The 202,740-nt window shown below is 62.2% G+C and carries 190 protein-coding genes, 7 tRNA genes and 2 pseudogenes (2 of these 199 cut by a window edge); 85 read left to right on the top strand and 114 right to left on the bottom strand.

What is annotated here, in order from left to right; all coding sequences use genetic code 11:
- The 4 genes from ruvB to moaA form a co-directional block, all read right to left on the bottom strand.
- Positions 1 to 360: the 5' portion of a Holliday junction branch migration DNA helicase RuvB gene (gene ruvB, locus DESPIGER_RS12395; RefSeq protein WP_231927582.1), read on the bottom strand. Its footprint begins 717 nt before the window's first position; 360 of the gene's 1,077 nt are visible here — the first part of the coding sequence; it begins with the start codon at positions 358 to 360; its stop codon lies beyond the left edge, outside the window.
- A gap of 79 nt (positions 361 to 439) precedes the next feature.
- A complete protein-coding gene (gene ruvA, locus DESPIGER_RS12390) occupies positions 440 to 1,051 on the bottom strand; it encodes a Holliday junction branch migration protein RuvA (RefSeq protein WP_072337362.1) in 612 nt (203 codons plus the stop codon).
- Positions 1,052 to 1,100: 49 nt separating this feature from the next.
- Positions 1,101 to 1,514, bottom strand: a complete 414-nt coding sequence (locus DESPIGER_RS12385) for an EamA family transporter (protein WP_072337360.1) — start codon at positions 1,512 to 1,514, stop codon at positions 1,101 to 1,103.
- Positions 1,515 to 1,864: 350 nt separating this feature from the next.
- Positions 1,865 to 2,872, bottom strand: coding sequence for a GTP 3',8-cyclase MoaA (moaA, locus tag DESPIGER_RS12380; protein WP_072337358.1), 1,008 nt, complete (start codon positions 2,870 to 2,872; stop codon positions 1,865 to 1,867).
- Positions 2,873 to 2,929: 57 nt separating this feature from the next.
- Between moaA and DESPIGER_RS12375 the strand changes: the two genes are divergently transcribed.
- Positions 2,930 to 3,235 carry a DUF5334 domain-containing protein gene (locus DESPIGER_RS12375; RefSeq protein ID WP_072337356.1) on the top strand — a complete coding sequence of 102 codons (306 nt, stop codon included), beginning with the start codon at positions 2,930 to 2,932 and terminating at the stop codon, positions 3,233 to 3,235.
- Positions 3,236 to 3,289: 54 nt separating this feature from the next.
- Here the strand turns inward: DESPIGER_RS12375 and DESPIGER_RS12370 are convergent, their stop codons facing one another.
- Complete coding sequence (locus tag DESPIGER_RS12370) at positions 3,290 to 3,853, bottom strand: hypothetical protein (protein WP_072337354.1); 564 nt, start codon at positions 3,851 to 3,853, stop codon at positions 3,290 to 3,292.
- A 166-nt stretch (positions 3,854 to 4,019) separates the two neighbouring features.
- Here DESPIGER_RS12370 and DESPIGER_RS12365 point away from each other — a divergent pair, with 166 nt between their 5' ends.
- From DESPIGER_RS12365 to DESPIGER_RS13440, 3 genes are read left to right on the top strand one after another with little or no spacing between them, the layout of a single operon-like run.
- Positions 4,020 to 4,403: a hypothetical protein gene (locus tag DESPIGER_RS12365; RefSeq protein ID WP_072337352.1), complete on the top strand. Its 384-nt coding sequence runs from the start codon at positions 4,020 to 4,022 to the stop codon at positions 4,401 to 4,403.
- A gap of 5 nt (positions 4,404 to 4,408) precedes the next feature.
- A complete protein-coding gene (gene miaB, locus DESPIGER_RS12360) occupies positions 4,409 to 5,755 on the top strand; it encodes a tRNA (N6-isopentenyl adenosine(37)-C2)-methylthiotransferase MiaB (RefSeq protein WP_072337350.1) in 1,347 nt (448 codons plus the stop codon).
- Entirely contained in the window at positions 5,749 to 6,360 is a 612-nt protein-coding gene (locus DESPIGER_RS13440; RefSeq protein ID WP_072337348.1) for a bifunctional nuclease family protein, read from the top strand. Before miaB ends, DESPIGER_RS13440 begins: the two co-directional genes overlap by 7 nt.
- Before the next feature lie 160 nt (positions 6,361 to 6,520).
- On the opposite strand, the gene DESPIGER_RS12350 is transcribed toward DESPIGER_RS13440, so the two are convergent.
- From DESPIGER_RS12350 to DESPIGER_RS12330, 5 genes are all read right to left on the bottom strand, one after another.
- Positions 6,521 to 10,765 carry an acyl-CoA dehydratase activase-related protein gene (locus DESPIGER_RS12350; protein WP_072337347.1) on the bottom strand — a complete coding sequence of 1,415 codons (4,245 nt, stop codon included), beginning with the start codon at positions 10,763 to 10,765 and terminating at the stop codon, positions 6,521 to 6,523.
- 55 nt (positions 10,766 to 10,820) lie between these two features.
- Entirely contained in the window at positions 10,821 to 11,537 is a 717-nt protein-coding gene (locus DESPIGER_RS12345; RefSeq protein WP_083575409.1) for a TetR/AcrR family transcriptional regulator, read from the bottom strand.
- Between the two features lie 159 nt (positions 11,538 to 11,696).
- A complete protein-coding gene (locus DESPIGER_RS12340) occupies positions 11,697 to 13,175 on the bottom strand; it encodes an MATE family efflux transporter (protein WP_072337343.1) in 1,479 nt (492 codons plus the stop codon).
- A 354-nt stretch (positions 13,176 to 13,529) separates the two neighbouring features.
- Positions 13,530 to 14,951 carry an MATE family efflux transporter gene (locus tag DESPIGER_RS12335; protein ID WP_072337341.1) on the bottom strand — a complete coding sequence of 474 codons (1,422 nt, stop codon included), beginning with the start codon at positions 14,949 to 14,951 and terminating at the stop codon, positions 13,530 to 13,532.
- A 124-nt stretch (positions 14,952 to 15,075) separates the two neighbouring features.
- Entirely contained in the window at positions 15,076 to 15,906 is an 831-nt protein-coding gene (locus DESPIGER_RS12330; protein WP_083575408.1) for a 1,4-dihydroxy-6-naphthoate synthase, read from the bottom strand.
- A gap of 110 nt (positions 15,907 to 16,016) precedes the next feature.
- Between DESPIGER_RS12330 and mqnE the strand changes: the two genes are divergently transcribed.
- Both mqnE and mqnC read left to right on the top strand, forming a co-directional pair.
- A complete protein-coding gene (gene mqnE / locus DESPIGER_RS12325; protein WP_072337339.1) occupies positions 16,017 to 17,150 on the top strand; it encodes an aminofutalosine synthase MqnE in 1,134 nt (377 codons plus the stop codon).
- Positions 17,147 to 18,274, top strand: a complete 1,128-nt coding sequence (gene mqnC / locus DESPIGER_RS12320; protein WP_072337337.1) for a cyclic dehypoxanthinyl futalosine synthase — start codon at positions 17,147 to 17,149, stop codon at positions 18,272 to 18,274. Before mqnE ends, mqnC begins: the two co-directional genes overlap by 4 nt.
- A 603-nt stretch (positions 18,275 to 18,877) precedes the next feature.
- Here mqnC and DESPIGER_RS12315 read toward each other — a convergent pair.
- On the bottom strand, positions 18,878 to 20,335 hold the full coding sequence (locus DESPIGER_RS12315; protein ID WP_072337335.1) for a catalase: 1,458 nt from the start codon (positions 20,333 to 20,335) through the stop codon (positions 18,878 to 18,880).
- A gap of 236 nt (positions 20,336 to 20,571) precedes the next feature.
- Positions 20,572 to 21,081, bottom strand: coding sequence for a GlcG/HbpS family heme-binding protein (locus tag DESPIGER_RS12310; protein WP_083575407.1), 510 nt, complete (start codon positions 21,079 to 21,081; stop codon positions 20,572 to 20,574).
- A 188-nt stretch (positions 21,082 to 21,269) separates the two neighbouring features.
- On the opposite strand from DESPIGER_RS12310, the gene DESPIGER_RS12305 reads away from it, so the two are divergent.
- On the top strand, positions 21,270 to 22,124 hold the full coding sequence (locus tag DESPIGER_RS12305; RefSeq protein WP_072337333.1) for a menaquinone biosynthetic enzyme MqnA/MqnD family protein: 855 nt from the start codon (positions 21,270 to 21,272) through the stop codon (positions 22,122 to 22,124).
- 556 nt (positions 22,125 to 22,680) lie between these two features.
- Here DESPIGER_RS12305 and lon read toward each other — a convergent pair.
- From lon to queF, 39 genes are all read right to left on the bottom strand, one after another.
- Positions 22,681 to 25,122 carry an endopeptidase La gene (gene lon / locus DESPIGER_RS12300; RefSeq protein ID WP_072337331.1) on the bottom strand — a complete coding sequence of 814 codons (2,442 nt, stop codon included), beginning with the start codon at positions 25,120 to 25,122 and terminating at the stop codon, positions 22,681 to 22,683.
- Between the two features lie 245 nt (positions 25,123 to 25,367).
- Positions 25,368 to 26,645 (bottom strand): ATP-dependent Clp protease ATP-binding subunit ClpX, encoded by a 1,278-nt coding sequence (clpX, locus tag DESPIGER_RS12295; RefSeq protein WP_072337329.1) that lies wholly within the window; start codon positions 26,643 to 26,645, stop codon positions 25,368 to 25,370.
- A gap of 3 nt (positions 26,646 to 26,648) precedes the next feature.
- Positions 26,649 to 27,251, bottom strand: a complete 603-nt coding sequence (gene clpP, locus DESPIGER_RS12290; protein ID WP_072337327.1) for an ATP-dependent Clp endopeptidase proteolytic subunit ClpP — start codon at positions 27,249 to 27,251, stop codon at positions 26,649 to 26,651.
- Between the two features lie 143 nt (positions 27,252 to 27,394).
- Positions 27,395 to 28,717 (bottom strand): trigger factor, encoded by a 1,323-nt coding sequence (gene tig / locus DESPIGER_RS12285; RefSeq protein ID WP_072337325.1) that lies wholly within the window; start codon positions 28,715 to 28,717, stop codon positions 27,395 to 27,397.
- 601 nt (positions 28,718 to 29,318) lie between these two features.
- Positions 29,319 to 29,402 (bottom strand) — tRNA-Leu (locus tag DESPIGER_RS12280).
- 223 nt (positions 29,403 to 29,625) lie between these two features.
- Positions 29,626 to 30,684, bottom strand: coding sequence for a selenide, water dikinase SelD (gene selD / locus DESPIGER_RS12275; RefSeq protein ID WP_083575452.1), 1,059 nt, complete (start codon positions 30,682 to 30,684; stop codon positions 29,626 to 29,628).
- A gap of 212 nt (positions 30,685 to 30,896) precedes the next feature.
- Entirely contained in the window at positions 30,897 to 31,301 is a 405-nt protein-coding gene (gene rplQ / locus DESPIGER_RS12265; RefSeq protein WP_072337320.1) for a 50S ribosomal protein L17, read from the bottom strand.
- Positions 31,291 to 32,334 carry a DNA-directed RNA polymerase subunit alpha gene (locus DESPIGER_RS12260; RefSeq protein WP_072337318.1) on the bottom strand — a complete coding sequence of 348 codons (1,044 nt, stop codon included), beginning with the start codon at positions 32,332 to 32,334 and terminating at the stop codon, positions 31,291 to 31,293. Before DESPIGER_RS12260 ends, rplQ begins: the two co-directional genes overlap by 11 nt.
- 11 nt (positions 32,335 to 32,345) lie before the next feature.
- Entirely contained in the window at positions 32,346 to 32,972 is a 627-nt protein-coding gene (gene rpsD / locus DESPIGER_RS12255; RefSeq protein ID WP_006008451.1) for a 30S ribosomal protein S4, read from the bottom strand.
- Between the two features lie 47 nt (positions 32,973 to 33,019).
- Positions 33,020 to 33,409, bottom strand: coding sequence for a 30S ribosomal protein S11 (gene rpsK / locus DESPIGER_RS12250; protein ID WP_006008449.1), 390 nt, complete (start codon positions 33,407 to 33,409; stop codon positions 33,020 to 33,022).
- Positions 33,410 to 33,454: 45 nt separating this feature from the next.
- On the bottom strand, positions 33,455 to 33,823 hold the full coding sequence (gene rpsM / locus DESPIGER_RS12245; protein ID WP_040369828.1) for a 30S ribosomal protein S13: 369 nt from the start codon (positions 33,821 to 33,823) through the stop codon (positions 33,455 to 33,457).
- 15 nt (positions 33,824 to 33,838) lie between these two features.
- On the bottom strand, positions 33,839 to 33,952 hold the full coding sequence (rpmJ, locus tag DESPIGER_RS12240) for a 50S ribosomal protein L36 (protein ID WP_005027799.1): 114 nt from the start codon (positions 33,950 to 33,952) through the stop codon (positions 33,839 to 33,841).
- Positions 33,953 to 34,101: 149 nt separating this feature from the next.
- Positions 34,102 to 34,896, bottom strand: a complete 795-nt coding sequence (gene map, locus DESPIGER_RS12235; RefSeq protein WP_072337317.1) for a type I methionyl aminopeptidase — start codon at positions 34,894 to 34,896, stop codon at positions 34,102 to 34,104.
- A 25-nt stretch (positions 34,897 to 34,921) separates the two neighbouring features.
- Positions 34,922 to 36,235: a preprotein translocase subunit SecY gene (secY, locus tag DESPIGER_RS12230; protein ID WP_072337315.1), complete on the bottom strand. Its 1,314-nt coding sequence runs from the start codon at positions 36,233 to 36,235 to the stop codon at positions 34,922 to 34,924.
- A 119-nt stretch (positions 36,236 to 36,354) separates the two neighbouring features.
- Entirely contained in the window at positions 36,355 to 36,819 is a 465-nt protein-coding gene (gene rplO / locus DESPIGER_RS12225) for a 50S ribosomal protein L15 (protein WP_072337313.1), read from the bottom strand.
- A 27-nt stretch (positions 36,820 to 36,846) separates the two neighbouring features.
- Positions 36,847 to 37,023, bottom strand: coding sequence for a 50S ribosomal protein L30 (gene rpmD, locus DESPIGER_RS12220; RefSeq protein ID WP_072337311.1), 177 nt, complete (start codon positions 37,021 to 37,023; stop codon positions 36,847 to 36,849).
- 2 nt (positions 37,024 to 37,025) lie between these two features.
- Entirely contained in the window at positions 37,026 to 37,538 is a 513-nt protein-coding gene (gene rpsE, locus DESPIGER_RS12215; protein ID WP_072337310.1) for a 30S ribosomal protein S5, read from the bottom strand.
- 1 nt (position 37,539) lies between these two features.
- Positions 37,540 to 37,899, bottom strand: a complete 360-nt coding sequence (gene rplR / locus DESPIGER_RS12210) for a 50S ribosomal protein L18 (RefSeq protein WP_072337308.1) — start codon at positions 37,897 to 37,899, stop codon at positions 37,540 to 37,542.
- Positions 37,900 to 37,913: 14 nt separating this feature from the next.
- Positions 37,914 to 38,453, bottom strand: coding sequence for a 50S ribosomal protein L6 (rplF, locus tag DESPIGER_RS12205; protein ID WP_072337306.1), 540 nt, complete (start codon positions 38,451 to 38,453; stop codon positions 37,914 to 37,916).
- A gap of 9 nt (positions 38,454 to 38,462) precedes the next feature.
- On the bottom strand, positions 38,463 to 38,843 hold the full coding sequence (gene rpsH, locus DESPIGER_RS12200; protein ID WP_072337304.1) for a 30S ribosomal protein S8: 381 nt from the start codon (positions 38,841 to 38,843) through the stop codon (positions 38,463 to 38,465).
- A gap of 329 nt (positions 38,844 to 39,172) precedes the next feature.
- Positions 39,173 to 39,358: a type Z 30S ribosomal protein S14 gene (locus DESPIGER_RS12195; protein WP_006008429.1), complete on the bottom strand. Its 186-nt coding sequence runs from the start codon at positions 39,356 to 39,358 to the stop codon at positions 39,173 to 39,175.
- 10 nt (positions 39,359 to 39,368) lie between these two features.
- The gene (rplE, locus tag DESPIGER_RS12190; RefSeq protein ID WP_006008426.1) at positions 39,369 to 39,908 is read right to left on the bottom strand and encodes a 50S ribosomal protein L5; all 540 of its coding nucleotides are present in this window, start codon (positions 39,906 to 39,908) and stop codon (positions 39,369 to 39,371) included.
- Positions 39,909 to 39,917: 9 nt separating this feature from the next.
- Positions 39,918 to 40,250 (bottom strand): 50S ribosomal protein L24, encoded by a 333-nt coding sequence (gene rplX, locus DESPIGER_RS12185; RefSeq protein ID WP_040369827.1) that lies wholly within the window; start codon positions 40,248 to 40,250, stop codon positions 39,918 to 39,920.
- Between the two features lie 9 nt (positions 40,251 to 40,259).
- Positions 40,260 to 40,628, bottom strand: a complete 369-nt coding sequence (rplN, locus tag DESPIGER_RS12180; protein WP_006008423.1) for a 50S ribosomal protein L14 — start codon at positions 40,626 to 40,628, stop codon at positions 40,260 to 40,262.
- A 9-nt stretch (positions 40,629 to 40,637) separates the two neighbouring features.
- Entirely contained in the window at positions 40,638 to 40,901 is a 264-nt protein-coding gene (gene rpsQ, locus DESPIGER_RS12175; protein WP_006008421.1) for a 30S ribosomal protein S17, read from the bottom strand.
- 12 nt (positions 40,902 to 40,913) lie between these two features.
- Entirely contained in the window at positions 40,914 to 41,102 is a 189-nt protein-coding gene (gene rpmC / locus DESPIGER_RS12170) for a 50S ribosomal protein L29 (protein WP_040369967.1), read from the bottom strand.
- A gap of 31 nt (positions 41,103 to 41,133) precedes the next feature.
- Positions 41,134 to 41,547, bottom strand: a complete 414-nt coding sequence (gene rplP, locus DESPIGER_RS12165) for a 50S ribosomal protein L16 (protein WP_006008417.1) — start codon at positions 41,545 to 41,547, stop codon at positions 41,134 to 41,136.
- On the bottom strand, positions 41,547 to 42,188 hold the full coding sequence (rpsC, locus tag DESPIGER_RS12160; RefSeq protein ID WP_006008414.1) for a 30S ribosomal protein S3: 642 nt from the start codon (positions 42,186 to 42,188) through the stop codon (positions 41,547 to 41,549). Before rpsC ends, rplP begins: the two co-directional genes overlap by 1 nt.
- A 3-nt stretch (positions 42,189 to 42,191) precedes the next feature.
- A complete protein-coding gene (gene rplV / locus DESPIGER_RS12155; RefSeq protein WP_006008412.1) occupies positions 42,192 to 42,530 on the bottom strand; it encodes a 50S ribosomal protein L22 in 339 nt (112 codons plus the stop codon).
- Between the two features lie 9 nt (positions 42,531 to 42,539).
- The gene (rpsS, locus tag DESPIGER_RS12150) at positions 42,540 to 42,824 is read right to left on the bottom strand and encodes a 30S ribosomal protein S19 (RefSeq protein WP_006008410.1); all 285 of its coding nucleotides are present in this window, start codon (positions 42,822 to 42,824) and stop codon (positions 42,540 to 42,542) included.
- Positions 42,825 to 42,833: 9 nt separating this feature from the next.
- Positions 42,834 to 43,664 (bottom strand): 50S ribosomal protein L2, encoded by an 831-nt coding sequence (rplB, locus tag DESPIGER_RS12145; protein WP_006008408.1) that lies wholly within the window; start codon positions 43,662 to 43,664, stop codon positions 42,834 to 42,836.
- A gap of 1 nt (position 43,665) precedes the next feature.
- Positions 43,666 to 43,956, bottom strand: a complete 291-nt coding sequence (rplW, locus tag DESPIGER_RS12140; protein ID WP_072337302.1) for a 50S ribosomal protein L23 — start codon at positions 43,954 to 43,956, stop codon at positions 43,666 to 43,668.
- A gap of 12 nt (positions 43,957 to 43,968) precedes the next feature.
- Positions 43,969 to 44,592, bottom strand: a complete 624-nt coding sequence (rplD, locus tag DESPIGER_RS12135) for a 50S ribosomal protein L4 (protein WP_072337300.1) — start codon at positions 44,590 to 44,592, stop codon at positions 43,969 to 43,971.
- A 13-nt stretch (positions 44,593 to 44,605) separates the two neighbouring features.
- The gene (gene rplC, locus DESPIGER_RS12130) at positions 44,606 to 45,235 is read right to left on the bottom strand and encodes a 50S ribosomal protein L3 (RefSeq protein ID WP_072337299.1); all 630 of its coding nucleotides are present in this window, start codon (positions 45,233 to 45,235) and stop codon (positions 44,606 to 44,608) included.
- Between the two features lie 12 nt (positions 45,236 to 45,247).
- Positions 45,248 to 45,565: a 30S ribosomal protein S10 gene (rpsJ, locus tag DESPIGER_RS12125; RefSeq protein ID WP_006008400.1), complete on the bottom strand. Its 318-nt coding sequence runs from the start codon at positions 45,563 to 45,565 to the stop codon at positions 45,248 to 45,250.
- A 777-nt stretch (positions 45,566 to 46,342) separates the two neighbouring features.
- A complete protein-coding gene (ftsY, locus tag DESPIGER_RS12120; protein WP_418741331.1) occupies positions 46,343 to 47,845 on the bottom strand; it encodes a signal recognition particle-docking protein FtsY in 1,503 nt (500 codons plus the stop codon).
- 1,218 nt (positions 47,846 to 49,063) lie between these two features.
- Complete coding sequence (locus DESPIGER_RS12115; protein WP_072337297.1) at positions 49,064 to 50,062, bottom strand: hypothetical protein; 999 nt, start codon at positions 50,060 to 50,062, stop codon at positions 49,064 to 49,066.
- Positions 50,059 to 51,723 (bottom strand): murein biosynthesis integral membrane protein MurJ, encoded by a 1,665-nt coding sequence (gene murJ, locus DESPIGER_RS12110; RefSeq protein ID WP_072337295.1) that lies wholly within the window; start codon positions 51,721 to 51,723, stop codon positions 50,059 to 50,061. The genes DESPIGER_RS12115 and murJ overlap by 4 nt, the downstream gene beginning before the upstream one ends.
- Before the next feature lie 111 nt (positions 51,724 to 51,834).
- Positions 51,835 to 52,338, bottom strand: a complete 504-nt coding sequence (queF, locus tag DESPIGER_RS12105; RefSeq protein WP_072337293.1) for a preQ(1) synthase — start codon at positions 52,336 to 52,338, stop codon at positions 51,835 to 51,837.
- A gap of 125 nt (positions 52,339 to 52,463) precedes the next feature.
- On the opposite strand from queF, the gene DESPIGER_RS12100 reads away from it, so the two are divergent.
- The 8 genes from DESPIGER_RS12100 to DESPIGER_RS12065 all read left to right on the top strand — a co-directional run bounded on the left by DESPIGER_RS12100 (position 52,464) and on the right by DESPIGER_RS12065 (position 56,983).
- Complete coding sequence (locus tag DESPIGER_RS12100) at positions 52,464 to 53,246, top strand: MogA/MoaB family molybdenum cofactor biosynthesis protein (RefSeq protein ID WP_072337291.1); 783 nt, start codon at positions 52,464 to 52,466, stop codon at positions 53,244 to 53,246.
- Between the two features lie 111 nt (positions 53,247 to 53,357).
- Entirely contained in the window at positions 53,358 to 54,182 is an 825-nt protein-coding gene (locus tag DESPIGER_RS12095) for a 4-hydroxybenzoate octaprenyltransferase (protein WP_072337766.1), read from the top strand.
- Between the two features lies 1 nt (position 54,183).
- A complete protein-coding gene (gene yjgA / locus DESPIGER_RS12090) occupies positions 54,184 to 54,732 on the top strand; it encodes a ribosome biogenesis factor YjgA (protein WP_072337290.1) in 549 nt (182 codons plus the stop codon).
- A gap of 144 nt (positions 54,733 to 54,876) precedes the next feature.
- A tRNA-Thr gene (locus DESPIGER_RS12085) sits at positions 54,877 to 54,952 on the top strand.
- 64 nt (positions 54,953 to 55,016) lie between these two features.
- A tRNA-Thr gene (locus DESPIGER_RS12080) sits at positions 55,017 to 55,092 on the top strand.
- A gap of 61 nt (positions 55,093 to 55,153) precedes the next feature.
- Positions 55,154 to 55,501, top strand: coding sequence for a DMT family protein (locus DESPIGER_RS12075; RefSeq protein ID WP_072337288.1), 348 nt, complete (start codon positions 55,154 to 55,156; stop codon positions 55,499 to 55,501).
- 1 nt (position 55,502) lies between these two features.
- Positions 55,503 to 56,282, top strand: a complete 780-nt coding sequence (locus DESPIGER_RS12070; RefSeq protein WP_072337286.1) for a sulfite exporter TauE/SafE family protein — start codon at positions 55,503 to 55,505, stop codon at positions 56,280 to 56,282.
- 209 nt (positions 56,283 to 56,491) lie between these two features.
- On the top strand, positions 56,492 to 56,983 hold the full coding sequence (locus tag DESPIGER_RS12065) for a GlcG/HbpS family heme-binding protein (RefSeq protein ID WP_173783297.1): 492 nt from the start codon (positions 56,492 to 56,494) through the stop codon (positions 56,981 to 56,983).
- Positions 56,984 to 57,233: 250 nt separating this feature from the next.
- Here the strand turns inward: DESPIGER_RS12065 and DESPIGER_RS12060 are convergent, their stop codons facing one another.
- The 3 genes from DESPIGER_RS12060 to DESPIGER_RS12050 all read right to left on the bottom strand — a co-directional run bounded on the left by DESPIGER_RS12060 (position 57,234) and on the right by DESPIGER_RS12050 (position 60,237).
- Positions 57,234 to 57,932: a DNA-3-methyladenine glycosylase family protein gene (locus tag DESPIGER_RS12060; RefSeq protein WP_072337284.1), complete on the bottom strand. Its 699-nt coding sequence runs from the start codon at positions 57,930 to 57,932 to the stop codon at positions 57,234 to 57,236.
- 298 nt (positions 57,933 to 58,230) lie between these two features.
- Complete coding sequence (locus DESPIGER_RS12055) at positions 58,231 to 59,613, bottom strand: PFL family protein (RefSeq protein ID WP_072337282.1); 1,383 nt, start codon at positions 59,611 to 59,613, stop codon at positions 58,231 to 58,233.
- Positions 59,614 to 59,673: 60 nt separating this feature from the next.
- The gene (locus DESPIGER_RS12050) at positions 59,674 to 60,237 is read right to left on the bottom strand and encodes a glycine cleavage system protein R (RefSeq protein ID WP_072337280.1); all 564 of its coding nucleotides are present in this window, start codon (positions 60,235 to 60,237) and stop codon (positions 59,674 to 59,676) included.
- A 295-nt stretch (positions 60,238 to 60,532) separates the two neighbouring features.
- Between DESPIGER_RS12050 and lysS the strand changes: the two genes are divergently transcribed.
- The 8 genes from lysS (at position 60,533) to DESPIGER_RS12010 (ending at position 71,146) form a co-directional block, all read left to right on the top strand.
- Positions 60,533 to 62,044: a lysine--tRNA ligase gene (gene lysS, locus DESPIGER_RS12045; protein WP_407934726.1), complete on the top strand. Its 1,512-nt coding sequence runs from the start codon at positions 60,533 to 60,535 to the stop codon at positions 62,042 to 62,044.
- 12 nt (positions 62,045 to 62,056) lie between these two features.
- The gene (locus DESPIGER_RS12040) at positions 62,057 to 63,283 is read left to right on the top strand and encodes a lipoprotein-releasing ABC transporter permease subunit (RefSeq protein ID WP_072337760.1); all 1,227 of its coding nucleotides are present in this window, start codon (positions 62,057 to 62,059) and stop codon (positions 63,281 to 63,283) included.
- Positions 63,284 to 63,292: 9 nt separating this feature from the next.
- Positions 63,293 to 63,976 carry an ABC transporter ATP-binding protein gene (locus tag DESPIGER_RS12035; RefSeq protein ID WP_072337278.1) on the top strand — a complete coding sequence of 228 codons (684 nt, stop codon included), beginning with the start codon at positions 63,293 to 63,295 and terminating at the stop codon, positions 63,974 to 63,976.
- Positions 63,957 to 66,719, top strand: coding sequence for an outer membrane protein assembly factor BamA (gene bamA / locus DESPIGER_RS12030; protein WP_072337276.1), 2,763 nt, complete (start codon positions 63,957 to 63,959; stop codon positions 66,717 to 66,719). Before DESPIGER_RS12035 ends, bamA begins: the two co-directional genes overlap by 20 nt.
- Before the next feature lie 220 nt (positions 66,720 to 66,939).
- The gene (locus DESPIGER_RS12025) at positions 66,940 to 68,823 is read left to right on the top strand and encodes an N-acetylmuramoyl-L-alanine amidase (RefSeq protein ID WP_072337274.1); all 1,884 of its coding nucleotides are present in this window, start codon (positions 66,940 to 66,942) and stop codon (positions 68,821 to 68,823) included.
- Positions 68,824 to 68,929: 106 nt separating this feature from the next.
- Positions 68,930 to 69,466, top strand: a complete 537-nt coding sequence (locus DESPIGER_RS12020; RefSeq protein ID WP_072337272.1) for an OmpH family outer membrane protein — start codon at positions 68,930 to 68,932, stop codon at positions 69,464 to 69,466.
- A gap of 119 nt (positions 69,467 to 69,585) precedes the next feature.
- Positions 69,586 to 70,050 carry a 3-hydroxyacyl-ACP dehydratase FabZ gene (gene fabZ, locus DESPIGER_RS12015; RefSeq protein ID WP_072337270.1) on the top strand — a complete coding sequence of 155 codons (465 nt, stop codon included), beginning with the start codon at positions 69,586 to 69,588 and terminating at the stop codon, positions 70,048 to 70,050.
- A gap of 1 nt (position 70,051) precedes the next feature.
- On the top strand, positions 70,052 to 71,146 hold the full coding sequence (locus tag DESPIGER_RS12010) for a glycosyltransferase (protein WP_072337268.1): 1,095 nt from the start codon (positions 70,052 to 70,054) through the stop codon (positions 71,144 to 71,146).
- 225 nt (positions 71,147 to 71,371) lie between these two features.
- Here DESPIGER_RS12010 and wbaP read toward each other — a convergent pair whose 3' ends face one another.
- On the bottom strand, positions 71,372 to 72,742 hold the full coding sequence (wbaP, locus tag DESPIGER_RS12005) for an undecaprenyl-phosphate galactose phosphotransferase WbaP (RefSeq protein WP_083575450.1): 1,371 nt from the start codon (positions 72,740 to 72,742) through the stop codon (positions 71,372 to 71,374).
- 195 nt (positions 72,743 to 72,937) lie between these two features.
- On the opposite strand from wbaP, the gene DESPIGER_RS12000 reads away from it, so the two are divergent.
- From DESPIGER_RS12000 to DESPIGER_RS11985, 4 genes are all read left to right on the top strand, one after another.
- Positions 72,938 to 73,681 carry an ABC transporter substrate-binding protein gene (locus DESPIGER_RS12000; protein ID WP_072337264.1) on the top strand — a complete coding sequence of 248 codons (744 nt, stop codon included), beginning with the start codon at positions 72,938 to 72,940 and terminating at the stop codon, positions 73,679 to 73,681.
- A gap of 224 nt (positions 73,682 to 73,905) precedes the next feature.
- Entirely contained in the window at positions 73,906 to 74,577 is a 672-nt protein-coding gene (locus DESPIGER_RS11995) for an amino acid ABC transporter permease (protein WP_407934725.1), read from the top strand.
- Complete coding sequence (locus DESPIGER_RS11990; protein WP_072337262.1) at positions 74,574 to 75,323, top strand: amino acid ABC transporter ATP-binding protein; 750 nt, start codon at positions 74,574 to 74,576, stop codon at positions 75,321 to 75,323. Before DESPIGER_RS11995 ends, DESPIGER_RS11990 begins: the two co-directional genes overlap by 4 nt.
- Positions 75,324 to 75,325: 2 nt before the next feature.
- A complete protein-coding gene (locus DESPIGER_RS11985; RefSeq protein WP_072337260.1) occupies positions 75,326 to 75,997 on the top strand; it encodes an amino acid ABC transporter permease in 672 nt (223 codons plus the stop codon).
- 669 nt (positions 75,998 to 76,666) lie between these two features.
- Here the strand turns inward: DESPIGER_RS11985 and DESPIGER_RS11980 are convergent.
- The 3 genes from DESPIGER_RS11980 to DESPIGER_RS11970 are packed head-to-tail and all read right to left on the bottom strand — an operon-like array spanning position 76,667 to position 79,895.
- Positions 76,667 to 77,275, bottom strand: a complete 609-nt coding sequence (locus DESPIGER_RS11980; protein WP_072337259.1) for an indolepyruvate oxidoreductase subunit beta — start codon at positions 77,273 to 77,275, stop codon at positions 76,667 to 76,669.
- Positions 77,276 to 77,287: 12 nt separating this feature from the next.
- Positions 77,288 to 79,141, bottom strand: a complete 1,854-nt coding sequence (gene iorA / locus DESPIGER_RS11975; protein WP_072337257.1) for an indolepyruvate ferredoxin oxidoreductase subunit alpha — start codon at positions 79,139 to 79,141, stop codon at positions 77,288 to 77,290.
- Positions 79,142 to 79,187: 46 nt separating this feature from the next.
- Positions 79,188 to 79,895 (bottom strand): tetratricopeptide repeat protein, encoded by a 708-nt coding sequence (locus DESPIGER_RS11970; protein WP_072337255.1) that lies wholly within the window; start codon positions 79,893 to 79,895, stop codon positions 79,188 to 79,190.
- Between the two features lie 362 nt (positions 79,896 to 80,257).
- Here DESPIGER_RS11970 and DESPIGER_RS11965 point away from each other — a divergent pair, with 362 nt between their 5' ends.
- From DESPIGER_RS11965 to DESPIGER_RS11950, 4 genes are all read left to right on the top strand, one after another.
- Positions 80,258 to 81,517: a glutamate-5-semialdehyde dehydrogenase gene (locus DESPIGER_RS11965; RefSeq protein ID WP_072337254.1), complete on the top strand. Its 1,260-nt coding sequence runs from the start codon at positions 80,258 to 80,260 to the stop codon at positions 81,515 to 81,517.
- A 2-nt stretch (positions 81,518 to 81,519) separates the two neighbouring features.
- The gene (locus DESPIGER_RS11960) at positions 81,520 to 82,233 is read left to right on the top strand and encodes a nicotinate-nicotinamide nucleotide adenylyltransferase (protein WP_072337252.1); all 714 of its coding nucleotides are present in this window, start codon (positions 81,520 to 81,522) and stop codon (positions 82,231 to 82,233) included.
- Positions 82,234 to 82,329: 96 nt separating this feature from the next.
- A tRNA-Ser gene (locus DESPIGER_RS11955) sits at positions 82,330 to 82,424 on the top strand.
- A gap of 345 nt (positions 82,425 to 82,769) precedes the next feature.
- Positions 82,770 to 83,279 carry a MucR family transcriptional regulator gene (locus tag DESPIGER_RS11950; RefSeq protein ID WP_072337251.1) on the top strand — a complete coding sequence of 170 codons (510 nt, stop codon included), beginning with the start codon at positions 82,770 to 82,772 and terminating at the stop codon, positions 83,277 to 83,279.
- 172 nt (positions 83,280 to 83,451) lie between these two features.
- Here DESPIGER_RS11950 and DESPIGER_RS11945 read toward each other — a convergent pair whose 3' ends face one another.
- The 19 genes from DESPIGER_RS11945 to DESPIGER_RS13385 all read right to left on the bottom strand — a co-directional run bounded on the left by DESPIGER_RS11945 (position 83,452) and on the right by DESPIGER_RS13385 (position 103,728).
- On the bottom strand, positions 83,452 to 84,231 hold the full coding sequence (locus DESPIGER_RS11945) for a class I SAM-dependent methyltransferase (RefSeq protein ID WP_162273866.1): 780 nt from the start codon (positions 84,229 to 84,231) through the stop codon (positions 83,452 to 83,454).
- Positions 84,232 to 84,409: 178 nt separating this feature from the next.
- Positions 84,410 to 85,192: an ABC transporter ATP-binding protein gene (locus tag DESPIGER_RS11940; protein ID WP_197678008.1), complete on the bottom strand. Its 783-nt coding sequence runs from the start codon at positions 85,190 to 85,192 to the stop codon at positions 84,410 to 84,412.
- 74 nt (positions 85,193 to 85,266) lie between these two features.
- Complete coding sequence (locus DESPIGER_RS11935) at positions 85,267 to 86,079, bottom strand: ABC transporter ATP-binding protein (protein WP_231927581.1); 813 nt, start codon at positions 86,077 to 86,079, stop codon at positions 85,267 to 85,269.
- Positions 86,076 to 86,921, bottom strand: a complete 846-nt coding sequence (gene opp1C, locus DESPIGER_RS11930; RefSeq protein ID WP_072337248.1) for a nickel/cobalt ABC transporter permease — start codon at positions 86,919 to 86,921, stop codon at positions 86,076 to 86,078. Before opp1C ends, DESPIGER_RS11935 begins: the two co-directional genes overlap by 4 nt.
- The gene (opp1B, locus tag DESPIGER_RS11925; protein ID WP_197678007.1) at positions 86,918 to 87,859 is read right to left on the bottom strand and encodes a nickel/cobalt ABC transporter permease; all 942 of its coding nucleotides are present in this window, start codon (positions 87,857 to 87,859) and stop codon (positions 86,918 to 86,920) included. The genes opp1C and opp1B overlap by 4 nt, the downstream gene beginning before the upstream one ends.
- Before the next feature lie 59 nt (positions 87,860 to 87,918).
- Positions 87,919 to 89,505, bottom strand: a complete 1,587-nt coding sequence (nikA, locus tag DESPIGER_RS11920) for a nickel ABC transporter substrate-binding protein (protein WP_072337752.1) — start codon at positions 89,503 to 89,505, stop codon at positions 87,919 to 87,921.
- Positions 89,506 to 90,028: 523 nt separating this feature from the next.
- Entirely contained in the window at positions 90,029 to 93,064 is a 3,036-nt protein-coding gene (locus DESPIGER_RS11915; protein ID WP_072337244.1) for a type I restriction endonuclease subunit R, read from the bottom strand.
- Positions 93,061 to 93,717, bottom strand: coding sequence for a restriction endonuclease subunit S (locus tag DESPIGER_RS13210; protein WP_197678006.1), 657 nt, complete (start codon positions 93,715 to 93,717; stop codon positions 93,061 to 93,063). Before DESPIGER_RS13210 ends, DESPIGER_RS11915 begins: the two co-directional genes overlap by 4 nt.
- Positions 93,650 to 94,333 (bottom strand): restriction endonuclease subunit S, encoded by a 684-nt coding sequence (locus DESPIGER_RS13205; RefSeq protein ID WP_197678005.1) that lies wholly within the window; start codon positions 94,331 to 94,333, stop codon positions 93,650 to 93,652. The genes DESPIGER_RS13210 and DESPIGER_RS13205 overlap by 68 nt, the downstream gene beginning before the upstream one ends.
- On the bottom strand, positions 94,330 to 94,869 hold the full coding sequence (gene fic, locus DESPIGER_RS11905) for a protein adenylyltransferase Fic (protein ID WP_072337242.1): 540 nt from the start codon (positions 94,867 to 94,869) through the stop codon (positions 94,330 to 94,332). Before fic ends, DESPIGER_RS13205 begins: the two co-directional genes overlap by 4 nt.
- A 4-nt stretch (positions 94,870 to 94,873) precedes the next feature.
- Positions 94,874 to 96,439 (bottom strand): type I restriction-modification system subunit M, encoded by a 1,566-nt coding sequence (locus DESPIGER_RS11900; protein ID WP_072337240.1) that lies wholly within the window; start codon positions 96,437 to 96,439, stop codon positions 94,874 to 94,876.
- A 156-nt stretch (positions 96,440 to 96,595) separates the two neighbouring features.
- Positions 96,596 to 96,979 (bottom strand): protein MobC, encoded by a 384-nt coding sequence (locus DESPIGER_RS11895; RefSeq protein WP_072337238.1) that lies wholly within the window; start codon positions 96,977 to 96,979, stop codon positions 96,596 to 96,598.
- Between the two features lie 147 nt (positions 96,980 to 97,126).
- On the bottom strand, positions 97,127 to 98,293 hold the full coding sequence (mobV, locus tag DESPIGER_RS11890; RefSeq protein WP_231927579.1) for a MobV family relaxase: 1,167 nt from the start codon (positions 98,291 to 98,293) through the stop codon (positions 97,127 to 97,129).
- Between the two features lie 222 nt (positions 98,294 to 98,515).
- The gene (locus DESPIGER_RS11885) at positions 98,516 to 100,297 is read right to left on the bottom strand and encodes an AAA family ATPase (protein WP_072337235.1); all 1,782 of its coding nucleotides are present in this window, start codon (positions 100,295 to 100,297) and stop codon (positions 98,516 to 98,518) included.
- Positions 100,290 to 100,508 carry a helix-turn-helix transcriptional regulator gene (locus DESPIGER_RS11880; protein WP_072337233.1) on the bottom strand — a complete coding sequence of 73 codons (219 nt, stop codon included), beginning with the start codon at positions 100,506 to 100,508 and terminating at the stop codon, positions 100,290 to 100,292. Before DESPIGER_RS11880 ends, DESPIGER_RS11885 begins: the two co-directional genes overlap by 8 nt.
- A gap of 124 nt (positions 100,509 to 100,632) precedes the next feature.
- Entirely contained in the window at positions 100,633 to 101,610 is a 978-nt protein-coding gene (locus DESPIGER_RS11875) for a hypothetical protein (protein ID WP_231927578.1), read from the bottom strand.
- A 99-nt stretch (positions 101,611 to 101,709) separates the two neighbouring features.
- Positions 101,710 to 101,877 carry a hypothetical protein gene (locus DESPIGER_RS13145; RefSeq protein ID WP_173783295.1) on the bottom strand — a complete coding sequence of 56 codons (168 nt, stop codon included), beginning with the start codon at positions 101,875 to 101,877 and terminating at the stop codon, positions 101,710 to 101,712.
- Entirely contained in the window at positions 101,874 to 103,085 is a 1,212-nt protein-coding gene (locus tag DESPIGER_RS11870; protein ID WP_072337229.1) for a tyrosine-type recombinase/integrase, read from the bottom strand. Before DESPIGER_RS11870 ends, DESPIGER_RS13145 begins: the two co-directional genes overlap by 4 nt.
- A gap of 349 nt (positions 103,086 to 103,434) precedes the next feature.
- Positions 103,435 to 103,728, bottom strand: coding sequence for a hypothetical protein (locus tag DESPIGER_RS13385; protein ID WP_147524749.1), 294 nt, complete (start codon positions 103,726 to 103,728; stop codon positions 103,435 to 103,437).
- Positions 103,729 to 104,056: 328 nt separating this feature from the next.
- Between DESPIGER_RS13385 and DESPIGER_RS11865 the strand changes: the two genes are divergently transcribed.
- The 7 genes from DESPIGER_RS11865 (at position 104,057) to DESPIGER_RS11830 (ending at position 113,015) form a co-directional block, all read left to right on the top strand.
- Positions 104,057 to 105,175 carry a helix-turn-helix domain-containing protein gene (locus DESPIGER_RS11865; protein ID WP_083575404.1) on the top strand — a complete coding sequence of 373 codons (1,119 nt, stop codon included), beginning with the start codon at positions 104,057 to 104,059 and terminating at the stop codon, positions 105,173 to 105,175.
- Positions 105,176 to 105,184: 9 nt separating this feature from the next.
- On the top strand, positions 105,185 to 106,180 hold the full coding sequence (locus DESPIGER_RS11860; RefSeq protein ID WP_072337225.1) for a DotH/IcmK family type IV secretion protein: 996 nt from the start codon (positions 105,185 to 105,187) through the stop codon (positions 106,178 to 106,180).
- Between the two features lie 9 nt (positions 106,181 to 106,189).
- Entirely contained in the window at positions 106,190 to 107,296 is a 1,107-nt protein-coding gene (locus DESPIGER_RS11855; protein ID WP_072337223.1) for a DotG/IcmE/VirB10 family protein, read from the top strand.
- Between the two features lie 4 nt (positions 107,297 to 107,300).
- Positions 107,301 to 107,807, top strand: a complete 507-nt coding sequence (locus tag DESPIGER_RS11850; protein ID WP_072337221.1) for a hypothetical protein — start codon at positions 107,301 to 107,303, stop codon at positions 107,805 to 107,807.
- A 14-nt stretch (positions 107,808 to 107,821) separates the two neighbouring features.
- The gene (locus DESPIGER_RS11845) at positions 107,822 to 108,211 is read left to right on the top strand and encodes a hypothetical protein (protein ID WP_072337219.1); all 390 of its coding nucleotides are present in this window, start codon (positions 107,822 to 107,824) and stop codon (positions 108,209 to 108,211) included.
- An 18-nt stretch (positions 108,212 to 108,229) separates the two neighbouring features.
- Positions 108,230 to 108,940, top strand: a complete 711-nt coding sequence (locus DESPIGER_RS11840; RefSeq protein WP_072337217.1) for a DotI/IcmL/TraM family protein — start codon at positions 108,230 to 108,232, stop codon at positions 108,938 to 108,940.
- Between the two features lie 2,974 nt (positions 108,941 to 111,914).
- The gene (locus DESPIGER_RS11830; RefSeq protein WP_072337213.1) at positions 111,915 to 113,015 is read left to right on the top strand and encodes a hypothetical protein; all 1,101 of its coding nucleotides are present in this window, start codon (positions 111,915 to 111,917) and stop codon (positions 113,013 to 113,015) included.
- 18 nt (positions 113,016 to 113,033) lie between these two features.
- Here the strand turns inward: DESPIGER_RS11830 and DESPIGER_RS11825 are convergent, their stop codons facing one another.
- Positions 113,034 to 113,306: a type II toxin-antitoxin system mRNA interferase toxin, RelE/StbE family gene (locus DESPIGER_RS11825; RefSeq protein ID WP_072337211.1), complete on the bottom strand. Its 273-nt coding sequence runs from the start codon at positions 113,304 to 113,306 to the stop codon at positions 113,034 to 113,036.
- Entirely contained in the window at positions 113,307 to 113,567 is a 261-nt protein-coding gene (locus tag DESPIGER_RS11820; protein ID WP_072337209.1) for a type II toxin-antitoxin system RelB/DinJ family antitoxin, read from the bottom strand.
- A gap of 82 nt (positions 113,568 to 113,649) precedes the next feature.
- Between DESPIGER_RS11820 and DESPIGER_RS11815 the strand changes: the two genes are divergently transcribed.
- Genes DESPIGER_RS11815 through DESPIGER_RS11755 form a run of 13 tightly spaced genes read left to right on the top strand, consistent with a single transcriptional unit; the run spans position 113,650 to position 127,011 of the window.
- A complete protein-coding gene (locus tag DESPIGER_RS11815) occupies positions 113,650 to 115,749 on the top strand; it encodes a DotA/TraY family protein (protein ID WP_072337207.1) in 2,100 nt (699 codons plus the stop codon).
- Between the two features lie 5 nt (positions 115,750 to 115,754).
- Positions 115,755 to 116,198, top strand: coding sequence for a hypothetical protein (locus tag DESPIGER_RS11810; RefSeq protein ID WP_072337205.1), 444 nt, complete (start codon positions 115,755 to 115,757; stop codon positions 116,196 to 116,198).
- 42 nt (positions 116,199 to 116,240) lie between these two features.
- Positions 116,241 to 116,711 (top strand): DotD/TraH family lipoprotein, encoded by a 471-nt coding sequence (locus DESPIGER_RS11805; protein WP_072337203.1) that lies wholly within the window; start codon positions 116,241 to 116,243, stop codon positions 116,709 to 116,711.
- Positions 116,708 to 117,754, top strand: a complete 1,047-nt coding sequence (locus DESPIGER_RS11800; protein WP_072337201.1) for a type IV secretory system conjugative DNA transfer family protein — start codon at positions 116,708 to 116,710, stop codon at positions 117,752 to 117,754. The genes DESPIGER_RS11805 and DESPIGER_RS11800 overlap by 4 nt, the downstream gene beginning before the upstream one ends.
- Positions 117,751 to 118,926 (top strand): type IV pilus twitching motility protein PilT, encoded by a 1,176-nt coding sequence (locus tag DESPIGER_RS11795; protein WP_072337199.1) that lies wholly within the window; start codon positions 117,751 to 117,753, stop codon positions 118,924 to 118,926. Before DESPIGER_RS11800 ends, DESPIGER_RS11795 begins: the two co-directional genes overlap by 4 nt.
- A complete protein-coding gene (gene icmT, locus DESPIGER_RS11790) occupies positions 118,923 to 119,195 on the top strand; it encodes an IcmT/TraK family protein (RefSeq protein ID WP_072337197.1) in 273 nt (90 codons plus the stop codon). The genes DESPIGER_RS11795 and icmT overlap by 4 nt, the downstream gene beginning before the upstream one ends.
- A 25-nt stretch (positions 119,196 to 119,220) precedes the next feature.
- The gene (locus DESPIGER_RS11785; protein ID WP_072337195.1) at positions 119,221 to 119,436 is read left to right on the top strand and encodes a hypothetical protein; all 216 of its coding nucleotides are present in this window, start codon (positions 119,221 to 119,223) and stop codon (positions 119,434 to 119,436) included.
- Positions 119,433 to 120,857: an ArdC family protein gene (locus tag DESPIGER_RS11780; RefSeq protein WP_072337194.1), complete on the top strand. Its 1,425-nt coding sequence runs from the start codon at positions 119,433 to 119,435 to the stop codon at positions 120,855 to 120,857. The genes DESPIGER_RS11785 and DESPIGER_RS11780 overlap by 4 nt, the downstream gene beginning before the upstream one ends.
- 3 nt (positions 120,858 to 120,860) lie before the next feature.
- Positions 120,861 to 122,990 (top strand): DNA topoisomerase 3, encoded by a 2,130-nt coding sequence (locus tag DESPIGER_RS11775; RefSeq protein WP_072337192.1) that lies wholly within the window; start codon positions 120,861 to 120,863, stop codon positions 122,988 to 122,990.
- A complete protein-coding gene (locus DESPIGER_RS11770; protein ID WP_072337191.1) occupies positions 122,987 to 123,403 on the top strand; it encodes a hypothetical protein in 417 nt (138 codons plus the stop codon). Before DESPIGER_RS11775 ends, DESPIGER_RS11770 begins: the two co-directional genes overlap by 4 nt.
- Positions 123,400 to 123,912 carry a lytic transglycosylase domain-containing protein gene (locus DESPIGER_RS11765; protein ID WP_083575402.1) on the top strand — a complete coding sequence of 171 codons (513 nt, stop codon included), beginning with the start codon at positions 123,400 to 123,402 and terminating at the stop codon, positions 123,910 to 123,912. Before DESPIGER_RS11770 ends, DESPIGER_RS11765 begins: the two co-directional genes overlap by 4 nt.
- The gene (locus DESPIGER_RS11760; protein WP_072337189.1) at positions 123,909 to 125,228 is read left to right on the top strand and encodes a hypothetical protein; all 1,320 of its coding nucleotides are present in this window, start codon (positions 123,909 to 123,911) and stop codon (positions 125,226 to 125,228) included. The genes DESPIGER_RS11765 and DESPIGER_RS11760 overlap by 4 nt, the downstream gene beginning before the upstream one ends.
- A gap of 7 nt (positions 125,229 to 125,235) precedes the next feature.
- Positions 125,236 to 127,011, top strand: coding sequence for a type IV secretory system conjugative DNA transfer family protein (locus DESPIGER_RS11755; protein ID WP_072337187.1), 1,776 nt, complete (start codon positions 125,236 to 125,238; stop codon positions 127,009 to 127,011).
- A 16-nt stretch (positions 127,012 to 127,027) separates the two neighbouring features.
- Here DESPIGER_RS11755 and DESPIGER_RS11750 read toward each other — a convergent pair whose 3' ends face one another.
- Together DESPIGER_RS11750 and DESPIGER_RS11745 are read right to left on the bottom strand one after the other, a co-directional pair.
- A complete protein-coding gene (locus DESPIGER_RS11750) occupies positions 127,028 to 127,360 on the bottom strand; it encodes a type II toxin-antitoxin system PemK/MazF family toxin (RefSeq protein ID WP_072337186.1) in 333 nt (110 codons plus the stop codon).
- Positions 127,360 to 127,617 (bottom strand): antitoxin, encoded by a 258-nt coding sequence (locus DESPIGER_RS11745; protein ID WP_072337184.1) that lies wholly within the window; start codon positions 127,615 to 127,617, stop codon positions 127,360 to 127,362. Before DESPIGER_RS11745 ends, DESPIGER_RS11750 begins: the two co-directional genes overlap by 1 nt.
- Positions 127,618 to 127,705: 88 nt before the next feature.
- Here DESPIGER_RS11745 and DESPIGER_RS11740 point away from each other — a divergent pair, with 88 nt between their 5' ends.
- The 3 genes from DESPIGER_RS11740 (at position 127,706) to DESPIGER_RS11720 (ending at position 135,456) form a co-directional block, all read left to right on the top strand.
- A complete protein-coding gene (locus tag DESPIGER_RS11740) occupies positions 127,706 to 128,461 on the top strand; it encodes a DsbA family protein (RefSeq protein WP_156831704.1) in 756 nt (251 codons plus the stop codon).
- A gap of 95 nt (positions 128,462 to 128,556) precedes the next feature.
- Entirely contained in the window at positions 128,557 to 128,730 is a 174-nt protein-coding gene (locus DESPIGER_RS12715) for an AbrB/MazE/SpoVT family DNA-binding domain-containing protein (protein WP_083575400.1), read from the top strand.
- A 63-nt stretch (positions 128,731 to 128,793) separates the two neighbouring features.
- The gene (locus DESPIGER_RS11720; RefSeq protein ID WP_231927577.1) at positions 128,794 to 135,456 is read left to right on the top strand and encodes an SNF2-related protein; all 6,663 of its coding nucleotides are present in this window, start codon (positions 128,794 to 128,796) and stop codon (positions 135,454 to 135,456) included.
- A gap of 117 nt (positions 135,457 to 135,573) precedes the next feature.
- On the opposite strand, the gene DESPIGER_RS11715 is transcribed toward DESPIGER_RS11720, so the two are convergent.
- Together DESPIGER_RS11715 and DESPIGER_RS11710 are read right to left on the bottom strand one after the other, a co-directional pair.
- Complete coding sequence (locus tag DESPIGER_RS11715; RefSeq protein WP_072337174.1) at positions 135,574 to 137,826, bottom strand: DNA-primase RepB domain-containing protein; 2,253 nt, start codon at positions 137,824 to 137,826, stop codon at positions 135,574 to 135,576.
- Positions 137,789 to 138,166: a plasmid mobilization protein gene (locus DESPIGER_RS11710; RefSeq protein ID WP_072337173.1), complete on the bottom strand. Its 378-nt coding sequence runs from the start codon at positions 138,164 to 138,166 to the stop codon at positions 137,789 to 137,791. Before DESPIGER_RS11710 ends, DESPIGER_RS11715 begins: the two co-directional genes overlap by 38 nt.
- A gap of 200 nt (positions 138,167 to 138,366) precedes the next feature.
- On the opposite strand from DESPIGER_RS11710, the gene DESPIGER_RS11705 reads away from it, so the two are divergent.
- From DESPIGER_RS11705 to DESPIGER_RS13485, 3 genes are all read left to right on the top strand, one after another.
- Positions 138,367 to 138,705, top strand: a complete 339-nt coding sequence (locus tag DESPIGER_RS11705; protein WP_072337171.1) for a hypothetical protein — start codon at positions 138,367 to 138,369, stop codon at positions 138,703 to 138,705.
- A gap of 853 nt (positions 138,706 to 139,558) precedes the next feature.
- Complete coding sequence (locus DESPIGER_RS13100; RefSeq protein ID WP_083575399.1) at positions 139,559 to 139,921, top strand: transposase; 363 nt, start codon at positions 139,559 to 139,561, stop codon at positions 139,919 to 139,921.
- The gene (locus DESPIGER_RS13485) at positions 139,830 to 140,372 is read left to right on the top strand and encodes an IS5 family transposase (protein ID WP_368492477.1); all 543 of its coding nucleotides are present in this window, start codon (positions 139,830 to 139,832) and stop codon (positions 140,370 to 140,372) included. The genes DESPIGER_RS13100 and DESPIGER_RS13485 overlap by 92 nt, the downstream gene beginning before the upstream one ends.
- Positions 140,373 to 140,379: 7 nt before the next feature.
- On the opposite strand, the pseudogene DESPIGER_RS11695 reads toward DESPIGER_RS13485, so the two are convergent.
- The 3 genes and pseudogenes from DESPIGER_RS11695 to DESPIGER_RS12700 all read right to left on the bottom strand — a co-directional run.
- Positions 140,380 to 140,562, bottom strand: a pseudogene (locus DESPIGER_RS11695) (recombinase); the annotation flags it as partial.
- A gap of 2 nt (positions 140,563 to 140,564) precedes the next feature.
- Positions 140,565 to 140,780: pseudogene (locus DESPIGER_RS13380) on the bottom strand (IS1595 family transposase); the annotation flags it as partial.
- A 48-nt stretch (positions 140,781 to 140,828) separates the two neighbouring features.
- Positions 140,829 to 141,595 (bottom strand): IS5 family transposase gene (locus DESPIGER_RS12700; RefSeq protein WP_156831586.1). Its coding sequence is split into 2 segments (ribosomal slippage): positions 140,829 to 141,235 and positions 141,235 to 141,595, totalling 768 coding nucleotides; the frame shifts between segments, so codons are not numbered across the junction.
- A gap of 362 nt (positions 141,596 to 141,957) precedes the next feature.
- Between DESPIGER_RS12700 and DESPIGER_RS13480 the strand changes: the two genes are divergently transcribed.
- The gene (locus tag DESPIGER_RS13480) at positions 141,958 to 142,269 is read left to right on the top strand and encodes a LuxR C-terminal-related transcriptional regulator (protein ID WP_368044275.1); all 312 of its coding nucleotides are present in this window, start codon (positions 141,958 to 141,960) and stop codon (positions 142,267 to 142,269) included.
- A gap of 268 nt (positions 142,270 to 142,537) precedes the next feature.
- On the top strand, positions 142,538 to 143,626 hold the full coding sequence (locus DESPIGER_RS11670; protein WP_072337163.1) for a tyrosine-type recombinase/integrase: 1,089 nt from the start codon (positions 142,538 to 142,540) through the stop codon (positions 143,624 to 143,626).
- Between the two features lie 63 nt (positions 143,627 to 143,689).
- On the opposite strand, the gene DESPIGER_RS11665 is transcribed toward DESPIGER_RS11670, so the two are convergent.
- Positions 143,690 to 143,766: transfer RNA gene (locus DESPIGER_RS11665), tRNA-Glu, on the bottom strand.
- Between the two features lie 154 nt (positions 143,767 to 143,920).
- The gene (locus DESPIGER_RS11660; protein ID WP_072337161.1) at positions 143,921 to 144,658 is read right to left on the bottom strand and encodes a sulfite exporter TauE/SafE family protein; all 738 of its coding nucleotides are present in this window, start codon (positions 144,656 to 144,658) and stop codon (positions 143,921 to 143,923) included.
- Positions 144,659 to 145,147: 489 nt separating this feature from the next.
- Here DESPIGER_RS11660 and DESPIGER_RS11655 point away from each other — a divergent pair, with 489 nt between their 5' ends.
- Positions 145,148 to 146,269 (top strand): radical SAM protein, encoded by a 1,122-nt coding sequence (locus DESPIGER_RS11655; RefSeq protein WP_072337159.1) that lies wholly within the window; start codon positions 145,148 to 145,150, stop codon positions 146,267 to 146,269.
- Positions 146,270 to 146,369: 100 nt separating this feature from the next.
- Positions 146,370 to 148,238, top strand: a complete 1,869-nt coding sequence (gene uvrC, locus DESPIGER_RS11650) for an excinuclease ABC subunit UvrC (RefSeq protein ID WP_072337157.1) — start codon at positions 146,370 to 146,372, stop codon at positions 148,236 to 148,238.
- A gap of 212 nt (positions 148,239 to 148,450) precedes the next feature.
- Here the strand turns inward: uvrC and DESPIGER_RS11645 are convergent, their stop codons facing one another.
- On the bottom strand, positions 148,451 to 150,271 hold the full coding sequence (locus DESPIGER_RS11645) for a sigma 54-interacting transcriptional regulator (RefSeq protein ID WP_072337156.1): 1,821 nt from the start codon (positions 150,269 to 150,271) through the stop codon (positions 148,451 to 148,453).
- Positions 150,272 to 150,445: 174 nt separating this feature from the next.
- Between DESPIGER_RS11645 and DESPIGER_RS11640 the strand changes: the two genes are divergently transcribed.
- The 8 genes from DESPIGER_RS11640 to DESPIGER_RS11605 all read left to right on the top strand — a co-directional run bounded on the left by DESPIGER_RS11640 (position 150,446) and on the right by DESPIGER_RS11605 (position 159,277).
- Positions 150,446 to 150,739: a UxaA family hydrolase gene (locus DESPIGER_RS11640; RefSeq protein ID WP_072337154.1), complete on the top strand. Its 294-nt coding sequence runs from the start codon at positions 150,446 to 150,448 to the stop codon at positions 150,737 to 150,739.
- Between the two features lies 1 nt (position 150,740).
- A complete protein-coding gene (locus DESPIGER_RS11635) occupies positions 150,741 to 151,940 on the top strand; it encodes a UxaA family hydrolase (RefSeq protein ID WP_072337153.1) in 1,200 nt (399 codons plus the stop codon).
- Between the two features lie 153 nt (positions 151,941 to 152,093).
- Positions 152,094 to 153,347 (top strand): MFS transporter, encoded by a 1,254-nt coding sequence (locus DESPIGER_RS11630; protein WP_072337151.1) that lies wholly within the window; start codon positions 152,094 to 152,096, stop codon positions 153,345 to 153,347.
- A gap of 144 nt (positions 153,348 to 153,491) precedes the next feature.
- Positions 153,492 to 154,451 carry a tripartite tricarboxylate transporter substrate binding protein gene (locus DESPIGER_RS11625; protein WP_072337149.1) on the top strand — a complete coding sequence of 320 codons (960 nt, stop codon included), beginning with the start codon at positions 153,492 to 153,494 and terminating at the stop codon, positions 154,449 to 154,451.
- An 88-nt stretch (positions 154,452 to 154,539) separates the two neighbouring features.
- On the top strand, positions 154,540 to 155,007 hold the full coding sequence (locus tag DESPIGER_RS11620) for a tripartite tricarboxylate transporter TctB family protein (RefSeq protein WP_072337148.1): 468 nt from the start codon (positions 154,540 to 154,542) through the stop codon (positions 155,005 to 155,007).
- Between the two features lie 160 nt (positions 155,008 to 155,167).
- On the top strand, positions 155,168 to 156,601 hold the full coding sequence (locus DESPIGER_RS11615; protein ID WP_231927576.1) for a tripartite tricarboxylate transporter permease: 1,434 nt from the start codon (positions 155,168 to 155,170) through the stop codon (positions 156,599 to 156,601).
- 78 nt (positions 156,602 to 156,679) lie between these two features.
- Positions 156,680 to 157,894 (top strand): mandelate racemase/muconate lactonizing enzyme family protein, encoded by a 1,215-nt coding sequence (locus DESPIGER_RS11610; protein ID WP_072337144.1) that lies wholly within the window; start codon positions 156,680 to 156,682, stop codon positions 157,892 to 157,894.
- A 60-nt stretch (positions 157,895 to 157,954) separates the two neighbouring features.
- Positions 157,955 to 159,277, top strand: coding sequence for a hypothetical protein (locus DESPIGER_RS11605; RefSeq protein ID WP_072337142.1), 1,323 nt, complete (start codon positions 157,955 to 157,957; stop codon positions 159,275 to 159,277).
- A gap of 216 nt (positions 159,278 to 159,493) precedes the next feature.
- Here DESPIGER_RS11605 and grdA read toward each other — a convergent pair whose 3' ends face one another.
- The 10 genes from grdA to DESPIGER_RS13435 all read right to left on the bottom strand — a co-directional run bounded on the left by grdA (position 159,494) and on the right by DESPIGER_RS13435 (position 168,612).
- Positions 159,494 to 159,970: a glycine/sarcosine/betaine reductase complex selenoprotein A gene (gene grdA / locus DESPIGER_RS11600; RefSeq protein WP_083575395.1), complete on the bottom strand. Its 477-nt coding sequence runs from the start codon at positions 159,968 to 159,970 to the stop codon at positions 159,494 to 159,496.
- A 64-nt stretch (positions 159,971 to 160,034) separates the two neighbouring features.
- Positions 160,035 to 160,352 (bottom strand): thioredoxin family protein, encoded by a 318-nt coding sequence (locus tag DESPIGER_RS11590; protein WP_072337136.1) that lies wholly within the window; start codon positions 160,350 to 160,352, stop codon positions 160,035 to 160,037.
- Between the two features lie 37 nt (positions 160,353 to 160,389).
- Positions 160,390 to 161,550 carry a glycine/sarcosine/betaine reductase complex component C subunit alpha gene (gene grdD / locus DESPIGER_RS11585; protein WP_072337134.1) on the bottom strand — a complete coding sequence of 387 codons (1,161 nt, stop codon included), beginning with the start codon at positions 161,548 to 161,550 and terminating at the stop codon, positions 160,390 to 160,392.
- 9 nt (positions 161,551 to 161,559) lie between these two features.
- Complete coding sequence (gene grdC, locus DESPIGER_RS11580) at positions 161,560 to 163,095, bottom strand: glycine/sarcosine/betaine reductase complex component C subunit beta (RefSeq protein ID WP_072337132.1); 1,536 nt, start codon at positions 163,093 to 163,095, stop codon at positions 161,560 to 161,562.
- Between the two features lie 69 nt (positions 163,096 to 163,164).
- Positions 163,165 to 164,082, bottom strand: coding sequence for a thioredoxin-disulfide reductase (gene trxB / locus DESPIGER_RS11575; protein ID WP_072337130.1), 918 nt, complete (start codon positions 164,080 to 164,082; stop codon positions 163,165 to 163,167).
- Between the two features lie 112 nt (positions 164,083 to 164,194).
- A complete protein-coding gene (locus DESPIGER_RS11570) occupies positions 164,195 to 165,430 on the bottom strand; it encodes an SLC13 family permease (RefSeq protein WP_072337128.1) in 1,236 nt (411 codons plus the stop codon).
- A gap of 24 nt (positions 165,431 to 165,454) precedes the next feature.
- Positions 165,455 to 166,759, bottom strand: a complete 1,305-nt coding sequence (locus tag DESPIGER_RS11560; protein WP_083575394.1) for a glycine/betaine/sarcosine/D-proline family reductase selenoprotein B — start codon at positions 166,757 to 166,759, stop codon at positions 165,455 to 165,457.
- 72 nt (positions 166,760 to 166,831) lie between these two features.
- On the bottom strand, positions 166,832 to 168,082 hold the full coding sequence (locus tag DESPIGER_RS11555) for a glycine/sarcosine/betaine reductase component B subunit (protein ID WP_072337122.1): 1,251 nt from the start codon (positions 168,080 to 168,082) through the stop codon (positions 166,832 to 166,834).
- Between the two features lie 68 nt (positions 168,083 to 168,150).
- Complete coding sequence (locus DESPIGER_RS11550) at positions 168,151 to 168,468, bottom strand: hypothetical protein (protein ID WP_072337120.1); 318 nt, start codon at positions 168,466 to 168,468, stop codon at positions 168,151 to 168,153.
- A gap of 15 nt (positions 168,469 to 168,483) precedes the next feature.
- The gene (locus tag DESPIGER_RS13435) at positions 168,484 to 168,612 is read right to left on the bottom strand and encodes a hypothetical protein (RefSeq protein WP_269456891.1); all 129 of its coding nucleotides are present in this window, start codon (positions 168,610 to 168,612) and stop codon (positions 168,484 to 168,486) included.
- A gap of 374 nt (positions 168,613 to 168,986) precedes the next feature.
- Between DESPIGER_RS13435 and DESPIGER_RS11545 the strand changes: the two genes are divergently transcribed.
- Positions 168,987 to 170,720 (top strand): sigma 54-interacting transcriptional regulator, encoded by a 1,734-nt coding sequence (locus tag DESPIGER_RS11545; RefSeq protein WP_162273864.1) that lies wholly within the window; start codon positions 168,987 to 168,989, stop codon positions 170,718 to 170,720.
- A gap of 274 nt (positions 170,721 to 170,994) precedes the next feature.
- Here DESPIGER_RS11545 and DESPIGER_RS11540 read toward each other — a convergent pair.
- Positions 170,995 to 171,071: transfer RNA gene (locus DESPIGER_RS11540), tRNA-Pro, on the bottom strand.
- A gap of 411 nt (positions 171,072 to 171,482) precedes the next feature.
- Positions 171,483 to 171,558 (bottom strand) — tRNA-His (locus DESPIGER_RS11535).
- Between the two features lie 215 nt (positions 171,559 to 171,773).
- Here DESPIGER_RS11535 and murA point away from each other — a divergent pair.
- Both murA and DESPIGER_RS11525 read left to right on the top strand, forming a co-directional pair.
- The gene (gene murA / locus DESPIGER_RS11530; RefSeq protein ID WP_072337116.1) at positions 171,774 to 173,024 is read left to right on the top strand and encodes a UDP-N-acetylglucosamine 1-carboxyvinyltransferase; all 1,251 of its coding nucleotides are present in this window, start codon (positions 171,774 to 171,776) and stop codon (positions 173,022 to 173,024) included.
- 22 nt (positions 173,025 to 173,046) lie between these two features.
- A complete protein-coding gene (locus DESPIGER_RS11525) occupies positions 173,047 to 173,802 on the top strand; it encodes a BON domain-containing protein (protein ID WP_072337114.1) in 756 nt (251 codons plus the stop codon).
- 141 nt (positions 173,803 to 173,943) lie between these two features.
- On the opposite strand, the gene DESPIGER_RS11520 is transcribed toward DESPIGER_RS11525, so the two are convergent.
- Positions 173,944 to 174,447: a cob(I)yrinic acid a,c-diamide adenosyltransferase gene (locus DESPIGER_RS11520; RefSeq protein WP_072337113.1), complete on the bottom strand. Its 504-nt coding sequence runs from the start codon at positions 174,445 to 174,447 to the stop codon at positions 173,944 to 173,946.
- Positions 174,444 to 175,454, bottom strand: a complete 1,011-nt coding sequence (amrS, locus tag DESPIGER_RS11515; protein ID WP_072337111.1) for an AmmeMemoRadiSam system radical SAM enzyme — start codon at positions 175,452 to 175,454, stop codon at positions 174,444 to 174,446. The genes DESPIGER_RS11520 and amrS overlap by 4 nt, the downstream gene beginning before the upstream one ends.
- Positions 175,455 to 175,697: 243 nt before the next feature.
- On the opposite strand from amrS, the gene purM reads away from it, so the two are divergent.
- The 3 genes from purM to DESPIGER_RS11500 all read left to right on the top strand — a co-directional run bounded on the left by purM (position 175,698) and on the right by DESPIGER_RS11500 (position 177,904).
- The gene (gene purM, locus DESPIGER_RS11510) at positions 175,698 to 176,759 is read left to right on the top strand and encodes a phosphoribosylformylglycinamidine cyclo-ligase (RefSeq protein WP_072337110.1); all 1,062 of its coding nucleotides are present in this window, start codon (positions 175,698 to 175,700) and stop codon (positions 176,757 to 176,759) included.
- A gap of 70 nt (positions 176,760 to 176,829) precedes the next feature.
- Positions 176,830 to 177,183: a hypothetical protein gene (locus DESPIGER_RS11505; RefSeq protein ID WP_072337108.1), complete on the top strand. Its 354-nt coding sequence runs from the start codon at positions 176,830 to 176,832 to the stop codon at positions 177,181 to 177,183.
- Positions 177,184 to 177,433: 250 nt separating this feature from the next.
- Positions 177,434 to 177,904: a YccF domain-containing protein gene (locus DESPIGER_RS11500; protein ID WP_231927575.1), complete on the top strand. Its 471-nt coding sequence runs from the start codon at positions 177,434 to 177,436 to the stop codon at positions 177,902 to 177,904.
- 32 nt (positions 177,905 to 177,936) lie between these two features.
- Here DESPIGER_RS11500 and DESPIGER_RS13020 read toward each other — a convergent pair whose 3' ends face one another.
- Positions 177,937 to 179,340: a hypothetical protein gene (locus DESPIGER_RS13020; protein WP_156831701.1), complete on the bottom strand. Its 1,404-nt coding sequence runs from the start codon at positions 179,338 to 179,340 to the stop codon at positions 177,937 to 177,939.
- Between the two features lie 255 nt (positions 179,341 to 179,595).
- On the opposite strand from DESPIGER_RS13020, the gene DESPIGER_RS11495 reads away from it, so the two are divergent.
- Entirely contained in the window at positions 179,596 to 180,435 is an 840-nt protein-coding gene (locus tag DESPIGER_RS11495) for an HD domain-containing protein (protein WP_072337102.1), read from the top strand.
- Positions 180,419 to 181,012 carry a hypothetical protein gene (locus tag DESPIGER_RS11490; RefSeq protein WP_083575392.1) on the top strand — a complete coding sequence of 198 codons (594 nt, stop codon included), beginning with the start codon at positions 180,419 to 180,421 and terminating at the stop codon, positions 181,010 to 181,012. Before DESPIGER_RS11495 ends, DESPIGER_RS11490 begins: the two co-directional genes overlap by 17 nt.
- Positions 181,013 to 181,561: 549 nt before the next feature.
- Here the strand turns inward: DESPIGER_RS11490 and DESPIGER_RS11485 are convergent.
- Positions 181,562 to 182,422 carry an SDR family oxidoreductase gene (locus DESPIGER_RS11485; RefSeq protein WP_083575391.1) on the bottom strand — a complete coding sequence of 287 codons (861 nt, stop codon included), beginning with the start codon at positions 182,420 to 182,422 and terminating at the stop codon, positions 181,562 to 181,564.
- Between the two features lie 107 nt (positions 182,423 to 182,529).
- Between DESPIGER_RS11485 and DESPIGER_RS11480 the strand changes: the two genes are divergently transcribed.
- The 7 genes from DESPIGER_RS11480 (at position 182,530) to queD (ending at position 192,495) form a co-directional block, all read left to right on the top strand.
- On the top strand, positions 182,530 to 183,327 hold the full coding sequence (locus DESPIGER_RS11480; RefSeq protein WP_072337096.1) for a sirohydrochlorin cobaltochelatase: 798 nt from the start codon (positions 182,530 to 182,532) through the stop codon (positions 183,325 to 183,327).
- Positions 183,324 to 184,163 (top strand): hypothetical protein, encoded by an 840-nt coding sequence (locus DESPIGER_RS11475; protein ID WP_083575390.1) that lies wholly within the window; start codon positions 183,324 to 183,326, stop codon positions 184,161 to 184,163. Before DESPIGER_RS11480 ends, DESPIGER_RS11475 begins: the two co-directional genes overlap by 4 nt.
- A gap of 185 nt (positions 184,164 to 184,348) precedes the next feature.
- On the top strand, positions 184,349 to 185,539 hold the full coding sequence (locus DESPIGER_RS11470) for an MFS transporter (protein ID WP_072337093.1): 1,191 nt from the start codon (positions 184,349 to 184,351) through the stop codon (positions 185,537 to 185,539).
- A gap of 309 nt (positions 185,540 to 185,848) precedes the next feature.
- Positions 185,849 to 187,609, top strand: a complete 1,761-nt coding sequence (locus DESPIGER_RS11465) for a hypothetical protein (RefSeq protein WP_072337090.1) — start codon at positions 185,849 to 185,851, stop codon at positions 187,607 to 187,609.
- Between the two features lie 23 nt (positions 187,610 to 187,632).
- Entirely contained in the window at positions 187,633 to 188,097 is a 465-nt protein-coding gene (locus DESPIGER_RS11460; RefSeq protein ID WP_072337087.1) for a type III secretion system chaperone, read from the top strand.
- 354 nt (positions 188,098 to 188,451) lie between these two features.
- Positions 188,452 to 191,925, top strand: coding sequence for a DNA polymerase III subunit alpha (dnaE, locus tag DESPIGER_RS11455; protein ID WP_072337084.1), 3,474 nt, complete (start codon positions 188,452 to 188,454; stop codon positions 191,923 to 191,925).
- A 165-nt stretch (positions 191,926 to 192,090) separates the two neighbouring features.
- Positions 192,091 to 192,495: a 6-carboxytetrahydropterin synthase QueD gene (queD, locus tag DESPIGER_RS11450; RefSeq protein ID WP_072337081.1), complete on the top strand. Its 405-nt coding sequence runs from the start codon at positions 192,091 to 192,093 to the stop codon at positions 192,493 to 192,495.
- Between the two features lie 573 nt (positions 192,496 to 193,068).
- On the opposite strand, the gene DESPIGER_RS11445 is transcribed toward queD, so the two are convergent.
- The 3 genes from DESPIGER_RS11445 to DESPIGER_RS11435 all read right to left on the bottom strand — a co-directional run bounded on the left by DESPIGER_RS11445 (position 193,069) and on the right by DESPIGER_RS11435 (position 196,322).
- Positions 193,069 to 193,575, bottom strand: coding sequence for a HyaD/HybD family hydrogenase maturation endopeptidase (locus DESPIGER_RS11445; protein ID WP_072337078.1), 507 nt, complete (start codon positions 193,573 to 193,575; stop codon positions 193,069 to 193,071).
- Positions 193,576 to 193,670: 95 nt separating this feature from the next.
- On the bottom strand, positions 193,671 to 195,356 hold the full coding sequence (locus DESPIGER_RS11440; RefSeq protein ID WP_072337075.1) for a nickel-dependent hydrogenase large subunit: 1,686 nt from the start codon (positions 195,354 to 195,356) through the stop codon (positions 193,671 to 193,673).
- A 12-nt stretch (positions 195,357 to 195,368) separates the two neighbouring features.
- Entirely contained in the window at positions 195,369 to 196,322 is a 954-nt protein-coding gene (locus tag DESPIGER_RS11435; protein WP_072337072.1) for a hydrogenase small subunit, read from the bottom strand.
- 808 nt (positions 196,323 to 197,130) lie between these two features.
- Here DESPIGER_RS11435 and yedF point away from each other — a divergent pair.
- The gene (gene yedF / locus DESPIGER_RS11430; RefSeq protein WP_072337069.1) at positions 197,131 to 197,742 is read left to right on the top strand and encodes a sulfurtransferase-like selenium metabolism protein YedF; all 612 of its coding nucleotides are present in this window, start codon (positions 197,131 to 197,133) and stop codon (positions 197,740 to 197,742) included.
- A gap of 428 nt (positions 197,743 to 198,170) precedes the next feature.
- Here yedF and DESPIGER_RS11425 read toward each other — a convergent pair whose 3' ends face one another.
- The 6 genes from DESPIGER_RS11425 to DESPIGER_RS11405 form a co-directional block, all read right to left on the bottom strand.
- Positions 198,171 to 199,367 (bottom strand): aminotransferase class I/II-fold pyridoxal phosphate-dependent enzyme, encoded by a 1,197-nt coding sequence (locus DESPIGER_RS11425; protein ID WP_072337062.1) that lies wholly within the window; start codon positions 199,365 to 199,367, stop codon positions 198,171 to 198,173.
- Positions 199,328 to 199,801, bottom strand: a complete 474-nt coding sequence (locus DESPIGER_RS13015; RefSeq protein ID WP_156831700.1) for a hypothetical protein — start codon at positions 199,799 to 199,801, stop codon at positions 199,328 to 199,330. Before DESPIGER_RS13015 ends, DESPIGER_RS11425 begins: the two co-directional genes overlap by 40 nt.
- Complete coding sequence (locus DESPIGER_RS11420; RefSeq protein ID WP_072337059.1) at positions 199,798 to 201,012, bottom strand: beta-ketoacyl-[acyl-carrier-protein] synthase family protein; 1,215 nt, start codon at positions 201,010 to 201,012, stop codon at positions 199,798 to 199,800. Before DESPIGER_RS11420 ends, DESPIGER_RS13015 begins: the two co-directional genes overlap by 4 nt.
- The gene (locus DESPIGER_RS11415) at positions 201,012 to 201,410 is read right to left on the bottom strand and encodes an acyl carrier protein (protein WP_072337056.1); all 399 of its coding nucleotides are present in this window, start codon (positions 201,408 to 201,410) and stop codon (positions 201,012 to 201,014) included. The genes DESPIGER_RS11420 and DESPIGER_RS11415 overlap by 1 nt, the downstream gene beginning before the upstream one ends.
- Positions 201,410 to 202,138 carry an SDR family NAD(P)-dependent oxidoreductase gene (locus DESPIGER_RS11410; RefSeq protein ID WP_072337054.1) on the bottom strand — a complete coding sequence of 243 codons (729 nt, stop codon included), beginning with the start codon at positions 202,136 to 202,138 and terminating at the stop codon, positions 201,410 to 201,412. Before DESPIGER_RS11410 ends, DESPIGER_RS11415 begins: the two co-directional genes overlap by 1 nt.
- 302 nt (positions 202,139 to 202,440) lie before the next feature.
- Positions 202,441 to 202,740, bottom strand: partial view of a hypothetical protein gene (locus DESPIGER_RS11405; protein WP_162273863.1) — the 3' portion only. It continues 15 nt past the right edge of the window; only the last 300 of its 315 coding nucleotides appear in the window; its start codon lies beyond the right edge, outside the window; its stop codon occupies positions 202,441 to 202,443.

The following is a 202,740-nucleotide window of genomic DNA, read 5'->3' as shown; positions in this document are numbered from 1 at the left end:
GCCGCTGCGCTCCAGCACCGGGCCCGAGGTGCAGACCAGGTTGACGCCCAGTTCGGCGGCCATGATCTGGGCCAGGGTCGTCTTGCCCAGGCCGGGGTTGCCGTAAAAGAGCGTATGGTCCAGCGCGCCGCCGCGTTCACGGGCAGCGCCCAGATACACGCGCAGATTGGCACGCAGCTCTTCCTGGCCGATGAAGTCATCCAGGCTGCGGGGCCGCACGCTCTCTTCCAGCGCGGCGGTGCTCAGGCCGGGGTCTTCCGTACCGGCCGCGGGTACGGACGGCCGCGCTTCCGCGGGAGCGTCCCAGGCGTCATTGCCGAAAAAACGGGCCGCTGGGGAAGGAGAGGTTTTCTGTGCCATGATGTCTGCCGGTCAGAAGGATCCGCCCCCGTGCGGGCCGGAGGCCGCGCGGGGAACATACGAAAAAGAAGGCGGCGGCCTACAGACGACCGCGCGCCAGCGCCTTGAGCGCCGCCCGCAAGGCGCCGGTGACGTCAAGGTCGGGCTCCTGCAGCAGGATGTTCTTGACCACAGGAGCGCATTCGTCCTCAGAATAGCCAAGATTGGCCAAACCATCAAGCACGTCCCGGAACACGGAGCCCGGACGGCCGTTGGCCGCCAGCACCGCCGCCTGCGGCACGTCCTCCACCTTGAGCTTGTACTTGAGCTCCAGAAAGACATGCTGGGCCGTCTTCTTGCCGATGCCGCTCACCCGGGTGAGGGCATCCACATCCTCTTCCAGCACGATGCGGCGCAGGTCGTCGGGCCGGTACAGGGAAAGGATGGCCAGCGCCGTGCGCGCGCCCACCTTGGAGATGGTCAGCAGCACCTCGAAGACCTGCCGTTCCTCGAAGGTGGCAAAGCCGAACAGCTGCTGGGCATCCTCTCGCACCACCAGGCTGGTATACAGGGCCACGCTCTCCCCGCGTCCGGGCAGGGAAGCCAGGGTGTGGGCGGGCAGGTCCACCTCGTAGCCCACGCCGCCGCGCGTGACCACGATGCAGGAGGTGCCCCAGGTCTCGGCCAGCAGGCCTTCAAGATAGGCGATCATGGATGCTCCTTGATGTCATCGGGAAAAGGGGATGCGGAGACGCCGGGCCTCACAGCACCAGCAGGAGGGCCCCGGCCGTGATCAGGATGCCCCCGGCCACGGTTTTGGGATCACAGGGCTCGCCCAGGACGAGCACCCCCAGCAGCATGGCCAGAGGCACGCTGAGCTTGTCCAGCGGCGCGACCCTGGAGACGTCCCCCAGCTGCAGGGCCTTGAAGTAGCACAGCCACGACAGGCCCGTGGCCACGGCGGAAAGGAACAGGAAGAGCCAGGTATGCCCGCCGATCTGGCGCACCTCGCGCCAGGTACCGGCATACAGGCTCATGCCCCAGGTGAGGAGCAGGATGAAGCCCACCCGGATGGCCGTGGCCAGCCCGGAATCCACATCCCGGACACCCAGTTTGGAAAAAATGGCCGTCAGGGCCGCGAACACGGCCGCCAGCAAAGCATAGACCTGCCACATGGCACTGTCCTCCTCCCGTCCGCCGGGATGTCCCGGCCCTCGGGGCCTCCGGGAACAGCCGCAAAAGCCGTCATGCTGTGGCCCCTCTGTCCGGCGCCCCTGCTCTCCTTGTGGGCAGGCCGCTTCTTCCCGCCTGAGGATGTCAGCCTGCGTCCGCAAGGCCATGTCATGCCCGGACGCGCTCACGTCACGCAGCAGCCCGGCAGGGCCTGCGCCGCCTGCCCCAGGGATGGACGCCAGACACGGCAGCCCCGCAAGAGGAGGCTGCCCGTATCATTTTGTATCAATATACAGGGCAAGGCCTGCTTGCTGCCTCTGCCAGCTCACCCCGCAGGCCACCAAGCCCTGCCCTAGCCGCCGATGGAGACCATCTTGCTGCTGGCCACGGCGCCTCCCTGCCGGGCCGCCAGCAGATCCGCGCCCACGGGCTTGCTCTTGCAGGCCCGGGCGATGACCCGGGCGATATGCTCGTCCGTGATCCTGGGATGCCGCAGCAGGGGCCGCAACGGATACTCCCTGTCGGCGAACAGGCAGGTGCGCAGATGCCCGTCGCTGGTCAGGCGCAGGCGGTTGCAGGACAGGCAGAAATGGTTGGTCAGGGGCGTGATGAAGCCCATGCGCCCCTTGCCGCCTTCCAGGGCGAACATGCGGGCCGGGCCGCGCTGGCCCTCGTTGGCATCGCCCAACGGCATCAGGCGGGCGTGCCGTTCCACGGCGGCGCGGATTTCGCCGGCGGGCCAGAAATTCTCGGGGCTCCACAGGGTATCGCTGCCCATGGGCATGAACTCGATGAAGCGCACGTCCACGGGCAGGGTCATGGCCGCGTGGACGAAATCGGCCATCTGGCCGTCGTTGATGCCGCGCAGGCCCACGGCGTTGATCTTGACCCGGATGCCCGCGGCCAGCATGGCGTCCAGGGCCCGCAGCACGTCCGGCAGCATGTCGCGGCCGGTCACGCGGGCAAAGGTCTCGCGGTCGAAGCTGTCCAGCGACAGGTTCACGGCGCTGATGCGGATGCGTTGCAGCAGGGGGATGTGCTCCTCCAGCAGGGTGCCGTTGGTGGTGATGCGGATATCCAGATCGTCGAAGCGCTGCCGCAAGCGCAGGAGGAAGTCATCACAGCCCTTGCGCGCAAAGGGCTCCCCGCCGGTCAGGCGCACCTTGCCCACGCCCATGCCGCGCACGATCCGCACCAGACGGAGCATCTCCTCATAGCGCAGCACCTTCTCGTGCGGGATGCACTGGTGCCGGGCATTGCTGTGACAATACAGACAGCGCAGGTTGCAGCGGTCCGTCAGTGACAGGCGCAGGTAACGCACCGTGCGGCCGTGGTCGTCATGCAGGGCAAGGATGCTCATCGTCCCTCCGGGGGCCTCCTGTTGCCAAGAAGCAAAAATGGTTTTACACATGCAGCCATGAAGACACTCTTACGCAATCAGCGTGTCCGGCGCCTGCCGGCCGTCATCGCCCTGTGCGCCTCTCTGGCCCTGCCGCTGCCCGCTCTGGCCTGGGACGGCTTTGATGCGGATTCCGCCGACCTGGTGGAGATCATCCCCGATGCCCTGCCCAACAAGGGCGACACCGTGGACGTGCGCAACTACAGCAATGACGAGACGACCACCTGTCTGGTGGTCTCCGTCACCCGCAACAGCCGCACCGTGGAGATCGTGGTCCGCACGCCCGACGGCCAGGCCCATACCCTCGTCATGGAAGGCCGCTAGCCGTCGCTGCCGGACGCGCCGGAACCCCGGGGCCCCGGCGCGACCGGATCATGCCTATTCGCCGGCGCCCCGCTCATAGCCGGGCAGCACCACGCTGGCGGCCTCGCTCTTGCCCTGTCCCTTGGGACAGTTGGACTGCAGATGGCAGATCTCGCAGCCGCCCTTGAAGGGATAATGGGTCACCAGGGCAAAACGGCGGTTCAGGGTGGGGGCATCCTCACGATATTCCAGGCCCAGACCGGACAGGGCCTCACGCAGGGCCTCGGTGGGACGCGGCGCGGGCGCACAGCCGGCATCCTCCACCTGGGGCAGCACTTCCTGCACGGCGGACATGCACATGTACTGGGCCAGGTTGTTGTCCTGCCAGCCGTCCGAAGGGGATTTTTCCCAGGCGGCGTCCACCTGCCGCTCCACGCTTTCAGGCAGCCAGACGGCCAGATAGGAGATCTTGGCTGTCTTGATCTCGCAGACCCTGAGTTGCGGCATCCACTCTTCCCACAGCTTGCACAGCCGTTCCAGCGTCGCGCCGCCCAGGCGCGATTCCTGGCTCAGGGTCATGAAGCCTTCCATATCGAAATAGGGACGGATCTCGTGTTCCGTAACGGTAATCTCACTCACAGTCTCTCCTTGCGGGCATCAGGATGAGCCCTTCTTTACCCTGCTATTGTAACCAAGGAAAAGCGACCGTCAAGCCCGCGCATCCTTTCACATGCGCCGGGACCGCCGGGCTTTACTATTGCGGCCGTCTTCTTTACCATCCCCCATATTTTTTCAAGGAGGCTGCATGAGCAACCAACCCGAGCTTCCCAAGAAGATCCGCTACAAGTACGTCATGGACGACAGCGTGCGCATGAGCACCGCCCACGGCGTCTGGGGCGGCATCAATCCCCAGGGAGAGATCGAACTCAATTTCTATGAGGAAAGCGACTCCCTGCCCCAGTGGTCCGAATGCCTGGTGGCCCCCGACGGCTCGCTGGGCCCCGAGATGATGGACGAGGAGAACCTGGAAGTGCGCGAGGTGGTGCGCCGCATCAATACCCGCGTGCTGCTCAACTACAACACGGCCCGCGCCGTGCTGGAATGGCTGGAAGACCGCGTCGCCGCCCTGGAGATGGACGAAAGCGGCATGACCGTCTACCCCCGCAACATCACCGGCCCCGAACAGTAGAAGACATGATCGACAACAGCTTCCACATCATCACCTTCGGCTGCCAGATGAACGTGCACGACTCGCAGTGGCTGGCCCGCGCCCTGGAGGCGCGCGGCTTTTGCGAGGCGCCTCTGGAAGAGGCCCGCGTGGTGGTGGTCAATACCTGTTCCGTGCGCGAAAAGCCCGAACAGAAAGTCATGAGCACCCTGGGCCGCATCCGGCAGGTCACCGGCAACTCGCCGCGCGTGCTGGTGGCCGTCACCGGCTGCGTGGCCCAGCAGCTGGGCGAGAAACTCTTCAGCCGCCAGGTGCGTCTGGTGGCGGGCAGCGACGGCATCAGCGGCACGCCCCAGGCCATCGAACGCCTGCTGGACGAGCCCGCCCTGCGCCTTTCCCTGCTGGACTTCACCAGCCATTATGTGGAGCGCGAACCCGGCGCCGATACGCCTTCCGCGCCCGTGGGCTTCGTGAACATCATGCAGGGCTGCGACAATTTCTGCGCCTACTGCATCGTGCCCTACACCCGCGGCCGCCAGAAGTCCCGCCTGACCCCGGCCATCCTCGACGAGTGCCGGCACCTGCTGGACCGCGGCGCGCGCGAGATCACCCTGCTGGGGCAGAACGTCAACGCCTTCGGCCGTGATGCGCACGGCGACGGCGTCAGCTTTGCCGCCCTGCTGGAAAAGGTGGCCGCCCTGCCCGGCCTGAAGCGCCTGCGCTACGTGACGCCCCATCCCAAGGACATGGGCCCCGAAGACGTGGCGGCCTTCGCGGACATCCCACAGCTCTGCCCGCGCCTGCACCTGCCCCTCCAGGCCGGTTCCGACGCCGTGCTCAAGCGCATGGGCCGCAAGTACGACAGCGCCCGCTATCTGGATCTGGTGGCCGGCCTGCGTGACGCCCGCCCGGACATCGCCCTGTCCACGGACCTCATCGTGGGCTTCCCCGGCGAGACCGAGGAAGATTTCGCCGCCACGCTGGAGCTGATGCGCGCCAGCGACTTCATGTCCAGCTTCTCCTTCTGCTATTCGGACCGCCCCGGCACCCGGGCCAGCCGCTTTCTGGACAAGATCGCCCCCGACGTGCAGCAGGATCGCCTGCTGCGCCTGCAGGCCCTGCAGGAGGCGCTTTCCCAGCGCTGGCTCGACGCCCGCGTGGGCCAGGAGTGCGAAGTGCTGCTGGAAAACGCCAGCCGCCGCGAGGCCACCACTGACGACAGCCTGCAAAGCTGGCAAGGCCGCGACGCTTACGGCGCCCTGGTGCACGTGCCCCTGCCCGCCGGCGACCATACCGGCCGCCTGGTCAGCGCCCGCATCGTGGAAGCCAAGAAGCACAGCCTGGTGGCCGAAGCCACGGGACAGCCATGGTAGAGATGCACGTGGAGGGCCTGAGCCTCGACCCGCAGACACGGAAACCCATCGTCATCCTGCGGCAGAACGACGGCAAGGGCCTGCTCCCGCTCTGGATCGGCGCCATGGAGGCCATGACCATCTCGCTGGTGCTCAACGGCGAGGAACTGCCCCGCCCCCTGGCCCACGACCTGCTGCTCATGGTGGCCAGGGCCCTCAACGGCACGCTCACCGGCGTGGACATCGTGGATTACAGGGACGACATCTACTACGCCGTGCTCCTGCTGCGCGGCCCCGCAGGGCTCATCAGCGTGGACTGCCGCCCCTCGGACGGCATCGCCCTGGCCCTGCGCGCCTCGGTGCCCATCCGCGTCAAGGCCGACGTCTTTGAAAAGGCCGCCCGCGAACAGGAGCCCGGCAGCATCCATCCCGCCACCCGGCACCAGGCCGGTTCCGATGCCGCCACCGACATGGCCCGCAGCGCCGACGCCCGCAAGGAAGCCGACACCCTGGCCGCCCTGCTGGCCAAAGGCGCCGTGCCCGAAGACCTGGGCGAGGCCGCCGGGCCGGAACGGCTGCGCGAGCTGTTGCGGGCCCTGGAGCCCGTATCGCGGAACAAGATGTAGCGAGCATCTGTCCGAAAGGCCTCTGCTACAAAAGATCAGAGCTCTCGGTGCATGAGGGCATCAGCCCGCCATCCTGCACACATATGCAAAACAGCCCAAACCGTCTCGGTTTCGGGCTGTTTTTTTGGACACGTCCAGGGGATGCCTCCGCCCCCTGTCATCAGGCCTGCTGCAACTTGGCGTGGGCCATGGACATGAAGAGCTTGATGCGGTTGAGCTGGTTGGCCTCGCTGCTGCCGGGGTCATAGTCCACGGCCATGAGGTTGGCCGCGGGCCGCAGGCGCTTGAGTTCCTTCATGACGCCCTTGCCGGTGATGTGGTTGGGCAGGCAGCCGAAGGGTTGCAGGCAGAGCACGTTGGTGGCGCCGTTGTCGATGAGCTCCAGCATCTCGGCGGTCAGCAGCCAGCCCTCACCGGCCTGGTTGCCGCGCGAGATGATGCCCTTGACGCTGTGCGACAGGTGCCGGATGCGGGACACGGGCATGAAGATGCTGCCTTCCAGAGCCTTGCGCATGGAGGAGCGCAGCATCTCCACCCGCACGATGAACAGCCAGCTGCCCAGCGCGGGCAGGATGCGTCCGCCCAGCCGCTGCCAGCGGTACATGGGATCCATGAAGCAGTAGAGGAAAAAGTCCATGATGTCGGTGAGCACGGGCTCGCCGCCTTCGTCCATGATGTGCCGGGCCACATGGTTGTTGGCATCGGGGTGGTACTTGAGCAGGATCTCGCCCACGATGCCCACCTTGGGCCGCACCACGCCGTCACGCGGGATCTTGGTGAAGTCCTCCACGATGCGGCGCATGTCCTTGCGGAAGGCGCGGGTATCGCCCCTGCCCACAACCTCGCGGGCGCGCTGCGTCCAGCGTTCCAGCAGGGCGTCGGTATCGCCCTTGTGCAGCTCGTTGGCCCGGCAGGACATGGAGACGCGCTGCAGCATGTCGCCGTACAGGCAGCTCAGGATCATGCGGTGCAGCATGCTGCCCGACATCCTGAAGCCCGGCTGCTTGTTGAGGGAGCCGCTGCTCAGGGTCAGGATGGGCACCTGCGGGAAGCCCGCCTCCTGCAGGGCCTTGCGCAGCAGGGCCGGATAATTGCTGGCGCGGCAGGGGCCGCAGGTCTGGGCCAGCATCAGGGCCGTGCGCTGCGGGTCGCACCGGCCGTTGAACAGCGCGTCCAGCATCTGGCCGATGACCACGATGGCCGGATAGCAGGCATCGTTATGGACGTAGTTCAGGCCCAGCTCGATGGCCCGGCGGCTGACCACGGGCAGCACCTGCAGGCGGTAGCCCGCGCTGTTGACCGCCGCCTCCATGATGGAGAAGTGCAGCGGTGCCATCTGCGGGGCCACGATGGTGTGGGTCTCGCGCATGGCTGCGGTGAAATACGGGCTTTCCGGGCGCGGGGAACAGCGGAACTCCGGCGCCCTGCTCTCGCGGCGTTCCCGCACAGCGGCCAGCAGCGAACGGATACGGATGCGGGCCGCCCCCAGCGACGCGCCCTCGTCTATCTTGATGAGCGTATGCAGACGGCCGTGATGGGTCAGCAGTTCCGCCACCTGGTCGCTGGTCACGGCATCGAGGCCGCAGCCGAAGGACGTGAGCTGCACCAGCTCCAGCAGGGGGCGGTCGCAGACCAGGGCCGCGGCCCGGTACAGGCGGGAATGGTAGCTCCACTGGTCCACCACGCGCAAAGGATCGCGCAGCACGCCCAGATGGGCCACGCTGTCCTCGCTGAGCACGGCCGCGCCCAGCGAGGCGATGTAGTCCGGCAGGCCGTGATGCACGGCCGGGTCCGCATGGTAGGGACGGCCGCAAAGCACGATGCCCAGCCCCTTGTCACGCTCCACCTGGGCCAGGATGCGCTCGCCCTCGGCCCGCAGTTCGGCGCGGTAGGCCTCCTGCTCGGCGCGGGCGGCATGGGCCGCCTCCCACAGTTCCAGCTTGGGCAGGCCCAGCACCTCGTGCAGGCGGTCCACCAAGGTATCCAGATGTTCCAGCGAGACGAAGGGCGTATACAAATGGGCGCCCAGCTCCCGCACCTCGTCGGTGTTCAGGCGGATGACCTCGGGATAGCCGGAGACCACGGGACAGTTGTAGCCCCGCACCGAGGTATCCTGCCCTTCACGCGGCAGGCAGGGGAAGAAGATCTCCCGCACGCCCTGGCGCAGCAGGGCCGTCACATGGCCGTGAGCCAGCTTGGCGGGATAGCAGACCGTCTGGGACGGCATGGACGAAAGGCCCAGGTCGTACAGTTCCTTGCCCGATGCCGGAGAAAGCTCCACCCTGTAGCCCAGCCGGGTGAAAAAGGTGAACCAGAAGGGATAGTGCTCATAGATGTTGAGCACACGGGGGATGCCCATGCGGCCGCGGGGGGCCTGCTCCGGCTCCAGCGGCCGGTAGCGGAACAGGCGCCGGGCCTTCCAGGCGTAGATATTGGGCATGACCGGGACATCGTCCTGCGCCTGGCCCATGCCGCCGCGTTCGCAGCGGTTGCCGGACACGAAGCGGTGCCCGTTGGAGAAGCGGTGCACCTTGAGCAGGCAATGGTTGCCGCAGCCACGGCAGCGCACGGATCTGGTCGTGATCTCCAGCGAGCGCAGCCCGGCGGAACTCAGGGGCGTGCGCTCCTCCTGCCCGGCGCAGCAGCGCAGGGCCAGCAGGGCCGCGCCGTACGCGCCCATGAGCCCGGCGATGTCGGGGCGGCTGACCTCGCGTTGCAGCAGGTTTTCCATGACGCGCAACAGGGCATCGTTCATGAAGGAGCCGCCCTGCACCAGCACGCGTTCGCCCAGCTCGTCGGGCGTGCGCAGGCGCAGCACCTTGTACAGGGCATTGCGGATGACGGCATAGCAGAGCCCGGCCGCGATGTCGCCGATGGAGGCGCCTTCCTTCTGGGCCTGCTTGACCTTGGAATTCATGAACACCGTGCAGCGCGAGCCCAGATCCACGGGATGGCGGGCAAAGAGCGCGGCCTGCACGAAGTCTTCCATGCTCAGGTTCAGGCTCTGGGCAAAGGTCTCCAGAAAGGCCCCGCAGCCGGCGGAACAGGCTTCGTTGAGGGTCACGCCCGCGATGCAGCCCTGCCGGACCTTGAGGCATTTCATGTCCTGGCCGCCGATGTCGATGACATAGGTGGCGTCCGGCACCAGGCGGCAGGCCGCCTTGAGGTGGGCCACGGTCTCCACTTCGGAAATGACGGAGCCCAGGGCCGCCCGGGCGTAATCGGCGCCGTAGCCCGTGGCCGCGCTGGCCTGTATCCAGGCCCCGGCGGGCAGGCGGTCCACCAGACCGGCCGCATAGGGCAGCAGCCCGGCCAGCGGGTCGCCCTGGTTGCGCTGGTACCAGGTGTCCAGCACCGCGCCGTTGATGTCCACCAGCACGGCCTTGACCGTGGTGGAGCCCAGGTCCACGCCCAGATAGAGCGGGCCCGAGGCCTCGTCCAGCCGGCCGCGCGGCGCGGCATCCCGGCGGTGACGGTCGAGGAAGGCATGATATTCGTCTTCGGAATCGAACAGGGGCGGCAGGCTGGCGCTGATCTCGCCCTCGAAGGTGCGGGTGCGGGCCCGTTCGGCCAGTTCGGCCACGCTCACGGGCGCGGAAGCCACGGGCCGCCCCATGCCGGGGATGTCCACCAGGCTCAGGGCCGTACCGCGCGCCACCACATACTGGGCATCGGGCACGTCCACCACGTCTTCGGGGGCCATGTGCAGGGTCTCCACGAAACGGGCCTTGAGCTGGGGCAGGAAGTGCAGGGGCCCGCCCAGAAAGGCGACCTTGCCGCGGATGGGATGGCCGCAGGCCAGGCCGCCGATGGTCTGTTCCACCACGGCTTGGAAGATGGAGGCCGCCAGATCCTCGCGGGGCGCGCCCTCGTTGAGCAGGGGCACCACGTCGGTCTTGGCGAAGACGCCGCAGCGGGACGCGATGGGATAGATGGTGGTGTGGCGCGCGGCCAGGGCATCGAGACCGGCCGCATCGGTATCCAGCAGACTGGCCATCTGGTCGATGAAGGCCCCGGTACCGCCGGCACAGGCCTCGTTCATGCGCAGATTGTCCGAACCGTCAGAAAAATAAAGGATCTTGGCGTCCTCGCCGCCCAGCTCCACGGCCACGTCGGTCTGCGGTGCCAGGACGGCGATGGCCCGCGACGTGGCCAGCACCTCCTGCACGAAGGGCAGCTCCAGGGCCTGCGCCAGCCGCAGGGCCGCGGAACCCGTCATGGCCGGGCGCACCACCAGACCGGGCCGCCGTTCGGCCAGGTCTTCCAGCAGGGTGCGCAAGGTCGCGCGCACCGCCGCGCCATGACGTTCATAACGGGCTTCCAGCAGCGTGCCCCGCGCATCCACCAGAGCCAGCTTGACCGTGGTGGAGCCTGCGTCGAGCCCGAGATACAAAGCTTCTTCCATTACCTGATTCCCCCGCTTCAGCCGGATAGATCTCGTATGTCGTATGTCGTCGGATTCAGTCCCGGGCGGCATCTGCTGCCGGCCGGGCGCGCCACTTGGCCGCGGCGTCGTCCAGCCCGGCGAAGATGAAGTCCTTGATCATCTGGTCAAGGGCCGCGTTCCTTTCCGCCAGGTTCGGGAAAAGACTGTTGGCAAAGCCCGGATCAAGCATGATGAGCATCATGCAGGTCCCCATGGTGCTGGCGATGCAGCAGTCCAGCTGGGACGCCTCCTGCGGGATGCCGGTGATCTCGCTCAACAGGCCGCGCAGCAGCCGCGCCTTGGGATGGACCTTTTCCTGCAGGAAAGGATCCAGAAAGCCCGCCGGCGAAAAAAATTCCCGTGCCAGCACCCGCACATGCCAGCTGCGCGGCCCGTGCAGATGGGCCAGCAGCTCGTCCAGCGTGCGCGACAGTTTCTCGCGCGCCGTCCCCTCCGCCAGCATCTGGCGCAGGTGCTCCAGGGTGAACAGGCGGTCATGGGCCTCGGCCAGCACGGCCGCGTACAGGCCCTCACGACTGCCAAAATGATAGTTGACCGCCGCCATGTTCACATGCGCCCTTTCACAGACCTGTTTGCTGGTCATGTTGGCATAGCCGCACTCGGCCGCCAGCTGTCCCGCCGCTTCCAGTATCCGGGACCGGGTCAGATCCCCGTCACCACGCTTGCCGCGCTCGTGCCCCCCGTGGGAAAGACTGCCCATCGCCGCCTCATAGTGCTGAAGTTCTACCATCAAAATCAAGAATACTTCCTGCCATGCCCGGGAAACATTAACGAATTAAAATTCAAATTTCAATTATTTTTCTTGTGCCCGTCCCGGCACGCCCCGGGCCGCAGCGGCCCCCCAAAAACAGCGGCCCCGGGCATCCGCACCGTCCGCGCCTGCCCCGCATCAGCGCTGGATACGCCGCCGTACCGCTCCGGCATCCAGACCGTGCAGATGATGCACGCGTGCCAGATAACACAGGGCGCCGAAGCCCAGGGCCGCGATATAGGCTATCCAGAAGCCCGCGGCACCCAGGGCCGGGACCACCAGATCCGTGCGGGCCAGCGTGAAGCCCAGGGGCAGGCCGATGACCCAGTAAGAGGCGAAGCAGACCAGGGAGATGGTCCTTGTATCATTGTAGGCACGCAGGATGCCGATGCTGATGGTCTGCAGGGCGTCCACCAGCTGATAGCAGGAGCCGAGCAGCAGCAGGCCCGTGGCCAGGGCGGTCACGGCGGGGTCATCGTTGTAGATGTGCACGATCTGCTCGCGGAACAGGGCCGTGCAGGCGGCGATGACCAGCGACGAGGCGGCCCCCATGCACAGGGCCGTGCGGGCCGAAAGGCGCGCCCGCCCCAGCCGCCCGGCCCCCACGCTCTGCCCCACCCGGATGGCCGCCGTGATGTTCAGCGACAGGGGCAGCATGAAGACCAGCCCGGCAAAGTTCATGGCGATCTGGTGCCCGGCCACCACCACCTTGCCCAGCGGCGCCAGCAGCAGGGCCGTGACCGCGAACAGCGAGACCTCGAAGAACACGGCCAGCGCGCCGGGCAGGCCGATGCGCAGGATGCGCCAGATCAGCGGGACGTCGAAGCGGCAGGGCACCGGTTCCGGGGTGTAGGGGGCGGCCAGGGGGCTGGCATCGTCCCGGGCGCGGGCCTCACAGCCGCAGGACCGGGCCGTGCGCGGCAGCAGCAGGGGCAGGAACAGGGGATGCAGGTCCCGGTACTGGGCATCCCGGCGCACATAATAGATCATGCAGACGGCCATGAACCAGTAACACAGGGCCGTGGCCACGCCGCAGCCCACGGCCCCCAGCCGGGGCAGGCCCAGCTTGCCGTAGATGAGCACATAGTTGCAGGGCACGTTGAGCGCCAGGCCCAGGATGCCGATGATCATGGCCGGGCGCGTGCGGGCATAGCCTTCCAGGAAGCTGCGCACGTTGACGAACAGCATGAAGCCCGGCAGGCCCCAGAGCATGGCGCGCAGGTAGCCGCCGCCCAGGCGGGAGAGCTCCTCGTCCAGCCCGAAGGACTGCAAATGCCAGGAGATGACGTAAAAGACGGTCATCAGGATGGCGCTGATGCCCAGGGTGAGCCAGATGCCCTGCCGCAGCAGGTGCGGGGTGCGCGGGCGCTGTCCGCCGCCCACCAGATGGGCACTCATGGCCGGCAGGGAAAGCAGGCAGCCGATGCCCAGCAGGGAAAGGGGGTTCCAGATGGAACCGGCCACGGCCACGGCGGCCATGTCCGCCGTGCTGGCCTGACCGGTCATGGCCGTGTCCACGAAGTTCATGCCCATCTGGGACATCTGGGCCACAAATACAGGGAGGCCCAGAGCCACAAAGCGCCGGGCCTCGGACAACGAAAAGAACGGGTTCTGCATGGTCTCCCATCCGCAGCCGGAACGATCCGGTGACAAGACAAGCCCTCATGCCGGGCCGGAGGCAGGCGGGGCAGCCTGCCGGCACAGCCGTGGCAGGGTACGGTCCGCGCTCCTCCTATACCTGCTCCCCCCCTGAATGACAAGCCCGCGCCCTATCGGGGAAAGACGTTCCCGGACAAGCGGCGGGGCCCCTCCGCCGACTGTCCGCAACGCCCCTGCCCTGCAGGGACAAAACGTCATCCGTCACGGCAGGCATGTCCGTGAAGATGGGGCCTTCAGCCACGCAAAAAGGGAGGCCCTGCCATGCCTCCCCTTCCCCGCGCGCATCCGGCAAAGGCCGCCCGGGGCCTCCGGTCAGCGGCGGATGCGCTGCCGCACGGCCGCCGCATCCAGACGGTGCAGACGGCCCGTGCGCAAACGGTACAGGACGAAGCTCACCCACAGGGCCAGGCCGTAGCCCGTCCAGAAGCCGGGGGCGCCCAGGGCGGGCACCAGCCAGTCCGTACGGGCCAGGGCCCAGCCCGTGCCCAGCCCCACGATCCAGTAGGAGAACAGGCAGACGCCCAGGATGTAGCGGGTATCGTTGTAGGCGCGCAGCACACCGATGCTCACCGTCTGCAACGATTCCGGTATCTGGTTGACGGCGGCGAAGGCCAGCAGGAGCACGGCCAGCTCCAGCACGGCGGGGTCCGCGTTGTAGATCCGGGCGATCTGCGGCCGCAGGCACAGGGTGGCCGTCATGGTCAGCAGGGCCAGGCCCAGCCCCAGGCACAGGGCCGTGCGGGCCGAAAGGCGGGCCCGTTCCAGACGGCCGGCCCCCAGGTTCTGCCCCACCCGGATGGCCACGGTGATGTTCAGCGACAGGGGCAGCATGTAGACGATGCTGGAAAAGTTCATGGCGATCTGGTGCCCGGCCACCACCACCTTGCCCAACGGCGCCAGCAGCAGGGCCGTGACCGCGAACAGCGAAGCCTCGAAGCAGGCGGCCAGCGCGCCGGGCAGGCCGATGCGGAAGATGCGCCGGACCAGCGGCCAGTCAACCCGCCGGGCACCGCCGCCCTCCCCGGCCGCACGCGGCAGCAGCAGGGGCAGGAACAGCGGCCCCAGCCTGCGGCAGCGCGCCTCGCGCCGGGCATACAGGGCCAGGGTCAGGCCCATGAACCAGTAGCACAGGGCCGTGGCCACACCGCAGCCCACGGCCCCCAGCCGGGGCAGGCCCAGCTTGCCGTAGATGAGCACATAATTGCAGGGCACGTTGAGCGCCAGCCCCAGCAGGCCCACCAGCATGGCCGGACGCGTGCGGGCATAGCCTTCCAGGAAGCCGCGCACATTGACGAACAGCATCATGCCCGGCAGGCCGAAGAGCATGGCCCGCAGATACCCGGCCGCCAGCGGCGCCAGCTCGGCATCCAGGCCGAACAGCTCCAGATGGAGGGAAAGGAAGGCGAACACGCCCATCAGCACCAGCGAGAGCAGGCCCGAGAGCCAGAGGCCCTGCCGCAGCAGATGCGGGGTGCGCCGCTGCTCGCCGCCGCCCACCAGATGGGCCATCATGGCGGGCAGGGACAGAAGACAGCCCATGCCCAGCAGGGAAACAGGCACCCAGATGGAGCCCGAGACGGCCACGGCGGCCATGTCCGCCGTACTGGCCCGGCCGGTCATGGCCGTGTCCACGAAGTTCATGCCCATCTGGGCGATCTGCGTCACCAGTACGGGCAGGCCCAGCGCCAGGAAGCGGCGGGCCTCACTGAGGGAAAAGAATCTGTTCCTGGTCATCATGTTCCGCGGAAAAGGCAACAACAGGGCCGCCCCCTGCGGGGCGGCCCTGAAAAGGCCCCGGCGGCATGCCGCACGAGGCCCGGACAGGTACAGCAAGGCATGGGGCCTGACGCGGCCTGCCCTACAGGAAGAGCCCCGCCTCGGGCAGGCGCAGGCCCTGCATCCTGGCCGCGGTCTCCACCAGACGGGCGATGGCCTGACGGCCCGTATCGCCCAGATCACGGCTGTATTCGGTGACGAAGGTCCTGATGTGGGCCGAGGTCACGCTCTCGGCCAGCTCCTGCGCGTGTTCGCGGATGAAGTCCGCCGAGGCGCGCGGGTTGGCATTGGCATAATCCACGCTGGCTGTGATGGCCGCCTCGATGGCGCGGGCCAGCTCCACGGGCACGTCGCGCCGCACGGCGATGGCGCCCAGCGGCAGGGGCGCATGATAGGTGGCCTCCCACCACTGCCCCAGGTCCAGCAGCTTCACCAGGCCGCGCTCGGCATAGGTGAAACGGCCCTCGTGGATGATGACGCCCATGTCCGCCTCACCGTCCAGCACCGCGTCCATGACATCGCTGAAGAGCATCTCCTCACGCGGGCCCTGGAAGCCGCCGTGCAGGGTCAGCAGCAGGTTGGCCGTGGTCATGAGGCCCGGCACGGCCACGCGGGCCGTTTTCCATTTTTCCTCGGGCAGGTCTTCGCGGGCCACCACCAGCGGGCCGCAGCCCCAGCCCAGGGCGGCGCCCGAGGCCATGATGGCGTAATCGTCCATGATGTAGGGCACCACGCCCAGCGAGAGCTTGGTCACCGGCAGTTTCTTCTGCCGGGCAAGGGCATTGAGTTCCTCCACATCGGCCATGTGCGGCGTGAAATGCGCCGGGGACGGCACCAGCCGGTGCAGCAGCGCATGGAAAATGTAGGTATCATTGGGACAGGGCGAAAGGCCCAGCGTCATGTTCTCCGCCACGGGACACCTCTCTTTGTTTGATCCGGCACAACAGTTTGACAGGCAGCGAGGCTGGAACATATATTGCGCTGTTCCGGCCTTCGGCCAATCATCATCTGAGGATACCCATTATGCTGGATGCTTCCTATTACGCAAGCCTCGGGCTTGCCGACGTTCTGGACAAGGTCCTTGCCGGCCAGCGCCTGAGCGCCGAAGACGGCATGGCGCTTTTCGCCTGCCCCGACATCACCGCCGTGGGCGCCCTGGCCCACCATGCGCGTTGCCGCATGCACGGGGACAAGACCTCGTATGTGGTCAACCGCCAAATAAATTATACCAATGTCTGCGTCAACGGCTGCGTGTTCTGCGCCTTCCGCCGCGACAGCGAAGAAGACCAGGGGGCTTTCTGCCTGAGTACCGAAGAAGTGCTGGAGCGCCTGCGCGCCGCTGATGCCACGCCCCTGCATCTGGACGAGCTGCACATCGTGGGCGGCTGCCATCCCACCCGTCCTTTCCAGTGGTTCCTGGACACCCTGCGTGCCGCGCGCGAACTCAATCCCGGCCTGCTCATCAAGGCCTTCACCCCGGTGGAGATCGCCCACTTCGCCAGGATGGAAGGCTGTTCCACCCTCGAAGTGCTGCAGCGCCTCAAGGACGCCGGTCTGGTCATGATGCCCGGCGGCGGCGCCGAGATCTTCGACGAAGACCTGCGCGCCCGTATCTGCCCCCACAAGGCCGGTTCCGCCGAGTGGCTGCGCATCTCCGGCGAGGCCCACAGCCTGGGCATCAAGACCAACTGCACCATGCTCTACGGCCATCTGGAGACCTGTGCCATGCGCGTGGACCATCTCTGCCGCCTGCGCGAACAGCAGGACAAAAGCGGCGGGTTCACCTGCTTCATCCCCCTGCCCTTCCTGACCGAGAACAGCAGGCTCAAGCTGCCTGAGGAAAAGCTCGGCCCCGTGCGCGGTCTCGACCAGCTGCGCACCGTGGCCGTCTCGCGCCTGATGCTGGACAACATCCCCCACATCAAGGCCTACTGGATCATGATGGGCACCAAGCTGGCCCAGACGGCCCTCTGGTACGGCGCCGACGACCTGGACGGCACCGTGGTGGAAGAGCACATCGGCCATATGGCCGGTGCCGGTTCCGCCCAGGGCCTGACCCTCAAGGAGCTGGAATTCATGATCCGTGAAGCGGGCTTCACGCCCGTGCGGCGCAACGCCATCTTCCATACCGTCCCGACCGAGGAGGCCCGCGCATGAGCGACCAGCAGTTCCGTCCGGCGCACAGCGCCTTTGATGAAAGCCCCGAAGTGAAGGAGGCCGCGGCCCTTTCCCTGGCCGGGAAGCGCCTGGACCGCGCCGCCGCCGAAGCCCTGTATTACGGCGCCTCCCTGCACACGCTGGCCCGGCTGGCCCACGCCATGCGCCTGCGCCTGCATCCCGAGCCCATCGTCACCTATGTGGGCGACCGCAACATCAACTATTCCAACGTCTGCGTCTGCGCCTGCCGCTTCTGCGCCTTCTTCCGCGCGCCCGAATCCGGCGAAGGCTACGTCATCACCCGCGAGGAGATGGCCCGGAAGATCGACGAGACCCTGCGCCTGGGCGGCACCCAGATCCTGCTGCAGGGCGGGCACCATCCCGACCTGCCCCTGGAATGGTACGAAGACCTGCTGCGCTGGATGCGTGCCACCTGGCCCGGCCTGCACATCCATGCCTTCTCCCCGCCGGAGATCTTCTTCTGGTCGCAGAAGTTCGGCCTGAGCGTGGACGAGGTCATCTCCCGCCTCAGGGCCGCCGGTCTGGACTCCATCCCCGGCGGCGGCGCCGAGATCCTCCAGAACGAGGTCCGCGCCCGGGTCTCGCCCAACAAGTGCAGCGCCGACCAGTGGCTCTACGTCATGGAACGCGCCCACAAACAGGGCATGCGCACCACCGCCACCATGATGTTCGGCCATGAGGAAGAGCCCCGCCACCGTCTGGACCACCTCTTCGCCGTGCGCGAGGTGCAGGACAGGACCCACGGCTTCACGGCCTTCATCCCCTGGACCTTCCAGCCTGCCCATACCCGCATCAACGTGACGGCCTCCCTGCCCGCACCCGCCTATCTGCGCCTGCTGGCCGTGTCGCGCCTGGTGCTGGACAATATCGCCAACATCCAGTCCTCCTGGGTGACCATGGGCCCCGAAGTGGCCCAGCTGGCCCTTTTCTACGGTGCCAACGACTTCGGCTCGCTCATGATCGAGGAGAACGTGGTGGCCGCCGCCGGCGTGTCCTACCACCTGACCCGTCACGAGATCCACAAGATCATCCGTGCCGCCGGCTTCACCCCCGTGCAGCGCACCATGAACTACACCCCCGTGGACCCGCAGCCCGAAGACTAGCTGACCATAAAGGGACGAGACGAGGAGGCGGCCCCCCTTTTGTGAACAAAAGGTGCGGCCTCCCCCTCGCGCTCCCCCTCCACGCCAAAAAACTTTGCCCGGGCCTGTCTCATGCAGCAGGCCCGGGCATCGTGTCCGGCATGGGAAACGGGAAAAAACGCGGCCTATCCTGCCGGTCCACCGGCGCGACGGGCGCAGGCATATCCCGCAGGTGCCGGGAGATCCCCGCAGACGGAAAAAGACAGAAAAGCGGACATGACCCTGATGGTCATGTCCGCTTTTTTGATGGCAGCATCGCGTCAGCGGAAGGTCCGCCGCGTACGGCGGGTCTTCCACGCCTGCAACGACGCGACGCTGCCGGGGGCACGGGGAAGGGATCCTTCCGGGCCGTCTGCAAGGACATGCGCCGCTTTCAGCGGAAGACATCCTTGCATGGGCCTGTTTCTGGAAAAGGAGGACAGGGAGGGCCATCGGCCCGCCGGGAGCCACCGGATACCGGCCCTCAGGCCGCACCCGTCACGACGAAGAGGAGGGGCCGTCGCTGCACGGGAGACCCCGGGCACCGGCAGCGGGGCAACGCCCCCCCTGTCCCGCAATCTTTTTTCAGATCTCGCTTTCCGGGATGCCGCAGGCCCGGGCCACGCCCGCACCGTAGGCGGGATCGGCCTTGGCGCAATGGCGGATATGGCGCAGCTTGATCTCGCGGGGCGCATCGCCCAGGGCACGGGCCGTATTGCCGAACAGCTCTTCCTGCTGTTCCGGCGTCATCACGCGGAACAGCTTGCCGGGCTGCTCGAAGTAGTCGGCGTCATCGCAGGGATAGTCCCAGCGGGCCGCGTCGCCGCTGATCTTCAGGGGCGGTTCGCTGAAATCGGGCTGTTCCTGCCAGGCGCCCGTGCTGTTGGGCTCGTAGCTGGTATGGCCGCCGTAGTTGCCGTCCACCCGCATGGCGCCGTCCCGGTGGAAGCTGTGATAGGGACAGCGGGGACGGTTCACCGGGATCATGGTGTGGTTGACCCCCAGGCGGTAGCGCTGGGCATCCCCGTAGGAGAACAGACGGCCCTGCAGCATCTTGTCGGGCGAGACGCCGATGCCGGGCACCAGGTTGGCGGGATTGAAGGCCGCCTGCTCCACCTCGGCGAAGTAGTTCTCGGGATTGCGGTTCAGTTCCAGCACGCCCACTTCCATGAGGGGATAGTCCTTGTGGTACCAGACCTTGGTCAGGTCGAAGGGATGATAGGGCAGCTTTTCGGCGTCTTCCTCGGGCATGATCTGGAAGTACAGGGTCCAGCGGGGGAAGTCGCCCTTTTCGATATGCTCGTACAGATCGCGCTGGTGGCTGTCCCGGTCACGGCCGATGAGCTCCTGCGCCTCGGCATCGGTGAGGTTCCTGATGCCCTGCTGGGTCCTGAAATGGAACTTGACCCAGAAGCGCCTGTTCTCCGCATTGATGAGGCTGTAGGTGTGGCTGCCGAAACCGTGCATGTGCCGGTACGAGGCCGGGATGCCGCGATCGCTCATGACCACGGTGATCTGGTGCAGGGCCTCGGGCAGCAGGGTCCAGAAGTCCCAGTTGTCCGTGGCGCTGTGCATGTTGGTGCGCGGGTTGCGCTTGACCACATGGTTCAGGTCGGGGAACTTGAGCGGATCACGCAGGAAAAAGACCGGCGTGTTGTTGCCCACCATGTCCCAGTTGCCCTGGTCCGTGTAGAATTTGACGGCAAAACCGCGGATGTCGCGCTCCGCGTCCGCCGCGCCGCGTTCACCGGCCACGGTGGAAAAGCGGACGAAGACCTCGGTCTGCTTGCCGACCTCGGCAAAAAGCGAGGCCCTGGTATACGGGGTGACATCATGCGTCACCGTGAACGTCCCGTAAGCGCCGGAGCCCTTGGCATGCATGCGCCGCTCCGGGATGACCTCACGGTCGAAATGGGCCAGTTTTTCCTGGAACCAGACATCCTGCATCAGCATGGGCCCGCGCGGACCGGCAGTCAGGGCATGATTGTTGTCGGCTACCGGCGCACCGGCACTGGTGGTCAGGCGGTCGTTTTTGTCAGTCATGTGCTTTCTCCCTGGTTTGCGCACCGGGGTGGTGCAGTGACAGCCTCCCCCCAGGAGGTATCGCCAGACAAGAAATGCCATGACCGGCAATTTTTGTAAATAGTAATTATTACTATTTAGATATTTTTTGTCTTCCCTGGCGGGCGCACACCCCGCCTGCCCGCCGGGCCCCGCCCCATCCGCGCGGACGGCACAGGACAGTTGCCTGCCTCCCCGCCCGGCCGGCGCTCGCGGGCTCAGTGCTGCAGCACCAGCAGGCCGATACGGGCCAGACGGCTGTCCTCGCTGCCGTGGGCGCCGCCGACGCCGATACCGCCCACCACCACATCCTCAAGGATGATGGGGATGCCGCCTTCCATGAGGGAAAAATTGGGGTCGAGGTAACGGATGTCCGCCGGGATGGAGCCGTCCCGCACACCACGGGCGAGGATGGCCGTCTCGCGCTTCTGGGAGGCCGCCGTGTAGGCCTTTTTGTAACTGGCGCTGATGGTGTGCACACCGGCCTCATGGTCACGCAGCACCGCCAGTATCTGCCCGGAACGGTCCACCACGGTCACGGTGACGGCCTTTCCGCTTTCCCGGGCCTCGTGCATGACCACCTCGACCATGCTCTGGGCCTGTTCCCCTGTCAGGACAGGCTCGCGCACGACAGTGCCCGCATTCTCGGTCTCCAGTGCGGCGGCCATGACCGGGGCCCCTCCCAGCAGCGCCCCTGCCAGCAATACAAGAAAAAAACATCTGAACATGACTCACCTGCTTTTTCCCATCATATACAGGAAGGCGGAAGGACGTCAAAACGCCGCTCCCGCCCTTTCCTTTTTGTCGTGGGCCTGTTATGCAGCATCCGGGGATGCGCCCGCACGGCCGCCTCCCCGCCCCGCTGCCCCCGGACAGCCCACCCAGAAACGGCCGCGCCGCGGCCAGGAGGAACGCCATGTCCAGTGAACCCGGTCTGCCCGCTGATACCCTGCGTATGGGCCGTATCGGCTACCTCAATGTCCTGCCCATCTATCATCCTCTGGAAGCGGGCATCATCCCCCACGATTTCGAGATCATCTCCGGGCCGCCCGCCGTCCTCAACAACATGATGGCCCGGGGCGAGCTGCACATCTCCTCCAATTCCTGTTTCGAATATGCCATGCGCCCCGAGCGCTACCATCTGGTGGAGGATCTTTCCATCGGCTCCCACGGCAATGTGATGAGCGTGCTGCTCATGTCCCGCCGCCCCGTGGAGCGGCTGGACGGCCAGACCATCCTCATCAGCGGCGAGACCCATACCTCCGTGGCCCTGCTGCGCCTGCTCATGAAGGACCACTACCACTGCGACGTGCGCTACGTCACCGGCGCCGTCACGCCCACCCTGGGCACGGAAAGGGCCCCCGAGGCCTTCCTGGCCATCGGGGACGAGGCCCTGCGCCTGCGCAACCATCCCGACTATCCCTACCGCCTCGACCTGGCCGATGCCTGGGTGGAATGGACCGGCCTGCCCTTCATCTTCGGCGTCTGGGTGGTCAGCCACGACGCCGTGCAGAAAAAGCTCTTCCACAGCGATCCCGGCGCGCTCATGCGCCAGGGCCGGGACTGGGGCCTTTCCCACATGGATGTCATCCTCGACCTCACCGGCCACGGCTGCCCCCTGTCGCGCGAGGAACTGACCGTCTATTACAACGAAGGCCTGACCTTCAGCCTGGGCGAACGCGAACTGCAGGGCCTCACCCTCTTCTACCGCAAGCTGGCCGATGCCCGCATGATCCCCGGTGTGCCCCCCCTGCGCTTCTTCCATATGTAAGCAGTTTTTTTGGGGGAAGGAGGGACCTTGCCCTGCTGTCGATGCCCGTAGCTCCCGTCGTCGCAACGGGCACGGCCTGCGGCCGCCTTCGGTCGCCGGCTCGCGCGCAAAGGTCCCTCCTTCCCCCAAACCCCCATCCTCCTCCCAACGCGCTTTATGCAGGAGGATGGACTCCCCGGTATAACGCCGGACAGTCCCCACTGCCGGTCCCCCGGCAAAACGGCCCCACTAAACACGGCTCTCTGGCAAAGAAAGCTGTCGCCCATGACATAAAACGCGAAAGGCAGTTTGCCCTCCGCTTTTTTGTTATGGTCATCCGTTCAAGGGCACACTGCACACGCAAGGCACGCCATACGCACCAAGAACAAGAAGAGGAAGGCAAAATGCCTTCCTCTTCTTGTCTTTCCGGTCCACGGGCCGTTGCCGCAGGTCCCCGCCGTCCAGCGACGGGGACCTGCGGCCCCACCTGAAAAAAGTTTTTTGGAAGGGGGTGCGGGGGAGAACCTTTTGTGCACAAAAGGTTTCCCCCGCTCAAATCCCCTCCCCTTGCCATCATCTATTGCGGCGCAGGGGCGCTGCTGCCCTTGTCGCCCCTGCCGGCGCGCAGGCTGAGATAGAGCGGCTGGGCCGTGGCGCGACCGGAAAAGATCTCTTCCGCGGAAGCGGCCAGGGCATGGGGCAGGACCTCGTCCACATGGTCCACGAAGACGATCTCCAGATCCTCCAGCACCTCGGCGGGCACTTCCTTGAGGTCCTTTTCGTTGTCATGCGGCATAAGGACCTTTTTGATGCCGCTGCGGCGGGCAGCCAGGAGCTTTTCCCGCAGGCCGCCGATGGGCAGCACGCGGCCGCGCAGGGATATCTCGCCGGTCATGGCCACATCGTTGCGCACCGGGATGCCCAGCAGGGCCGAGGTGATGGACGTGGCCAGGGTGATGCCGGCCGAGGGGCCGTCCTTGGGCGTGGCGCCGTCGGGCACATGCACATGGATGTCCACCTTGCGGTGGAAGCGCGGATCGAGGCCCAGGATCTCGGCGCGGGAACGCACATAGGTCAGGGCCGCACGGGCGGACTCGGTCATCACGTCGCCCAGCTGGCCGGTGATGACCACCTGCCCGGAACCGGACATGAGGCTGGTCTCCACCATCAGGATCTCGCCGCCGCGCTGGTTGTAGGCCAGACCGGCGCAGACGCCCACCTGGGACTCGCTCTCGCGTTCCTCGTGGCGGTACTTCTTGACGCCGAGGAAGGAGGCCAGGTTCTGGCGGGAGATGCTCACGCACTTGTCCAGATCGTCGTCCTCCACCAGCCGTATGGCGGTCTTGCGGCACAGGGCGGCGATCTCGCGCTCCAGATTGCGCACGCCCGCTTCGCGGGTGTAGGAACGGATGATCTCCAGGATGGCGCCGTCGGACAGCGCGATGTTCTCCGGCTTCAGGCCGTGTTCCTTCACCTGGCGCGGCAGCAGGAAGTTGCGGGCGATCTGGCGCTTTTCCGTCTCCAGATAGCTGTTGAGCTCGATGATCTCCATGCGGTCCAGCAGCGGGGCCGGGATGGTGTCCAGCGAGTTGGCCGTGGTGATGAAGAACACCCTGGAGAGGTCGTACTCCAGATCCAGATAGTGGTCCATGAAGGTGCTGTTCTGTTCCGGGTCCAGCACTTCCAGCAGGGCCGAGGCCGGGTCGCCCCGGAAGTCCGAGGTCATCTTGTCGATCTCGTCCAGACAGAACAGGGGGTTGCTGCTCCTGACCCGCTTCAGGGACTGGATGATCTTGCCGGGCAGGGCGCCCACATAGGTACGGCGATGGCCGCGGATCTCGGCCTCGTCACGCACGCCGCCCAGGGAAAGGCGCACATATTCGCGCCCCGTGGCCCGGGCCACGCTTTTGGCCAGCGAGGTCTTGCCCACGCCTGGCGGGCCCACGAAGCAGAGGATGGGACCGCGCAGGCCGTGGGAAAGTTTCTGCACGGCCAGGTATTCCAGGATGCGGTCCTTGGGCTTTTCCAGACCGAAGTGGTCGCCCTCGAGGATGGCGCGGGCCTTTTCGATGTCGATGTCGATCTCTTTGAGGTCGTTCCAGGGCAGGTCCAGCAGCCAGTCCACATAGTTGCGCACCACGGTGTATTCCGCGGCCGAGGGCGGCATGCTGCGCAGCTTGCGCAGCTCGGACTGGCAGCGGGCGCGGGCCTCCTGCGGCATGTTGCGGCCTTCGAGCTTTTTTTCCAGCTCGTCCACTTCGGCCTGGGGATCGTCCTCGCGGCCCATCTCCTTGTTGATGGCCTTGAGCTGCTCGCTGAGGTAGTATTCGCGCTGGTTGCGCTCCATCTGCACCTTGACGCGGTTCTTGATGCGCTTTTCCACCGAGGCCAGGGCCACTTCGCCCTGCAAAAGCTCGTACACGCGTTCCAGGCGCTCGGTGACGTCGGCGATCTCCAGTACTTCCTGCTTCTTGCGGTAATCCACCTTGAGGTGGGGCACCACGGCGTCGGCCAGCGGCCCGGCATCACGCAGGGCCATGATGGACATGAGCGCTTCCTGGGTCAGCTTCTTGTTGTTCTTGGCGTACTCTTCCAGCGCTTCCTGCACGGTGCGCACCAGGGCCTCGCGCTCTTCGGGGCGGCTCTCGCTTTCCGGCACCGTGCAGAGCATGGCCATCAGGCAGTTGTCCTGTTCGCGCAGTTCCGTCCAGCGGGCACGGTGCAGGCCTTCGAACAGCACCTTGATGGTGCCGTCGGGCAGGCGCAGCATCTGCAGGACCTTGCAGACGACTCCCACGGGGCTCAGATCATCGGCGCCGGGCTTCTCCACATCGGGCTCGCGCTGGGCCACCAGGAACATCTGCTTGTTGTAACCGGACTGGGCCAGCTCGATGGCCTTGATGGACGCCTCGCGCCCCACGAAAAGCGGCATGATGGTACGCGGCAGCATGACCACTTCGCGCAGGGGCATGACCGGCAGCTCGGCAAAAAAGCGCGCTTCGCGCTGGAATTCGGACATAGTGTACCTCGTAAAAGGGCCGCGCGGGCGGCCCGCTCAGCCGTCGGGACGGCCGGGCCGGATGGCCCCTGTATATCGTTGAAAGGGGAAGGATCCCCTTTGCCTGCGGCAAAGGCGGATGCTTCCCCCCTTTCAGCTCTTGTGACAGCCTGCCCGGGGGCAGGCCCCGGCATGGTGCGGGCGCACCGGGCAGCGGCCGCAGGCGGGAACGGTGTCCGCGCCGTGCGGCCATGCCGGAGGCCGGGCTAATTCATGCTGGCGTCGGCAGCGGCGCCTTCGGCGCTTTCGTCATACAGCAGCACCGGCTCCTTGCCCTTTTCGATGACGGCCCGGTTGATGAGGCATTCCTTGACACCGGGCATGGAGGGCAGACGGAACATGATGTCCAGCATGGTGCGCTCCATGACGTTGCGCAGGCCGCGCGCGCCGGTCTTGCGCTCGATGGCCCGGGCCGCGATGGCCTTGAGGGCATTGGGCGTGAAGCGCAGATGCACGTGGTCCAGTTCGAACAGCTTCTGGTACTGGCGCACCAGGGCGTTCCTGGGCTCGGTCAGGATGCGCACCAGGTCGGCCTCGTCCAGATCGTCCACATGGGTGATGATGGGGATGCGGCCCACGAATTCGGGGATCAGGCCGAACTTCACCAGGTCCTGGGGCTGGATCTTTTCCAGCAGCTCGCCCAGGGGCATCTCCTTCTTGGAGCAGACCTGGGCGCCGAAGCCCATGGAGCTGCCGCTCATGCGGGAGCCCACGATCTTGTCCAGTCCCACGAAGGCCCCGCCCACGATGAACAGGATATTGCTGGTATCCATGCGGATGAATTCCTGCTGGGGATGCTTGCGGCCGCCCTTGGGCGGGATGTTGGCCTCGGTGCCTTCGATGATCTTGAGCAGGGCCTGCTGCACGCCTTCGCCGGACACGTCGCGGGTGATGGAGGGGCCGTCGCTCTTGCGGGAGATCTTGTCGATCTCGTCGATGTAGATGATGCCCTTGCTGGCGGCTTCGATGTCGTAGTCGGCATTCTGCAGCAGCTGCACCAGGATGTTCTCCACGTCCTCGCCCACATACCCGGCTTCGGTCAGGGTCGTGGCGTCGGCGATGGCAAAGGGCACGCGCAGCACCTTGGCCAGGGTCTTGGCCAGCAGGGTCTTGCCGCTGCCGGAGGGCCCCACCAGCAGGATGTTGCTCTTTTCCAGCTCCACGTCGTCGCCCAGGGCGTCGGCGAAGAAGACGCGCTTGTAGTGGTTGTGCACGGCCACGGAAAGGATCTTCTTGGCCTCGGTCTGGCCGATGACGTATTCATCCAGGCGGGCCTTGATCTCCTGCGGCGAGAGCAGGCGCTCGTCGGCCTCCTCCACCTGCTGCTGGACCTTGTCACGGGCGATGATGTCGCCGCAGGCGCGCACGCAGTTGTCGCAGATGCAGGCGTTGTCCTGCACGATAAGGTTGTTCACCTCCAGCTCGCTGCGTCCGCAGAAGGAGCAGCGCAGCGGTTCCTGTCCTGAATTCTTGCTGTTGGACATAGACTAGTTCTTCTCCGTCATATCGCTGCGCGATACCAGTACCCGGTCGATGATGCCGAATTCGAGGGCCTGCTCGGGGGTGAGGAAATTGTCGCGTTCCGTGGCCCGGACCACCTCGTCATAGCTCTTGCCGGTGTTTTCGGCCAGCAGGGTGTTCAGGCGCTCCTTGATGCGCAGCATCTCGCGGGCATGGATGTCCACATCCGTGGCCTGGCCCTGGAAGCCGCCCAGCGGCTGGTGGATCATGATCTGGCTGTTGGGCAGCGCGTAGCGCATGCCCTTTTGCCCGGCCGCCAGCAAAAATGCCCCCATGCTGGCGGCCCGGCCCATGCACACCGTGCTGACGGGCGCGGTGATGTAGCGCATGGTGTCATAGATGGCCAGACCGGCGGTCACGGAGCCGCCGGGAGAGTTGATGTACAGGCTGATCTCCTTCTCCGGGTCCTGGGATTCCAGGAACAGGAGCTGGGCGCAGACAAGGGAGGCCACAGTGTCGTTCACTTCGCTGCCCAGCAGGATGATGCGATCCTTGAGCAGGCGGGAATAGATATCATAGGCGCGTTCGGAACGGCCCGTGGTTTCGATGACCATGGGGACGAGGGACATGAAAACCTCTCTGTGAGTTAAACCGTATAAATTCGACGCCGCCGCGACGGGAGGACCGCCGCGGCGTACGTCAAAAGCGGACGACGAAGCGTCGCCGGAAGGGTGCGGGGAACATCTGCACCGTGGTGCAGACATGACCCGCCTTAGTTGTTTTCTTCAGTCTTTTCTGCGGGCTTGGGCTCCACTTCCTTCACCTGGGCCTTGGCATAGACGGCGTCCATGGCCTTGTCGGCCAGGATGCGGTCACGCAGGGTAAAGATCATGCCGCTCTTTTCATAGGCTTCGCGCACCTGCTTGAAGTCCTCGCCGCTGCGCATGCACAGTTGGTAGAGCTGGGCATTGACTTCCTGCTCGCTCACTTCCAGGCCTTCCTTCTTGGCGATGGCCAGCAGCAGCACCTGCATGCGGGTGATCTCTTCGGCCTGGGGCCGGACTTCCTTCAGCAGTTCTTCTTCGCTCTTGCCCAGGGAATCCAGGCTCTTGCCCTGGCGTTCCAGGCGGGCGCGCATGTCGGCCAGCAGGGTGCGGGCCTGCACGTCCACCATGCTGGGCGGCAGTTCGAATTCCACCATCTTCACCAGCTTGTCCAGCATGGACTTCTGGGCGGAACCCTTGTTCAGGTTGTAACGGCTGGAACGGTAGCTTTCGCGGATGCCGGCCTTGAGCTTTTCCACGTTTTCCACGCCCACGGCTTTGGCCAGTTCGTCATCCACGGCGGGCAGCTGGCGTTCCTTGATGGCATGCACCTTGACCTTCATGGTCACGGTCTTGCCGGCCAGATCCTTGGCCAGGAAGTCCTGGGGGAAGGTGATGTCGCCTTCGGCCTCGCCGCCCAGCTTGATGGTCTTGACCAGCTTTTCGAAATCTTCCAGGGCCTGCTTCTCGCCCAGGGCCAGGTCGAAACCCTCAGCCTTGATGCCTTCCAGGGGCTTGCCGTTCTGGTAGGCGCAGAAGTCGATGTTGGCCACCTGGCCGTCCACGGCCGGGCCGTCACCGTCCACGGGCACCAGCTTGGAGCGGTCGCGGCGGATGCGCTCCACCACTTCTTCCACTTCAGCGTCGTCCACGACGGTCTTTTCCTGCTCCACTTCCATGCCTTCGTAGGGGGGCAGGTCAAAGGTGGGCAGCACTTCGAACTCGATGCTGTAATTCATGCCCTTGCCGCGTTCCATGACAGGCTCGCCGTCCACCATGCTGATGCCGGAGACGGGGGTCACGTCCAGCTTGGACATCACTTCATTGATGTGCACGTTGACGAGGTCCTGGCGGGCTTCTTCGTAGATGCGGTCGCGGAAGCGCTGTTCGATGACGGAAGCGGGCACCTTGCCCTTGCGGAAACCGTCAATCTGCACAGACGTCTTGTACAGGGCGACAGCGCCCATGATGGCGGCTTCCACTTCCTTGGGATCAGTGGTGATGGCAACCTTTTTCTTGACCGGGGACAAATCTTCAACAGTATATTCCACGAGGCGCTCCTTTAACGAAAAGTCTCTTTTTTCCGCCGCGCCCCGGGATGACCCGGAGACGACACGCGACCAGGGCCGCACGGCAGTTCTTTGAATGATGACACGGCACAGGGCACGTATCACCCGGCATGGCGAGTGACTCGCCAGCCGCGACAATCGCTTCTCATAGCCCAAAGAACGGCGGATTTCAAGCGGCCGGCGCCATCTTCCCGGCGGCTCCCTGCTGCCAAAGATAAGCACGGAAGCGTGCCGGTCAAGATGGCAGGGGCCCTTTGCCGGAAAGGCGGGAAAGGACGGCGGGCGGCCCGCAGCGGGGCATCGGGGACAAGGGACCGCACAGCGGCCGGACACGGCCTCCCGCTCCCGGAGAGGGCGGGCAGGACGATCTCCCCGGAGGGTGGCCAACACCGGAGAAGGCCGGGGCCGGAAGGACGCCGGATCCGCCGAGCTGCCGGCAGCCCCGCGGGCCGGGTGGCGCCCCGGGATGCCGGGAAGTGCCATGCCTCCCGGCCGGGCACGGGACAGACGCGTTCCGCCTGGAAGCCCGGCCGCAAAAAACAAGGACGTTCCGCGGCCCTGCCGGGAACGTCCTTGCAAATTCTGGTGCGAGAGGCGGGACTTGAACCCGCATGGATAAACCGCTGGATTCTAAGTCCAGTGCGTCTACCAATTCCGCCACTCTCGCAAAGATACCCTGTATAGCACAGACACTTTTCCCCCGCAAGTTTGCCCTGCCCCGGCCTGCGCGGGGCCAGGCCCGTGACCGGCAGCATCAGGGCACGGCGCCGTGCCGCCATTCCGGCGGAAAGCGGGACAGCAGGACGGAGGACGGGCCCCCTGCCGCAGGAGCCCGATGCCCGGGAAGGGGGCAGCGCCGAAGCCTTCCCCGGCGGATCGCGCTCTCCCGCCTACCGCAGCAGCAGACGCGGCCCGCCGGAACGCGCTTCCAGCACCTCGCCGATCTCCACGGCCATCTCGCCCCTGGCCTCCAGCCAGTCGCGCACCGTCCCCAGCGCTTCGCCCGGTACGGCCAGCACGATGCCGCCCGAGGTCTGGGCGTCGAAGACGATGCTTTCCACCGCCTCATCCACTGACGGCGCCACGTCCACGGCCGGGGCGCAGTGGGTCCGGTTCAGATGGCTGCCCGCCGGGATGAGGCCCATGCGGGCGTACTCCAGGGCGTGGGGCAGCAGGGGCAGGGCCTCCGTCTGCAGGGACACGCAAACGCCCGAGGCCTGCGCCATCTCCAGCAGATGCCCGCCCAGACCAAAGCCGGTGATGTCCGTGGCGGCCGGGATGCGGAAGCGGGCGATGGCCTCCCCGGGGATGCGGTTGAGACGACCGCACCAGCGCTGCAACAGGGCCTCGCTCTCCTCGTGATCGTCCCAGCGCGCCTTGACGCCGGTGGCCAGGATGCCCGTGCCCAGGGGTTTGGTCAGCAGCAGGCGCAGGCCGGGCCGCAGCTTGTCATTGGACGCCACATGCCCGGGATCGATGACCCCGGTCACGGCCATGCCGTACTTGAGCTCGTCGTCCTGCACCGTATGCCCGCCGGCCAGCACGGCCCCGGCTTCTTCCAGGGCATCCATGCCGCCGCGCAGGATATTGGCCAGGATGTTTTCGGGATCGTTCTCGGTGAGGCAGGCGGGGAAGAAGGCCACGTTCATGGCGCACCAGGGCTGCCCGCCCAGGGCGTAGACATCCGACAGGGCATTGCAGGCCGCGATGCGGCCGAACCAGAAGGCATCGTTGACGATGGGCGCCAGGATGTCCACGGTCTGCACGATGGCCTTGCCTGCGGGCATGCGCACCACCACTGCGTCCTCGTTGCGGGCACGTCCGGCGATGACACGCTGTTCCAGATCCGATGATCCACGGGGCGCGAGGCCCCGCAAAAGCTGCTCCAGGGCCCCTGGAGCCATTTTTGCCGCTCAGCCGGCAGCCCGGGCCTTTTCCAGCAACTTCATGATGAACCTCGCTTTGTTGAACAATGAAAGAACGCCGCACAGGCACAGGCCGTCCATGCCATGAAAGCCCCCCTGCTGGCAAGTCGTGACGAAGAAGGGGCGGTCGCCCTCCTCCCCTGCCGGCATACTCCCAAAAACGTAAAAAGGCCCCCTTGCGGGGGCCCTTGTGTCCTTTTCCCTCGTCCGGCCAGAGCCGGACACGGTCATCGGAACTACTCGGCGCTTTCAGCCTTGGCGGGAGCTTCCGTCTTGGCTTCGGGCTGGCGGGTCAGTTCGATGATGGCCATGGGAGCGTTATCGCCCTTGCGGGGCATGGCCAGCTTCATCACGCGGGTGTAGCCACCAGGCACACCGGCGAACTGGGGACCAATTTCGTCAAACAGGCGCTTAACCAGAGCGTAGTCGCACAGCACACGGTACGCCAGACGGCGGGAGTGCAGGTCGTTGCGCTTGGCCAGGGAGATCAGCGGCTCGACAACGCCGCGAAGTTCCTTGGCTTTCACTTCGGTGGTGCGGATGCGGCCGTGGATAAGCAGCGCCTTGGCGAGATTGTGCAACAGGGCCTTACGGTGCGCAGGCGTCCGCGAAAGTTTTTTGCCGGAATTGCTATGCCTCATTTTGCTGCTTCCTTTTCCAGTCCTGATATTTCTTTTCGAAACCGTCAACCTTCATGCCGAAATCAAGGCCCATGTCGTGCAGGACTTCCTTGATCTCGTCCAGGGATTTACGGCCGAAGTTCTTGGTTTTGAGCATTTCAGCCTCGGAGCGCTGCACCAGCTCGCCCACCAGCGCGATGTTGGCGCTGCGCAGGCAGTTGGTGGCACGCACCGAAAGCTCGAGATCGTCGATGCTCTTGAAGAGATGCTCGTTGGTCTCGCCGCTGTCGCTGCTGCCGTGACGCATGTCACCGGACACACGCTCATCGAAATTGATGAACACCGAGATCTGGTCCTTGATGATCTTGGCGCTGTACGCGATGGCATCCTCAGGAGTCAGCGAGCCGTCGGTCCATACTTCCAGGATCAGGCGGTCGTAGTTGGTCATCTGGCCCACACGAGCCTGTTCCACGGAATAGGCGACTTTACGCACCGGCGAGAAGGAGGAGTCCAGCTTAATCAAACCGATTTCATCGGCCAGACCTTCGTGCATGTCGGCAGGCACGTAGCCCTTGCCCATGCGCACTTCAAATTCCATCTCCAGCACCACATCCTCGGTGAGGGTGGCGATGTGCTGTTCAGGATTGAGCACGGTCACATGCTGATTGGCCTGAATCTGGGCGGCCGTAACAGGCCCTTTGCTGTCAACGCGAAGCGTCAGGCGCTGCGGTTCGTCCGTGTCCATGCGCAGACGCACCTGCTTGATGTTCAGCACCACGTCGGTCACGTCCTCAAGGACGCCGTGGATGGTGGTGAACTCATGCTGCACGCCGGTAATCTTCACAGACACAAAGGCAGCACCCTGCAGGGAGGAAAGCAGCACACGACGCATGGCATTGCCGATGGTGGTGCCGTATCCCCTCTCCAGCGGTTCGCAAACAAACTTGCCGTGCGTGCTGCTGGCCGTGTCTTCGTCGCGCAGGATCTGGTCGGGCTTGACGAGCTCGCTCCAGTTGCGCGCATTGATAAGGCGTTCGCCCTGTTTGATAAGCATGAAGCCCCCGCTTATTTCGAGTAAAGTTCAACGATCAGCTGTTCATTGACCGGGAACTGGATGTCGTCACGCTGCGGCAGAGCCTTCACGGTGCCCTTGAAAGCGGCGCCGTCGGCTTCCAGCCAGGCGGGGCAGCCGCGACGGGCGATGACTTCCTGGGCTTCGGCCAGAACGGGGATCTTGCGGTTCTTTTCGGGCACTTCGATGGTATCGCCCACGCGCACCTGCAGCGAGGGGATGGTCACCTTGTGGCCATTGAGGGTGAAGATGCCGTGACGCACCAGCTGGCGGGCCTGGTTACGGGAGTTGGCGAAACCGAGACGGTACACCACGTTGTCCAGGCGGCGTTCCAGGATCACCAGCAGGTTGGTACCGGTGACGCCCTTCTGCATTTCAGCCTTTTCGAAGTATCCGCGGAACTGCTTTTCCAGGATACCGTAGCTGCGGCGGGTCTTCTGCTTCTCGCGCAGCTGGACGGCGTATTCGCTGACTTTCTTACGCGCGCGGCCATGCTGGCCAGGAGCGTAGGGACGGCGATCATAAGCGCACTTGTCGGTAAAGCAGCGGTCGCCCTTCAGGAAGAGCTTGCAGCCTTCGCGACGGCAAATGCGGCATTTGGCTTCAGTATATTTGGCCATTTGAAGAATCCTCTTGCGTTGATTACCACTGCCTCGCGGGCAGCCAACTACACGCGACGGCGCTTGGGCGGCCGGCAACCATTGTGGGGGATGGGCGTGACGTCGCGGATGAAAGCAACCCGGAAGCCAACAGCGGCAATGGCACGCATGGCGGCTTCACGGCCGGAGCCGGGGCCCTTCACATACACGCCCACGGTGCGCATGCCGTTGTCCTGGGCCTTGCGGGCGGCAGTTTCGGCGGCAACCTGGGCGGCGAAGGGGGTGGACTTGCGGGAACCCTTGAAACCGCTCTGGCCGGAAGAGGCCCAGCTGATGGCGTTGCCGCGAGTGTCCGTAAAGGTGATGATGGTATTGTTGAACGAAGCCTGGATGTGGGCGATGCCCACGGGCACGTTCTTCTTTTCTCTTTTCTTGACCACTTTCTTGGGTCTGGCCATGATATTACCTCAATCTGGCTAAATTCGCGTGAAAAGGAATGCGCCCTACTTCTTCTTGCCCACCACACCGCGACGGGGACCCTTGCGGGTACGCGCATTGGTGTGGGTGCGCTGACCGTGCACGGGCAGGCCGCGGCGGTGGCGCAGGCCACGGAAGCAGCCGATGTCCATGAGGCGCTTGATATTGGTAGAGATCTCGCGACGAAGGTCGCCTTCCACCTTGTAGTTCTGTTCGAGTTCCTTACGGATCTCGTTCACTTCGTCGGCGGAAAGATCATCAATGTTGCGCTCCCAGTTCACACCGGTGGTGCTCAGGATCTGCAGGGCCGTAGCACGGCCGATGCCATAGATATAGGTGAGCGCAATGTCCACACGTTTGCCACGAGGCAAATCAACACCTGCAATTCTCGCCACAGTACGTCTCCTGCCCTAGCCCTGGCGCTGCTTGTGCCGGGGGTTTTCGCAGATAACTCGAAGAACACCCTTGCGCCGGATCACCTTGCACTTGGGGCATATTTTTTTGACGGAAGGTCTGACTTTCATGATTCGTCTCCAATGAGTGGCAAAGCCCTACGGCTTTGCGTGACCAAGGTTTGCCGCTGCCGGAAGCACAACACAAACCCGGTCAATACGGCTGCTCACCGCCCTTCAGCAGCGGGAACAGAAACCTTTATCCATCTTTACCTGCTCTGTCAACAACCAATTGTCGTCCGGTTCAGGCCGCGGTCCGAAATGCTCAGGATGCGGGGCCCGTCCGGCGTAATGGCTACGCTGTGTTCAAAATGCGCAGCCAGGCGGCGGTCGCGTGTCACAGCAGTCCATTTGTCTTCCAGAACATCCACCTCGTAGCTGCCGGCGGTGACCATGGGCTCAATGGCGATGACCATGCCGTTGCGCAGGGTCAGCCCGCGGCCACCGGGGTGATAGTTGGGGACTTCCGGCTTTTCGTGCATCTTGGCGCCCACTCCGTGGCCCACATACTGACGCACGACATTGAAACCGGCGGCTTCCACATAGTCCTGCACGGCGGTACCGATGGCATAGACATCGTTACCGGCACGCGCCTGCTCGATGCCGACATAGAGGCTCTCCTCCGTGACGCGCATGAGCTTGCAGGCCTCCTCGCTCACCTTGCCCACAGGGAAAGTGCGCGCAGCGTCGCCCACAAAACCTTCAAAGACCACGCCCATGTCGACGCTGACGATGTCCCCTTCCTCAAGCAGCCGCGGGGAGGGGAAACCGTGGACCACCTGCTCGTTGACCGAGCAGCATGTGGCGTAGGGGTAGCCGTAATAGCCCAGAAAGGCCGGTTTCACATTATAATCGGCGCACATGTCGCGCGCCAGCTCTTCAAAGCGCATGGTCGTCTCGCCCGGCTTCACGATGTCGCCGATGGCATCCAGGATGTTGGCCACCATACGGTTGGCCTCGCGCAGGCAGGCGATCTCCCGCTCATTTTTGATGAATGCGCCCTGATACTTTTTCATGACTTTCCAGCTCGCTTTGCCAGAATTACATGCGGCCGCCCTTGCGGGCCGCCTTGTTCATCAACCCCTGGTACTGGGTTGAGATCATGTGGGACTCGACCTGATTCATGAAGTCCATGGCCACGCCGACAAGGATCAGCAGGCTGGTGCCGCCAAAGTAGAACGGCACGTTGAACTTGGCGATCATGAGCATGGGCAGCAGGGAAATGGCCGAGATGTACACCGCGCCGCTCAGGGTCAGGCGCGAGAGCACGGTGTCGATGTATTCCTGGGTGCGTTCGCCGGGGCGGATGCCGGGGACGAAGCCGCCGTTCTTCTTCAGGTTCTCGGCCATGTCCTTCGGGTCGATGATGATGGCCGTGTAGAAGTAGCAGAAGAAGAAGATCAGGACAACATAGAGCACATTGTACAGGATGCCGTGCGGAGCAAAGAAGTCCGTGACCATCCTGACATATTCATTGGTGGAGAACTGGCCCACCGTGGCCGGGAACAGCAAAAGCGACGAGGCGAAAATGGGCGGGATGACGCCCGCCGTGTTGACGCGCAGGGGCAGGTGCGTGTTCTGGCCGCCAAACATCTTGCGTCCGATCTGGCGCTTGGCATAGCTGATGGGGATACGGCGCTGGGCACGCTCCACGAACACGATGGCCGTCAGCACGGCGGCCATGAGCAGCACGATGACCACCGCGAGGAAAATGCTCATGCTGCCGGACTTGATGAGGTCCAGGGACTGCATGATGCCGCGCGGGATGCCCACCACGATGCCGCAGAAGATGATCAGGGAGATGCCGTTGCCGATGCCGCGCTCCGTGATCTGCTCACCCAGCCACATGACGAGCATGGAACCGGCCGTGAAGGTGGCCATGGTCACCATGCGGAAATGCCAGCCCGCATTGAGCACGATGGGCGTGCCGTCGGGGCTGGTCATGGATTCGAGCCCTATGGAGATGAACAGGCCCTGCACCAGGGTGATGAGCACGGTCAGGTAACGGGTGTACTGGGTTATCTTGCGGCGTCCGGCCTGGCCTTCTTCCTTGGCCATGCGCTTGATGTCGGGGCTCACCACCTGCAGAAGCTGCATGATGATGGACGCCGAGATGTAGGGCATGACACCCAGAGCGAAGACGGACACGTTGGACAGGCCGCCACCGGAGAACATGTCGAACATGTCGAACAACGTTCCCGACAGGCTTTTGAAATACGCGGCGAGCGCCGCGGCATCCACACCGGGGATGGGCACATGCACCCCGATTCTGTAGCAGCACAGAAGGAGGAAGGTCCAGCCCAGGCGCTTGGCCAGAGAAGATTGTCCGAGGGGATTAACCGATGCTGATGCCATGAATCACTCGTTACCTTTTACGCTGTAAGGGACGCGTATGCGCGGGAGCGTCTTTACCCCGCGCCCATTCCGGCGCGGGGTCAAAGACATCCGCCTGCCGTTGCCGGCACGGCGCATAATTACTCAGCCGCTTGCGCAGCTTCAAGTTCGGTGGCTTCGCCGCCGGCGTTGCGGATCTTTTCCGCAGCGGCCTGGCTGAACTTGTGCGCTTCCACCTTGATGGCCGACTTCACTTCGCCACGGGAAAGCACTTTCACGGGCGCGCCCAGACGGGCCAGGCCGCGGGCGTAGATGTCGTCCAGGGTGATCTCGCTCTTGCCTTCAAAGGCTTCCTGCAGGCGATCCAGGTTGATCACCTCATAGGTCACCTTGAAGGGGAAGTTCTTGAAGCCGTGCTTGGGAAGACGGCGCTGCAGGGGCATCTGGCCGCCTTCGAAACCGGGACGCACACCGCCGCCGGCACGGGCGTTCTGGCCCTTGTTGCCCTTGCCAGAGGTGCAGCCCAGGCCGGAACCGGAACCACGGCCCACACGACGGCGGGTTTTGCGCTCTTCCGGGAAGGGAAAGAGATTGTGCAGTTGCATGATGTATACTCCTCCTGCGGCCGTGGACTAGTCCACCAGGGCCACAAGGTGCGAAACTTTGGCGATGATGCCCCGGATGGCCGGGGTGTCCTTGAACGACTTGACCTGTTCGCGGCGCTTGAGGCCAAGGGAGTCCAGCAGCTTGCGCTGGGCCGGCGTGGTGCCGATGCGGGAACGCACGAGTTTGACCGTAATTTCAGCCATGACTACTTCCTCGGGGCTTCGAGCTTCTTGCCACGCAGCTCGGACACTTCGTCGGCGCTGCGCAGGGAGATCAGGCCCTGCATGGTGGCACGCAGCACGTTATGGGGGTTGTTGGTGCCGATGGCCTTGGCCAGGACGTCACGCACGCCCACGGCTTCCATGACGGCACGCACGGCACCGCCGGCGATGATGCCGGTACCTTCGGAGGCGGGCTTCAGCATGACGCGACCGGCGCCGAAGCGGCCCAGCACTTCGTAAGGCAGGGTGCCTTCCACCAGAGGAATCTGCACGCGGTTCTTGCGAGCGCGTTCAGTGGCCTTGCGCAGGGCTTCGGGCACTTCCTGGGCCTTGCCCAGGCCGTAGCCCACGCCACCCTTGCCGTCGCCCACCACCACGAGGGCGCTGAAGCTGAAACGGCGACCGCCCTTGACCACCTTGGCCACGCGGTTCAGGGAGACGATCTTTTCGATTTCGCCCAATTCGTTCTGTTTGGTTTCGGTATTTTCCTGACGCATATTAGAACTCCAGGCCGCCTTCGCGGGCGCCGTCGGCCACGGCTTTCACGCGACCGTGATAAAGGTACCCGTTGCGATCGAACACCACCTGGGTGATGTTCTTTTCCTTGGCAAGACGGGCGATTTCCATGCCCACCTTCTCGGCGCCGGCCAGGTTGCAGTGCATACCGGCTTCGGTCTTGGCCAGGCTGAGGGTGGAGGCGGCGACCAGGGTGGCGCCTTCCTGATCGTTCACGATCTGGGCGTAGATGTGCATGTTGGAGCGGTACACCACCAGACGCGGACGGTCGGCAGTGCCCTGCACCTTTTTACGAATGCGGACCTTGCGGCGCTGACGGGATTCATTCTTGGTAAGCTTCATGACGCAATCCCTACCTACTTCTTGCCGCCGGACTTACCGACCTTGCGGCGGATGGTCTCGGTGGTATACTTGATACCCTTGCCCTTGTAAGGTTCGGGCTTGCGGATGCGACGGATCTTGGCGGCCATTTCGCCCACCAGTTCCTTGTCGGCGCCGCTGATGGTCAGGATCTGACCTTCGGCCTTGGCCTGGATGCCTTCGGGCAGTTCCACCAGCACGGGGTGGGAGAAGCCCACGGACAGTTCCACCAGGTTGCCCTTGACGGCAACGCGGTAGCCCACGCCGATCACTTCCAGGGACTTGGAAAAGCCCTTGGTCACGCCTTCGATGCAGTTGGCGAGCAGGGTGCGGCGCAGACCGTGCTGGGCACGGCTGTGACGGTCGTCTTCCACGCGGGTCAGGGTCAGCACACCGTCGGTGAGGTCATACTTCAGCAGGCTGCACACAGGGGTATGCAGCGTACCCTTGGGGCCCTTCACTTCCACAACATCCGTTCCGATCTTGACTTCAACGCCAGCGGGAACGGTAATGGGCTGTTTGCCGATACGAGACATGGCGCACCCCTACCAGATTTCACACAGAAGTTCGCCGCCCACCTTCTTTTCATGGGCGGTCATGCCGTCCAGCACGCCGCTGGACGTGGACAGAATGCAAATGCCGAGGCCGTTCTGCACCTTGGGGATCTGGTGAGCGCCCACATACACGCGGCGACCGGGGGTGCTGATGCGCTTCAGGCCGGAGATGACGGCCTTGCCCTTTTGGTACTTCAGCGTGATGGTAATGTTGCGGTCGTCGATAGCCACGTCTTCGACGTAACCTTCCTGCTTGAGGATGGCGGCTAAGGCTTCTTTCATCTTCGAGCGCGGCACATTCACTTCCTTGTGCAGGGCCAAATGTGCGTTGCGGATACGGGTCAGCATATCCGCAATAGGATCTGTCAACATCGATAGCTCCTAAGGTTGGTTTCGTGAGGGGTTAGCGGCCCCATGCCGCCACTTCCCGCACACAATCGAAAGTCCATATCCCAAGCCGCGGCAAAAGGCAATGCTTTTTTTGCCCGCGGCCTGAAAATCGCTTTTTCCGGGCCGTTCCCGCACCCGCCGGGCGCCGGAGCGCCGTCGCCCGCAGGCACGGGCAGGGCCGCGGACATATATCGGGCACGGAAGGCGGTGCCCCGGGAGGGGCCTGGGCCCCTGCCCTGCCCTTTGCCGTAAACGGAAAGAGGGACCCCTTTCGGAGTCCCTCCATCTTTCAGATCAGTCCGGGATGCGGATTACCAGCTGGATTTACGCACACCGGGCAGTTCGCCGCGCAGGGCCATGTTGCGGAAGCAGATACGGCAGATGCCGAACTGGCGCATGAAGGCCCGGGGACGCCCGCAGATGGGGCAGCGATTGTAGGCGCGGGAGCTGAACTTGGGCTTACGGGAAGCCTTCACTTCAAGAGCGGTACGGGACATGGCTCTTCTCCTACTTGCGGAACGGCATGCCCAGCTGGTCCAGAAGGAACTTGCCTTCCTTGTCCGTGGTCGCCGAGGTGACAATGGTGATGTTCATGCCCTTGGGGTTTTCCACACGGTCAGCTTCCATTTCGGGGAAGATGGTGTGTTCCTTGATGCCCAGGGTAAAGTTGCCGCGACCATCAAAACCACGGTCCGGGATACCCCGGAAGTCACGCACGCGGGGCAGGGCAAAGTTCATCAGCTTGTCCAGGAAGTCCCACATACGATCCTTGCGCAGGGTGACGCGAGCCCCGATGGGCATGCCTTCACGCAGCTTGAAGGAAGCGATGGACTTCTTGGCGCGGGTAACCACGGCCTTCTGTCCGGCGATGGCGGTCAGTTCCGCCACGGCTTCTTCCATCAGCTTGTTGTTCTGGCTGGCGGCGCCGAGACCGATGTTCAGAGAGATCTTCTCGATGCCGGGCAGTTGCATGGAGGAGGAGTAGTTGAACTCCTTCTGCAGTACCGGAACCACTTTCTCTCTATAAATCTTTTCAAGGCGTGTCATCGTATCACCTTATTCCATAACTTCGTTGCACTTCTTGCAGAAGCGCACTTTTTTCTGCTTGCCTTCGGACTCAATGTACTTGTAGCCCACCTTGGTCGGCTTGGCGCAAGCGGAGCACACCACCATCACGTTGGACACGTGGATGGGCATTTCCTTTTCCACGATGCCACCGGGCTGCTGGGCGTAGGGGTTGGGGCGCATGTGGCGCTTGGCCACGTTGACCTTTTCCACCAGCACGCGGTCCTTCTTGGGAAGAACCTTGAGCACCTTGCCGATCTTGCCCGCGTCCTTGCCGGTGATGACCATCACCTTGTCGTCCTTGCGGATGCGATACGTTTTCATAGTCATCTCCTACAGCACTTCGGGGGCAAGAGAAATGATCTTCATGAAGTTGGCGGCGCGCAGCTCACGAGCGACGGGTCCGAAAATACGGGTACCCACGGGTTCGCCCTGGTTGGAGAGCAGGACAGCGGCGTTGCCGTCGAACTTGATGTAGGAGCCGTCCATGCGGCGCACTTCCTTGGCGGTGCGCACGATAACGGCCTTCATGACGTCGCCTTTCTTGACCTTGCTGTGGGGCATGGCTTCCTTGACGGACACGACGATGATGTCGCCCACGGAAGCATAACGGCGGTGGGAGCCACCGAGCACCTTGATGCAGGCCACCTTTTTGGCGCCGCTGTTGTCGGCCACCTGAAGAGTCGATTCTACCTGGATCATGGTTCTACCCTACACAGCCTTTTCGATGATGGAGACCAGATGCCAGCGCTTGTTGCGCGACATGGGGCGGAACTCCACGATTTTAACCTTGTCGCCCATGCCGCATTCGTTCATGGGATCATGAGCCGTGAACTTTTTGCGGCGCCTCACATACTTCTTGAGCAGAGGATGCTTCACCAGCGTTTCAACGCGCACGACGATGGTCTTGTCGTTCTTGTCGCTGACAACGATACCGGTGAGGGTTCTGCCCTTGCGATTTTCCAGAGCTTGCATGGTTCAGCCCCTCTATTCCTTTTCAGTCAAAACGGTGGAAATGCGAGCCACCTGACGGCGCATGGCCTTGAGCTCGGAAGTCTTTTCAAGCTGCGCGGTGGCATGCTTGAAACGGGCCGTCATGAGTTCTTCGCGCTGTTCGGCCAGCTTGGCACGCAGCTCTTCGACGCTCATGTCGCGCAGCTCGGCGGCAGTGGCCATGGCGGCTTTTTCGTTCTTCTTGGCAGCCATACTACAGGCCCTCCCTCACCACGATGATGGTCTTCACGGGCAGCTTGTGGGCGGCGCGGGTCAGAGCCTCGCGAGCCAGGTCAAGGCTGACGCCCTTGATTTCATACAGCACGCGGCCGGGCTTGACCGGAGCGCACCAGCCCACCGGAGCCCCCTTACCGGAACCCTGACGGGTTTCAAGAGGCTTGGCGGTCACGGGGCGGTCGGGGAACACGCGGATCCAGACCTTGCCGCCACGCTTGATGTGACGCATCATGGCGATACGGGCGGCTTCAATCTGCTGGCTGGACAACTGACCGTGCTGCACGGCCTTCAGGCCAATATCGCCAAAGGCGATGGAGGCGCCGCGGCTGGCCAGGCCGCGCAGGCGGCCCTTCTGCCATTTACGGAATTTAACTTTCTTGGGCGCGAGCATTACTGATCAACCTCTTTGTCAAGGATTTCACCCTTGTAGATCCACACCTTGACACCGATGATGCCGTAGGTGGTGTGCGCTTCGGCAAAGCCGTAGTCGATGTCGGCGCGCAGGGTCTGCAACGGCACGCGACCGTCACGGTACCATTCGGTACGGGCGATTTCAGCGCCCGCCAGACGACCGGAGCAGGTCACCTTGATGCCTTCGCCACCGAACTTGCGGGCCATGGACACCGTGCGCTTCATGGCGCGACGGAAGGCCACGCGGCGTTCCAGCTGCTGGGCGATGTTTTCGGCCACGAGCTGGGCTTCCACTTCGGGACGGCGGATTTCATTCACTTCCAGCGAGAACTCACGGCCAAACTTCTGGCGGAGGTCGCCGCGCAGCTTTTCGATTTCCACGCCCTTGCGGCCGATGACGATACCGGGACGGGCGGTGGACAGGATCAGGCGGATCTTGCCACCGGCGCGTTCGATTTCGATCTTGGCCAGCCCCGCATGATACAGGAGCTTCTTCACATAGGCGCGAATCTTGCTGTCTTCAAACACAAAGGCAGGGTAGTCCTTCTTGCTGAACCAGCGGGACTGCCAGTTCTTGTTGTACCCCAGCCGGAAGCCAAACGGATGAACTTTCTGACCCATAGCCTATTCCTGCCCTTCTGCGAGTATAACGGTAACGTGGCTGGTACGCTTGTGAATCTTGGTGGCACGGCCCTGGGCGCGGGGCATGAAGCGCTTCCAGGTGGGGCCTTCGTTCACGATGACTTCCTTGATGACCATGGCGTCCACGTTCACGCCGCCCAGCTGGGAGGCATTGGCCACGGCGCTCTTGAGCACATTCAGCAGCACGCCGGCGGGCTTGTTGGGGGTGAAGCGCAGAATGTTCATGGCTTCTTCCACACCCTTGCCCTGCACGTTCTTGGCCACAAGGCGGGTCTTGCGGGGCGACACGCGCTGGAATTTCGCGATAGCTTTGGATTCCATATCTCTACCCTACTTCTTGCCGGCCTTGGCCTTTTTGTCAGCGGCGTGGCCGTGGAAGGTACGGGTGGGCGAAAATTCGCCCAGCTTGTGGCCCACCATGTTTTCGGTCACGAACACCGGCACAAACTTTTTGCCATTGTGCACCGCAAAGGTCAGGCCCACCATTTCGGGCAGGATGGTCGAGCGGCGCGACCAGGTCTTCACCACGCGATGGTCATTGGAGGCCACCGCGGCGTCAACCTTCTTCATCAGGTGGCCGTCGATGAACGGCCCTTTCTTCAAAGATCTGGGCATCTGCTACTCCTACTTCTGGCCGCGGCGCTTGATGATAAGGCGCGAAGAAGCCTTGTTCTTGTCGCGGGTCTTGAAGCCCTTGGCAGGCATACCCCAGGGCGACACGGGATGACGACCACCGGAGCTGCGGCCTTCGCCACCGCCCAGGGGATGGTCGATGGGGTTCATGGCCACACCGCGGACCTGAGGACGGCGACCCAGCCAGCGGTTGCGGCCGGCCTTGCCCAGGGAGATGTTTTCGTGCTGGATGTTGCCCACCTGGCCCACAGTGGCCACGCAGGAAGCCAGGACCTTGCGCACTTCGCCGGAGGGCAGACGCAGCAGGGCGTACTTGCCTTCCTTGGCCACGAGCTGGGCATAGGTGCCGGCGGCGCGGCAGAGCTGGCCGCCCTTGCCGGGGTACAGCTCGACGTTGTGGATCACGGTACCCACCGGGATGCGGGACATCTGCATGGCGTTGCCGGGCTTGATGTCGGCACCTTCACCGGCCAGCACCACGTCGCCCTGCTTCAGGCCCACAGGAGCGATGATGTAGCGCTTTTCGCCGTCCACATAGTGGAGCAGGGCGATACGGGCGGTACGGTTGGGGTCGTATTCGATGTGCGCAACCTTGGCGGCGATGCCGAACTTGTTGCGCTTGAAGTCGATGATGCGGTACAGGCGCTTCACACCGCCGCCACGGCGACGGCTGGTCACGCGGCCACGGTTGTTGCGGCCGGCCTTCTTGGTCAGGCCCACGGTGAGCGACTTCTCAGGGGTCGTCCGGGTGATTTCCGCGAAGTCGGAAACCGTCTGGAAACGACGCCCGGCGGAGGTCGGTTTCAGCTTACGGACAGCCATTTTACACTCCCTCGAAGAACTCGATTTTATCGCCCTGGCGCAAGGTCACATAGGCCTTCTTCCAGCCGGGCTTGCGGCCCACCACGCGGCCCTGGCGTTCCCGGTTGGAGGGAGCCTTGCGAACCACGTTGACCGCTTCCACTTTCACATCAAAAGCCTTTTCCACGGCCTGCTTGATCTCAAGCTTGTTGGCGCCGGGATGAACATAGAAAGCCACCTGACGGGACGCATCCTTCAGCAGGGTGGTCTTTTCCGTCAGCAGGGGCTTGATAAGAACCTGGGTGAATTCCATGAGTTGCCCCTCTTATTTCTCAAAGCGGGCCTGCACGGGCGCCACGGCGCCTTCCAGCAGGACCAGCTGCTTGTGGCGGAGGATCTCCAGCACGCTCAGGCGATCAGGCGTGGTCAGCGTGATGCCGGGGATGTTGCGGGCGGAGCGGGTCAGGACTTCGCTTTCCTCGGCGGTCACGATGAGGGCCTTGTTCAGGCCCAGCGTACCGGCCACTTTGGCAAAATGCTTGGTCTTGGCTTCGGGCAGTTCGATGCCCTTGACCACCAGCAGGTTTTCGGCGGCCAGACGGCTCGACAGGGCCATCTTCATGGCCAGGGCGCGCACCTTGCTGTTGACCTTGAAGCTGTAATCGCGGGGCTGGGGGCCAAACACGATGGCGCCGCCACGCCACACGGGCGAACGGTTGGAGCCGGAACGGGCGCGACCGGTGCCCTTCTGCTTCCAGGGCTTCACGCCGCCGCCGGAAACGAAGGCGCGGGTCTTGGCCATGTGGGTACCGGCGCGTTTGGCGGCCATCTGGGCACGCACCACGAGGTTGAGGATCTCGGGACGAGCCTCAACTTCAAACACGTCGGCGGAAAGCGTCAGTTCGCCGCATTCCTGCTTGTTCTGGTCATAAACTTTCACGGTAGCCATTGTTGTGCTTCCTCTACTGCTTGCGGACCAGCACCAGCCCGTTCTTGGGGCCGGGCACGGAACCCTTGACCAGGATGACGTTGTCGGCGGGACGAACGTCAACGATCACAAGGCCCATTTCCGTCACGGTTTCGTTGCCCCAATGGCCAGCCATCTTGCGGCCCTTGAACACGTGGCCGGGGAAGGTGTTGTTACCGATGGAGCCGTTGTTACGGTGCACTTTTTCGCAACCGTGCGTATCCTTGGAACCGGCGAAGTTCCAACGGCGCATACGGCCCTGGTAGCCCTTACCGATGCTCTTGGCGGTCACTTTGACCACGTCGCCGGTAGCAAACATTTCCACGGTCAGTTCCTGACCGGGTTCCATTTCAGGGGCGTTTTCCAGGCGGATCTCACGCAGTTCGCGGTACAGGCCGGTGCCGGCCTTGGCGAAGTGGCCCTTCATGGCCTTGCTGACGTGCTTTTCCTTGTCTTCGGTCAGCGCGATCTGCAGGGCGTTGTAACCGTCGGTCTCAACGGTCTTCACCTGGGTGACGGGGCAGGGCCCGGCCTGAATCACCGTGACGGGCACAGCGGCGCCGTCACCGGCAAAAATGCGGGTCATACCAAGTTTACGACCCAAAATTCCCATTTTCTCAGCCATGACTGCCTCTCACTAGAGCTTGATTTCAACGTCCACGCCAGCGGGCAGGGAAAGCTTGCCGAGGGCGTCAACGGTCTGCTGCGTGGGTTCAAGGATGTCCATAAGCCGCTTGTGGATGCGCATTTCGAACTGCTCACGGGACTTCTTGTCCACATGCACGGAACGCTGGATGGTGTACTTGTGAATATTGGTGGGCAGCGGGATGGGCCCGGCCACACCGGCACCGGTATTGCGCGCCGTATCCACGATTTCCGCAACAGCCTTGTCCAGGATGCGGTAATCGTAGGCTTTGAGCTTGATCCGAATGCGATCACTGCTAACTGTCGTCATTGTTGCCTACTCCGTTTGAAAAATCCTGGCCGGTTGGGTTCGGCGCAGGTTTCTTAACAGCTTTTCGCGGGCCAAAAAACCACGGGCCCGAAGGTCGGCCTCACCCGTTGGGAGACTGGGCAACAACTTGGGGAAGAGAAGCGCTTGAAGCAGCGCACATCACAGAATCTGAAAGGATCAGATATATCGGAAGGTACGGACGCCTGAGCGTGCCTGCATCATCCGTGTGATGCTTCCCGGCGCAGCCCAGGCCTGTCACTGACGGAAGCAGTGACGAGGGTGGTCCCGCAGGGTCACCAAATGGGGGAACATTCCCCCCTACCTTTACAGCCCGGGGTCACCTGATCGCCAGGTGGGATCCGCTGTGTGGGCTGGAACGGCTCGACATTGTCTCGGCATCTGGTAACGCCTGCACATGTCAAAACCCGCCGCGGAGCGACCGCTTTGGGTGCATCAGGACAGACTCGATCTGCCCTTCCCTGCCGTCCAGGGAACAGCCTTGTTGCTCAAGGCGAGGTTCCTTCTACCGGGAATGGGACGATGCGTCAAGTTTTTTTCACAGCGGGCGGGATTTTTTTTCGCGCTCCTGCTGCCCTTCCCGCCTCGGGAGAAAAAAGATCCTGCCTGCCGGGCCCCGAAGGCGCCTGTCATAAAAAAGACGGTCGTGCCATCGACCTCACGGGCATGCATCACACGCCTGCCCCCCATAAAGGAACGCGAGAGGGGGGCTTCCCCTCACGGAAAGCCCCCCTCATGCCTCTCATGACAACCGCAGCGCTATTTGCCCTGGTCCAGGTCGCCCAGCAGGGCGCGGGCGTAGTCGGCGCCGTTGAAGGGCCGCAGATCCTCGAGCTTTTCGCCCAGGCCCACATAGGTGATGGGCAGCTTTTCCTGCATGGCCACGGCAATGGCCACGCCGCCCTTGGCCGTACCGTCCAGCTTGGTGAGGATGAGTTCGTCCACGCCGGCGGCTTCCTTGAAGAGCTTGGCCTGCGACAGGGCGTTCTGGCCGGTGGTGGCGTCGATGACCAGGACGCAGCGGTGCGGCGCACCTTCATGTTTCTTGCCCAGCACCTGGCGGATCTTGGTCAGCTCTTCCATGAGGTTGACCTTGGTCTGCAGGCGGCCGGCGGTATCCACAAAGAGGATGTCCACCTTTTCGGCCAGGGCGCGGTCCATGGCCTCGTAGGCCACGGAGGCCGGATCGGAACCGGCGGGACGGGCATGGAAAAGCGCGCCCACGCGCTCGGCCCAGACCTGCAGCTGTTCGATGGCCGCCGCGCGGAAGGTGTCGGCCGCGGCGATCATGACCTTTTTGCCCTGCATGCGGGCACGATGGGCCAGCTTGGCGATGGTGGTGGTCTTGCCCACACCGTTGACGCCGATGAAGAGCACCACTTCGGGCGGGTTCACGGCGCTGATGCGACGCGGCAGGCGGAAGATCTCGTCCACTTCGGCCATGAGCAGGCCGCGCACGTCTTCCACGCGGGTCACATTCTCCTTGCGGGCCCGTTCACGCAGACGCTCCACCAGCTCCAGCGACGGTTCGTAGCCCAGGTCGGCCATGATGAAGAGCTCTTCCAGCTCTTCCCAGAAGCTTTCATCGAGTTCGCCGTGGCTGCTGAACAGGCTGTCCAGACGGCGGGAGAACTGCTCGCGGGTACGGCTCAGGCCTTCGCTGATCTTGAGGAACAGGCGGCTGCGCTCGTCCTCCTCGTCCTCCATGTCCAGGGCCAGGGTCAGGCGGTACTGCAATTCGGAGCGGAACTCGTCCAGCTGCACATATTCCATGCGCTCCAGCCAGCCGCGGAAGTCATCCACGAAGGCATCCACTTCGGCGGCGGGCGCATCCAGCGAACGCAGCAGGAAGCGCAGACGCTTCCAGAGCTCGTCCCCGGCTTCCTCCACCCCTTCCAGCACGATGCCCAGCCAGACGGAGAGGCGCGGTTCGGCCTCGCGCAGGCGCAGGATCAGGGACTGGGCCAGCGCCGGGTCCAGACCGCAGGTCTCCAGCGCGGGCGCCGTGGGACGCTCGGCCGTGGCAGCCGCCGCGGCAACGGCAGTGGCGGCAAGGGCCGCATCGGCCACGGAGACGGATCCGCCCTGTTCCGGCGCGGTCGCAGCGGCGGGCCCATCCTGTTCCGGCAAGGCGGCAGCGGCAGTTTCCGTGCCTTCGTCCACCTTGAGCGGAGGTTCCTGCCCGGCGCTTTCGGCGGCTGCAACGCTTTCGTCCGCATGGGCTCCAGCGGCGGCAGCATCAGGGCGGACGTCCTCGTCCACCTCCTGCTCCGGCACAGCAGGCGTGTCCTCAGCTTCGGCAGCCGGGGCCTCAGCTTCCGGCCGGGCCGTATCTTCGTCACTGCCGAAAATGCGCTGCCACCAGCTGCGACGGGGCGCCGCCGCTTCGTGATTTTCTTCCGCTCCTTCGCGGACCTCGTCGCGGACCGCCTCATCTTCCGCGGCATCCGTTCCGGCTTCGGCCTCTTCTTCATCCGCAGCTTCACCGGCTTCCGCAGAGCTGGCGGCGACCGTATCGTCACCGGCAGCCTCAGCCGCATCGACGGTATCGGCCCCGGTCGATTCCGCAGGCAGCGATCCTTCTTCCGCTTCCTGGCCAGCCTCCACAACGGTCTCAGCCTCGACCGCCGCAGTTTCCGTTTCAGGCCGGGCCTCTTCCATGTCGGCAAGCCTTTCTTCCCCGGTGTCTGAGGGAGCCGCAACGGCACTGGCGGGCTCTTCGCAGACTTCGACAGTTTCAGCTTCCGCAACAGCGTTTTCCGGGGCAGCCGTGTCCGCGCTGGCGTCATCCCGCTCCTGCGCATCCGCTTCCGCACCGGCATCACCGGATGTTTCTTCCGGCGCCACAGGTCCGCCAGCCGCTTCCGTCGCGGGCACCTCATCCGACGAGATCTCCGCTTCCGCAACAGCAGCCGGGGCTTCTTCTGCTTCGGCGGCCGCTTCGCTTTCGACCTCCACAGAAGACTCGCCCAGAGAGGCCGGGCCCTCGGCTTCCGCCACAGGCGCATCTTCCTCCGTAGTGACCCCGGCTTCCAGCGGAGCCTCGGACGCCGCAGGCTGGCCGGCAGGCGCCGCCGCCACGACAGCTTCGGCGGTCTTGCTCTCCTCCGGGGCCTCGGCAGCAACAGCATCGCATTCAGCGGCAGTCACTTCCACGGGTTCAGCAGCGACCACGGCTTCCGCCTCAGGCTCCGCCAGCCCGGTTTCCCCGGCAACGGGAGCGGCCCCGTCCTCCGGGGCCTCGTCCGCAGATATGTCTTCCGCAGGGGCAACGGTTTCGTCAGCCGCCGGGACGCTCTCCGGTTCCGGCGCGCTTTCCGGCTCCGCTGCAGCGCTCCCGGTATCAGCGGCAGGCTCCTCCGGGGCCACAGGCGTTGCGGCCGTTTCCTTCTCCACTGCCGCGGCCTGCGTTTCTTTCGCCTCCTCGGCGCTCCCACCAAAAAACTTTTTTACTGCGGAAAAAAAGCCCATAGTCTCTCCTTATTTCACTGCGGCCCCGCTCAGGGCCCGCAAAACTTCCTCAAGATCGGCGGCACAGGTCTCCACGGCCAGGGCACGGGCCTCGCAGCCGGGATCCTCCAGCGCGCCGAGCATCTCGCGGGCGCTGTCCTCAAGGCGGGCGGCTCCCAGGCAGGGCGCCGCGGCAGCCAGCATCCGCCCCAGATGGCACAGCCCTTCCAGCTCATCTTCCGCGTACAGGCGCATCATGAGCATGGGCGCATGGGCAAAGGTCTGGCGGAACAGGGCCGCGGTCATGCGCCAGCTCGCGGGGTTCGCCTGCTGGAAATGCCTGCCCCGGACCGCATCCACAGGCAGGACCTCCCCTGCCCCGGCAGGGCCATCCCCGGGCCGCACGTCCCGGCTTCCGGCCTCCGGCCGTCCCGGCTCTCCGCGCTTGCGCAAAAGCCGCCGCCCCAGGGAACGCAAACGCTCCAGATCGCCCCAGTGCCAGTACAGGGCCGCCAGAAAGACGCTGAGCAGCAGGGTATTGATGACGAAACGCCAGATCTCGCGCTGCATGACCCTGTCCGAACCTTCCTGCACCAGACGGCGGGCAAGATAGACCTCCACCGTGCCCACGGGCTGTCCTTCCCGGCGCAGCGGGCTCATGCCCTGCACGGTGTTCTCCGTGATCTCGCCGTCCCAGGGCACCGCCTCCCAGTGCGCGTTGCGGCGCTGGCCGGAAAAAAGGCTGTCCCCCACCTGCACGGTCACGGCATACAGGCGCGGGTCCTCCATGAGCCCCGTCACCAGCGCGTCCGTGGAAACGGCGGTGAGCTCACCGTACAGTCCCAGCAGATGGGTGAAACGGCTGGCCACGCGGCCTGCCTCGCTCTGCAGGCGGCTCTGGGCAGCACTGCGTTCAGCCATGATGTTCCACGCCGCCTGCGACAGAAAGAGCAGCACGGCCAAAAGCCAGCAGGCCAGGGCCACCCAGCGGCGGTATCTGGTCAGGAAAATAAGAACGGACCGCTTCACGAGCGGGAATCTCCTTGCGATTTTGTGCGCAGCTTGTGTGCCAGCATACGCATATCGGCATCCCCGAGCAGGATGAGGACGCCCCCCCAGGCACAGCACCCGGCCCCTATGGACAGGGCCAGCGCCCCTGCTGCGGGCAGCCCGGGCAACACGACCGGCACGACGGACAACGGCTCCCGCAGCGGGCAGGCCATGCCGCACAGGCGCAGGACAGCCAGGGCCCCCGCCGCCGCCCCGCCCGCGGCCAGCACATGCCGCAGGCAGGCCATGCCGTCCAGGAGCGCCCACGCGGGCAGCACGGGCCGCACGCGCCGGCGCAGCCCCCGCCACAGCCAGAGGGTCTGTCCCCACAGGGCCGCGCTGGCCGCCGCGGCCGGCAAACAGAAATAGATGTCCCTTGCCATACTATGTAACAGCCACGCCCCGCCTGCAAGCGTAAAAACGACGGCCAGCAGCGAGGACAAGGCCGTCAGGCGCACGTCACCCAGGGCATTGCAGCCCGCCAGCAGGCAACGGCTCACCGCGCAGGCGGGCAGGCAGGGCAGGTACGCCCAGAGGGCCAGCGTCACCTGCCGCACCCCCGTGGCGTCGAATTCCCCGTGATGCAGCAGTACGTCCACAAGGCAGGGGCCCACGGCCCACAGACCCGCCGCCGCGGGCAGGGACAAAAGCGTGGCCCAGCGCAGGGCCAGGGCCATGTCCTGCCGGAAGGCGGCAAAATCCTTTTCTCCGGCCAGGCGGCTCAAACGCGGCAGGCTGGCCATGCCCAGGCAGGCCCCGATGAGGCCCAGCGGCAGTTCCAGCAGGCGTTCGGCATAGTACAGGCCCGCTATCTGGCTGCCCGCAGCCAGGCCCATGGCCGCCAGCATCACCAGCTGCGGTGCGGCCGCCCCCAGCAGGCCCAGGGGCAGGCGCCCCAGACAGCCCCACAGCTCGCGGCCGGAGGGCACAGCGGCCGGGCGCTTCGCCTTGGCCGCGGGAAAGACATGGCGGGCATAGCCCCACTGGGCCAGCCACTGGGCCAGGCCCCCGGCGCTCATGCCCGCGGCCAGGGCCGCCGGCACTGCCTCCGTCCCGCCCGCCCACCAGCCCGCCAGCATGGCGCCGATGACCACCACATTGAAGATGACGGGCGAAAGCGCGGGCAGCCAGAAGACTTCGCGGCAATGCAGCACCGCCATGCCCAGGGCCGCCAGCCCAGCCAGCAGCACATAGGGCAGGCAGAGCCGGAACAGCCTGCTGCCCTCCGCCAGGGCCTCGGGGGAAAGGGCGGGGGCCAGAAAGGCCAGCAGCTGCGGCGCCGCCAGCATGCCCAGCAGGACAAGGCCGCCCAGCGCCAGCACGAGACGCCGGAGCAGGCCGGAGACCAGAGCGGGCAGCAGCTCCTCCCGGCCATGCGCGACATCGTGCCGCACCAGCCAGGCCGTGAGCGTCATGGACAGGGAGCCTTCGCCCAGCAGGCGGCGCAGCAGATGCGGCAGGCGCAGGGCCGCCACCAGGGCATCGGCCACCGGCCCGCAGCCCACCAGCCAGGCCATGCCCATGTCGCGCACCAGCCCCAGCAGGCGGGAAAACAGGGTGAACAATGCCAGCATCCCCGCCGTGCGGGCCATACGGCCACCGCCGGAAGGACGGGGAGCATCGCCATGCGAAAGGCTCATGGGCACATCCTTAATAAAAGACGTCCCGGTACCGGCTGGGACCGGGACCGGGCGCACGGCACACCGAAAAAGCCTCCGGCAGGAAACGTTCCCCTGCCGGAGACGGCGGCGTCACGGTCTGTGCGGATCGCTTTCCGTACGCCAGGCCTGGACAGCGGCCCGGACGGCGGCGTCCTTTTCCTCGGGCATGTCCTTGAACTGCTCGGCAAAGACATGGATGCGCGTGCCGCCACGGGGCACGAACAGGCCCTTGACGCGGCACCAGCAGGGGGCCAGCACGGTCCACAGGTCTTCCAGCACGGTGTTGGTGATGGTCTCCATGAAGGACTGGTGGTTGCGGAAGGCGAACATGTACAGCTTGAAGCTCTTGGATTCCACGCACAGCTGGTCCGGGATGTACTCCACGGTGATGGTGCCCATGTCCGGCTGTCCCGTCACCGGGCACAGGGAGGTGAACTCGGGAAAGGTGATGCTGATGACGTACGGGCGCCGGGGATAACGGTTGGGGAAGGATTCCAGCAGCGCCGTGCTGGGGCCGCCCTGCAATTCGGGCATCTTGCCGGTGCCCAGCACATGCAGGTGCTGCGTCTGGTCCTGGCTGCGGGTGGTGGACATGGAAACTCCTTTGCTGATCTTGCCGGGCACCGGGAACGGGCCGCGGCTGCCGTCCTTGTAACTTATTGTGCTTGCCGCTACAATAGCGGCCGTCATCTGCCGTTTTGGCAGTCTGTGGAGGATGCATGAAACTTTCTGTTGCCTTGCGCGCCTGTTCCGCCGGGGGCCTCATGCCCCTTTCCGTGGCCCGGGTCGCAGGGATGCCCAGCCATCGTCTGGCGTCCCCGCTGGTGCGCCAGTGTCCCTTCATCCCTGTGGGCACCGGCCTGTATGATGCGAACCATGTGGAGCTGCTGCGCGTCACGGGCCGCTGCTGGCTGCCCGCCGATGACGGCGGCCACGCCCTGCAATGCCTGATGACCCGCGCCCTGGCGGATCTGCCCGTGGGCGAGATCAGCCTTGAGACACGGCGCACGGGCCGCGCCCTGGCCTGGGTGACCCTTTCGGACAAGGGCTCCCAGGGCATGCGTGACGATACCAGCGGCCCGGCCATGGCCGCCCTGGTGGCCGACGCCCTGCCCCTGTGCCACAGCCAGGGCTTCCTGCTGCCCGACGACGCGGTGCAGCTGCGCGCCCTGCTGGTGGATCTGGCCCTGAACCAGGGCTATGACATCATCTGCACCAGCGGCGGCACGGGCGTGGGCCCGCGCGACATCTCGCCGCAGATCACGTCCGCGGTGCTGGACTATCCCCTGCCCGGCTTCAGCATGGCCATGATGCAGGCCAGCCTGGCCAAGACGCCCCACGCGGCCATCTCGCGTGCGGTGGCCGGCGTGCTGGGACAGAGCATCATCATCAACCTGCCCGGCAGCCGCAAGGCCGTCGTGGAAAATCTGGAAGCTGTCCTGCCCGCCCTGCCCCATGCGCTGGACAAGTTGCACGGCGATCCCGCCGACTGTGGAGGTTAATCCCTGATGAAACTGCCCCGATTCACCCTGCCCCGTTTTTCCCTGCCGTCCTGCCGTCCCGGGGATCTGTGCCGACGCTTTTCCGTCCGCGGCTTCGTCTCCTTCTGCCGCATGATCCGCATCGAGCATTCCATCTTCGCCCTGCCCTATGCCTGGGCCGGTTCGGTCATGGCCGCCGGCGGCATGCCGCCGTGGGACAAGCTCATCCTGCTGACCATCGCCATGGTGGGCGTGCGCTCCTTCGCCATGGGCATCAACCGCATCTTCGACCTGCCCTTTGACCGCGAGAACCCCCGCACCGCCAACCGCCATCTGGTCACCGGCGAGATCAGCGTGCGCCAGGCCTGGGTCTTTTCCCTGGTCATGGCGGTCATCTTCGTCCTGGCCTGTGCGGCCATCAACACGGTCTGCCTCGTCCTTTCGGTGCCCGCCCTGCTCTTTGCCGCCGCCTACAGCCTGACCAAGCGCTTTTCGGCCATCTGCCACTTCTGGCTGGGGGCCACCCTCGGCCTGGCGCCCCTGGCCGGTGCCCTGGCCGTGAATCCCGAGGCCCTGGGACTGGGCCCCGTCATGCTGTTCTTTGCCGTGACCTTCTGGGTGGGCGCCTTCGACATCTACTATTCCTTCCAGGACTATGACTTCGACGTGGCCTTCCGTCTCTGCTCCGTGCCCTCGGTCTACGGCCCGGACACGGCCCTGGCCATCGCCGGTTTCTCCCATGCCGTCACGTCCATCTTCCTGTTCCTGACCGGCATCGCCGCCGGGCTGGCCTGGCCCTGGTATGTGCTCTGGGCCGGCGTGTCCGCCATTCTGTTCTGGGAGCACCATCTGATGCGCCCGCAGGACCTCAGCCGCGTGAACATGGTCTTCTTCACCCTCAACGGCATCATCTCGCCGCTGGTGCTGGTGGGCGTCATCCTGGGAGTGGTGCTCTAAGATGCCGCGCAAGAAACAGTACCAATGGGATGCGGAGACCAGCGGCCAGGAGGCCCCCGAACAGCTCAGCCGCTCGGCCAAAAAGCGCCAGAGCTCGGCCCTGCAGGATCTGGGCGCCGAGCTGACCAAACTGCCCGTCAGCGAGCTGGACAGGCTGCCCCTGACGCCCGACCTGCTGGAGGCCCTGCGCCTGTATGCCCGCATCAGCAACCGCGAAGGCAGGCGCCGCCAGCTCCAGTTCATAGGCCGCCTCATGCGCGGGGTGGACGCCGGGCCGCTGGCCGAAGCCATCGAGGCCCGCAGGAACGGCCAGCAGGCCGATGCCGCCCGCCTGCATCTGGCCGAGCAGTGGCGGGAAAAATTGCTCTCCGCTGCCGAGGCGGACGTGGATGCCCTCCTGGCCGCCTTCCCCTGGCCCGATGCCGAAGCCGCGGGGCGCCCGGAGCTGGAAAAGCTGCTGGCCGAAGCCCGCAGGGAAGATGACCGGCGCCCGCCCCATGCCCGCCGCGCCCTCTTCCGGGGCTTCATGCGCCTGCTGGAACAGCGCTGACGGGGCTTCACCGCCGGGCGAAGAAGGGCCGTCAGGTGAAGGATTCCGGCCTATTACAGGCAAGGGGATATTTTCTCGGCAAAAAATGAAAAAATCGCTTGACCCCGGCGGACTTTTTCCGTAGAAGTTCTCTTCGTTGAGCGCGCCCTTGTAGCTCAGTCGGTAGAGTGCATCCTTGGTAAGGATGAGGTCACCAGTTCAATCCTGGTCAAGGGCTCCAGAAAACAACACGACGCCTGTGGAAACATGGGCGTTTTTTTGGGGAAACCCGGACATATACGACCGCCCTTGTAGCTCAGTCGGTAGAGTGCATCCTTGGTAAGGATGAGGTCACCAGTTCAATCCTGGTCAAGGGCTCCAGAAATTTCAACGCCTGTGGAAACATGGGCGTTTTTTCTTTATCTGCACGAAGGAGCCTGTCATGCAGATCCCCGTCCCGGTCGCCACAGTCGGCCTGCTGGTGCTCTCCAATGTCTTCATGACCTTTGCCTGGTACGGTCACCTGAAGCACAAGAGCATGGCCCTGCCCCTGGTCATCTTCATCAGCTGGTGCATCGCCTTCTTCGAGTATGTGCTGCAGGTGCCGGCCAACCGCATCGGCTACGGCTATTTCAATGCGGCGGAGCTGAAGACCATCCAGGAGGTCATCTCCCTCACGGTCTTCTCGCTCTTCTCCGTCTTCTACCTGCACGAGACCCTGCGCTGGAACCATGTGCTGGGCTTCGCCCTCATCGTGCTGGCGGCCTACGTCATCTTCAAGGAATGGTAGCATGGTCAGCACGGCCGTCATCCTTTTCTGCACCTGCGCCGCCTTCGTGGCGGGCTTCATCGACTCCATCGCGGGCGGCGGCGGCCTCATCACCATCCCCGCCCTGCTGCTTTCCGGCCTGCCGCCCCAGCTGGCCCTGGGCACCAACAAGGTGGGCTGCTGCCTGGGCACCGGCGTGGCCATGCTCAATTTTGCCCGCAGCCACCTCATCCTCTGGCGGCTGGCCCTGCTGGGCGTGGGCTTTTCGCTGGCAGGGGCGGCCATCGGCACCGAGCTGGCCCTCTACATCCCGCCCGATCTGCTGGGCAAGGTGCTGGTGGTCCTGCTGCCCTTCGCCATGCTGGCCACCCTCATGCCCAAGAAGGAACAGGAGAAGCCCCAGCTCACCACCGGCCGCCGCTACTGGATACTGGCGCCGCTCTGCTTCCTCATCGTGGGCATCTATGACGGCTTTTTCGGCCCCGGCACCGGCAGTTTCCTGATCCTGGCCCTGCACTGGGTGCTGCGCATCAGCCTCATCGAAGCCTCGGCCACGTCCAAGGTCATGAACTTCGCCTCCAACCTCGGCGCCATGATCCTCTTCATCTGGAACGGCGCCGTCATCTGGAGCATCGGCCTGCCCATGATGGCGGCCAACATCGCGGGCAACTGGCTGGGCAGCCGCCTGGCCATCAAGGTCGGCACCGAGGCCGTGCGCCGCTTCCTCTGGGTCTCGCTCTCCCTGCTGCTGGCCACCCTGGTCTGGCGCTTCTTCATCTCGCCCCATCTGCCCGGCGCCTGATCCTCCCATGCCTGATGCCGGGCCGGCAGCCATGCGCCGCCGGCTTTGGGGATGGCGGCCCGAGGCAGACGCAGGGCCTGCCCGTGCGGGCAGCGGAGGAGGATGATGCGGTGCCGGACCATCACGGGAACGGGCCCCCTCCCTTGCCCCCATACCGGCAGCGTGCTAGAGCAGGAGGAAACCGCCCTTGCGGGCAAAAGGAGTCCTGTATGCTGAAGCGTATCGTTCCTCTCGTTCTGGCTCTCGTCCTCTGCGCCGGTCTGGCCCAGGCCAAGACCAAGGCCCCCGCGACCCAGCTTCCCGGCGACCTGACCCTGGCCGAGGCCCAGAAGGTTCTCGATGCGGCCCTAGTCAAGGCCAAGGCCCAGGGCGTGCCCATGAATATCGCCATCGTGGATGCGGGCGGCAACCTGAAGGCCTTCGTGCGTCAGGACGGCGCCTTCATCGGCAGCATCGACGTCTCCACCAAGAAGGCCGTCACGGCCCGTTACTTCAACATGCCCACCTCCACCCTGGGCGCCGCTTCCCAGCCCGGACAGGAGCTGTTCGGCATCGAGGCCACCAACGGCGGCCTGGTGATCTTTGGCGGCGGTGAGCTGCTGGTCCGTGACAACGTCATCGTGGGCGCCATCGGCGTCAGCGGCGGCAGCGTGGCCGAGGACACCAACGTGGCCAAGGCAGGCGCCGCGGCCCTCAAGTAGCCCCGTACGGCAAAGGCCCTGCGGAACACGCCGCAGGGCCTTTTTTAGTATGCGGAGGGTCTGGGGTGCGGCGGTACGCAAGTCGTCCCTGTGCATGCCATGAGCACGACAGGCAGCAGCGCCATCAGGGAAAAAGCCTCCGTGCGCGCAGGCAGGCCCGACACGAAATCCCCGTCCGTTCCCGGGCCTCCGAAACGCCCCCGTTCACGCAGACTGGACGGCCGTGCGCCCCCGCAACAGGCGGCAGCGCTCAGGACTTCACCGGCGTTCCTCTGCCACGCCCGGAAGGGCGGACACCGCCTTTTCCGCGTTCCGCCGGATCGTCCAGCTGCGGCAGGGCCCCGCCGGCGATGGCCCACAGATAGAGCGAGGCCAGCGAACCATAGGGAGAGAAACGCCTGCGGTAGCGCTCGAAGCGTTCCCGCGGCATCTCTTTGTGCCGGTAGAGCATGCGCAGGCCGCGCCGGATGGCCAGATCGTCATAGCTCAGGATGTCGGGCCGCTGCAGGGAGAAGAGCAGCAGCATCTCGGCCGTCCAGACGCCGATGCCGCGCAGGGCGGAAAGGCGGCGGCAGACTTCGGCGTCCTCCAGGGCGGCCATGCCCGGCAGATCCAGTTCCCCGTCCACCACCTGCCGCGCGATGCCGCGCATGTAGTCCACCTTGCGCGCGGAAAGCCCCAGGGCCTGCAAGGCCGCCTGCGGCCGGGCCAGCAAATTTTGCGGCGTGACCTCGCCCAGCAGGCCGCACAAACGTCCCCAGACCGTGCGCTGGGCCGCCATGCTGATCTGCTGGCCCGTGATGGCATGCATCAGGGCCTGGAAAAGATCCGGCATGACCTCCCGCCGTACCGGACCGATGGCCTGCATGGCCGCTGCCAGCTTTTTGTCCTTGCGGGCCAGATAATCCACGGCCGCCTGATCGCAGCGGAAAAAATCCCCTTCCGGCATCCTCCTGCCTCCCTCGTCTGTCCGGCCTCGTCCGGCCATTGTCCCTCTCCTCCTGATGTCGCAGCACGGACAAAAAGCCAGCGCGCCGCACAGGGCTGGAGGAGGATGCCCTGCTCCCGTCACCCATGCCGCTGCCGACATGCCAGCAAGAGAGGGCCCCGGCATGACCGGCCGGCAAAACGGCCGCCGGATGTCCGCATGAGCGGCCCGGACATCTGGGGAAGCCGGGCTCCTTCCCCCCAAAAGCACAAAAGGACGGGAAAAGATCCCGTCCTTTTTTATTGTCGTCAGCTGCCGGCTAGTTCTTCAGGCTGTGGATGGGGGCCGGGATGCGGCCGCCCAGGCCGATGAAGGCACTGGCGTCGCCCTTGGGCACGGGGATGATGGCCGCCTTGCCCAGCAGGCCGCCGAAGCTCACTTCCTCGCCCACGCCCTTGCCGGGCACGGGGATGACGCGCACGGCCGTGGTCTTGTGGTTGATCATGCCGATGGCCATCTCGTCGGCGATGAGGCCGGAGATGGTGCTGGCCGGGGTATCACCGGGGATGGCGATCATGTCCAGGCCCACGGAGCAGACGCTGGTCATGGCTTCCAGCTTTTCCAGGCTCAGCAGACCGGAGGTGGCCGCCGCCTCGATGCTGGAGTCCTCGGAAACAGGGATGAAGGCGCCGGACAGGCCGCCCACGGACGAGGAGGCGAAGGCGCCGCCCTTTTTCACGGCATCGTTGAGCATGGCCAGCACGGCCGTGGTGCCGGGCGCCCCGATGCTGGACAGCCCCACGCTCTGGAAGATCTCGCCCACGCTGTCGCCCACGGCCGGGGTGGGCGCCAGGGAAAGGTCGGCCACGCCGAAGGGCAGGCCCAGGCGCTGGGCCACTTCGTTACCGATCATCTCGCCCACGCGGGTCACCTTGTAGGCCGTGCGCTTGATGACTTCGGCCACATCCAGCAGGGTCATGGGCCTGCCGCCGTGGCGGCTGTGCTCCAGGGCGCGGTCGATGGCCTTCTTGACCACGCCGGGGCCGGAGACGCCCACGTTGATGACCACATCGGGCTCGCCCACGCCCAGATAGGCACCGGCCATGAAGGGCACGTCCTGCGGGATGTTGGCGAAGACCACCAGCTTGGCGCAGCCAAGGCCGCCGCGGTCGGCCGTGGCCTGGGCCACCTTGAGGATCTGTTCGCCCATCAGGGCCACGGCATCCATATTGATGCCGGAACGGGAGGAGGCCACGTTGATGGAGGAGCAGATGCGGTCCGTGGTGGCCAGGGCTTCGGGCAGGGCCTCGATGAGGGCACGGTCACCGTTGGCGAACCCTTTTTCCACCAGGGCGGAAAAACCGCCCAGGAAGTCGACGCCGGCTTCCTTGGCCGCTTCGTCCAGGGCCTGGCAGACGCGCACCATGCCGTCGGGGCCGAAGGGGGCCCCCACCACGGCGATGGGGCTGACGCTGATACGTTTGTTGACCACCGGGATGCCGTACTTGTCGCCCACCTCGTTGCAGACGTTGACCAGCTGGGAGGCATAGCGGTGCAGCTTGGCTTTGACGTTGCCGGTGAAGAGGTCGATGTCGTGGCTGACGCAGTCGAACAGGCTCACGCCCAGGGTCACGGTGCGCACGTCCAGATGCTCGTTGCGGAGCATGTTGAGCGTGTTGATAACTTCGCGTTCAGAAAGCATGGATATTCCTTATGATACTTGCGGAGGCGGCCCTGCCGCGCTCCCGGGAAGGGCAGGATCCTAGAAGGAGCCGATGCGGTGGACGGCTTCGAAGATGTCGCGGTGCTGCACGCTGACGCGCAGGCCCTGGGCCTGGCCCTCGCTGGCCAGCTCGCGACGCAGGCGGCCCAGGTCGGCCTTTTCGGGGACCTTGACTTCGAACACGAACAGAGCGTGGTTGCTGTGCTCCTGGCCCAGGACGGCCTTGAGGCTGTCGATGTTGACGCCGTGACGGGCGAAGACGCGGCTCATGGCCGCGATGAGGCCCGGACGGTCGGGACCGTCCACCGTGACCACGAAGGGCTGGCTGACCACGGAATCTTCCCAGCGGCCTTCCACCGCCGGGCGCACCAGCACCGAAAGGTCGAGCTTGGCATCCACCAGGCCCAGGGCCAGCTGGCTGTGCAGGGATTCTTCCGTCACGTTTTCAGGAGCCTGGACGATGAAAATGGCCGCGAACTCACCGCAAAGGATGGTCTGGGTGACCTCGATAATATTGCAGCCGGTCTGCCCGAGGATCTGGCTTACCGCGGAAACGATGCCGGGACAGTCCCGGCCGAGAAAAGAGATGGTCAGTTTTTTCATGCTTGGTCCTTGCGGGGGTTACGTTTTGAAAACGGTAAACTATGATTCAATGGAATTCAAGTATGACTACTTTATCACTTTCCGGGCCGAAAGGCACCCTCCGCCCGCCGGGCCCTCCCGGCCCGGAACCTTGACGGCAGGGCCTGAATGGCATACCTCTAGCCATTCAACCGTTGAGCCCGAAAGCGGGCCGGGCCATGCCCGAAGTCAGGAGTTTGCAGTGGAAAACCGGGAAAAGAGTCCTAAGAAGCAAAAGATCAAGCTGAACACCAAGTCGCAGCACGCCGCCTATTTCATGCCCATGCTTGAGGGCTTTGCCCAGCGCGACATGCTCAACGAAGTCATCAAAAACCGCGTCGTCAAAGCCTGTGACCTGCTGGATGCCGGTGTACCGCTGTTCCCCAATGATTTCCGCAAGGAACATGCCGTCAGCTGGGTGCTGGACAATTTCGGCAGCCTGAGCGCCGAAGAGCTGGAGGCCAAGGGGGACGTGTTCGCCATCGCCGGCCGCATCGTCTCGCTGCGCTCCTTCGGCAAGGTGGCCTTTTTCCACCTCATGGACGAGAGCGGCCGCATCCAGTGCTATGCCAGCCGCGAAGAGCTGCCCGCAGATGTCTATAATGTCGTGAAGAAGCTGGACGTGGGCGACATCGTCGGCGTGTCCGGCCATCTTTTCCACACCAAGACGGGCGAGCTGACCATCTCCTGCCGCAACCTCAAGCTCATCACCCGCTCCATGCGCCCCCTGCCGGAAAAGTATCACGGCCTCAAGGACATGGAGACCCGCTACCGCCAGCGTTATGTGGACCTCATCGTCACCGAGCGCGCCCGCGAGATCTTCCGCAAGCGCAGCATGATCGTGAGCGAGTTCCGCCGCTTCCTCGAGGAGCGCGGCTTCATGGAAGTGGAGACCCCCATGATGCAGGCCGTGGCCGGCGGTGCCGCCGCCCGCCCCTTCGAGACCTACCACAACGCCCTGGACCTCAAGCTCTACATGCGCATCGCGCCCGAGCTCTACCTCAAGCGCCTGCTGGTGGGCGGCTTCGAGAAGGTCTTCGAGCTCAACCGCAACTTCCGCAACGAAGGCATCGACACCCGCCACAACCCGGAGTTCACCTCCTGTGAGTTCTACTGGGCCTATGCCAACTTCCATGACCTCATGGACCTGACCGAAGAACTCTTCGCCCGTCTGGCCCGCAAGGTCTGCGGCGGCACGGTCATCACCTACCAGGGCCAGGAGATCGACCTCACCCCCGGCAAGTGGACCCGCATGTCCTTTTACGAATCACTGACCAAGATCGGCGGCCACAGCCCCGAATTCTACAACGACTACAACAAGGTGCGCGACTACATCCGCAGCCGCGGCGAAAAGGCCACCGACAGCGAGAGCCTGCCCAAGCTGCACGCCAAGCTCTTTGACCTGGATGTGGAAGAGAAGCTGATCCAGCCCCACTTCATCTACCACTACCCCACCGAGATCTCGCCCCTGTCGCGCCGCAACAACGAGCATCCCGACCTGACGGACCGCTTCGAACTGTTCATCACCGGTCGTGAACTGGCCAACGCCTTCTCCGAGCTCAACGACCCCGTGGACCAGCGTCTGCGCTTCGAAGAGCAGGTGCGCGAGAAGGAGGCCGGCGACGACGAAGCCCACGCCATGGACGAGGACTTCCTGCGCGCCCTGGAATACGGCATGCCCCCGGCAGCCGGCGAAGGCATCGGCATCGACCGCCTCGTCATGCTGCTGACGGACTCCGCCTCCATCCGCGAAGTCATCCTCTTCCCGCTGCTGCGTCCGGAGTTCTAAACAAGCATGCGCATGCCCTTTGAGCTGTTCGTGGCGCTGAGATATTTGTTCTCGCGCCGCAAGCAGACCTTCATCTACATTATCTCCATCATGTCCATCCTGGGCGTCGCCCTCGGCGTCGGCGCCCTGGTGGTGGTCCTGGGCGTCTACAACGGCCTGACCACCGACATGCGCGACAAGATCATCGGCGCCAATGCCCACGGCATCGTCATGTCCTATGTGCCCGCGGCCTTCCAGCAGCACCCCGACCTGGTGCGGCGGGTGGAGGCCGTGGAGCATGTGCGCGGCGCCACGCCCTTCATCTATACCGAGGTCATGCTCTCCGCGGCCGGCGGCGTCAAAGGCCTGGTGCTGCGCGGCATCGACCCCGAGAGCGCGCCCCGGGTCCTGAGCATGCTGCGCGAGATCCGCCGCGGCTCCGTGGCCGGTCTGAAGCGCGAGGGCACGCCGGGCATCGTCATCGGCGAGGAACTGGCCAAGCGTCTGGGCATCGGGCTGGGCAGCCGCGTCAACCTGCTCTCCCCCTCGGGCGAAAAGGGCGCCACCGGCTATTCGCCGCGCATCCGCCCCTTCGAGGTGGTGGGCATCTTCAAGACCGGCATGTTCGAATACGACGCCACCCTGGCCTTTGTGGACCTCAAGGCCGCGCGCGACATCCTCGGCCTGCCCGACGGTTTCCTGACCGGCATCGAGATCATGGTGGATGACGTCTACAAGGCCGACGCCATCGCCCGGAGCGTGCAGGACACCCTGGGCTCCCCCTTCTACGTGCGCCACTGGATGGAGATGAACGCCAACCTTTTCGCGGCCCTCAAGCTGGAAAAGATCGGCATGTTCATCCTGCTGACCATGGTGGTGCTCATCGGCTCCTTCTCCATCGTGACCTCCCTGGTCATGCTGGTCATGGAGAAGACACGCGACATCGCCATCCTCATGTCCATGGGCGCCACCCGTTCCATGATCCGCCGCATCTTCATGCTCCAGGGCACCATCATCGGCTTCGTGGGCACCCTGCTGGGCTACGGCATGGGCCTGAGCCTGGGCTGGGCGCTGAAGCGCTACCGCTTCATCAAGCTGCCCGAGAACGTCTACACCCTGGACCACCTGCCCATCATCATCTCCTGGCAGGACGTGCTCATCATCGGGGCCAGCGCCATGCTGCTCTGTTTCCTGGCAACCCTGTACCCGGCGCGGCAGGCCGCACGCCTCGAGCCCGCGGAAGCCCTGCGCTACGAGTGATCAGCGATCATGGCCGAGCTCTACAAATTCGAACATGTGGGCAAGCGGTTCTCCGGCCCGGAGAACCTGGAGATCTTCAAGGATATCAATCTGTCCGTGGAAGAGGGGGAATCACTGGCCATCGTGGGGACCTCCGGCTCCGGCAAGAGTACCCTCTTGCATCTTATGGGGGCTCTTGATACTCCAAGCAGTGGAAAAATCTTTTTTGACGGCCGGGACATGTCCGGGATGACGCCTGACGAGAAGGCCCGCTTCCGCAACAGGACGCTGGGCTTCGTGTTTCAGTTCCATCATCTCCTGCCGGAATTCTCGGCCCTGGAAAATGTGGCCATGCCGGCCCTGATAGGCGGTGCCTGCCGGGCCGATGTGCTGCCCGATGCCCGAACCATGCTGGAACGTGTGGGCCTGGCCCACCGTGTGGAGAGCAAGGTCTCCACCCTGTCCGGCGGGGAGCGGCAGCGGGTGGCCATTGCCCGTGCCGTTTTGCTGCGCCCGCGGGTGCTGCTGGCCGACGAACCCACGGGCAACCTTGACGAAAATACCGGCGAGCAGGTCAGCACCCTGATGCGCGAACTGAACCGCGAGCTGGGCATGACCCTCGTGATTGTCACCCACAACCGCGAGCTGGCCGCCACCATGAATCGCAGTCTGGAACTGAGAGCGGGGACTCTGTATGAAAAAACATTTGCGTAATTGGCTGGGCCTGTTCTGTTTCGCCCTGCTGGCCTTGTGGGCTGCCCCCCTGCAGGCCGCGGGAAACACGGTGCTGGTGTTGCCCTTCCAGGTCACTGCCGGCCCCGAGATGCCCGATGCGGCCCGGGATGTGCCGCAGATCATCGGTACGGAGATGCAGCAGCGCGGCCTTGCCGTCATCCCCATGGACAAGGCCCGCAGCCTGCTGTCTTCCCGCGGCGGCAGCATCGACATGGCCGCCGCCCGCGAACTGGGCAGGAAAGCGGGAGCCGACCTGGTGCTGTTCGGCAGCTTCACGCAGAACGGCGAAGGCTTTTCCCTGCAGTCCCTGCTGGTACCGGTGAACGAAGGCCAGGCCAGGCCCGCCAACTTCGACCGCCCCTCCCTGCTGAGCCTCAACGAATGCGCCGCCGCCATGGCCGGCCAGGCGTCCGGCATGCTGGCCGGTGCCGGTGCCGCCGCCCCTGCGGCCAGCAGCGCTCCCCGCACCGAGCCCACCGACCCCATCGGCCGTGCCGACTTCGTGCCCATGGGCACCGCCAAGGGCGCCCTGGCCGACGTGCAGGTGCGCGGCCTGCAGGTCATGGACCCCGAAGTGGTCCTCATGCGCCTTTCCATCCGCAAGGGCGACACCCCCTCCGCCAATGACATCAACGAAGAAGTCAAGCGCATCTGGGAACTGGGCTACTTCAGCGACGTCCAGGCCCACATGGAAGGCAACGTGCTGGTCTTCACCGTGGCGGAAAAACCCCGCATCGAGAACATCATCGTGGAAGGCAACCACGAGATTGACGCCGAGGACGTGATCGCCGCCATGGGCACCAAGTCCGGCAACGTGCTCAACGAACAGCTCATCGCCGACGACCTGCAGAAGATCAACGAGCTCTACCGCAAGGAAGGCTATTACCTGGCCCGCTCCAGCTACCGCCTGGACAGCCGCTCCGGCGGCCGCGGCGCCGTGCTGGTCATCCAGGTGGAAGAAGGCAACAAGCTCTACATCAAGGAAGTGAAGATCGAGGGCCTGGAGCAGCTGGACAAGAGCGACATGGACAAATACCTGGCCCTCAAGCCCCGCAACATCTTCTCCTGGTTCACGGGCACCGGCGTGCTCAAGGAAGAGCACCTGGAGCGCGACACCAACGCCATCGCCGCCTACGGCCTGAACCAGGGCTTCGTGGACATCCAGGTGGCCGCTCCCGACGTGCAGTACAAGGAAGACGGCATCTATGTGACCTTCAAGGTCCACGAAGGCCCCCGCTACAAGATCCACGACATCAAGTTCGGCGGTGACATCATCGACGAAGAGCAGGCCATGCTGGATGTGGTCGAGATGGACGAATGGAAGAAGGACAACGACTACTTCTCCATCACCGTCATGCAGGAAGACAGCAAGCGCCTGACCAACTTCTACACCGACCGCGGCTATGCCTTTGCCGAAGTGGATACCCGCGTCATGAAGGTGGATGGCGACGAGCCCATGGTGGACGTGGGCTACATGGTCAACAAGAAGGAAAAGGTCTTCATCCGGCGCCTGATGGTCGACGGCAACACCAAGACCCGTGACAACGTCATCCTGCGCGAGATGCGCCTGGGCGACGGCGACCAGTACGACGGCGAGAAGATGCGCCGCTCCGCCGAGCGCCTGAACCGCCTGCGCTACTTCTCCGCCATCGACAGCGAGCTGATCCCCACCGACCGGCCCGACGAAGTGGACCTCAAGATCAAGGTCAAGGAAGACAACACCGGCGCCCTCATGGGCGGTATCGGCTACTCCACCTACTATGACGTGGGCGTGACGGCCTCCATCATGGAGCGCAACCTTTTCGGCCGCGGCTATCAGGTGCAGCTGCAGGGCTTCTTCTCCTGGCGCCGCACGTCGGGCGTGCTCTCCTTCACCAACCCGCGCGTCTACGACACCGATCTGTCCTTCGGCAACGACATCTACTACATTTACGACTACTGGGACGACTTCACCAAGGAGACCATCGGCGACACCATCCGCTTCGGCTATCCCATCGGGGAATATACGTCCGTGGGCCTGGGCTACCGCCTGGAACGCTACGACCTGTATGACGTGGATGCCGACGCCTCGCCCTACATCTCCGACTACAAGGGCACCAACTGGACCAGCGCCATTTCCGCCCGCATCCTGCGCGATACCACCGACGACCGCGCCCGTCCCACCAAGGGCACCATCGCCCGCCTGTGGGCCGAATACGGCGGCGGCGGCCTGGGCGGTACCGACAACTTCATCAAGGCCGTGGCCGACTGGCAGGGCTTCTGGTCCATCAATCCCGAGAACACCTTCCACCTGCGCGCCCGCGTGGGCGGCGTGTTCCAGAACACCAGCAGCCGCGTGCCCGTGTTCGAACGCTTCTGGCTGGGCGGCATGGACACCGTGCGCGGCTACTCCTACTCCGACCTTTCGCCCCGCGACGACAAGTACGGCGGCGACCAGATCGGCGGTGACCGCATGGGCGTGCTGAACGTGGAATACATCTGGACCTTCCAGAAGGACATGGGCCTTGCCCTGGTGCCCTTCTTCGATGCCGGTTTCAACATCGACCACAAGACCATGGCCGACGACCTCAACGACAAGATCGTCTATTCCGCCGGTCTGGAGCTGCGCTGGCGTTCGCCCATGGGCGACCTGCGCCTGGCCTACGGCTACCCCCTCTCCAAGGACTATGACGGCGAGCGCGAGCAGGGCCGTCTGGAATTCAGCATGGGCCAGTTCTTCTAGGCCGGGCTGGTCTCCTTCGCGTCAAAAAAGCTCCCTTCGGGGAGCTTTTTTTATGTCGGAAAACAGACGCCTTCGTCCGTCCATCGGGAAATGGCACAGCTAACACTTTGGAAAAACTGTCTCTTTCATGTCATCCATCGCATGGCACACAACCTGCAAAGGATAGGCTGCGGCAAGGTTCCCCTCCCGGGAGCAGCCACCATCCAGCGAGTTCCGTGTCATGGCCAGGAAAAAAGTCACCCCCGCTCCCCGTCCCCAGTCCCCCGGCATGATGGCCCGTATCCTGCCCCCCCTGGGGTTCATCCTGGCCTTTTCCCTGCTGGCGGCCTTCTGCCACACCATCAGTCATGGCGCCGTGCTGTCCCCCGCGCAGCGCTATGAAGCCGCCAAGGAAGACATGGAGCGACTGCGCCGGGACGGCACGCGCGGCATGCAGCGCGCCCCCTGGGAAGAGATGGCCGCCGTCTTCCGGGACATCCACCAGGACGCCTCCACCTGGCCCAACCGTCCCGCGGCTTTGTTCAAGGCCGCGGAATGCTACGAAGAGCTTTCCCGCCGCTCCTTCGCCCTGGCCGACGCCCGCAAGGCCGCCGGGACATTCGAGGACGTGGCGCGCCGGCACGACAGCAGCTGCCTGGCCGACGACGCCCTGCTGCGCGCCGCCCGCATCCGTGCCGGCAGGCTCAAGGACAGCCGGGGTGCGCTGACGCTGCTGGACACGCTTTGCCGGGACTATCCGAACGGTGACATGGCCGCCGAGGCCCGCCGCCTGCGGCAGGAACTTGCCCCGGGCAAGGATGCGGTCCAGCCTTCCGGGCCGCCCGCCCGTCAGATATCCGACGCCCCTCCGGCGGAGGATGCCCGCCAGGCCCTGCAGCGCTACGAGGAAGCCAAGAAGACCATGGAGCTCCTGCGTGCCGACAAGCGCCGTTCCTGCTGGCGCGAACCCTGGGAAAACCTGCGGGGCGATTTCCTGCAGGTCTACCAGAGCCGTCCCGGCGCCACGATCAGTGCGGCGGCCCTGTTCCGTGCCGGTGTCAGTGCCCGCGCGCTGGCCGACTGCTCCCACCTTGCCGCCGACTACCGCACGGCCCGTACCCTGCTGCTGCGGGTGCCGGAAGAGTTCCCCGGCAGCGCCCTGGCTGACGATGCCCTGCTGCTGGCGGCGCAGATCAGTGCCGGGGAGCTCAAGGACCGCGCCGGGGCCGTGCGCCTGCTGGCCCGTCTGGAAAAGGAATATCCCCGTGGCGACATGCGCCCCCAGGCCGTGGCCCTGCGCCGCCAGCTGGCCCCCGACGCCGCTGCGGGCGTCCTGCCGACGGATGCCTCCGACGGCAGGGGCACGGCCGTCCCGGCCGGCAACCTGGTGGCCGGACAGCCGGGCCTTTCCGTGCAGCGCGTGTTCCTCGATGCCGGGCACGGCGGCCGTGATCCGGGCACCATCCACAACGATGTGGTCGAGCGCAACATCACCCTGGACATCGCCCTGCGTCTGGGCCGCCTGCTGGAGGACAACGGTCTGGAGGTCATCTACAGCCGTCGCAAGGACGTGGCCGTGAGCCTGCGTGACCGTACCGGCAAAGCCAACCGGGCCGGAGCCGACCTGTTCGTCTCCATCCATGTCAATGCGCACGAGGACCGCGGCATCAACGGCTTCGAGACCTATTACCTGGACATCTCCCGCGACCCCCGGGCCGTGCGTGTGGCCAGCCAGGAAAACGCCCGCACCGACAGGAACCTGGGCGAGGTGCAGAAGGTCCTTTCCGACAGCATGCTCACGGCCCGCCAGTACGAGAGCCGCCGCCTGGCCGGCGATATCCAGAAACAGTCCCTGGCCCGTCTGAAGCGCCGCGGCTATGCCGTGCGCGACAACGGTACCCGGGCGGCCCCCTTCATCGTCCTGCTGGGCGCGCGCATGCCCTGCGTCCTGGTGGAAGTGGGCTACTGCTCCAACCCGCATGAGGCCCGCAACCTGCTCGATGCCCGCTACCGCATGATCCTGGCCGAGGGGCTGGCCGAAGGCATCCTGAGCTACCGCGATCGCGTGCGGCAGAACCGCACGGCCCAGAATTCCTTGACGCCCCCTGCCTCTGGTGCTATGTGATGAGCGGTAAACAAGAGGCGCTCCTCTTGCTACCAGAAAATCTACACAATCACTGCCTGGCGGCATCCTCGATCCGCGGAGCATTCGATCAAAGGGAGTTTTTTCCATGCGCAAACTGATGTATCTGACCCTTGCGGTCTGCCTGATGATGGCGGGGGCCGTTGCCGCCAATGCCGCTGAACCTGCTGCCGCCAAGATCGGCGTCGTGGACATGCAGGCCGTCGCCACCCAGAGCGAACCTGCCCAGGCCGCCAAAAAGCAGATGGAAAGCAAGTACGGCAAGGAACGTGCCGCCCTGGAAAAGCAGGGCGAGGCCCTGAAGAAGGCCGCCGAAGAACTGAAGGGCCCCAAGGCCTCTGATGAAAAGAAGCTGGCCTTCATCCGCAAGAAGCAGGAACTGGACCAGAAGACCCGCAACTTCCTGCGCAAGGTGGAACAGGACGAAGTCAAGCTGCGCCAGGATATGGTCACCCTGGTCTTCAATGCCACCTACAACGTGGCCCAGCGCAAGGGCTTCAACTTCGTGGTGGACATCACCGCCGGTGGCGTCCTCTACGCCGACCAGAGCATGGACCTGACCCAGGACGTGCTGGCCGAAGTCAACAAGATGCACAAGGACGAAAAGGCCAAGGGCAGCAAGTAGCCCCCCCGTACCGCCGGATCTCGAGCCCCCTGTCCGCAGGGGGCTTTTTTTTGCCCGCCTTGTCTTGCGCCGGGCATCGGGCTAAACTGCGCCATCATACCCATCAAAGGAGTTTTTCCATGTCGGACGCAACGCCTATCACCATGGACATCCAGCGCATCCTTTCCATCCTGCCCCACCGCTATCCCTTCCTGCTGGTGGACCGCGTGCTGGAATGCGTGCCTGGCTCCCATATCAGGGCCTACAAGAACGTGACCATCAACGAACCCTTCTTCCAGGGCCATTTTCCCGGCGCGCCCATCATGCCCGGCGTGCTCATCCTTGAGGCCCTGGCCCAGGCCGGCGCCCTGCTGGCGGTCTCCGGCATGGAAGGCGACCTGTCGGACAAGCTCTTCTTCTTCACCGGCCTGGACGGCGTCAAGTTCCGCCGTCAGGTGCTGCCCGGCGACCGTCTGGAACTGCACTGCGACAATATCCGCATGAAGCTCAAGCTCTGCAAGATGGACGCCCGCGCGTACGTGGACGGCAAGCTGGCCGCCGAGGCCCAGATCACCGCCGCCATCGGCGACCGCCCCAAGGCCTAGCATGAAGGTCGCTCTGGTGCATTACTGGCTGGTCAACATGGCCGGCGGTGAAAAAGTGCTGGAGGCCCTGTGCCGCCTCTATCCGCAGGCGGACATCTTCACCCATGTGGTGGACAGGGAAAAACTCCTGCCCCGGTTCCGGCAGCACAGGATCAGCACCACCTTCATCGACAGCCTGCCCGCCAGCCGCAGGCTGTACAAAAAATACCTGCCCCTCATGCCCCATGCCCTGGAGCAGCTGGACCTGACGGATTACGATCTGGTCATCTCCAGCGAGTCCGGGCCCGCCAAGGGGGTCATCACCCGGCCCGACTGCCTGCACGTCTGCTACTGCCACACGCCCATGCGCTATCTGTGGGACAACTGGCCCGCCTACATGCGGAGCACGGGGCGGCTCTCCCGCCTGGCCATGCGCCTGCTGCTGCCTTCCCTGCGGCAGTGGGACTTCCTCAGCGCCCAGCGGGTGGACCACTTCGTGGCCAATTCCCGCCATGTGGCCCGGCGCATCCGCAAATACTGGCGCCGCGAGGCCGCCGTTGTCCATCCGCCGGTGGACACGAACGCCTTCACGCCCCGGGCCGAACCGGGCGGGGAACACTACCTCTGCTTCGGCCGTCTGGCCTCGTACAAGCGCGTGGACCTGGCCGTGGAGGTCTGCACCCGCCTCGGCCGTCCGCTGGTGGTGGCCGGTGACGGCGAGATGATGCCGCAGCTCAGGGCCAAGGCAGGTCCCTGCGTGCGTTTCGTGGGCCGCCAGGACGATGCCGCCGTGCGTGAGCTCATGGCACGCAGCCGGGCCCTGCTCTTCCCCGGTGAGGAAGACTTCGGCATCATCCCGGTGGAGGCCATGTCGGCCGGCGTCCCGGTCATCGCCTACGGACGCGGCGGCGCCACCGAGACCGTGGTGGACGGCGAGACCGGTCTGCTCTTTGCCGAACAGACCCCGGAGAGCCTGGCCGATGCCCTGCGCCGCTTCGAACAGCGCGAAGGAGATTTCGATCCTAGGCGCCTGCATGCCCATGCGGAGAAGTTCTCCACCGAGCATTTCCTGACCGGCTTCCGCCATGAGGTGGACGCGGCCCTGGCCCGCCTGTAAGCGGCGGGACAGCCCCAAAAACACAAAAGGACAGCCGCACGGCTGTCCTTTTCTTTCGTCCTGTGTCCCGTCCCCATGCCTGTCCGTCTCCCGGCAACGCAACGGCGGACAGCCGTGTCCGGTCAGCGGTGCCGTGTGGACCGGGCCCCTTCCAGGGCGCGATGCTTCCGGCATCCCGCAGGGCCACCCCCCTCCGGGGCCTGTGCCCGGCGTCCGGCAGGCCCGTCAGTATGCGCCGTAACCGGTGAGCACCACCGGGAAGGTCCGGGCCAGGATCCACAGATCCATCCAGATGCACCAGTTGGTCACATAATAGCGGTCCAGGCTGACCCGCTCCTCATAGGTCGTATTGTTCCGGCCCGAGACCTGCCACAGCCCCGTGATGCCCGGGCGCACCCGGCAGTAGTCCGCGTAGACCTCGCCGTATTTGACGATCTCGTCCTCCACGATGGGGCGCGGCCCCACCAGGCTCATCTCGCCCCGGACCACGTTGAGCAGCTGGGGCAGCTCGTCCAGGCTGCTCTTGCGCAGGAAATGGCCCACCCGCGTGATGCGCGGGTCATGTTTCAGCTTGCGGTCTTTTTCCCACTCTTCGCGCAGGCCGGGATTCTCCTCCAGATACCGGGCCAGCACCTCGTCCGCATCCTGGCGCATGGTGCGGAACTTGAACACGTCGAAGGACTTGCCGTCCTTGCCCAGGCGGCGTTGCCGGTAAAGCACGGGCCCGGCGCTGTCCAGACGGATCAGCAGGCCCAGCAGCAGGCCGGGCACGGCGCAGATCAGGACCACGGGCAGGCACAGCACCAGGTCCAGGGCCCGCTTGAGGCGCTGCCGCCAGCGGCGGCGCAGGTTCTGCATGAGCATGAAGCCCGTCATGGTGCCCAGGTCGCAGGCGTGGAACCAGTGCTGCCGCACGCCGCTGCTCTGGGCGGGCACCACCAGGATCTTGATGAAATAACGTGTGGCCTCATGCACATAGCGGGCCGCGTCGGCATCGGATGGCTGCAGCATCAGGGCGATGGCCCCGGAATGGCGCCGTTCCGCGTCCCGCAGCTGTCGCCCGGCCTCTTCGATGTCGGGCGACAGGGTGAAGATGTCCACCGGCGAGAGCCCCAGCCAGGGATGGCGCTTGAGATAATGCCACAGTTCCCGGCCCGTATTGCTGCGGTCCAGGATCACCAGCGGCGTGCCCCACCAGCGGAACCTGCCGAAATAATGACGGCAGAAGCGCCGCGCCACCGGCAGCAGGAAGATGCTCAGCAGCCAGGCCCCCACGAGCACGATGCGGGAATAGGCCACGCTGGCCTTGCCCGCGAACAGCAGGGCCAGGATGAGGCCGAAGGTCAGGGTGCTCAACACGCAGAGCTTGCGGCTCTCCACATAGGCGGGCAGCGAGATGACCCCGTAAAGGCCCAGCGCCAGCCCCATGACCGGGGCCAGCAGGAGCATGGAGAGCATCCAGCCGTAACTGGTGACATCCAGGCCGCCCCACAGGGCACGCAGGCACAGGACAAGGAACGTGCACGCGCAAAGCGTGAAAAAATCGCAGCACACCAGCAGGATGACCCGGGGCGGCACCCCCAGGCTCTGCAGCATGCGCTGTGCAAGACGGGAGGATTCCATCTGGCGTTGTGTCTCCAGGTAAGGAAGAAAAAGGCGGGAGCGGGCGGGAGAGCGGCTTTGTGACGCCTTCTCTCTTGCGCCCGTGCGCGGCTTTTGCTAAAAAATTTTGTTGCCGCGCGATACGGCATCAGGTTATACCCGGCCCTCACATTTTACAAGGGAAGCACCATGAAAAAACTTTTTGTTTGCGCCCTGCTGTTCGGCCTGCTGGCCTCCGTGCCGGCCTTTGCCCAGAAGACCTACGTCAACGGTATCGACTCCAACTATCCGCCTTTTGCCTATGTCGATGAAAAGACCGGCCAGCCCGCCGGCTTCGACATCGATGCCATGAACTGGATCGCCAAGACCATGGGCTTCAAGGTCGTCCACAAGCCCGTGGCCTGGGACGGCATCGTGCTGGCCCTTGCCAACAAGCAGATCGACATGATCGCCTCCGGCATGAGCATCACCGAGAAACGCCGCAAGATGGTGGACTTTTCCGATCCTTACTGGGAAGTCTCCCGCGTGTTCCTGGTGCCTGCCGACTCCAAGCTGACCCCTGCCGACATCCTGTCCAAGCCCATCAAGCTGGGCGTGCAGCGCGGCACCTCCGAGGCTGAAGCCATCAAGCAGGAACAGAAGGAAAAGGGCTACCCCTTCGAACTGCGCTTCTATGAATCCTGCCCGCTGGCCGTGGAAGACCTGGTCAACGGCCGTATCGACGCCGCCCTCATGGACTCCCTGCCCGCCGGTGACGCCATCGCCCGCGGCAAGGCCGTGAAGAAGGCCGGCGTGCACGGTGAGCCCGACCAGTTCGGCGTGGCCATCCGCAAGGGCGACAAGGAACTGCGCGCCCTCATCGACGAAGGCTTCCGCAAGCTGCAGGCCGATCCCTACTGGAAGGAACTGCAGGCCAAGTACCTGAGCAAGTAAGCCCTGACTGATACAGCGGCCCGTGCCGCTTTTTCCGGTGAACCGCCGCCCTTGCGCGGCGGTTCGCCATGTCCATACAGCCCGTTTTTCCCATGTCCGATATCTTCCCCTTCAGCGTGATCCTGGACTTCCTGCGGGATATCCTCATGCAGGCCTGGCTCTGTCTGGCCGTCGTCCTGCGCCCCATCGTAGGCGACACCATCGTGGATGCCTTCCCCTTCATCATGGGCGGCACGCTGGTGACCGTGGGCTCGGTGGCCCTGGCGCTGGGCATGGGGCTGGTGCTGGGCGTCCCCATGGCCGTGCTGCAGGTGTACGGCAACGCCCTGGCACGCCGTCTGGTGGGACTGTATGTCTGGTTTTTCCGCGGCGTCCCCATCCTGGTGCTGCTCTTTCTTTCCCAGGGGCTTTTCCTCTCCATGGGCTGGATCATCCAGCCCTTCCTGCTCTCCTGTCTCGTCATGGGCTGCATCAGCACGGCCTACCAGTCCCAGATCTTCCGGGGCGCCATCGAGAGCCTGCCCCAGGGGCAGCTCAAGGCCGCACGCGCCCTGGGCATGCGCGACCTGACCGCCATCACCTGCATCATCCTGCCGCAGGCCCTGCGTCTTTCCATCCCGGGCTGGGCCAACGAATTTTCCATCCTCCTCAAAGACTCCGCCGTCTGTTACCTGCTGGGCACCATGGAGATCATGGCCCGCGTCAATGCCGTGGCCCAGCGCACGCATGAACATCTGGCATTTTTCGCCCTGGCCGGGGTCATCTATTTCGTTTTGACGCTGATCGTGCTCAAGCTCTTGCGCCGTCTGGAAAACAAGGTCCAGATCCCCGGCTACTCCGCCGGCACGGTGGGCAGCATGGCCAACAACACGCAGCATGGGGTAAAGAACGCATGAACGAAATCGTCTTGCAGGTAAAAGGCATCAGCAAAAGCCTGGGCGGCAAGTCCATCCTGGACAATTGCTCCCTGACCATGAAACGCGGCGAGCTCAAGGTCCTCATCGGTCCTTCCGGTGCGGGCAAGAGCACGCTCTTGCAGTGCATCAACTGCCTCATCCCCCCGGACAGGGGCGAGATCATCCTTGAAGGCGAAAAGCTGGATTTCGCCAACAAAGCCAAGCTCTGCGCCTTCCGGGCCCAGGTGGGCATGATCTTCCAGGACTTCAACCTGTTCGACCACCTGACCGCCGAAGAGAACGTGGCCATCGCCCTGCGCAAGGTGCGCGGCATGTCCGCGGCGGCCGCCCGCGAACGCGCCATGGACGAGCTGGCCCGCGTGGGCCTTGCCCGCCGTTCCCTGCTCTACCCCGCCCAGCTTTCCGGCGGCCAGAAACAGCGCGTGGCCATAGCCCGTGCCCTGGCCATGGATCCCAAGGTCATCCTGCTGGACGAGCCTACCTCCGCCCTGGACCCGGAACTGGTGGGCGAAGTGCTCTCCGTCATCCGCGACCTTTCCAGAGGCGGCATGACCATGATCATGGCCACCCACCAGATGGACTTCGCCCGTGCCCTGGCCCATGAGATCCTGTTCATGGAACGCGGCGTCATCATCGAGCAGGGCGCGCCCGAGACCCTGCTGGCCGAAGGCAGCAATACCCGCACCCGCGACTTCTGCGCGCACCTGCTGGACATGGGGGCCTAGGCGTGGTCATCGACATCCCCTTCTTCACCCAGGAGGTCATCCCGGCCCTCAACCAGGGCCTGAAGGTGTCCATCGCCCTCATCATCCCGGCCAGCATCCTGGGCTTCGTGGGCGGTGTGGCGCTGGGCTGCCTGCGGGCTTTCGGCGGTCCCTGGTGCAGCCGGCTGGGCAACTGGTATACCGCCATCATCCGCGGCGTGCCGCTGGCCGTGCAGCTGATGATGATCTATTACGCCCTGCCCAAGATGGGCATCTATTTCGAGCCCTACGGCGCCGCCCTGCTGAGCTTCATCCTGTGCAGCGCCGCCTACCATTCGGAATACATCCGCGGCGCCCTGCTCTCCATCCGCCAGGGACAGATCAAGGCCGCCCAGGCCCTGGGCATGACCACCTTCCAGACGGTGTTCTGGATCGTCATCCCCCAGGCCGCCCGCCGTGCCCTGCCCGGCTGCGGCAACGAGATCATCTACCTCATCAAGTACAGCTCCCTCGCCATGCTCGTGACCTGTAACGAGCTCATGAGCGAAGCCAAGGTGCTGGCCTCGGACACCTTCCGCAATACCGAAGTTTTCCTGGCCGTGGGCCTCTACTACCTCATCCTGGTCTCCCTGGCCACCTGGTGCCTGCGCTGGCTGGAAAAGCGCTACAGCATCCCCGGCTTCGGCAACCGCTAGTTTCCTTTTTCTTGAGGGGAGGGGCCCCCCGCCTGACGCGAAAGGGGGTCCCCTCCCCTCAAACTCCCCTCCCTTCCCCCAGCGCGTTTTATTGATAGATCGTAGTGACGCACAGGCAGGGAGGCTGCCCAAAAGACGACAAAGGCGCTGCCCGTGTATGCGGACAGCGCCTTTCTTCGTTTGGAGGAGCAGACTCTGTTTTCGGCCGTGGCCGAAAGGCTCTCTTATCGTCCGTTCCTACCGGCGCTCTTCCCACGATCTCCGTGCTTTTTCACGAATATTTGACGGAATTCTTCCTGCCTTGCAAGAAATGTATTCCAAACAACTGTACAGGTCCATTTTGCTGGCAATGATCTTTCGTGCTTTGGAAACCCGTGTTTGGGAAGCTGTCACAGTATACCCATAGGTCTTATGCAAGGAATGAGCCGCAGCCACATTACTATCGTTCTGCCTCAAGAAACCATTCAAAATCCCGGATAAAACACGTTATTCCGGCACTGGACAAAAAGCGTTGCAACGTATCGTCCATACTTATCTCCATAAAAAAATCCCCCTCCCCGCTGAAGCGCGCTGGGGAGGGGGTGGGGAGTTTGAGGGGCGGGGGAACACCTCTCGCGCCAGGCGAGGGGTTCCCCCGCTCCTCAACAAAACAGCACAGCCATGCTGCTGTTACATGTGCAGGGCGGCCTGACCGAGCTCCAGGGCCTTGAGGTTGGAGGCCTGCAACTTGGCGGGCAGGTATTTTTCGATGGCGGTCTTGAGGGCGTCGATGCCGAAGGGCAGCAGGCCCGAGGCACAGACAGCGGCCAGCAGCACGGTATTGCCCGCCTGGGCGGCACCGGCCTGGATGCCCAGCTCGCGGCAGGCCAGGAAATGGCACTGGCTGGCCACGGTACGGGACTTCTGTTCGATCTCTTCCATGGAAGGATATTCGGCCATGCCCAGCGACACGCTCAGGGGCGGCATGGGATCACGGCTGGAGAAGATGACGCCGCCGGGACGCAGATAGGGCAGGCCGCGCAGGGTCTCCAGGGGCTCGAAGCCCAGCAGGATGTCGGCTTCGCCAAGGTCCAGCTTGGGCGAACGCCAGCCGCCCAGCAGCAGTACGGATTCCACCACGCCACCGCGCTGGGCCATGCCGTGGACTTCGCCGGCCACCACGTCCTGCCCGGCATCCAGGGCAGTGCGGGCCAGCAGGGTGGTGGCGGTCAGGGTGCCCTGTCCGCCCACGCCGGTGAAGAAGATACGAAGACGCTTTTGTTTGTCGCTATGTTGCATAATACACCTCGCCTAGGCGCGCTTTCTGGCCTTGAAGGCCTTGGGGGCCACCTGCAGACAGACCATGCAGCCGGTGCAGAGATTCTCGTCCACGGCCACATCCTCGCCGTTGCGGTAGAAGGCGGGGCAGGCCAGTTCTTCCAGGCAGCGCTGGGCATCGGCGCCCTGCTCGGCCACATAGGCCACCTGGGCCGCGGTCTTCTTGAGTCGGCGACGGGCATAGAGCACGCAGGGTTCTTCCGCGATGATGACGCGCACGCCCTTCTTGCCGCGCATGTCTTCCAGGGCCGAATGCAGGGCCTTGAGGTTGTAGGAACGGACCTTCACGCATTCGGTGACGCCCAGACCGCGCACCACGGATTCGATATCCAGATGCATGGCCTCTTCCCCGAGGATGTCCTGCAGCATGCCGGGGTTGGGCTGATGGCCGGTCATGGCGGTGGTGCCGTTGTCGAGGATGACCACCAGGATGTCGTGCTTGTTGAACACGGCGTTGGCCAGGCCGGTCATGCCGGAATGGAAGAAGGTGGAGTCGCCGATGAAGGCCACCACCGGCTTGCCGGAGGCCCGGGCAAAGCCGCTGCCGGCGGACACGGAGGAGCCCATGCAGACCAGGAAGTCGGCCATGCGCAGGGGCGGCAGCATGCCCAGGGTATAGCAGCCGATGTCGCTGGAATAGCAGGCGTCGTCACCGAAGGTGTGGCGGACGGCGTAATAGACGGCGCGGTGCGAGCAGCCGGCACAAAGGTTCGGCGGACGCACGGGCAGCTCGCGGACCACGGGCGAGGAGGCCTTGACCGGGCAGGGGCAGTCCAGATAATCGGCCACGCGGCGCAGCACCAGGGTGGTGGAGTATTCGTCCAGCACGGTGAGGGTCTCGTCCTTGCCTTCGATGCGGGCCTTGCAGCCGCACTTCTGGGCCAGGGCGCGCACGCTGCCTTCCAGCAGGGGCTCGCCTTCCTCCAGCACCAGCACGCGGTCACAGGAGTGCAGGAAGGCTTCGATGCGGGCTTCGGGCAGGGGCCAGGTCATGCCCAGCTCGAGCACGCGCACGCGCTCTTCCCAGCCGCCGGAAGCCAGGGCGTCGGCCAGATAGTTGCGGGCCACACCGCTGGCGATGATGCCCAGGCGGCAGCCCTCGGGACCGTATTCGCGGCTGAAGCGGCTGGATTCGGCAAAGGCGCGGGCCTTTTCCATGATCTCCAGCAGGGAGCGGTGACGGCCGCGGGCCACGGCGGGCACGGGCACGAAGCGGCCGGGGTTGCGCTGGAAGTCCACGATGGGCGCGGGCTCCGCCGGCAGGTCGTCGAACTCCACGTTGCCGCGCATGTGGCTGACGCGGGTGGTGGTGCGCAGCAGCACGGGCTGCTGGAGCTCACGGGCCAGGCGGAAGGCCTCGCGGGTCATGTCCTTGGCTTCCTGGGCGGACACGGGCTCGAAACAGGGCAGGGAGGCGAAACGCGCGTAGTAACGGTTGTCCTGCTCGTTCTGGCTGGAGTGGCAGCCGGGGTCATCGGCGGAGAGCACCACCAGACCACCGGGCAGGCCGGTATAGACCGAGGTGAACAGCGGGTCGGCCGCCACGTTGAGGCCCACGTGCTTCATGGTCACCAGGGCCTGGGCACCGCCCAGGGCCGCACCGGCGGCCACTTCGAACGCGACCTTCTCGTTGACCGCGTACTCGATCCTGTAGCGGCCCTCGCCTCCCAGTTTGTAAAAGGTATCCGGCACCTCGGAAGAAGGCGTGCCCGGATAGCAGGTGACCATATGCACGCCGGCTTCCAGTGCGCCGCGTACGATGGCTTCATTGCCCAGCAAAACGTGGCGCTCGCCACGCGCCCCGTGCAGCAGAGGATGTTTGCTCATGTGTCCTCCCGGCCCGTGCGCGTCGGCAGAGGGGCCGCCAACGTTCTTACTTGTTCTCCGCCCCGTCCTTCACGGGTGCGGTCTTGCCACCGCCCAGCGCATCCGCGCGCGAGCGGTAAAACTCACCGTCCAGACCGGGCTGCGAGGCGGCCAGCGCTTCATAGGCGGCAATGGCCACATCGGTCTTGCCCGCCGCTTCGGCGGCCTCGCCCAGCAGCATGCGCAGAGTGGCACGGCCGTCTTCGGTGGCGCGGCTCTCCAGGCCCTGCAGCAGGGTCACGGCATCGGCGGGACAATCCAGCTTGATCAGCGCGCCGGCCTGGCCCAGGGCGGCCATCAGGCCCATGGCACCATCGGCGTCCAGCCTGGCCGCCGTGGCATAGGCCTGCTCGGCCCGGCTGTAGTCCTGATCCTGCATGGCGAACTCGGCCTGCATCAGATAGATGCTGTAGCGCATGTTCTCGGGAGCTTTGGCTGCCAGGTCGTCCAGCGCCTTGAGGCGATCCCCGCCCTTCATGGTGATGCCGATACGCGCCAGCTCGGTCTGGGCCTCGGCCTGCAGGCCGCCCTGATGCCAGCGCCATACGGCCGTGCCCACCAGGGCCACCAGAAGGATGACCACCACGCCCACGATCAGCCCGCTGTGGCGCACGATGAACTGCAGCAGCGGCGCGCTTTCCGCGCTCACCTCGGCCTTGAGGTCATTGAGCAGGGTAGGAGATTCAGGGGTATTCTGAGGTCTGACAGGATTCATTTCTTTCAGTGCTCCTTGCAAAAGCTTCGCCCGCGGTCGCCGGAGCTGTCACGGTGCGGTCTATTTATGTAGGATAGGGGACGGCCTTCTGTCAAAGAAAAACCCCTGCCCGCGGTAGGGAATACCCGTCCTGTCTTTTCCCTGCGGCAGGGCCTGCAGGCCGCGCATCCCCCCTGTCCAGGCCGGGATGCCCCGCCCCACAGCGCACGGGGAGCGCCCCGCAGCAGCGGTCAGGCACGGACGGACGGGGCATCTTTCCCGCAAGGGCCGCGGGGCGGCGGCAGCCTGCGCCCGGTGCGCGTCCCCTTGCCCTCGTTCCTGCGGCAGCGTATAGAGAGACGAGCCAACCCAAGGAGCCCCTCATGACTTTGGCACACGAAATGACCCTGCTCGGCCAAAAGGCCAAGGAAGCCGCCCGCCTGCTGGCCAAGGCCAGCCCCGCGGCCAAGAACGCCGCCCTCACCCGTCTGGCCGCCCTGCTCGAGGAGCGGGAAGCCGGGCTGCGCGCCGCCAACGCGCAGGATCTGGACGCGGCCCGCGCCCGTGGCCTGGACGCCCCCCGCATGGACCGCCTGACCCTGCATCCCGCGGTACTGGCCGACATGCGTGCCGCCTGCCTGCATGTGGCCGGCCTGCCCGACCCCGTGGGCGCCCTGGACAGCCAGTGGCAGCGCCCCAACGGCCTGCTGGTGGGGCGCATGCGCGTGCCGCTGGGCGTCATCGCCATGATCTACGAGGCCCGTCCCAACGTGACCATCGATGCGGCCATCCTCTGCCTGAAAGCGGGCAATGCCGTGATCCTGCGCGGCGGCAGCGAGGCCCTGCACTCCAACACCGCTCTGGCCGCCCTGCTGCGCCAGGCCCTGGAAGAGGCCGGCCTGCCCGCTGATGCGGCCCAGCTGGTGACGACCACGGATCACGCCGCGGTCACCGAGCTGTGCAAGCTCGACCAGTACATCGACGTCATGATCCCGCGCGGTGGCGAAGGTCTGGTGCGTGCCGTGACCGAAGCCGCCACCATGCCGGTGCTCAAGCATTACAAGGGCGTCTGCCATGCCTTCGTGGACGCTGACGCGGACCTGGACAAGGCCCTGGACATCGTTTTCAACGGCAAGGTGCAGCGTCCCGGCGTCTGCAATGCCCTGGAGTGCCTGCTGGTGCACAAGGACTGCGCCGCGGCCTTCCTGCCCCGTGTGGGCCGGCGTCTGGGCGAGGCCGGTGTGGAGTTCCGCGCCTGCCCCGCTTCCCTGCCGCTGCTGGGCCCCACGGCCAGGCCCCAGACCCCTGACGACCTGGGGCAGGAGTTCCACGCCCTGATCCTGGCCGTCCGCGTGGTGGACGACATGGACCAGGCCCTGGCGCACATCGCCCGCTACGGCTCCAACCACACGGAGATCATCTGCACCAACGATCACGGGCACGCCATGCGCTTCCTGCGCGAGGCCGACGCCTCCATGGTGGCGGTCAATGCCTCCACCCGCTTCAATGACGGCGGCCAGCTGGGCCTTGGCGCGGAGATCGGCATCTCCACGTCCAAGCTCCATGCCTATGGCCCCATGGGCGTGCAGGAACTGACCACCACCAAGTTCGTGGTCTTCGGCCAGGGGCAGGTGCGGCAATAGACATGGACGGGATAAAGGCAGCGGGCCGGGCCCTGTTCGGCGGCAGTTTCAATCCGCCGCATGTGGGACATCTGCGTCTGGCCATCGAGATGGCGGAGACCTTGCGGCCCCTGGCCGCCGGCGTGGAGCTGACGCCCTGCGCCACACCGCCGCACAAGGTGGCGGGCGGCCTGCTGCCCTTCGATCTGCGGGCCGCCATGGTGGAAGCCTGCCTGGACGGCCTGCCGGGCCTTTCCTGCAATCGCATGGAGGCCGGGCGCCCCGGCCTTTCCTATACCTGGGACACCCTGCGGGCCTGCCGCGAAGAGACGCCGGAACGGCCCCTGTTCTTCATCCTCGGCAGCCCGGATTATGCCCTGCTGCCCCACTGGCACCGGGGCCTGGAGCTGCCCTGTCTTTGCCAGCTGGTGGTGGTGCCGCGCGGGGAAGGCTCGGAAAAGAACTTTCTTGCCGCCACGCAAAGCATGTGGCCCGGGGCGCAGCCGTGCGAGCCCGTCCTGCCCGGGAGCCGCCGCATGCGCCTGCCCGGTGGCGGACTGGTCCATTTCGTGCCCCTGCCGTGGATCTCCGTCAGCGCCTCGCGCATCCGCCACCGCTGGCTGCACGGACTGAACGTGGATTTTCTGGTGCCCAGGCCCGTGCTGGACCTGCTGGACGCCCACAGGGAGACCGTGCTGGCGCACTGGCTGCCCGAGCCCAGGCCGGACGAGGCCTGACGCCGCCCGGCGACAGAAGAAAACATATTGCTTTTTTCCCTGAAACAGACTAAATATTGCCTTCGGCCCTGCTGTGCATGCACAGCTCCCAAGAGCGGAGAGGTAGCGAAGTTGGCCGTAACGCGCTCGACTCGAAATCGAGTTATCGGTTAATAGCCGGTACGTGGGTTCGAATCCCACCCTCTCCGCCATTCATGCCATGTTTGGCACCACCAGACGCACGCAATGAAGCGCTTGTGTTTTCCCGGGCAGGCGGTCCCGCCTTCCAGGAGGGCAGGAGCGCTTTTTTTGTTGGGCGCCTTCCTGCCCTTCCGCCAACGCCCGTCCTTTTCAGGCGCATCGTCTTCTGCCATCCTGTGCCGCGCTGCCTGAACCTCTTTGGTACTATTTTTTAGCCTATCAAGAATAGCTTTTGTTTACTCGAATAGAAACCTGTTTTCGGATATGGTGACTAACACTCTCCCTGACATTTATCTCTTGAAATAGGAACGACAGTCATATACTTTCTTTTCTGTCCATACTAAGGAGGGATCTTCATGGCTCTGGAAGACAAGGATATTTTCAACGCTATTTTCAACAAGTACAGCGATCAGCCCATCGAATTCATCATGGAGCAGTACGAAAAGGCAAAAGTTCTCAATATGGCTATCGAGCGCCGCATCAATGCGCAGACGGAGCAGCCCGTGAAAGCCGAAGAACCCGCGCCTGCCGCCCTGCCCCCCGCGGCCGTGCCCCTCCCCGGCGAAGAGGAGAAAAAGCCCGCCCCGGCCCCCAAAAAAATATTCAGCAAGGCCGACCTGGTCTGCGATCCTGCGGAGGCCATCACCGACAGCACCATCACCTGCTGCCTGTGCGGCAAGGCGGCCTGCTCCCTGACCTCCCGCCATCTGGCCAATCACGGCATCAATGTGGAAGAGTACAAGTATCTCTGCGGCTATCCGTCCGAGCAGAAGCTCATGTCCCGGAATTTCGAAGCCAAGATGCGGCGCAATGTCCAAAGGGCCCAGCAGGCCCGCAAGGAAAAGCGCCAGGCCGAAAACGCCTAGCCGGGACCAGGATGGCCCTGCGGCCCTGCACGGCGCGGGGCGCGGGCCCCGGCACCGCGGCTTTATATCAGGAAGGGGATGCTCCACGGGCATCCCCTTCCTGCATGCTCTGCCACACCGGCACCCGCCGGGAACAGGCCCCTCCGCCGCATCCCCGCCACGGGGCGGGAGATCAGGGCCGGTACGCGCGCAGGGTGAACATGGGGACAGGATTGTACGTGGCGTCCCGCCGGGCGAAGATCCGTCCGCTGAGCCCGGTATCGCAGCTGCAACGGACAAAGCCCGCCCGAGCCAGGGCCTCCATGTCCCACTGCGGCCGCTCCCGGCGGCTCAGGGGCAGGGCCCGGCGGATGGCCTCGCCTTCCTGCAAAAGGGCCCTGTCCATGTCGGCATGGGCATGCTGCCCCTGCTCGTCGGCAAGCCGGGTGAAATCCACGGCCCCGTAATCGGCATCGAAGTTGAGCAGCACGCCGCCGGGCCGCAGCACCCGCAGCCACTCCGCATAGGCCGCCTCGGGATCCGTCAGCGTCCAGGTCAGGTTGCGGGCCAGCACGCCGTCGAAGGCGGCCTCCCCGAAGTCCAGCTCCGTGGCGCTCATACAGCGCCAGTCCACCGTGCAGCCTGCCTCATCGGCCAGGGCGGCGGCCTGGGCGAGCATCCCCTCGCTCAGATCGATGCCCGTGACCTCACAGCCAGCCTGCGCCAGCAGGATGGCAAAAAATCCCGCGCCCGTGCCCAGATCCAGTATGCGCAGGGGGGCACCATCTTCCCGGCGCGGCAGCCAGGGCAGGATCTCCGCCCGCCACAGGGAAGACTTGTCACTGTGCAATTCCTCGCGGCGGACCTGCCCGAAGGCGCCGGAACGCCGGGTCCAGTAACGCCGGATGCGCCCGTCGAGCCCGGGCCGGGCCGTCACAGCGCCCCGGGGGGCGCCGGCTGTCTGCTCCATCATGTGCTCCTTTGCCGTGCCGCGCGGGGATCGGCTGTCCCGGTCCTGGAATCCGCCCCTTTTCCCCACGGCACGATCATGCAGTCTTACCCGCCTCATGGCGGGATGCGGCCGGTCATCTTCCACCGGTACCGCGTCGTCAATCTGTGGTCTCTCCATGCCGTCCTGCCCGCAGGATGCGTTATGGCGGAGAGCCCTGCGTTCTGTCCCCCGTTCCGCGCGGCATTGTACCGTCGGCATCCTCCGCCCCGTCGCCCTCGTCACGGCTCCCGTCCCAGGCGGAGCGGAAGGGGACGACCGTTTCCAGCATCCGCCGCAAGCGCGGGCTGCGGGCGCTCCCCAGCCGCGATACCGGCAGATGCTCCGCACAGCGGCCCTGATCCAGGACCAGCAGACTGTCACAGACCAGCGTCGCGGCCTGCAGGTCATGGGTGATGAACAGGCAGGTCATGTCGTTGCGTATGTCCCGCAGCAGTTCCAGCACCTGTACCTGTACCGGGACATCCAGCGAGCTCACGGCCTCGTCCAGCACCAGGAAGGACGGCCGTGCGGCCAGTGCCCGGGCGATGCAGGCCCGCTGCACCTGCCCTCCGCTGAGTTCATGCGGCAGACGGCCGGCCAGCGAAGGGGAAAGCCCCACGCGCTCCAGCAGCCTGTCCACTTGGCGCCGCCGCTCCCGGCGGGAAAGGCGGCAGCCCGGCCCCAGCCCTTCGTCCACGACCTCCGCCAGCGTGAAGCCCGGATCGACCGAGGTCATATAGTCCTGAAAGACCACGGAGAGCCTGCCGCCCCGGGCCCGCCACTGCCGCAGGGGCAGGCCGTCCAGCAGCACGGTGCCGCGGTCGGGCCGCTCCAGCCCCAGCAGCAGGCGCGCCAGCGTGCTCTTGCCGCTGCCGCTCTCGCCCACAAGGCCGGTCATCCCGCCCCGCTCCAGACAGAAGTCCAGCCCCCGCAGCACGGGCATGGAGGGCCCTCCATGCGGGACAGTGTAGGATCTCCAGATATCCTGCACAGAAAGGAAGATGTCGCTGCCGGTCATCATCTGCCCCCCAGGGCCTGCCGGAAGCCCCGCCACAGGGCCAGCCGGGTACGTACCAGATGCCGGGTGCAGGCATGGCGCGGCGCATCGAAAAGCTGTGCCGCCCGCCCGTATTCGACGCAGCGCCCCGCCTGCATGACCAGCACGTCGTCGGCCAGCTGCTGCACCGCGCCAAGATCGTGCGAGACGAAGATCAGGGAGGCATCACGGGCCACGTCGGCCAGACAGCGCAGCACCTGCTGCTGATGGCAGGCATCCAGCGCCGAGGTGGGCTCGTCGGCCACCACCAGCGCGGGGCGCAGGGCCAGGGTCAGGGCGATCATGCAGCGTTGCAGCATGCCGCCGGACAGCTGATGCGGATAGCCGTGCAGGACGGTCTCCGGCAGCCCCACCCGTTGCAGGGCCTCACGGACGGCCTCACGGGCCCGGGACGCGGACAGCCCCGCCGTGTCCCGCAAGGTCCCCGCCAGCTGCTTTCCCAAAGGCCGGAGAGGATCGAAGGCCGTCATGGCCTGTTGCAGGATGACGGCCATGCCCGTGCCGCGCAGCTCCCGCCAGCCCGCGGGATCGAGACGGCCCAGGTCGCGGCCGTCGAAATGCAGCTGCCCGCTCCTGACCAGCCCGGACGGCAGCAGGCCCAGCAGGGCCCGGCAGAGCAGGCTCTTGCCGCTGCCGCTCTCGCCCACGATGCCCAGACAGTGCCCGCGTTGCAGCGAAAAACTCACGTCCCGTACCAGCGGCCTGCCGGACAGGCCCTCCGTGACGGAAACATGCCGCAGTTCCAGCAGCGGCACGGGATGTCCATGATTCACAGCACAGGCTCCTTGTGCAGGGCGTGCCTGGGGTCCAGGGCATCACGCAGGCTGTCGCCCAGATAATTGCAGGCCGCCACCACCAGCAGGATGGCCAGGCCGGGCGGCAGCATCTGCCACGGATACAGGACCATCACCTCGCGCGCCTCGCCCAGCATCATGCCCCATTCCGGGGTGGGCGGCTGCACGCCGAGCCCCAGGAAGGACAGGGCCGAGACCATCAGGATCACCGCGCCGGTATCCAGCGTGGCCAGGACGCTGATCTCCCCGGCAGCGCAGGGCAGCAGATGGCGCCGGATGATGTGGCCCGTGCCGTAGCCCGCCACGCGCGCGAAACGCACGAAGTCCCTGTCCGCGTAACGGAGGGTGACGGTCCGCATCATGCGCGCGTACCAGGGCCACTTGGCCACCACGCAGGCCAGCACCACGTTCTCCAGCCCCGGCCCCAGCATGCCCACGATGGCCAGCACCATGACCTCGCCGGGGAAGGAGAGCATCACGTCGCACAGGCGCATGACGCAGGCCTCCACCCGCCCGCGCACGAGGCCCGCCAGCATGCCCAGCAGGGCCCCCAGCGAGACCGTGGCCATCATGGCCAGCAGCGAGACGCCCAGCGTGGCCCGGGCCCCGTAGAGCAGGCGGGAAAAGATGTCGCGCCCCAGCCTGTCCGTGCCCAGCCAGTGTTCGGGCCCGCAGGGGGCCAGCTTGCGGCTGCCGTCCACGGCCAGCGGATCCCAGGGCGCCAGCCACGGGGCCAGCAGGGCCGCCAGCAGCACGGCGCCCAGGAACAGCAGGCAGGCCAGGCCCGCCCTGTCATGCAGCAATGCCCGCACGCACCTCATCGCAGCCCCCGTTCGCGCAGGCGCGGATCCAGCAGGGAGGCGCAGATGTCCATGCACAGGTTGCCGGCCACGAACAGCACGGCCATGAGCAGCACGTAGGCCTGGATGACGGGAAGATCCCGGTTGAAGATGGCCGTGACGCACAGGCGCCCCAGCCCGGGCCAGGCAAAGATGCACTCCACCACGAAACTGCCCGCCACCAGCTTGGGCAGGCTCATACCCAGGGCCGTGAGGCTGGCCTGCAGGGAATTGCGGAGCACCATGCGCAGGACGGCCCCCCGGCTGCGGCCGCAGGCCCGGGCATAGAGGACGAAGTCCTCCTGCGCTGTCCGCACCATGCTGTTGCGCAGCAGCCGGGCATAGGCGGCCAGATACGGCAGGGCCAGCGTCACGGCCGGGAGCACCAGCGAGGACGGCCCCTCAAGGCCGCCGGTGGGCAGCCAGTCCAGATGGACGGAGAACAGCCAGATCAGCAGCAGCCCCGCCCAGAAGGCCGGTACGGAGGTGCCCAGAAAAAGCAGGCCCCGCAGCAGGCGGTCCACCGCCCTGCCCTCATGCCGGACACAGACCAGGGCCACGGCCAGGCTGCATGCCAGCATGATGATCGCGGCCGTCCCAGCCAGCATCAGGGTGGGCGGCAGGGCCCGGGCCAGCTCCCCGACCACGGGCCGCCCGGTCACATAGCTCGTGCCCCAATCGCCCCGGAGCACACCCGCGAGCCAGCGCAGGTAGCGTTCCGGGAAGGGCCTGTCCAGCCCCAGCTGCGCGCGCACCTCGGCCAGCAGCTCCGGCGTGGGGGTCATGTCGTTGACCCGGATGGCCACCTCCGCCGGATCCCCGGGGCTGAGCTGGACGAGGACGAACGACAGGAACGATATCCCCAGCAAGAGCGGCACGAGCCCCGTCAGGCGACGCAACAGGCAATGCTTCATGTCCATCCTTCATCCCCGCCGGTGTCCTCCAGGCCATGCCCGCCGGAAACCGGGAACGGGACGCATCAAAAATACATCTTCCCGAAGGGGATCTCGTACTGCGACACGCCGAACGAGACGCCCTTGAGCTCCCGCACATGGACGGCCTTGGTCCGGGAATAGGTCAGCGGGATGTAGACGCCCTCGTCATGCACATAGCCGAGGACCTCCGCATACAGGGCCCTGCGGCGCTCCTCGTCCGTCTCGGTCATCAGGCGGGTGATGGCCGCGTCCAGCCATTCCTTGCGCTCCAGGCCCAGCTGGGCCTGATAGTCCCCGTGCGCCGGGATGCGCCACGAGGAAAGATAGGACTGCGGATCGTAGGGCGTGCCCCAGGACAGGGAGTACTGCAATTCAAAGTCGCCGCTCTTCTGGCGATCCAGAAAGGCCTGCTTCTCCTCGCCCACGATCTTCATCTCCACCCCGATCTTTTTCAGGTCCGCCTGCATGTGCTCGCCGATGCTGCGCTCCTGCGCGTTCTGCGCATTGTAGTACAGGCGCACGCCGGCCCTTTGCCCGTCCTTGTAGCGCCAGCCGTCGGCCGCCATGCGCCATCCGGCCCCGTCCAGCAGGCGGGCCGCCTTTTCGGGGTCATGGCCGCGCGCCTCCAGCGGCAGGTCGCAATAGGGCACCGTGGGGGCCAGCAGACTGGGGGCCACGGTCTCGGAACCGTTGAGGATGGTGGCGGCGATGCCTTCCCTGTCCACCGCGTACTGCAGGGCCAGGCGCACGTCCCGCTCCCGGGTGAAGGGCTGGTGCGCGTTGAGCAGTATGGCCCGCGAGGCGATGGGCTGGCTGATGGCCGCCGCATAGCGCCCTTCCCGGCGGATGGCGTCGAAATTGTCCAGGTTGAGCATGTCGCCATCGGCCCCGAACACCAGATCCACGTCCCCCTTGTGCAGGGCCAGCAGGATGGCCTGATGGTCGGGCATCACCTTCCAGCGCACGGCCTGCAGACGGGGCTTCTCGCCCCAGTAGGAGGCATTGGCCGTGAACAGGGCGTACTGGTTCTCCTTGTGTTCCTTCAGGATCCACGGGCCCGTGCCCGCAAGGCCGCGCACGCCGTCACGCGTCTGGCCGCCGATGAAGCAGGACGGCGAGATGAAGCGGAAGGGACGCAGCAGCCCCAGCTCGATGAGGGTGGGATAGTAGGGGTGCCTGAGTACCAGACGCCAGGTGTGGCTGTCCACGACTTCGTGACGCTCGATCTCGTTGATGAGGTCCAGCCAGGCGTGGCGCAGGCGGTTGGCGATGATGGCATCCATGTTCAGGCGGACGGCTTCGGCGTCGAAGGGCGCCCCGTCGCTGAAGGTCACACCACGGCGCAGATGGAAGGTATAGACGCGGCCGTCGGGCGAGATCTCCCAGCTTTCGGCCAGCCAGGGCCGGACACCTTCCGCCGTATTGATGACCAGAGGCTCGAAGACCATGCCCTGGGCCGCCATCTCGCCGCCGTACAGGTGCGGATTGATGTCCCGGATATCCTTGGTGCTGGCGTAGACCAGTTCGGTGCGCGGCGCAGCGGCCCTCTCCCCGTCCTGGTCCCGGCAGCCGGCCAGGAGAATCAGACCGCAGAGCAGCAGCCAGCACAACAGCAGTGTGCCCGTCCTCATTTTTTCCACAGGGACCTCCCCAAAGCAGGATGAGACCTTTTCACAAGGCGTGTTCCCCTAAACTGTAACACGACTTTAAAAAACATGCTACCTTTTTTCAGAGGAGGAGCGGGGGAGGGGCAGCCGTCGTCCGTCCGGGATGCCCGCATGCGGCGGCTGTTCTGATCGAAAAGACGGGATGGTCCCTGCAGGCCACGCGACCTTGCCCGAGGCAAGGCCAATTCCCCGTGGACACTCCCGCAAAGCATGTCCCAACCGAAAAAAAGGCACCTGCATCACTGCAGGTGCCTTGATCTCTTGTTGGCGTCCCCAAGGGGATAAAAATATTAATTTATCTATTTGATTTTACATATTATTATAAAAATATTTTTTAGGAGTACCTCCAAAAATACCCTCAAAATTAAAAATTTGTAAAATTTTTTCTTGGGCCTCTTTGGACACTACCCCTCTCACCGATGGAGACACACGGATAATCAAAAATTTCCATATGATAAAGTTGAATAATGGTTGTGCGAATGAAACATTACACAATGCCAATGTATTTTTCAAAAAACTCCTTTAGTCTATCTATAATCCCTTTTTTCTTTTCGCTGCTTTTTATGTCAAACGGATTACTCGGCGGCATGATTTTCTGAATATCCTCGCCTATCGTTTTCAGTTCGCCACTACGGAAGGCGTTATCCAGAAATTTTCTGGTTTCTTCCGGTTGCAGTTTTTCCCGTGCGATGAGGGCCTTTATATCAGCCTCACGGCGTTCATCAACATAGCGCCTCCAGTCCTCGCTCACAGAAGCGGAGACATTGATATCGGCAATAAAACCCTCAATGAGTTCTTTTTTGCTGCGCAGTTCAATACTTGAATTGATAGCTGTGCCGATGGACGCGAGGATGGTCTTGTCTTTGCCGTGGGAAGCGCGGTATTTTTCGACCAGCATCAGGATATAGTCGATATTGATTTCCACCTGCCGTACCAGTTCCATTTCAAAGACCACATCAGATGTAATGTCTTCCTTTTCCACCTTGCCGGGCCGATGTTTCTGATAGAGATCAAGATACATACTCTGATAGTCCTGCAACTGTCGCTCGGACAGAATTTCATTGCCCTTGAAATCGTCAAACGCTGTCAGAATATTCCGCATCCTCAGAATTGAACCAAAGAGCGCGATAAAATCTTTCTCGTCCTGCTCGCCGATGATAGACTGCTCAAGAGGAAAGCGCGTCAGCAGGTTTTCTATCAGTTCTTTATAGCCACTTGTATGTTTTGTATCACCATCTGATTTTTCCTCATCAAAACCATTATAGTAGTCTTCATACGTCTTCAGCAGTACGACACCGCCCGCATCCTTATTGCCGAACAGCGCAATGGCGTCATCCGTTTCCTTCTGCAAATCACGAAAACAGACGATATTGCCGAAGGTCTTGACCGAATTGAGAATGCGATTGGTGCGGGAATATGCCTGTATCAGGCTGTGGTATTTGAGATTTTTGTCCACCCACAGAGTATTAAGGGTTGTCGCGTCAAACCCAGTGAGAAACATGTTGACCACCACAAGGAGGTCAATCTCACGGTTTTTCATGCGCTGCGACAGGTCTTTATAGTAGTTCTGGAACTTGTCGGCCGATGTATCGTAGTTTGTGTTGAATGTTGTGTTGTAATCGGTAATGGCGGATTCCAGAAAATCGCGCGATGTGGCATCAAGACCGGCGGTATCAAAACTTTCATCGGCAATAGCATCTTCGGGATCGGCTTCGTTGGGATTGAAACTGAAGATAGTAGCTATGGTCATTTCCCGACGCAGTTCCGCCAGTTGCTTTTTCAATTCCTTGTAATAGGCGATAGCCATGGGAATGGAGCTGACGGCCAGGATGGAGTTAAATCCCGACACGCGCTGACCTTTCAGAGAGTAAAAGCTGTTGCGCTTGGTCTTCTGGTCAAAATGCTCGATAATGTATCTGACCACACCCGAGATACGCTCCGGTGCAGCAAGGGCCTTTTCAATATCAATGGCCTGAACTTTGTAATCCCTGACGTTTTCCGCCATCTTCACAGTATTGATGTAATCAATGCGGAACGGCAACACGTTGCCGTCATTAATGGCGTTGACGATGGTGTAGGTGTGCAGTTTATCGCCGAAAGCCTGTTCTGTGGTCTTTAACAAGGGATTACCGCCCGTTCCGGCATTGACCGCAAAAATGGGCGTACCGGTAAAACCGAACAGGTGGTACTGCCTGAATGCTTTGACAATGGCCGTGTGCAAATCGCCAAACTGGGAACGGTGGCATTCGTCAAAAATAAGTACGATACGCTGCTGGAAAACGGGATGTTTGGGGTTGCGCCTAATGAAAATGCCCAGCTTTTGAATAGTCGTGATGATGATATGGCAGCCGGAATCTTCCAGTTGCCGTGTCAGTACGGAAACGGAATTGTTGCCGTTGGCCGCGCCTTTTTCAAAGCGGTCGTACTCCTTGATGGTCTGGTAATCCAAATCTTTGCGGTCAACCACAAAAAGCACCTTGTCCACATAGGGAAGGCGTGTGGCAAGCTGGGCCGTCTTGAAGGAAGTCAGCGTTTTACCGGAACCCGTGGTGTGCCAGATATAGCCTCCGCCTTCCACGCTTCCCGCTTTTTTATAGTTGTGGGCTATTTCCAGTCGTTGCAAAATACGCTCGGTGGCCGTTATTTGATAAGGACGCATTACCAGCAGCATTTTTTCGGTAGTTAACACACAGAACCGGGTAAGGATATTCAGCAGGGTATGGCGGGCAAAGAATGTCTTGGTAAAGTCCACAAGATCAGCAATGACGGTATTGTTGCCGTCCGCCCAATAGGAAGTGAACTCGAAAGAGTTGCTGGTCTTTTTGCTCTTGCGCCTACCGCTGTTATTCTGTTCCCTGACGTGAGCCTCCCGGGTGGTATTGGAATAATATTTGGTATGCGTACCATTGGAAATGACGAATATCTGTACATATTCATACAGCCCGGACCCGGCCCAGAAGCTGTCACGCTGATAGCGCTTTATCTGGTTAAAAGCTTCCCGGATGGGCACCCCTCGGCGCTTCAACTCCACATGCGCCAAAGGCAGGCCATTGACCAGAATAGTCACGTCATACCGTGTCTGATAGGTTCCCGCACTCTCTTCATACTGATTGATGACCTGAAGACGGTTGTTGTGAATGTTTTTCTTGTCCAGCAGCGTGATATTTTTTGTTGTACGGTCATCTCTGGTCAGGTTGATGACACAATCTTCCTGAATGCGACGTGTCTTTTCCTCAATGCCTTCATTGGCATTGGCAAGGTGCTGCGTAAAGAAGCGTCGCCACTCCTGGTCAGAAAAAGTATAGTTGTTGAGCAATTCCAACTGGCGGCGCAGGTTGTCCACAAGTGCGGCTTCATTGTGTACAGACAAATATTCATAGCCCTGCGAACACAGTTGGCGGATGAATTCTTTCTCCAGATCCGCTTCGCTCTGATAGGCGTCGGAACGAATTCTGGAGGGAGTATATTCGGCTACAACCGTGCTTTCCGGGCATTGCGCCACCATGTTGAAACGGGTCGTCATACGGCTTCCTTGAAAGTCAGCAGCTTGTCGCGGTAATATTCATACTGCTTTTTACGCGCCTCAATTTCCGCGGGCAGGCCGCTGGTCAGGTCATTACAAAGAGCATCAAAACGGTCGAGGATGGAAACGATGCGGGCTTGTTCGGCAAGAGGGGGAACGGGAATGGGATAATTGCAAATCCTACCCACATTCAAATCCTCACGCGCTCCTTGTCCAAGAGCCTTCAAATTTTCATACTGACTGCTAATCCAATAGAAAACATACCTATACAGCGCAATATTTGAATTAATCTCAAGGTTACAGCAATGCTGATTTGTTGTCAGAGGAATTTTATTGACAGCACATCTTGCGGCTGAGGCTCCTGAAATTGCCACAATTACACAGTTCTTCGGTATCCATTTCGCGGATGAGTTATCAAGACCTGCCTGTGAAATAGCCATCTCTGTCTTGGTAATATTACAGAATTTGACTTCTTGTGTCCGAAGCCAAGGAATATCTCCATTGTAGTAACTACTTTTCGACTTCAACGGAGTTCCTCCAGATGAAATATTTTTACAGACATCTTTAATCCGTTTCCACAGGATACTATTTACCGCTGTCTGTCTGTCTGTCTGTCTGTCTGTCTGTCTGGGAGGTCGCCCCTCTCTTATCAAATGTCAAGAGGTAATCTCTGTAATATTGATATTGCTGCTTTCTTTTGTTAAGCTCTGCGGTAAGCTCTGCGGTAAGCTCTGCGAAATTGTCTAATATCCTTACTATCTCTTCCTGAACTGGAAGTGGGGGGACGGGGATTAAGATTTTTTGTATGGACGGAACACTTGAATGAACTACTTTACTTTTTACCTTTCCCTTGCTTTTTTGAGATTGAGCAGACTTTGTTGATAACGCATAACTGAGATACTTAGGATTTTGACTATGTTTCATTACAACGATATCACCACCGGCAAGGCATCTTTCATTTCCTATATATACACATGATTTTGCAATATCTTCAACATTTTCACCTGTAATTGCAAAAAGAACATCTCCATATTCAAAATATTTTTTATTCAAAATAAGTGATTCATCGGTAAATGAAACACATTTGTCAAACCAAATATCATATGTCGTATAAATTTCACCGTATCTTACACAAGGAATCCCTTGATCTCGAATTTGGTCTCGTGTAATACCAGATCCTCTATAAATAGATAAAGCAATCTCCCCGAGAGATTTATATTCCACCCCATTGGGGCACAACTCCGTAATAAGTTCTTCAAGTCTGCTCATTTTCTGTACCCTTCATAATAATAGGACTGCTCGATTCCCTTGAAGATAACTTCACGGTCGTTGACTTTATCCGTCAGATGGGGCTGGATAAGCGCACGCAACTCCAAATCATTCACTGGGCTGCGCTCCATGGCCTGAAGATAGGCATCCCTGTCTATCCGCTGCCAGTCCACCACCCTGCCCAAGTTCTTCTTCAGCATCATATCCAGCCAAATGCGTGTAGCGCGGCCGTTTCCTTCCCGGAAGGGATGGGCAATGTTCATCTCCACATATTTGGCGATGATTTCTTCAAAGGCCGTTTCCGGCATTTTTTCGATAACAGCCAGAATTTCTTTCAGGTACAGACAGTTGGCAAAGCGAAAGTTGCCCTTGGCGATATTGACGGTGCGTATCTGCCCGGCAAAGTCGTACAGACCGTCAAAAAGCCAGGCATGTATTTGTTGCAGGCCTTTTGTCGTGCCCACTTCCATACGGTCAATGTCGCCGCTTTCGAACAGACGCTGCGCGTTGGCAAGGCTGCGTTCATCAATATTCATGGCGTCAGCTCTCTATTTCGGCGATGATTTTGTCAATTTCAGCGCGAAGCACGGCTTCACGCGCCACGATCTCTTCAATCTGCCTGTTGAGCTGGCGAATATCTATGACTTCGCGCCTGTCTTCCTGCTCCACATAGGTGCTAACAGAAAGATTATAGCCCTGAGCCTCGATTTCGGCGCTGGGGACGACTCTGGCAAAGTGTTTTTCGTCCTTTCTGCTGATAAAGGCATCAAGAATCTTCCCGGTATTGGCGTCCGTCAGCTTGTTGGAATTGGTTGCCTTCACGCACTCGGCAGAAGCGTTAATGAACAGGACGGTATTATCCTTCTTGCCCTTTTTCAGCACCATGATACAGGTAGCGATGGTCGTCCCGAAAAAGAGGTTGTCCGGCAACTGAATGACGCAATCCACATAGTTATTGTCTACGAGGTACTTGCGGATCTTTCCTTCCTTGCCGCCCCGGTACATGACGCCGGGAAAACAGACAATGGCCGCCGTACCGTCAGCGGACAACCACGACAGGGCATGGAGAATAAAGGCGAGGTCGGCCTTGGATTTCGGCGCAAGCACTCCGGCGGGAGCAAAACGAGGGTCATTGATGAGAACCGGATTATCTTCCCCAGCCCATTTGATGGAATACGGAGGATTGGAAACAATAGCCTGAAACGGTTCATCATCCCAGTGTTGCGGATCGGTCAGCGTGTCACCAAGGGCGATGTCGAACTTGTCATATCCCACATCATGCAGGAACATATTGATTCGGCAAAGGTTGTACGTCGTAATATTGATCTCCTGACCAAAAAATCCGTCACGCACGTTTTCCGTGCCAAGTATCTTGGCGAATTTCAGCAACAGGGAACCGGAGCCGCAGGCCGGGTCATAAACCTTGTTGACCGTTGTTTTGCCGACGGTGGTTATTCTGGCAAGAAGCTCCGAAACCTCCTGCGGCGTATAATATTCCCCGCCGCTTTTACCCGCATTGGAAGCATACATGCCCATGAGGAATTCATAGGCATCGCCGAAAGCATCAATGGTATTGTCCTGATAATTGCTGCCGAGATTCATGCCCTGAACGCCTTGCAGCAGTTTGACCAGCTTTTCATTGCGTTTGGCTACGGTATCGCCCAGTTTTTTGCTGTTGACGTCCATATCGTCAAACAGACCTTTAAAATTGTCTTCGCTTTCCGAACCGGAGGCGGATTCCTCTATATGCTTGAATGTCTTTTCCAGCGTTTCATTCAGATTGTCGTCCTGTGCGGCATTCCGGCAGACATTGGCAAAAAGTTCACTCGGCAGAATGAAAAAGCCCTTGGTGGAGACCATTTCCCGACGGGCTGTTTCCGCTTTCTCATCGGGCATATTTGCGTAGTCAAAACCGTCGAACCCAGCATCCGCCATCCTCTTGTTGAGATAGACCGTCAGATTTTCGGAAATATACCGGTAGAACAGCATCCCCAGGACATACTGCTTGAAGTCCCAGCCATCGACGCTTCCACGAAGGTCATTGGCGATGTTCCATATGGCGCGGTGAAGTTCCGCGCGTTCCTGCTCTTTTCTGTTGTCGGCCATCTACAAATATCTCCTGATAGCGGGGAATGCGATTTCTCCGAAAATATCAAGAGATAGGTCAATTTTCAATCGCTTTACAGTCTGGTGAAAAACAGGGAGGCAATCCGCAAATCGCCTCCCATGTCGCTGTCTTGGGAATACTTCCTGTTGATAACATTATAACTCTTCGTCAGGGATGTCCGGCTGAACAAATCCACCTCCGCATCTGTCCGATTCGCGGATGCAGGCAGAGGGCGTGGAAGCCGCCGTTTTCTTCAAGGCGGGGCGGGGTGTGTCTCTCTTCTTTTCTTTCCGGCGTCTGAACTCGCTCAGGTATTTGGCGAGGGTCGGAGCCTTCACTTCAATGCCTTTTTCGTGCAGGCGCTCGACAATCTCCTGTGTGCCGAAACCGCGCTTCTTCATACGCTCCAGTGTCGGTGCCAGAGCAAAGACTGCTTCCTTTACGGACATGGTTCGATTCCCGTCCAGTGTGACGGAAGCGGGTTTAAGAGCAGCAAATTCCTGTCTGATTTCCTTCAATTGTGTTGTGGTGATGGTCATGATGGTTCTCCTCTGACTCGTTGGAGCTATGCCCCGGATGGGTATTTTGTCTTTTCCGGTCAAGCGGGACGCTTGCCCACTGGCTTCACGTCAGTGAAGCATAGTGGGCTATATCTTCGGCCTGTGCGAAGATTCCCTCCCGACGCCTTACCTCATTCTCATGCCACGGGCGAAGTGCGCCTGCCGACGCTCCCTGTCCCGCGCCTCCTGCGTCTGCCGCTGCCGTTCCTCTTCCTGCTGCCGTTGGAGCTGTTCGGCACGCTTGCGCTCCACGAACTCGATATGCAGCGGACGGATTTCCGGCAGAAGCAAAAATTCCCGATAGCCTGCCATGATTCTCTTCATTTTCTTCAACTGAGTTTCCAGCACCTCTTTTTCCTCATGGTTATGTTTCCTGTGAGCCGTGTATTCCGCTTCAAGCCGAATCTGTTTCTGACGTAACGTTTCCACTTCCTGTTGCAGACTTTCTTTCTGCTTCTGAACAAGATGTTTGACGGCAAGCGCCTTTTTCAGCTCTCCAATAATGGATGAGGCTTTCTCAAGCACGGACGGATAATTAAAAAGAGAGGCTTTCGGTAGAGAGGAATCTTCCTGAAGAAACTTTTCCGTCTCCTCAGCCTGCCGTTCATACTCCTCTATGCTCTTTCTCAACTCTTCTTCACGCTGTTCCAATGAGCTGATAAACTGTCGTGAGTTTCGTGTGGCCTCTTCGGATTCCTGAATCAGTTTCTTCAATGCTTCCTGTTGCTGCTTGAATTCGCGGGTATCCAGATGCTTTTTCACGGAACCAGGTGTCTGTTCCACGCCGCGCTCAATGACGAAGCCCCGGCTTTGCAGATAGGCGGGAAGCTCGGATTGCAGTTTCCGCAGACTCTGGCGGGTATAAATTTTATTGGCGTTGAGCCTCCCGTCCGGCGTCACCGGTACATGAAGAAAGTGCATGTGCGGCGTCTTTTCATCCATGTGGACCATTGCGGAAATGACATTCTCCGCGCCCACAAACTCCGTGAGAAAGGCTTTGCTCTCCTCAAAGAAACGCCTTGTATCCTCCGGCGTGAGCCTGTCAAAAAACGCCTTGTCCGAAGTGACGATAAGCCCGCACATGCGTACGGCATCCTTTCTTACGGATTTGACCAGCAGGAGGTCGTCAATACGATTCTGAATGCCTTCGGCATAGTTCGATGCTGCGGCTTCGTGCAGCTCGTAGTTCGCCGCGCTTCTGTCGTAGTCAATATCGGGGTTGCTGTGGCTCTCCCGCTCCCGCCGGTTGTGGCTCTGGATGCCGCGTATGGCCTCCTTCTTGAATTTGTCCATGTGGAGTACGAGATAGGACATGGCAATACTTCCTTGTATCAATGGATGTCCCGTTCTTTCTGTGACAGGAATGCGGAACACTTTTTCAGTTTACGCGGGACAAGAATTGAAAATCTGTTCGGATTTGGCTGGACTTCATGGGATGACAGATACGATGAATATTGCAGGTGTCCCGCTGTACCGGTGCTTAGGCAGCGGTACAGCGGGACACCTGGAAAATGGTCAAGCGAGACCTTCCAGTTTTCTTTTCAATCTGTGGACAGACGATTTTGATTTTCCCATTTCCTCGGCGCAGTCACGAATGCTGTATCCCTCGCCGAGCAGCCTTTTCAATTCCTCCAGTTCCACATCTTCAATGTCCCGAACCCGCCAATGCAGGGCATTGCCTTCGGTAATCAGGTTGGCCTCAAAGGGTTTGGCGTCATCGCCCAATATGCCCCGCGCCTTGGTCAGGTGAACTTCAAAACGTGCGCCTTCGGCCATGCTGTATTCCCTGGGCCTGCGCAGACTGATCACCGTGTCCATAATGTCTTCTCTGGCGCTGGTGCCGCGCTGGTCGCCGGATTTTCCGGCATGATGGATAAGCAGGACGGTCATCCCTCTGCGGCGTAATTCCAGCAACCACGCCTGCATGGTCTGCCAGGACTGAGACTCGTTTTCCTTGCCGGTGCGGCACAAGGTTGCAATGTTGTCCAGCACAACCATGTTTACGTCTTTCAGAAACGGCTCAATCATGGTCTGTCCGCTGGCTGTGGACAAATCCGGCATGGGGCAGGGCTGTAGATCCGGTGTGATGAGCGCCATGTTTTTCAACGTATGCGGAGGAACAGACATGCCGTTGACAAGAGCGGAAAGACGGTTCTGCATAGACGTGGCGGGCATTTCCCCATCCACATACAGCGTTCGCTTGGGCATCGGCGCACGCCAGTTGAACACGGCTCCGCCGGAAGCCACCGCAACGGCGATGCTCAACGCGGCGAATGTCTTGCCTATACCGCGCGGAGCGTACAGGATGCCTATGCCCTGTACCGGAAGAACGGGCGATAAAAGATACCCCCGTTCAGGTATGGACATGGAAAGAAATTCGCCCATGTCCAGAGCGATAAGACCTTGCTGTTTGATCAGCGCCGTTTCCAGTTGCGAACGGACGGCCTCAATGCCTTCTATCTGGTGAAGGTCATTAAAATCCGTACCGTTGGCGTCGGTGAAGTGGGGAAACAGAAGTTGAGCGTTTGCAAGTCCGGCTGCCTCTTCCCCCTTCCTGAGTCCTGCTTCGTCATTGTCGCCGCAAATGATGATTGTCTTGTCCGGCAATCGTTCTTTCACCGTCTTGGCCACTCTCGCGAGATTGTTTGCGGAAAAGGCCACATAAACCGTCCAGCCTGTGGCAAGATGGATACTTGTGCCCGTAGCAAACCCCTCACAAACGGCAACAGGCTTTTCCGGCTGCCCCTGAATGATGAATTGTCCTCCAGATACCTTGCCGCCCACAAGAAAACGTTTTGTTCCATCGGGATAGATGCGTTGCAGACTTTGCAGATTGTGTGCGGCATCCATAACAGGAACAAGCAGGGAACCGTCTCGTGCCTGCCGTATGCCTTCCAAAGCTGTAATGCCCTTGCTGCACAGATAAGGATGGTTGGCATCGCACCTACGCGCAGAGTTCCATTCCTGTCTGGCCAGTTGAGCCGCTTCAGCATGGCGTTCGGTATATTCCGCTTCGCGTTGCCGCTGTATGGAGTGTTGACGCTCCCGCCATGCGGATATTTCCGCACTTGAAAGTGTCTGTTTTGCTTCGGCGCAAAACGTGCCCTGTTCTCCGTTTTCCCAGTTGCACCACCAAAGCGTCGCAGGGGTATCGACATGCGCGATATATGCACCGTTTTGTTTGTGCGGTTTGGTCTGGGTAGGACAACGATGCAAGTTCCCGTCCGCCATGATTTCGGCCGGAATCAATCCCTTGTCGGTCAGGATGTCCCGAAAGGTTTGCAGGGGATTATTCATGATTCTCTCCCTGACGGCCAAGGCTTTCGATAAATACGGCAATGTCCTCCGCCCGCCAGACTGTTGTTCTGGGACCGAGCTTCACGGGTTTGGGATAACGTCCGGTGCGACACCCTTCCCACCATGCGCTCTTGCTTATGGGAATCATGTTGAGAACCTGAGGAAGACGCAAAAGGCCGTGAGCGGGGATGGACGGTTGATGCTGTTTCATAAAAAAATCTCCTGAATCTGGTTGGATTTCAGGAGACTCTGGCACACGTCCGAAGATTCCCGTGAGGGAATCGGACGGGAAAATGACGGGAAAATCTAAAAAATACGGGAAAATGGCAAGCTGGTCATTCCTTGACTATGGAGTATGCATCTGCTTCCTTGAGGAGCATATCCATCAAATTGCGATAGGATTTGTCGTCCCTGTACTCTTTGCCCGCAAGCAAGCGCCCCACATGCGTCTTTCTGCCCTGCGGAGTTTTGTGACTGGTCTCGGATTTTTGAGGACCACACCAATACAGGAGAACATAAGCGATGACTGAAAGAGGATACTTTTCTTTCATGGCGTCACGGACGGCGGCGTCCGGTCTCCCTTCCCAAAAGGCTCTGGGAATACGAAAAACGAATTTGCCATCATGCGGTGCCCTTTCACACAGGGGAACTGCCACCGCTTTGTCGGCAACGGAAGATTCTGGCGAAGCTGTCCGTAAAACGGCCTCCACAAGGGCACGGGTGATGCCTTTCACTTCTCGGCGTAAGGGGTAATAACGGAGATATCTTATAGCAACGTTCCTATCCACCATTATGGTATCGGCAAAGATATGCGCAATGAAGTGATAACTTGAGGCGGGAATGGAGAATATCGGTTTCTCAAAGAGAGGCGAGTCCGGTGAATACTGCGCGAAGATGTCTTCTGTGCTCAGTATTTTCAAACTGCTGAACAGAAATTCTCGTTCCTCGGGAAAGACAGACGCCGTATCTTCAAAGGATTCTTCAAGAATGACATTCAACCCATATTGTAGGGAGGTAACAGGAACAAGCGTTGATATCTTTCTGAAAAATTCCATCACATCAAAGCCAAGCAGATATGTCTGAATGCCCGCCCCCAGTTCCGGCACTGAAGGAAATTCCGGCATCTGCGTTCCATATGCGACATGATTGCCCGCAACAAATGCCTGCCAGCAATTTTCATAGGTCGTGTGCCATAGCCCCAGAGGCTGAACGGCGTCAGGCCAGAGTGCCTGGGCAAGCATTTCACCTTCTCTGACTGTCAGGCCATACGCCTGCCGCACTCTGCCTATGGTTATGTTCTGTCGGTCTGTCATGGAGGAAAGGATACCCTGTCGCCCAAAAATGGACAATAAAAAACAGCGGCAGGGATAGTCATGTACCTTCCGTGCCGCTGTTTTCCTGTAAAACCTGTTTCAGCTATACCACGCCCGGATCATGTCCATGTCGTCATAGCCGTATTGTCTCATACGCTCCTTTTCTTCTTCACTCCAGCCGGTGTCATTGCTCGTCACCTGCGTCTCGTCTTCTATTTTCCCGATGGAGATACAAACATCACGGTCTGTCATGGTGTCCTTTTTCATACTCCCTCCTTATTTCTTTTCTGCTGTGTGTTGCGTAATCCGTCCAGATAGTCCGCCCAATCCTGCATCATCTTTCGGCGCTCAGGCAGATATTCCGCATAATTGTATGCCGCACGCACTTCGTCCTGCTCCCCGTGGGCAAGCTGCCTCTCAATCCAGTCCCGGTTATAGCCGAGTTCGTTGAGCAGTGTGGATGCGATGGAGCGAAAACCATGCACGCTCATTTCGTGCTTCTGGTAGCCCATGCGCCGAAGCGCATTAAGCATGGTCGCATCGGAAATGGGCCGTACCTCCGTGCGGATGGAGGGAAAAAGGAATTTTCCCTCCCCGGAGTATTTTTGAAGTTCCCGAAGAATGAACATTGCCTGCCGGGACAGGGGCACAAGATGCTGACGGCGCATTTTCATGCGTTCCGCAGGGATGCGCCATTCCCCGGACTCAAGGTCGAATTCCTTCCATTGGGCAGCCCGCAGTTCCGTGGGACGGGTGAAAACCAACGGAGCCAGCTTCAAGGCACAGACCAGAGGAAAATAGCCTTCGTAGGCGTCGATATCCCGCAAAAGCTGGCCGACTTTTTCCGGTTCCAGCACCGCCGCGCGATGGACCGTTTTTCTCGGCCTCAAGGCTCCCCGAAGATCGGCTGCGATATTGTGCTTTGCCCGGCCCGTGATGACCGCATAGCGGAATACCTGATTGATGATCTGCAGCACTCTCCGGGAAGTCTCATAGTTTCCCCGCTGCTCCAGAGGCTTGACCACCTCCATGATATCCCGTGTTTCCAGTTTGGCGATGTGCATTTTGCCAATACGTGGAAAGATGTAGGTTTTCAGCCGGTACATGACGGTTCCCTGATGCTTTTCAGAAAACTCCGCCATGCGGGTTTCATGCCATTCTCTGGCGATATTCTGGAAGCTCTCGCGTTCGGCTGAGATTCTGGCCTTCTTTTCTTCCCGTTTCTGCTCGGAAGGATCAACGCCTTTGGCCAGCAGACGCCGGGCATCCTCGCGTCGTTCTCTGGCGTCCCTGAGCGAGACGCTGGGGTATTCCCCGAAACTGAGCAGTTTGCTCTTGCCGTCAAAGCGGTAAGCCATCCGCCAGAGCTTGCTGCCGCTGGTGGGCACATAGAGGAACAGGCCGCCGCCGTCGAAATATTTGCGGGGCTTTGAATCGGGTTTCAGACTGCGGATGTGGGTATCGGTAAGAGGCATGGGCACTCCCTGGTTGTCGTTGGACGGAGAGATACCCACATGGACAAAAATATGTTTGATTCCGGCCGGTTATCCGTGTAGGTATCGGAAATGTCGTACCACATTCCTACCTACGGATATACCCACAAATTTCATGGATGCAAGCGGACGAGGCTGGATTTCGGGAAACCGTATTGGAATGAAAAAACAAAGAATGCCAAGGTCTTTTGGACTTTGGCATTCTTCTTTGTACCTAAATTTGGCGTCCCCAAGGGGATTTGAACCCCTGTCGACGGCGTGAAAGCCGTTTTACATGCGCCTACCGCCATTATATTTCAATGAGTTATAGCACATTGAGGGGCATAAAATGTCACCAAAACTCTCTGTGCTTGTAACCCGCTTTTGTAACCCATGCTCTCGGCGCGCCGTCCTGTTTTTGCCCGCTGAAAGTATCCCTTCTCACACCGTCCTTTCTCTTCCTGTCTTCTCTCACGGCTCCGTTTTCTCTTCCTGGAGTCGTCTTCTTCTCCCTCTGCTCCCTCAAAAAATCTGCCCTGTTCCCGTGCTGAAAAAGCACCGCTGGAGGCTTCTTCCGCATCTGAAGCGGCCCAGGATTCTGCCGCGTCTCATGTGCGAAGAGGTCTTCTGTTGAAGCCTCTGCCATCCCCCCGGCAAACAGCACTCTGCCTGCTCAGGTTCCTCAGATCCCTTCAGACCGATCGGCGATTCCTCAAGCGCCGCTTTGTCAGGGCGCCACCAGCAATCCTTTGCAGGTCATGCGACAGGCGCAGTTCAGCGCAACCTGCCTCAAGGTTTTGAGGATGAAAAAAGCTTCGGAAAAAACAAAAAGCCGTCAGGTGGCACCCCAACGGCTTCTTGCAGAACATTTGTTCTTTCTCAAAAGAATCTGAAAGAACAATAGCTGAATTACCGGTTGTTGTCAATATTCAGCTCTGCAAAAGTATCTTTTTCCTTGGCTTGGAGAAAGACATATGGAGACATTTGCGCCTAAAGGAAACATTTTTGGTCCTATTCTTCCACAATTTATTTTGGAAAAGCGCATCACACTTGGAGCAAAAGTCATGTATGCCTTACTGTGCAACTATGCTTCTGAAAAAGATCATTGTTGGCCTTCCCATGCCACTCTTGCTTCTCGTCTGTCTTGCAGCATCAGCAGTGTAAAAAATTATCTTGCTGAACTTGTGCGTGAAAATCTCATTGCCATACGAAAGGAGCATTACCGCTCTTCTGTGTATTATCTTATAAGACCTGAACATAATAATAACGCTGACGAGTCAAATTCTGAAAGAAGTGAACGAGTTTTTACCTGCAACAAGTCAAGTTCTGGCTACATAAATAATTTTAACAAACAAAAACAAGAAAAAAACACCCCCCTTCCCCCCAAAACGACAGAAGAGACTCCGCAGCCTACGGCTCTCTCTGCGCCTTCGGTGGGGTGTGGGATTTCTTCTGAACAGGATTTTGAAAACGTATGGAATCTCTATCCCAAAAAAGAGGCAAAAGGCTTCGCCCGGCTTGCCTGGTTCCGTCTGGCCCGTTGCGGTCAGCTTCCTCCCGTATCTGAACTTCACGCCGCTCTTCAGCATTGCATGGCTCAGGAAAGCTGGCACCGGGAACAGGGACGATTCATCCCCCAGCTTGGAAACTGGCTTCGCGGGCAGCGATGGCTTGATGCCCTTTCTTCCGGCTCTCCTTCGAGACGGCGGCCTGATCCCGGCGTGCAAAAGGCCATGCAGGAAAGAGAGGAACAAGAAAAACGCATCCAGGAACGGCAGAAAGCAGAAAAAGAAAGACTGCGTCCTCTCTTCCGGGCATTTGCGGAAAAATTTGATGCTCCCTTCAACGAGGCCATGGCTTTCGGCATCTGGCTGCATTTGCACTCCATTCACAGCGCTCCCGCTGCCGAAGATGTTCCTGCGGACAACACCAGGAGCATTGTGGCCTTTCTTCTTGAGTACCGTCGGAAAGCACAGGAACGACGCTATACGCCCAACGCTGCCAACGTGCAGACGCCGATTTCCTATTTTCACCGCCCGGAACTGCTGTTCGGCAGAAATTCTGAATCCCCAGCCATACCGACATACGCATAAGGAGCTACCGTGAAGCAACTGATTTCTTTAGGAATACTGGTTCTGCTTTCGCTGCCGTGGGACGCCCAGGCAGAGACTTCCGCCGCACCTCGGACGCATCTTTCCCCCGCAACGATGGCGACCGTTCACGGGCAATCCGCCGACTCGGCCTCCTTGCCCGAAGAATCGGCACAGAAAACGCCCGCCCCCTCAGGTTCGGACCTGAAAAAGGCCCAGGAGGCGCAGGCGCTTTTTGAGGAAAGCCTGCGGCAGATGATGCCGCTGGATAAGGAACACATACAGGAATACCGGAAACGGTCGGATCAGCGTGAACGAGCGCTTTTGCCCGTTTCCCCCGACCTGCGGACCCGAACGGTGCGCGTCACGCTGGAACCCGGTCGTGCGCCGGTCAAGGTATTTACCACGGCCAACATCGCCACATCGCTGGTTTTTCATGACTCCACAGGTCAGCCGTGGCCCATTACTTCCGTGACCAACGGAGGGCCTTCCTCGTTTCAGGTTCTCCGCCCGGAACTGCCGGAAGGCAATCTGCTCAATGTCATGCCCATACAGGGCTATGCCACGTCAACCCTCGTGGTCACTCTGGAAAATCGGGACATACCGCTGGTCATCAGGCTTGAGTCGGATTCCGTCCGCGCTCCTGAACGCAAAGCCGACGCGCTGGTGCTGATTCAGCTCGCCCACCATGGTCCGAAGGCTGCGATTCCCCTGACCAGCACCATCAAGGAAACCGCCAGCTCCGCCATGCTGTCCTTTCTTGACCGCGTCCCCCCGGATGATGCCGTGCGTCTTCGTTCCGAACCGGATTCGGATGCCGTGATGGCCTGGAAATACAACGGAAAACACTACGTCAGAACCACGCACAGCCTGATGTGGCCGGCATGGACTGCCGTCGTCAACGGGGCAGGCTCCACCAAATGTTACGAGCTGCCCGTCACGACAAGAATCATGCTTTCCCGTGAAGGAAGCGTGCAGACCATCCTTCTGAAAAATACTCTCAAATAAGGCGGACACATGGCTATCACCAGCACGGAAAAAAAGCGGCGATTCATACTCTTCAGCCTTCTGGGGCTGGCTGCCGCCGTTGTCATTGTTCTTGCCTCGTTTCTGCTGTTCACGCCGGAAAAGCCGTCCGGCACCTCAAAAATGGCATCTGCAAGAACGGAAGCCGTAAGCGGGCAGGCGGGCGGCGTCGGCTCTGAGGAATACAACCAGAAGTTGAAGGAACACGACGCGCAACAGGCCAACGCGGCGCTTCAAAGCGGTGCGAGTTTCATTCCCACGCCGATAGGAGAAAAGAAGTCCGTTGTCGTCAAGAAGCAGGATACCCCTCCGTCGCCTCCGCCGGTTGCTCAGGTACGCACCGTGCCTGTTCAGACGCCGCGCACGGACAACGCCATGCTCAAAAGGATGATGGATGACCTGGCCGAACTGGACACCAGGCTGGCCAGCGCTTCCGTGGGGCAGGGACAAATCGCCTATGTCCGGGAGTTCCAGGATGAGACCGGCCAGCAGGACTCCGAAAAGAAGCCTGTCGCTGGAACGCTGTCGGTCGCGGCATCCTCCAGACCTGCGGTGAAACCGGGTGACCTGTTGTACGCCATCATAGATGTGGGAGTGAACTCCGATGTTCCGTCCGCCGTGCTGGCGACCGTCACCTCAGGCACATACAGAAATGCCCGCCTCACAGGCTCTTTCCAGCGCCATGACGAACGCCTTGTTCTGGCCTTCAATCGGATCATTCTGCCCTCCGGCGAAACCATCCAGGTGGAATCCTATGCCGTTGATCCCACCACCTCGGAAGCCTCGGTAGCCAGTTCCGTGGACACTCATTTCTTCAGCCGGTGGGGCGGTCTGGTCGCCTCGGCGTTTCTGGAAGGACTGGGTACGGCCAAACGCTACAGCGGTGCCCAGAGTACCATCTACGGCTACGGCAACGACGTAACCGACCAGATGGTCTGGAACACCTACAGCGTCAGCGATCAGGCATGGATTGCCGCCGGAAAGGTCGGCGAAAAGGCCGGAAAAATCTTTGAAAGAAACTTCGACCGACCGCCCACCGTCAGGCTCGAAAGCGGCACTCCCGTGGGCGTTCTGGTCATGAACGTCAAGGACAGGTGACGCCATGGAAAATTACGTTGCCAACGTCATTCCGCATTTGCAGCAATGGTGGCCCGTCATCATCCGGCTTGCCTATCTCATCGGCATTGTTTTTGCCGTTGTCTCCCTTGTTCAGGCCGTCAGCCGGAAACAACGCTTCAACCGCTCCACGGCGATCTGGAGCTTCATCTGTGCCGTTCTGCTGCTGAATCTCCCCGCGCTCATGGATTCTCTGTCCATGACGGTTTTCAACCAAAGCTCGGAACAGGCCCTGAGCTACAGCCCGCCTTCGTCCCCCGGTTCCATCTATATCCAGTTCGCCGTGTACGCCATTGCCTCCATCGGCGTCATCGGCATTGCGCGGGGGCTGTGTCTCATACGCGACACGCCGAACCAGAGCATGAATCTCAGCCGGGGCCTTGTCCATCTGTTCGGAGGCATTCTCGCGGTCAACCTTGTCACTTTCCTGCGCGGCCTGGGGGCCACGGTAGGCGGTGACGTGCAAACATACATCGCCAACATCATTGGCTGAGTACGGAGGACTCTATGAACTTCATCAATCATCAGCTCTCCATTTCCCCGCTGCGCTGGACTGCCGCCGTTATCGGTGTCGCCGCCGTATGGCTCCTCATGCCTGAGATTGTCCAGGCTGCCGTCACCTTCGGAGAAATCGGCGAAAATGTGGCGGAAAACGCCAAAGGCGTCGCCAAGGGCGTCACCCTTGCCGGATACGCCTCCGGTGCAGGCATGGGCGTCTGGGGTTGCGTGGACATGTACAAGGCCACCAAACGCCAGGGCGAATCGACCTATCCCGGCGGCCTCATCAAGATTCTGGTCGGAGCCGTGCTGCTCGGCCTGGGAGAAACCCTCGGTTCCGGCTCGGCCACGCTTTTCGGAGCCGATCAGACCTCCGGCATGAGTGATCTCGGCCTGTAACCTCAAAGGAGACGAGGCATGAGCATGTTCAAAAAAAAGGAAAAATCTTCCCTGCCGGAAGCTCCGGGGCAGGCTCTGAGCATGGAACCTCATGCCTCGTCTCCGGCCCCGGACGCGTCTGCCGTTATCGGAGGTCTCGGCTGGTACAGAACTCAGTTTCATCGCGCCATGAAACTGGCTCTGGGACTGAGCCTGGCGCTGATGGTCAGCCTGGCCGTCATTGCGCTGCTTCTGCTGAATCAGCCGAAACCCCGATATTTCGCCGCCACGCCTGATTTGCGCCTCGCGCCTCTGGTTCCTCTCGACCAGCCGCTGCTTACCCAGAGCGGGCTGCTGACGTGGGTGTCGGACACCATTACCGGGGCCATGTCGCTCAACTTTCTGGAGTGGCGCGAAAAACTGGAAGCCGTCAGACCGAATTTCGACGACGACACGTTCAAATCCTTCCTTTCCTCTCTGGAAAGCTCCGGGATTCTGAACATGATTCAGGAAAAACGGCTTTCCGCCTCGTCCGTTGCCACCGGTGCCCCGGTCATCATCGCCTCCGGGCTGGTCAGCGGGAAGGCCACATGGCGCATCGAGTTTCCCCTGATCGTTTCCTACGAATCAAGCCAGGGGGTGGAAAGCACCCAGCGTCTTATCGCCACTGTTCTTGTCTGCCGTGCCTCCACGGCCACCACCCCGCGCGGGGTGGTGATTCAACAGGTCGTTCTGAAGAGGGAATCCTGATGCTGGATAAACTTGTCAATGGCATAGACTGCGGCATACGCGCCATCTCTGAAGTCTTCGCCGGACCGGTGTACGGTTACTGCCGACTGGAAACGGTTGATGACGACGTTCTGGTAGCGGACGACGGAAGTCTCGTGAGCCTTCTGCGTCTTGAGGGTTCCCTGAAGCATGTGGGCGTAGAAGAATACGGGAGCATTGTTTCCGGTCTGACGGAAAAATTCCAGTCTTCCTTTTCCAAGCCGGGGCACCTGCTTCAGGTCGTCTTTGAGTACGACCCGGAAAGCAGCGCTTCCCGAATTACCGAACTTCTGCGTCCTTCCCGGCTGACGGCACAGAATCTGGGCCTTCATATCGGCCCGCTGCTGGATGACTGGGGAGCCACGCTGCAACGCTACTGCGCTCTGGAAACCTGCTGGCTCGTTCTTTGGACAAGGCCCGCCGTTCTGCCGGATTCCCTGCGGAAAACAGCCCTGAAGGAACGCAATGCCGCCATGTCCAAGGTGCCGACGATTCCGGGATGTCAGCAGGTATCCCGTGCCGTAGCCGCGCTGCATGACGCCCATAACGGTTTTCTGACCGGCGTGATGGACGCTTTCCGTCAGGTTGACCTGCTGGTGCATCCCCTTTCGGCCCATGAGGCTCTGCGGGACATCCGCTTGTGCATTTCCCCGGAGATGACCGGTCGGGACTGGCGGCCTCTCATACCCGGCGATCCCTTGCCGCTGCGTCTGCCCGACCCCGACACAAGCAGGGCGGACAGGCTGCATAACATGCTGTACCCGGATTTCAAGACACAGCTCTGGCCCCGTGAGGGAGAACTGATTTCCCGCAACGCCATACGCATCGGCGACAGAATATTCGGGCCTCTCATCATGACGCTCATGCCCCAGACGCCGAAACCGTTTCAAGAACTTTTCAGGGTACTTGCCAGGCGTGATGAACGACTGCCGTACCGCATTTCCTTCCTGCTGGAAGACGGCGGCCTGAACATGGGCCTCCGGCCCCTGCTTGCGGCCATTCTGGCCTTCAGCTCTTCGGACAACAAAAAGTTCAATAAGGCCGTCGATGCCCTGAAAGAGCTGGACCTTGAAGGCGTATGCTGCATCCGGTTCCGCATCTGCTTCTGCACCTGGGCCAGCGTGACGGATTCCGAGCAGGAAGCCCATCTGCTGCTTCGGCGGCGCGTCGCGGAACTTTCCAAAACCGTTCAGGGATGGGGAACGGCGGATGTTTCCGAAGCCACAGGCGACCCGCTTCTCGGTTTTACCGCGACGCTTCCCGCCATGATGCCCGCAAGTCCGGCTCCCGTCACCGCCGCGCCCTTGCAGGACGCTCTTGGCATGTTGCCGCTGCGTCCGGCGTCGCCGTGGCGGGAAGGAAGCCTGCTGTTCCGAACCCAGGACGGTAAAATCATGCCGTATGCGGCCAACTCTTCGGAACAGGCCGCCTGGATAGACCTCGGCGTTGCCCCCATGGGCGGCGGCAAGTCCGTTTTTCTCAATGCCTTCAACTTCGCGTTCGTCACTCAGAGCGGACTGTCACGTCTGCCGTGGCTGTCCATCGTGGATGTCGGTCCGTCCAGCTCCGGGCTGATAACGCTGCTGAAGGAAAATCTGCCTGAAGGCTGCAAACATCTCGCGGCCTATCACAGGCTCAGGATGACGCCGGATTATGCCATCAATCCCTTTGATACGCCGCTCGGCAACAGAAAACCTCTGCCGTCTCACAAGGCCTTTCTGGTCAATCTGCTGTCTTTGCTGGCCACGCCTCTGGATGTCACGGCCCCGGCAGACGGCGTTCCCGGACTCATAGGCAGAGCGGTTGATCTCGCCTATGAGGAACTCTCCGACAACCATCACCCCCGGCTTTACCAGCCGAACGTGCTTCCGAAGCTGCACGCCCTCATCACGGAAGAAGGCATACGCCGGGACGCTTCCACATCCTGGTGGGAAGTGGTCGATGGACTGTTTGAACGGGGCTATGTCCATGAAGCCTTGCAGGCCCAGCGCTACGCCGTGCCTCTGCTGGCGGATGTCGGCTCGCAAATCAGGCAGAACAAAGGTATCCAGAACACCTATGACGAAAATCTCATCCTCAATGTCTGGCGCTCCCTTCTGGATGCCATCGACGCCTATGTCATCCTGAAGGAACCCACGCAATTCGACCTCGGCGACGCTCAGATCGTCAGCCTCGACCTTGATGAAGTGGCTCCGCGCGGCGGTTCCACGGCGGATCGCCAGTCCGCCGTCATGTATATGCTGGCCCGGCACGTCCTCGGTTCACGCTTCTTCCTGATGCCTGCGGATGTGCAACTCATGCCCGAAGCCTACCGGGACTATCATGCCGGGCGAATCGAGGCGATTCGGGAGGACCCCAAAAGGCTTTGCTACGACGAAGCGCATCGCGTCACCAAAAACACCTCGGTTTCCGGCCAGTTGCAGGCGGATATGACCACCATGGCCCGTGAAAGCCGCAAATGGAACCTTTCCATCGGTCTCTATACGCAATCCATCGACGATATTCCCAAAATCATCACGGACGAACTGGCCACCACGGTCGTCATTCTGGGGTCCGGCACGGAAAAGAGCATTGAGAATCTGAGTCTCCGCTTCGGTCTGAACGGGGCCTGCCGTCATGCCCTTTCCCGTCTGGGAAAGCCCGGCAAGGCAGGCTCCAATCTCGTGGCCCTGTTCCGCACAGGTTCGGGCATGTCGCAGCTTGTCCTCAGTCTGACCATAGGCGGGCAGTCCCTCTGGGCCTTCAGCACCACCACGGAAGACGTGACCATCCGCAACCATCTTTACCAAAGGCTGGGACCGTCCGAGGCCTTGCGCAGACTGGCCCGACGCTTTCCCGGAGGTTCGGCCAAGGCCGAAGTGGAACGACGCAGACGGCAGGTGGAGGACAGGAGCGATTCCGACGATGAAGTCGTCAACGTCATTTTGGAAATTGCCAATGAACTGGCGGAGGAACAATGAAAAAGCTCTTTTTTGCCCTGGCGATTGTTCTTTTTCCGGTCCCGGTCTGGGCCGGAGGCTGCGGCTGCGGTTCCATCAACGCCATGATTTCTGCGGCCAAATCTGAAACGATTCAGGCCGTCAACGCCTATACCGCTGCGGAAGCCCAGGCCATCCGTTCGGAAATTCTGCTGGCCGCACAGAATATCATCGGCACCATCAAAAGCGAAACGGCGACCGTCGTCCGGGCGCTGGTCGCGCTCAAGGAAAGCAATGTCGCCGCCATCAAGGGGCAGGCCGTTGCGGGCGAAGCCATGAAAACCGAAGACCTGTACGGCACGGCGGCCCAGCCTTCAGGGCTTTGCGGCGCAACCTCGCTGGGCGCGGGAATACAGCTCGGCGCACAGGCAGGGCAGGAAATTCATGCGACCATGAGGGAAAAACAGTTCGCCTATGCCAACACGCCCGGCACAAAGCCGGTGGAATTTCTGCACCGTATTCTGGCCGACGACCAGCCTTCCGAACCGGAAAGTCTGGATGCCCTCTTTCCGCTCCAAAGCACGCTTACGGAAGACCAGGTGGCGCAGGCGCATGAATCCATCAAGACACTGGCCAATCCCCGTCCGCTTCCCATGGTCACGGACGCACAGAAGGAAACTCCGGCGGGGCAGACCTACGCGGCGGCAAGGAAGGTTCATGAAGAACGTCTGGCCGCCGTTACCGAAGCGCTCAACCACCACGTCGTGCTGCACGCTCCCACATTGCCGGAAGACGTGACCGAATGGGCGCAGAATCAGTGGTCGGAAGCGGGAGGAAGCGGCACTCCTCCCGGCATTGTGGACGGAAAACTTTCGGAAGCCGGGCTTTACAAACTGCTCTCACAGATGCGCGTAGGCAACCCCAACTGGTTTGCCCAGATAGCCACGGCCACGGATGCCGGACTGTTGCGGGAAATGGCGGTCATGCAGGCTTTTCAGATGGAGCTTGCCCGGAAAAACATGGAGCTTATGGACCGCCTGACCGTCATTGCGGCGCTTAGCTTCCTTTCCCGCATGGAAGGAACCACCGGCAGGGACATGGACGACCTTTATGCCCGCATGGTCGGCGCACAGCAGTAGGAGACCGCCATGCGCCTGCTACAGCGAAAAAAGATCGGCATGGGTGCCGGTACGATAAAAAACGCACTCATTCTCGCTTACTTTATACACAAGAAGCCAATCCGGCTCTATATGCAACTCCCGGTATGGTTTCCACTCTCCTTTGAGGGCATGGTCACGACAATGCTTAGGCAGTGGTTCCTCATTAAGCAAAAGCATGATTATCGTTTTCAGCTTTTGCATATCGTAGCCGCGATGTTCCACCTTTCTCAGATCACGGCGAAACTGAGCGGTAAAAGTGGAGTTACGCACTTATATCCCCAACTGTCTGAAAAGATCTTCCGCATCCTTGGCGTGAAATATTTCCTCTCCCCGTTCCGCCTTCTCTATAGTTTCACGGGTCAGTGCATTGGGAATATCGTCGCTGAAAGGCAAGCGCTTTTCATGAGCCACTCTGGCCAGCGCCATGCGGCAGAGATCGGATACCGTCAGCCCCATGGTTGCCAGTACGGCGGCGGCCTCATTCTTGATGGCGGGGTCAATGCGGGCGCGAACATAATCGTTGGCAGGCATGATTGTCCTCCTGTTTTTAGAAAGTGTAGCTCAATTGGACACAAAGTCAACAACACCCTCAATGAAGAAAGGGGGAGACGCCATGGCCTCTGAACTCCCTGCCACCTCGGAAATTCTTCTGCCCACGGATGCCAGCAAGCAGATTCTCGACACCTTCCTCGGACAGGGGTGGGATACCTGGGGAGCCGGTCTTGGAGGCTCGCAGGCTTCGGAGCTGATGCTCCAGATTTTCAGCGCCTTCAATCTGGTGGCGCTGGCCGTCATTTCCGCGCTGTTCCTGTGGGTCATGGCTCTGGCCGTGGCCGGAACGGCGCATGAAGGCGTCCCCTTCGGCAAGCGTTTCAGCTCCCTGTGGATGCCCCTGCGTTTTGTGGGGGCCATGGGCGCTCTGGCTCCTATCTTCAAGGGGCTGAGTCTCTTCCAGGTGGCCATTCTGGCCTGCATCGGCTTTTCCATCAACCTCGGCAATTTTGTCTGGGAACTGGGGACCGACTACTTTGTGGAACACGCCGGTCAGATCACCGTACAGGCACCGGACCAGAACGTCACGCACTATGCGGCCATTACCAACGGCGCTCTGGAATCTTTGACGCTCCAGTATTACCTGAACGAACGACGCGGCATGAACATCCCGCCGGGCGGAGAATGGAACTATAAAAGCAACTGGTTCCGCTCCGGGGGAGAATACCAGTTCCTTTTCAACGGCAACGCGGGTTCCATTCAGGTGTCCTGTGTGGATGAAAGCGATGCCCTGTGCAGGGGCAAGGTCAATGCCGTAGGAACGGCCATCTCCGCCCTTTCCTCTGTAGCGCAGCAGCTTGCCGACCCGGAAACGCCGTCTTCCTCCATTGACCCCCGCGCGCTGCACAGCGCCGCAAATCAGGTCAACGAGACCATTCTTTCCGAACTGCAAAGCTATGCCGGACAGGGACAGCTTCAAAGCAAACTCGCCGACTTCCAGGAAAACTCCGCCCAGTACGGCTGGCTCATCGCCGGTTCTTCCTACTGGTCCATAGCATGGATCAATCAGGAAGTCCGCGAGGCCATGTACTCCGGCATCACCTACAGCCCGCACCAATATACCGTCTCCGAACTGTATGCCTGGACGCACGGCCTGCAGGACTATGAAGCCGCGAAGGAACGTGTGGCAAACTATATCAAGACCGCCTATTCCAGCCGAAGGGGAATCACGGACATCACGGCCACGCCGTCCGTGACGGATGAAGGCCGGGCCTTTGACGAGCTGACCAACTGGCTGCGGGCCACGTTGAATCAGCTGGTCGCCGCAAACATTCTGCCCATTGCCGTTGAAAAGCTCTCCAGCCAGGACCCCATCATGGCGATTTCCAATGTGGGGGACTACTTCATCGGTACGGCATGGGGGCTGGCCTCGGCTCTCGGCGTCGTGGATGTGGCGCACTCCATGGGCAAGGAGCTGCCCCTCGTAGGCAAGGCCATTCCGAATCTGGACAAGTATATCTCCTTTGCCCTGTTCGCCGTTTTTCTTCCCCTTCTGCTGTACGGGCTGGCGCTGGCATACTACCTGCCCGCCATTCCCTTCATCCGCTGGATTTCGGCCCTGGTGGGCTGGATCATCCTCATTGTGGAAGCCCTGATCGCGGCCCCGCTCTGGCTGTGCGCCCATGCGCTGCCCGACGGAGACGGCGCTGCCGGTCAGCACGGCAAAAGAGGCTATTTTCTTCTCCTTGCCATCATCATCCGTCCTCCTCTGATGGTGGCGGGATTCTTTGCCGCCGTCATTCTCATGAATGTCCTCGGCAGACTTCTCGGAGCCAGCTTTGAGATGTTCGTCGCCGGAACCGCACAAACCAAAATTCTCGGCATTACCGGCACGTTCTCCATGCTGGTCATCCTCGGCATCGTCGTCATCATGGCGGCCAACAAGTTCTTCTCCCTCATCCATTACCTGCCGGAGCATGTGACCAGCTGGATAGGTCAGCAAATCCACGGGCTGGGAGAAAAGGAAGACCAGGCCGGAGTCAAGAGCATCTTCATCGCCTCCACCAATACCGTCAGCTCCGGGGCGCAGGGCGCAAGAGAGCTTCGCGGCGACATTTCGAGGCAATGGAACAACCCCGGCTCCGGGCACGCGATGCCGACGCAATCGCCGTCAGGAGTTTCCCAGACTTCACGAGTATCACAGGATAACTTCAGAAGCTGACGCCTATGAAAAAGTATCTCTCGACCACGGCTTTTGTTACCGCTCTTTGCGAGTCTAGGCTGCAATGTTCCCTTCTTCGGAACAGACTTTGTGCCCGTGTCGCTTTTTTCCGCAGTCATCGCTCTTCCCAGGAACAACACGCGGTTGCTCAGGACTTTTCTCTGCTGCTTGCCGCCTGGGGCATCGCCGACGACGCGGATATTCCCGGCGTCATCAGGGTGCTGCGTCTGCGCGTTCCGCTTTTTATCGCTCCCGTCATCCTCTGCGCTCTGGCGGCGATATGGCAGCGAACCATGCTGTCCGTCATCGCCCTCTGTCTCATCTCTCTGCCATGTCTTCTTGGAATCCTCACGACGCTCTGGCGCATTTCCCTCTTGCGTAACCGCCGTTTTCTGCCGTTCGGTCGCTGGCTGCTGCAAGGAGTCGGCGTCGTTTCCCATCGCCCGTAAGGCGGACGGGGTGTGTCTTTTCATCCATAAAGGAGGTCCATCATGTTCCGCAACCTTGTGCTGTGTTTATGCTGTCTTTTTCTCGCCGCCTGCGTGGGAAGGGAGCAGTCTTCCGCTCCTCCGCCCGCCGATTTCGTATCAACCACCCTGGGACACGCGGCAGAACAGGCTCATGGGGAACTCGCCATGATCGCCAGACTGCGCGGACAGGGCTTGCGGCCTCTGCTGCAGCCTTCCGACCCTTCGCTGAATCTGCCTGTCTCCATTACCTGGACGGGACCCGTGGAAGGAGCGCTCAAGGAAATCTGCCTGCAACTCGGCTTTCGCTACAGGGAAGCGGGAACACCCTCCGCACAGGTCATGACCGTGGTGGTGCATGGGCTGAACCGTCCCGCGCATGAACTTCTGGAAGACATCGCATGGCAGATACAGCCCCAGGCCGCCGTGCGTTTCGACCCCATCAACCGCGTTCTCACGCTGGCAAGAACCACCGGTAAGGAGCTTCATTCATGACGATGTTCGCCCGTCTCATCCCTGCGCTTCGGCTTCGTCTTTTCGGTCCCCGGAAGGCGGCTTCTCTTCTGCTGGCCTTCATCGCAGCCGTCTCTCTGACCGGGTGCGCGGGAATGCTCCCGCAAAATGCCCCCACGACTCCCGTGCCCGTTCCCCCCGGCACGGTCAATGCGCCGAAAGCAGCGGACAAAACAAACGACGACCATGCCTTCACCCCCTACGACGCCTCCTATGCTGAAGACGGCAACGGGCAATACCTGGCCGTGCATGTTCCCGCCGACCCCGCTTCGGGACCGCGCAAAGGCGATCCCGACGAGCTGGCGGAACTTCTGGAAATGAAAGGCGGCAGTGAAAAAGAGCATACCGCCGTCAAGCTCATGCGCCCCAGAGCCATCAAGGAGGCGGCCCGGCTTGTTACGTTTCAGACGGCCATAACCTGGCGCTACCGACAGCTTGCCGCCAGAACCGAAGAGTTCAGTACCATCATGGATGCCGCCTTCAACTTCACGCCGCTTGTTCTGACGCAGGGGGAAGCCCTCATCATGCCGCCGCTTCTGGCACGGGCCGGAGCCTCCATGCGGATTGAAGAGCCGGGAACCGCGACAGCAGCAAAAGCGACTTATGAAATGCTTGAACCGGCACAGTACATCGCGGTTGTTCCTCACTGGCGAACCTTTCTGATGATGGACGATTTTCCCGAACCGGAAAAACCGAACCCCGCCGTTCTGCCCAAAAACAGCGAAGAGCGGGCCATCTGGCGACGCGCCGTGCGTGATGCCTGGACACAGGGGCTGAAAGAGGCGGATCAGCTTTACGCGGACAACGTGGCGCGGATGGTGCGGAGCTATCGCGGAGCCATGCTGTATCATCTGCTCACGGCCCAGCATCTTCTGAGCCGCATCAGCACCGCCTCTTCCGACCTGGGAATGCACACCACGGACAACGGAAACAAGCTGAACATCGGCCAGCGCGTTTATCGGATTACCGCGCCGTCATCCTTCACGGTCGCCCCGTCTCCTTCCGTAAAAAAGGGGAGAAAATGACCATGACGAATCCCGGCTGGTATCCTCGTGAACCGCGTATCCGCTGGGACTATGCGGGCATCAACGACCTGCTGCTCTGGGGAACCCGTTGCGGCATGTCCGACCTGTGCCTGCGTTCCGCGCTTCCGGCATGGATGCGCCTCAACGGAACATGGCGGATGGTCACGCAGCGGGCCATTACGACCGATGAACTTCTGTCCGCACTGGAACGTCTGACCCGGAACAATTCCGTGGCCGCGCTCATCAAGTCCGGCCAGTCGGACTATGACTTTGCCCATGAAATCGAGGAAAGCCGAGGTGTGCGCCGCCGCTATCGCGGCAATGCCACCCCGGTGGCCGACGGCTATTCCACCGGCGTCAAAATCGTGTTCCGTGCCATTCCTTCCATGCCCCCGGCCCTGGAAGACCTGCATGTGGAACAGGAAATTCTGGACCATGCCATGCCGTCCAACGGCCTGGTTCTGGTCACAGGCGTCATGGGAAGCGGAAAAAGCACACTGCTCGCCGCCATTCTTCGACGCATCATTGAAAAGGGCGGGCGCAACGTCAGCACCTATGAATCCCCCATAGAATTCGACTTTGACGCCATACCGAACCCCGGAGGCCCGGTATCGCAAAGCACCATTCCCGAACATCTGAAATCGTTTCTTACGGCCACGCGCAACTCAACGCGCACGGCGCCGGACGTGGTGCTCATCGGGGAAAGCCGTGATCCCGATACGCTCCGGGGCATGATCGAAAGCGCGGAAATAGGCGTTGCCGCCTATTCCACGGTGCATACGCGCTCCGTACCGGAAACCCTTTCCCGCATCATCAACGTCTTTCCCATTGCGGAAAGGCTGCAAATCACGGCGACGCTCATTTCCAGTCTCAGGCTCATCATTTCCCAGCGTCTCGTTCCGTTGCCGGACAACAGCGGACGCACGGCGCTGCGCGAATATCTGGCCTTCACTCCCGAAATCCGGGAAACCCTGCTGAACACGCCCCTGGAACGTCTGATTCCGCAGGCCGAAGAACTGCTTTCCTCCTCCGGCCAGCGCATACAGGATGCCGCCGAACGCGCCTATGCCGGAGGCCACATAGGCAGGGACATCTATCAGGCCATTCTGGCGGAGCGCAAGGCAAGGCAAAACAGTCCGTCCCACGCACTCGCTCTGGAGGAAACGTCATGAACGGTGAAGTTCTCTGGCGGGATACCGGTCTCACGCCGAAAATTTTCATTCTGGACGCCCGTGCCATCTTTCCCCTGGCGCTGTGGCTGTTCCACTGGTCCTGGTGGACGGCGGCCATTGCCTGCCTGGGCATTGTGGCCCTGTTCTTTGTTCAACGCTCCGGCATGTCGCCTCTTGCCTGTCTCAGGGCGATACGCACGGCGTTCATGGGCAGACGCCGGGAGAGCAGATACACCGAAACCCTCTGGCGCAAACGATGCCGCTGGTAATTCAACAACCCGAAAGGAGTTCGACATGAAAGACGTTCCGCGCAACAGTTTCGGCCTCTTTGATTCCCCTGTCCGTTGCCGGGAAAAAGAGCGCGTATCCCTTACGCCCCGGCATATTGAGAGTCAGCTCGACGCCGGGGCCTTCCTGATGAGCAGGGAGGACGCCGTTCTGGCGGGCTTTCTCAATCCGCACGACGAGCAGGATTCCGTCATCGTGGAACTAAGGGAGGAAAACGCATGAGTGAGCAGCCGCGCGAAAGAAAAAACCGCTTTCAGATAAGCCGCGAAGTCCAGGAAGAGTTCGTCAACGGCATCGCTGAAACCATGCTTTCCCTGGCGGAAAAAGCCGGGGACTGGCAACGGGGCTGGACCTCCGACACTCCTGTGGGAATGCCGTTCTGTCCCGTGACCGGCAGAGAGTACAGCGGGGCGAACCTTGTTCGGCTGCTGCTGACAACCATTGTCAGGGGATACGCCGATGACCGGTGGATGACCTTCAACCAGCTTCAGAGCTTTCAGAACGCCCACCCCGAACTGCAAATGAACATCCGCAAGGGCGAACGGGGCGTCAAGGTGCTGCGGCCGGAGGAAGTCGCCTACATTGTGGAAGAAAACGGAGCCTGGAAATTCCTGACCAGGGAAGAACTCCGGCGCATCGAGGAAATGAAGGACCGGGGGCAGGACGTTCCCGACGTTCAGCGCAAAACGCTTTTCTATCCTTTCACGGTCTTCAATGCTGCCCAGATTGAGGGATTCCCCGCCAAGGAACGTCCCGCCCATGCCATGACGCAGATTGAACGGCATGAGATGGTGGAACGCTTCATCGCCAGCTCCGGCGTTCACGTCAGGCACTACGGCGGCGATCCCTGCTTCAACATGGAAAAAAACGAGGTGGCCCTGCCGTATCCCGAACGGTTCAGCGGTACGGATGAATATTACGCCGCCAAACTGCACGAGTTCTTCCATGCCACCGGGCACGAAACGCGGGAAAACCGTCAGCTGAAAAATGCGCAGACCATAAAGAGCTACGCCTTTGAAGAAATGCGCGCGGAAATGTTTTCCATGCTGGCCGGCGCGCATCTTGCGCTGCCCATGCCGGAAACGAATTCCGCCGCCTATATCGCCAACTGGAATCAGAAATTTTCCGGCGGCGATGTCAAAGCCGTGTTTCAGGCAGCTTCGGAAGCGGCAAAGATACTGACGGTGCTGCATCAGTTTGAATCCGATGAACAGCCTGCGGCAAGGTGGTTTCCCAGACGGGAAGCATGGCCGGAACTGGTGGAACTTCAGAAGCAGCGCGACGCGGCCTGCGGCGTTTCCTTCCATGCCGAAGAGTCTTCCGGCTCGCAGGTCTTCGAGCGCCTTTCCCGAAACAGCGCCTTCTCCGAACCGCTGTCTTTCACCGAGGCAGCCGTTGCCTTCAAGAATACGGACAACCCGGTCACAAAAACGCGCCTTATCCTCCAGAACCCGGACTTCCTCAATCTGGCCCTCAAGCAGGACCCCGACTCCGTGATGGAGCTTGCCGCGCTTTTCGACAAGATGGCCCACGTTCTCCACATGGAAATGGACGACAAACTCCGCCCAGCTCCGGGCGCTCTGGAACATAACGCACCCTTACTGGAACAGCAGGCTGCCTCGGCGCAGCGCATGAGGATATAACGCATGAGACTTTTCATCGCTGAAAAACCGAATCTTGGAAAAGCCATTGCCAGAGGACTTGGCGGGGGACGCACGGAACAGGGCTGTATCCGGTGCGGAGACAACATCGTCACCTGGTGCTTCGGCCACCTTCTTGAACCCGCCTATCCTGAAGCCTACTGCCCGGAATATGCCCAATGGCGGCGCGAACATCTGCCCATCATTCCTTCCTCATGGAAATATGTGGTCAAGCGCACGTCGAAAGCACAGCTCGACACCATCGGCAAACTGCTGCGCGACGCCGCCTCCGTCGTCCATGCGGGCGACCCTGACCGGGAAGGCCAGCTTCTTGTTGATGAAGTGCTGGAACATTTCCGCTATCGCGGCCCTGTCTTCCGTATCTGGCTTCCTTCCCTGGATGACCGCTCCGTCAGCATCGCTCTCGGCAACATCACGGACAACGCCGCCAATGCGCCTTTGCGGGACGCCGCCCGCGCCAGAATGATGGCCGACTGGCTGGTCGGCATAAACGCCACCCGCGCCCTGACCATCACAGGCAGAGAAAACGGACGCACGGAAGTGCTTTCCCTCGGCAGAGTCCAGACGCCCACGCTGGCGCTGGTTGTGGCCCGCGACAGGGAGATTGCCCATTTCAAGCCCTCGGATTATTTTGTGCTGCGGGCAAGCATTATCCACCCCCACGGAGAATGTTCCGTCACCTTCGTGCCTTCCGACTCGCAGGACGGACTGGACAGCTCCGGGCGTCTTGTGGACCTTGCTCAAGTTGCCGCCGTTCTGGAATCGGTCAACGGCAAGGAAGGAACGGTTCTGGAATCTCTGCGGGAAAAGAAAACCAGACCCGCCCCCTTGCCTCATTGCCTCTCTTCCCTGCAAAAATCCGCTTCCGCCAGACTCGGCATGTCGGCCAAGCGCGTCCTGGATGTCGCCCAGAGCCTTTATGAAAAGAAACTCACCACCTACCCCAGGACAGACTGCCGCTATCTGCCGGAAGAGCAGCATGGCGAAGCCGCATCCATTCTAAGCCGCCTTGCCGGAGTCTCCGGCCTGGAGCAGCTTGCGGGCAAGGCGGATTCCCGCCTGAAAAGCACGGTCTGGAACACGAAAAAGATTACCGCCCACCACGCCATCATTCCCACCGGGGAACCTGCGGAAAGCCTTGCCGGGGAAGAACGCGCCCTTTTTCTGCTGATCGCCACGGCCTACTGTCTGCAATTTCATCCGCCCATGCGCTATGAAGCCCAGAAAATCGCCGTTGCTCTCGGAGATACCCGATGGGAAGCCTCAGGGCGGCGACTGCTGGAGGCCGGATGGACGGCGCTTTCCAGGGATGACGATGATTCCGATGAACAGGAGCAGGAACTTCTGCCGCTCATGGAACAGGGCGACGCCGTGCGCTGCCGTAACGCGGAAAGCGTGCGGAAAAAGACTTCTCCTCCCTCACGATTCAGCGAGGGGAGCCTGATTGACGCCATGGCCCACGTCCATCTTCTGGTCAAGGACGGTCAGGCGAAAGCCACGCTCAAGGAAAGCAAGGGCCTCGGAACCGAAGCCACCCGCGCCAATATCATTGAGACGCTGAAAGAACGCGGCTATCTCGTCGCCGAGAAAAAATCCATCGTATCCACGCCGCTGGGGCAGGAAATCATCGACCTGACGCCGCCCGCTCTGAAAGACCCCATCACCACCGCCGCATGGGAAGACCAGCTTGAAGCCATCGCCCAGGGCAAGGGCAGTCTGGACGCCTTTCTCTCGGAACAAAAACGTCTTCTGCCGACGCTGCTGGCTCCGATTCTGGAACGCAAAGCCAGCCCCGCCCATGTCTGCCCCGACTGCGGGGCCGCTCTTCAGCGCCGTAAAAGAAAAAAGGACGACTCATGGTTCTGGAGCTGCTCCGCCTATCCCGACTGCAAGACCATACTTCCCGATGACAACGGCAAACCGGGAAGTCCCAGACCGAAACCTACGCTTTCGGAACACGCCTGCAAAGCCTGCGGCAAGCCTCTCGTCCTGCGCAGCAGCGCCAAAGGCAAGTTCTACGGCTGTTCCGATTATCCCCGCTGCAAGCAGATATATCCGGTCGGAGAAAACGGGGCCCCCGTTTTTGAAGGCCGGAAAGGGAGGAAGGAACAATGAGGACTGCGCTTCTCCTTATCCTTTGTCTGGCACAGGCTTTTCCCTGTTTTGCGGCTTCCTGTCAGGATATGCGGGATGCCGTCGGCTCGGCCATGCAGCAGCGCAACGGACGGGTATCCGACACGCACAACACCATGATTCCCGACCCTGAATCCGAACGGGATGCGCTGTCCGGCTGTCTCGGCTCCATCAATGCCCTCGGAGACGCTTTCAGCCTTGGCGTGACGTTGCCGGGCATGGACCAGATCGTCGCGGGAATGTGCCATCAGGTTGACTCCCTCATTCAGCAGAAAATCAACGATGCTCACAATCAGGTCCTCAACTCCATAAACGGCATCGGCGGCAACAATCCGTTCAAGGTGTACGGCACGGGCGGAGACTATGTGGTGAAGCTCAAGGAGAAATTGAAATGAGAGCGCTCTGCCTGTTTCTGAGCATCCTTTGTCTGTCTCCCGGCATGGCCTTCTCCGCCGAACGAGCCAAAGTCGTCGTTCCGATGACACGCCCTCTGACCACGGGCTGTGTTCTGGATGCCGCCCGTGCAAGCGGGATGCCTCCGGCCGCGCTTTTCGGTCTGCTCGCCACGGAGGGGGGAAGCATGGGCGAAGCTCTGAGCAACACCAACGGCACCTGGGACCTGGGCTGTTTTCAAATCAATACCGTTCACGTCAATGAACTGGCCGCCATGGGCATAGCCCCGGAAACCCTGCTTCGGGACGGCTGCGTCAACGCCTATGCCGCGGCATGGCTGCTTCGCAAGGAGTATGAACGGACCGGCGATCTCTGGCTGGCCATAGGCACGTATCATTCCAGAACGCCCCATCGCAGGGATGCCTATATCAGAAAGGTCAGAACGAACCTGGAAGAACTGCGTCGCCGGGGTATCTTCAGCCTCTCTTCCCTTCAGGAGGCGCAGCAGTGAGTCAGCTCCGCGACGACAGGGACGACATGCTTTTTCTGTGGTTTGCGCTTCTGGTGCTGATTTTTGTTGTCATCCCGGCTCTGTACGCAGCGCATAAGGGAAGCGTCAACGCGCCTCTGGTCTGGCTGGCAAGTATCCAGCTCAGAGTCTTTGCGCCTTTTTCAGAAGAAGTACGGACCATCCTTGAGCGTCTCACCGAGGTGGAACCCGCCGCGCTGACCTGGGAACAGGTGCGGGGATTGCTGCGCTATGCCGGGTCATGGATGCGATGGCCGCTCGCGCTGCTTCTGCTTTTGTGCGGCTGCACCGCCATTTTCATAGGTCGGGTGGGAAGGCTCGTCCGGCATTTCAGCATGAAAAGCCTGCTGAAAAACAACGCGGAATCCTTCCCCTGTCTCAGACCGGTCGTTGGTCGCGGCAAGTACCTGCTTTCGCCCAAATCCTACGATTCCGGCTTATGGCGCATTGCCCGAACTCCCGTTCAATTCGCGCTGGAACAGGAACTTCTGCTCAATGAAAACGGTGAAGCCTTCACTCCGGAACAGGCTCTGCATAACGGGCTGGCGGATACGGAGCTTCCCGCATGGGGCAATGCCAGGCTGGATGAAGACAAAGCTCTCGCCGCCTTTCAGGCCCAGCTCGGCAAACCATTCGAGAACTATACGGCCATGACTGCCTGCCGTCGTGCGCTGGCCGCCGCATTCCTGGCCTATGCGGACGGCGACAAAAAAGGCTGCGTTGCCGTACTGGATGCCGTCTCATCCTCCTATCGGGAAAAACGCGACAGGGCGACATGCCCCGTTCTGGAACAAAAAAACTTCCATCTGAATCTGAACCGCATCTGGGAAAGGCATCAGTCCGTTCTTTCCGAAAAATCCCTCCGTATCCACGCGGCATTCGAGCTTCCGTGGTTCATGGCGCTGCTGTGCCGGGCAAGGAAAAAAGGCGTTCTGGCCAGTTCCCAGTTCCTGTGGCTTCGCCCGTTGGACAGGCCGCTCTGGTACGCGCTCAACCAATGCGGGGGAAGAACCGCGTGGGTGGAAAGCCTGGCTCCCTGGGCGCACTACAAGGCAGAAGAACAGGCGGGGCAGGCCCTGACCGAGCCTCACGTTGCTCTCGCCGTCACGAGTCTCAAGGATTCCTTGTCCGCCCAGGGCTGGCTGACGGACATTTTCATTCCGCCCATGTTCGAGCAGTCCTTTACGCCTGCCGTGGAGCAGGCGGAACCTGTGTCGGATATGGTGTACGCTGCGGCAGAAAACGACCCGGAATACGATGCCAACGACGACCCTTCCCTGGCGGAAGAACACTATTGAGGTGCGTATGGAACGAAAAATCAGAGGTCTTGAAGACCACGAAACGCAGGAACGGAAACGGCTCTTCCGGGATGTGCGCTCCCCGCTGCAACGCCTGGGAGACACGCTCAGGCTCGGCCATGTGCAAACCGGCGGCATCTTTGCGGCGGGGGTGTGTCTTTTTCTTTTTCCCTCGCTCTCCATGCCGTTCTTTATCGCCGGGCTTGCTCTGTTTGCCGCCCGCTGCGTCTATGTCGAAGACGAAAGGCTGCCTTTCCGAATGCCGCTCGGTCTCTCCGGCACGGATAAAGGCGATCCTCTGCCCGGCAGACGCGGCTACGCCAGACCGGAGGGCATCTTCTTCCTGGGAAACAGGGTACAGGACCAGAAAGAACTCTGGCTGAAGGCCAAGGACATTCTTACCCACTGCCTGCTTTTCGGCACCACCGGTTCCGGCAAGACGGAAACCCTCGTTTCCCTTTCATACAATGCTCTGGCTACGGGAAGCGGGCTGTTCTACATCGACCCGAAAGCAAGTCCGAAACTCGCCGTACAGATATGGCAGATGGCCCGCTTTCTGGGACGGGACGACGACTTCCGCGTGCTGAACTACGGCACTTCCGGCAAAGTCAAAGGAAAAACTCCGCGCCGTCTTTCCAACACCAACAATCCCTTCACCTTCGGCAGTGCGGAAGCCCTGACGCAGCTTCTTGTTTCCCTCATGCCCGCGTCCGACGGGGCGAACAGCATCTTTGCCGACAAGGCGCAGGCGTTGATTTCCGGCGTCATGTACGCCCTGGTGGACCTGCGCGACAAAGGGCTGCTCAAGCTCTCCACCAGCGTCATCCGTGAATCGCTGGCGCTTGAAAAATGTGTCGCCCTCGCGCTGCGGGCGGAGCTTGATGAAGAGTCCCGCGCCTCCATCCATGCGGCTCTCGGCACCTGCGGCTGGATTGCCGGACGGGAAATGAAAGACCAGCCCCAGTCCTTTGCGGAGCAGTTCGGCTATGCCCAGAGCTACTTCGGAAAGGCCCTTTCCAGCCTGACGGACACCTATTCCCACATCTACGGGGCTGAAGACGGAGAAGTCGATTTTGCAGACGCCATCATGCAGCGCCGCGTGCTGGTCGTTCTTCTGCCTTCGCTGGAAAAAGCCCCCGCAGAACTGGCCAGCCTCGGAAAAATCAGCCTCTCCGCCATACGCAACGCCTGTGCCGTTGGCCTCGGCGCACATATTGAAGGCGACGCCGCCGACGTGCTGGAAGCCCTGCCCACGGACACTGTGGGCATCGGCCCGTATCTGTGCATCGTGGATGAATATGCGGCCATCGTCACCCCCGGCTTTGAGGTCGTGCTGACCCAGGGGCGCGGTCTCGGCATAGCCGCCATCGTCGCCTCCCAGGATTACGCCGGTATTCTGGAAGCAGACAAAAAAGGCGCGCAGCAGATGGTGGCCAACACCTCCATAAAAATCTTCATGAAAATGCAGGACGCGGAAAAAACCTGGGAACTCATACGGGGACAGGCCGGACAAGGCACCGTCCTCCGCACCACCGGCTTCAACGTCAACGAAAAAATAAGCGCAGGTTACCGCGACGCCATGAACACCACCGTGGAACAGGAAGACCGCGTCGTCCTGCGCGACTTGCAGGAACAGATCGAAGGCGAAGCCCATTTCATCTTCAGCGGGCAAATCGTCCGGGGCACCATGTTCTTTGCCAACCCTCCCCTGAAAAAAGCGCAGCTGCGCGTTCCCCAGCTTGTGCAGCTCTCCCAGGAGAAACACTATGACCATGCGGCATAAAAGAGAAAAAGCCCGGCTAGCTGAAAATGGTCGCCAACCTTGCAAGAACTTCATCCATAATGACGGGCGGTACTTGTTCCAGCCGTCTGCCGGATCTCGCCCGCAAGTCCAGCGCCCTGGGCTGGTCACAACGGATCACTCCCGTGGTGCGTGTGCCGCATCCGCTGAGCGACACGGCGAATCCTGCGGTACGGGCAAAATTCCCCCCGCTGGTAATCGGCAACACTACGGGAACCTGCGTCACTCTGTTGAACTCGTCGGGAGAAATCACCAACACCGGTCGCGTTCCCTGCTGCTCATGCCCTTCTGTAGGGTCAAGCGTCACCAGATAAATATCACCACGCCGCATCAGATCAGCTCCCTGCCCGTGGCTCCCGACCCTGTCCACACACCATCTTCAGAGGAAAGCGGCGCGGAAGGGTCACATTGGGCTAGCAGCTCCTGCAGGCTGTACTTCTTCCTGACGTTCGGCTCAATAATCAGACGCCCGGATTCCACGGCCATGCTTACCGATGACCCCGATTCCATTTGCAGCATTTCCAAAATGGCGGGAGGAACGGCCAGCATCACTGAACCGCCGACTTTTCTCAAATTAGCTGTGTACATCGTCATCCTCCATAAGTTATATTTTTATATAACTCGTAACCGCCAATATGGCAAGTCCCCTTCGACAATACCGCACCGGAGAACAGTTATGACGCGACTCGTACAACTTATTACTCTTTTCATCTGTCTTTTGTCGGGATCGGTTCCTTCTGCCCATGCCGGAACGCCCGTGTCCGACCGGATAGCCGTGGAAGCTGGCGTAAAGGCGGAACTTTCAAAAGACCTGGCGCTGCCTTACGCGCCCGATGCTGCCCTTTCCGGCAGAACCTGTCTGGACGGCAGGCCGACAAAAGAATTTCAGGGCGACATCATGGAATACTGGGTCAACCTGGAATGTCCTTACTGCGGCATTGAGGAACCGCTCCGGGCACAGCGGGAAAATCCCGGCATGTGCATTGTCGTGCGTCACAGCCCTTCGGACAACTACGGAGAGTCGTTGAAAAAAGCCCTGAGCTTTGAAGCACTCCTGCGCTTTTCTCCGAACGCCGCGCACAGCTTCTGGAATGCCGTGGTGCCCCGGACACCTCTCGGCGTTCCGAAACCCTATGAGGCTGCGCTGCAAACGGCGCTTCAGGATGCGGCCATTGTGCCGGAAGACTTTGCCGACTCTCTGCAACAGGTCGCTCCTGTCGTAGGCGCGGATATTATCGCCTCGCAATCCAGAATCACCTCAACTCCCACCTGGATTCTGGACGGCATTCGTTTTCCCGCCTGTGATTTCACGGCCTCACAAGTGCCGCTGGCTCTCGAACTCGCCCATAAGGCCCGCGCCGACGACGCCGATGCCAAAGAACGCATCGTCCAGATGATTACGCGCGGCCTTTTGAATGAGTCCGTTTTATGACGCCCTCTTTCCCTGACCCGTCTTGACGAACGCTTCCCTTCTCACTAATCTTATAAGTAAGATTTATCTTGTAAATAAGATTTCAGGGAGAACTCATGGAACTTGCCAAGGTCACTTCGCGCGGTCAGATCACGCTGCCCCTCGCCATTCGCAGAAAGCTCGACGTGAAGGAAGGGGATAAGGTTGTTTTTTATGAAGAAAACGGGCGCATTGTCGTTGAAAACGCCGCAAAGCTGACAATCGCCCAGGAAAAAAAGCCCGGCGAGTAGGAACAGGCTGTCTTCATTTCGACGCGCCGCCTTTCCTCCGCCCAGCGGCAAGGAAAGGACAGTATGGCCAGACGGCGCAAGCAGACCAGTGATTCCCGTCAGTTGTCGCTGTTCGACATCATGGTCAGCCATATCGAACAGATCAGGGAAGAAAACATTCAGGATGACATAAGGGAAGAAGCCGGAACACGGATACTCCGGGAGCCGACGCACGAACAGCCCCCGTCCGCTACGCCTCCGGTCAGCCCCGCCTCACACGAAGAACTTCCGAAAGAACCGGAACATCCCGGCAAACGGAAGCCGCTGCTTCCGCCCGATGACAGCATCCCCCCGAAAAGGCTCGGCGTGAACGGACGCGGTTTCTCTGTTTATGAAACGTCGGACGGGGGACGCATGTACAGTCCTTCCCTGGACATCGTGCGCTTCATCGACGGCGACAGGGACACGCCGGAAGAGCTGTTCCGGAAAGGAAACGAAGACTACCTGACCGTGCAGGAAGTCGCGGCCTTCAGACAACAACATTCCTCAACTCAGGAGGTTTCCCATGCTGGACAGACAGACAAACCCGCTGGACATCGCCAGAACCGTTCTCAAGCCAGAAACCATTCACGACCTCAAGGTCAGAGGGTTCACCAATTCAGCCTACTTGATTCTCGACCGCTGGGCACTGAACAGTCCCGACGAACTGAAGCGCCTGGAAGAGGAAGGGAATCTGGCCTTGCAGATACGACTGGATCAGCAGCAGGCCATAGAGAAGAGGACGCTGTGCAGCGAATCCGCCCGGCAGGCGAGCCTGCGGGGGATGTCGGACTGGGAGATTTTGGAAAGCTGCGGGGTGGAGATGAACCTGAAAATTACCGGATAAGCCCGGAAGATCAGCTTGGCGTCGGCGGCGCAAAGAAAAAATATGCGGATAACCTCGCCGCCATACGTCTGCTGAAGCAGCTCCAGGCCAACGGCGCGAAACTGGCCACCCCGGAAGAAAAAAGCACGCTGGTGCATTTTGTCGGATGGGGTGGTCTTCCGCAGGTCTTTGACCCCAAAAACGACAAATGGGCGGCGGAATACCGGGAACTTCAAGGCGTACTCTCCCCCGATGAATACGCGGCCGCCCGGCGCTCCACACAGGACGCTCACTATACCTCGGAAACCGTCATCAGGGGCATCTATCAGGGGCTTTCCAGACTCGGCGTTGAAACGGGAAAGGAACTCCACATTCTCGAACCTTCGGCGGGTATCGGCAATTTTATCGGACTTTGCCCGGAAAGTTTCCAGGCCCGGTTCCTGGCCGTGGAACTGGAACCGACAACAGCGGCCATTGCCGCATACCTGTACCCCAAAGCCCGCCACATCAATAACGGCTTTCAGAACATCCCCCTCAACACGCCGAGTTTCGACCTTGCAGTGGGCAATCCTCCTTTCGGGAATCAGTCTCTCTACGACCCCGAATTTCCCGAACTGAAAAAATTTTCCATCCACAACTATTTTCTCGCCAAGTCCATGCGCCTGCTGCGCGAGGGCGGCATAGCCGCCTTTGTGGTCAGCCGTTACTTCATGGATGCCGTCGATTCCTCCGCCCGCGAACATATCGCGGGATATGCCGACTTCCTGGGCGCGGTGCGCCTGCCTGAAACCGCTTTCCGGCAAAATGCCCTGACGGATGTCACCACCGACATCGTTTTCTTTCAAAAGCACAACGGCGAAAACAAGCGGAGTCTGGAGTGGCTCCACACGTCCAGCATGGAAGTGGACGACCTCAAGCACGGCGGCAGGCGCACCGCCGTGGTCAACAGCTACTTCGCTTCCCGCCCGGAACAGATCATCGGAAGAATGGCGTATTCCGGGGGCATGTTCGAGGACAGCCTGAACTGCGTGTCCGATGCGTCTCAGACAGACCTCGGCGAAGAAATAGCCCGGCGTCTGGACGCGCTGCCTGCCGTGCAGTTCAGCCCCTTACCCTCTGCCGAAGTCCGTGAAGCCGAATCCGGTCTCAATCATGACTTCCTGGCTTCCGACTACTTCCAGTCCCTGAAAATGGGCGCACTCTGCGTTGAACCTCAAAGCAGAAAAATCGTCTTCAAGACTTCCGGGGAGTTCGGCGACGGAGGTTATGAACCCGTCACCGTAAAAAATGAAACCGCCCGACTGCGCCTGGCTTCCATGATTCAGCTCAGGGATACCCTGCGTGAGCTGCTCAATGAGGAAAAAGGCGAAGGAAGTGAAAGTCGTATGGCGAACCTGCGCCAGCGGCTCAACACGCAATACGACGCCTTTGTCAAAAAATACGGGCACCTCAACTCACAAACCAACCGCAGCCTCATGCGGGAAGACCCTGAACACGCTCTGCTGGAATCCCTGGAAGCGGACTACGACAAGGGCATTTCGCCGGATGTGGCCCGCAAGACCGGCAGACAGGCCAGACCCGCTTCCGCCAGAAAAGCTGCCGTATTCCGACAGCGTGTGCTTAAACCGGCGACGCTCGCCCAACAGGCGGAAAGCCCCAAGGATGCCCTTGTCATAGCGCTTCGGGAAAGCGGCAAGGTGGACTTTGCCCGCATGGAACAGCTTCTCGGACGCTCCACCGATGTCATTCAGCGGGACTTGCAGGAACAGGGCCTTATTTTTCTCAACCCCGCCACGGAACTCTGGGAAATCAGGGATAAGTATCTCACGGGCAATGTCCGGGCAAAACTGCGTCAGGCACGGGACGCCGCAAGCTCCGACCCTCGCTTTCTGCCCAATGTGGAAGCGCTTACGGAGGCTCTGCCGCCCGACATAGAAGCCGTGGACATCGGCGTCAAGTTCGGCTCCGCCTGGCTTCCTCCTTCCGTCATATCGGACTTCATCGAACATCTGCATGGCGGAAAAGGCTCTCAGCAGGTGGATTACCTGCCCACGCTCGGTCGATGGAGCGTCCGTGTCTATCTGTACGATGCCGCGCTGAATACCAACGTCTGGGGCATCCCGGAATACCCTGCGGAAAAAATCATTGAAGCCCTTCTGATGAACAAGCCCATCAAGGTGGAAAAGGAAACCGGCCAGCGCGACGAACAGGGCAGACCCATCACGGTTCTGGACCAGGAGCTGACCGCCGCAGCCATGCAGAAGGCCGACGAAATAAAACAGGCCTTCACGGACTGGATATGGACGGATGACGACAGAAGAGCCAGCCTGTCCAGGCTCTACAACGACCGCTTCAACACGAACGTGCCTCCCAGGTATGACGGCTCCCATCTTGAGCTGGTCGGCGCTTCTTCAGAAGTAAAACTTCGGCCTCACCAGAAGGATGCCGTCTGGCGGGCCATTCAGGAAGGCACGGCCCTGTTCGATCACGTCGTCGGCGCGGGAAAGACCATGGCCTGCATAGCGACCATCATGGAATCCAAGCGCATGGGCTTTGTTTCCAAACCGATGGTGGTCGTCCCCAACCACCTTCTCCACCAGTGGCGGGATGAGTTCTACAAGCTCTATCCCAATGCCCATATTCTGGTGGCGGACAAGACCGACTTCACCAAACAGAACCGGGAACGGCTTTTTTCCCGTATTGCGACCGGAGACTGGGATGCCGTTATCGTCGCGCACAGCTCCTTCCGTAAAATCGACATGCCTCACGACATTCAGCGGGAGATTCTGAAGGAGCAGATTGATGCGGTGCTGGAAGCCATTGAGGCCGTGAAGGAGGCGGAAGGCGGCCGGGCCACGGTCAAGCAGCTTGAAAAGCAGCGGGAAAACATGGAAGCCCGCTATGAACTTCTGCTCGCGGGCACGGGGAAAAAGGATACCTCCGTTGATTTCGCCGACCTGGGCGTGGATGCGCTCTTTGTGGACGAAAGCCACGAGTTCAAGAACCTTGCCTATCAGACCACCATGAACGTCTCAGGTCTGGGCAATATCACAGGTTCGGCCAAAGCGCTCGATCTCTTCATCAAGTGCCGCTACCTGCAACGGAAAAACGAAGGCCGGGGCGTGTACTTTCTGACCGGCACCCCCATATCGAATACCATTGCCGAAGTGTACACGCTCCAGCGCTACATGCAGTATGGGGAATTGCAGGCCAAGGGCATCGACCATTTTGACTCCTGGGCCTCCACCTTCGGCCAGGTCACAAGCGGCTGGGAACTTGACGCCACAGGGGTGAACTACAAGCTCAAAAGCCGCTTCGCCAAATTCCAGAACATCCCGGAACTGCTTGCCATGTACCGGACCTTTGCCGATGTCGTCACCAAAAACGATCTGGATGAACAGGCAAAGCAGGCAGGGCTGCGCCCCCTGACGCCTCCCGTCACTGATGGAAAGCCGTATAACGATGTGGCCGAACGCTCCGGGGAACAGGCGGCCTACATGGAAAAAATCATCCACCGCATGGAAAACCTTCCTCCCGATCCGCGTCAGGACAATCCGCTCAAAATCACCAACGACGCCCGCAAGGCCGGTCTGGACTATCGCCTGATAGAACCGCACGCGGATGATTTTGCAGGGTCCAAGGTCAACGCCGCCGTTGAACGCATCTATCACATTTGGAGCGACACGGCGGCGGACAGAGGCACGCAGCTTGTCTTCTGCGACCTGTCCACCCCCAAGGGCGGCAGAACTCCGACTTCCGCACCGGCCAACCGTAACGACCTGGAATTGGAAACGCTGCTGGACGTGGACGGCACACTTCTGCCTGAACAGAAGGATGAGGAATCTCACGGAACAACACAGGCGGAAAAGGACGACAGCGGTGAAGACACCTCCGTCGCTTCCGACATGGATGCCGTCATTGCGCTGTCGTCAAAGTTTTCCGTCTATGACGACATACGAAGCAAACTTGTCGCGCGGGGGGTTCCGCCGGAAGAAATCGCCTTCATCCATGAGGCCAACACCGACATCCGCAAGGCAAAACTCTTTTCCGACATGAATGCCGGCCATGTTCGTATCCTGCTCGGCTCCACCAGCAAGATGGGCGCTGGCATGAATGTCCAGAAACGTCTGGTGGCCGCACATCATCTTGATGCCCCCTGGCGGCCTTCCGACCTGGAACAGCGCAACGGGCGCATTATCCGCCAGGGCAACCTGTTCTATGAGCGCGACCCGGAACACTTCTCCGTGGGCATTTACAACTATGCCACCAAACAGACGTATGACGCCCGGATGTGGCAGACCATAGAGTACAAGGCGGCTGCCATCGAGCAGTTCCGCAAGGGCGATCTGCTCCAGCGCGTTATCGACGACGTGCAGAGCGAGGCCGCCAACGCCGCCGAAATGAAGGCCGCAGCTTCAGGCAATCCGCTGATTCTCATGCAGGTTCAGCTTGCCGCAGACCTTCGCAAGCTGGAAGCCCTGTATTCCCAGCATCAGCGGGGACAGCATCGTCTGCGCGACAGGCTGAAGTGGCTCAACGGAACCGATGAGCGTCTTGCCAAGGCGGAAAGCGCCTACGCCGCCAACATCCGGCACCGGGACAGCCACACCCATATCATCAAGGAAAAAGACAAGGAAAAAATCCGTATAGAACTCTTTGCGGGAGACAAGATGCTGACGGACAGAGACGGCGAAAAAATAAAGGATATTCTGCTCGGCTGCGTGAAGGAGATCACGCGCAATGCCGGAGCCAGGGTACTGTTCGGCTCCTATCGGGGCTTCGCCATGCACCTTGAACGCTATGCCCAGTCCTTCGGCGGCAAGGAGGGGTTCAGAATCGTTGTGACAGGTACGGATGGACAGGAGTTCAAGCCGGACAATCTCGTCTATCTCTTTGACAACAAACTCAGTCTTTCCGGTCTGTTCCAGCGCATGGACAACTTCCTGGCCAAAGGTTTCGATGAAGCCATGGAAAAATTCCGGGAAACCTGCCGTCATGAAAAGGCGGAACTGGAAACAACCAGAGAAGCGCTCGGCAGGGAGTTTCCCCAGAAGGAGGAACTGACCCTGGCGCGGGAAAATCATAGCGCCATCATCCGGGAGTTGCAGCGTATGCAGGATGACGCGAGCTATGTTTCCCACTGGACACCAAAGACTTCCGACGCCGGGGCCGACACGACTCCGGCAGAAGAGACCAGGCAGGAAACTCCCGACGCCCCCTTCTCCATGGCAGACGCGGCACCGAAAGACCACCGTGTCTGTACGCTTACCTTTGGTGAGCAGGGGGACCAGACGGAGTACGCCGTCACGCACAGTCCGGTCGGGTATCTTCTGAACCGTTCCCATGTGCGTGAAACTACGAGGTGGCCCATCCATTGCCTGTATGACGACAATCTCTGGCACTCCCTTGTGAAAGGCCCGCCCGGTGTCCGCTTCAAGCAGTTTGAGAGCAGAGAAGACGCCCTGAATTTCGCACGCCAGGATGCCGCACTGCTCGGTTTTGCCGATGCCATGACGCATCCTGAGAAGGATCTCTCCGCAGCTTCGGCAACGGAGGGCGACTTCTATCGCCAAGCCATGGAAAAAGCCGGATTCCGGCCTTCCGGCATGGATTTTTACGGCAAACAGGAACACGAGCTGAAGGTTGAAACGGGTGACGGCGGAATATTTGAGCTGAGAATATTCCAGACGGAAGAGGGCAAAGTCGGCCTGCGTGTTCAGTATGAAAAAGACCACATCATCAACGGTGCGCGAACCGTCCATGCCTCTTTTGATACGCTCAAGGAAACTCTGGACTATGCCAGCATCTATAAGAACATGGCGGAAACGCAAAACATCACTGCGCCTCCTGTGCAGGAGACTTTCTCCATGCGAATGAGATAAAGCATCAGCATGACAGAAGCGCCTTTTGAATTGATAGTTCAAAAGGCGCTTCTTACTGTGAATGATTCGCAAACTGCCGCAGGCTGTCCGACTTCCGCACTCCCCAAAGACTGCATATTACCTCATGCGTGTATGGAGTGCAGACTTTTGCTGCATACCGACACGTTCCTCCACTCGTCGCCACAGCTCCCGGTATGTTTCATACTTCGCCAGCTCTACATCTCCCGCTGTGCCGAAAGCGTAATCCGCCGTGCGTTCGGCGTATCGCTGCCAGTCTCTGCGTGCGGGCGTCTCCCGGATAGCGGGAGCGCATTGCCGGACAGCCTCCATCACAGCATCCCGGCTATGGCCGGTAGCGCGAAGTCGCAGGGCGATCATGGCATCCACACGGGAGTAGTCTTCAATGGTCAGGTGACGGCGAATATCCTCCAGGTGAGCATGGTAGGCGGTAACGGCATCGCCTGAAGGTCCGCCTCCCGGAGGCAGTACCGGACATCGTTTTCTGCTCTCAGCGGCGGCCTCATATTCCCCGGCTATCTGTCGGGCCAGCTCCAGCGCCTTGTGGCACTCACGTTTTTCGGCAACCAGAAGTTTCACCTCCGGGAAGGAACCGTCTTCCCGACGATGCTTCGGCTTTCGATTCTCAAAGCCCGGCGCTCTGTGCGGGTGGATGCAACCGCACAATTTTTTATCTCCATACTCCTTGTTCAGCCGTTCCGTAAGCCGGTTGCCCACATCCCGGTCAAAACGGCTCCCCAGTTTTGCGATGGTCAGAAGGCATTGAAAATTCCCCGGAGAACTCTCCAGAATGACCGCAGGCCGGTATCCGTCCCTTTGCAGCCGGACCAGACTTTCCGCCGTCATGTCGTCGATAAGCACATGATGTTTTTCCTCGGATAACGGCGTGTAATATATATTCTCTTCGCGCCGCTGGAGCCTGAGCATCTCAGGTATGCGCAAGACCAGTTCTTCAGGGGTAAATCCCCTGGTAACGCCGCCTTCCTTGTCGAGAATGAAGGTCTTTTTATTCCCGTTTGTCTCCATGGCGATGCAGGTCACTCGATACCTGTCTGCTCCGACGGCTGCGGCATAACGCCTGAAATTCTCCATTTCCCGCATGAATTCTCTTCCTCTGTCCGGCACCGGCGGCGGGGTGTGTCTTGTCTTTTCCCAGGCGGAACGATACCTCCAGAGTCCTGCCTGACGATGCAGTCCTTTTGCCCGCAGCCATGCCTCAAACCGGGGTTTATGCCGCCTGACCTTTTTCCCCGTGCCCCGCAGGAAACGTCGCTCTTCCCTCTGCTGTATTTTCAGACAATGACGGGCAATATTCAGTACCGGCACGCCGTATTGCGCCAGCCGGGCAAGACTCTTCCGACGCTGTTCTCTCTGCCGCTTTCGCAGGGAATCGACCGGCGTTATTGCCTCGTCGTTTCGTGCCTCTTTTTCTTCTTCCTCAAATTCCTGCTGATAGAGTTTCCATTCTTCCAGGTTTACCGAACTCACCGGCTCCGGCGGCAATGCTTCTTGCTCCTTCGTATAGTTTCCTTCCGTGAACTCTCCCCATTTTCTGCAAAGTTTTTTCATGCTGAAAGCCCGGTCCACGGAAGAAGCCTTCACGGCAATATCTCCCACAAAAATGACCGCACCGGACCCTTTTTTCTCAAAACGGAGACCAACTTCTGCCAGCTTCCGGTGCATATCTTCCCATGAGTCTGCATCCCGTATGATGTCATGCCCCCGCTCCTGTACGATACGCTGGGCAGACTTCTCTCCCGTGGCGTGTTCAACGTCCAGGGCGGCCTGTCGAGGTTTTATTTCCCTGCCGCTCTTTCTCCGGGCCAGTTCACCGTTTTCCAGCACGACATACCGGGCTTTTTCCTGCGGTTTCCATCCCTGTCCGTGTTCAATGAGCGCAAGAATCCTGTGCGCCGCATCAATATCAAATCCTTTGTGCGGCTGAACGACTTTTCCCGTTTCCTCATTCATGCGGTTCACCGCAATGTGAAGATGGTAGTTATCGGTATCATAATGCAGAGCGTACACGGTCTGATGCCCGGTCAGCCCCATGTGACCCAGAAAAATATCCACAGCCTCATCCACCTGTTCCCTCGTGGGCTGCTCCCCCTCCTGCCATGAAAAAATCCAGTGCTGCACCGGCATCTTGCTGTGAACCGACTCTTCGGCCAGAGCGATCATTTCCATCTTCTGGCCATTATGCGTGGAAGTCAGGAAATTCCTGCTGCCCGCATGGGCGACCTTTTCCTGCGGATTCTTGTTGTGAGGAAAGCGGATGTAATCCACCAGATCCCCGATCTGCCACGTCTTCGGCTTATCGACGATTTCCCGTCTGACTTTCTTCACTATCATGGCCGGGCACTCCAAGATGCTCAATGGCGGAAACCAGAAGCTCCAACGCCCGTTCCTGCCGCTCAAGCATATCCACACCGGCACCCGACTGCCGAAGCGTTTCAAAGTTGTGCTTGAGCAGGCCCCCGATACGGCGAAGTTCCCGAATCATCATGGCGTCGGTGTGGGCTATGAGCGGGCGTCCTCCGAAAAACCTCCGGCGCAGATACGCGGAAACGGACAGCCCCGCCATATCCGCCTGCTGCTCAAGACGCACTTTTTCCTCTGCTGTCACTCGAAAGGTGAGCAACAGATTGGCGGCATACTTACCTTCACCATTCGTTCCTTTTTTGCCTCTCATGCCTCTTTACCTTTGGAATGCGAGAAGCGAAGCGCCGAGCATTCCGGGAGTCCAGAGGGCGTCAGCCTTCTGGCAGGATGGTAGTTGTGTATTACAACTACCATCCTGCCACGAAGAACCCGCCTCGTGCAGTGGCCGAATTGTATATATAGAAAAATTTCCTGTATGATGGCGAAAATCTTCTTTCAAGGAGCAATACGATGTCCTCGAACGCGACTATCCGTCCTCAACAGATAGAACAGGCAAAAAAACTGCTTCAGAATTTACCGGAAAAGGAAAACAGGAAGACCCGCCCGGAAGCTGCTGAGCTGCTTGAGCGGGATTTCAAAAAGGCGAAGGAAAAAGGCTACAATTCCAGAGAACTGAGCCAGATGCTCAAGAATGAAGGCATTATCATTCCCGCGTACCTTATAAAACGATTTTTTACGGAAAACGGAAATATTCCCGTCACTCAAAAACAGGAAGCAATCTCTACGAAAAAACAAACTCCCCAAAAGGCAGCTTTTATCGTACCCGATACTTCAGACAAGAAAATATGATATGAATATACCTATCTTCTTATGAAGACAGCATCACAAACGCAACGTGGCCTTACCTCTGATTGGCTACCTGACTGATGATGGAAAACAGGTGCTTCTGCTACAACGGCCCTAGTTTCGATTGAATCTGGCAATAGTTCCTAAAAGGAAAGGGAACTCCGTTTCGATGGAAGTGCCCCCCATCAATCAGGCGTTATGCCCACGGAGTTCCCAATAAAAAATTTTAACAACGCCTGTCTCATATGGGCTTTTCCAAAGATACCTTTTGCCGATATCTGGCCTCCCGTAATGCGGAGGGGAGCCATGTTTGAGATCAGTCACAGAAAGTCGAATCTGAAAAATCGTGTGGAAGGAGCTACAGAATGGGCTGTTGTCGAGCTCACCACTACATTTCCCACATATGGGTAAGTCAACGCCAGCAACAAACTATGCAAACAAAGTATCTCCACTTCTGTTTCTGGAATCCACTCCCTCAGGTTGCGTTATGGAGTTGCTTCCATGAAGAAGCTCCTGACAACTTTGGAAAATCGGCAGGGACAGCTCGCGCCACAGCCCACCACCTCAACATTATCAAAACAAAAGCAAGGCATTTCCCGAATGCATACTTTCTCTCTATTTCGATTCAATCGATCACGTTGTTGGGCATCATATTTAACGGATTTTGCTTCATAAATTTGATACCTCATTTTTTTGATTATTTGATGTGTCCATATTATCCAGCCCTATACGATGGGCTGTTATCAAATTGTTATCGGTGGTGATAACGGGGGGTAGCAGGGTTGTTGTTTTCTCTGGTGGTTTAGAGGATGTCCGGCATGTTTTTTGATTTTAAAAGGTGTGGTAATCTCGTCCCATGAAACAAACAGATTTTCGTGATGTGCCTGATGAGCTGTGGGAACGTATCGAGCCTCTCCTTGCCCCGTTCAAACGAAAAAGAAGCGGCGGCAGCAAACCGCTTGCGCAGCGCACGGTTCTGGCAGGAATCCTCTACAAATGCCGGACAGGATGCCAATGGGCCATGCTTCCCGCCTGCTATGGATCAAAAAGCTCTGTCCACGAGCACTTCCAGCGATGGAACAAAGCCGGCATCATGGCGGAGATTTTTCGCATCCTTCTTGCTGAATATGGGGAAAAGGTCGGCGTCGACGCCCAATGGCAGGCTATGGACGGCACCTTGCTGCAAGCCCCGACGCGCTCTCAAAAAATCAGCGACTGAGGGCCTTGGACGCAACCCGACGGACAGGGGCCGAAGCGGCGGCAAGATACATCTCCATGTGGATGGTCAGGGTATTCCTCTGGGAGTGACAGTCACAGGTGCCAATGTTCATGACAGCCGCCTGATAGAAGCGACGCTGAAGAACTCCCGGGAAATGGGCGGCTGGTTTCTGGGGTCTGCCGTACGCCATCTCTGTCTGGACAAGGGCTATGACTACCCGCGAGTCAGCGAAGAAGTCTACGTAAACGGATTTGAGGAGCATATCCGCAGCCGGGGGGAAGAAGTTCGGGACCGCTGGAGGACTCCTGCCCGCCGCTGGGTAGTAGAGCGGACATTCGCCTGGTTGAAGAGTTTTCGGAGCTTGCGCACTCGCTACTGTTGTTACCTCGTCAATTTTATGGGACTACTTTACCTTGCTTTGGCCTGTATCCTTTGGAGAAAACTGGTATAGCAATATGTATGCCGGACATTCTCTTATAGGCTTCGGTGTAAAATTGTTTTGCGAAGTCATACCCGCCGTGATTGTAGAAGTAAGCGGAGTTTACATCAAAGACCAACTCACCGTATCGAAAGGCATCCTCCTTGATGCCACGGGTGGAGATCACGCCGTCGGCCTCCATTTGAGCAAACATCTCCCGATACCTCCAAAGTAACTCTCATCGGCTTCTATTTCACCGGACAGCCGATAACTGGGGAGATGTGAAGCAATAAGACGGCGCAAACGCATGAAATAGGACGTGGCTGTGTTACGGTTTACTCCTGCCATCTCTCCGGCAGCCCTTGCCGTGGTACCAGCCACAAAAAATTTTATGAGTTCGGACTGTTGCCGATTATTTAGTCTGCTGCGTCTTTCATACATGGCGTTATCCGAGCTCTTTTTTCTTAGCTAGATAGTGTCTACACGAGTTTAAGTTAATACCTTAAGCCATATCGCTATACAGCGTATTTGTGCAGCAGCCTCAAATGAAGTGAGCATCTTCGCATATCTTGTAGCGATACCGCGCCACCGTTTGAGATGGAGAAAAGCATTCTCCACCAAGTGCCTCACTCGATAGAGGCTCTTATCATACCAACGTTGCGTCTTACGATTCCTTTTGGGGGGAATAACAATTTCGCAACCAGTCTCAGTTGCTTTATCTATGAGCTCATTGCTGTCATATCCGCGATCCGCCAACAAACATTGAGCGGTAATACCGTCAATCAAGGCTACGGCTTGTGTGCAATCCGCTGTGGTACCAGCTGTAACAGCAACTCTGACCGGCATACCATGCGCATCCACGGCCAGGTGTATTTTACTGTTGAGCCCCCTTTTGTGCGGCCCATACCCTGATTACCGCCTCTAGCCCCTGCCGCATGGGGGTGGACTTTGCAATGGCTGGCATCGATCATCAACCATTCAAAATCTGGCTCATCAATCAATATTTCAAGGAGTTTTTCCCATACTCGTTTGTCTCGCCAACGAATAAAGCGTTGATGAACGGTTCCCCATTTGCCATATTCCGGTGGCAGGTCTCGCCACGGCGCACCAGTACGCAATATCCAGAAGACGGCATTGATAAAGAGGCGATTATCCTTTGCTACACCTCCCCATTGCCCGCTTTGCCCAGGTAGATGAGGTTCCAATAAGGCCCACGCAGCATCCGAAATGTCATGGCGGCGTTGAGGATTCGTCATAAGCACATCCTTGCAGAATTGATGCACTCCTCATAATATAAATCTCGTGTAGACACTACCTAGGACAGCCCCATTTTTTAAGTAAATTTTGCCCCTTCCTCCATAATAGGTGTGCGGAACGCATGTCATTCATGCTTCCGTATTTTTTTAGGCTCTCCTACCCATTTATATAATTTGGCCACTGCCCACTCAATTTTTTTGATGGTATCCAGAAGTTATACCCATCTTTTGTTTTCTATAAAGGGCAGGAGGAACCATGCTTCACCAACTAACACCTATGCAACAAAAAATCATTCAGCTTATGTTCAAAGGTATGAAACCCAAAAAAAATAGCAGATGAGTTGTCTCTAGCTCGCGAAATAGTGTATTTACACTTAGCAAATGCAAGAAAACGCCTGAATGCACATAGTAGCATAGAATTATTATATATTGTTAGTGGTGGAATAAGCATTGATTGTACCATAATCAAGCTTTCTCCAAGAGGAGAAGAAATTTTTAAATTTATTATGCAAGGATGGAGCGGAAAACAGATAAGTAACCACTTGGGTATAAGTAAAAGTGCTGTAAGAAGACATAAAGAAAAAATGCTTTTAGATAATGATTGCAAAACAATAATCGAACTCATTTCAAAATGTTATGCAAACAATAGTCTAAATACAAACCAGGATGACTAACCTTAGTCAGAGAGTGACTTGTTATCTGAAGATTATAATAAAAATACTGAATTAGTTCAATGGAGCCTGATAATGGCGCACGATGAGAACAAAATTCTAACCTTGAAAGAAGTGGCCCAGGAGTTACGCCTTGACCCCAGAACGGTAAAAGAAGTAGCCTTTGCCTTAGGCGGCAGGCGCATTGGATACCGCTGGAGGTTTCGATGGGGCACGGTGTTGGAGTATTTCAGCAATGCCGACGTTGAGACCGGACAAAGGAAATTGTTGGATGGCGAGAGTCATCGTGAACGGCAGGCAGATAGCCTGCAAAATGTTCCCGGCAGGGAAAAAGCATGGCCCGGAATGGCGGGCCGCAAAAGAATGGGAGGAAGAGCAAAAAAGACTCGCACGGGAAGAGATGACGATCCCCACGGCATTAGAACTGCTTATGGCGTGGGGAGATAGTTATCTTACCCATGTTCAGCGAACGATGAGCCGACAGACCTATGTGGAAAAGAAGCTGGTGACGAAGGACTTTTTCGCCTACTGCGGCAAAAAGGGCATCCATGACATCGCGGAAATCACTTCGGCAAGAGCCTATGAGTTTCTTTCCAGAATCAAGGATGAACGAGGGGCAAACGTCGCCAACAAGTACCGTAAGAATCTGCTGGCTGCATGGAACTGGGGTTCCGACTTCCTTGAGGGATTTCCACAGGTGGCACCACCATTTCTGAAGGTGAAGCCATTTCCCGTAAAGCACGGCGAGCGCTATGTTCCACCGGAAAGTGATGTCATCAAGGTGTTTCAGCAGGCGGAAGGGCAGGACCTGGTCATGCTGCTAACCCTGTACTTCACGGGAGGACGCAGAAGCGAAATCTTCCGGCTGACGTGGAGCGATGTGGACCTTCAGAAGGAAAAAATCAGACTGACCGACAACAAGTCGGGGAATGGAATGGAACGGGTGCGCTGGCTCCGAATGCACCCGGAACTGGTCAAGGCGCTCAAGTGGTGGTGGGATGCCCGCCCCTGCAAGGTGGACAATGTGTTCATGCAGCTTCAGAACGACACGTTTCTGGGGCAGCCGTTCACCCAGCGCATTCACTTCATGGAGCGTCTCTGCCGGAAGGCCCATGTGAAGCCCTTCGGTTTTCATGCCATCCGGCATAAAAGTGCAGCCATCACGTTCGTGAGTTCAGGTCTGAATGCCGCCCAGGTTCTCATGGGACATTATCGGGCGACCACCACGGATCGTTATACGAAGAGCGCGGGGCTGTACACGGACCAGAGCGAAATTCTTTCAGCTCTGGGAGGCAGCGGCATCGGGCAGGTAGTGGAAGACCTGCTTAAAACAAAAATTCCTCAAGAGAAGGTCTCCTGAGGAAAAATTGTAACCCAATTTTTGTAACCCAAAAACTGAGCTGCTGTAGCCTATTGAAATTTTTGGCGTCCCCAGGCGGATTTGAACCGCCGTTGACGGCGTGAAAGGCCGTTGTCCTGGGCCGGCTAGACGATGGGGACGCATCGAACTCGTTCTATGTATGGGAAATGCCGCCGGAGGTCAAGCAAAAATTTTGCGATCTGAAAATTTTTTTGAGGGCCTCCCAGCCCCCTGATGCGACGACAGACCGCGCGGCCAACGCCCCGTCGCGCCCCGTCCCCGCTGCCCGGCCGCCTACCAGATGGAGCGCACCAGGCAGACCACGCCGCAAATGGCGATGATGCCCAGCAGGACACGGCGGAACAGGAGCACGTTGATGCGCCTGACCACGGGGAAGGCCGCCAGGCTGCCCAGCATCACGCCGGGCGTCCCGTACAGGGCCATGCCCAGCACCTCGGGCGTGAAGAAGCCGTGCCACCATTGCAGCACCAGGGTGATGATGCCGCGCAGCATGAAAAAAACGCTCACCGTGCCCAGGAAGACGCGCGGTTCCCAGCCCACGGCCAGGCCAAAGGCGGCCATGGGCGGCCCGTCCAGAGCGATGCCCGTGCCCAGCAGACCGGCGCCGAAGCCGCAGGCCACGCCCACCGGCTGCAGGCGGGCCCCGCCGCCGCGCCCGCCATGCACACAGAGCTGCCAGTACACGAAGAACAGAAGGAGGATGCCCACGATGCCCTGCAGGACGGCGCCGGAACAGATCTGCAGCAGATAGACGCCCGCAAAGGAGCCGGGCACCGCGCCCAGCAGCAGCCAGGGCATGGCGTCGAAGCGGCAGAAGCGCACATGCATGGCGATCATGCAGGCATCCTTGAAAAAACAGACCAGGCAGCTCAGGGGGATGAGGGCATGCATGGGGATGGCCAGCGCCAGGAAGGGAAAGGCGAACATGGTGCCGCCGATGCCGCTGACACCGGAGACGAAACCACCGGCGAACCAGCAGACAAAGACAAAGATATCAAGAGCATCGGGCATGGCATCCTCCTTTCTCGCCCCGGCACGGGGCCATGCCCCTGCCGCCGTCATGGCTCTTACAGGGCTTTGCCTCCGGCGGCAAGTCAAAGAAGGGCCCTTCCTCCGCCATCCGGCGGGATGCCGCCCGTGATGATGCCTGCGCCGTCAGGCCCCAGGCATCAGGGCCGGAGACCGGCAGGGGCTGACGGCACGCCCCGCAGGGCAGGAGGGGCGGGACATCCGCGGACACGACGATGGCGGCAGTTCCCCCTGTCCGGCGATCATGGTGCGCCTCCCGCCGCACGCCGTGCCTGCGGCCAGGGCTGGCCGGAGGATGCGACAGCCCTGCGGCATGTCCCCGCCCCGGCATGGCCTCCGCCCATGCCGGAAGGCGCATCAGCGGTGTCCCGGGAGGCGCCGCATCGACCTTTTGCCCGGACTGTGCTATGAGGAAAAGACCGTCGCCCAACCGGCGCCCGCCTCCCGGCCCGCGCACAGCAGGAGAAGTCCATGCCGTCCGATGACTGTCTGAAAAAGCTCTATATAGAACCCACAGCGCGCTGCAACCTGCGCTGCAAGATGTGTTTCCGCAACAGCTGGAAGAACGAGATCATCGGCGACATGCGAATGGAGACCTTCCGCAAGGCCATGACGACCATGCCCGACAGCGTGGAGACCGTCTTTTTCGGCGGCATGGGCGAACCCCTGGCCCACCCGGACATCGTGGAGATGGTGCGCACGGCCTCCGCGCTGGGCAAACGCGTGGAACTGCTGAGCAACGGGACCCTGCTGGATGCCCGGCGCACGGCCGAGCTGCTGGACGCCGGTCTGGACATGCTCTGGCTGTCCATCGACGCCCTGGACGACGGCCGCTATGCCCAGATCCGCCGCAACAGCCAGCTGGCGCTGGTCAAGGAACATATCGTGGAGTTCAACCGCCGCCGCGCCCGTCTGGACAGGACCGTGCGCCTGGGCGTGGCCTTCGTGGTCATGAAGAGCAATGCCCACGAGCTGGCCCTGCTGCCCTATTTCTCCACCTATTACAAGGTGAACGAGGTCAACATCTCCAACGTCATCCCCACGGACGAGCATACGGCCTCGGAAGTGCTCTACAACAACGTGGTGGACTGGGGCCTGGGCGACCCCGCGCCCATGGAAAGCTCGCCGCGCATCCACCTGCCGCTCATGGACTGGCAGGACCCGGCGGCCCAAGAAGGTCTGCGCAGCCTGCTCTCCACCTCCATGTGCAGCGTCTACCTGTCCGGCCAGCGCGTCAGCCGGGCGGCCCGGCACTGCCGCTTCATCGACGAGGGCATGGCCTTCGTCAAATTCGACGGCCATGTCAGCCCCTGCATGTCCCTGCTGCGCAACGCCACCCTTTACTGGCGCCAGAAACAGCGCGAGACCCGCAGCCACTTTTTCGGCGATCTGGCGGAACAGGGCCTGGCCGAGATCTGGGATGCCCCGGACTATGCCGACTTCCGCCGCCGGGTGCGCAATTTCGAGTTCTCGCCCTGCTACCGGTGCAGCCTGTGCGAAAACTGGGAAAAGGGCCTTACCGACTGCTTCGGCAACGATGCCCCCACCTGCGGCGGCTGCCTGTGGTCCGAGGGCGTCATCAGCTGTCCGTAGGATACGTTCGCTGCGAAACGGGGAGCGGGAGGGAGGCCTCCCTGCTCCCCGCATCCCGCCACGGCTTGCCCTGTCCCGCGCCCGCCTGTAGCATGGGGCCATGCAGAAACCCGATCCGTCTTCCATCCCGCTCTCGCCCGGTGTCTATCTGTACCGGGACGGCAAGGGCCAGGTCATCTATGTGGGCAAGGCGCGCATCCTGCGCCGACGCGTGCTCTCCTATTTCCGCCCCGAAGGCCTGCCCGCCAAGACCAAAGCCATGCTGGCCCATGCGCAGAGCATCGAATTCCTGACCACCACCACGGAAAAGGAAGCCCTGCTGCTGGAAGCCAGCCTCATCAAGAAATACCGGCCCCATTACAATATCGTGCTGCGCGACGACAAGCAGTACGTGCTCTTCCGCGTGAACATCAAGCATCCCTTCCCCCGTCTGGAGGTGGTGCGCAAGGCCCGGCGCGACGGGGCCCGCTATTTCGGGCCCTTCACGTCCTCGCTGGCCGCCCGCGAGACCTGGAAGCTGCTGCACCGGGCCTTTCCCCTGCGCCGCTGTTCCGACAGGGCCATGAAGAACCGTGTGCGCCCCTGCCTCTACCATCATATGGGGCAGTGCCCGGCCCCCTGCATGGGCCTGGTCACGGCCGAGGACTATCTTGAAGGCGTGCGCCGCGTCTACGACCTTTTGCAGGGCAAGGCCGATCCCCTGCTCAAGGAATTGCGCAGCCGCATGGAAGCCGCCGCGGAAGCGCTGGAATTCGAACAGGCCGCTGTGCTGCGCGACCAGATCCGCGCTGTGGAAAAGACCGTGGAACGACAGGCCACGGTCCTGCCCGGCGGCGGCGACATGGACGTGCTGGGGCTGTTCCAGGCGGAACGGGGCCTGGCCCTGGGGCTGGTCTTCGTGCGCGGCGGCGCCATGACCGACGGCCGGGCCTTCTACTGGCCGGGCCTGACCTTCGACGACGCGCCGGAGCTGCTCTTTTCCTTCGTGGGCCAGTATTACGAGCAGCTCACCCCGCCGCCGCGCATCCTGCTGCCCTGGCTGCCCGCAGCCGTGCAGGAAACTGACGGGGAGGACGGCGGCACGGACGGGGCTCCCGACGAACGCAGCCTGCTGGAACAGGCCCTTTCCGAACGGCGCGGCGGCCCGGTGCGGCTGGTGGCGCCGCAGAACCCGGCCGACAACCGTCTGGTGGACGTGGCCCAGTCCAATGCCCGCGAAGAGGCACGGCGGCGCGAAAAACTGGAGGAAACGCCCCTGCTGGAGCGGCTGGCGCGGGCCCTGCACCTGCCGGGCGCGCCCCGGCGCATCGAATGCGTGGACGTGTCCCATACCGGCGGCCGCCAGACCCGCGTGGGCATGGTGGTCTATGAGGAGGGGCGCCCCAGCCCCGACCAGTACCGGGCCTATGCCATGCCCGACGGCGGTGACGATTACGGCACGCTTTATGACTGGGTGGCCCGGCGTCTGGAAAGCGGCCCGCCCTGGCCCGACCTGATGCTCATCGACGGGGGCCGCGGCCAGCTGGCCGTGGTGGAACGCGCCCTGAACGACGCGGGCAAGCCGGACTTCTTCCCGCTGGCGGCCATCGCCAAGGCCCGGGACGAGGCTGGCCATGCCGACCGGCGCGCGGGCAACGTGGCCGACCGCATCTTCCTGCCCGGCCGCAGCAATCCCCTGCCCCTGCGCGAAGGCTGCGCGGAGCTGCTCTTTTTGCAGAACGTGCGTGACGCCACCCACCGCTTCGCCATCGGCCGCCACCGCAAGGCGCGCGGACGGGCAGCCCTTTCCGGCGAGCTCATGCGCCTGCCCGGCATCGGCCCGGCCACGGCGCGCCTGCTCTGGGAGACCTTCGGCAGCCTGGAGGCCATGCGGGCCGCCGGCGTGGACGATCTGCGCCGCCTGCCCGGCATCGGGGCTGCCAGGGCCGCCCTGCTGCACGAAAAGCTGAAAGGGCTGGAGTCCTCCTGAGCCCCCTCTGACAACGGCGCGCCAGCCCCCTGCCGGTCCTCCGGCCTTCCGGGGGACCCGCCGTCACCACCTGCCTGCCAGCAATCACGAACGACGCGACACAACGGTACGGCGTCCGGCAGTCCCCTGCCGGACGCCGTACGCGCCATGCGGACAGGCCATGCCCCTGCGCGGGACGCGGGGCCTGTCCCGCCTTGCCGCCCTGCCCCGCATCAGGCCGGATCCTCCGCACCGGGCCGCATCTCGTGGCATTTGCGCCAGAGCGTGGACTTGGAGATGCCGAGCATCCGCGCGGCCTTGTCCTTGTTGTGTCCGGCCAGCTCCAGCACCCGCGCGATATGCTGCTGCTCCACCAGCCGCAGTTCCGTGGGCATGGCCTTCTCCTCCTGGCGGCACGGTCTGGCCTGCTGTTCGGGGACCCTGAAGGCAAAGTCCGGTGACATGCCCAGCTTGGAGATGACCACGAGCCGCTCGATAACGTTGCGCAGCTGCCGCACATTGCCGGGATAGTCGTGGTCCCGCAGCCGGCGGATCAAGGCGGGCGTCAGCCGGAAATTGTGCTGGTGCATCCTGTTGAACTCCGCGACGAACTTCATGGCGATGGGGGCGATGTCCTCCGGGCGCTCGCGCAGCGGCGGGATCACGAATTCGAACACGCTGAGCCGGTAATACAGGTCCTTGCGGAAGGCCCCCTGCTCCATGAGCTGCCGCAGGCGGCCGTTGGTGGCGCAGATGACCCGCACGTCCACACTCACCGATTCCTCGGACCCGATGGGGATGAAGGTCCTGTCCTCCAGAAATTTCAGGATCTTGGTCTGCGCCGACCGGGAAAGCTCGTTGACCTCGTCCAGGAAGATGGTCCCCCCGTGAGCGAGCTCGAAATAGCCTTTCTTGCCCTTTTTGTTGGCACCGGTGAACGCACCGCCGTAGTAGCCGAAGAGCTCGCTTTCGATGAGCGTCTCCGGGATGGTGGCGCAGTTGAAGCTGATGAAGGGCTTGTCCCGGCGCGGGCTGGCGTCATGGATGGCCGCCGCAAGGACGCTCTTGCCCGTGCCGGTGTCCCCGTAGATGATGAGCGTGGAATTGCTCGCCGCCACACCTTTCATGTAGGCGATGGTCTCCTGCAGGCGCGGCGACCTGGTGACGAAACCGTCGAACGTGAAGGTGTTCAGCCGTGCGACGGCGGGCGCCCGGTTGTCTTCGGACACATAGCAGCACGAGGCCACGTTCTTTTCCGTATTCCCCACATAATTGATGATGTAATGGAGATTGCCGGAAGCCGTACGTATTGTCCCGTAAGAATTCATCCCTTTCTTCACAAGACGGGCATTGGCGATGATCTTCTTTTTTGATGCGCTGTCTATCCTGATGGTATCGGATACGATATTGTTGTTAAAATCGAAGACGATGGAATTCACTTTATATATCTCTTCCGGCGCTTTCTGGACGATCTCCTTGGTATCGAATATCTCCATCAGTTTTATGGCATCGGAAAAGACCGACTCCACGGTCGAGAATTCCGTGAGCAGCGGGATGCCTATGGCGCCGAAACGGGCGGCATGGGCCGTGGCCCGCGGCGTGCCGGCGATGATCCTGAAGCCGTCGTCCGTGATGGTCTTGCAGATGTTCTCCACCTCGGAAGCGCTCGTTATCCTGTAGAATTTGATGAACACGTCCTTGCTGATGATGCCGCTGATGAACTTTGAGGTGTTCATGCTCGCACCAAAGCCCACGACAGCGATCCTGTTCCCGTATTCCAGGGCTTTTGTCAGCATGGAGAGCCGGTCGCAATCGGTGATGGGAATCTCAAGGATGTAGGAATCCCGCAGATTGAGCTGGTTCTTGATCATGGTCGCCGTCTCGCCACGGCTTATGATGATCTTGCAGCCCTCGTCGATCAGCTTTTGCGTCAGCGGGATGGCCTCGTCACAGAGGGCATTGTAGATGTCAAAGTCCATAGCATGCAGAGCCTTCATCCGCTCGAACATGGCGCCCAGCTCGGGATAGGGAGCGATCACAGCGACGGGTTTCATGATGCCTCCGGGGACAGGTTTTCCGGGTTCATAATGAACAGAATGGTTTTAAAATGAAATATCCTGGGGGTATTTTTTTATAAAAAAAATTTTTTATCAATAATATAATATGGTTATGTGATGGCACACACTTTGCTAAAAGGGCAGCAAATACCCGACGCCAAGGAGGCCCACATGAACCATGCACTTGTAGTCAACAGCAACGACAATGTTGCCAATGCCCTTGATGACATACCGGCCGGCGAACAGTTCGCTTTTTCGGTAGGGACGGACGCCTGTACCCTCACGGCCGCCGATAACGTGAAGTTCGGCTTCAAGGTCGCCATCAGAAAGATCCGGAAAGGGGAACAGATCATCAAATACGGCTGCGTCATCGGTGTCGCCTCACAGGATATCGAACCGGGACAGTGCGTCCACATCCACAATGTCGAAGGTACCCGCGGCCGCGGCGACAAGAAGGGGGAATAGCATGAAATTCTGGGGATTCGTACGCGAAAACGGCAAGGTGGGCATCCGCAACCATGTCCTTGTGGTGGGCATCACCCGCAACGTCGCGACGCTGGCCTACATGATCGCCGGCTCCGTGCGCGGCACGCGCCTGTATGCGGGCCCCAACGAGAACGGCCGCAGCCGTGACGACCGTGAGACCATGGCCCGGGTCATCACCGGCCTGGCCAAAAACCCCAATGTGGGCGGGGTGCTCCTGGTGGGCAACAAGCCTGACGGCGGCTATGCCGAATTCACTTACGAAAATATCGTGGAAAACATCATGGCTTCCGGCAAGCCTGTGGAGACCCTCTTCATCAGCCGTGACGGCGGCCATGCCGCCTGCATCGGCCTCGGCATCCAGAAAGCCCGCCGCCTGGCCGAACTGTGCAGCGCCCAGCGCCGTGAGGAAGTTGACTGGGGCAAACTGTGCCTTGCGGTCAAATGCGGCTATTCCGACGCCACGTCGGGCATGGCAGGGAACCCGGTCGTCGGCTATGTCTTCGACCGCCTGTGCGATGCCGGCGGTACGGCCATTTTCTCGGAAACGACCGAGGTCATCGGCGCCGAAGACATCGTCGCCCGCCGCTTTGCCGATGCCGGCCAGCGCGCGACCTTCCTTGCCTGCGTGCGCAAGGTGGAGGAAGAGGCCAGGGCCACCGGCCAGGACATCCGCAGCATCAACCCCATCCCCGCCAATATCGAAGCCGGTCTGACCACCCTGGAGGAAAAATCCCTTGGTGCCATCGCCAAGGCCGGCAGCAAGCCCATCATGCAGTGCGTGCGCTACGGCGAGAGCCCCTCTGCCGCAGGCCTGAACTACATGGACTCCTGGATGTCCTCGTCCGCCCTGTTCGCGGGCTTCTCCTCCGCGGGGGCCGTGCTCAACATCTTCCAGTTCGGCGGCGGCGCCATGCCCGACCAGTGCATGATGCCGGTGGCCGATACCGGCGTGGTGGCCCCCATCCTTTTCGCCACGGGCAATCCCCGCGCCTATGAACGCGGCAGGCTGGAGATCGATTTCAACTCCGGCGTCGTCATCTCGGAAAAGGCCGGCATCGAGGAGACCGGGGAAAAGCTCATCCGCCACATCTGCGACATCGCCTCCGGCAGGATGACCAAGGTCGAGACCCTCAATGTGCGCGAGCCGGTGGAGCTCTATCTGCAGGGACCCTGCCTGTAGCCGGACTCCCCGGCCGCACCGGACATCCCCGGCTCCTCCTCTCTCCCTTGCCGTGCGGATGGCCGCTGCAGCCAACAGGCAAGGGACCGGCACCGTGCCGGTCCCTTGCCCCCGGCCCGCCGCGCCGGAACGCCCCCCGTCAAGGAAAAACTGATGCACACGGCTGACTCTTCCCGCGCCCTGCTGATCCTCGTGCTGATCTGCACCGCCTATCTCCTCATCCCCTTCCACAGGATGACGCCCTCCATCATGTCCGCCGCCATCATGTCCGAAACGGGCATGGGGCCGGTCATGATCGGTTTCCTGTCCTCCATCCTCTTCCTGACGTTCGGCATCATGCAGATGGTGTGCGGCCTTCTGGTCGACAGCTACGGCCCGCGCAGGATCCTGCCCTGCTTCCTGCTGGCGGCCGCGGCGGGCACCGCCCTGTTCGCCCTTTCCACCTCCGCCCCCGGCCTGCTGCTGGGCCGGGCCGCCATCGGCTTCGGGACGTCCGTCATCTTCATCGCCGGCCTCAAGCTCTTCAATGCCTGGTTCCCGCCCACGATCTATGCGCGCCTGAACGGCCTGCTGCTGGGCATGGGGGGGCTGGGACTGGTCATCGGCTCCGGCGGCATGGGCTACCTGTGCGACAGCCTGGGCTGGCGGACCAGCCACCTGGTCGTGGCGTCCATCACCCTCTGCTTTGCCCTGGCCCTGGGCGTGACCGTCCGGGACACGCCCGCACACGCCAGCCGCCCCGGCCCTGCCGGCAGGGCCGGAGCCGTCCCCCCGGCCGTGCTGGGGCACATCCTGCGCAACCGGCAGTTCCTGTTCATCGCCGGCTGGTTCTGCTGCCAGTTCAGCCTGCACAATGCCTTCGGCGGCCTGTGGGGCGGCCAGTACCTGCGGGCTGTCCACCATCTGGATACGGTCACTACGGGCAACGTGCTGAACATGCTGGGCATGGGCACCCTTCTGGGGGCCCTGGCCAATGCCTGGCTGTGCGACCGGGTGTTCCGCACGCCGCGCACCATGATGCCCATAGCCGCGGCGATGTATGTCCTGCTTTTTGCCGTCCTGATCTTCCGGGGCGCCGGTTTTTCCATCCCCGTCCTGTGCGTCTGGTTCTTCCTGCTCGCCTTTTTCGGGATGGGCTCGCTGTCCGCCGGCTTCGCCTGCATGCCGGGCATCTTCGGCAGCGCGCTGCTGGGCACCGCCAGCGGCCTGCTCAACACCCTGCCCTCCCTGCTCGTCCTGCTCCTGCAGCCCCTGACGGGCCTGATCCTGGCACGCTGCGGAGACGCCGGGGGCAGCTTCGGCCCCCAGGACTATGCCGTGGCCCTGTCGCTCTACCTTGGCCTTTCGGTGGTCTCGCTGCTGTGCGCGCTTGCCGCCTGGGGCCGCCCCGGGCGGCGGGGATCCTAAAATGGAACCTTTCTATCCAAAATGAAATACGCAAAAAATTTTAAAAGTATATAAATAGTATTTTATTTTAATATGTTATATTAAAAAACAAAGCTGGCCCGATATTTGCTTTTCAAACTGTAAATCCATCAAGGAGGCAATGATATGAAGAAAAATCTTTTCTGCATCCTGGTCGCGGCGCTCATGCTGTGGGGGCTCCCGGCACATGCCGGCGGCACCTGGCCGGAAAAAAGCATTCAGGTCATCGTCCCCTGGGCTCCCGGCGGCGGCAGCGACCTTTCCGCCCGCATCGTCATGGACAAGGTGGCGAACATCCTCGGGCAGCCTGTGGTCATCACCAACATCTCCGGTGCCGCCGGCCTGAACGGGGCCCTGCGCGTCAACCGTGCGGCACCTGACGGCTATACCGTCCTCTGGGAACACCCCGCCAACCTGGCCATCGCCCCCGTCATCGGCAGGGCCAAATATACCTGGAAAGACTTCGAGATGGCCTGCTCCATCGGCACCAGCGACATCGCCGTCTTCGTCAAGAAGGACGCCAAGTGGAACTCCATGAAGGAAGTCATCGACGACATCAAGGCCCACCCCGGGCAGATCAAGTGGAGCCTGGCCGTCAACTCCGCCTCCCACTTCACCTTCCTGGCCATCAGCGAATCCATGGGAGGGCTGAAGATCATGCAGATCCCCGGTGCCGGCGACAAGACCCGCATCATCAACGTCATGGGCGGCGTGTGTGACATCACCACGGCCGGCTATGCCGCTGTCGCTCCCTATGTGGAATCCGGCGACGTGAAGATCCTGGCCATGGCCTCGCCCCAGCGCAGCGTGCTGGCCCCCCAGTATCCGACCCTGATGGAACAGGGCATCAACGCCGAGAGCGTCTTCCTCTATTCCGCCGAATTCCCCAAGGGGACCCCCCAGGCCATCATTGCCAAGTTCCAGGCCGCCGTCGAGAAGGCCCTGCAGGATCCTGAAGTCATCGAGCTGCTGAAGAAGCAGGGCATCGTGGCCCAGTACAAGGACAGCGCCGCCACCACCGCCGTGTGGGAAAAGGAATCCGCCCTCTACCTCCGCCTTGCCAAGGCCAACAGGATGATCCGCTGACCGCCGGGCCGGGGGCCTGCGGGGCTCCCGGCCGCTCCCCCCTGCGCGCTGCAGGGCCGTATCCAACGTTCAAGGCCAGGAGGCCGTTATGCATATCGTCAACAAAAGGGATTTCTTAGCCTCCATCGTCCTGCTGCTTGCCATGCTGGGATTCTATGTGGAATCCACCCGCATCGAGACCCAGGGCGGTGTCGATCTGGGGCCCCTGTTCTTCCCGCATCTGATGGTCATCGTCATCGCGATCCTGTCCGTGGTGCTGCTGTTCAAGAGCATCTCCTTCTCCCCCGCGGGCAAGGACCAGAAGGCCGCGCCGGAAAAGATATTCTGCACCACAAAAGACCAGACCATCTTCATCGCCCTTTTCTTCATTTATCTCATGGCGCTTCCGTATGCCGGCTATCTTCCCGCAACGCTCATCTATCTCATCGTGAATATGATCTATCTCGGGAAGAAGGGAAGTACCAAGTGGTATGTCATCTATGTTTGTTCCACGATCGGCATGACAGCGATCATCTACTACATCTTTGCCAAGGTCATGCTTCTGTTCCTTCCCTAATCCCTTGCACAGGACGGCACGGGGCATGCCCCTGCTGTCATTGCCTGGCTGCAAACATCATGATCCCGAATTCCGCTGCTGCATGACGAGTCCGGGACAAGGAGCTGCTATGCTTTCACAATTAGGCGCAATCATAGGCAACTTTGATTTGTTTACCATCATGCTGATGGTTTGCGGGGTTTTCGGCGGCCTGATCATCGGCGCTCTTCCCGGACTGACGTCCACCATGGCCGTGGCCCTGCTGGTGCCCATCACCTACGGCATGGACGTGAACCACGGCCTGATCCTGCTGGTGTCCGTCTATATCGGCGGCATCGCCGGCGGCCTGGTCTCGGCCTCGCTGCTGAACATCCCCGGCACGCCCGCCAGCGTGGCCACCACCTTCGACGCCTACCCCATGGCCAAGAAAGGTCTGGCCGGCAAGGCCCTGTCCTACGGCGTCTTTTCGGCCTTCCTGGGCGGCATCTTTTCCTTCTTCTGCCTGGTGCTCCTGGCGCCCCCGCTGAGCACCTTTGCCCTGGACTTCGGCCCCTGTGAATATTTCTCGCTCGTCCTGTTCACCCTGAGCTGCATCGTCTCCATTTCCCACAAGTCGCTGATCAAGGGTTTCATCTCCGCCGCGCTGGGCCTGCTGCTTTCCTGCGTGGGCCTGAGCGAGACCGACGGCATGCCGCGCTTCGACTTCGGCATCGCCGACCTCCAGTCCGGCTTCAGCGTCATGCCGGTGCTCATCGGCATGTTCGCCGTCTCGCAGATCCTGATCGAGGTCCGCAGCATCCGCGAGCCGTACACCATCATGAACGCCACCTTCACGCAGCGTGAATTCTGGCGCGTGGCCCTGGACGTGTTCCGGCACTGGAAGAACGTCATCCGCTCCGCCCTGATCGGTACGGGCATCGGCATCCTGCCCGGCGTGGGCCCCGGCCTGTCCAACATCGTGGCCTACTCCCAGGCCAAGGCCGCCTCCAAGGAACCCGAGACCTTCGGTACCGGCAACCCCAACGGCATCATCGCCTCGGAAGTGGCCAGCTGCGCTTCCACCGGCGGCGCCATGATCCCGCTGCTGACGCTGGGCATCCCCGGCGACGCCACCACCATGATGATGCTCGGCGCCTTCATGCTGCAGGGCCTGCAGCCCGGCCCCCTGCTGATGCGCGACAATCCCGAGCTGATCATGATCATCTACCTGGCCTTCTTCATCAGCGTCATCCTCATGCTGCTGATGCTCATCTACGGCATCCGCCTCATGGTGAAGGCCCTGAGCCTGCCGCGCGAGATCCTCTTCCCCATCATCGTGATGCTCTGCGTCATCGGCTGCTACGCCCTCAACAGCAGCATGTTCGACGTCTGGGTCTTCTTCGGCATGGGCATCCTGGGCACGGTCATGGCGGCGCTCAACTTCCCGCTCCTGCCGCTGGTGCTGGGCCTCATGCTGGGCCGCATGGCGGAAAGCCAGCTGCGCATCAGCATCACGCTGGGCCACGGGACGCCCGCGGCCTTCCTGGACAGCCCCATCGCCCTGTTCTTTATCGCCATCTCCATCCTGTCCGTTGCCTATTCGCTCTACAACATGCGCAAGAAGGCCGCGAAGTAACAGGCAAGGGCCTGTTTTCGAAACGATTTTGAACCGTACACGCGCCCTCCGGTCACGGTACGCATAAAGGAGAACATCATGAAGATCGTCAGCGTCGACGTCATGCAGGTGCCCAGCGGCAACGCCGGGGCATCCCGCGGCGACTGGTCCCCCGTCATCGTACGCATCAACACCGATGAAGGCATCAGCGGTTTCGGCGAAGTCGGCCTTGCCTACGGCAAGGGCTGGCGCGCCGGCCTGGGCATGGTGCAGGACTTCGCCGAGGTCATCATCGGCGAAGATCCCATGAACATCGAGCAGATCTGGGAGACCATCTTCCGCAAGACCTTCTGGGGCATGGGCGGCGGTACCGTGGTCTATGCCGGCATGAGCGGCATCGACATCGCCCTGTGGGACATCAAGGGCAAGGCCCTGAACCAGCCCGTATGGCAGCTGCTGGGCGGCAAGACCAACGACAACCTGCGCGTCTACGCCAGCCAGCTGCAGTTCAACTGGGGCACCAGGCTGGACAAGCAGAAACTCATCACCCCCGAAGAGTACGCGGAGGTCACCCGCGTGGCCATGGCCGACGGCTATGACGCCATCAAGGTGGATCCCATCATCTTCAGTGACCGGCCTGACGGCAAGGGCCCCTGGAAGATCACCGGCCCGCTGGAGCACAAGGTCATCAAGACCGTCTATGACCGTGTGGCGGCCATGCGCGAAGCCGGCGGCGACGATCTGGACATCATCATCGAGAACCACTCCAACACCGACACCACCTCGGCCATCCAGATGGGCAAGGCCCTGGAGGACCTGCGCATCTTCTACTTCGAGGAGCCCTGCCACCCGCTCAACGTCCAGAACATGGTGGAAGTGAAGAACAGGGTGAACATCCCCATCGCCTCCGGTGAACGCATCTACACCCGCTACGGCTACCGGCCCTTCTTCGAGTCCCGCGCCCTGCAGGTCATCCAGCCCGACATCTGCCTGTGCGGCGGCATCACCGAAGCCAAGAAGATCTGCGACATGGGCCATGCCTATGACTGCGCCGTGCAGATCCACGTCTGCGGCAGCCCCATCTCCAAGGCGGCCGCCCTGCAGATCGAGGCCGTCATCCCCAACTTCCTCATCCACGAGCACCATCAGCGGGCCCTGAACCCCGAAAGCCGCGAGACCTGCCTCTATGACTACCAGCCGGTCAACGGCCGCTACGCCATCCCGGACAAGCCCGGCATCGGCCAGGAACTGACACCCGAGACCATCAAAAAGTGCAACATCATCACCGTGACCCGTTCCAAGAAGTACATGTAAGCCCGCAGGGGACAGGGGGCCAGGCCTCCTGTCCCCTCCTTTTCCCCTGAGGTCGTTCCCATGGACAGCAGCATCGCCACCTTCAGACCGCGCAGCTTCAGGCTCGTCTCTCCCGTCACCATCCCCGCCTTCACCGGCGTCCGGCTGCGCCCCCCGTCCGCACCGGCCTGTGCCGCTGTCGAGCGCCTGGCGCAGGCAAAGGTCATGGGCTCCCCATCCCTGCGGGCCCTGCCTGCCGGGGCCCGTGTGGCCGTAGCCGTGGGCAGCCGGGGCATCGACAGGCTCCCCCTGCTGGTGCGCGGCTGCATCACGGCCCTGCGCGGTATGGGGCTCCGGCCGTTCATCGTGCCGGCCATGGGCAGCCACGGCGGCGCCGACGCCGAAGGACAGCGCATGCTGCTGCGTCACCTGGGCGTCACGGAGGAGAGCACCGGGGCCCCGGTCGTCTCCTCCCTGGAGACGGTGGACCTGGGCTGCGCGGCTCCCGGCGTGGCCTGCCACATCTCCCGCGACGCCTTTGAAGCCGATGCCATCGTGACCGTGGTCAGGGTCAAGGCGCACACCAATTTCACGTCGGACATCGAAAGCGGCCTGTGCAAGATGCTCACCGTGGGCCTCGGCAAGGACCTGGGGGCCAAAAACGCCCATATCTTCGGCCGCAGGGGACTGGTGGACCACATCCCCCTGCTGGCCGAACACATCATCGCCCATGCGCCCGTGGCCTTCGGGCTGGCCGTGGTGGAAAACGCCGAAAGCCGCATCTGCCTCGTGGAAGGCGTCGAAGCCGCGGACATGCCCAGGGCCGACCGGGAGCTGCTGGTCAGGGCCAAGGAGCTCAAGGCCGTGCTGCCCTTCGAACAGCTGGACATGCTGGTGGTGATGGAGATCGGCAAGGACATCAGCGGCACCGGCATGGATTCCAAGGTCGTGGGGCGGACAGGCTTCGGCGAGCCCTACGGACATCCCTTCATCAACACCATCGCGGCCCTGCGGGTGACGGCCGCCTCCGGCGGCAACGGCATCGGCATCGGCATCGCGGACGTGACCACCACCGAGACCCTCAACGGCCTGGACCTGGAAGCCATGTGGATCAACGCCCTCACCTCCTGCTGCATGGACCGGGTCAAGCTGCCCCCGGCCTTTGCCAGCGAGCGGGAGGCCATCCAGGCCGGTCTGAAGATCTGCTGGCAGCCCCGGACGGAACGGGTGCGGGCAGCCGTCATCCGCTCCACGCGCCACCTCGGCCATCTCCTCCTGACACGCCCCCTGCTGGAGGAACTGCGCACGACCCGTCCCGACATGCTGGACGGCATCTGGCAGGAGGAACGCCCGCTGGCCTTCGACAGCACGGGGCATCTGGACATTTCCTGGCCCGGCGCCTGACCGGCCCTTGCGCCCTCTCCGAACGCGGCTCTTTCCCGCGCCCGGCAGCCGTAACGGCAGGCAGGCGTCCCGCTCCCGGACGGCCCGGCGTGTCTCCCCACCCCCATCCGCCGGACTGCCCGTCGCCGCCTGCCGGATACGAAACGGCCCCGGAACATCCGTTCCGGGGCCGTGCCCTGTCCACGGGCCGCCGGGCGGCCTCCCGCCCGTTCCGTGTTACAGGGTCACCTTGCTGTGGGCTTCACGCATCTTGCGCACGGCTGCTGCCAGCGCATCGCCATTGAGCACCATCTCCATCATGCCTATCTGTTCTTCCCACTTCCGGGGATCGGCCTCGGCCTTCATCTCGGGTTCCAGCACATGATAGACACAGAGCCCCAACGGGGCTCCTGCCAGGGGTCCGGCGAAGGTGGGGTCGCCCAGGGTCACGGTCTCGGCATAGATCTCGGCCCCTTCGGGGTCCGAAGAACCAAGAACGACGACCAGGTCTTCCACACCGTACTTCTCAGCCGCGTCCTTGACGCGCTGCTGATTCTCCAGATCCATGGCACCGGCGGCGGTTCAAACGAAACATTCGGTGGCGGAGAAGAGCACCTCTGCGCCCGAACCGGCGAACACATCTGCCATGGCCGGGCCGGGGATGCCGTCCCGCTCACCCAGCAGCAGAAGCTTCTTGCCCTTGAGCTTGCTCATGATGTTACCTCAATATGGTTGTATGTGGTGATCGCATGACAGTCGCACATCACGACGGCGGCGTTCACAGCAGTTTGCCGGCCTCTTCCCTGATGGCCTCGATGGAGACGCCCTCCCCCGTCAGGCGGGCCACGTTCTCGCCGCCCTTGTAGAACAGGATGGTGGGGACGGCCATGACGCGCAGCCCTATCACCAGGCGGCGGTTCTCGGCCACGTTGAGCTTGCAGAACCTGACGCGGCCCTCGAACTCTCCGGCCAGCTTCTCCACTTCCGGCATCAGGGCCAGGCAGGGCCCGCACTGCGGCCCCCAGAGATCCACGACGCAGGGCATAGGGCTTTGCAGGACTTCAGCCTCGAAATTTTCCTTGTTCACGCTGATCATGGGTTCACCTCGTCTCGTGATCGACAGAATGATGTGTTTACAGATGGCCCGCGGCCGTGAGGAGCTGCCGCGCGGCCTCCCGGCTGCGGGCGGGCAGTTTGATGACAGGCCCCGTGCAGCCCATGGCGGCCTCGGCATAGATGCCGTTCCGCCACAGACAGTGGACGGCGGCCTCAAGATCCAGCACGTCGATGCCGTGCAGTTCCGCATCGGTGGGGACGGCCGCCGGAGGGACGGCCTCCTCCGGCACGGGGGCGGGCGCCAGGGCGGCCAGCTCCGCTTCCAGGCCCGCGGCAGCGGCAAGGCGGAGCTCCTCCCGGATCTTCCCGGGTAGGTCTGCCCGTACCGCCCGGGCCGTGTAGCGCAGCGCCCCGGCGATGACCGGCGCTCCCGACGCTCTGGAAACGATGCTGATGACCTTGTCCCAGCCTTCGCCCACGGAAGGGCCGTAGCCCCAGCCGCAGGTCTCGCGGGCCCCCCCGGACGTGAAGGACGCAAAGACCTTCATGAGGGCATTGCCGGTCAGGGTATCCGTGACGCAGACGTCCACGGCCCCGCACAGCAGGTCGTTGCCGCGCAGCAGGGCACCGCCGTCCCGGCGGACGCTCTCCCCGAGCCGCACGGGATAGCCCTTGTCCACCATGTGCGACAGGGCGCGGACCACCTGGGGGGCCGCCTCCAGGTTCAGCACCCCCAGCACCGGCAGGGAGAGGCCCAGGGCCCTGGCCACACCGGCACCGAGGACGGCGTTGCGGAGCATGGCACCGGCCCGCCGGGGAGCGCTCATGCCGGTGCTGGACGCCATGAACATGGGGCGGCCGCTGGCGGGACAGGTCATGCGGCCTATGGTGGTCACGCCCATGGGGAAAGGATAATGCAGGGCCACGGCGCCCTCGATCCTGCCCTCGGCGAGGAGGGCATCCATGACGGCCGCGGCGGCATCGCCGCTGTTTTCCGTCTCCTGCCAGTCCAGGCCGTCGGGCAGCGGGCCTTCCGGCAGCGGGCCCAGACCCGTGATGCGCAGGGCGGGGTCGGCTTCCATGGCGTCCCGGGCCGCGCACAGGAATTCCTGGAGGGGCAGCTCGCTGCCGGCGGCCATCAGGCCCAGGCGGCAGGGCTTTTTCCCGCAGCGGGCCCGCATGACGACCTCTTCAAGGGCCTTGCCGATGGCGGCACGCGTGTTGTCTTGCCTAGCCATAGGGGCCTCCTATGCCTTCTGGAGGGTGACAGCCAGCTCTTCCAGGGCGTCCAGCAGGACATCCAGCACCTCGTCTTTGCCGGGAGCGCCGTTGCCCGCCGCCCTGTCGCCGGGCTGCTCCATGATGAAGGAGGCCCCGTCGGCCAGATTGGTCAGGCGCCCCAGGAAAAGGCTCCCCTTGCCGATGATCATGGCCCGGCGCAGCGTACCGGCCCTGAAGGCCTCCAGGGCATGGCCCACATAGGGGACGCCGGAGGGGATGTGCCCCTGGGTGGCGACGAAGCCCGGCATGCCCCGCTCCGCCACGAAGCGGCCCAGGTCCTCGCGGGCGAGCTGGCCCTTCATGACGGCCAGGGCGGCGATCATCTTGTAGTTGGCTTCGGGCACGTTGCCCGCGCCCGCCGGGAAGGTGATCTCGGCGTTGTGCAGCTCGGGCGCGTACTTGTCCACATCGGTGAGCGCGAGGCCCGCCCGGGCGAGGGGCTCGAAGGTCAGGGCGGCGGTGATGGCCTGCGGCGCGGCGCCGGCGGCCACGGAATGCTTGCCCAGGCAGTCCAGGCGGATGACCGGACATGTGCCGTCATCAGGGGTGAGCAGCAGGGCGAAACTGCCGATGCAGTTCTCCAGCGGCACGGCTCCCTTCCTGATGTGGTCCCGGGCGTTCATGTACAGCTTGGGCAGCGAACCGCCGCTGATGACGGCCACATTGGCCCGTGTGCCGCTGGCCACCATGCTGGCGGCGGCGATGACCGAAGCCACGGGACCGGCACAGAAGCCCCGGATGTCGAAGCCGCTGGCATTGCCGCAGCCGCAGATCTCGGCAACGGCCTTGGCCATGTTGCCGCCGCCGCGCTGCAGGGCGTCGCCCACGGCTTCTTCCGAACATTCCACAACAAAATCTATGTCGCCGGGCGCGAGGCCGGCATTCCTCAGCAGATGGAGCAGGGCCAGCACGCCGCTGGCCTTGCAGGCCAGGTTCTCCAGCATGATGCCGGCGGACAGGTTCTCGTCCGTGTCATGGGCACGACGGCAGCAGCCCGCGACCCGGCCTTCATGGTAGAGCGGCAGGGCCTGGTGCTGTTCCACCATATCCGCGATCTCCGCCGCCGGATGGCCCTTTTCCAGCCGCCCCAGCTGTTCCGGCCCCAGCACGGGATCCCGGGCAAGACGCTGGGCGACCCGGGCGGCGAAACCTTCTTCCAGCCAGATGAGGTCGAAGACATCACAGATGTCCATGAGCCCGAGCAGTTCGTCCTCGGGCATGATCTCGCCGAACTTCCCGAAGCGGGCGGGCTCGCAGGGATGTTCCGTCCAGGGACGGGGCGCCGCCTGCAGCTCATCGATGCTCATGGCACCGATATAGGTCTTGTTGGGCGCGTAGGCCTGCGCCTGTCCATAGGTCTGTGCCTGCGCCTCCAGCGCCTGCAAAAAGCCCGGATCACGCCCGGAGCGGCGTTCCTGGGCCGGCGTCCCGCCATAGTGCAGCGCCAGCTCGGGAGCAAAATTCAGGCAATAGGCCGTGGCCCTGATGCCGACAGTATTCATGGTGCCTTCCTTGTTTCCGTTCCCGTTGGGAAGTTTGCGACAGTGCCGTCCCTGCGGGCGGCAGGCGGATCAGCCGTGCAGATACCCATAGGCGGCCATGGCGGCCCGGGCCCCGTCCCCCGCCGCGGTGATCACCTGCCGCAACGGGGTGTCCCGCACATCGCCCGCGGCAAAGATGCCGGGGACGGACGTGCGCATGCTCTCGTCCGTGACGATCCAGCCGCCTTCCTTCGTTCGCAGCAGGCCTTCCTCCAGAAATTCCGTATGGGGCAGCGTGCCGATGAAGATGAAGACCCCGCTGACGGGGATGCGGCGCTGCTCGCCGCTCCTGACGTTCCTGACCAGGATCCTTTCGACGACATCGCTGCCCTCGATGGCTTCGAGCACGCTGTCCATGACCGGGACGATCCGGGGATTGGCCAGTGCCCGCTCCACAGCGAGGCTGTCTGCCCGGAACGTGTCGCGCCGGTGGACGAGGTAGACCCTGGAGGCGAAACCGGTCAGATACACGGCCTCCTCCACGGCGGTATTGCCGCCACCGATGACGGCGACTTCCAGGCCTTCAAAAAAAGCGGCGTCGCATACGGCACAATAGGATACGCCGAGCCCGGTATACCTGCCCTCACCGGGGCAGCCCTGCCTGCGGAAACCGGCCCCGCTGGCGATGATGACGGCCCGTGCCGTGATCCGGCTGCCGTCCTTGAGTTCGATGATCCTGTCAGCGCCGCAACAGGACAGCTTCTGCACGGAACCGGTCATGAACCGGGGCGCGAAGCTCAGGGCATGGGCCCGGAGCGCCTCGGCAAGGGACGCCCCGGTGGCTTCGGGAAGACCGGGATAGTTCTCGATCCTGCTGGTCGTCAGTATCTGCCCGCCGGGGCGCCCCTTTTCCAGGACGAGGGTCCCGATGCCCGCACGCCTGGCGTAGATGGCGGCCGAAAGCCCGGCAGGGCCCGCGCCGATGATGACAAGCTCGTGTTTTTCCATGAAAGCCTCACTGGTTTGCTGGTCGTGCCGGGCAGGTCGGAGGAGATGCCGTGCCCGGCACGACCGTGGGGAGGAGGTGGAGGAGCATGGCGCGGGCAGACCCGCGCAGGGGTCACAACAGGAAGGTGAGGAACGGCATGACCAGCGTCAGTGCCAGGACCCACCACAGCAGATGCCGGAAGGTCTTGTCGTAATCTTCCGCCTCGGAGAGGATGAGCGCCCCGCCGATGTGGAAGGGGCTGGCGCACATGACCACCAGGCAGGCCGACAGGACACCCAGGGATATGCTGTTGGCCAGGACGGCCGTGGAACCGGCCATGGACTTCACGGCCACCGGGATGACCAGGCCAAGGACAGCGATGGACGAGGACTCGAAGTTGGCCAGGATGGTGCCCACGATGGCGACGCTGAAACGCACGAGCGAGGGATCTTCCATGCCGGCAAGGTAGTCACCGATGACCCGCAGCACGCCCAGCTTTTCCAGCAGGCCCACATAGATGAGGACGCCGGCGATCATGATGGCGATGCCCCAGGGGAGCTTGCTCAGGGCGGCCTTGGACTTGATGCGGAAGGCGATCTGCAGGACCATGCCGATGGTGAAGGCGGTCAGGCCCACGTCATACTTGAGGAGCGCCAGCACGATGAACAGGATCATGCCGATGAAGGAACAGATCTGGTACGGCGTCAGGGGCCCGGTGGCCTCCTGCCCTTCTTCCCCGGCACGGCGCTGCTGCGCGGGGCGGCGGATGAGCTCCATGCCGCCGAAGACGAAGAAGGCGACCACGGCCACGGCGATGGCGACCACGCCCTGCGAGAGGAAAAGCCAGGTCGGGTCGATGGGGATGCCCGCATGCGCGGCCTGCTCGGCCACGAGGTTGCCCCAGGGATTGAACAGGGTGAAGCCGCCCACGCACGAGCCCTGGATCAGGATGATCCCCATCATGGTCGGGCTGATGCGCTCACGCTTGGCGATCTCCAGGGCCACCGGCACGGTGATGGCGAAGGCCGCGGCCGGCAGGGCGCCCACGGCGCAGATGAGGGCCGCCAGCACATGGATGATCCAGGGCAGGAGGTAGACCCGGCCCCTGGCCAGGGCCACGGCCTTTTTGACGATGATGCCCGCAAAGCCGCTCTCCTGCACATGGTTCCACAGGTACATGACCCCCAGCACCAGCAGGACGAGCTTGGCCGGGAAGGCGGCGTACAGTTCCTTGAGGGGCAGGCCGGTGAACAGGGCCAGCAGGAAGCTGGCCGGGATCATGATCAGGCCGAGATTGATGTGCTGCCAGAGGCTCAGGCCGAAGACGAAGGCGAGCCAGACCAGGGCGTATATTTGCAGAGTAGTCATGGGATCCCCCACAAAAGTTGCTGGTTATGGATGGCCGGGACCGGGAGCCGGCTGGCTGATGGCCTGCAGGGCCTTCAGGACGAGGCTCCGGCGCAGCTTCTTTTCCGCGACGGCATCAAGGGAAGGGTTGCCCACCGGGAAGGGTATCCCCTCCCCGGGGACAATGCGGGGAACGCCGATGGAGGCAGCGATGGAAGTGATGGTGCAGATCTGGGCGGTAGGGATGCCCATGCGTTCGATTTCCTTGGTGATCGTTGCGCCGCAACGAGTACCGGTGCCTCAGGTGGAGGTGAGGATGACCCCCTGTACGTTGTCCGCCTTCAGGGCGGCCGCGATGGCCTTCCCGAATTCCTTGCTGTTGTTGTAGGAGGTGCCGTTGCCCGTGGTGGTGAAGCAGTAGTCCGCCAGCTCGCCGATGACGCCCTCGGCCACCAGCTCGCGGCAGACATCAAGGGGCAGCAGCCTGCAGGGATCGGCATTGACGAAGGCGTTGTTGTAGCCGCCGTGGACGGTCTGGAACGATTCCGGGGCAAGGGTCTGGAGCCCTTCCAGCGACAGCCGCAGGTACTTGCTGGCCCGGGAGGATTCCAGGCCGTCCGGGTTCCCCCTGGGCACCAGCCCGCCTTCGGTGACCAGGGCGATGCGTGCCCTGGCGGGATCGGCCAGGGGCGCTGCCGGAACCACTTCATCGAAGACCGGCATGGGCAGCTCCGTGCCCGCCTCTTCGTCCTTGCCGTCAAGCACGGCAAGCAGCATGTCCACGGCGCGCACGGCCCCGGTCCTGTCGCTCCAGATGTTCCGGCGATGCCCGGTGGGCAGGTAGCCTTCCACCGCGGCGGGGCCGACGGGGACGCCCGTGGCGATCTTCCTGGCCAGGGCGCTCATGGCGGTCACGGCCTGGCGCATGCCCGCCACGGAATTGGCGGTCCTGATGATGAGCGCCTTGTCCCGGTAGAGTTCGGCCCCGGGGTTCTCCGGGTACATGCCCGTGATGACCGGGATGTGCAGCTCCGCCGCCACGGCCGCGCACACGGCGCCGCATGCCGGGCCATACCGTCCGGCATTGAAGGCCGGGCCGGCGAGGAACAGGTCGGGCTTCTCTTCGCGGATGAAGCCCATGATGGTCTCGATGGCCTGTTCCTGGTTGCCCGCGATGTAGTTGTCACCGCAGATGATGGTGGCCGAGACCGTGGCGATGTCCTTGAGCTGCGCGGCAAAAGCCATGGCGGGGCCGACGGGCTCATGCCTGACGAGCGGAGGGATGTCCGCCTTGTCTTCTCCCCCTATCTGCCCGAAGAACTGGTTGAGATAGTGGACGATCTTTATCATGGCGTTCTCTCAGTGGGTTGAAGGGTTGCCTTGAAAAAGGCCGGGAGCCGTGGAGCGCGTCTCCCCGAGGCCTCAGAATGCCGTGGCGGAAAGCCTGTAGGCCCCCAGCTGGTTCGTGGCCGTGTACATCCGGCCCAGCGCCGTGGAGAACGGCCGGGAGGCGTCCGGCACCCTGAGCAGGCAGTCCCCTCCCAGCACCGTGGCCATGCCGGGCAGGTCGATGATCTGGTCGTTGTTCCCCGTGCTGACGACATGACGGGCCAGGGGCGTGGTGTCCACCAGCGAGGGCTGGTCCCCCTCGGGGCCGGCCAGCTCATTGATGAGCATCACCGACGGGATGCCCTGGGCAGCGCAGGCCCGGGTGCAGAACATGAGGTCGGAGTCGGCGTGGCCGCCGCCTTCCTGGGTCATGACGACGCCCTCGGCGCCCACCTGCCGGGCCAGCTTGGCGGCGAACTCGGCCGTACGCCGCTTGTCGAAAAGCGTGCTGTGCTCGTTGGCGATGACCACACCGGCAAAATCCAGCGTCTTGCCGTGGCGGGCATAGAGCTCCCGGATGACGGGATTGTTGAGGTGCAGATAGGTGGGGTTCTTCTGGCAGGCGATGATGTAGTTGCCGCTGATGATGGCGCCATCCAGCACTTCGTTGGGATGGAGCAGCGTGGGCAGGAGGCTGGTGACGTCCTTGCCGTAAAGGAAGGTGTTGCGCAGCGGGCCCTGCGATTGCAGGTAATAGATGTAGACGACCTTGCGCAGGCGGGCATCCGCGGGCGCGTCCGTGCTGAAGGTCTGCACGCTCCCCGGCTGCTGCCCCCGTGCCGTCCGCCCCAGATACAGGGCGGCTGCCAGCAGGGACTTGCGCGTGGCGGCGTCGAAATCACCGTTGCCGGCATTGGGGTCTGCCGGCGTGCAGCGCAGGACGACATTGCAGAGCGAGCTGAACAGCGAATACGCCGCGCCGGGCCCGGACATGTCGATGATGCCTTCCTGTATGCCCTGGCGCCTGCCCGTCTGCATGACGCTGACGCCCCGGAGGACGCGGGTGCGACCTGTGCCGGCGAGCCGCATGGGCGAGAACATGCCCGGATAGGGGCTTTCCTCATCCGCTTCCTTGCAGCGCGGCTGCATGACATCCATGATGTTGATGATGCGTACGGGCTCACCGGGGCGGGCTATGTCTATCTGCACGTCGGCGAAAAATCCGTCCGGGTCGATGGCCCGGGCCATCTCCTCCCTGTTGATGGTGAGCACTGCCCCTTCCAGGGCCGTCTTTTCACCAAATACGACATTCTGAACAGGAAAATCCAACAATTCCAATTCCATCACAGACTCCTTTACCAAAATGCACAGTCATGTTCACGTGACGCATGCATGAACGATCCTCGTATATGTCACCCATTTTTCTTGCGGATATCATGCATCCGCTGGCAGATGGCCTCCTTGTCCAGCCGGTGGATGGCGGGCAGGATGTATTTTTCGAATGCCCGGGGAGAAAAAAAGGCCGCGGCCTCAGGCTCCACGATATGCATCACCCTGAGCCGCAACGGCTTCCCCGTCAGCGGTCCCGAAAGGGAGGGGTCCCCGGTGGAGACCGTTTCCGCCTGGATCTGGCTGCTTTCCGCATCCGGGCAGCCGATAAGGACACACAGGTTGGTATGGTTGCCATGTTCGATGACCCTGGCCAGCTTCCATTGATCTTCCAGATCCATAGCGCCTGCGGTCATTCAAACGAAAAACTGGTTGATGGCGTAGATCACGGTATGGCCACTTTCCTCCAGCGCGGAACACAGGGCCCCGGAGGAGACCCCGTCCATGGCTCCGATCACTATGAATTGAGGGCTGGTGTCTTCCATGACAGCTCCTTGCGTTTGTGATTTAAATAGCAAGAGCCATGCCACGGAAAATATCCAATAATATCAAGTTGATATTGAATAAGCTAACCAATATTGTCTCAATTTTGAGATGGCAAAAACTATTGATCGAAAAAATTGTGTTATATCGGTATGTTATATATTCATTTCAGAGACAGTTTTTTCGCGGATATGAAACATTCTGCCCCGCCGGACAGGACGGAATTTTTTGTTTGTCATCACAGACAACTATGCAATAATCCGCCAAGGCGTACTGCCCCGGGAGGGAGCCCCGCGGATGCCCCGGCATGGCCGGGCCCTGGATCAGGGATGGCGTCCCGCCGGGCCGATGATGCTGTTTGCGGATGGTGACGGCCATGCATGAAACTGTTCCTCGTCATGTCGCTTTGCGGAAAAGCGCTCTGCTTGACCATCTTTCCGAAGCCATACTTGCCGTCTCCCGCAAGGGAGATATCTTCCCCGTCAACAATGCCGGGCTGAAGCTCCTTGCGCTGACCGGAAGATCCGTCAAGAAGCTGAAGGAGATCCTGTTTTCCGAGCTTTCCCTGCCCAGGGTCCTTGAGGCGGGGGATGCCACGGAGATCCGGCTGCGCAAGCTGAACATCGCCGACCACACCTATCTCATCGACTCCTTTTTCGACGGGGCAGATCTCGTCCTCCTTCTCTCGGACATCACCGACGTCAAGAAGATGGCCGAAGACCTCAGCCAGCAGTTCACGCATCTGCTGCGCTTCAAGATGTCCATGCAGTGCATCACCGACGGCATCGTCATCACCGATGCCTTCGAGCGCGTCGTCTTCATGAACGCGACCATGCACGACATCCTCTCGTCGCAGCACAAAAAATACGAGGTCAGGACCCTGAAGGATCTTGAACTGCTGCTGGGGATCTTTTCCGAGAACGAAGAGGGGGCGTCCCTGCCGGAATCCTTCTGCAGGGACGAAAAGACAGGCCGGACCTTCCTGGCCGAAAAAAGAAAGCTCATGCTGGCAGGGGAGCGGCTGCACGGCTTCCTCATCTGTTTTTCCGCCGTCTCGGCCCTGGACGGGCAGCCCCTGAAAAGCAGCCTGAAAACAGCCCCCGCGCCGCTTGGGGACCCGCACTGCCCGCCCGCCGCGAACAGGCGGAAGGCGGAAAAGACCTCCATCCAGTCTTTCGTCGGCCAGAGCAAATCCGTCCTGCGCATCAAGGCCATCATCAAAAAGGTGGCGCCCTCCTCCTCGACCGTGCTCCTGCAGAGCGAAAGCGGCACGGGCAAGGAGCTGCTGGCCCGCTCGCTCCACGAACTCAGCGAAAGGGCCGGCGGCCCGTTCATCAAGCTCAACTGCGCCAGCCTGCCGGAATCCCTGCTGGAAGCCGAAGTGTTCGGCTATGATTCCGGCGCGTTCACCGGGGCCAAGAAAAGCGGGAACCCCGGCCTGTTCGAACAGGCGCATACCGGGACCATCTTTCTTGACGAACTGGGCGAGATGTCCCTTTCCCTTCAGGCCAAGCTGCTGCGCATCATCCAGGAACGCGAGGTGCAGCGCATCGGCGGGCAAAGCTCCAAGCAGCTCGACGTACGCATCGTCGCCGCAACGAACAGGGACCTGCTCCAGCTGGTCAAGCAGGGCCGCTTCCGCAGCGACCTGCTGTTCCGGCTGAACGTCGTCTCCATCACCATCCCGCCGCTGCGCGAGCGGAAAGAAGACATCAAGTCGCTCATCATTTATTTTTTGCGGCTCTATGCGCAGGTGTTCAAAAAAAATATCAGCGGCGTCTCCAAGGAAGTCTACTATCTGTTCATGAATTACGACTGGCCCGGCAATGTCCGGGAACTGGGCAACATCATCGAATACGCGTTCAACATCATCGACGGCAACATCATCGAAAGCCGCCATCTTCCCCAATACCTCCTGGACGCCTCGACCGCCCCTTCCGGCGGCTCCCGGACACTGGACGACATGGTGGCGGACTACGCGTTCAAGACGGTCATGGACAGCCTGGAGCAGCACAAGGGCAACAAGGCCCTTGCCGCGCTTTCGCTCGGCATCTCCCGCGCGAAACTCTACCGCATCATCGCCGGGCGCAAGAAGCCGGCCGGCCTCTAGCCCGGCATGGCCCGCCCGCTGCCGTGGCGGCCGCCCCCGCGGGAAACCCCTGCCGCAAGCAGGGGGGACGGCCTTGCCGCATCCCTCTTTCCCCGCGCCGGAACGGCCTCCCGCACCGGTCCCCCGGGCCCTCCCGCCGGAAAAGGCACCCGCACGGATGCGGGAAAGGCATGCGGCGGGGGCCCAACGTCCGCGGACGGCCCGCGGGCCTGATCCCATCGGCAAAAAAAAAGAGGCCACACCACATCCTGTGGTATGACCTCGTGATTTTTTATGGTCGGAGCGACTGGATTCGAACCAGCGACCCCCTGCTCCCAAAGCAGGTGCGCTACCATGCTGCGCCACGCTCCGTGACGGAATGTTTTGTACGCAAAAGGCCCTGCTTTGGCAAGGGCGGCCCGTCCAGAGGCCGCAAGGGCCCCTGGCTGCCCTGGGGAAAAAGGCCGACTCCTGCGGGAAAAGGACCTCGGGCTTTTCCCGCACGCCGGGCAGTTGCCGGCCGCGGACAGGGGCCCATCCATAGACAAGGACCGGAAGGGACGGGCAGGAGGGATCCGTCCCTTTCCGTCAGCGCCGGAAAAGGACCGTCAGGGGCGCTGCTCCCCTGCGGACGCGGCACATCCCCTTCCGTGCACACAGCCCCAAAGCGGGACCTGTCCTCCTCCCGGCTCGGGTTTCAGTACGGGGCCGCTGATGGCCTGTAGCCCGTAAGCTGGCGGCAGAAAAAGAAAAACCCCGCTCGAAAGCGGGGGGATTTTCTTATGGGGCGAAAGATGGGACTTGAACCCACGGCCACCTGGGCCACAACCAGGTGCTCTACCAACTGAGCTACTTCCGCCGTGACGAAGACGTGTATACGCACATCGCGGGAAATATGCAAGCAAAAATTTGCAATTCTCTTTCTGGATTTTTTTTAGAAAAAAAACTAGCATCCCATACCGGCTCAAAACACCTGTTTTGCCGGACCACGGGCCGTCCCCGGCGGGGACAGGACTGTGCCGCAACCCCCAGCATGCGCCGTGGCCCCGGGCCGCAGGCCGCACGAGGATCCTGATGGACAAGCTCATTATCGAAGGCGGTACGCCGCTCAAAGGGACCATAGATATCAGCGGCTCCAAGAATGCCGCCCTGCCCATTCTTTTTGCCGGCATCCTGCTGGACGCGCCCCTGGTCTACACCAACGTGCCCGACCTGCGCGACATCCATACCACCATCAAGCTCCTGAACGTGCTGGGCTGCACCTGCGGCTACAGCGGGCACCGCGTGGAGCTGGCGCCCGGCAGCCTGCTGCCCGAGGCCCCCTATGATCTGGTGCGCACCATGCGGGCCTCGGTGCTCTGCCTGGGCCCGCTGCTGGCCCGCATCGGCCAGGCCCGCGTGGCCCTGCCCGGCGGCTGCGCCATCGGCGCGCGTCCGGTGGACCAGCACCTGAAGGGCCTGGAGCTCATGGGCGCCACCTTCGAGCTGGAAGAAGGCTACATCATGGGCCATTGCGACAGGCTGCGCGGCGCCCACATCACCTTCGACATGCCCACCGTGGGCGGCACGGAGAACCTGCTCATGGCCGCCGTGCTGGCCGACGGCGAGACCACGCTGGAAAACGCGGCCCGCGAGCCCGAGGTGGTGGACCTGGCCAATTTCCTCATCTCCTGCGGCGCGCGGATCGAGGGCCACGGCAGCAGCACCATCCGCATCAGGGGCGTCAGCAGCCTGCGCGGCACGGAATACGCCATCATGGCCGACCGCATCGAGGCCGGCACCTTTCTGGTGGCGGCAGGCATCACCGGCGGCGAGCTGCTGCTCAAAAACTGCCCCTTCACCGAGCTGGAATCCGTTATCGCCAAGCTGGAAAGCATGGGCCTGGCCATCGAACAGCGCCCCGAAGGCGTGCTGGCCCGCTACCAGGGCGTGCTGCGCGGCGCGGACGTGAAGACCCGCCCCTACCCCGGCTTTCCCACCGACATGCAGGCCCAGATCATGGCCCTGATGTGCCTGGCCGAAGGCTCCAGCATGGTGGAGGAAAGCATCTTCGAGAACCGCTTCATGCATGTGCTGGAGCTGGTGCGCATGGGCGCGGACATCAGGATCTCCGGCCATACGGCCATGGTGCGCGGCGTCAGCCGTCTGACCGGCGCGCCGGTCATGGCCTCGGACCTGCGCGCCAGCGCCTCGCTGGTGCTGGCCGGTCTGGCCGCCCGCGGCACGACCCACGTGCAGCGCATCTACCATCTGGACCGCGGCTACGAACGCATCGAGAACAAACTCAACGCCGTGGGCGCCCGCATCCGGCGTGAAAAGGAATAGCGCTCCGGCGCAAGGAGGATCCATGCGTTACTTCGTCCCCCTGCTGCTCCTCTGCTGCCTCACGCTCAGCAGCGGTTGCGGCATGCTGTACGGCGTCTACGACGACCAGCGCCTGGGCGGCACCATCAGCGATGACAAGGAGATCTCCCTGGGCATCAAGTCCGACCTCATGGACGCCAACCTTTCCCAGGGCTGGGGCATCAAGGTCTACTGCTATTACGGCCACGTCTTCCTGGTGGGCGAGGCCCCCGAGAAGATGCGCTCCCAGGCCATCCGCATCGCCCGCCGCCACAAGGGCGTGCGCTCCGTCACCTCGCACTGGTTCACTCCGGCCAAGAGCGATACCGGCGACTTCGTCCTGGCCACCAAGCTGCGCACGGAACTCATCGGCACCTCGGGCCTGAGCTCCACCCGCATCGATACGGAAGTCAATGCCGGACGCGTGGTGCTGCTGGGCGTGGTCAAGGATGAGGCCGAACGCAAGCTGGCCATCCGTGCCGCGCGCCAGGTGGAGGGCGTCAAGCAGGTCATCAGCTATCTGATGCTGCCCCAGAAGCAGGCCGACATGCCCGTGCCCAGGGGCCAGGTGGTGCCCGGCGCGGGCCAGGGCACGCAACCGGCGGCCACGCCCGCCGCGGCTCCTTCCACGGCACCGGCCGCCCAGCCGGCGGCCCAGAACGTGCCCACCATGCCGCCGGCCAACTCCTCGCACAAGCTGACCCCGCCCACGGCACCGCCCCCGCCGCCGGTAGGTGAGGAGGCCGCCGGGGCCGTCTAACCCAAACTCCCCAGGATCTTCGGGGCCACGCCCCGACATGAACGATCTTCCTTCATACGAAGGGCCCGCTCCAGGGATGGAACGGGCCCTTTCCTTTCAATGCGCACGCTGCGGGACGGCCGATACCGGGAACGCCCCGCCTTAGAATTCGATGCCCGGCGCGGCCTTGATGCCCGCCCGCCAGGGATGCTTGATCTCGCCCATCTCCGTGACCAGGTCGGCGGTTTCCACCAGCCAGTCCGGCGCGTCCCGGCCGGAGAGCACCAGATGGCACCGGGCACGGCGCGCCGCCTCCATGAGCCCTTCCACCTCGCTGCGCTCCAGGATGCCCGCCTTCAGGGCATAGAGCGTCTCGTCCAGCACCAGCAGGTCCAGGCGCTCCAGACGCTGCCGGGCCCAGTCCAGCGTGGCCAGGGCCGCTTCCCGGTGGGCGGGGCGGTCTTCCTCGCGCCGCAAAAAGCCCTTGCCGCCGGCCAGAAAGTCATCCCCCAGCAGGCGGGCAAGGACGGTCTGCTCCCCGGCGCAGCCCGGCTGCTTCATGAACTGGCCGAAACCCACGGCAAAATCCCGGCCCAGGGCCCGCATGGCCTGCCCGATGCAGGCGCTGGTCTTGCCCTTGCCGTTGCCCGTATAGACGATGATCATAGTTCCCACACTCCCGGCAGCCGACTGCCGCATCGCGGACAGACACCCGTGTCCGTCCTCATGACAACCTGCCAGCCCTGCCGTTCCAGGCAGGGGGCTCCACACTGCGGACAGAGCGTGTCGCCGCCGCCCGCGCAAAAGACATTGCCCGTATACACGAAGCGCAGCCCCTCTTCCAGACCGATGTCCCGGCAGCGCCGCAAGGCCGCCGCCCGCGTGGCCGGATGATCCGTCATGCGGTAGGCGGGACGGAAGGCCGTCACATGCCAGGGCGTGTCCGCTCCCAGCTCGTCGCGGACGAAGCGTGCCAGGGCCCGCAGTTCGGCCTCCCCGTCATTGAGGCCTTCCAGGATGAGTGTCGTCACTTCCAGCCACCAGCCCAGAGCGCGCATCCGCACCAGATTGTCCAGCACGGGCCGCAGGCGGGCACCGCAATACCGATGATAGAAATCCTCGCTGAAGGCCTTCAGGTCGATATTGGCCGCCCGCACCAGAGGCCCCAGCACCTCCAGGCAGCCGGAGCTCATGAACCCGTTGCTCACCAGGATGGACGGCAGGCCCCGCTCCTGTCCCAGCGCGGCCGTGGCCGCCACCAGCTCCACGAAGACCGTGGGCTCGTTGTAGGTGAAGGCCAGGCTGCGGCAGGCGGTGCGCAGGGCCGCTGCCACCAGCATCTCCGGCGTGGCCTCGTGCCCGCGGATGCGCTCCTGCTCCAGCGGATCACGGGAGATATGATGGTTCTGGCAGAACAGGCAGGAAAAATTGCATCCGGCGCTGCCCACGGAAAACGTCCGGCTGCCGGGAAGGAAATGATACAGGGGCTTCTTTTCCACCGGGTCGGCCTGGACGCCCGTCACCAGACCGTCCACCAGCGAAAGGGGACGGCCCCCGTGGTTGCAGCGCACGCCGCAGCGTCCCCGCTGCCCCGGCGAGAGCACGCAGGCATGGGCGCAGAGCCCGCAGCGCCACCTGTCCTGTGCCAGCTTCGTCCACAACATGCTTTCCATAGGTCCCTCCTTTGCGGCCGGGGGCAGACGGCCCAGCGCGGCCGGGCGGCATCTCCCCGCGCTGCGGCGCCCCGCGTCCGGCAGGGAGCGGACAGCCGGCCTGTCCCAGCATAGCAGGGAGCCATGCCCGCCGCCACAGGCAAAAAAGTGGCCGAAAATCTCCCCTGCCGGGATTTGGTCCAAAAAGCCGCTTGGGATTCGGCAAATTTTTTGCTAGGGTGTCTCCCACCAAGGAGGATATTCATGTCCACAGATCGCGCAAAAGCATATACCGAAGCCGGCGTCGATATCCAGGCCGGCAATGATCTCGTGGCGCGCATCAAACATCTGGTGCAGCGTACGCATACCAAGGGGGTCATCTCCGACATCGGGGGATTCGGGGGCCTGTTCAGACCTGAAATCGGCAGCATGAGCGACCCCGTGCTGGTCTCGTCCACCGACGGCGTGGGGACCAAGCTCAAGCTGGCCTTTGCTTTCAACAAGCACGATACCGTGGGCATCGACCTTGTGGCCATGAGCGTCAACGATATCCTTGTCCAGGGGGCGACCCCCCTGTTCTTCCTTGACTATTTCGCCACCGGCAAGCTGGATGTGGAGACCGCCCACACGGTCATCAGCGGCGTGGCCGAAGGCTGCCGCCAGTCCGCCTGTGCCCTGCTGGGCGGCGAGACCGCCGAAATGCCCGACATGTACGGCGATGGCGAATACGACCTGGCCGGCTTCTGCGTGGGCATCGTGGACAATGCCAAGCTGGTGGACGGCTCCGGCATCCGCGTGGGCGACAAGATCGTGGGGCTGGCCTCCACGGGCCTGCATTCCAACGGCTTCTCGCTGGCCCGCAAGATCCTGGCCAAAAGCGGCCTGGGCCCGGACGATCCCTTCCCTGGCGCCGACGGCGCCACCGTGCGTGACGTGCTGCTGGCCCCCACCCAGATCTATGTGGAAGTGGTCCGCTCCCTGCTGCGCGACCTGGACGTGCGCGGCATGGCCCACATCACCGGCGGCGGCTTCTACGACAACATCCCGCGCGTGCTGCCCAATCAGGTGGAAGCCCACATCGACTTCGGCAGCTGGGAGATGCCCCCGGTCTTCCAGTGGCTGCACGAAGCGGGCGAACTTTCCTGGCCCGAGATCCTGCAGATCTTCAACGGCGGCATCGGCTATGTGCTGGTGCTGCCCGAAGAGCAGGTGGAAGAGACCATCAACCGCATCCAGGCCTTCGGCATGTCCGCCTGGTCCATCGGCACCATCGCCCGCCGCACCGGCGACGGCGAACAGGTGGTCGTCAACTTCGACAAGGCCTAGCCTCGTCCTGCATCCGCTCCTCAAGGGGGAAGGCACGCGCCTTCCCCTTTTTTCTGGGCAGGGGACATCCATGAACGGGAAAGCATGGCTGGGGCGCTTCCTGCCCCGCAAGGCTCCGCGCCCCACCGGGGCCACGCGCAAGGCATCCCGCCGCCCGGCGTCACCGCTGCGGGAGCTGGAACAGGAACAGGCCGCGCTCCGGGCCCGGCTCGAAGCCCTGGGGAGGGCCCTTGAGGCGACGGCCGCCGCCCTCCCGGAACAGGAGCGGACAGGCCTCTGCCGCATACGGGACGAGGCCCGCGCCCTGTGCGGACGTGCCCGCGGCCGCCTTGCCGCCTTCCGCAGGACCTGCTGGCTGGTGGTCCTGGTCCAGCTCTGCCTGCTGGCCGCCATGCTGGCCTCGTTCCACTTTTTCCTGCCCTAGCCTTTCGCCCCTCCCGCGACCGGACCCCGCAGCGGGACGGGCCGTGCGGGATCATTGCCTGTTCCTGCCTGCCCTCCTGCCCGGCAGCCGTCCTGCAGCGCGTCCCCTCCCTGATGCAGGGGGCCAGGGAGAGGGATACCGCCCGGGCACTCTCCCCGTACGCTTCGCCCCTTCCTGGTCCGATACATGGACAGCGGCCCCGCCCCCGTGTAGCATGGATGCTCCAGCCACGTCTTTTCAGGAGTCCTCCATGCAAGCTCTGGGTTGTCTCGGCAATATCCTCTGGTTTTTCCCCTTCGGTCTGGGCACCGGCCTGCTCTGGTGCATCGCGGGCGTGCTCTGCTTCATCAGCATCATCGGCATCCCCTGGGGCCGGGCCTGCTTCGTCATGGCCGGTTTCGCCTTCATGCCCTTCGGCCGCATGCCGGTCTCCCGTGACGTCCTCACCGGTGAAGGCGACATCGGCACCGGCCCGCTGGGCACGGTGGGCAACATCGTCTGGCTGCTGTTCTGCGGCATCTGGATCGCCTGCGGCCATCTGCTCTCGGCCCTGGCCTGCGCCGTGACCATCATCGGCATCCCCTTCGCCTGGCAGCACGTCAAGCTGGCGGCCCTGGCCCTGTGCCCCATCGGCAAGACCATCGTGGACGCCCGCGTGGCCGAGGCCGCCGAACAGGCCGCCGCCTGGCGCCAGGCCGAGTATTTTTCTCATAAAAAGTAGTAGGGGAACAGATATGCCACATTGAATATATATCAAATTACCCTAAGGACAAGGTAATTATTAATAATTATATATTCATATATAAATCCCTTATTAAACAAAAAATTATCATATTTAATATCCATATTTATATCTTTTAAATAATCATTTTTCCATTGTGCATGATATATATGACGAAAACCAAACTCATAAGCTGCAGGAGCCCATCGCATCAGCTCTCCCAGATATTCTGTTGAATCATATTTCAACATATTATTTTTTAACAATTTTCTCTCATGATTTTTAAATTCCTCCTGTGATGAAAGAAGTATTACCCCTGAGAGGGTTCTCGGATCAGGAGAAACTTTTTTCAGCTCAGAAATCCATATATCCGAAATTGTTTTAATATAATTTATATTATTCATATTATGAACATAAAATTGAACAATAAATCCAAGTATAAATAAGAAAAGCAAAAATTTGTTGTATTTAAATGAAATACATATAAAAAATAAAAATGCCATAAAAAGACAAGCTGCAGAGCGTATGTCGACTCTCAAGCCCGCAGACAAGCTTAAAGCAAAAATACTTGCCGCAACCATACAGATCAATAAAATTTGCAAAATTTTTTCTTTACTTTTTTTCTGCATCCACGCAGATAAAAATACAATTAACGCAATCCCAAATGCCCCCCATAAAAATACACCGAATTTTTTTACTATCATAATAAATGAATTTATTACTTTTTCTAAATTATGCATAAAATCAAAAATATCATTTATATAATTTGGATTACGCCAATCAGCAATTGTTATAAACCTATTCGATAAGATTAAAACCATAAATTCTGCAAAAATGAATCCCACAATAAATAAAATACACCAATAACAAATGATACGGAAAATATTTTCTCCATCACCTATAAATAATAAAGGCAACAAAAAATAGAAATGACTTAAGCATCCATTAAACAATATAGAAAAAATAAAAAAGAATAGCGGCATAGATATTTTTTTATATACTATTGCTGCAAGAGCCAACAAAAAAAATGATATCATGCTAGTCTGAGCCCATTCATTCAATAGATGTATGGGAGGAATAAAAAGAGAAACTATTGCACATAGCACAGCATATTTTTTCTCTAGTATATTTAAAAAACATATATAGGAAAATATAAAAAAAGATATAACATTTACCACTGCCATTATTTTCACATTTGATATTTTTAAAGTAGAAAAAAATAAATAATTAAGCCATCGCCCTTCTGTGACCAGTTTAGTAAAATATGAATCGATGTACTTCAATTCATCATGGCGAAATGCTTGTATTTCACAAAACGATGACATCAAATTAATTAGCAATATGCAACAAATAGACAACAACATAAAATAACATATATTTTCTATATATTTCAAATCGATAGAATTTGCTTTTATGTGAAACACTTTACGAAGCATGTATTCCCTCCCATTTTTTAAAAAATTTACATTTATCAAAGTAAAATGTAAAGTTATTTTATATAAGTAAAAAAAATACTACTTACGAATAATAAAAACAATTTTATATCTTAATACAATATATATCCAATATAAATATATCCTACCTCATTTAACTTAGCAGGATCATCAGCTTTACCTGTCGTATAATATGACCTTTCTTCCTGCACCCACCGCCCCTTGCCACGCCTGCGGCCGGGGCGTACATCCAGAAGCATGAACACCGCATCCCCCGTCCTGCCGGACATCAGCCGTCATGAAGCCTGGTTCGCCGCCTACGCGGCCCGTGAGCGCGGGAAGGAATGCCGCCGGGACGGCGGCGATCCCTCGCCCATGGACCTCAAACTGCACCACACCATGCAGGTGCTGGCCCATGCCCGTGCCATCGTCGCGGGCGGCCGTTTCGCCCCGCCGCTGGACCGTGCCTGCCTGCTGGCGGCCCTGTATCATGACGTTGCCCGCTTCGAACAGTATCTGCGCTGGCATACCTTCCGCGACCGGGAATCCTGCGACCACGGCCAGTGGGGCGTGCGCATCCTCAAGCGCGAACAGCGCCTGGAGGACGAAGCCCCCGCTGTCCGCACGCTGGTGCTCGTTGCCGTGGGCCTGCACAACCGCTTTGCCCTGCCCCCGGGCCTGCCGGAGGGGATGGCCCGCATCTGCCATGCCGTGCGCGACGCCGACAAGCTGGACATCCTGCGCGTCATGGACGAGCACCTTTCCGGGCCGCGTCCCTACTGCCCCACCGTGGTCCTGAGCCTGCCCGATGATCCCGCCCTCCACAGCGACAAGGTCCTGGACGATGCCCTGGCCGGCCGGGTGGCGGCTTATGCCGACCTGAAAAGCGTTAATGATTTCCGCGTGCTGCTGGGGACATGGTTCTACGACATGCACTTCCCGGCCAGTCGCGCCCGCTTCGTGGCCGAAGGCCATGCCCGCCGCCTGCTGGCGGACCTGCCCGCCACACCGGCCTATGCCGCCGCCCGCGAACATCTGCTGCGCTGCCTGGATGCTGCCACGACGACCACGGAGGCCTCGGGTGACGACCTGTCCTAGCGCCCCCGTCCCCTCTTCGGAGACGGCGGGCAGCGCGCCCCTGCTGCGCGATCTTCTGCCCGCTGCCGACGTGGCCCGCCTGCGTACCCTGCGCCCGGCGCCACCGGCTCCCGGCCTGTATGCCGCCCTGTGCCGCCGGGTGCCCTGGCCCGGCAGCAGCCTTGCCCTGCCCTGCAATGCCCTGCCCGGCATCCCCGCAGCGACGGTACAGGCCCCCTTTGCCCCGCTGCCGGACCTGCCCGCGGGCTCGCTGCAGGGGCTGCGTCTGGGCTATGTGCTGTTTGCCCTGCCCTGGCCCGATGCGGTGGGCCTGCTGCGGGCCTGCGCCCTGGCGGCAGGGCAGCTCTGGCTGGCGGACTTCATCCTGGCCGAACGCAATCTGGGCCTGCCCGCGGCCCTGCTGCGGCGCCTCCTGCCCGGTTTCCAGCCCTGGGGGCCCGTGACGCCCGCCCGCATCTGGCTGCGGCGCGGCGGGCTGGAAGGCTGCCTGCGTGACGCCGGACTGGCGGCGGCACAGCGCCGCACCCTGCTGGCCGGGGCCGCCGCCCTGATACGGGTGGCGCCTGTCCGGCCGTAGGCGGCACCGCGTCCAACGCGCCCCCGGTATTCTGTGGACAGGCAGGTCGCCCCTGCAGACAGAGCTGCGCCCCTCTTCCCCTTTGCGGAAAACCGAACGTCATCGCCCTGCCTGCGCAAGCAAGGCCCCACGCAGCCTCCGAAACCACCATCGGCGGGACAATGCTGCCGCTCCCGTCCTGTACGGGATAAGACACGGCCCTCCCCGGCTGACGGCTCGGGCATATCCGCGTTCAGCCCCACCGATAAAAAACAGGGAGCCGCAGCCCCCTGTCCGTGCGAAAGGCCGCCCGAAGGCGGCCTTTCGCGTCCAAACCATGCAAGTCCGGAAATATGTCGTCCCTCTGCTCCATGAAGGGCTTTGCGTCTCTGATCTGGCACAGGAGCGCCGGGCTCCCGCATTCCTTGAAGAGCCTCCCAAGATCTGCCGGACCTCACTGCCCGACGGGCAGGGGGAACGGCCCCTCCTCCTCACCGGGGAAATCCCTTTCCCCGTGCCTCTTCCTCCGGGAATATGCCGGGAACTGCCGGTCCCCGCTCCAGGCCCCCTCTAGGCATCGAAGGGGTCGCAGAAGAAATGCTCCCGCAGGGCCTGTGTCCAGGGGCGCGGATGCATCCCCAGATACTCGGAAAGCTTGCCGCAGTCCAGTACCGTATAGGGCGGGCGCGGCGCTTTTTGCGGCCATTGCGACGAGGGGATGGGTTCCACGCGGCATTCGTTGCCCGCCAGGCCCACGGCCTCGCAGGCCAGCTCGCACCAGGTGGCCTGCCCGCTGTTGACGGCATGCCACAGGCCGGTGGCCCCACGTTCGGCCAGCATGATGCTCCACAGGGCCAGATCCAGCGAATAGGTGGGCGAGCCCGTGCGGTCATCCACGATGGTGATGCTGTCGCGCCGGTGGCAGGCATTGAGGATGTCGTCCACGAAATTGCGCTTGCCGGGCCCGAACAGCCAGCCCGTGCGCACCACGCAGGCCCGTTCGGGCAGGGTCTGCAGCACGGCCTTTTCCCCGGCCAGGCGGGTCTTGCCGTAGACGTTGAGGGGGGCCGTGGCATCATCTTCCCGCCAGGGACCGCCGTGCCGGCCCGAAAAGACCAGCCCGGAACTGAAATGCACCAGATGCCCCTGCCCGCGGGTCTTGAGCAGGCAGGCCAGGGTGTGCGGCAGGGTGCGGTTGTAGAGCAGGACTTCGTCGGGATGGTCCTCGGCATCGTCCACCGTGTTCCAGCCCAGGGAGCTGAACACCACGTCCGGCGCGCATCCCTCCACCCGGGCCTGCAGGAAACCCGCATCCAGGATATCGCCGTCCGAGCGTTCCAGCGATTCCACCGACCAGCCGCGCCCCAGAAGGACATGGCGCAGGGCCTGCCCCAGAAGTCCGGTACGGCCCTCCAGAACCAGTGCTTTCACAAACAATCCTCCAACGTATAACGCACTGTAGCCTCCCCGCTGCCCACGGTCAACCGTGGGGGGCCGCCGTCTTGCCAGCGTGCGGCAAGTGACGTACACCAACAGGGATGAAAACCGCTATCCTGTTGGTCGCCTACGGTACGAGCAGCCCCCAGGGGCGTGGCTCGCTGCGCCAGTTCGACACCTGGGTGCGCGAACGTTTTCCCGGCATTTGCGTGCGCTGGGCCCTTTCTTCGGAGCTGCTGCGCACCCGTCTGACGCGTGCCCGGCAAAAAAACGATTCCGTGCTCAAGGCCCTGCAGCGTCTGCGTCTGGAAAATTTCACCCATGTGGCCGTGCAGCCCCTGCAGATCATCCCCGGCAGCGAACATACCGACGTGCGCGCCGATGCCGACGAGGCCGGACGCCTGGACGGCCTGCATGTGAGCATCGGCATGCCCCTGCTGGCCTGTGACGAGGATATCCGGGCCGCCGCGCGTGCCGTGCTGGCCCATCTGCCCCGGGAACGCCGGGCCGACGAGGATGTGGTGCTCATGGGCCACGGCAGCCGCAGGCAGGCCGTGACCGCATACGCCGCCCTTGCCGGGGCCGTGCGGGCCCTGGACGCCCGTGTGCATGTGGGCACCATGAGCGGCGCCCTGGAACTGGAGGCCCTGCTGCCGCGCCTCACGTCCCGCCGTGTCTGGCTCATGCCGCTGCTTTCGGTGGTGGGGCGCCACACCCTGGAAGACATGGCCGGGGACGCGCCGGATTCCTGGCGTTCCCGCATCGAAGCCGCCGGCCACACCTGCGCTCCCGTGGTGCGGGGCACGGCCGAATACCGCGCTTTTGCCGCTATCTGGCTGCGGCATCTGGAAGATGCCGTGGCCGCCTTGCCAACCGTCAAAAAGGATGAGGAAAAGTGAAGAATCTCCTGCGCCTGCCGCTGGCCCTGTTGGTCTGCGGCCTGATCTCTGCCTGTGGTCTGATGGGGGGCAACGGCAGCGCCGGCCTGACGCCCGCGGCACAGGCGGCCCCCGCCGCCAAAGCCAATGCCTTCAACCCCTGGATGAACAAGAGCCTGCCCAACACCCGTACCCTTTCGGCCGAGGGCCTGGCCATGGTGCAGGCCATGGGCGCCGACCGCCAGAGCATCGAGGACGAGGCCGCCCACCGTCCCCACTGGCGCGAAGAGATCTACCCCGTGTTCTTCGGCAACAGGACGGCCCCGCACGAGATCATCGTGCTGCTGGACTTTGCCGCGCCCGACAGCGCCCGTGTCTGGCAGGCCGTGCGTGATGCCTCGGCCAGGCTTTCGCCCGCGGATGTCAAGATCGCCGTCTTTGCCAAAAATTCGGAAAACTACGGTACCGACCTCATGGGCATGGGCATCTGGATCAGCTATGAGCGCAAGGGCCAGGCCATGGACTACATGAGCCACGCCCTCAGCGAATGGAACCGCATCAAGGCCGCCCAGAAAAAGCAGGGCCGCAGCGTGCCCTTCACCAACGAGTACGACGCCACCGTCACGTCCACCGACCTGCCCATCCACTATGCCTTCATGGGCAAGCTGCGCCCGGCCGTGCCCGCCAGCCAGGAACTGGACGTGGCCCGCTACTGCTACAATGCCGGCAACGTGAACATGTACCAGGCCGTGCAGATCTCCCGCTATTACGGCGTGAAGCGCATCCCGGCGGTCATCGTCGACGGCAGGGTGCTGGCCTCGCCTTCGGCCCAGGACATAGTGTCCGCCCTGCGCTAGGCGCACTCTCTCCACATTTTGAAGGACAGGCTTCCCGCATGCCGGGGCCTGTCCTTTTCTTGTCCGCTGCCGCATGAGGAACAGGACCCGCCTTGCGGACAGGAACGGCCCCTGTTGCACATCGGGCGGATCTTGGGTAGCACGGAACCACGCTTCCGCTCACGGCGGAAGCATGGAGTTTCCGTATGCCCCAAAAAGTCTTTGCTCCCGGCAACCGCTGGCTGGTTGCCTATCTGGCCTTCCTGAGCGCCTTCGCCCCCCTTTCCACCGACATGTATCTGCCTGCCCTGCCGCACATGACGCAGGCCCTGCAGACCACGGACGCCCTCTCCAGCCTGAGCATCTCCTGTTTTTTGCTGCTCTTCGGGGCCTCCATGCTCTTCTGGGGCCCGCTCAGCGACAAATACGGCCGCAAGCCCGTGCTCTACACGGGCGCCCTGCTCTATGTGGTCTCCAGCCTGTTCCTGGCCCTGGCCCAGTCCATCTGGCCCCTGCTGTTCTGGCGCGCCGTGCAGGCCGTCGGCAGCGGCGGCATCAGCGCCATGGCCCTGGCCATCGTCAAGGACGTGCTGCGCGGCCGGGCCATGGAAAAAGTCATCACCTGGATCCAGACCATCACCATCCTGGCGCCCATGCTGGCCCCGGTCATCGGCGGGGCCCTGCTGGCCGTCACCGACTGGCGCGGCATCTTCGTCTGCCTGCTGCTCTGCGGCCTGCTGGCCGGTGCCGGGACGCTGCTGCTGCGCGAGACCATGCACCACCCGGTGCAGGGCAACGCCTTCCGCACCCTGGGGCGTCTGCTGGTCGTCCTGCGGCACCGGGGCTTCCGCTGCCTGCTGCTGCTCTTTTCCGCCACCAGCATGCCCTTCATGGCCTATCTGGCCCTTTCCTCCTATATCTTCCAGGGCCTGTTCGGGCTCTCGCCCCAGGCCTACAGCCTGTTCTTCGCCTTCAATGCGGGCATGAGCATGCTGGGCCCGCTGGCGCATGAACGCTTTTTCCGCACCGCGCCCCGCCGCCTTTTCTTTTCGGCCTATCTGGGCATCGTCGCCGTAGCCGGGCTGGGCCTGCTGCTGGTGGGGGATCAGGGGCCCTTCACCTTCGCCCTGCTCTGCGCGCCCGTCAGCTTTTGCGGCAGCGCCCTGCGCCCCCCGGCCACGGTGCTCATGCTCAACCAGATGAAGAACGATACCGGCAGCCTGACGGCCCTCATCAACAGCGGCGGTCTGCTGTTCGGCAGCCTGTCCATGCTGCTCTGCGCCCTGCCCGTCTGGCCCGGCCCCGTGGCGGCCCAGGCCCTCATGGCCATCCTGGTGGGTCTGGCCTGTCTGCTGGGCTGGCTGTGGCTGGACAGCCACAAGGTCTACGAAGGCTGATCGCCGCGCTCTTTCCCCGCCCGTCCGGGAAGCCCGTCCTCACATCTGTCATGGCAGTCTTTCAGGCTGCCATGACACTTTTTTTCCATAAGCTCACCTGCCGTTACCCGGGCTGACAACATCGTTGCCGGTCCGGGGACGTCATCTCCCGCTCCATCCGGGCCCGGGCGCTTCCGGCTGAAGAAAAATGGACACTTTCGGCTTTCCCCTGTAGTCTGGAAGGGACTGGCACGAAGCTTGCTTTATCCAGGACACCTTTGCCTGTTCATCCCGTACCGCACCTGTCGACCATCTCCCGGGAGGGATCCCATGCCCCAGATCGATCGCGTCAACGTTGCCTCTCTGACCCAGCTGGCCAATGTGGCCGGCACCCATGACCGCCTCGTCGCCACCGCGGAAGGCGGCATCCAGACCTCCGGCAGGGTCAGCGCCTTTTTCACCGCCAAGGCCACCCACCGCGCCACTGCCGAGGCCTTCCTCGGCGCCATCCGCAACAGGTACGGTGACGGCATCGCCGATGCCCTGGCCCCGCAGCTCAGTGCCATGCGCCGGCAGGGCAAGCCGCTCAAGGCCCGCGTGGCCCGCGACATCCTGGCCCAGGCATCGGACATGTCGCAGGCCCTGGGCCCGGCCAACGCAGAGATGGCCCGCCGTTTCCTGCTGGGCAACAACGGCGCGGGCGATACCCGCAATCTGGACCATGCGCTGCAGGGCTTCTGCGCGAAGAACAACCTCCAGCCCTCCCCGGCCCTGCGCCAGGCCTTCGAGCGGATCATCAGCGACATGGCGGCCCACAGCCGGAAGCTGCTTTCCTATCAGGACATGGCCGATGCCGTGACCATGCAGACCCTCCGGTCCCGGCCCGCGGACTACATCCTCTCCGGCATCGATCCGCAGCTGACCCGCGATGCCGCCCTGGATGCCTGCGCCACCCATCTTGGTGTGGACGGCGAGCTCAAGGCCCAGCTGGGGCAGCTCATGGACCGCGTGCTGGAGGAAGAAAGCGCGGCGGGGCGTCAGGGCACGCCCGCGGACCTGTTCCGCGATCTTTCCACGGCCGGCCAGACCTCCCTGCAATGCTTTGCCTTTGCCTGCGGCAAGCCGGGCCTAGGGGACGCCACGCTCCGTGATGCCATGAGCCTGACCCCCCGTCAGTCTATAGGCGAGATGGCCACTCTGGCTCCCCAGCTGAACGTGGGCGGCGGTATCGCCCTCATCATGGTGGCCATGCGGCACATGGACGAGATGCGCGCCCGGCAGCCCCAGGGCCCCCTCAGCCGCGAGACCCTGTGGCAGGGCTGCTTCCAGGAGCCTATGCCGCAGGATCTGGCTGCCAGGAGCCAGCGCGATTTCAACAGCGCCATGTATGAAAAGCTCCTGGGCATGTTCCGGGCCCGCTCGGAGAATCCCGCGGCCCCCTTCAACGGTATGCTCCTGCTCAGTGCCGGTGTGCGCCTGGAAAAGGCCCTGGAAGCCACCAGCGCGACTGCCAGCTTCGAACTCAAGGACTTCGCCTTCCCGCCCAGCCTGACGCCTCTGGCGCGCCTGGGCGACATGGCCGAGGTGGAAAGGGAAGTGTCCATAGACCTGTTCCGGCGCGGCACGCAACACGCCCTTCCCGGTTACCGGCCCACCATCAGCTTCGGCGGTACGGGCATCCCGGCGGAGGCGGCGGCCACCGTCCATATCCAGGATGTCGCCTACATGACCGCCGAGGACAGGAACGACTTCGAACATGGCCGGCCGTCCACCATGTCGCACAATCTGGCCATCCGGGCCCAGCTGCTCTGCGGCGGCAATGACGCGCAGGCACGGCAGGTCCTCCTCAGCATGGGCCAGTCCGGCGCCTTCCTGCTGCGCACCCTCAGCAACCAGACCGGCGTGCTGCTGGACGAGCACTCGCCCCTGGACATCGACATCCGCCGCGAGGCCAGCGGCGATGTGACCATGCGTTACCACACGCCGCCCCAGTCGCCGCTGGATGCGGACTTCACCTACACCGTCACCCCGGACGGCCGGGGCGTGCTCACGGCCTGCCGCATGCAGGCCCGTCAGCCCCAGGACGCCTGATCCCCTAACAAGGAGCCCCTGCCATGAACCCCGCTTTTTCTTCCCTGCTGGCCGCCCTGGCCCGTGAACTGGACCTGCCCGGCATCGAGATCCGCGACGGCGATCCCTCCTGCCTGCTGGGCATCGATGACTTCGAGGTCAGTCTGCGCTGCCTTTCTGCGGAGCAGGTCATGATCTTCACCGTGGTGGCCCCCCTGCCCGCGCGCAAACGCGACGAGCTCTACGCCGCGCTGCTGGACGCCAACACCTTCTTCCACCAGACCCAGGGCTTCACCCTGGCCGCCCGCGAAGATACGGGCGTGACCCTGCAGGGCACGCTGCCCCTGGCCGCGCTCACCGATACCAATGTGGGCACCTGGGTGGGCAATTTCGTCAACGTGGCCGAGCACTGGCAGGAACGCTGCCTGGCCTGTGACGAGGCCGCCGCCGACACCCCGGAAGCACCCGCCGTGGATCCGGCCCTGATGGGCGGCATGCTGCGCATCTAGGCGGCCTTCCCGGCCCTGCCGCGCCCGTCCGGCGCCCCGAGGCCTGCCGCGCAGGACGGGCCTTTGACCCTCCCCATCCGTCACGGGGCGACGATCCGCCGATCGCCGCCCCGTCTCCATTGCCGCCTGCGCGCTCCCGCTCCTGCGGGAAAGGCGGCGCGTTGTCGCCCCTTCCCCGGGACAGGGCAGCGGGCCGCCTTGAGGCCCGCCCGCGAACCTGCTATACTTTTGCTCCGCCGTGTGCGGGCCCTGCGTCCGCATCCGCCTCCCGGTGCCGGACACGGCCGTCCGCACCGCCCCGGCCGCGCATGGCGCCCCTTCCCTTCATCGGCCGCCGAGGCCCGGAGTTCCCGCATGTCCGATTTCGTGCACCTGCACTGCCACACCGAATACAGCCTTCTCGACGGCGCCATCCGCGTCAAGGATCTCTGCTCCCGCGCCAAGGATTTCGGCATGCCCGCCTGCGCCATCACCGACCACGGCAACCTGTTCGGCGCGGCCAAGTTCTTCCTGACCTGCAAGGACTTCGGCATCAAGCCCATCATCGGCTGCGAGGTCTACGTCTGCCACGACCATCTGGACAAGACCTCCGAGCTGGCCCGCAAGCGCAACCACCTGATCCTGCTCTCGGAGACCATCGAGGGCTACCACAATCTGGTCAAGCTGGTGAGCCGCAGCTACCTGGAGGGCTTCCACTACAAGCCGCGCGTGGACAAGGCCATGCTGCGCCGCTATTCCGAGGGCCTCATCTGCCTTTCGGCCTGCATCGCGGGCGAGATCCCGCGCGCCCTCAACGCCGGTGACATGGACGGCGCCATCGCCCTGGCCCGCGAATACGCCGACATCTACCCGGACCGCTTCTATCTGGAGCTGCAGTCCAACAGCCTGCCCGAGCAGGAGATAGCCAACAAGGGCCTGCTGGAGATAGCCGACCATCTCAAGCTGCCCATCGTGGCCACCAACGACTGCCATTACCTCAACGCCGACGACGCCGACGCCCACGAGGTGCTGCTCTGCATCCAGACCCAGACCACCATGGACGACCCCAAGCGCATGCGCTTCGGCACCCATGACCTCTACTACAAGTCCGGCGAGGAGATGGAGGCCGTGTTCGGCCATCTGCCCCAGTCCCTGAGCAACACGGCCGAGATCGCCGAGCGCTGCAACGTGGAACTGGACATGGGGCACCACTATTTCCCGGTCTACAAGCTGCCCGAAGGCGCCAGCCTGGATTCCGAGTTCCGCCGCCTGGCCGAGGAAGGTCTGGAACGCCGCCTGGAAAAGCACCCCAACCGCGCCAGCATCGACCCGCAGGCCTACCGCGACCGCCTGCAGTACGAGCTCAAGGTCATCCTTGAGATGGGCTTCCCCGGCTACTTCCTCATCGTGCAGGAGTTCATCAACTGGGCCAAGGACCACGGCATCCCCGTGGGCCCGGGCCGCGGTTCGGCCGCCGGTTCGCTGGTGGCCTGGTCGCTGCGCATCACCAACCTGGACCCCCTGCCCTACAATCTGCTTTTCGAGCGCTTCCTCAACGCCGAGCGCGTCTCCCTGCCCGATATCGACGTGGACTTCTGCGAACGCCGCCGCACCGAGGTCATCCAGCATATGGTGGACACCTACGGCAAGGACAGCGTGGCCCAGATCACCACCTTCGGCACCATGAAGGCCAAGGGCGTGGTGCGTGACGTGGGCCGCGCCCTGGGCATGAGCTTTGCCGAGACCGACCGCATCGCCAAGCTGGTGCCCGACGACCTCAAGATGACCATCAACAAGGCCCTGGAAGCCGAGCCAGACCTCCAGAAGCTGTACGATACCGACCCGCAGGTGAAAAAGCTGCTGGATACGGCCCGCCGTCTGGAGGGCCTGTCGCGCCATGCCTCCACCCACGCCGCCGGTCTGGTGGTCTCGCCCCGGCCCATGGACGAGTTCCTGCCCCTCTACACCGGCAAACGCGGCGAACTCGTGACCCAGTTCGACGGCCCCATGACCGAAAAATCCGGTCTGGTGAAGTTCGACTTCCTGGGCCTCAAGACCATGACCCTCATCCAGGACACCCTGGACAACATCACCCTGCAGGGCAGGACGCCGCCCGACCTGGACAACCTGCCCCTCACCGACGCCGCCACCTACGACCTTTACGCCCGCGGCGACACCGACGGCATCTTCCAGGTGGAAAGCTCGGGCATGCGCCAGTACCTGCGCATGCTCAAGCCCTCGTGCTTCGAGGACGTCATCGCCATGCTGGCCCTGTACCGCCCCGGCCCGCTGGGCTCCGGCATGGTGGACGAATTCATCAAGCGCAAGCACGGGCAGGTGCCCGTGGTCTATCCGCACGAGTCCCTCAGCGACTGCCTGCGCGATACCTACGGCGTCATCGTCTATCAGGAACAGGTCATGCAGATCGCCCAGATCATCGCCAGCTACACCCTGGGCGGCGCTGACCTGCTGCGCCGCGCCATGGGCAAGAAAAAGCCCGAAGCCATGGCCAAGGAACGCGTCAAGTTCGTGGAAGGCGCGCAGAAGAACGGCGTGGACAAGGCCAAGGCCGACGAGATCTTCGACCTGATGGAAAAGTTCGCGGAATACGGCTTCAACAAGTCGCACTCCGCCGCCTATGCCCAGATCTCCTACTTCACGGCCTACCTCAAGGTGCACCATACCGTGGAGTTCATGGCCGCCCTGCTCACCTCGGAAATGAGCAACCAGGAAAAGCTGCTCAAGTACATCTCCTGCTGCAAGGACATGGGCATCGACGTGGTGCAGCCCTCGGTCAATGCCAGCCAGCGTTCCTTCTCGGCCCGCGAGGGCAAGGTCGTCTTCGGTCTGGGCGGCATCAAGAACGTGGGCGACAGCGCCATCACCGAGATCATGGAGGCCCGCAAGGACGGCGAATACGTCTCCCTCTTCGACATGTGCTGCCGCGTGGACCTGCGCAAGGTCACCAAGCGCGTGCTCGAAGCCCTCATCAAGGGCGGCGCCTGCGACTGCTTCGGCGTTTCGCGCGCGGCCCTGCTGGCCGCCCTGGACACGGTGGTCGCCCGCGCCCAGAAAAAGGCCAGGGAAAAGAACTCCAACCAGATCTCCCTGCTGGCCATGGCCCCGCAGGTGGAAACCAGGCCCCAGCCCGGCATCGGCTTCGACTGCCCCGAGTCCGGCATCCCCGAGATGGACGAGGACCAGCGCCTCAAGAACGAAAAAGAGGCCCTGGGCTTCTTCCTCACCAGCCACCCCCTCCAGCCTTTCAGCCGCGAGATGCGCCGCCTGCGTCTGACCACGCTGGAAGACGCCCGCGACCTCTACCCCAAGGCCGAACTGAGCACCGCCGTGCTGGTGGTCAGCCTCAAGGAAGTCATCACCAAGTCCAAGGGCGAGCGCATGGCCTTCGTGGGCGTGGAAGACCTGACCGGCCATGCCGAGGTCACGTTCTTCCCCCGCGCCTATGCCGAGGCCCGCGAGCTGCTCAAAAGCGAACAGCCCCTCTGCCTGCGGGCCACGGTGGACAGTCAGGTGGACGAGAGCCGCGACGGCGACGAGGACGGCGAGGAGACCAGCCGCGAGGTCAAGCTGCTGGGCCAGAGCGTGACCCTGCTTTCCGAAGCCTGCGGCCAGAGCGATACGCCCATCTGCGTGCAGATACCGGCCCACCGCCTGGGCGATGAAGACATCCTGGCCCTCAAGGCCATCCTGGAGGCCCATCCCGGCACGGTGGAGGCCGAAGCCATGATCCTGCTGGACGGCGTGCGCTGCCACCTCACGCTGGGGCCGCAGTTCCGCGTCAGCCCCGGCCCCGAACTGGACAGGGCCCTGGCCGCCTGGGCCGGGTAAAAAACGTTTCCGGGGGGAAGGACCCCCTATCCTCCCCCAAATGCGCTTTTCACAAAAGGAAACCTGACGGGGACGGTATGCTATACGCCTTCCCTGGACGGCATCCCTCCGGGAAAGGATCACGTACGAACCCTGGCTGACCGCATGACAGTCAAAGGAAAGCCCATGCCCAAAAAGATCTGGCGCCTCACGGTGCGTGACGAGATATCCGCAGGCCACGCCCTGCGCCATTACGAAGGCAAATGCGAACGCCTGCACGGCCACAACTTTGCCGTGGAACTGACCGTGGAAGGTGACAAACTCACCGAAAACGTGGAACTGCTGCTGGACTTCAAGGTCCTCAAGCGCGCCCTCAAGGAAGAGCTGGCCGCCCTCGACCATCAGATCATCAACGAGGTGCCGCCCTTCGACCGCCTCAATCCTTCGTCGGAGAACATCTCCCGCCATATCTTCCAGAACGTGGCCCGCCGCCTGGCCGCCGATGAAAGCGCCCGCCATGTGCGCGTCCACAGCGTCAGCGTCAGCGAAAAGGGCGCGCAGACCGCCACCTATCTGGAACTGGACGACTAGTTTTTTCCGGCCCGCCTGCTGCTGCGGGCCTGTTGCTGAGGGGCTGTCATCACGGGGGAGGAAAGGGCCCCTTTTGAAAAAGGGGCGCCCTTCCTCCCCCGCGCCCCTTCCTTCCTCCCGAAAACTTTTCCGCTGATCGCTCTGACGGTCCCCGTTGCTGCCTCGCGGGAAGGGATTCCGCCCCCTGACCGGGCCGGGGCTGGTAAGACGGGCGGGGGCCAGGGCAGCCCGGAGACAAGGACAAGGGAGCAGGATGTCCGCCCTGCCTGCTTCCCCCCGCTTGCCGTCTGCGGACGCGCTGTGCCTGTCGCAGCATGTTTTTGCCGCCGAAGCGAAAAAGCTCCCTTTTCAGGGAGCTTTTTTCATGCGCTGCCGCTTCCGGCCGCAGCGCCCGCAACGAAAGCAGGTCCGGGCGGGGCGGCAGGGATTTTACCCGCCGCACGGCGACCGCCGCCCGTGCAATGGCGATTTTGCCGTGGCGCCGCATCCGCCCGCTAAAAGGAGGCCCGCCCTCCTCCCGCGTCGGCATCGAGAGCAGCAATAAGAGGTTCCCCTTCCCCCCGGGGACTCCACTCAGGCCGTTGCTTTCCGGCGGGCCACGATGCCGCGCCGGGCCAGTTCGGCCACCACTTTTTCCGCAAAGACCGGCAGCATGGCCTGGGCTCCGGGCGAAAGGCCCACCTGCATGGTGCGCCAGTCAAAAGGCTGGAGACCGAAGGCCAGGCATTGCGGACGGCACCCGGCCAGCTCGCAGACCTGCAGGGTCTGGAGCAGATCCGTCTGGTGCATGGAGCCCTGAAAGCTCAGGCTGCGGCTCAGGTCCTCATTTTCCAGCAGATAGACCGTGCCCGGCTCCTTGCCGCCCAGCACCACGTCCAGCACCACCAGCAGGTCGCAGGCCTCCAGTTCGGACATGAGCAACAGGCCCTGGGTGGCGCCTTCCTGCAAGCGCACGTTCTCCGGCCAGTGATAGGCCTCTTTCAAATAGTCCACGGCGGCCACGCCAAAGCCCTCGTCTCGCAGCAGGATATTGCCCACGCCCAGGATCAGGATGCGGGGAGCGGCCTCTGTCTCGCTCATGGAGCCTCCTCGGTTATCGGCCGCCCCGGGGACGGCGCATGAAAAAGGGGAAGGGCCCCTTGCGGACAGCCCTTCCCCCAGCCAGCGGATACGGATTACAGGACCTTGAACTCGTGCACCTGATTGGTCTCGCCGTCGATGACATGCACGGCGCAGGCGATGCAGGGGTCGAAGGAATGGATGGTGCGCAGGATCTCCACAGGCCGCTTGGGATCGGCCACGGGCGTGCCCACCAGGGCCTGCTCGGCGGCACTCAGCACATGCCTGGCGTCCCGGGGGCCCAGGTTCCAGGTGGTGGGCACCACCAGCTGGAAATTGCCGATCTTGCCGTCTTCGATGCGCAGCCAGTGCGACAGGCCGCCGCGCGGAGCGTTGACGAAGCCCGCGCCGCGCCCTTCCTTGGGCACGCTGCATTCCATGGCGATCTTTTTGTCGCCGCCGGCGATGTTGGCTTCATATTCGGCCAGCCACTTTTCCACCTGCTGGGCGATGACCAGGGTCTCGACGCCGCGGGCGGCGGTACGGCCCAGGGTGGAGAACAGGGCTTCCGGTCCCACGCCCAGGGCGGAGAGGACCGTGTCCACCGCGGGCTTCACGGCCGCATGGCCCTGGGCATAGGCCACCAGCACCTGGGCCAGCGGACCGGTCTCCACGGCCAGGCCGTCATAACGCGGCGCCTTGAGCCAGGAATAACGGTCCGTATCGCCCAGGCGGGTGAAGGCGGGCTTGGTCTCGCCGTCGTAGGGGGCGCGGGCCTCCTCGCCTTCATACCAGCTGTGGCGCACATGTTCGGCGATCTTGGCGGGATCGAAGGGCTGCACGGCATCCAGCTTGCCGTCCAGCAGCACGCCGGGCTTGAGCCAGCGTTTGGTCAGGTCGCGTTCGCCGCCCACTTCGGGGAATTCGCCGAAGGCCATGAAGTTGCGGCAGCCGCAGCCCAGGGCGGCCCAGTCCTTGTAGGCGCCGGCCACCAGCAGCAGGTCGGGGATGTAGACCTCTTCGATGAATTTGCGGGCCTGCACGTACAGGTCGCGGAACTCCTTGATGCACTCGGGCGTCAGGGATTCGTAACAGGTCACGCCGCCGGGGATCAGGAACTGGGGATGCGGGTTCTTGGCGCCGAACACGGCCATGGCCTTGGCGGCGTTGACCTGCACGCGCAAGGCTTCCAGATAGTGGGCCGTGGCCACCAGGTTGGCTTCGGGATCCAGATAATAGGCCGGATGCCCGCCCAGGAAATAGGCATTGGTGAAGGGGCCCAGCTGGCCGCTGTCCACAAAGGCCTTCAAACGGGCCTGCACGGCCTTGAAATCATCGGCCGTGGCCTTGCGCGGCGAGATGGACGAGGCCAGCGCCGCGGCCTTGGCCGGATCGGCCTTGAGGGCGGCGGTCACGTCCACGAAGTCCAGGGCGTGCAGGTGGTAGAAATGCACCATGTGGTCGTGCATGAACTGCAGGCCCAGCACCAGGTTGCGGATATGGGTGGCATTGGCGGGCAGGCTCAGGCCCATGGCATCTTCCAGGGCGCGGGTGGAGGCCAGGGCATGGGTGTAGGTGCACACGCCGCAGGTACGCTGGGTGAAATGCTGGGCATCGCGGGGGTCGCGTCCCTTGAGGATCACTTCCAGACCGCGATACAGGGTACCGCAGCTGCGGGCATCCTTGATGCGGCCGTTCTCCACTTCCACCTCGATGCGCAAATGGCCTTCGATACGGGTCAGCGGGTCAACGACAATGGGGCCGGAGAAATTGCTCTGGGGCGTTTTCATAGCTTGGCTCATGCTGGCAGCTCCCTAGTTCTGGTAAAAAGGCGACAGGTCATCCCAGAAATTGGGCTCGCTGCAACCGATGCAGGGATGTCCGGCCCGCACGGGCCAGTTGGTCTCGTTGAACAGGGCCTTGGGGCAGTTGTTGTAGGTGCTGGGCCCCTTGCAGCCCAGGTCGTACAGGCACCAGCCCTTGCGCGCCTCTTCGGAGTCGAAGGAAGGCGCGAACTCGCCCGCGTCGAAATGGGCGCGGCGTTCGCACAGATCATGCACGGACTGGCCGTAGAACATGAGCGGACGGCCCAGATCGTCGAGCTTGATCTCCTTGTTCTGCAAAAAGGCCACCAGCGTGCCCACCAGGTTCAGGGGGTTGGGCGGACAGCCCGGGATATTGATGGCTTTCACGTCCATGCCCAGCCTGGCGAAGCACTCGTTGACGCCCACGGCACCGGTAGGATTGGGCTTGGCGGCCTGCACGCCGCCATAGGCGGCACAGGTGCCCATGGTGACCACGGCCTTGGCCTTGGGCAGCACGCGCTTGCACAGGTCCAGCATGGTGTGGCCGCCCACATAGCCGTATTTGCCGTCCAGGGCCAGGGGGATGGCGCCTTCCACCACGCAGATGAAGCCTTCAGGATTGCTGATGGCCTGTTCCAGAGCGGCTTCGGCGGCTTCGCCCGCGGCGGCCATGATGGTCTCGTGGTAATCCAGGGAGATGGTGTCGAGGATCAGGCTGTCGATGAAGGGTTTGCAGGTACGCAGCAGGGCCTCGGAACAGCCCGTGCATTCAGCGCAATGCAGATAGACCACGGAGGCGCGGCGATTGGTCAGCGCCGCGGCCACTTCCGTGGCCATGCTGGGTCCAAGGCCCATGGTCACGGCCACGGCCGTACAGAATTTCAAAAAGTCGCGACGGCTGACGCCCTGTTGCGCCAGACGTTCCTCCCCGCCTTTTTTGCCCAGACCAACGGCAATACGCATACGTGCCTCCTGTCTGCAGGATGAGATAGTCAAGAATCAGGACAGTACAAGATGAAATGGAAGGCTCCAGCCACGGAGCCTTCCCCCGACTGCCGTCCACTGCATGAGGTGCATGCCACAGCAAAGGACGACCAAGGCCATGCATGGTCGAATGGGGAGTATGCGGCGAGGGGAAGGGATGGGTGGGATTATGCGTGGGCATGCCATCCATTGCCCGCGCCGCAGCCGGAACTGACGCGAACCCGCGTCTTCAGCCGGCTACTTCACAAACGGACAATGAACATGATGCCTCCTTGTGGCGGAGGATTCCGCCATTGGGGATCATCTTATCCTGCCACGGCCATCAGGTCAACCGCTCCTGACGATTTCCGGCAGTGGACAGGCGTGCGGCAGCCGGATTACGTCCTGCCGACGCTGAAGAAAAATTTTTTCTTTCCCCGTGGCCGCAGCAGCCTCGCGACCTGTCCCGGCCAGTCCGTACAGGGCAGAAAGGACCGCGGCCCGGCGATCCCTGTGCCCTGCCGCCTGCCCTTCCCTGTCCGGGCAGGCCACCAAAAACACTTACCGGGAACGACAAGGGGGCTTTGGCCCTTCCCCGTCCGGGCACGAGCGCCCCCGAACGGCGTCGCGCACAGGCCGCGGCACAGGTCCCCCTGACGGGGAAGGCGGGACGGCCGCAAACCAGCTCCCCGCCGCTCGCGACCGGCACGGCCGTCCGGCGCGGCCTCCCCTCTCGACCCTGCGTGCCGCATCTGGCATACTGGCGCCACCGGCATGAGGCCGGAACGAAAACGCAAGGAGGTCACAAATGAAAACCCTGGATTGCCGGGGCCTTGCCTGCCCCCAGCCTGTGATGCGCACCCGCGACGCCCTGGAACAGGAGCGGCCGCAGGAGCTGCTCGTCCTGGTGGACAACGCCGCCGCCAGCGAGAACGTGAGCCGCTTCCTGCGCCGCAGCGGCTTCGAGGTCAGCATCAGCCAGCCCGAAAGCAGCCTGTGGGAAGTGCGCGGCCTGGGCGGCGCCGCACAGGTGGAGAGCCCGGAACAGGCCCCGGCCGCCGCCCCGGCAGCGGACACGGAAAACCGCAAGACCCTGGTCCTCATCACCACCGATACCCTGGGCCGCGGTGATGACGAGCTGGGCGCCCGCCTGATGGAGAACTTCCTGGCCAGCCTGCCCGAACTGGGGCCGTCCCTGTGGCGCATCGTGCTGCTCAATGGCGGCGTCAAACTGGCGGCCACGGAAGGCAAGTGCCTGGATACCCTGAAGCAGCTGGAAAGCAGCGGCGTCAGCATCCTGGTCTGCGGCACCTGCCTGAACTTCTTCCACCTGCTGGAAGCCAAGCAGGTGGGCGAGACCACCAACATGATGGATGTGGTGACCAGCCTTTCCCTGGCCGGCAAGGTCATCCGGCCCTGACCGCGACGCCTGCGGGCCGTGCGGGAAAGCGCCTTTCCCTGCCCGCGCATGAGGCATAAAAAAAGAGGGACGCTCCGCAGCGTTCCTCTTTTTTTGTGTCCTGCACCTGCCCCATGCAGGCCATCGAAAAATCTCCCGGCCCCGCCAGCATGTTCCCTCATGGGACGGGCCCTTTCTTCTTCCCGCATATCTGCCGGTCCCGGCCGCATATCCCCTGCCGCAGACCGCAGCCAGCGAAGCGGTAGCCCCTTCAAAAAACTCTTCTCCTCTGAAGACCCTGTACTCCGGTCAGGAGACGATGGCCCTCCCCGTGATCCGATGCCGGAGACCTGCCGGTCAGACCAGAACAAAAGTTTTCGGGGGATGGAGGGGGCACGGGGGAGAAAGGGCCCCTTTTCCAAAAGGGTCCCTTCCTCCCCCGCCATATCCTATTCTTCCCACAGTCCGGCCAGCACATCAGCCGTGCGGGCCAGCATCTCTTCCGTATGGCGGGCGGTGAGACCGAAACGCAGCAGGGCCTGCCCGCGCGGCACCGTGGGCCAGCGGGCGCCCAGCACCAGCACGCCGCTGTAGGCCAGACGGGCGGCCAGACGGCGGCAGCGCGTCTCGTCGCCCACAGGCACGGACAAGATGTGCGCATCGCCCATGACCGGCAGCCCCCGTTCCCTGAGGGCCCGGCGGAAGAAGGCCACGCGCGCGGCCAGCGTGCGCCGCCGCTCCCCAAGGCGCGGCAGTTCCTCCACCAGCGCCAGCATGCAGGCCGCGTGGGCGGGCGGCAGGGCCGTGCTGTGCATGACGGCCGAGGCCAGATGCTCGAACAGGGGCGAGAAGCCCCGGGGCAGCAGCAGGAACGCGCCCCACAGCCCCAGGGATTTGCCCAGCGTGCCCACCACCAGATCGGCCGGGGCCCGGCCGTCATCCCGCAGGGCCTGAGCGGCGCACAGGCCGCGTCCGCCGGGGCCCAGGGCCCCCAGCGCGTGGGCTTCGTCCACACAGAGGAAAAATCCGTATCTGTGACGCAGGGCCGCCATGCGCTCCAGATCCAGGGCCGCGCCGTCCATGCTGTACAGGGACTCGGCCATGACCACGGGCTGCGGCGCGTCCGGCGGCAGGGAGGACAGCAGGCGCTCCAGATGGTCATAATCCAGATGGTTCCAGGCCCGGATGCGCGCCCCGGCCAGCGGCAGGGCCCGCATGACGCTGGCGTGGCAGCGCCGGTCCACGAAGGCCTCCTGCCCCTGCTGGAGCAAAGTGGTCACGCAGGCCAGATTGGCCTGGTAGCCGCTGGGCAGGAACAGACATTCCGCAAAACCGAAGTAGTCGGCCACGGCCCGGCAGGCCAAGTCCACCACCTCGCTGCGGCCCCCGGCCAGACGCGAGGCCGAGGCCGACGGCGCATGGGCGGCGAAGCAGGCGGCCACCCGCGCCTGCCAGTGCGCGTCGGCGGCCAGGCCCAGACCGTCATTGCTCATGAAGGAGATGTATTCCCGGCCGTCCCGGTACAGCAGCGGCCCGGCGGCGCCCCCGGACATGGCGGCGCTGTGACGGGCAAGGCCCAGACGGGCATCGGCGCGCAGGCGGTCGTTCAGACAGTCATAAAGGCTTCGGCGTTGCGGGACAGGCATAAATACAGTTCCCTGTAGCGGTTCTCCAGCAGTTCACGGGAAAACGAGGCATCATAGGGCACCAGGCCCACGCGCAGTTCCAGCTCCAGCGGCGGCAGGGGGCCGTCAGGCCCGCAAAGGCCCCGCACGCGCACCAGCAGGGCCGCCACACTGCCGCCCTGTGCCGTCACCCGCACGTCCAGCCGCGCCGTGCCGGACAGGGGCCCGGCAGGCCACGGGGCGCGCTCCACGGACAGCAAGAAGGCATGGCAGGAAAAGTCCCGCGCCACGCGCTGCTGCAGGGCGGCCGCCTGAGCGGCGGCCTCCAGCACCTGCCAGAAGGGCACGCCCTCACAGCGGCGCCAGGCCGTGAGCCCCGGCGGGGACGACAGGCCACGGGCCGCATCCAGCAGCACGAAGGGCGACGGCGCGTCCAGAAAGAAATCCGTGCTCATGGACGCAGATCCACCACAAGGGCGGCGTTCTGGCCACCAAAGCCGAAATTCTCCAGCAGGCCGCGGGAGGTCGGGAAGGGACGGGGCTCCCGCACGAAGTCGAGACGGGCGGAGCAGGGCCGGTCCAGATGGCGCACGGGCGGCATCCTGCCGTCACGCCAGGCGGCCAGCGCACAGCACAGCTCCAGCGCCCCGCAGGCCGAGGAGCCGTGCCCCAGCCAGGATTTGAAGGCCATGACGGCCGGACCGCCGGGGGCATCGCCCAGCAGGCGTTCCCACAGCAGGGCCTCGGCCTGGTCGTTGAGCTGCGTGCCCGTGCCGTGGGCCGAAAGCCAGCCCAGCCCCGCGGCATCGAGGCCCGCCTCTTCCAGAGCGCCCCGCACGGCCAGTTCGGCCCATCTGCCCCGGGTTTCGGGCGCGGTGAGGCTCTCGGCGTCCACGGACGCCCCGTAGCCCAGGATCTCCGCATGGACATGGGCGCCCCGGGCCTGCGCCGACGACAGGCCCTCCAGCACGAAGGCCGCGCCGCCCTCTCCGGGCACGAAACCGTCCCGGTCAATGTCAAAGGGACGCGGGCCCGCACCGGGCGCACAGAGGCTGAGGGCGCGGGCCTTGTGATAGCCCAGCAGGCCGCCCAGCGAAAGACGGCTGTCCCCGGCCGCCACCAGCACGGCATCGGCCAGGCCGCAGCGTATGCGCCGCCAGCCTTCGCCCAGGGCCTGCAAGGCCGACGAACAGGCCGTGTTGACGGTCAGGGCCTCGCCATGACAGCGGCAGAAGCGCGCCAGTGCCCCGGCGGCGGTATTGGGCAGCCAGCGCAGCAGCCAGAGCGCGCCCAGCGTCGCGGTATCCTGCGGCGGCAGGCCCGGCTCGCCGGTGACGTCCAGCATGGGGCCCACGGCGACGACGATCTGCGAGCGCGGGGGCAGGCCCGCTTCCAGACCGGCATCGCGCAGGGCCCGCAGGCCCGAAAGGAGCGCCATCCGGCTGCCCCGGTTCAGATAATGGCGGTGCCGCCAGCCTTCGAACTGCTGCCGGGCCTCGTCCCGGCCCCAGTCGTCCGCCGGGCAGACGGCCAGGCCTTCCAGCACGGTGGAGGCCCGGAAGGCATCCCGGCCCTCGCGCAGGCTGCGGGCCACGCTGTCCAGATCATGGCCCAGCGCCGTGCAGCAGCCCGCACCGCTGATGACGACCCGCCCGGGCACGGCCATCAGGCCCCCTGCCGCGTGGCGTCAAGGGCCTGCTCCACCCAGCGGGCGATATCGCCCAGGGTCAGGGGCGATTGCAGGGCCATGCCGTCGGCATCCGTATAATAGGCGGCCAGCTGCTGCCGCCGCGCCTCGTCCAGATGGCTGTAGTGCTCGCGCAAAAAGGCGGCCGCATCAGGGGCGCCGGCCAGCTGGTAACGCAGGGAGCGCAGGAAGGCGCGCTCCTCGTCCACAAAGATATGGAAGGTGGCGCCCAGCTGCACGCTCACTTCCAGCAGGTCGATGGATTCACAGGGCAGATCCTGCATGAGCAGGGTCTCGTCGCTCAGGGTCGCGGCATCGCGCTCGAACAGACGGGCCACGATTTCGCGCACCTTGAGGCTGATCTCGTCGTATGGCATCACAGCTCCGGGAGTTTGAGGGCCCCGAGGCCCCCGTCAAGAGTCACCACGCTGCCGTTGATGGCCGCGGCCTCCGCCGACAGCAGGAAGCACAGGCCCGGCAGCACCTCGTCCGGGCCAAGGCAGCGCCCGGCGGGCATGGCACGGGCCACCTGCCCGTGGCGGGAAAGGAATTCGTGCCCGCGCCCGGCATCCAGCCAGCTCAGACGGACGGAACAGGCGCTGAGGCCGCGTCCGGCCAGCTCCACGCCGAGGCTGCGGTACAGGCCCTCACCGGCCAGCTTGGCCGCGGCGTACCAGCCCTGCCCGGGCGACGGCCGCTGCGCGGCACTGGACGAGACGAAGACACAACGGCCGAAACGGCGGGCCAGCATGGCCCGGCCCACGGCACGCAGGCAGCGGGCCCGCAGGGCGATGTCATCATCCGCCCAGCGTTCTATGGCACCGGGCGCCGCCAGGGCCACCAGCTGTTCGAAGCGGGAATGCAGCAGATCCGCCAGATGCCCCACCGGCCGGCCCAGCAGGGCTTCGCAGCGGGCGGGCAGGGTCTCGGGATCGGCAAGGACGAGGGCGGGCAGGCCGTCCTGCGCGCAGCGGGCGCAGCCGGCGTCGTCACGGCAGACACAGCAGACCTGCGCCCCTTCGGCGCACAAGGCCAGTGCCAGGGCACGGCCAAGATCGCTGCTGCCGCCAAGGATGAGGACGGAACCATGGAACGTCAATCGCATGGCCGCATAGTGAAAAAAAAACGGTCCGGGCGCAAGGGCCCTGCCGCATGCGGCCTGCGCCAGCCCGTGGGCAGGCCCGGATAGGGCCTGAAGATGCGCCGGGCATGAGGCCCATCGGGCTCACGGCAAAAACGGGAGACCGGAGCCGCACGCATGCGCTGCGCATCGCACGACCCGCCAATGACCGGAAGGAAGGGGTTTGCGGGAGGATGGGAGAGCCGGAAGGCGAAAAGGGGCGCTTTCCCCAAAGTCTCCTTCGTCCCTTTTGGCAAGGCCCCCTCGAAAATATGGCCGCCTTCCGCTCACTCCAGCACGAACACGGCTTCCGCCAGGCAATCCCCGCCGTGCAGCAGGCGGCAGCGGACCTCCGAAGGCGGGGCGTCCCCCCCGTCCCCGGGGTCCATGCGGCACAGCACATCGCGATCCGGCAGGACGAAACGGCGGAAGCGCGCACGGCGCACGGCGCAGACGGCACAGGGCGGGAAGGCCTCTTCCACGGCCCGGCGCATGGCCTCCAGCAGGCAGGAGCCGGGCACGCGGGGCGCCCCGGGGAAATGGTCGGCCAGCAAAGGCGCGTGGCCGGGGAAACGCAGCAGGGCCTC

It is taken from the genome of Desulfovibrio piger, from assembly GCF_900116045.1.
GTDB classification, from domain to species: domain Bacteria; phylum Desulfobacterota; class Desulfovibrionia; order Desulfovibrionales; family Desulfovibrionaceae; genus Desulfovibrio; species Desulfovibrio piger_A.
This window is presented reverse-complemented; position numbering and strand designations above follow the sequence as displayed.

Excerpts from the sequence above, each read along its gene's own strand:
- ruvA (WP_072337362.1), bottom strand. The coding sequence starts at position 1,051 with ATGATCGCCTATCTTGAAGGCCTGCTGGCCGAGACCTGGGGCACCTCC.
- DESPIGER_RS12385 (WP_072337360.1), bottom strand. The coding sequence starts at position 1,514 with ATGTGGCAGGTCTATGCTTTGCTGGCGGCCGTGTTCGCGGCCCTGACG.
- moaA (WP_072337358.1), bottom strand. The coding sequence starts at position 2,872 with ATGAGCATCCTTGCCCTGCATGACGACCACGGCCGCACGGTGCGTTAC.
- DESPIGER_RS12375 (WP_072337356.1), top strand. The coding sequence starts at position 2,930 with ATGAAGACACTCTTACGCAATCAGCGTGTCCGGCGCCTGCCGGCCGTC.
- DESPIGER_RS12365 (WP_072337352.1), top strand. The coding sequence starts at position 4,020 with ATGAGCAACCAACCCGAGCTTCCCAAGAAGATCCGCTACAAGTACGTC.
- miaB (WP_072337350.1), top strand. The coding sequence starts at position 4,409 with ATGATCGACAACAGCTTCCACATCATCACCTTCGGCTGCCAGATGAAC.
- DESPIGER_RS13440 (WP_072337348.1), top strand. The coding sequence starts at position 5,749 with ATGGTAGAGATGCACGTGGAGGGCCTGAGCCTCGACCCGCAGACACGG.
- DESPIGER_RS12350 (WP_072337347.1), bottom strand. The coding sequence starts at position 10,765 with ATGGAAGAAGCTTTGTATCTCGGGCTCGACGCAGGCTCCACCACGGTC.
- DESPIGER_RS12345 (WP_083575409.1), bottom strand. The coding sequence starts at position 11,537 with ATGGTAGAACTTCAGCACTATGAGGCGGCGATGGGCAGTCTTTCCCAC.
- DESPIGER_RS12340 (WP_072337343.1), bottom strand. The coding sequence starts at position 13,175 with ATGCAGAACCCGTTCTTTTCGTTGTCCGAGGCCCGGCGCTTTGTGGCT.
- DESPIGER_RS12335 (WP_072337341.1), bottom strand. The coding sequence starts at position 14,951 with ATGACCAGGAACAGATTCTTTTCCCTCAGTGAGGCCCGCCGCTTCCTG.
- mqnE (WP_072337339.1), top strand. The coding sequence starts at position 16,017 with ATGCTGGATGCTTCCTATTACGCAAGCCTCGGGCTTGCCGACGTTCTG.
- mqnC (WP_072337337.1), top strand. The coding sequence starts at position 17,147 with ATGAGCGACCAGCAGTTCCGTCCGGCGCACAGCGCCTTTGATGAAAGC.
- DESPIGER_RS12315 (WP_072337335.1), bottom strand. The coding sequence starts at position 20,335 with ATGACTGACAAAAACGACCGCCTGACCACCAGTGCCGGTGCGCCGGTA.
- DESPIGER_RS12310 (WP_083575407.1), bottom strand. The coding sequence starts at position 21,081 with ATGTTCAGATGTTTTTTTCTTGTATTGCTGGCAGGGGCGCTGCTGGGA.
- DESPIGER_RS12305 (WP_072337333.1), top strand. The coding sequence starts at position 21,270 with ATGTCCAGTGAACCCGGTCTGCCCGCTGATACCCTGCGTATGGGCCGT.
- lon (WP_072337331.1), bottom strand. The coding sequence starts at position 25,122 with ATGTCCGAATTCCAGCGCGAAGCGCGCTTTTTTGCCGAGCTGCCGGTC.
- clpX (WP_072337329.1), bottom strand. The coding sequence starts at position 26,645 with ATGTCCAACAGCAAGAATTCAGGACAGGAACCGCTGCGCTGCTCCTTC.
- clpP (WP_072337327.1), bottom strand. The coding sequence starts at position 27,251 with ATGTCCCTCGTCCCCATGGTCATCGAAACCACGGGCCGTTCCGAACGC.
- rplQ (WP_072337320.1), bottom strand. The coding sequence starts at position 31,301 with ATGAGGCATAGCAATTCCGGCAAAAAACTTTCGCGGACGCCTGCGCAC.
- DESPIGER_RS12260 (WP_072337318.1), bottom strand. The coding sequence starts at position 32,334 with ATGCTTATCAAACAGGGCGAACGCCTTATCAATGCGCGCAACTGGAGC.
- rpsD (WP_006008451.1), bottom strand. The coding sequence starts at position 32,972 with ATGGCCAAATATACTGAAGCCAAATGCCGCATTTGCCGTCGCGAAGGC.
- rpsK (WP_006008449.1), bottom strand. The coding sequence starts at position 33,409 with ATGGCCAGACCCAAGAAAGTGGTCAAGAAAAGAGAAAAGAAGAACGTG.
- rpmJ (WP_005027799.1), bottom strand. The coding sequence starts at position 33,952 with ATGAAAGTCAGACCTTCCGTCAAAAAAATATGCCCCAAGTGCAAGGTG.
- map (WP_072337317.1), bottom strand. The coding sequence starts at position 34,896 with ATGAAAAAGTATCAGGGCGCATTCATCAAAAATGAGCGGGAGATCGCC.
- secY (WP_072337315.1), bottom strand. The coding sequence starts at position 36,235 with ATGGCATCAGCATCGGTTAATCCCCTCGGACAATCTTCTCTGGCCAAG.
- rplO (WP_072337313.1), bottom strand. The coding sequence starts at position 36,819 with ATGCAACTGCACAATCTCTTTCCCTTCCCGGAAGAGCGCAAAACCCGC.
- rpmD (WP_072337311.1), bottom strand. The coding sequence starts at position 37,023 with ATGGCTGAAATTACGGTCAAACTCGTGCGTTCCCGCATCGGCACCACG.
- rpsE (WP_072337310.1), bottom strand. The coding sequence starts at position 37,538 with ATGCGTCAGGAAAATACCGAAACCAAACAGAACGAATTGGGCGAAATC.
- rplR (WP_072337308.1), bottom strand. The coding sequence starts at position 37,899 with ATGAAGCTTACCAAGAATGAATCCCGTCAGCGCCGCAAGGTCCGCATT.
- rplF (WP_072337306.1), bottom strand. The coding sequence starts at position 38,453 with ATGTCTCGTATCGGCAAACAGCCCATTACCGTTCCCGCTGGCGTTGAA.
- rpsH (WP_072337304.1), bottom strand. The coding sequence starts at position 38,843 with ATGTTGACAGATCCTATTGCGGATATGCTGACCCGTATCCGCAACGCA.
- DESPIGER_RS12195 (WP_006008429.1), bottom strand. The coding sequence starts at position 39,358 with ATGTCCCGTACCGCTCTTGAAGTGAAGGCTTCCCGTAAGCCCAAGTTC.
- rplE (WP_006008426.1), bottom strand. The coding sequence starts at position 39,908 with ATGACACGCCTTGAAAAGATTTATAGAGAGAAAGTGGTTCCGGTACTG.
- rplX (WP_040369827.1), bottom strand. The coding sequence starts at position 40,250 with ATGAAAACGTATCGCATCCGCAAGGACGACAAGGTGATGGTCATCACC.
- rplN (WP_006008423.1), bottom strand. The coding sequence starts at position 40,628 with ATGATCCAGGTAGAATCGACTCTTCAGGTGGCCGACAACAGCGGCGCC.
- rpsQ (WP_006008421.1), bottom strand. The coding sequence starts at position 40,901 with ATGCAAGCTCTGGAAAATCGCAAGGGCAGAACCCTCACCGGTATCGTT.
- rpmC (WP_040369967.1), bottom strand. The coding sequence starts at position 41,102 with ATGGCCACTGCCGCCGAGCTGCGCGACATGAGCGTCGAAGAGCTGCGT.
- rplP (WP_006008417.1), bottom strand. The coding sequence starts at position 41,547 with ATGCTCGCGCCCAAGAAAGTTAAATTCCGTAAATGGCAGAAGGGCCGC.
- rpsC (WP_006008414.1), bottom strand. The coding sequence starts at position 42,188 with ATGGGTCAGAAAGTTCATCCGTTTGGCTTCCGGCTGGGGTACAACAAG.
- rplV (WP_006008412.1), bottom strand. The coding sequence starts at position 42,530 with ATGGAATCCAAAGCTATCGCGAAATTCCAGCGCGTGTCGCCCCGCAAG.
- rpsS (WP_006008410.1), bottom strand. The coding sequence starts at position 42,824 with ATGCCCAGATCTTTGAAGAAAGGGCCGTTCATCGACGGCCACCTGATG.
- rplB (WP_006008408.1), bottom strand. The coding sequence starts at position 43,664 with ATGGCTGTCCGTAAGCTGAAACCGACCTCCGCCGGGCGTCGTTTCCAG.
- rplW (WP_072337302.1), bottom strand. The coding sequence starts at position 43,956 with ATGGAATTCACCCAGGTTCTTATCAAGCCCCTGCTGACGGAAAAGACC.
- rplD (WP_072337300.1), bottom strand. The coding sequence starts at position 44,592 with ATGGCTACCGTGAAAGTTTATGACCAGAACAAGCAGGAATGCGGCGAA.
- rplC (WP_072337299.1), bottom strand. The coding sequence starts at position 45,235 with ATGGCTGAGAAAATGGGAATTTTGGGTCGTAAACTTGGTATGACCCGC.
- rpsJ (WP_006008400.1), bottom strand. The coding sequence starts at position 45,565 with ATGACGACAGTTAGCAGTGATCGCATTCGGATCAAGCTCAAAGCCTAC.
- murJ (WP_072337295.1), bottom strand. The coding sequence starts at position 51,723 with ATGAGCCTTTCGCATGGCGATGCTCCCCGTCCTTCCGGCGGTGGCCGT.
- queF (WP_072337293.1), bottom strand. The coding sequence starts at position 52,338 with ATGTCCACCACCCGCAGCCAGGACCAGACGCAGCACCTGCATGTGCTG.
- DESPIGER_RS12100 (WP_072337291.1), top strand. The coding sequence starts at position 52,464 with ATGAAACTTTCTGTTGCCTTGCGCGCCTGTTCCGCCGGGGGCCTCATG.
- DESPIGER_RS12095 (WP_072337766.1), top strand. The coding sequence starts at position 53,358 with ATGATCCGCATCGAGCATTCCATCTTCGCCCTGCCCTATGCCTGGGCC.
- yjgA (WP_072337290.1), top strand. The coding sequence starts at position 54,184 with ATGCCGCGCAAGAAACAGTACCAATGGGATGCGGAGACCAGCGGCCAG.
- DESPIGER_RS12075 (WP_072337288.1), top strand. The coding sequence starts at position 55,154 with ATGCAGATCCCCGTCCCGGTCGCCACAGTCGGCCTGCTGGTGCTCTCC.
- DESPIGER_RS12070 (WP_072337286.1), top strand. The coding sequence starts at position 55,503 with ATGGTCAGCACGGCCGTCATCCTTTTCTGCACCTGCGCCGCCTTCGTG.
- DESPIGER_RS12065 (WP_173783297.1), top strand. The coding sequence starts at position 56,492 with ATGCTGAAGCGTATCGTTCCTCTCGTTCTGGCTCTCGTCCTCTGCGCC.
- DESPIGER_RS12060 (WP_072337284.1), bottom strand. The coding sequence starts at position 57,932 with ATGCCGGAAGGGGATTTTTTCCGCTGCGATCAGGCGGCCGTGGATTAT.
- DESPIGER_RS12055 (WP_072337282.1), bottom strand. The coding sequence starts at position 59,613 with ATGCTTTCTGAACGCGAAGTTATCAACACGCTCAACATGCTCCGCAAC.
- DESPIGER_RS12050 (WP_072337280.1), bottom strand. The coding sequence starts at position 60,237 with ATGAAAAAACTGACCATCTCTTTTCTCGGCCGGGACTGTCCCGGCATC.
- lysS (WP_407934726.1), top strand. The coding sequence starts at position 60,533 with ATGCCCATGCTTGAGGGCTTTGCCCAGCGCGACATGCTCAACGAAGTC.
- DESPIGER_RS12040 (WP_072337760.1), top strand. The coding sequence starts at position 62,057 with ATGCCCTTTGAGCTGTTCGTGGCGCTGAGATATTTGTTCTCGCGCCGC.
- DESPIGER_RS12035 (WP_072337278.1), top strand. The coding sequence starts at position 63,293 with ATGGCCGAGCTCTACAAATTCGAACATGTGGGCAAGCGGTTCTCCGGC.
- bamA (WP_072337276.1), top strand. The coding sequence starts at position 63,957 with ATGAAAAAACATTTGCGTAATTGGCTGGGCCTGTTCTGTTTCGCCCTG.
- DESPIGER_RS12025 (WP_072337274.1), top strand. The coding sequence starts at position 66,940 with ATGGCCAGGAAAAAAGTCACCCCCGCTCCCCGTCCCCAGTCCCCCGGC.
- DESPIGER_RS12020 (WP_072337272.1), top strand. The coding sequence starts at position 68,930 with ATGCGCAAACTGATGTATCTGACCCTTGCGGTCTGCCTGATGATGGCG.
- fabZ (WP_072337270.1), top strand. The coding sequence starts at position 69,586 with ATGTCGGACGCAACGCCTATCACCATGGACATCCAGCGCATCCTTTCC.
- DESPIGER_RS12010 (WP_072337268.1), top strand. The coding sequence starts at position 70,052 with ATGAAGGTCGCTCTGGTGCATTACTGGCTGGTCAACATGGCCGGCGGT.
- wbaP (WP_083575450.1), bottom strand. The coding sequence starts at position 72,742 with ATGCTGCAGAGCCTGGGGGTGCCGCCCCGGGTCATCCTGCTGGTGTGC.
- DESPIGER_RS12000 (WP_072337264.1), top strand. The coding sequence starts at position 72,938 with ATGAAAAAACTTTTTGTTTGCGCCCTGCTGTTCGGCCTGCTGGCCTCC.
- DESPIGER_RS11995 (WP_407934725.1), top strand. The coding sequence starts at position 73,906 with ATGGGCGGCACGCTGGTGACCGTGGGCTCGGTGGCCCTGGCGCTGGGC.
- DESPIGER_RS11990 (WP_072337262.1), top strand. The coding sequence starts at position 74,574 with ATGAACGAAATCGTCTTGCAGGTAAAAGGCATCAGCAAAAGCCTGGGC.
- DESPIGER_RS11980 (WP_072337259.1), bottom strand. The coding sequence starts at position 77,275 with ATGCAACATAGCGACAAACAAAAGCGTCTTCGTATCTTCTTCACCGGC.
- iorA (WP_072337257.1), bottom strand. The coding sequence starts at position 79,141 with ATGAGCAAACATCCTCTGCTGCACGGGGCGCGTGGCGAGCGCCACGTT.
- DESPIGER_RS11970 (WP_072337255.1), bottom strand. The coding sequence starts at position 79,895 with ATGAATCCTGTCAGACCTCAGAATACCCCTGAATCTCCTACCCTGCTC.
- DESPIGER_RS11965 (WP_072337254.1), top strand. The coding sequence starts at position 80,258 with ATGACTTTGGCACACGAAATGACCCTGCTCGGCCAAAAGGCCAAGGAA.
- DESPIGER_RS11960 (WP_072337252.1), top strand. The coding sequence starts at position 81,520 with ATGGACGGGATAAAGGCAGCGGGCCGGGCCCTGTTCGGCGGCAGTTTC.
- DESPIGER_RS11950 (WP_072337251.1), top strand. The coding sequence starts at position 82,770 with ATGGCTCTGGAAGACAAGGATATTTTCAACGCTATTTTCAACAAGTAC.
- DESPIGER_RS11945 (WP_162273866.1), bottom strand. The coding sequence starts at position 84,231 with ATGATGGAGCAGACAGCCGGCGCCCCCCGGGGCGCTGTGACGGCCCGG.
- DESPIGER_RS11940 (WP_197678008.1), bottom strand. The coding sequence starts at position 85,192 with ATGCCCGTGCTGCGGGGGCTGGACTTCTGTCTGGAGCGGGGCGGGATG.
- opp1C (WP_072337248.1), bottom strand. The coding sequence starts at position 86,921 with ATGAGGTGCGTGCGGGCATTGCTGCATGACAGGGCGGGCCTGGCCTGC.
- opp1B (WP_197678007.1), bottom strand. The coding sequence starts at position 87,859 with ATGGACATGAAGCATTGCCTGTTGCGTCGCCTGACGGGGCTCGTGCCG.
- nikA (WP_072337752.1), bottom strand. The coding sequence starts at position 89,505 with ATGAGGACGGGCACACTGCTGTTGTGCTGGCTGCTGCTCTGCGGTCTG.
- DESPIGER_RS11915 (WP_072337244.1), bottom strand. The coding sequence starts at position 93,064 with ATGACGACCCGTTTCAACATGGTGGCGCAATGCCCGGAAAGCACGGTT.
- DESPIGER_RS13205 (WP_197678005.1), bottom strand. The coding sequence starts at position 94,333 with ATGAGCAGACTTGAAGAACTTATTACGGAGTTGTGCCCCAATGGGGTG.
- fic (WP_072337242.1), bottom strand. The coding sequence starts at position 94,869 with ATGAATATTGATGAACGCAGCCTTGCCAACGCGCAGCGTCTGTTCGAA.
- DESPIGER_RS11900 (WP_072337240.1), bottom strand. The coding sequence starts at position 96,439 with ATGGCCGACAACAGAAAAGAGCAGGAACGCGCGGAACTTCACCGCGCC.
- DESPIGER_RS11895 (WP_072337238.1), bottom strand. The coding sequence starts at position 96,979 with ATGACCATCACCACAACACAATTGAAGGAAATCAGACAGGAATTTGCT.
- mobV (WP_231927579.1), bottom strand. The coding sequence starts at position 98,293 with ATGGACAAATTCAAGAAGGAGGCCATACGCGGCATCCAGAGCCACAAC.
- DESPIGER_RS11885 (WP_072337235.1), bottom strand. The coding sequence starts at position 100,297 with ATGAATAATCCCCTGCAAACCTTTCGGGACATCCTGACCGACAAGGGA.
- DESPIGER_RS11880 (WP_072337233.1), bottom strand. The coding sequence starts at position 100,508 with ATGAAACAGCATCAACCGTCCATCCCCGCTCACGGCCTTTTGCGTCTT.
- DESPIGER_RS11875 (WP_231927578.1), bottom strand. The coding sequence starts at position 101,610 with ATGACAGACCGACAGAACATAACCATAGGCAGAGTGCGGCAGGCGTAT.
- DESPIGER_RS13145 (WP_173783295.1), bottom strand. The coding sequence starts at position 101,877 with ATGAAAAAGGACACCATGACAGACCGTGATGTTTGTATCTCCATCGGG.
- DESPIGER_RS11870 (WP_072337229.1), bottom strand. The coding sequence starts at position 103,085 with ATGCCTCTTACCGATACCCACATCCGCAGTCTGAAACCCGATTCAAAG.
- DESPIGER_RS13385 (WP_147524749.1), bottom strand. The coding sequence starts at position 103,728 with ATGGCAGAGGCTTCAACAGAAGACCTCTTCGCACATGAGACGCGGCAG.
- DESPIGER_RS11865 (WP_083575404.1), top strand. The coding sequence starts at position 104,057 with ATGGAGACATTTGCGCCTAAAGGAAACATTTTTGGTCCTATTCTTCCA.
- DESPIGER_RS11855 (WP_072337223.1), top strand. The coding sequence starts at position 106,190 with ATGGCTATCACCAGCACGGAAAAAAAGCGGCGATTCATACTCTTCAGC.
- DESPIGER_RS11850 (WP_072337221.1), top strand. The coding sequence starts at position 107,301 with ATGGAAAATTACGTTGCCAACGTCATTCCGCATTTGCAGCAATGGTGG.
- DESPIGER_RS11845 (WP_072337219.1), top strand. The coding sequence starts at position 107,822 with ATGAACTTCATCAATCATCAGCTCTCCATTTCCCCGCTGCGCTGGACT.
- DESPIGER_RS11840 (WP_072337217.1), top strand. The coding sequence starts at position 108,230 with ATGAGCATGTTCAAAAAAAAGGAAAAATCTTCCCTGCCGGAAGCTCCG.
- DESPIGER_RS11830 (WP_072337213.1), top strand. The coding sequence starts at position 111,915 with ATGAAAAAGCTCTTTTTTGCCCTGGCGATTGTTCTTTTTCCGGTCCCG.
- DESPIGER_RS11820 (WP_072337209.1), bottom strand. The coding sequence starts at position 113,567 with ATGCCTGCCAACGATTATGTTCGCGCCCGCATTGACCCCGCCATCAAG.
- DESPIGER_RS11815 (WP_072337207.1), top strand. The coding sequence starts at position 113,650 with ATGGCCTCTGAACTCCCTGCCACCTCGGAAATTCTTCTGCCCACGGAT.
- DESPIGER_RS11810 (WP_072337205.1), top strand. The coding sequence starts at position 115,755 with ATGAAAAAGTATCTCTCGACCACGGCTTTTGTTACCGCTCTTTGCGAG.
- DESPIGER_RS11805 (WP_072337203.1), top strand. The coding sequence starts at position 116,241 with ATGTTCCGCAACCTTGTGCTGTGTTTATGCTGTCTTTTTCTCGCCGCC.
- DESPIGER_RS11800 (WP_072337201.1), top strand. The coding sequence starts at position 116,708 with ATGACGATGTTCGCCCGTCTCATCCCTGCGCTTCGGCTTCGTCTTTTC.
- DESPIGER_RS11795 (WP_072337199.1), top strand. The coding sequence starts at position 117,751 with ATGACCATGACGAATCCCGGCTGGTATCCTCGTGAACCGCGTATCCGC.
- icmT (WP_072337197.1), top strand. The coding sequence starts at position 118,923 with ATGAACGGTGAAGTTCTCTGGCGGGATACCGGTCTCACGCCGAAAATT.
- DESPIGER_RS11785 (WP_072337195.1), top strand. The coding sequence starts at position 119,221 with ATGAAAGACGTTCCGCGCAACAGTTTCGGCCTCTTTGATTCCCCTGTC.
- DESPIGER_RS11780 (WP_072337194.1), top strand. The coding sequence starts at position 119,433 with ATGAGTGAGCAGCCGCGCGAAAGAAAAAACCGCTTTCAGATAAGCCGC.
- DESPIGER_RS11775 (WP_072337192.1), top strand. The coding sequence starts at position 120,861 with ATGAGACTTTTCATCGCTGAAAAACCGAATCTTGGAAAAGCCATTGCC.
- DESPIGER_RS11770 (WP_072337191.1), top strand. The coding sequence starts at position 122,987 with ATGAGGACTGCGCTTCTCCTTATCCTTTGTCTGGCACAGGCTTTTCCC.
- DESPIGER_RS11765 (WP_083575402.1), top strand. The coding sequence starts at position 123,400 with ATGAGAGCGCTCTGCCTGTTTCTGAGCATCCTTTGTCTGTCTCCCGGC.
- DESPIGER_RS11755 (WP_072337187.1), top strand. The coding sequence starts at position 125,236 with ATGGAACGAAAAATCAGAGGTCTTGAAGACCACGAAACGCAGGAACGG.
- DESPIGER_RS11750 (WP_072337186.1), bottom strand. The coding sequence starts at position 127,360 with ATGCGGCGTGGTGATATTTATCTGGTGACGCTTGACCCTACAGAAGGG.
- DESPIGER_RS11745 (WP_072337184.1), bottom strand. The coding sequence starts at position 127,617 with ATGTACACAGCTAATTTGAGAAAAGTCGGCGGTTCAGTGATGCTGGCC.
- DESPIGER_RS11740 (WP_156831704.1), top strand. The coding sequence starts at position 127,706 with ATGACGCGACTCGTACAACTTATTACTCTTTTCATCTGTCTTTTGTCG.
- DESPIGER_RS12715 (WP_083575400.1), top strand. The coding sequence starts at position 128,557 with ATGGAACTTGCCAAGGTCACTTCGCGCGGTCAGATCACGCTGCCCCTC.
- DESPIGER_RS11720 (WP_231927577.1), top strand. The coding sequence starts at position 128,794 with ATGGCCAGACGGCGCAAGCAGACCAGTGATTCCCGTCAGTTGTCGCTG.
- DESPIGER_RS11715 (WP_072337174.1), bottom strand. The coding sequence starts at position 137,826 with ATGATAGTGAAGAAAGTCAGACGGGAAATCGTCGATAAGCCGAAGACG.
- DESPIGER_RS11710 (WP_072337173.1), bottom strand. The coding sequence starts at position 138,166 with ATGAGAGGCAAAAAAGGAACGAATGGTGAAGGTAAGTATGCCGCCAAT.
- DESPIGER_RS11705 (WP_072337171.1), top strand. The coding sequence starts at position 138,367 with ATGTCCTCGAACGCGACTATCCGTCCTCAACAGATAGAACAGGCAAAA.
- DESPIGER_RS13100 (WP_083575399.1), top strand. The coding sequence starts at position 139,559 with ATGAAACAAACAGATTTTCGTGATGTGCCTGATGAGCTGTGGGAACGT.
- DESPIGER_RS13485 (WP_368492477.1), top strand. The coding sequence starts at position 139,830 with ATGGGGAAAAGGTCGGCGTCGACGCCCAATGGCAGGCTATGGACGGCA.
- DESPIGER_RS11670 (WP_072337163.1), top strand. The coding sequence starts at position 142,538 with ATGGCGAGAGTCATCGTGAACGGCAGGCAGATAGCCTGCAAAATGTTC.
- DESPIGER_RS11660 (WP_072337161.1), bottom strand. The coding sequence starts at position 144,658 with ATGCCCGATGCTCTTGATATCTTTGTCTTTGTCTGCTGGTTCGCCGGT.
- DESPIGER_RS11655 (WP_072337159.1), top strand. The coding sequence starts at position 145,148 with ATGCCGTCCGATGACTGTCTGAAAAAGCTCTATATAGAACCCACAGCG.
- uvrC (WP_072337157.1), top strand. The coding sequence starts at position 146,370 with ATGCAGAAACCCGATCCGTCTTCCATCCCGCTCTCGCCCGGTGTCTAT.
- DESPIGER_RS11645 (WP_072337156.1), bottom strand. The coding sequence starts at position 150,271 with ATGAAACCCGTCGCTGTGATCGCTCCCTATCCCGAGCTGGGCGCCATG.
- DESPIGER_RS11640 (WP_072337154.1), top strand. The coding sequence starts at position 150,446 with ATGAACCATGCACTTGTAGTCAACAGCAACGACAATGTTGCCAATGCC.
- DESPIGER_RS11635 (WP_072337153.1), top strand. The coding sequence starts at position 150,741 with ATGAAATTCTGGGGATTCGTACGCGAAAACGGCAAGGTGGGCATCCGC.
- DESPIGER_RS11630 (WP_072337151.1), top strand. The coding sequence starts at position 152,094 with ATGCACACGGCTGACTCTTCCCGCGCCCTGCTGATCCTCGTGCTGATC.
- DESPIGER_RS11625 (WP_072337149.1), top strand. The coding sequence starts at position 153,492 with ATGAAGAAAAATCTTTTCTGCATCCTGGTCGCGGCGCTCATGCTGTGG.
- DESPIGER_RS11620 (WP_072337148.1), top strand. The coding sequence starts at position 154,540 with ATGCATATCGTCAACAAAAGGGATTTCTTAGCCTCCATCGTCCTGCTG.
- DESPIGER_RS11615 (WP_231927576.1), top strand. The coding sequence starts at position 155,168 with ATGCTGATGGTTTGCGGGGTTTTCGGCGGCCTGATCATCGGCGCTCTT.
- DESPIGER_RS11610 (WP_072337144.1), top strand. The coding sequence starts at position 156,680 with ATGAAGATCGTCAGCGTCGACGTCATGCAGGTGCCCAGCGGCAACGCC.
- DESPIGER_RS11605 (WP_072337142.1), top strand. The coding sequence starts at position 157,955 with ATGGACAGCAGCATCGCCACCTTCAGACCGCGCAGCTTCAGGCTCGTC.
- DESPIGER_RS11590 (WP_072337136.1), bottom strand. The coding sequence starts at position 160,352 with ATGATCAGCGTGAACAAGGAAAATTTCGAGGCTGAAGTCCTGCAAAGC.
- grdD (WP_072337134.1), bottom strand. The coding sequence starts at position 161,550 with ATGGCTAGGCAAGACAACACGCGTGCCGCCATCGGCAAGGCCCTTGAA.
- grdC (WP_072337132.1), bottom strand. The coding sequence starts at position 163,095 with ATGAATACTGTCGGCATCAGGGCCACGGCCTATTGCCTGAATTTTGCT.
- trxB (WP_072337130.1), bottom strand. The coding sequence starts at position 164,082 with ATGGAAAAACACGAGCTTGTCATCATCGGCGCGGGCCCTGCCGGGCTT.
- DESPIGER_RS11570 (WP_072337128.1), bottom strand. The coding sequence starts at position 165,430 with ATGACTACTCTGCAAATATACGCCCTGGTCTGGCTCGCCTTCGTCTTC.
- DESPIGER_RS11555 (WP_072337122.1), bottom strand. The coding sequence starts at position 168,082 with ATGGAATTGGAATTGTTGGATTTTCCTGTTCAGAATGTCGTATTTGGT.
- DESPIGER_RS11550 (WP_072337120.1), bottom strand. The coding sequence starts at position 168,468 with ATGGATCTGGAAGATCAATGGAAGCTGGCCAGGGTCATCGAACATGGC.
- DESPIGER_RS13435 (WP_269456891.1), bottom strand. The coding sequence starts at position 168,612 with ATGGAAGACACCAGCCCTCAATTCATAGTGATCGGAGCCATGGACGGG.
- DESPIGER_RS11545 (WP_162273864.1), top strand. The coding sequence starts at position 168,987 with ATGCATGAAACTGTTCCTCGTCATGTCGCTTTGCGGAAAAGCGCTCTG.
- murA (WP_072337116.1), top strand. The coding sequence starts at position 171,774 with ATGGACAAGCTCATTATCGAAGGCGGTACGCCGCTCAAAGGGACCATA.
- DESPIGER_RS11525 (WP_072337114.1), top strand. The coding sequence starts at position 173,047 with ATGCGTTACTTCGTCCCCCTGCTGCTCCTCTGCTGCCTCACGCTCAGC.
- DESPIGER_RS11520 (WP_072337113.1), bottom strand. The coding sequence starts at position 174,447 with ATGATCATCGTCTATACGGGCAACGGCAAGGGCAAGACCAGCGCCTGC.
- amrS (WP_072337111.1), bottom strand. The coding sequence starts at position 175,454 with ATGGAAAGCATGTTGTGGACGAAGCTGGCACAGGACAGGTGGCGCTGC.
- purM (WP_072337110.1), top strand. The coding sequence starts at position 175,698 with ATGTCCACAGATCGCGCAAAAGCATATACCGAAGCCGGCGTCGATATC.
- DESPIGER_RS11505 (WP_072337108.1), top strand. The coding sequence starts at position 176,830 with ATGAACGGGAAAGCATGGCTGGGGCGCTTCCTGCCCCGCAAGGCTCCG.
- DESPIGER_RS11500 (WP_231927575.1), top strand. The coding sequence starts at position 177,434 with ATGCAAGCTCTGGGTTGTCTCGGCAATATCCTCTGGTTTTTCCCCTTC.
- DESPIGER_RS13020 (WP_156831701.1), bottom strand. The coding sequence starts at position 179,340 with ATGCTTCGTAAAGTGTTTCACATAAAAGCAAATTCTATCGATTTGAAA.
- DESPIGER_RS11495 (WP_072337102.1), top strand. The coding sequence starts at position 179,596 with ATGAACACCGCATCCCCCGTCCTGCCGGACATCAGCCGTCATGAAGCC.
- DESPIGER_RS11480 (WP_072337096.1), top strand. The coding sequence starts at position 182,530 with ATGAAAACCGCTATCCTGTTGGTCGCCTACGGTACGAGCAGCCCCCAG.
- DESPIGER_RS11470 (WP_072337093.1), top strand. The coding sequence starts at position 184,349 with ATGCCCCAAAAAGTCTTTGCTCCCGGCAACCGCTGGCTGGTTGCCTAT.
- DESPIGER_RS11465 (WP_072337090.1), top strand. The coding sequence starts at position 185,849 with ATGCCCCAGATCGATCGCGTCAACGTTGCCTCTCTGACCCAGCTGGCC.
- DESPIGER_RS11460 (WP_072337087.1), top strand. The coding sequence starts at position 187,633 with ATGAACCCCGCTTTTTCTTCCCTGCTGGCCGCCCTGGCCCGTGAACTG.
- dnaE (WP_072337084.1), top strand. The coding sequence starts at position 188,452 with ATGTCCGATTTCGTGCACCTGCACTGCCACACCGAATACAGCCTTCTC.
- queD (WP_072337081.1), top strand. The coding sequence starts at position 192,091 with ATGCCCAAAAAGATCTGGCGCCTCACGGTGCGTGACGAGATATCCGCA.
- DESPIGER_RS11445 (WP_072337078.1), bottom strand. The coding sequence starts at position 193,575 with ATGAGCGAGACAGAGGCCGCTCCCCGCATCCTGATCCTGGGCGTGGGC.
- DESPIGER_RS11440 (WP_072337075.1), bottom strand. The coding sequence starts at position 195,356 with ATGAGCCAAGCTATGAAAACGCCCCAGAGCAATTTCTCCGGCCCCATT.
- DESPIGER_RS11435 (WP_072337072.1), bottom strand. The coding sequence starts at position 196,322 with ATGCGTATTGCCGTTGGTCTGGGCAAAAAAGGCGGGGAGGAACGTCTG.
- yedF (WP_072337069.1), top strand. The coding sequence starts at position 197,131 with ATGAAAACCCTGGATTGCCGGGGCCTTGCCTGCCCCCAGCCTGTGATG.
- DESPIGER_RS11425 (WP_072337062.1), bottom strand. The coding sequence starts at position 199,367 with ATGCCTGTCCCGCAACGCCGAAGCCTTTATGACTGTCTGAACGACCGC.
- DESPIGER_RS13015 (WP_156831700.1), bottom strand. The coding sequence starts at position 199,801 with ATGAGCACGGATTTCTTTCTGGACGCGCCGTCGCCCTTCGTGCTGCTG.
- DESPIGER_RS11420 (WP_072337059.1), bottom strand. The coding sequence starts at position 201,012 with ATGGCCGTGCCCGGGCGGGTCGTCATCAGCGGTGCGGGCTGCTGCACG.
- DESPIGER_RS11415 (WP_072337056.1), bottom strand. The coding sequence starts at position 201,410 with ATGCCATACGACGAGATCAGCCTCAAGGTGCGCGAAATCGTGGCCCGT.
- DESPIGER_RS11410 (WP_072337054.1), bottom strand. The coding sequence starts at position 202,138 with ATGCGATTGACGTTCCATGGTTCCGTCCTCATCCTTGGCGGCAGCAGC.